This window comes from Paenibacillus brevis, assembly GCF_018919145.1.
Taxonomy (GTDB): domain Bacteria; phylum Bacillota; class Bacilli; order Paenibacillales; family Paenibacillaceae; genus Fontibacillus; species Fontibacillus brevis.
On the sequence record NZ_JAHLQJ010000001.1, the window covers coordinates 1 to 230,686 of the forward strand.

Below are 230,686 nucleotides of genomic sequence, written 5' to 3' on the forward strand. Positions count from 1 at the left end.
AGCTCCTTTCGCATGTAGCTCTGAAATAGTGGTTTCTCACCTTCTATTTTAACCTACGATTTGCGAATAGGAGCTGTACTACGTTCATCATAACTACATGTGATCCGTATATGCATGGGGTCGCCAATCGTCATCATGCTGTGAAGCACCGTACGTTGGGAGCTTTGCGCAGTGTGAGTTATGCATGATGTTACTGTTTGTAATGCATCAGGCATCAAGATGCTATGCTGAATGAACGAGCCTGTAGGCTAGGCAAGTGATTCTGGTGCATTCTGCCATGCCTCCGATGTACGGATGGAGAGCTACTATAGTGCATTCGGCACCTATAAAGCCGAACTATGCCTGCGTAATAAGGGCATAAGTGTGAAGTGTGCTGAAGAAACGGAGTGTTCGCCTTTGCGAGTGGATTCCCACCATTTCAGATTTTACTCAATCAAAGGAATCCGCGAACAACAGCGATCGTAAGCATACTTCACACGTTGCCCCAGCAACGCAGAATCGTTAGCCTGTTTTACTTTAGCAGGAAAAAGTCTGCCAGGGTGAAGAACAGGATCACCATGCTGATCACCTGGTTCAAGTTGTACGAAGCTACCTTCATCACTTTGCGGTTGGAGGGCTTGATGATCTTATGCTCGGTCATCAGAAGCAGGATGGCTATGACCAGGCCTGCTATATACAGCCAGCCGAGCCCGCGAATCGGAATCAGGACGATCAGCAGAAGCACCATAATCGAGTGTAAGCCCGCAGCGATTCTCAGCCCGTTCTTCAGGCCGAAGATGCTGGGAATAGACCATAATTTATGCTCGCGGTCAAATTCGATATCTTGAGATCCGTAGATAATATCGAATCCGGCGATCCACAGCATAACGATGGTTCCCAGAATGAACGGTGTGAAGGCAAACTTGCCCGTGACCGCAAACCAGGCGCCGATCGGAGCCGAAGCAATGGTAAATCCAAGATACAGATGGCTCATGTACGTGAAGCGCTTGGTATACGAATAGGATGAGATCAAGAAAATGGCTACCGGCGATAGGATTAGGCAGAGCGGATTCAACATCCCAGCCGCGAAAATGAAAATGGCATAGTTAATCAAAACAAACAGGAGTACTTCCTTCTCCCCCAGCAGCATCCGCGGCAAATGACGGTGCGCTGTACGGGGGTTCTGGGCATCGAAGGTCCGGTCCACAACCCGGTTGAACGCATTAGCCCCATTGCGGGCACCGATCAATGCGATCAGTCCCCACAGCATAATCCGCCAGGACGGGAGCCCGCCTGCCGCCCAGATCATCGAGATGATTGCGAACGGCAGCGAGAATAGCGTATGCGAGAACATCACCAGCTCTCCGTATAGCTTGATGCGGTGACCGATTTTACGCGCGGTTTCCATCGCCTGCTCCCTCCTGTGTCCAGAATTCGGCTGCACGGTCGGCCTCTTCGAATGCCTGACCAAGCGCAGTGAGCATCTCTGCGATATCCTGCTCTGTTATTACGAGCGGCGGCTGGAAGGCCAGCACATTCCGGCCGACGCCGTTCTTGCCGATGATGAACCCGCGATCCTTCATCGCCTCCAGTACATCATCAACGAGGCGGGCGCCAAGCTCCGGGGCGTCTGCACTCAGCTCGGCGCCGAGCATCAGGCCGGCGCCGCGCACCTCGGACAGCACGCGCGGATAGCGTGCTGCCAGATCCTCCAGGCCGGCGCGGAGCTGGCCGCCCAGGCGCTCGGCGCGTTTCGGCAGGCGGTGCGCTTCGATGTAATCGAGCACCGCGAGCGCCGTGACGGACGAGACCGGATTGCCGCCAAAGGTGGAGGCCGAAGGCCGGTTGAAGCTGGCGGCAATTGCGTCCGTCGAAGCGAACGCAGCGACCGGAACACCACTGCCGAGCGCTTTCGCCATGGAGATAATATCGGGCGTCACGCCCCAACGATCCATGGCGAACATGCGGCCTGTGCGGCCAAAGCCGGTCTGAATCTCGTCGGAGATGAGCAGTACGCCGTACTGCTCCAGAAGCGCCTTCACTTCAGGGAAGTACCAATCCGGCGGCACAATGATGCCCGCGTTGCCCTGGATCGGCTCTGCGATCATCGCTGCAATCTCGCCGCCCCTCTCCTCCAGCACTGTCTTCAGCGCGTCGATGGAGCGTCTTGCTGCATCATCAGCGCTCATTCCCTGTGCATACGGCCGCGGAATGAAGGTAACGTCCTCAGCACCCGGCACAGCCAGTTGCGGGTCTGTACGCCACATTTGTAGCCCGGTAACACTCATCGTCAAATAGGTCCGTCCGTGCAGGCCTTGCTCCAAGGCGATGAATCCCCGGCGTCCGGTGTGCAGACGGGCAAGCAGGAGAGCTCCTTCATTAGCCTCGGAGCCGCTGTTTACAAAGAAGGTGCGGCGAAGGTCCCCAGGCAGCACCTCTGCCAGCCGCTCTGCCAGATCCACATTAGGCTGCGTTAAATAAATGGTGCAGGTATGCTGCAGCGTTCTAAGCTGCTCTGCAGTTCTCTCCGCAATTTCCGGATTGCAGTGACCGCTGGCTACCACAGAAACACCGGCAAAGAAGTCGGTGTATCTCTTGCCGTCATGTCCGTATAGATATTGCATATCCCCCCGGACAAGCTGCGGCGGATTCCGATAGAAGTAACTTGTGCAAGGATAAAAATATTGGCTGCGCTTCTCTAAGATACCTTCCGGCCCGATGAATGGATTCATGCTTCATTCGCCTCTCTTCCCTATTTACTGCCCTCTATTCACTTCATTATTGAACTTAGCCAGTTATGAACATAGCCAGGCGCTTGTACGGCACCCGGCCTATCTATGCTTACCTTTGCCCTGCTGTCTCTGCTTGCGGAGCGCTTAATGCAGTATTAGCCTGAGCTGCTCCGCCGTCAAATTGAAGCGCCCCCAGCGTATATCCGGCATAGACCGGTTGAAGAGAAGCGAACAGCTCCTCCGTACGATCCGGCTCATTCAGCGCTGCCTTATAGGCTGCAATGATCGTCGCCAATTGTTCCGGGCTATAGGTGGTGCCTTCAATCCGGAACACCTCCAGTCCGGCTTCCTTCAACTCACGCACAAGCGGCAGAAGACACAGCTCCTTGGCCAAGGTGAGATGATTACGTCCATGCACATCGCGGTACACCGGACTTTCTCCCTTATCTGTCCTGAGCACCAGAATCGAATTAGCGACATAAGTATTATCCTCTTCGCCAACCGGTTCGAATACTTCTGTATTTTCGTACAAATCGTGCTCCATATACATCAAGGCCGGAGATCCATGCACGAGTGCCTCCATCGGTGCCGGCGCTTCGGCCAGCAACGCGCGCAAATCGATCGCAGGCAGCTCCATGGAAGCGGTGAGGCGTGTTACTCCCATATTGTGATAGAAGCCCGCAGAAAGCTTATTATACACGTTTAAATTGAAGTCCCCTACAAGCGGGTATCCCTTCCCTGCAAATTTACGCACGGCTCCCAGATTCGTAACCACAACCCCATCGATCGGCAGACGTTCGCCGGAGAGTAAGCCGTCATAAATTTCAAATTGCAGTTCCGTCATCATCCGCGGCAAGCAGACATATAGCTTCACATCGCCCTTCTGCACGGCAAGCTGCTTAATCTCTTCTTTGGTAAACGCATGATCCGGCTCGTATACATCCCCTGAAAGGTAAATGTGATCTGCCCCCGCCTTCATTGCCGTCTCTGCCTGTGTGACATTATTCACATGAACGGAGATCTCAGGACGGCTGGTCCCCGATTTCCCGGATGGTGAAAATTCAGACCAGATTTCCTTTATCTCGTTCAGCCGCTTCTCCCCCAGCTCCCGTTCTTCCGTAGGTGTACTGAATACCTTGCCCGTGCTGTAGAACTTGCCGGTTCCTTCATAACGCTTATTGATGTTGGATAGTCCAGGACGTCCAAAAGCATAGGCGGTAGAAAAATCGCGTTTTCTGTTCTCATACAGCAGATCACGATCCTTGGCCCGCTCAAATCCGACCGGATCGGCAATATAACGGTCAATTGCATCTCCGTAAGCATTGATCAGCATCAGCACAAAGGCGGTATCCCGCATCCGGCCTTCAACCTTGAAGGACGTAATCCCGCCATGAATCAACTCCGGAATATGCTCATACATGTACATATCCTTCACTGCCAGCGGATATTCGGAAGGATAGACGAGGCCGTCCTTTTTAACCCGGTAATCCCAGCGGCAAGGCTTCAGGCATTTTCCCCGGTTGCTGCTCATCCCGAAGACCAGGGAGCTGAAATAGCAGTTCGCTCCGTGGACAGAGCACATATCGCCATGGATGAAATACTCCAGCTCCATTCCTGTTTGTGCTTTTAAATAACGGGTTGAGGCCAGATCCATCTCCCGCGAGGTGACGACCCGAGTGACCCCCAGCTCCTTCAGGGCCTCCACCATCTCAATATTATGCACATTCATCATCACCGAGGAATGCACCGGGATCGGGAGCCCTAACTGCCGAATCAGCTCCAGCACGGCAAAATCCTGGACAATAATCGCATCCGGAGCCGCGCTCTCCAGAAACCGCAAATAGTCAGCCGCTTCCTCAAGCTCTCCTTCGTTCAGCAAATTATTTACGGTCACATAGGCTCTTTTGCCTAAAGCATGGGCGATTTGCACCGCCTCAGTAATTTGTTCTAAGGTAAAGTTATATCCTTTGCGCATCATGCGCATATTCAGACTTGGTCCTCCAAAGTAGACCGCATCACAATTGGCTTCGATAACCTCCTTGAAGATTTCAAAGGTTCCCGCCGGCGCAAGCAGCTCGACTTCTTTTCCATTAAAATAGCGTGCCACAGTGTTTCTCCTCCCCAGGTGCCGCAAATAACAGCGTTATTTAACGGATTTTATCTTCCTCTATATATTTTCGTAATTCAAAGAATCAAGTTAAAACCAGTTTGAGCACAAGCACGACAGCAATCAGAACAACAAAGGACAGGACGAACAACGTAGCCTTTGTACTCCAGATCAGCTTGTGATACTCCGAACGCGGTTCCCCTATAATAAACCCCCGGGCTTCCATGGAAAGCACCAGCTCCTCTGCACGGCGAAAGGCGCTAACCGTTACCGGCACAAGCAGCGAGACAAGCAGCTTGCCCTTCTCCAGCCAAGGCAATTCTTTCAAATCCGCGCCCCGCGCCGCTTGTGCTTTAAGTATTTTGTGAGTCTCATCCAGAATTGTCGGGATAAAGCGCAGTGCAATCCCCATCATCAAGGTCAGCCGATCTGCGGACACTCCGATTTTTTTCAGGGGAGCAAGCACGCCGCCAAGTCCCTGGTTCAGCAAGCCTGGTGTGGTTGTGAAGGTCAGCATCGCCGTAAATGACACTAACAGCAGCATACGGATGGCCGAGATCAATCCTCGTGATAATCCCCCGGCGTATACCGTAACATTGCCGATTTCCAGCAGCAGCCTCCCCTCATCCACGGTCAAAGCCTGCACGACAAAAATAAAAACCATCAGCACCCACAAGGGTTTGGCGGCTTTGGCGTAATATTTAAGCGGGATCAGGGTCATCTTCATATAGATGAGCGAAAATACCGCCGCGGCAAGGAGCGGAATCCAGGAATTCACCAGAAGCAGTGCTGCCAAATAGAGGACCATTCCTGTCAGTTTCGCTCTCGGATCGATCGGATGAATCCAGGAGCCGGTATCGATGCTCCGTCCGAACAATAGTCTGTTGCGCATCGTTTATCCGCCCCCTCTTCGCTCGATGTCTCCCGCTTCCAGCAATCGGCTGATACGTACAGCCATCTGCTCCGCTGTCAGACAAGGCTCCTCGTGCTCTAGCCCGTATTGCTCCGCAAGCCGGTTCCATACCTTGATGCAGGCCGGAACCGCCAGGTGGTATTCACCTTCCAGCCTCGCAGCTTCATGGACAAGCTCGGCCGGACTTCCCTGAAATACCTTCTTGCCCTGATGCATGACAATCCAGGTGCCGGCATAAGGAAGCATCTCTTCGATCCGGTGTGTCACGACGATCACCGTCTTGCCTTCCTCCCGCTGCATTCTCCCCAGCAATTCGGCCAGCTCTGCCCGGCTTTCCGGGTCCAGCGTGGCCGTCGGCTCATCAAGAACGATGACTTCCGGATCCATGGCCAGCACAGAGGCTATCGCCACCTTACGCATCTGTCCACCGCTAAGGTGAAAGGGATTCCGGGGCAGGAAGGATTCATCCAATCCCACTTGCCGCAAAGCACGGATTGCACTTTGGCGCGCAGCTTCCCGGTCCATTCCGAAATTCAGCGGGCCAAACATAAGATCCTTCTCCACTGTATCCTCAAACAGCTGCTGCTCCGGGAATTGAAAGACAAGTCCTACTCTGCGCCTCAATTCCTGCAGCAGCGGCTTGCCGCCCGCTTCAAGCGTAAAATCCAGTACGTGAACCTTGCCTTCCGTCGGCTTCAGCAAGCCGTTAAAATGCTGCAGCAACGTGGATTTTCCTGAGCCCGTAGCCCCTGCGATACCGGTAAACACGCCCTCTTCCAGGTGGAGGCTCACTTCATGGAGGGCGGAATGACTCCACATATTTCTAGCGTCGTAGGCAAAGCTTACCTTTTCAAAATCAATGGCCATATCCGATCCTCCACCTCCCCGCTTTGCCGGCTCCCTTGCGGCACGCTAATTCCAAGCTTGTTCAATTCCTTCTCCAGCCTGACAGGGTAAGGGGCAATAAGACGGCAGGCTTGCAGCAGCTGATCATCCTGGAACAGCTCCCAGGGAGTCAAATCTGCGGCAATCCCGCCGTCGTTCAATACGATGGCCCGGTCGGAGGCCATGATCTCCTCCGCATCGTGCGTGATCGAGATCATGGTGTACCTGCCTTCTTCCTTCATTCCTCGCAGAATATCCAGCAATTCCTCTCTTGCTCTCTCATCCAGCATGGACGATGCTTCGTCAAAAATGATAATGTCCGGCTCCAGCGCCAGGATCGCAGCAATGGCGACCCGCTGCTTCTGCCCTCCGGACAGCTCCGCCGGATGCTTCGATAAGAGATGGCCGATCTCCAGCTTCTCTGCATAGCTATGTACCCGTTCCTTCATTTCTTCCCGTGGAATACAGCGGCTTTCCAGCCCGAAGGCAATGTCCTCTTCTACGGTCGAGCCGATAAATTGATTGTCCGGGTTCTGGAATACCATTCCGATATGAGAGCGTAGCTTCCCGATGGTACTGCTGGAGAGATGGATGCCCTGCACCTCGATCTTCCCTTCATTGACTGCCAGCAATCCTCCGAGCAGCTTGGCCAGCGTGGATTTGCCGCAACCGTTCGGACCTATCAGCGATACCCAGCTTCCCGGAAGGATGCTAAATGACAGATCGCTCAATACCGGCTGCTCCGGTGAATAAGCGAAAGAAACATGCTGCACATGATAAGCGGGTTGTTCTTCTGTCATCCTTACCCCTCCTGTCTATTTATATCTACACCGGCTTCGTCAAAAATCCCTCAAACAAAGATAACTTCGACAAGGAAGGGATCAGATACCGTACCGCAAGCCCGACTGCAATTCCGGTCAATACGCCGGCAATTAACAATACCGGCAAATAGGACATGATTTTGGTTGTCTTCAAATATACCGCCGCAGCTCCGAGCTGCCCGACATTATGGGAAATGCCTCCAACAATACTAACGCTGATCATACTGAAATTTTCACGTCCGAAGCTGAGCAGCCCCCACATCGCAAGAAAGCTCAACAGGGCTCCGCTGATGCTGAACAATAAGCTGGAGAAGGTCCCCAGCATGAACGAACTGAGTAAGGTTTTCAGAATAACAACCATTAAAGCGTCTCTTCCCCTGAGAAAATACAGGCATGTAAGCACCATAATATTAGCCAGGCCCAGCTTGGCGCCCGGGACACCCATATTCACAGGAATGGAAGCCTCGATCAGACTGAGAACAACGGCTACAGCCGCAAAGATCGCCACAATGACCGTCCTCTTCAGAGAGAGATTGGCCTGCTCATTTAACGATGGCATCGATGTCATCTCCTTCTGAAGGCGCGCCCTCGATTTCTACCAGCAATTTATGAGGCAGGCAGACAATCGTACCTCCATTGCGCTCAATAAATCCGAAGGTAAGACATACCTTGTCCGGGCAATCCGCATCGATCATTTCAATACCGTAATCATGAACTTTAAGTAAATTATACCCATGTTCCGTATTTATCTCGATTTCCTGTTCTTCACCGGTCAGTTCTACCGTGCGGAACAGTTTGCCATCCACCGTAATTTTAGCGATACGTTGTGTGTTGTGATTGTTTTCACTAGGGCTGTCGCCGAACCATCTGGGCACTAGAAATGCAGCAGCAATGACGACGACTAAACCGATGAGTACGATATCTCCGCGCTTCATGACAAACTCCCTTATTTTTTAATTATATAAATCTTAGACGAAACCATTATACCTGTTAGGTTCCAATCATCCGTGTGATAAATGTATCATTTTTTGCCGCATTTCACAAAATCATCACTTAGGAAGACTATAATATAGGAAAGAGCCCCTGTGAGGATTGATACTTTTAGTGCGGATTCTTTTCTGCTACAATCAAGGTCGACATGAATGAGAAATGAGGATGCATATCTATGTTCAAAAATAAATTGGCTGTCCTGCTGCTATCCGCGACTCTTTTGGTAGGTCTGCTTAGCGGCTGCGGCAGCACTTCCAGCAAGAACACACCGGAAGGCGGTACAGGCACTAGTAACGGACAAGCTAAGACCGTCACGCCTGTAAGCGAAACCTTCTTCATCTTCGATACCGTGGTGACCATTAAAATTTATGATAACCGTGCAACTACGAAAAATTTTGAAGAACTCGAAGCCTTGATGAAGGATATCGATTATAAAATTAACCGCTCCAACGAGGATAGTGAAATCTATGCTGTGAATGCCAACGCCGGCATTGCTCCGGTCAAGGTGTCCCAGGAGACCTTCGATCTGGTCAAGATTGCGGTTGATTATGCCAAGCAGACCAATGGTTTGCTGGATCCCTCGATCGGACCGCTCGTCAGCCTCTGGAATATCGGCCATGAGGACGCCCACGTTCCGCCAGCCGAGGATATTGCCGCAGCTCAGAAGCTGATCGATTACCGGAAAGTAGAGTTAAATGAAGATACGCTTGAAATTTACCTCCAGGACAAGGGAATGGATATCGACCTCGGCTCCTACGGCAAGGGCTATGCAGCTGACCTGATCTACGACAAATTAAAAGAACAGGGCTTTGACAGTGCCATCATTGATCTCGGCGGCAACGTCTTCGCCATGGGCAGCAAGCCCGGCAATCTGGAATGGACGGTCGGCATTCAAGATCCGGATCAGGAACGGGGAAATGATATCGGTACCGTCAAGGTGATTGATAAGACCGTGGTAACCGCAGGAATTTATGAACGCTATTTCGTAGAGAACGGCAAGTTCTACATGCATATTCTTGATCCGCGGACCGGTTATCCGGCAGATAATAATATCAGCAGTGTTACAATCATTTCCGATTCGTCCACCGTTGCTGATACGATGGACACCTCGCTGCTCATTATGGGCATCGAGGATGGCTTGAAGTTTGCCGAGGAGAACAATACGGAAGCCTTGTTCATTACCAAGGACAAGAAGCTGTATGCCACTCCGGGCTTTAAGGAATTGCTTAACAAAACCAATGACGAGTATGGCTACGCTAACTGATTAATGATGCTGCATGCAAGGGCATAAGTGTGAAGGGTTGTGAAGAAGCGTAGCGTTCGCCCTTGTGAGAACCTAGTCCAATCAGAGAAATCGGCGAACAACAGCGATCGTAGCAACCCTTCACACGTTGCCCCATTTAAATCACCCTCTAGAGGGTTAACTGTTCTTCTGCCTTTGCATATGCACCTTTCTTGACTTTTCATGAAAATTCCTGTAACATTACAAATTAGATTGTAAACCCCATATTGTGTTCCTCAAAAGATTATAACCCTCACATACCATTCCGGTATTAAAATTCCTTATTTATGACCCTAAGAGTAAGAATGTTGGCAGTATTCGTGTATTTCTGATTCAAGCTGGCGCGGTCATCGGAGCCGCAAGGACAATTGAGAGGCAGGGCTTTTGTTGTATTAGAAACCGTAGATACGGTTGTAGTCTAAGCAGGAACATCCCATGGTTCTTCATGTAAATGAGAAGACCGGGTTACAATAATATTTCCCGCTGATTCGGGAACCCAAATGCAAGCGTCCCACGGATTTGTGATCCGGCGGACGCTTGCGTCCATTTTGGGAAGAACCGTGCGTAAGCTTACTTTAGGCGAAGCAGCATGCATATTCTCCTCCCATCCGTCCCACACTACAGATGTCTTTCCATTTCAGTCCAAAGGGGTGTTGAACATGCGTGAAGGGTTAATTCCTGCTGTTCTCGGAACGGTCGTCACTGCATCAGCCGCATCACTGCTTGGAAGCAAGTACAAGCTTGCTGCAACCGGAGTTCTTGGATTTGGTCTGGCCCACATTGTGCTGGGTGCGATCGACCTGATTGAGCACCGCTAGCCTAACGAGAAAGACAGAGCTATTCTGCAGACTTTCGGGTCTGTCAGGATAGCTTTTTTAGCATTTGCTGTTATAGAGGTTGTTCAAAAAGTCATCTTTTGATCACGAAGTGTTCTAAGGGGTTGATTCGAGATCGAATCTTACGTTCACCCTAGAACTCCGGTACTCATGTAGGTTCTGCCTACACTCCGTTCCTCCTTCTTTGGGTTCTCGCAACCTTCTCGGTGCTGAAAAGCTGACTTTTTGAACTCGCATTCATACTTAAAAATCTATGAAAAAAATATGTACAAAAATTGTACGAAACATCCGTTCAGCCTGCATCCCCTCGCTCTTTCAGAGCTTTCAGCGTGTTTTCAGAGGCAAATTTCTAGGACTATTGTCTATTGACTTTCCAACATATAGTAGTAAAATTGATTAGGCATAACTAAATGTAGTGTATATAGTAAATACAGGCGTGTTTATGACAAAAATCATTGTATTTAGTTACTAGACACATAACAAGAGTCCAGGAGGATCAGGGCCATGCTTATTGCGTACGATTCGAAGACCGGAAACGTCCGGCGGTTCATTAACAAATTGAAACTTCCAGCGGTTCAGATCGAGGAGACTATGACGATAGACGAGCCCTATGTGCTTGTTACATATACCACCGGTTTTGGACAAATTCCGGCGAAGGTATCCGCCTTTTTGGAGAAGAATCACTCCGGCTTGAAAGGCATTGCCGCCAGCGGCAACAAAAATTGGGGCCAACTGTTCGCGCACAGCGCTGACTTGATCTCGGAGCGCTACAATGTCCCGGTGATCGGTAAGTTCGAGCTGTCGGGAACCTTTGGCGACGTACAACGCATAAAACAGGAGGTGGATCGGATTGCGGCACATTGAGTTAAACAATATGTTGATGAAGCGGGATGAAACTGGCTTTTTCCAACTGGAAAAGGATCGGGAGGCCGTCGTGGAATTTATGCAGGACGTGGAGCGGCGCAGTCTGAGCTTCCCGAATACAAAGGCTAAGGTCGATTACATGATCGACAATGATTATTACGAGAATCTGTACGACCGTTATACCATCGATGTGATCGAGGATATATATCGTATTGCTCATGAATATAATTTCCAGTTCCCTTCCTATATGGCAGCATCCAAGTTCTATACGGACTATGCCGTCAAGAGCAACGACCGGAAGCAATACCTGGAGCATTATCCGGATCGGGTAGCGGTAGTGGCGCTGTACCTCGCACGCGGCAACGCCGATGCAGCGCGTATTCTGGTTCGCTCCATGATGGAACAGCGGCTTCAACCTGCTACGCCGACCTTCCTGAACGCCGGAAAAAGCCGGCGCGGCGAAATGGTCTCTTGCTTCCTGCTGGAAATGGATGATTCGCTTAACTCGATTAACTATGTACTTAACACATGCATGCAGTTGTCCAAGATCGGCGGCGGGGTTGCTGTCAATCTGTCGAAGCTGCGGGCGCGCGGAGAGACCATCAAGGGCGTAGAAGGAGCGGCTAAAGGAATCATGCCTGTTCTGAAGCTGATGGAGGATGGCTTCACCTATGCAGACCAAATGGGCCAGCGCAAAGGCTCCGGAGCGGCTTACTATAATATTTTTGGCTGGGACGTACTGGAATTGCTGGACAGCAAGAAGATCAATGCCGACGAGAAGACGCGGCTTAAGACGCTGTCGATCGGTCTGATCGTTCCTAACCGCTTCTATAAGCTGGCTCAGGACAACGAACCCTTGCATGTCTTTGCCCCGTACACCGTGTACAAGGCTTATGGCACCCATCTGGATGACATGGACCTGGATGAAATGTACGATACCCTGCTCGCTGATCCCCGCGTGAAGAAGAGAGTAGCGATGAGCGCGCGCGATATGCTGACTAAAATTGCGATTACCCAGCTCGAATCGGGCTATCCATATATTATGAACAAGAGCAACGCGAATGCCGCACATGCCTTGAAAAATGTAGGACAAATCAAGATGTCGAATCTGTGCACCGAGATTTTCCAGGTACAGGAGACATCCGAAATCGCAGATTATGGCCAATCGGATACGATCCGCCGGGATATCAGCTGTAATCTCGCTTCCCTGAACATTGTTAACGTGATGCAGCATAAGAAGATCCGCGAGTCCGTGCATGAGGGTATGCTCGCACTGACTTCGGTCAGCGATATGACTCATATCTCCAACGCCCCTGGCGTAGCCAAGGCTAATGAAGAGATGCATTCCGTTGGCTTGGGCGTTATGAATTTGCACGGCTTCTTCGCCAAGAACAAGATTTCCTATGAAAGCGAGCAGGCCCGCGACTTTGCCCGTACCTTCTTCATGACGATGAACTATCACTCCATCGAGAAGAGTATGGAGATCGCCGCAGAGACAGGCAGAACGTTCCAGGGATTCGAGGAATCCGAATATGCCACCGGGGTATATTTCGAGCGTTACCTTACGACAGATTACCGTCCGGTTACAACCAAGGTTCAAGAGCTGTTTGAGGGAATCTACATCCCGACGCCGGAGGACTGGAAGAATCTGCGCGATGCGGTGATGAAGCATGGTCTGTATCATGCCTATCGTCTCGCGATTGCGCCGACGGCAAGCATTTCGTATATCCAGAATGCCACGTCCAGCGTCATGCCGATTGTCGAGCAGATTGAGACTCGGACCTATGCGAACTCGACGACTTACTATCCGATGCCTTACCTGCAGCCGGACAATGTGTTCTATTATAAATCAGCTTATCAAATGAACCAGTTCAAGGTTATTGATCTGATCGCAGAGATTCAGCCTCATATCGACCAAGGCATTTCGACGGTCTTGCACGTCAACAGTGACGTAACAACCCGGGAATTGGCCCGCTGCTATCTGTATGCGGCACATAAAGGGCTGAAATCCCTGTATTATACCCGGACGAACAAGCTGTCCGTTGAAGAGTGCCTGACCTGCTCCATCTAAGGAAAGGCAGTATGCAGCAACAGAGGGGAGAATTGAACGATAATGAATGCCATTCAAGCCGTGAATTGGAATCGTCCGGACGATGATTATTCGCTGATGTTCTGGAATCAGAATATTATGCAGTTCTGGACGGATGATGAAATTCCGCTATCTGATGATAAAATGTCCTGGCTGACGCTGAGCGATCAGGAGAAAGACGCTTATATGAAGGTGCTCGGCGGCCTGACCCTGCTCGATACAATTCAGGGCGGCGTAGGCATGCCGCAAATTATGGAGCATGTCGGCGGATTGCAGCGCAAAGCCGTGCTCGGCTTCATGGGCATGATGGAACAGATTCATGCGAAATCCTACAGCAGTATTTTTACTACCCTGGCTACTACCGAGGAAATCGATAGCATTTTCCGCTGGGTAGAGGACAATCCGTTCCTCCAGTACAAAGCATCGACGATCTCTGACTATTACAAGAGCATCAAGACAACGAAGGATCTCTATCTGGCTATGGCGGCTTCTGTTCTGCTGGAGAGCTATCTGTTCTATAGCGGCTTCTTCTATCCGCTGTATCTGGCTGGTCAAGGCAAAATGACCTGCAGCGGCGAGATCATCGATCTGATTCTTCGGGATGAGAGCATTCACGGCGTCTATGTCGGCGTGCTGGCCCAGGAAATTTTCGATGAACTGTCCGAGGATGAGCAGCATGATACGTACGAGACTCTTGTGGGTCTGCTGCGCTTGCTGCATGCGAATGAAGAGAAATATACCGAACAAATCTATACCTCCATTGGACTGGTCGATGAGGTAAAGTCATTCCTTCGCTACAATGCCAACAAGGCGATGATGAACCTGGGCCACGATCCGTTGTTCCCGGACGAAGAGATTAATCCGATCGTCCAGAATGGCATCAGCACGCACACCAAACAGCATGATTTCTTCTCCAAGAAGGGCAACGGTTATGTTCGCGCCATGAAGGTCGAGCCGTTAACGGATGAAGACTTTGTCTTCTAATAAGACAATAAATGTCCGGCAGTTGGGTTTATCCCTTCCGCCGGACATTTTTTATGAGTGTAGTAGGCGAATCCCGCAAGAGTAGACTGCCTCTTATACCTTTGCTAATTTTTCGTAATGCTTGTACAAAGAATGAAAGTAGCCGGAGTAGTTCTTGTTCCAGGGTTTTCTTTTCCCGCAAAAGTGAATGATCGAGCTGTTCTTGATGACATAATCCATATCAAACTTGCCGTTGCTCACCAGCTTATAATATTTAAAGTAGCGCGGGTCATAGTTATATCGAACCTCATCCACCGACTTAATACTCTTGGAGTACAGGGCGTTGATAATATCCTGATCCGGCAATAATAACTTGAGACGATTGGCTTCCACGAAGCTGAAAATATCGCGTTCCCGGATGCTCTGCCGTTGCAATCGGAGATCCATCAGCAGTACGCCAGTATTATAATAAGCCTCAATCTCATAAGGAAGCAGGCGAAGCTTGTTCACCTCTTTGACCGATAGCCGGTCATGATAGGCCGCTCCGAACATGCAGCCTTCCAGATCTGTATCGTACAGACTGCGAATTTCGTTAATTATGATCAGATCCGGATCAAGATACAAGATTTTCTCTACTTCCGGCGGCAAAAATTTAAAGGCAAGAATCCGGTAATACATTTCCTTGGAGTAATGCTTCACAACCGGCGCATCCGCGAAAACATTCTCTTCCACGGCAACAACCGACAACCGCTGTCCTTTCTGCCCGACGTATCGCTCCAGTTCGGCCAACTCCTCATCGGATATGCTCGAATGCATAAGATAGATATGAAACGATTCTTCCGGGTTGCTTAGAAACAGGGATGTCAGCATCACCTTTAGCGCCTTGATGTACCTGGAATTTAAAGTGACCAGAATGTTCATAAGCCGCCTCGCTTCTTCAATGGAATAGTTCTGTTCTCCGATAGCTTCCTAATGGTGTGCCATCTATATCTATTGTATGAGAGGCTGCAGCCTGTCCGCAACTATTGCTGTACACAAAGAAGAGCGCCTCTGGACAAGGCGCCCTCCTTCATAGCACACGTTCCCTATTCCCCGAACAAGCCCGGCATACTTAAGTAACGTTCGCCGGTGTCCGGGGCGATGCAAAGCACCCGTTTACCGGGGCCGAGCCGTCTCGCCTCCTGAAGCGCCGCCCAGACCGAGGCCCCCGAAGAGGGACCGACCAGAATGCCCTCGTGTCTGGCCAAGTCACGGGTCGTCTGCAGCGCGTTGTCATCGGCAACCTGAATAATCTCATCATAAATGTCCGTATTCAAAATGCCAGGAATAAAGCCGGGACTGGTTCCTACCAGCTTATGTGGGCCAGGCTCTCCCCCGGACAATACCGGAGAGCCCAGCGGCTCCACTACAAGAATACGGATATCCGGAAGATGCTGCCGCAGCACTTCCCCGGTTCCGGTGATCGTCCCTCCGGTTCCGGCGGTTGCAACGAACGCGTCCAGCTTCCCGTCCAGCTGTTCCAAAATTTCCGGAGCTGTAGTCACACGGTGAATTTGCGGGTTGGCTTCATTTTCAAATTGCTGCGGGATGAAGCTGCCGGGAATTGATTCATGCAATTCCAAAGCCTTTCTTATCGCTCCGGGCATACGCTCGGCGGCCGGAGTGAGTACGACTTGCGCGCCATAGGCCTTAAGCAAATTGATTCGCTCCTTGGTCATATTATCAGGCATGACCAGAATGGCAGGATAGCCCTTCGCAGCTGCATTCATCGCAAGTCCGATGCCGGTGTTACCGCTTGTTGGTTCAATAATGACGGAGCCAGGCTGAAGCTTCCCCTGCCGTTCTGCTTCCGCGATCAGATTGAACGCAGCCCGATCCTTGACGCTCCCGCTTGGATTGAAGTATTCGAGCTTAACATATACCTCCGCATCCTGCTCGCCAACCAGACGGTTCAGCTTCACGGCCGGGGTATCCCCTATCAGCTCATAAATTGAGGCAACGACTTTTCTCCCCATCTTCTGTCATCCCTCCAGGTCTGTATCCCGATAAAAGAGCATCATCGGCATCTTGTAAACATACGCAATAACGACAAATATACCAAGCATCATACCGACAATCACAAGCAGGCTGCTTACGGATAAGCCGCCAATTCCTGTTATAACGTTGGCAATGTTGCACCCCGGCGCAATGCGGGAAGCTACGCCCATCAACAGGCCGCCAATGACGGCATGCGGTATTCTGGAAAGCTTAGGTATGCGAAGCTTGAAAGAACGACTAAGCAAGGCGGCCGTAAATGCACCAACAACGAGGAATATGATCAGGATCTCCTCCGGCCCGATTCCGATTCTCGGAAAATTGGCAAACAAGCCGTTCAGATAGGTATTGTTGAGCACGACCTCCTCACCTGCCACCAGCGATAATGCCGTTGCTGCGACACGTGTCTGCGGACCGGTAATTCCAAAGTTGGACAGCACTGCGAATTGAATCGTTGCAAGGAGCCCGATCAGCACCGCAACCAGGCGAATATCCCAATGCGACTGTCTTAAAGGGTTCTTCTTCCAATCGGTGAAGGTATCCTTGAACCCTTGGAAGAAGGCCTTGACCCCATACTTTTTGAAGGCGATCAGGACCATGCCGCCTACGAGCAGCAGCGGAATCACCGCCGGAGGAAGCGGCAAGGAGAAGAAGGTATAGCCAGACTCCGAGACAGTCAGAGGCTGAATGAAGTAATCCCTGGCCCAAGGATCGTAGATAAAAGCAAAGATTAAATTGCCGATCATGGCAAACAGCAGCACAATCCAGAACTGAACATACCCCATTCCACAGCGGTACAACGTACCCGAGCCGCATCCCCCGGCCATGGTCATGCCGATCCCGAACAGGAGTCCGCCGATCAGGTTTGTTCCCCCGATAGGCACCGTCCACACATCTGCGACCCCGCGGATTCCCAGACTAAGTACAGTCGCCCAGCCTACGAGGGAGACGGCTATCAGAACAAGCACTCCGTGTAAAATTCGGGTATCCCGTACTGTGATCCAATCCCGAATGGAAGCCGTGAAGCAAAAATCGGCCTTTTGCAGCAGGAATCCATATAAAAAGCCGAAAATCCCGGCTATGATAAACGTGTCGATAGTAAAGGTCATCATAATCTCATCCATTTCGTGTAAAAGTTTGAATTGCCCGGACGAGCTGAATTCAGTTCAGATGACAGGCTGAAAGTTAAACCACTCATTGAGCCAAAGTGACAGCACAGACAGCTTGTCTAAGAGCAGGAGCACTCCGAACACGATAAATATCCCTCCGCCAACCCTGGACAATACCCCGGTAATTTTTGACCACTTTTTAAAGAAAGAATAGAATAAGGCGAAGCCCAGAAAAGGAATCGTAAAGCCGGCCATGTACACCAGCATAAGCAGCATCCCCGTTTCCGGCTCGGAGGCGGACAGACCGACAATGGAACTCAGCATCGGACCGATGCACGGTGTCCAGCCTGCGGCAAAGCCGATGCCCAGGATAAAAGAACCGGCATAGCTTCCGGTCTTTCCGGTTATATTCAGACGGCGCTCGCGCAAAAGCCACGAGGGAGAGATCAGTCCTAGCAAGACAAGTCCCATAACAAGCATTAATAATCCGCTACCTATCCGGAGTTCCTTCTGGTATTCGATGAATAGACGTCCTATAAAGCTGGCCGAATAACCTAAAGCCAAATAGATAACCGAAATTCCGCATACGAACAGCAGGGTATGGAAAATAACTTTAATCCTTAAGCCGCTGCGCTGTCCCCCCTGAAGTGCGCCTGCCTCCAAACCGGTAATTCTGGAGAGGTAGACAGGAACGAGAGGGAGCATGCAAGGCGAAAAAAAGGAGAGCAGCCCGGCGGTACCTGCTAAAGCCAGTTGAACAATCACCAGCCATCTCCCCCTTCCCTTAGTTCTTGCCTATCTGAATCAACGCATCCAGCTTCCCGACGAACTCCTCTCCGGATTGCATCGCACTGGGTCCGATCAGCTTCTCAACAATACGGCCCTGCCGATCCACCAGGACAACCGTAGGCACGGCGAGCACTCCCAGTGAACTGCTGGCTATTCCGTCAAGATCAAAGTAAGCCGGCATCTGCAAACCGTACTGTTCAATAAAGCCTCTGGCTCCATCCACAGAGTCGTCCGGTGTGACATTGACGGAAATAAAAGAGAGTTCATCGCTGTATTCCGAATACAGACTATCGATATACGGAATTTCCTTCTGGCAGTAATTGCACCACGAAGCCCAGAAACTGTACAGAATTGGGCCGTCGATGTCAGAGGTATTCAGCAACTCGTCACCGCTCCGGATCGCGGCCAATTCAAAGCCTGGCACGGCTTCTACCTGTTCCTTGGCAACATCTGCAACGGGAGTCGGGGAACTGCCGGAACAGCCCGAGATAATCACCGCGACAAGTGATAAGCCGGCCAAAAAGTTCTTTATGTTTTTCTTCATTTCTTTATCCCTCACTGGATATCAGTTCTTCTTCAAATAGATATGATAATTGCCATCCTCTTCTATAATGCCGAGAAATTCGGCTAACTTGTTCATCTTTACAGCAGCGGGGATCGTCTTCGTGGCGATCGTATGGTCGGTCACCTCAACGACAATTTCACCAGGCTCGGCTTTCTTCAACCCCTTCAATGCCAAATCCAGGGTATGTGGGCATACCTCCCCGATGGCGTCGATGACATGATCTTTTTTCAACTTGCTCAAGTCTTCTTGGGTATAGCTCATTTTGCCAACTTCCTCTCCAGATTTTTCATAGAAAATGATGTGACGACATGCTCTGGCCCGTCAACAACGTCCGCTTCCCAAGCCAGCATGCCTCCGGCATAATTGTGCACCTTCTGAATACCCTCCGATTGAAAGTATTTGGAGACCTCAAGGCTTCTTCTGCCACTACGGCAAACAAGGATATATTCCGCCTCTTTGTCGAACTGGTCGATAAGTTCCGGAATTTCTCCCATAGGGAGGAGCGGAATGCCCGGAATATGGGCTTCCTGGTATTCTTCGAGCTCACGAACGTCAATGATATAAATATTCCGCTGCTCCGGATCATTCCATATTTCTGCGAGCTCTGCGGCACTCACATGGGAGACTCCTTCAATGGTTTCAGGCATTGCTGTTCGCAACTCCTCTCTTATATTTCAATATCCGTATCCGCCGAGTTCCCCCACTCTGCCCAAGAACCTTCATAAGGCCTGATATCCGAATAGCCGAGCAGCCGAAGGGAGAAATAAGAGTGGGATCCCCGCACATTCGTCTGGCAGTATGGAATAACTGTTTTATCTTCCACAACGCCAATCGCTTCAAACTGCTGCTTCAATTGCTCATAGCTTAAAAATTTCTCCAAGCCTTCTTCATTCTCGGCTACGGCCGTGGTCCATTCTTTGTGAACCGCTCCGGGAAGGTGGCCGCCCCGCTGATTTTCTCTCAAGTCGGTGCCTTCATATTCCTCTGCAGAGCGCGTGTCGAGAAAGACGACATCAGCCGTACCGATTGCCTGCTCCACCTGCACTTTTGTCGAGACGAGGTTCTCGTTGGCTTTGGCTACGAAATTACCCTTTTCCGGCGTGGCCGGATCGATGTCGATATCCTGCCCCTCCGTCAACCATGCGGCATAGCCGCCATTCAGCACCTTTACCTGATCCTGCAGGCCATAATATTCAAGCGTATAGAAGACGCGCGTTGCGCTCAGGGCGTTGCCGTCATCATAGACGACAATCGTCGAATCCTGATTGACTCCGGCATTCTGGACGACTTCTGTGTACTTATCCTCCGGCAAAATAAAGCCGGCAATCTCATTGTCAGGGTCATTCAGTTGCCCGCTGCTCAACGACACAGCACCCGGAATATGGCCTTCCTCGTAGCCCTTAGACCGGGCATCAATAATCACTACAGCGGAATCATTCAGATGCTCCGCCACCCAGGAGACATCCGCCAACAGATGGGCGTTCGGATAATCAGAAGGAGATTGCGTTCCATCATCACTGTCCTTCACCTGACTGTCATTTGTGCGCGATGCATTCACGGCGCTTGAGCTCGTGTCTTTTGCCGCAGAATTTCCGCCGCTGTTGCAAGCCGTTAGGACCAGAATAAATGAAAATACAAGCAAAGCTAAGCTTGTATAGCGACGGTTAGTGTTTGTTTTATTCATGTAGCCTCTCTCCCTTTACTTTAAAAATTTGTATTTCAAGCTTGATTTAACTTGATTTGAAACATATACTAGCATTATTCCTATCGAATAACAATGATTATTTTTAGCGAACTATTTTTGATGATTGTACAATGAGTTTTATACACAAGGAGAGTATAATTATGCGGATTGGACGGATTTCAAATATGGGGCGGAAATGGCTGATTTATTGGAGTGTATTGGCGTTGTTTAGCGCCATCCTTACGTCTTGCGCACTGGAGACGAAAGAAGAGGCTGAAAAGCGGCTGAAGGACACTGGATCAGCAGGGAAGCTGACATCCGTGCAGTTCTATGTTCCTGTGGAGAATGAGAACAAAGTTGCTATCGTAGATATAGCTGACGCCTCTGTCGTTGGAGAGATTGAGGTTGGCGAAGGACCGATGAATACGGTCTTCTCCAGTACCATGCGGCAGGCCTATGTAACCAACCATCTGAGCAGTACGGTTTCCTTTATCGACACGATGAATTTGAAGCAGACGGCAGAAGTGGAAGTCGGACCCATGCCTCACGGGCTCATACTGTCACCGGATAACAAGACTCTCTATGTCGCTACGGTGGCCGACCAATATCTTTACGTTCTGGATACCCAGAAGGCAGAAGTCACGCAAACTATCGATATGGGAGAAGGCGCCAAGACCAACTACATTGCCTCTTACGGCAAAACGATTTATGTCAGCGATCATGAAAATGACAAGGTTTATATCGTCGATATGACAACAAACTCCTTGGAGAGAACCCTTTCTACAGGAAGCTTGCCTCGTGCAGTCAAAGTGTCTGGCGATGGCAGCAAGCTCTTTGTTCCGACCGCGAATGACGGCAATCTGGAAATCTATGATACGGCTACGGGAGAGCTGCTTCAGGTCATAGCCGCTGTGGAAGGAGCAACGGATGTCGTCATTACAGAAGATGAATCTGTAGCAGTAATCAGCGGTGTGGAGGGAAATGCCGTAGCATTCCTTGATTTGAAGAAAGGCCAGGCGCTTGCTATTATAGAAGACTTGCCGGGAGCCAAGCATCTGGCCTTTAACCGGCTGGAGAGCAGGGTTTATGTTACATTGAGCGAATCCGATGAAGTCGCTGTAATTGATATGGAAAGCCGCAAGGTGGAGTATAAGCTTGAAGTAGGCGTACGCCCGCATGGCATTCAGATAAAGGCGCTTCCCGGTATTGGCGGCAGTTGCTGATATGGAGGGGGCATTAAGCCCCCCGCTTTATTCGGTCTGCCAAATGCGCGCTCCCCGTCTTAACTTCAGGCGCTTGTAAAGCTCAGGCAGCGCGACGCCAAGCAGCACCAGCAGAACCCCGAACCACTGGATCAGGCTGACATGCTCATGCAGCACAACACTGGATAGCATTACCGCAACCGGCAGCTCTGAGGCGCCAAGGATGGCGGCCATACCCTCTCCGGTATGAGGAACACTGATGGCAAACAGCAGTGGCGGCAGGAAGGCACCGAGCAGCCCAAGGAAGAAGCCGTAAGGAAGCAGCCCCGAAAACAGGGTTCCATCAAATAGGAACGTCGGCGGGAATAAGATAAATACAAGCACCATACCCCCGCTGATCATCCAGCCGCTGCGGTACACCGGATTGGCATTCGGAACGGCCTTTCCGCTTAGCAGAACGAATAAAGAGTAGCTGACGGCTGCCAGAAGTCCGAATACGATCCCCCGCCAGTCATATCCCCCATCCATGCCCCGCTCAAAGACACCTGCCGCAAGCAGGGTTCCAACAAACAGGACGAGCAATGTGAACATGACGATTTTTTGCGGTCGCTTGCGCTGGATAATAGTCTGAATAAGCACGCCCATCCAGGTGAACTGGAAAAGCAGCACGATAGCGAGTGAATTTTCAATATAATGCAGGGATTGGTAATATAATAGCCCGGTTACCGCCGTAGGCGCACCGGCTGCAAGCAGGATCAACCGTTTCTTCCACGTTAATGCTTCCATAGTATGCTGAACCGCCGCATTTGAAGCAGCCCGGCTTCCTAATCGCTTCTCCCTTAACTTGACGACTAAGACAAGCAGCCAGATCAGAACAAATCCAGTCAAGAGCTGACTCCCCACAACCTCACCGAGCGAGTATCCTTGCCCATATGCCTTGGTGACAATCGTTGACAGTACGCCATAACTGATTGCACCTGATAATAAAAGCAGTTTATTTTTCATTACCTGTTTTGTCCTCCTTGATGTTATAAATTTCTACGACCAAGAGCTGAAGCCGAACACAAAAAAACTTCCTTACACGGAATATTGATCGTCCATCACTTTTCGATCAAATATTCGTAGTAAGGAAGTTTAGGCTTCCTGTAGAGACCTCCGCCCCTATCCTTGGCAGAGTTATACGAATGAAAATTGTTATGCTTAGCTTTCAGACCAGCACGTCATATTATGCAACAAGTATCATCACTAGTCAAGCGGGTTAGTATAATTATCGTTCCCTTGCCAGGACATTCAGCAGGCGAACGGATTACGTAATATTCAATAATATTCTCCCCATGACTTGCTTCTTCAACCCAAATACAGCACCCGCCGGGAATCCCCGATGGGCGCTGTCCGCTAGACTTGTCTAACGTTTTCGTAGCTGGTATTAACGGGTCCCTTGATCCGAGTATGCCTTCCGTATTTCCTCAAGCTTGAGCCGCGAGGTATCCGGAACCAAATAGTCTGCTTCATGCAGAAATGCCGGTGCTCCAACCCCTACCGAGAACATCCCGGCCTGATTGATCGCCTCGATCCCTGCCTCGGAGTCCTCTACGCCGATGCAAGCCGCATAAGGAACACCCAGGGCATCGGCGGCATTCAGGAAAGTCTCCGGATGCGGCTTGCCAAAGGCAATGCGCCCAGGGTCCACAATATACTCGAACGCCTCGGTAAGTCCCAGCTTGTCCAAGACGAAGGTTGCATTCCGGCTGGCTGATCCCAGGGCGATCCGCAGCTTGCTTGCCTGAATCTCCTCAAGCAGTTCCGTGATACCGGGAAGGATGTCGCTGGGACGAATCGCTTCAATCAACTCACGGTAATGATTGTTTTTCCTTGTTGCCCACTGCTCCTTCTCCGCATCGGACAAGCTTAGGGGGTGCGGGCTGGCAGACAGAATCCGTTCCAGCGATTCAAGCCGGCTCACTCCCTTGAGCTGCTCGTTCAGTTCTCTGTCCACGGAAATGCCAAGCTCTTCTCCAACTTGCTTCCAGGCCAGATAATGAAATTCGGCGGTATCCGTAATGACTCCGTCCAAATCGAAGATAAAGGCTTGCGGCTGCATGTTGGTTACCTCCCCCTTCCTTGCTCAAGCCATTTCCGGCTTAGCTCCACCCAGGAACCCAGGCTCAGAGCGTTCACCTGGTCCTCGGGCTTAACGGTGTCATCGCCAAGAGACATGCCATGAGGTCCCTTCTCGAACAGATGCAATTCACAAGGCACTTGATATTCATGCAGCTTGCTGGCAAGTCCAAGCAGATCGGTTGGCAGAATCACCGTATCCTCATAGGTTCCCCAGATAAAGGTGCGCGGGGTGTCCCCGCTTACGAGGGGGAGAAGATTAAGTGACTGCTCTTCTTCCTCGGTAAGATTCTCCTTGCCCATCAGGATTTCACGAATATTCGGACCACGGAAATCCGGCATTAGCCCCTTGTCCATCAGCTCAATGAGGAAGGCCGGCGTCTCTGTCGAACGCGGCTCCAAGGTGACCGCAGGATAACCCAGAACCAATTGATTGGGCTTGATTTGTTCCGAAGTCAGCCCGATCTCATCCGTAATGATTGCATTGCGATAGTGAACCCCCAAGCTAAGAGCCAAATTGCCCCCCGCAGAAAAGCCAGCCACGGTTATATCATTCGTATCGACCCGCCATTCATCAGCTCGTGCCCGGATGATAGACATCGCTTGAGCCAACTCGCGTAGAGCGGTTGGGAACGGATTGGCGATTTTCACGGAATAGGTCAGAACAAAAGCATGATAGCCCATTCTGGCGAAGGCCAGTGCCACCGGCTCGCCTTCATTTTGCGAGATAAAGGCATAACCTCCCCCGGGGCAGATTAGAATAGCTGGACGAACCAAGCCTTTCCGGTCATACTCCCCATCCTCTTGCACGTAAGTCGTCAAGGTGGCCGAGGAATGTTCAAACAGCTTTATCGTTTCATGAATCACATGAGTTCCTTCTTTCTATAATCGAGTATCCCATTTTCCGCAGAATGGATCTACAGGACTCTTGCCCTTGAATGCCGACCGCCCTGTCAGCTTGCGAACGAGCAGAGGCAAGGTATAATCATTAACTCCATACGTATTAATAAAGGTTTTGACCCGAGGGACATCCAGCAGATGATATGGATTCTCTGTCGAAATGAAGATCGTCGGGATGGATTGCATATAGATCGGAACGTTCACTCCCATCGGGTTAATCCATTCAATGCGTACGGCGGTCTGGTTCGATTTGGTCGCCAGATTGCACAGGTAGAGGATCAAATCGTAGCGATCCTGCATGTCCTGGAACGAGCCTTGAAGCCCTTCGTAAACGCCGCTGGGCTCGAAGCGCGTCACTTCAAAGCCCTCCGCTTCCAATAATGGAATGAAGGAAGCGGCCAGTCCGCTCGATTTGTTGTAGCCCAGGGCGTTGGCTTCACTCTCGATATCATAGAGCAGAACCCGCTTGAAGCGCTGGCTGGTGATAGGCAATACGCCCTGCTCCTCCTTCACGAGCGTGATGGATCGATCAGCTACCTGCTCTGCGATATTCAGATGGCGCTCATGTCTTAGTGTGTTCTCCGCCGTTTCCGGCGAGGGGAAATTGCTAGACTTATGCAGAGCTAGAGAGGCCTTCAACCCGAGAATACGCAGCACCGCTTCATCCAACCTTTTTGCTGACAGCAGGCCATTCTCCAGCCCTTGCTTCATGAAGGCAACGTCTTCGGCCAGATTCTTGGTGAACAGGAACATGTCGCACCCGTTCTCGATCGAACGCGGAACCAATTCATTTCTCGGCATCGGGATATTCATCCCCGCCATGGTAGTGGCATCGGTCAAGATCAAGCCATTGAAGCCAAGCTGTTCCCGAAGCAAACCAAAGAGCAGCTCTTTGGCCAGCGAAGCCGGCAATATTTCCTCGTCCTTCAGCGACGGATCAAGCTTCTTGGAGTATTCAGGCAACGCGATATGCCCGATCATGACCGTCTTGGCCCCCTCGTCAATCAAATGACGATAGATGCTGCCGAAGCTGCGGTCCCATTCCTCTGTGGTCAATGTATTGACGGAGGTCACAAGATGCTGATCCCGTTCGTCTATACCATCTCCGGGAAAATGCTTGATCGAGGTCGCCATGCCCTGCTCTTGCGCTCCCTGGACATAGGCAGCGCCCATGGTTTTTACCCGCTCCGGGTCGCTCCCAAAGGTTCGGGTATTGGTAATCGGATTGCGGAAGTTATAATCCACGTCGACCACAGGGGCAAACGCATAATTAGCGCCAACGCTCTTGCCTTCCAGGGCACAGATTTTGCCTAGCTCGTAAGCCATCTCGGGATCATCGGTGGCGGCAATGGTCATATTGGAACCAATCTTCGTCCCATCCTTGGTGATGCCCTGGCCCCCGGCTTCCAAATTGGCAGCAATCAGCAGCGGAATTCTGGCGGCCGATTGCAAGGTAGAGACGGTGGCCATCACGCTTTCCTTGTCCATTGAACGGCACATCAGCCCTCCTATACCAAGCTCTCCCGCCAGCCGGGTCAGGAATGGCTCGTCCTGCTTATATCCAACCATGAAGAACAACTGCCCGATCTTCTCATCGGTTGTCAATCCCTCGAAGGTAGATGTCACCCATTGCAGATCTTCTTCTTCTAAATTGAACGGCTTTTGCCGTAGCAAATTGATGTTCATCCGCTTATCTCTCTCCTCTCCTGATGCTCGCTTTTCTCTATGCGCTCGCTTTTCTCCCTGCCTTGGCACGGTTAAGATAGGAGCGGATGCGCTCCTGATTGGTCGTATAGGCCATGAAGACCACAATGAACACCCCGATGACCACGGTTTGCAGGGAACTGTTAATGCCCATGACCACCATCCCGTAGGACAGGGAGTTCATCCCCAGCGCCCCTGCAAAAATGCCCAGCGGCAAGTTCGTAAATTGCGCAAGGTACAGCCCCATCAATACCGGAGCCATGGAAGAGAACATCAAGGCGGTGGAGCTAAGATTCCCGGCTGGTGATACCAGTACAGTGGAGGCGTTAATAACGGCAGAGATGCCAAGGAGCGCCCCTACGACCAGGTAGGTCAGCAAAATATTCCTCTTCTCCTTCACGCCCATGTTGACCGCAAGTCTCGGATTGGCGGACAACGATCTTGTATCATAGCCAAATTTGGTGTGACCCAGAAGGTAATAGAACAACACCATGACTACGGCCAACAGGATATAAATCCAGGGCGACCTTGCGAAGATCGTCAGGTTAGCATGCATAAATAGCTGGGTACCTGAACCTCCATAGACGACACCGGATATCGCCTCATACATCATCACCACGCCAAGCGAGACAATGATCGTAGGCACCCGAATCCAGACATACAGGAGCCCTTCAAATAAACTCAGCACAATGGCAACCGCGATAGTAATGATGAGCAACATGACTGGGCCGAGCCCCAGATCAATCGTTATATTGCTCCCAATGATGCCGGCGAGCATGATGATGATTCCTGGTGCAAAGTCCCATCTTCCGCCGGATAAAGGCAACGCAATGGCATAAGCCGTAATCGTCGTCAGCACGCTGCCCCGTACAATCCGGTCGAAGGCTCCGAAGGATACGTACCCTGTTTTGCTCATGAGAAGCGTTATAACCAGAAAGCTGAGATACACAGCAATTGGAAACATGAAGGTCTTTAGCAGGTTAACTGCGTATTTCCACATTGAGGCTTGCATAGTTTCACTCCATTATCCGCTTGCCCGTCAAACTTCTTTCCCAAAGCAAGCATGGTTTAATTTCTGGCCGCCTTAATCTCGGCAAGTGTACGATTCGTCAGCTCCTGCAACGATTCCCATGTGGCTGCATCGTTATACGTCAGCATAACGCTCTTCAATTCCTCTGCCGTCACAGGACCTTGGGATTGATCTTCCGGAATAACGTAATTTTTGAAATCTTGTACCTCTTCAATGGAAGTCATCGTGACATAGCTGATATAGCCATTGGCCTTCCAATCCGAATACGTCTTGCCATTCAGCCGATCATAGAGCTGGGCGAAGGAGTTCGCGACAAGCTGACCATAGTTGTTTGTTCCGGCCATCAGCACCTTGCCGCTGGCAAAGCCATCTTCCGCGCTATCGTTATAACCAAGCGCCAGCAAAGGAATGTCCGGCTTCGTGCTGTTGAGGATGGCTGGATACACATAATCCATACCGGAACCCAAACCTACAATGGCATCCACCTCGGGATGATCGGAGATCACCTTGGTCACGGCATCGGCCGCATTTTCCGGAGCAAAGGAATGGAATTCTGTCGGATACACGGTCACTTCTCCTTGCGTATCCAGTTCATTCATCTTATCCGTGAAGCCCTTGATAATAGCCGGAGCATCAACAAAGGCAAACTCCAGGAATGACGTCATCCCAATATGCTTCGCCCCAGCTGCATAAGCTTGTTCCGCATATTTGGCTCCCAGTTCCTCAGGATTCTCGCCAAATTGCTTGATGCCGCCTACAAAATAGTCACTCGTTACATTCTCGTCCACTTCACCCAGTGCAACCGCATAATAGACACCGGCTTCTTCCGTCAGGCTGACGCTTTGCTCCAGTGCGGTATCATAACCACTAATGATGGCATCCACGCCGGAGGCCAGCAGGTTCTCCAGACCGCTGATATGTCCTTCTTCACTAGGTCCTACCGTAGCAAAGTTGAATTTCACATTAAAATTCTTCTCCAGATACGAGCAATAGGCTTTAATTTGTTGTCCTTGAATATCGGTATAATTGTAAAGCATGACTCCTATGGTATAATTGTCTTTCGCCTTGCCGCCTTCATTGCCGTTTGCACTGTTGCCGTTCCCGCCACAACCGGACAGAACTACACTGAACAGAAGCATCAACGCTGCCAAAGAGAAGATCCACTGTTTTCTTTTCATTTGAATGTACCCCTTTTCTGATCTATTATTGTTGTTTATCTCGGCATAACCTCAGTGGCCGGTCTCCGCAGCAGCAGGAACACGACAACGAGGAAAATCATACCCTTCACCAGCGATACTACCTCAGGCGGAACGCCCACCATCACCAGACCATTGTTCAACAATACCAAGGTAATGCTTCCCACAAAGGCCGAGCTCATTCTGGAACGGCTACCCCCGTTGAGCGCCATGCCGCCCAGAATCAGCGCGACGATAACGTCCATCTCCAGTCCCATCCCGGTGTTCTCACTAATAACCGCCGAGCGGGACAAGGAAAGAATCGAAGCGAACCCCACCAGGATACCCGCCAGCAGATAGGCAATAACCTTGGTCCTATTCACTCGTACACCACTCTGTGATGCGGCCAGCGGATTGTCGCCAATCGCTTTGTTTTGCTTGCCCATCTTCGTCAGATGGAACAATACATAACCAACCACACCCACCAGCACGATGATGGTTACGATCAGGGGCATATTCCTCCCTAGCTCCCTTAATGGCTTGACATCCACCAGAGCAATCTTGGTCACCGAGGTTGACACCTGGTAGGTGACGATCCCTCGGGATACAATCATGATCGCTAGTGAGGCAATGGCGGCCATGAGGCCAAACTGGTTGGCAATCAGCACGTTAATCATATAACAGAGGACCGATATGAATACGGCCACCAGAATGCCTAGCACAAGCGGGGCTCCTGCATTCATCGTGTAAATAGCCGCCATGGAGCTTAGCGCCAACACCGCCCCTACCGAAATATCCATCCCGCCATGGGAGAAAATAAAGATCATCCCCACGGTGATCGTAAATAAAATGACGAGCTGCTTGAGTATCGTTCGAACGTTGAACTCAGATAACAGCGCTCCGTCTGTCATGAGCGTGAACACAAGCAATACGAGCACCAGCCCGGCATACTGGATCAGCGTATGTTGATGCTTTTTGAAAAATAGTTTCATCGTTGTTTCTCACCGCCTTGCCTAAATCATGTAGTCGATTAGCATAGATTCACTTAATTGCTCATCCCGCCGGAATTCCTTATTAATTCTTCCATCCTTCATCATCAGAATCCGGTCGCTCATCCCGATTAATTCGGGGAGTTCCTCCGAGATGATCAAGATGGCATAGCCTTGCTGCTTCAGCGAGTAGAGCAGTTGATACATCGTGGTCTTCACCCCAACGTCAACACCGCGAGTTGGACTATCGAGGATCAGAATTTTGGAATCGTTGCCGATCCATTTGCCAAAAGACACCTTTTGTTTGTTGCCCCCCGACAATTCCCCTACGCGCTGATTCATCCCGCTGGCCTTGATATTCAATCCCTCGATCTGCTTACGAGCAAATCTCTTCTCTGCTCCGGGCAAGACCAGTCCGAATTGAGTCAGCTTCCCGAGGGCCGACAATACAAGGTTTTCTTTGATTGAGGCTTCCATAATTAAAGTCTCGCGATCCCGGTCCTTGGACACATATCCGACTTGATTCGCGATCGCATTCTGGACATTTTTTATCTTGGTGGGATGTAGTTCTCCCCGCCCTTGCTGCCTATGCCCGTATACGATAACTTCACCCTGCTGTGGCTTCAACTCACCGAAAATGACCTTCCCTACCTCATGCATACCGCTGCCTGACAATCCACCAATTCCGAGGATTTCTCCTTGGTACAGATCAAAACCAATATCGTGAAGTGTATTCGTATGAACGCCCTTCACTTGAATCATGGCCTGATCACCACGCGAAGCCACATCATCGCTTCTATAGTAGTTGCCTTCGATCACTCTGCCGACCATGGATTGCTTGATATGATTCTCTTCAAAATCCGCGCGGTCAATCGTCGTGATTAAATCACCGTCTCGCATGATAGTCAGCGCATCGCAGACCTCCATCAGTTCGGGAAGATCATGGGAGATAAATAAGACTGCTTTATTCAGATCACGCAGCTTGTGCATCAACCGGTGAATCAGAAGTCTTCCGTCGTGCGACAATGCGGTGGTCGTCTCGTCCACAATGAACAATTCCGGCTCGTGATACAACGCTCTCGCGATTTCAATCAGCTTCCGCTGTTCGAAATTCAAGGTGAAGGTCGGCTGTGATACGTCTACCGGACCGAACTCAACAAGCTCCAGCGCCTTCTCTGCCTCCTCAAGCATCCGCTTGCGATCAACAAAACCGCCCCGCAGGAATCGCTTCTCATCTCCCAAAAAGATATTCTCCGCAATGGACAAAGGACCGATGGTTCCGGTCTCCTGTACAATCATGGAGATTTTTCTGGCCCGGGCATCCAGCGGGTTCTTGGGAATATAAGGCTCACCTTCGACATAGATGTCCCCATCCGTCTTCGGCAGCAAGCCGCTGATCATGGCGGAGATCGTTGATTTACCGGAACCATTCTCGCCGATTAGTCCGCGAATCTCCCCGCGATAAATCTTCATGCTCACCTGATTCACGGCCAAAACCTCATTAAATCTCTTCACGATATTTCTGGTTTCTAAAAAAACGGGTTTGTCCATGTCAACCTTCCTTCAATCTTGATATCGCTTTCTTCCCGTGGCCCAAGTGTAACATGATTGAGAATGAGCTATAACTGCTTCTTTTATCTTCATTAGGGCAATAATTTAACCAATCAGAATCGCCAAATCCTAGAAATGCTTACACAAAGTTAAAAATCCTCCCCTTATGAGAGCCAGAGACAACAAAAAAGCACACTTTCTGCTGAAAGCGTCCCGATTCTACTTTCCAAGGGGTCCTATATCCTGAGAAACCAAATATCTTAGCATAGGAGAGATTAAATATTAACTATACTTTTTATCATGTATAGAGCAAAAATTTAACCTAAATGCTCATTTTCCAACATTTCACTCTTTAGTATTGTGGATTGCATTAATATTTAGTACACTCTGGAAAAAGCATGGAATTAACAAACCAACCATCAAGGAGTGCTTGAGCTTGGAATTTCGCCACGAGATTATTAACTTCCCGAAAAAGCTTCCCATCAAGTTTTTCCTGCACCGGATCGGCAATGTTAGCCGACATTGGCATCAGTCCTTAGAGCTTATTGTAACCATGAAGGGACAGGTCGATATCAATGTCAATAATGTCTCCTATCAGCTAGGCGCAGGAGATCTGATTCTCATTAATTCCAACGAGGTGCATGAGCTGCATTCAGAGGACGCGACCATGGTTGCCTTGCAAATCAAGCTTGAGCTGCTTAAGGAAGTGGTCGTGGATCTCAAAAAGATGTACTTCGACTGCAATACAGCCAAGACGAACCAACCCGAGATGTTCAGGAACATCAAGCGGATCGTCGCTCAAATCCTCCAGCATAACATCAATGCTTCAGAGTTTATTGATCTCAAGAATGCTTCCCTCGTCTATGAACTGATCTACGAGCTATGCACCCATTTCAGCAGCGAGGAACAGGGAGGCAACCGCCAGCCCAAGGAAGCCCTGGATCGGCTGCGCAGGATTCTGGATTATGTGAACAGTCATTACAATGAACCGTTGTCCCTGCAAGAGGTGGCAAAGCAAGAGTTCCTGTCCGTTCCTTATCTGTCCAAATATTTCAAGAAGAAGCTCGGTTTATCTTTCAGTGAATACTTGAAGGATCTGCGCCTGCATTATGCGGTGAACGATTTGTTAAATGAATCGCTGACGATCGACAAAATTGCCGCCAAGAACGGCTTTCCCAATGTGCGTTCCTTCGTAACGGCCTTCAGCGAGAAATACGGGGAGCTCCCAAGCATATGGCGCAAGAAGCATGCGGAAGAAGTATCGGGGAGCATCGAGACGACCAAGGAGAAGTCCGTCAATTATTATCAGGACGAGCCCCACTCCTATCATGAGGAAATCTCCCTGTTCATCGAGAATAATTTGGGCGAGCCTTTGACTGCAGCACCGCCACAGACCTATTTGCAGCAGTTCTCCACCATATGCCAGGTGGATGTGAACGAGCCGACCGTACAGTTGAAGCACCACTTCAAGAACTTCATCGGCGTGAGCCGGGTGAAGGAAGTGCTGTATGCCGATGTCCAGGAAGCCTTGCGTACGGCTCAGCAGGAAATCGGCTTCAATTACATCAAGATGCATGGGCTATTAGATGATGATCTGATGGTGTATGGCGAGGATTCCGAGGGGAAGGCCATCTATAATTTCCGGCTCATCGACAAGGCGTTCGATTTTCTGCTGTCCGTTGGCCTGAAGCCACTGGTACAGTTTTCATTCATGCCCGGCAAGCTGGCCAGCGATTTGTCCAAAACCGTCTTCTATTCCAACATGAACACTAGCCCGCCCAGGGATACGGGCAAGTGGAACCGGCTAGTCGAGGCATTGACGCGGCACTTAATCGGACGATATGGCATCAGTGAGGTGCGAAGCTGGATGTTCTGCGTATGGAACGAGCCCAGCTCGTCCAATCTGCTATTTGGCTTCAAGCAGGACGAGACGTTCTTCTCCCTCTACAGGAATACCTACGACACGGTGAAGAGCATCGACCCGCTGCTAGCCTTCGGCGGACCAGCCGCGTTCTCGACCTACAACAAGAGCGAGGATTGGCTATTCTCTTTCCTGGCCTTCAGCCGGGATCATGCCTGTCTGCCTGACTTTATCACCGTTCATTATTACGATATCGACCTCGTGCCGCAGAACAACCATCTCAGCATGGACAAGCAGCTTAACCTTAGTCCGGTAACCGATTCCTTCCGGCAATTCATCGATCGGCTTCAGGAGCGGCTTCTCGAAGAGAGCTTGTCTGATCTGCCGGTATATATGACGGAGTGGAACTCCACGGTATCTCACAAGGACTTGATGAGCGATACCTGCTTCAAATCGTCCTATGTGATCAAGAATATTACCGAGAACTATGACCGCCTGGACTCCTTTGGCTACTGGCTCCTGACCGACATGCATGAAGAGAATCGGTTGCCGCAGCAATTGTTCCATGGCGGGCTGGGTTTATTTACGTATAACAACATTAAGAAGCCGGCCTATCATGCCTTCTGCTTCTTGAATCGGCTTGGGGATGAGCTGGTAGATCGGGGAGAAGGCTATTTCATTACCCGGAAAGGAATGAATTACCAAATCCTGCTGCATAACTACCATCATTATGATGACATTTATGCCAATGGCATCTCAATCAGCATTTCGCACAAGGAGCGTTATTCCCATTTTCCCAACAAAACCAAACGCGAGCTCCGGCTGGAGCTTGCCCCCTTGGCCGGACATTACGAGATCAAGCATTCTATCGTGAACCGCAGCTACGGCAGCGCTTATGATAACGCCTTGAATCTGGGCCAGGCCGCCGATTGGTCCGCTAGCGATATAGATTACTTGCGCCAAATATCCATTCCCAGGATCGAAAAGGAGCTGCGCTTCACCAGCGACATATTAACGATCCACACGGTGCTGGAGCCTTTCGAAATCCGCTTGATCGAAATTTCCGAAATTCATGAGGGGGAGACCATCCATGTTTAAATGGTTTAGAAATCAGAAAGTAATCGTCAAGTTCATCGCCTTATCTACTGTGATTCTGGTGGCTGCTTTTACTATTCTGATAAGCTGGAACTTGACGATGCTAAAAAAGGTGAGTATGGACCTCGGTATGCTGGAAGCACAAAATACAGGACAAAATTTCGCGGATAATCATACCAAGATTGTGCAAAACACTGTGGCCTCACTGGCATCCTTACGGTCCAGTTTTCTCGATGAGGTATCCCAAGGGAACCCTGATCGTCAGCGCATGGTTCGTCTTCTTGGAAGTCTGCTGAACGATAACAACTCCGTCAGTTCTATATTTACGGTTTGGGAGCCGAATGCTTACGGCAAGGATCTGGACTATACCGCTGACCCGCTGTATGCCGTGAATGCTGGCCGGATGGCAACCCTCGCCATTCGGTTCGATGATGGGCAGATCATGCCTGTCCCCTTCGGCGGTCTGGATACCTTTACTGCCTATGAGCAAGCCAAATCAGAGAAGCGAGCCATCGTCATGGAGCCTTATAATGCTTCCACCGAGGATGGCAATTCCGAACTGCTCACGATGATTGTATTGCCGGTTCTGGATCAGGACGGGCAATTTCTTGGCATAATCGGGGGCGCCTTCCTTCTCGATACATTTCAGCAATCGGCAGAGCAAGAGCATCCGCTTGGCGGCAATGTCTCCTTGCTGTCCCAAGGGGGTCTATACATAGCCAATGGAGAGAATGCAGAAGATGCCGGGAATTCCTTTCTCTCTTCCGAACATAACCATCAGGTATTCGAAAAGGTACAGCAGGGACAATTGGTCCATCGAAGTATAGATGCCGGCGGCGCAGCCATCATTCGGGCATTTAAGCCCATCCCTATAATCGATGACGAGGTATGGTACGTGCAGACGGCAATTCCTGAATCTGAAATTTTAAAAGCCTACACCACTAACCGGAATGAATCTGTGGTAATCGGGATTGTGGCTCTGCTACTGCTGGGAGCGGGCTTTTGGCTGCTGGCCCGGATCATCGTCATCAGTAATATTCAGCGAATGGTTCATGCCTTGCAGGGTATGGCTAAGGGAGATTTGACCCAAACCGTGGATATCCGGGCCAAAGATGAATTTGGCCAGATGGCGGTTCATCTGAACGAGGCCTCCACTAACCTGCGGCACATGCTGAAGCAAACCTCGGAAATTGCCCTCACCGTGAGCGCGACCTCCGAGCAATTGACTTCCAGCGCAGAGCAGACCGCGCTGGCCGCCCAGACGATATCCGCATCCATGGAGATGGCGGCAGAAGGAATGCAGGAGCAGCATAACGAGGCCTCCCAGGCCGCCAGCATGATGCGGGAGATGACGGAAAGCGTCGGGCGGGTCTCCACCTCAGCCGAAGCCGTATCGGCATCCGCCAAGGATGTTATCAGGCAGACCGAGCACGGCAATCAGGTTGTACAACGAGCCGTTGGAGAGATGAACATGATCTCCTCTTCTATGGGAGCCTCCAATGAAGCCATGAAGCGGCTCGGGATGCGCTCCGGCGAGATAGAATCCCTGGTGGGATTGATCTCCGGCATTTCCAACCAGACTAAAATTCTTGCTCTGAATGCCTCCGTCGAGGCGGCCCGTGCCGGGGAGCAAGGCCGAGGCTTCGCCGTAGTCGCTGCGGAAATTCGCAAATTGGCAGAGCAGACGAAGGATGCCGTCGACCAGGTGCAAGCGGGGATTTCCGAGATCAGTGCCGATACGGAGCAGGCAGAGCAATTGATCGACAGTACCGCCTTTGAGGTTGAGAAGGGACTTGTCAGCGTCACAGAAAGCGGGCAGCTATTCTCTTCAATCATGGAAGAGATGAAGCTCGTAGGTATTCGTGCTCAGGAGGTTTCGTCCGAGGTTCATGACATGTCAGCAGGTACCATCCGCGTAGCAGAAGCCGTTAAGCTGGTGTCCGGCATTACAGAGAAATCAACATCTCAAACGGCGCAAGCAGCTGCCGCCTCCGAGCAGCAGCTATCCACGATGCAAGAAATCTCGGCAGCTGCGGCTCATCTCAGCACGCTTGTTCAAGAGCTAACGGATAAGATGGCTCTTTTCAAAGTATAGAACAATAGCCAAGCCAAAATCCAAAGCGCTTGTTGGAAATCTCGAGAAAGCAGACGGCATTACCGCGGCTTTTGTCACGTTTTTAGTCGTTGCGGAGCTGTTCTACAATGTAATAGTTGAGACTCTTTTTTTACCGCAGTGGGTCCCGTCTTCAAATGGTAATAGAAAAGGCAGGAAGAGGTACGCCCGGTTCATCACCGCATTCATGCGGCCGTGCGTGTCATTCCCGCCTTTTTCTATGGTTACATGCTAACACGGATAAACTGTCAAAAGGCGCTTAACTTGAGGTCAGGTCGTGTTCGCTTTAGGTTTAAAATTAGTTCTCAATCCAGCTTTCATCCCAAATGATATAACCTACGCCTACATTATTTGTGCTCTCAGACTCGAATTCGACTATGAACTCTGTCTCTCCATTAGGTACTGCAATCTCTTTGCTTTCTACTGCTCCGTCTTCGATCTGACCAGATGCTAAAGATTCCCCGTCCTTATTTTTAATTATGTATGTTGCTATTAATTTTATATCCTCATTTGATTTATAGCCTAGGAGTATTCCCATTTTCTTTGTTTCCTCTTTTACTTTAAAACCGAACCTATTATGATTAAACATTTACTTTTATTACCATAAAAGCTTCTTGTACTGGGTTTCACCAAACATAAGGTCGGGCTTGTTTCGAGTTATTCCACCGACGTCAAAGTATGAAATAAGGGGAAATACATTGTTTCCAATGATTCCCATAATATCCAACAGTATCAAGAGCGCATTTATATATAATAAGAATATCTTCCCGCATCACATCTGTAAGATGAATGCACCAGTGATGCTACCAATCAACCGCAACAACAAAAGCCCCTGCGCTACGTCGTTTTTACGCCCAGAGTCTAACCACTTGTCTGAAGGAAGCGATATGAGTCGATGGGTTTTTACCCCATGTCGCAACAGTGTAAGCCAGGTACCATACAAAACGCTTGTAGGCTTCCGAAAAGCTGATCGTCCGACCGGCCCTGCTTGTCCCATAGCAGAGTTCGATTCCCATTGCTGCGTCGTCATAACATTGCGAATGACATGGTGGGCCCTTTCTACCGGATCTGTGCCGCTACCTGTAGGAATGATCTTCACGGTTTGGATCTCGTGCTCTTGCATTACATTATCACCGCCTCCCAATCAGAACCACCCGTCCAACGGGTGGTTTGCTGTTGGGGTATAACCCCCTGTTGCCAAACTGCGCCTAAAGACGCTAGCCTGACAATAAAATTGTTCAGGCCCAGTGTAATTTGTCACCTTCACTTACCTGTTAAACTGGTTTACTTCTTCTTGCCACCGTTGCTGCTGAACGGATCTTCATATTCTTTTACACTCAGCTTATCCATTGCTTGATCGTGTGCTTCTTGTTCACGAATATACTTTGCTGCGGTAGCTTCATTCAATCCCACTGTACTCACATAATATCCCTCCACCCAAAATTTTCGGTTCCTGTATTTATACTTTAATTGGGCATGCTTCTCAAAGATCATGAGTGAACTTTTCCCCTTCAGATATCCCATGAAAGATGACACGGATATCTTTCATGGGATGGCTACCAACATGTGTACATGATCCGGCATCATATGGCCTTCTAGAATCTCCACGCCTTTATACTTACATAGACGTTTGATAATTTCGATCAAGTCTTTCCTCACTTGATTATAGATTTCTTCCCGTCTATACTTCGGGGTGAACACAATATGGTATTTGCACATCCACTTTGTGTGAGCAAGACTATAGTTCTTGTTTGCCAACTAAGCCCATTCCTTTCACCCCGCCTGAACATCTCAATTTTATCGGGATGGTCTTGTTGGTCAAACCCTCGATCCTTCCACCCGCATAGCGGGTGGTTTTCTGTTTCGCACGCTTCGCGTACTCAACTGGCTAAAGCCTAAACAAAAAAGAAGCGCGTATACGCGCCTCCCAACCTTATGTGTCATTAATCCTCAAAGGATTTACTTAAGTGCTTTTGAATTTTCGTAATCTCATCTGGAAGCTGATAGACGTAATCAAGAATAACTTGTGTAAATTTAATCATTGAATCAATTATCTCTTTGGAAAATTGTTCGTCTGCAGTACCGTGAGCTGCCTCGTTCCCCAACTTTCTAAGTACTGTGGCCATATTACTTAGAATTGGAGGCAATACCCCTTTGTTTGAAAGGTCTGACAATTGAGAGTACAAGTTGTCACCTGTAGCATTCTTATCTTTACACATTAATTCGAGAGTTCTCCGTATACCTATCGCACAAAGGACACCCTCAATATTTTTGACACTTAACGCAGCTTCAAATGCTCATCGTACAACATTTGGTACTCCATTGCCATAAATCGAAATACCGGGGTATAATATTGTCTCAGTTGCTTCCATAGAAAAGTCCTCTGGATCTATGTTTTCGGTGTTCTTGGATGTCTTAACAAGAGTGACATTATCACAAACAGGACACAAGTATAAGTCCCCCTCAGTATAAAAAGTTATCTCAGTAAGGGCATTAAGCATAAGATGAAATTTATCAGTAACACTTCGATCATAGTGGGCAATCCTGTTCATTTGCGTCTTATTTCCGCAATGATGACAATTAAGCACACATTGATCACCATTATTATTCAATTTCATCACCAATAATCACCCCACCCATTCATAACAGAACTCGCCCTTGGTTATATTTAATTAACGCAAGTAGTTTTTATAGATGGTTACCGCTTGTGTTGAGTTGGTTTTGTAAAGATTTCACGTCAAGTGCTTGCCACAGACTTAGAATGGCACCATCTAGCTTTCCTCTTTGTTACTGATGTAAATAAAGTGCATACTAAAAATAGACAAAAATGCCTTGGACATGTAATCCTCATATGAATAAATTTCTTTCCTTAATTTCATCGAACTATTTCTATAGACCAATAATTAATATTTTTTGAATAGGTAATTAGCCCCATTTACAAAATTACCCAAAAAAGATACGTTAATGTTATTACTTGGAAATTAAGTGCTAAAATTTCCTGGAGGTGGCTAATTTTGAAAAAAACCATTGCTAAACTGCTTACAATTCCTCTATTCGTTGTTAGTTTGATGAGTAGTAGTACGTCAGCTTTTGCTGTTCCTGAAAAGACAAGTAGTTATGATCCTATGACTGAATCTAGTACGGTTACCTTTGATTACATCAGAGAAAAAGCTCTTAAAGAAGGCTTGGCAATAGATATAAATAAATACGAGGCAGAATTGGGTAAAACATTGGCATTGAAATCAACTCAAAGCAACCAACAAAATCTTAGCTTCTTACTTGATGATTATATTGTTTATAGTGAGACAGAATATCCTGATAGTCATTCACAAATTGGTATTTCTGCAGTATCTGGTGATACAAGAATTATTACTGAGTATGCCTACGGTGCTCAGACTGAGTATAAAAACACGCGTGGTGATCTCGCAGTTTTAGCGAACAAGGTGTTTGAATTTGGAGCTGGTCTAACACATCCATATGTGGGTGCTTTTATGTCAATTCTCGGATTTTTTATCAACGAAAGCGAATACGAATCATACAATAGTACTATAACTCGTTCGCTTCATGATTACGTAATAATTAACAAGAAGGTCGAAGTCTATAGAAATAATATTTGGGAACCAATGGCTACTTCACAAAAGAAAAATACTCACGCTCAGTTAAATACGGTTTATTACAAAGGCAATGTTCGTTACACACCATCAAATTTAGATATTGGTCAAATATCAGGTCAAGCAGGGAACTTTTTTTATGATGAAGATAGACTGAGATCGTTAGCAAAAAATACCCTCTACCCACTCTTTTATTCGTATAGCGGTGGGACTGTTGTTAATGTAACACCATATTTTCCATTCTAAAATTTTCTTGGAGATGGCTTTGAGGTGACTCGAAGCCATCTCTTAAAGAAGGAAGGCGAAGTTGAATGAAACTCAGAAAATTCCATGTTGCGTTGGCTATCATTTTTTTGTCCCTTTTGCTTTTAAGTTGTACTGATTCCAAGAAAGAGATTGATATCAGCAATTCAGCATATCTGTATGGGAACGAAGTAAAAGAAACTTCTGAGATAAAAATGAAAGGTGAGTATGACACAAAAAAGCACAGTTTCATTGGATCTCTTTCTATTGGAAATGGAATTACCTTTGATAATATAACGTTTTCATCCGGATCAGGATTAATAAGCTACAACAAAGCAACAAGAGCTTATCTTGGACAAATTTTTTTTGATCATAATAGTCTTGAATTGACTATTGAAATAACGGATAAGGATCTTTATCAAAAACTAACTCACTCAATTAACGATGGTGAGAAAAAAATCACTATTACTTCCCCTGCTACAAATATTGAAGATGCAAAAAGGATTAATTCAGAACTAAAGAACAAAGAGCTTCCATTTGAGAAGTAAACCCATGTCCTCTATTTTCTCTCATTGATTATTAGCTAGTTTGTTCCTCTGGTCCCAAATCCATAGCCCCTGCTGCCCCTTAGCTGGAGTCGAGGCTGGTAGCATCGAATATTATCCAATTTCCAGGTAATATGACCTTCTTCGAAAATTCCAAAAACGCTTTTCTGGCTTGCGGATAAATTCAGCCTTGTCAAAGTCATATTGGTCATTCGGACATCTGATGATGTGTATACCGTTATCGATAGTGTCGTAAATGCAACAACACCTAACGAATTGCTTTACTACTCTGCAGGGAAGTCTTCAGGCAATAACAATCCATGTTTTCTGATTGCATCATATATAGGCGGTTCAATCTAAATTGTTTCACCGTATGAAGGCAATAAGTCCTCTATACATGGAGGATGCATTGATAATGCATATGTTCGGCAATTTCCCGCACTGTCGGCGGGTAACCCTTTCTGCCCACAAACGATTTTATAAAATCAGTACTTCTTCTTGGCGCCGGGTTAATAGTTTAGTCTCGATTCTGCTCCCCTTCTCTCTTGTCATTCATTTCCATCGATACAACTTCTCAAATATATCCAAATCTTTCGTCAAACGAGCAGCCGGGATATCCTTGAGCATATCGGAAGAATCCCGGTAATTAATGAGCCATAACCGTCAATTGTGCTTTAAACAGCATAATTTTTGATTTGTAAAATCCCAAATTGGATAGTCTAGCTATCTTTAAATTGAAGCATTATGAAATTGATTCATATGTATATAATAAGCCCTTTGATATTTCTGCATTTTTTTCATATCTTCTTCTGTAGGCTCTTTGATCTCTTCTTTTTTAAAGGTCACAAAAAGTCGCCCAGGTAGTCACATAATTCCGATTAAACATTTGTGTCCCTCTCATATTTCACTTATAGAGGAGAACGCATTACGTCACGGGTAGGTCGTTCTCCCCAACCTTCAGGCTGAAGTTCTGAAAAATATCGGAAACTCAATTACTGGCGAAAAAGCCCCAAGAGGTAAAAAAGCAATTCTAATTTCAAGACCTGCCCTACAACGTGAAAAACCTAAGCGAGTACAGATCACCATTAATCATCTTCTTTCTGCTTCTCTTCACTTTATATGATATATGTGAAGAGAGGATTTTTATATTGAATTCCAATATTATGAAAGTCACATTTGTCCTACAGATTTTTTTGCGAATTAACGCTTTAAACCATGAATAGAAGAATGTTAGAAGCCTCGCAAAATACAGACAAAAACGCGGCCCCCGAAAACCTCGGGGGCCGCGCCATGCTTGAATCTTTAAATATGCTGGTGAAGGGAATTGAACCCCCGGCCTACGCATTACGAGTGCGTTACATTAGTTATTTATAGGGTTTTATAAGGTGTTAAAAGCCTATAGAATAAGGTTTCTCTTGTAATTAAGTATTTATAGGTAAGTGTTGATATTCATAAGAAGTTAGAAGTTTGGTTAGAAGAATGTTGGAATTTTCGATTCAGTCGAAATAGGAGATTAGTGCAAATAATAAACATCCAGCTGACCTCCGCGTTCAAGATCAGCTGGCTTCACTCTTTTATCGTGCAAATCCCATTTCTAATATATCAGTTGCGATAAACCATTCTCCATCTACCATAAAACGTCGTCCCTCAGTATCCAAACGTTCAATAATGCCCACAACACGTGCATTTTCAAACTCGTCAAACATACGTAAGCTAACTGACTGCCTCGCACGATGCGTTTCAATTAGAAACCTTGAAATTTGCTCTGCAAGCTGATCATCAATATGGGGTCGTATTCGGCGAGAGTTAGATATTTCTCGCTGTCTAAGAGCCTCCGCAAATTCTGGTGTGATCAGTTTTGATTGCCAACGTACATTTCCATCAAGTTTACTCATCGGGACTCACCTCTGCGGTCATTATATACCGAACGTAGGTTCTTATTCAAGTTTTAATATGAATGAAAAAACCCATCGACCGTTAAATGTGCGATGAGCTCAGAATTTACTTCTTACCAACGCGCAACCCCACAGCCAGAGTCCGCCACTCGCCAAGAGTAAACTCCGGATCGCTGATCTTGCCGCCCAGGTTATCAGAGCCAAACTCCTCAACAAACCATTTCGGTGCAGGAATCTTTTCCGCTGCTTTCTCCAGGACATCTACCCGCTTCGTAAGCTTAGCTAATTCTTCCTTCATTGCTTCATCGTCCTCCTTCACCGGCGCGCTGCCGGACTCATCGTATTGATACAGATTCCATTCATTCATGATGCTGATCAGTTTTTCCGCATACTTCGGATCCGTAGCGTAGCCGGCTGTAGCTATTGCACGAGCTGCATCAGCTCCACGCTTGCCGATCACACCCTTGTACAAATTGCGGTTCCAGCTCACTCCATTTAAGATCAACTTTGAATGATCCAGTATAGACTCGCCCCAATTATGGTAAGCTCTGAACGCTGCATTGACCTTGATCGGACGACCGTTAACATACTCGGTTGTCGGCATCGTGCAACTGCCAGCCGTTCCGTTACCTTTAATGCCAAATAGGTTATTTGCCTGCTTGGTCAGCCCGCTACCTCCCCAGGCCGACTCAAGAGCAGCCTGGGCGATAGTGAGGGATGCGGCAATGTCAGTCTGGCGCATGTCAGCTACGGCATAAGGAGCGATCCTGGCGATGAATTGCGCCTTAGTCATCCCGATCTGCTCCCTTCTTGGCTTGCTTAATCAGCTGATTGCCGTACACCGCCACAGCGCCGCAGAGGATACCTTGGATAACACTCTCGACACTAAAGCCGAGCAACAAGCCAGCAAATACGATTGCAACCATTGTTACGATATATACGATGGTCCAGTCCGGGATCCGTGGTGTCTGCTTAAGGACGTATCCGATAATCCAGCAAGCTACAACGACAACCAACAACTCCGGCGAAATAAATTCGATTACAGCATTCCATTCCATTTCACTTCATCCTCTCGATTTTATTAACTTGCTAATTGAATACCAGCCCAAACGGCAGCCACAATCGAAGCTGAAAATCCGGTGATGATAGCACCGTAAAAAGTCCGTTTAAGCCACACCTGGTTTTCATCTGACTTGTCCAACCTTAACAACGCAGTCTCTGCTTTACGATTGGCTTCCTCTGCAAGTTCCTTTGCTTGCTGAATTTCATTTAATCTTAGATGGGCTGATTTTGCTGAAGCTAATGCTTCTATGGCAAGCTCACGACCATTGAGCGCGTTGTCTAGCTTCTCGTCCATATTGTCTACCGTGGTCTCTACTTTTGTAATACGCTGAAGCATTTCCGCTTGAACTGCATCCATCTACCGACTCCCCATTTCTGCAAATATAAATAGCCCCCGGTCTCCCGAGGGCAAAATAAAAACGCCTTATTTGGCGCTTTCTTCCTGCTTGTTAAGTTCTTCTATCCTCCTTTCAGCGGCATCCCTGATGGCTTGCATGATCTCTTTTTCTCTGCCTGGATAGAAAGCAGCCACGGCAGAAGCTACGGAGAGTAATTCTGGTACTGTTGGCATCATTTCTATCTTAATGACATTTGTTATTTTAGACATTCCCTTCTTCCTTCCTTGGAAAAATAAAAGCCCTCCGCATTGGAGAGCTTTGATTGGTAGTGATATTATTTTTGGAGTTCTGATATTTTAGCTTCGTACATTTCGATATTGGCTTTAGACCGTTCAATTCGTGTATTGTAATCCTCGATCTTTTCCTTTTTTGATTGTTCTGACACATCGTCTCGCCCTTTAGCATTTTGTATCATTATTTCTAATGTTTCTATGGTCTCTTTTTCTCTGGTAATGGAATGGTTAAGTGATTCTATCTGCTTGTTGTTATCCTGATAATTATTTGCATTCAATTCAGCCTTTTCTCCTTCCATGCCTAAGGATGGAATCTCGCTTTTATCCGCTGTAACCGTCTTCGTATCAGCCTTATACCCAACATCATAACCAAGGGTATTCAATACTGTTCTTACAGGAAGGTATGTTGTCCCTTGATACACCAACGGATCAGCATCCAAAGGCTTCTCTTCACCGTTCACAACAAATATAATTTTTTCAAAAGAAGCTTGAACATATTGTTTAACCGGATCAGCTGCGGCAGTGCTTGTCATACCAATAACTACACCGATACATAGTATGAAAATAGTATACAAAGGTTTTTTCATTGCTAGACCTCCTGCATTTCATTTTTCTACATTGTATATCAATATGCAGGAAAAATCATCCTATTTGCACGCCATTCACAAATACTCCTCCAGGAGCAACAATTCTAAATTCTCTACCGGCGATAACACCACCATCTCGCGCAAACCAAAGGTTCGCATCGTTTAGTAGGTCTTCTATCGCAAATGTCTTGTGGATAGTAGATGCGCCAGAGTATATTTCTAAGTCAGCCCATCCGGAATTCATTACAATACCTTTTCCACCACCACTACGAGTGCTTATTGTTGACCCAGTTACTGTAACGCCATTAATAAAAGTTCCGTTAATCTGCCCGCCTGAAATTACCGATGCAGAAATATCCCCGCTGAACTCAGCTCCAACAGCCTTCATATGTCCTGTGTCGTCAACGGAGAAGTTATTTCCGATTTGGATCCTGCCGCCGATAAATTCACTGGCGGTTACAATACCACTGAATTCATACTCTCCGTTTGCCGGATTGAAATATAGGGCATCTGTATAGCTGCCGGAACCGTCGCCCTTTTGCATCTTGAATACATCAGCATTCCAGATCGATTTGGCCCGTTTGTCATATCGCTCCTGCACAATACCCTCTTCCGGACCGATTTTTACGCCATACATCCATTTGTCTTTAGCTACTGAAGTCTTTTGCAGCCGATATATTGTGTCCTGGATGCCTAATATGGCACTGGATATGACCACCTTGCTATTGATCCGCATGCGGGGGCTGTAGGTGTACTGGATGATCCGCTGCTTTTCGTTGATTCCCAATTCCTCGTCGATGATGTCTACCGTGTCGCCCAACTCAAAAGCCTCCAGCATGGCAAACTCAGGCAATGACCGCAGCTCCACGACATTAACCTCATAGGAGGTCACGGCTGTGCCTGTCTTAGCGTCAACGTCCTTGACGATGCCAAGCAGGTTTTTACCAAAGCGGAACTGCGCGCTGTGCTCTCTCCCTCTGCGGCGCAGCAGGGATATTTTGTACTTGTCGAATTTGAGTTCGCCGCCTGCCGCTGTAGCGATAGCAATAATGATCGCCCGCACCGTATCCTCTTCTTTGAATTCCACGCTGACCAGCTCTGTAATCTCCACAATATCAAGAGTAAACCCCGTTCCGGCCAAAGCGTATTGTAACAATGTGGTCGGGGTGCCGGTATGAATGAACTGGTCATAAGAATGGTAAATCAAGTCATAGGCAACCTGCTCGCACTCAGCACTGATAATGACTGCTCCACTATCTGCGCGGGTGCGGCGATGGTGGACGATGTTGAAATACTGACCCTCGACCTCCGCAAAGTTGCCTACGGTGATATATGGGCTCTTGAGATCGTCCAGATAAACAGAGAATTTGAGAGTATACAGGCCGTTGGTCTGCTCCGTAATCTCGTCATCAAAATAGTGATCAAGCACGGCCAACGGCTTGTGCTGCTCATTAAGTATTGTGATCAACCGATCACCTCCCCGAGAATTAGAAAAGCACACCAATGATCCGGTGTGCTTGAAGTGCTGCTATTGTACAAGGAATCGCTTGTGCTGCTCTCGTTTGCGCTCCTCGGTATATTGGGCGTAAATCTGTGTCGTTGCCGGTGACTCGTGACCAAGTAGCTGCTGGACGGCTGCCAGCTCGGCTCCATTGTTAAGGGTGAGCGTTGCAAAGGTATGCCGCATGGTATGCGGGCTTACTCGCTTATCCAGTCCTGCCTGTGCAGCGATGATACCTATCTCACGCTGTATGCCGCGCTTGGATAATCTCCGGTGCGGCCTGCGCTCAGTAACAAATAATGCAGGGTCGTCGTCCGTCCGGGCCATTAGGTATTTTTTGATATGGTACATGGCTTTAAAGCTAAAGTATACTTCCCGCTCCTTGTTGCCCTTACCGATCACACGGCAGCTCATGGTCTGCAGGTTGATGTCGGTACGGTTGAGACTCTGGATTTCGGATAGCCGGCAACCCGTGGCATAGAGCGCTTCGACAAATACCCGCTGCCGGATCGTCCGGCAAGACTCTCGCAACATTTCCAACTCTTCAATGGTCAGAGCTTTCGGAGCTCGCTTCTCCCTTTTCGGGGTCTTGAGCTTTGACGACGGGTCGCGTTGAATCATTTCCTCATTTGTAAGCCAGCCGTAAAAGCTCTTAAGTACCGATAGCTTACGGCCAACCGTGCTCATCTTCAAGTGACTAAATTGACCGAGATACATTCTGATGTCTGCGGCTGTTGTGTCAGTCGTCTTCTTTTTTACCCGCTCCGCAAAAGTATTCAGTTCAAGGCGGTATCCCTTGATGGTCTCCGGGCTCTTACCTTCGAGCTTGATCGATGCCAGATACAATTCGATTTTCTCACTTAAATCCGGGTGTATCTCATTCTGCTCCACTCTTGTGATGTGAAATTTGGACATGACTGCCGAAAACTTGTTGCGAAGAGACTCAACGTCAATCGTTGGCACCATGGTAAATACCACAGAAACCATTTCGGAGAGCATTTGCTCACCAGCCATTTGCATATTCACTTTTCATTCCCCCGATGGAAGGTATTACGCTTCATGGGGTCTGCTCCAATAAAAAGGAAGCAGGTACGCCCATCGGTGCGTTTGCGGCCAGATGATCAGTCCGGCCTACCTGCTTCCATAATAACATAACATGAACACATTTAGGAGTAAAATGGGAACTTTTGTTCTTGAGTTACTAAAGCGCGCCTTGTTCAGAAAGAAAATTACGTAAACCCGAAACAACCTGAGCATCGTTCTCTACCAGTGCACCACGAACAAAAATATCTCCATTGTTCTCAATTCTCAGAATCTCTTCCTGATTTCCGCAAAAGATGATCGAAGAGTTTTCACTTGTGCAAGCTGTATAACCTTCCATTCTTTCACCTCTATTCTCGATTTTTTGCTGCGCAGTTTCGTCCAACTAAGCATTATAGTAAGGTATTTTAACGTTTACCCCGTCGACCCGTTGAGTTAAATACCCTGCTGGAGAAGTCGGTAAATTCGACGCGACTCCTGCGGTAGCCGAGGTTGCGGACAAAGACGCATCATAGTCAACACGTCCGTTTGTCCACTCAACTACTTCATCACTAATATTAACCCCTTTTATTTTCGACGGTCCCACTACGTAGTTGTTTGAATTATTGTATACAAGGTTACCCCAGATGACATTAGCTGTGACTGATCCCCCGGCATTAAGTTCGCGCACCCCATATACATTACCAAAAACTACATTTTGAGATAACATGTTGTCACTAATCCCTGCCGCTGGGTCATAACTTATCAAAAGGATACCATGAGAGATTTGGTTGGTTGCCTGGTTATTCGTGATCAGGCATTTCTTACTGTCCACAATCTGCATCCCATCACCGTTATCATAAACAATATTTGACCCAACAAGCACCTCCTCGGCTGAATGCACGGCTATTCCGACGGAGTTTGAATAGCAGATATTGCTCGTTACGGTACATCTGCGGTTTGGGTATGTCGGGTTTGGATCAAACCTTTGCACAACTATCCCATATTGTCCGTTATTATGGCATATGTTTGACTGCACAACTACGTCATTGCACTCATCCACTCCGATGCCGTTTTGTACATTGTTTTTACTAGTGTTACCCATTACGATCACGTGAGTACACACGTTGGATAATACAATTCCGTAGTCATGGTTATTGCTCGCCATATTACCTGTAACCAAAACATTGTTGCACGACTCGGCTATTGCAGCACCATCACCCGAGTTATGTGAGAATCCACAATCTTTTATCCTGACGTTGTTACTTTCAAACACTACTAATCCTTGGTTGTATATCTCCGTATTACCGAAGTTATTGAAATTGCACCGAATTACTGATAGATTTGTCACGCTCTTGAATGAAACAAGCAGGCTAAATGTCTGTTCCGATCCGTTGCCCTCAAAAGTCAAGTCTTGTAAGGTAATATTTTCATTGTAAGGACTATTTAGCGGATTGTCGTTGCAAATGATTCTAGGCCCCCCACCAAAAGCAGGAGCGCCGGCGGGGTCAGAGTTTGGTAAAAACTTGATGATAGATGCTCCTGACGCTGCGCCTTGAAGTGTTATGTTTGATGGGATGGCGACATATGCATTTATCCCATATATACCGGGAGGAAAATATACGACACCGCCGCCAGTAGCACTTGCCGCATTAATAGCAGCTCGGATCGCCGCTGTATTGTTTGTGATCCCATCACCAACTGCACCATAGGCTTTAACGTTATGCGCAATTTCCGCCAACTGCGCATCACTGGCATTGAGCCGATCACCTAAAGTCGTGAATCCATTTCGAGCATCCACAATCTCTGTATTGTCGTCTCCGGCCTGTGCTACAATTTCGCTAATTCGATTATACGTGTTGTCAATGCCCTGCTTAACTGTTGCTCCTGGTGCTGATCCGGAATAAGTGATGTGTTCGGCAAGGTGCGCTGCCGCTGATTGGATATGTCCATTGATCAAGCTTAAAGTCGAGGTAAACCAAGCCTTAACCTTGTCAAAGTTTCTATTCACCTTCGGATACATCTGCCGGAGCGAGTCGGGAGGATTCCCGTTGTCAGCTCCCAATATTTTTTCAAAATCTTCGGCCAATTTAATCACCCCGATGTTGCATATTTTTCCCTGAACCGTAAGGACAGGCTTGCATTAATTCCGGACCCGCTGACCGTCATTTGAGATGTACCAGGCGGCAACATCCCGAATGCAGCGTTTGTCTTGTATAAGAGATTTGTTGACCCCGAGTAAACCAGCTTTCGAGCGAAATCAATTGTGAGATTTCCGGAAAATGGCTCAAAAAATGAAAATGTTATCCCGCCAATGCCGATATTCAAAACGCTGAACGCCCCAGACACCTCCACCACAGGAGTAATTGATAAATCTCCATTGTTGTAAATGTTGAAAGATCCGGGTCCCGTAATCGTAAACGTATAGCCCGTGTCAACCAGTACATCCGAATCAACCAGGATGATGCTGTCAACATTGATATCTACCGACTCATACACGCTATATGCAAACGGATCGTAGGCAATCATGGGTAAGACAAACTTCCCAAGGCCTGCGATCCGTTCCAGGGGCATTTCGCCGCTATATCTCGCCATGATTTGGCGGTCTGGCTGGTTACTAAAGATAACTGGCATAGTTCGCGGTCTGCCATCATGGCCTAACAGGTAGGCGGCGAGCGTATTAATCCGGCGCTGAAGCTCAAAGGAGTTTCGAGTGCCAAACTCACATTCGAGTGGTAGGGGGCGTGGGCCCATGTCTGCGCCGAAATCCCATGCCCCATGCATTCCGGGTACCACAACCGTATTATCTACTGTGGGAGGCAATACCGGACGCTGCGTGCCACGTGTAGCACGCATGCCAAGCTCACTCGGCATCTTGTCGCCTAAATACTTAACCACATCCAAGCTCACTCGCCTCCTCCCCTTATGTTATCTGCAACATATCCCCCCAGCTTCTGGCTAAGACGGTCTATGTCCTCATCGTTACGTACCACAAATGTATTGCCGCTGACCATGCCCTCAAAGTTATTTGTTACCTGTGATCCTCCAGACGATCCGGCACTCGGATTATGTTTAGGAGCAGGGTTTATAACCGGGCTTACTGTAAGTTCCCTGTTCATCGCGTCCATAGCCGCGTTTACCTGCTTGGCGCTGTCCTTGATACCCTCAGCCATGCCCGCCGGGATCATTTTACCGACCTGGTCACGCATCACACGGGAGGGGGAATGGATACCCAGAAACTTTTTAGCTCCGTCAAGAGCGCCTTTAGCAGCTTCAACCACGCTATTAGCAAGGTTTTTGGCTGTATCCTTAACGCCCTCAATGATACCTTGCATGAGGTCAATCCCAAGTTGTCCCCACTTACTATTTTTAAATGCAGTAAGCAGCTCGGAAAAGAGTTTAGGCACAACCGCAAGAACCTCCGGTATCGCGCCGAGGATGCCCTTTACAAGCGCTGCTATGATCTGTATTGCGGCCTTGATGATCATAGGCAAGTTAGAAATTATCGTAGACACGAGTTGCACAATAATTTTTACGGCGGCAGTGATCAACAAAGGTAAATTTTGCACGATTACATTAACAATCGTCTCGACGATCTCAGGTATCTTTTCGATGAGTTTAGGCAGAGCATCAATAATTCCATTGGCCAAAGTGACAATTAGTCCGATTGCTGCGGGAATAAGCTCCGGCAACAGATCAAGTATGCTGTCCACTAACCCCAAAACGAGTTGTAGTGCCGCATCAATCAACATAGGTACATTGTCGATTAACGTCTTCACAATTTGGCCGATAACCTCAATGACCGTTGGGATTAATTGCGGCAAAGCCTGTCCAATCCCCATCGCCAGACCAATAATCAACTGTAGCGCTCCATCGGCAAGCATTGGTAGCATGGAGATAATGCCATCAATCAATGACATGACGATTTTAATAGCAGACTCAGTGAGCATGGGGATGTTATCGATTATTCCGTCCACAAGAGACTGCACCAGGTCCACAGCAAGCACAACCACTTCCGGGAGCAATGAGCCTATCATTGATAGGACTTCTCCGAAAAGATCAACAAACACCGGGATAATCTCGGGAGCAATTCCCACAACTTCCGCAAGTGCTGTCTTTACAGCTTGAGGGAGCGCTGCTGCAAGATTTTTGATGATAGGTACGACATTGGCTATGACCGCACTAAACGCATCTACTACGTTGCCAGTAAGGTTAGTAATATCTGCTTCGGAGTTGCCTAGTCCAGCCGTTAGGGATTCAATGGAGGATTTCAGCAGCCCTAATGATCCGCTGATTGTCTGTGTGCTTTCTTTGGCGAAATTACCTGCATATTGCTCGGTTTTTTCAAAAAACATTTTCATGGCAAGCTCGGTTTTTTCCGTCTGCGACATATCTTTGTATGCCGTTTGTATTCCACTAGAAAGGGCGTAGGCTTCTAGGGTTGTCGCGTTCATCGCAACCCCTAGGTTATCCATCATAGTATAATTGCCTTTTGCCGCTCCATTTACGGCTTCCAGGGCCGCTGCTGTGTCAATACCCATCACAGAAGCCATATCTGCAGCCCGTTGCATTGCTTGCTCTGTCAGTTCAAGGCTTCGTTGTTGTTCAACTCCACTACCTTGGAAGAGTGCTCCCATTTTGTTTGCCGTCGCAAGATATTCACTTTGCGAGACTCCCAAATTTTTATAAGCTTCTTCGCCTGTTTTTTGGATTGCACTGGCGTATTCTCCAAAGACGGCCTCAGAACCGCCTAAATTTTGTTCCAATTCACCGAAAGCACCTACTACTTTTGTTCCGATAGCAAGTGCTGCGGCGGCAGCAGCGGTGCCAACAGCAGCTAATCCCGCAACCGCGGCTTTTGCCGCTGCACCGCCAACGGTAGCTAGACTTTGCCCTAGTTTTCCCAGGGACTTGTCCATGTCCTCCGTTTTCTGTTCGGCCTCTTCGGTTTCGTTGCCATATCCGTCAAGGGATGACTGAGCATCCCGTAAACCCTTTTCGTTATTGTTGAGCGATTCTGTCTCTTTGTTGATGCGGACAAGTAGGTCTTGCGCCGCCTTGCTATTCTCCCCCTTTTCAGCCGCTACCTTTGCGTACTGCTCAGTGAGATTAGCTACCTTTTGCCGTTGTAGGTCGGTGATCTCATTAAGGGACTTTATCCGGGTTTGCAGCCCCGCCTCAGACTTTCCCCAATCATCCATTCCCGCTGCGGCAGCCTTAAACCCGGAATCAATTACCTTAATCTGCCTGTTTAAATCTGCAATATTAGCCTTAAAGTCGGTTATATCCAGACCAACCTTACCGCCAATATCATTTTCGTTTGCCATATACCTCACCTGCCTTTACGACAAGGCAGGCATTGGCTCGCTACTTGTTACTGTGCGGCTCGCTCTGTCTCTTGATTGATATCTCTACGATTTGCTTGCACCTCATACATTTGATCTGCAAGTCTGCTGATCGTGCATAAAACAGCGTGTGACCGCAAATCGGACATTTGATTTTTTGTATTGTGCTCACCCTCTTATACCCAGGCAGGCAGGGACGATGGACGGACAAATGTTTTACCGTTAATGACACGAGTATTAGGATCATCGTCACCTGAAAATAAAAAGTCAACTAAAAGCTCAAAATCTGTCTCATCAATCTCATTGAGACTCCATTCAAGCTTTTTTACACAGGTCTTATACAGCCTCAGAATGCTGCTATATGGGTCAATGTCCTCGTTATCGCTGGATGATGCCTCCTGCCCTCCGCCTGCCGTATTTACTTTTTTGAGATAATGCCACTTATGCCGTTTGTTAGTAGATTGATCTGTTGGTCAATTTCTGCATCCGTGGTGTTGTCAAGCAATGTATCGATATCAAACTTATCGCCGTAAGTCTTAACGATGAGCGCCGCTTTTCGATCTTTGATCTCGATCAACTTTTCCATCATATCGGTGAGACTATCAAAATTTTTATCTTCTGCAGCTTGAACATACGTGCCCTCGCTTTTCGCTATTTCTAGCAGATCACGATTAATCTTCATTGCTTCTCGCGTTATCGACGATACAATGCTGGTAGCGGTATACGTTTTGTTGCCTAACTTAATCTTCAAAATCATTTATAACCCTCCCCAAAAATAGAGATAGGCGGGTTGCCCCGCCCTCTCGTTAAGCCGTTTCGAAATTTACGATTGTATTCGGCAGATGCTGCCCATAGACATCCTGTACATCTGTCAAGATCGCCACATAGCTTGTGCTTGCGGATAAATCAGCGGCAGGGCTAATCGTCAATACCTTGCCATCTGGACTGAGCGATGGAGATGCACCAACTGGCTGCAACAATTCGTCAATCAGGGTGACTGAGTAGGACTTGATCTTGTTGTTAAAAGTAAACACGATGTCACTGTCCACCTCTACCCCTGTCGCATTTGCCGCTGGCACACTCGTTACCGCAAGAGTATCGGGAGGTGTAGCGGTGTCAGGTGTCTGCACCTGAGCAAACCATCCAGCAGGGTTAAATGCTGGGTTGGTGGTGTCTCCTGAGATTTTCTTGATCGGCTTTCTCTCACCATTAATCAAAAATTGATGCGTAGTAGCGACGGCAGTATAGGTGAGTTGGTATGTCCTAATGTCTACATCGCTATTCTTAGTCGCAGCTTCTTCCGCTCCGCCGCTGAACGTCCCTTTTGCATACCAGGTGTAACGGTGGTCAGATCGGCCAATGTTGGCACGGTATCCAAGGGCAACGTCTGGAGGATTGGGCATACCGCTATCTAGCAATCTCCCCGTAGCCTCGTCAAAATCCTTACCAAGCAATAATGCCGCCTTCTTTACAGGCACGTTAGACACGGTGATTGTCACCGTTGTAACGCCCTCAGATACATAATTGTTTCCCGGCACGTTGTCATAATATGTTGGTGTATTATTTGTTTCAGCTTCTGCGGCAATTTCCCCGACAGGAGCTAAATAATCTGGAGTAGTCGCTGAATAGGATGATTCTGTATCCGTTACAAGTGCAAAGTTCAGGCTGTCTACGCCTACAAACTCTCCATACTGTTTGTCCATAGGTTATTCCTCCGATTCTTCTGTTTCTTCTTGACTACTAATACTCAAACTGACTTCTTGACCTACATAATAAAGCAGTGCCAGTGCAACAGGGATTCCATCAATGCAAAGTTCATCCTTGTCATTCGTCGCCAATTTACCGTGCAGACTTATCACTCGTTCACCTCAAATCCATATAGTATCTGTAATCACAGGTATATCCGTAGTGCCCCGTCTGCAAGCTAAATGGCAAGTCTCTGCCTCCCGCGCGCAAAAAACCAGCAGGGAGCATGACTGACTTCAATAAGCCGTCTGCTCCCTGCTTGATATCCGGGTCTCTGCTATACAAGTTGACTTGCACCCTTGTTGTCTGACTCGTTGGTAAGTTATCAGCCGCGCTGTTATTTGGGCTGTCGATAATCTGGTACGTCACAAAGGCTTCAGGCAGCGTCTCATTCGGTGCATAAGTGCCCTGCTCACGGACTGGATATCCAAGAGACTCCAAAGCGGTATAAGTTACCGCATAGATGTTAATCAATCGGCATCCCCTCCCGTTTTAGCACTTCACGCTGTATTTTTTTTACTTTGGACTTGTTATTGTCAAAAGCATTACGTATGCCAGGATCGGCTGGCTGGGTTGGCGTGCCGTATTCTGTAAACACCATATGCCATGAGCCTGGAGCCTTTTCGTCATTAATTCCTACTTTCACGCTGATGTCGTTCCCACTTTGCTCAGGCTCTGATAAATCCACACCCTCAAGCCCTAATCCAGTAAGTTTATGACGATCCGCCCAATCCTTGATATCATTGTAAATGGGCTTTGCACTCTCGCGTACTGCCTTGGCAACCGCATCATCAACATTACGGCCAGTCTCAACAATGCGTTGAGCATACTCTTCCAGTCCCGTTAAGTTCAGGCTTACTGATCGACTATTAGTGTACTTTTTCCCCTTAGCCATTAAGTGTTCACCGCTCGTCTTACCTTCATTACAAGGTACATATTCCGCTGCTCCACGTTCTCAGGAGGCCCGATGATGTCATAAGCCAGATTAGGATCATCATTAAGCAGCAGCCTATCCTTTTGCGATATGCCGTCTCTGTACCACATGACAACCTCAGCGGTGTCCTCAACAACAAGCGTGCCTGATTGCGTGCTTTCTGTACCGCCCTTGCTCTTCCAATTGCATAATTCAAGCGGATTCTCCGCATCTCCATACGTAATCTTTGGAGCACCATTAACTAGCGTTTCTGACCGTTTGAGGATGCGAACCTGGGTATTCATTTGCTCGATTTTTGGCTTCCACATCTCATCCACCACCTACCAAACTACGAGCTGCCAGCTGGGTCACCAGGGTATAAAAAATGGGTGAGAATTTAATCTCACCCGCACTCAGGTTCCACGTATCGGTTACTCCCACCACAATCGTTCCGATAGATGCCGGGTCATTAAGCATCTCTTCTGATACTCCACTGCCAATCATAAAGGACTTGACGAGTAGCATCTTCTGCCGGATTGCACCGTCCATGGCGGTTGTTGCTGCTGACATGCCTAATCCAATGCGACACTGGATCAGGAGTTCTTCATCATTCATTGCTACCACCGTCTTTTGACGGTTGTTCATCTTCCTTTTTCTGATCTGCTGTGCCTTCATCACCAGAAGAAGGCGTTTGGTCATCCTCGGTTGCAACTTGCTGATCTTCCAATGCGGCTCCAATCTCAGCATCAACCGAATGCGGAACCAGCATTACCTTCAAACCAGACCGTTCTTGCTCGATTTGGAGCTTTCGAGCCAACTCCTCGTGCTGCTGCTCATTCAGCGGTCGTTTAACCTTCCAAATTACAACCGGAACAGCCGTTTGAACAGTAATAACCTGCTCTGCATCCTTCGTTTTTCTTGACACGTGAATACACCCCTTCAATAGTTAGGGCGGTTTCCCGCCCCTATGTTATCTAAAATTAAGTGCCGCTACCATCCGCTTTTTTGATAATGACAACGCCATTAGGATCAATCAACTTACCGTCAGCGATCAGGATCGCTTTATCTACCCATTGGTTAGTATCGTGATCCAAGTACCGGAACATCGTCAACTGCATATTACTGTTGACCCCATAATTCGAGAGATCGCAGAAAATAGCAATCACATCATCTTCCGCAGCCGTGTCATACGGTTGGATCAGATCGTCCTCAACAAGAATGACTTCTTTCCCGGCAAATCTCTCCTGAATTCCGTTCGTGATGCCATAATTGACGCGTCCAATGGGCTGCCCAGCATCATCAACCATGCCGTCAATGTACGTTTCAAACGTACCAGAAGCCATAAAAAATACCGCTCCTGCCTTGTAAGCAAGCGGCATCTTGGCGAAAACCTTCTTCTTCCACGGCTGGTATGCCGTGATTTCAGTTTCATCCAACGTCACGATTTGAGCAGCAGGGACACGAGTGTCCTTTGTGATGCCCAGCGGCTGGCCTGTGCCAGACCCGCTAACTACTGCTGCTTCAATCGCCTTAATCATTGCCTCTACAATCAGATCAATTACCAGTGTTTCGAATCCTTCAAGAGTAACTGTATCAGCAAGCAAAGAAACAGCTACTTTGCACTCAAGACCGTAATAGTTAAAGGATATTTTCGTGTTTGCCTGCACCTTTTGACGATCAGATGTCGCTGCTTCTGTAATCCATGTAGCCACAGGTTTTACTGACAAGATCGGTACATCAACACCTCCCTTGATGTTAAGCTTGCGAACACGGCTCCATACACGCCCACGAACTTCCATTTTGCGAATGACTTCATTGAGGATCGTTGTCGGGATCACAGCCGAAACATCTGCAGTAGTGGTCTGAGCGTTTGCCCGAAGCTCTGGCTTGATTTCCCCACGTACAGCAAACGCCATAAATGCCTGACGGTACTCTACGGAACCGTATGGATCAGACGGAGCCTGCGAACGTTGAGGATTGGTCATGCCGTAGGATGCCATGACACTTGCCATCTGCCCGGCAGACCCGCTGCCTACTACTGCAGCTTGCTGGCTGCGTCCCTCAGCCGGAGGAGTTGCACCGCCTGCAACGGGCTCGTCAGGCAATGCCTCAATCTGCTGCCTCAGTTCCAGAATTTCTTTATCAATTTCTTCGATTTCTCCAATGATCGACCTTACAACTTGTACATCTTCGCTGCTATCTCCACGCTGTTTAAGCGTTGAGCGCTTCTCTTCCTTCTGTTTAAGCAATTTTTTAAGAAAATCCTTCATGGTTTAAATAGCCTCCCTTAATTATCGTAATTTCAATTTTGCTTTTAATAATTCCAGCTCGTTGTTTGGACTCTCCAGTCCAGACCGGGCACTCTCCAGTGCCGCTTTCGCGCTCTCCAGCGTTTCTTGTCCACGAGCAGATATATCAGTCCCGTCATAAGCCGGGAAGGATACCGCAGATACTTCAATGACGCGAGCAATATCAGTGATTCGCCGCGTCGGCATGTCGCTGTCGAGGTTTTCCCAAACAGCATCCCGAATAACAAAGATGAAGGACATGCCTGTAATGTCTTGCCTTGATATAGACGCATGCAGAGCGCGTGCCTCACTGTTATTTTCAGTGTCCAGCGTCGACCTGATATATAAGCCTGCATCATCCACCGATAGTTGTAAGGTAGAGTTAGCGTTGTTATTGCGGCTCCGGGCAAGCGGGATGTTTTTGAGGTTATGATTGACAGTCATAACTACGTCCCGAAAGTCCGTTTTTGCAAATGCAGTGCGCTCAATAATCTCCTCGAACCACCCGCCAATAGACACGCGCTGATCAAATACAGCCGCATGCCCCTGAACGATGCCGCTGTCTGTCTCAGCTCGCAGGTCAGGAAGTGCGAATGATCTCATCTCGCGGTCTCCTGCTACGATCAATTTACTCGTCATCGTCTATCACCGCCCTTGATTTATTTTGCATCTGGTATTGATTTACTAGATTTACGTCAATGTAATTAAGCGACTGAGTAATACGATCCCCTCCGGGTATTGGTGGGAATCCCATAAGAGCGAGCTTTTGATTGTCCGTTAGTAACCCTTGTTCCCCCATGGTTTTGAGCAGGGATACCTTGGATGTGGTTGACAGGTAATTCATTTCTCGGTGATACCAGACAATCTCATTGCCTGTGTCCAGCTCTCTCTCCGTAAACGTTGCCCTGGAAAACTTCTGACCAAAATAAATAACCAGCGGCTCAAGCGTCTTCTCGTAGAACGCTTGGTACTGGTTATCATCAAATTCTCCGGTTAAGATGGGCAACGGTACTTTGAACCAATTCAGTACACTTTGTTGTAGGAATGCCATTGTTTCCTTGTCAATAAATTTTGCATCGCTTCTGACGGGAATAAACTCACCTTTTAAGTCAATAGGCAAAATAGCACTATCACCTGAAGCAAGCAATTGTTCAAACCTTGATCTTTCTGCGCGTTGAGCATCGTCGTCCATCAACGTTGCCATTTTTAGCACGGCCTGAACAGCGGCATTTATCTTCACCGCACGTTCTAATCCCTGCCGCAGCATGTGGTTTGTTTGCAGCACTTGCAGAAGGGCTGAGTTGTCTGGCTGTCCACTAGCTCCACCGCCCATAAGTTCATTTACTGAGAACTTTTTGCGAAGGTGGATAATGTCACTGTAGGGAAAGGTGAAGTCAACTCCGCTACTAAAATAAAAGCGAATATGCATTACCCCCGTAGGGTCTTGGAGAAACTCGACCCTGCTCGGATCAATCGGGTAAAATCCCCGGTACGTCCTTCGCTCGCTTCCCGTGCTGAAATCAGAATCGAAGATCGGAATAATAAAGGCATTGTAATTCATGAGCAGCAGCCAGATTATTTTTTCAATGAATTCGCTTGTTGTCATGAGTGGGTTAGGGCCGAATTTTAATAACCTATTAATGTTCCCCTTGGGTATATCCTGCCTATCGCCAGTATTACGAATATGCCGCGGCTGCAATTTGCTCATCTCTGTAGCAATTACATCAATGCAGTTTTGGACAATATCAGACGCATAGATGTTTGATCCAAATTGGCTAAATACCGGAAGGCTACCATTCAGCATTTGGATTAACTTCGCTTCTCGCCGTCCTGTTGACCAACGGCGAAGTGTGTCCATTAAGCTCATGCATTCCCTCCTTTCTTTAATCTAAGCGCATAGGCGGAGAAAGTCGCTTCGGTTATCGATGTACACGCGATAGCAAATGATGTTTGTTACAGCACCATCGATCTTCTTCTCGTCCTTGCCCTGTACTTTGATTGGCATTTGCTCCATCTTGGAATTGACCGTGATCGCCGTATTCTCAAGACAAAACTTATCCAGGCTATCATTGTTGTAATAAAGAAGATTGCTCTTAAGGTCAGCTTCAACAAGCTTCATCGGTTCCGACATCGGGCCCCAGTTTTGTTCAACCCGAACCATGTCAAAGCCAACTTCCTCCATTTCCTTCACCCAATAGATTGCCGACCACTTGTCATAGCCTATTTTTAGGAATCTGATTCCAAATTCCTTAACCAATTTGACGAACCATGCTGTTACCAGCCGGAAGTCATTCTCATTTCCATCACTGACGGTGATTCTTCCTTCCTTAATCCAAGCCTTATACTTCTCCAGGTCTTCCTTGGATAGCTGGGACAACTTTGATTCTGGAATGAAATATTGAGATATGGTGTACTTCTTGCCGTCCTTGTAGAACAAAGCCCTTGCACACGCCAAGTCGCCTGATTTAGACAAGTCCACGCCGCCAACAGCAACACGCCCACGCAAATCATCAAGATTGAATCGTTGATCATTGGCATTTACGATATCCTCAGCCATAAGCCAAGCTGCCGCATTGTTCTGCTTGACGTTGAAGTCCTTCGCCAGCACAAATATTCGGGTTGCCTTATTGGTCTTGGCTTCTTCCAGCATGTTCCGTAGAAAAGACCATTTTTTGATTGTTCCAAGACCCGGGTTGCTTTTGACCCAAGTCCGTTCGTCCTGCCATATCTCCTGCTCACTGTCCTGAGTATAGAGCCAGACTAGCCAGCGAGGGCGATGTAATTCACGCTTCAGCACTTGGCGTGCTTCCTTCATGCGCTCGTCGAGATACCCGTCATTGGTGAATCCTTCAGTGGTAAGTTCGTAATATAACGGCTCGTCCTGAGTAGAGAGTGACTGGCGAATCGGCATGACTCCAGAGTTATCCTTCATCTCATGGACTTCATCGGCCGCACCTACCGCAATATTCCGACCTTCCTTGGCCCCCGTTTTTGCTGATATTTTCTTGATGTGCCCCTTGTTGCGATAGGAGAACTTCCCCTTCTTCTTCCTTCGCTTGGGATTTCCAAAATATATCCCGGTCAGGTTCTTGCGGGTTACCTTATCCAGTGACGGTGACTCTTCTCTCATGGCATTGATTGCGTCAAACATCAGCGCAGCTTGCTCATAGTCATTACTAGAGCAAAGGATTTTAATCCCTTCCGGTCCACAGAAGAATTCAGCAAGGTTCATCGCGCCGATTAACGGCGTTTTTCCATTTTTCCGACCAACAACAAAAAGCACGTCTTGGTATAGACGCACCCACTTGTCTATTTCATCGTCGAATATTTTGAACGCATGAAGAGCAGTTATGAATGCCTTTTGAAACAGTTCAAGCTTAAACGGCTTACCAGCATATGGAGCCTCAAAGTGTCGGCATTTCTCTTCGATGAACTTGATTCGCTTGTTGGCATCAGCCGGCTCAAACCGAATGTTTGGGTCACGCAAGTTCTCGTCCAGAATATCGAACATTTGAAGAAGTTCTTGCCCGACCAAGATTTCACCGGATCGGCATTTCGCCATATACTCATGAAGATAAGATGAATAAGGAGCGCTCATTCGAATTCACCGAGGTCATCGTCATCCTCTTCCAACATATTTTTATTAAGAACACCATTTAAGGTCTTGATAATAACGGCATAGGCGCCGACATTTTTCAAGTACTGGCGAGCTGCTTCAACCGGCTTTTGCAAATTCGGATTGTCCGGATGAATCTTCACGGTGCCCGTTTGTGCCAGCACTTTGCGCAGCTCCGCATTTTCAGCAAACAAAAAGGCTGCATCCTGGATGAGTCCATCCACCAGATCAGCCTTTTCAGGGTCCACTTTTGCAAAGACTTCGCGTAGTCTCGCCAATTCTTTGTCGCACTCGGCTTTATTCACCGGATTTTTCACCTTCTCTCCGAATTTCGATTTTTTGGGTTTGCACCAAAATTGCGTCCCCTCTACGGTACCCCGCGCCTTCGCAAATTTTTTTGACCGGGGGGTTATCTTGAAATAAATAATAATGAAAAAGAAATAATCAGAGCAGCAACATACTTCCATCCATCCGGATGAATTACGTCAAAGTAAAATGACCTGAGTGTTCGGAACATTGCTCTGATTCGTTTGGGTATCATTGTTACTACCTCATTCCTGATATTGTTCAAACCACTTATCAATGTATCCACGCCACTCTGCTTGCACATGCTGCCGCTGAGGATCAGTGTTAAGACGAGACATGCACTCATCCTTAGTTGCTTCGATGTACACCAACTCTGCTCCCAGATCGTTAGCTGTCCGCTCTCGCCTGAACTTATCAGGATATCCGCCGATTACCCAAGCGTCTCCCCACTTGCCCATGCGAGTCTTGACATTATCCAGCAACAGATTGTGGATGCCCATCACATTGCTGAATAGATTATCGGGCTTGTCATAAGACGGTTGTAACGATATTGCTTCATACAACTTATCCATGTCCACCACGATATCACCACGCATCATCCGTTCAGATACAAATGTCTTCTTCCCGGACAGCGGCGGTCCGTAAACTAAATAAACGCTTCGGGCTCTCTTGGCTCCGAAACGCTTATGAATCTCATTATGGCATGTGTGGTGCACTAACTTGATCAGTGCAGGATTCAAAGAAATCGTGTGGTCGTGCACGTTATCCGGTGTAAGCTCGATCTCATGGTGAGCAACTACATCTCTGGATTTGAGGACGCGCAACCCACAGTGTTCACAATAAATCCCATCCTTTTTTGACCTCTCAACGATAAGAATCATCCGAAAGTCAATCCATTCCTGGGACGTATAGAATGCTTGGAGAACGCTATGCCTAGCCATCACCACGCCTCCGCTCTTAACTTATTAACTTCAAGCTGCATTCGCTCAACTTTAAGCCGCAGCTCTTCATCCGTCAGTTCATTGCGGTCAAACTGATCCAGCAACGTTATGCAGCGAAGCTTCCGACCTTGTACCGTAGACAATGCATTCTCGATGGCAAGGAGCCGCTCGAGCTTCTGTGGTGTCTTCGTGATAGTTTCTGTCTCGAGCATTTCATAATCGACTTTCAAATCGACCTGAAGGAAGCCGTCAACGAAAGCTGGAGTATCTCCCATATCCTCTACCGTTTTCTTAAACCGTTCTTTCTTAGAGGATAATGAGCTCGCATCCCAGCCCTCTTCAATCTGCTTGATATAACCCATGAGTTTAAATTCACGGTACTCCAACAGATGGATCTCATTGACCAGTATTTGACGTGGGTCAGTCTCAGTTTTCATAAGCTGCAGCTTGTGTTCTGCTGCAATCTGGCTCATCCACATGGATTCATACATGCCATTCTTCCAGCCATTCTTGTTCCCTGGTGGTGCGCCGCCGCCTTTATTCCCGACCGCATTGGAGTTTCCTGGCTGCCCACCACGTTTTCTACTTGGCCGAGCTTCCCAGGCATCCTCATGTTTCCACTTCCGGATTAAAGACGGTGCCAGATCTAACTTCTTGGCTATCTCCACAAGCGGCATCGTCCGGCCACTCTTATCCCACATCAAAAACGCCTTGTCTCTTAATTCACTTCTTCGCCTACTCACGCCATTTTCACCCCACCTCCGAACGCATTCGTGTTTGAGTAGTACACTTTTCCCTGTTGTTTCCAGAACGTTACTTTAGCCGAATGAAGAAAGATGCTCTTTTCTGCTAAAATATGGTGTTTGAGTGAAACATAAAGGAATTGTGTTGCGGACAGACCTTGACCATTTTATTTGATTTCTTCATATATGCATCACTTTCCGGAAAATCGAGTGCGACATTAACCAGATTGTGTTGCACCCATTTCAATGCATCTTGAGAATTGCACGGTCCAGAAGGTCCTGTGTGATGCCAATATAACGCAAAGTAACCCTCATATCGCTATGACAGAAGGCCTCCATTAGTAACGCTATATTTCGCTCGTCCTGGCGATACAGACGATAGCCCCAGGTCTTCCGGAGGGTATGACATCCGATTTCACTAAGTCCAAACTGTCGAGCTGCTTCATTTAGAAACCGATAGGCCGTTGTCCGGTCAATGGGCTGGTCTTTTAACTGACTTACCTTCTTTTTTTGCCGACTGGAAAACAAATACTCATAGTCTGCCTTTCCGGCAATGAACTGATCAAGATCGGAACGAATGCTTGGATGGAGAATAAACCTCTTCGCATTCCGGTTCTTCTTCTCCATTACGTACACATGGCTACCTCGGACATCTCCGACACGGAGCTTGCATAGATCTGAAACACGAAGACCGCTGTATATGCCGATACAAAAGAACAGGTAATCTCTCATACTCCTTAATCTGAAGTAATGCTTCATACCTTCAATGATTCGGTCATCCCGAATCGGCTGAACTGTTTTCATCACCACCACCCCAACCCAATTTAGGTAATAAAAAGGCCGCTCCCGACGGACTCGGAAACGGCTATTTAAGGAGGATTGTTACCAAAATTCACTTTTGTTCCACGCTATCATATTAACACGGATTTCACGCCATCTGTGCGACATCTATACGACATGAATGCGACATAAGTGCGACTCGTTTACGACATTCCGGCTAATTCCCCATATTTCGATATGGCGATTGGTCTCCAGCGATCAAAAGTCCTTGGCACAATACACAATTCAGTAGCTACATCTGCAACCGGCATTCCTTGAATGTATCTAAGTCGCAGCAACTCAGCAAAATGCGAATGTGTCTCGCTCATTACCTCAAGAATTTTGTCTATCTCACTCTTCTCATCCTGGAGTTCTTGCAATTCCGCGACCCTTTCAAGAACATCATCGAGGTCTGAAGAACAACCTCCCCGTGCATCAATAACTCTCTGTATCTTCTTCCTGATTTCCCAAAGAAGCTTATCATCTGCACGATCAATGCCTCGCAGTGGAATCGCTCTTTTCTGTGCTCTTGTTCCTGCAGGGTACCTATCTAAGTAAGCATGCGCGGTCTGCTCTAACTTTTGCTCATGTTTATTCAAATACATGTAACTAGGCATCCCCTTCAACTTCCTATGCAGATCCTGAAGCTGATCATCTTCATTCAGCCTGCTCACTGTCATTCCTGCTCCAATTTTATACGATTCGAGGATTCGAATTCGTCCAGTAAGTTCTCTATACTTCGATAACTGATCAATAACTCTTGTCTCTATGGTTGGTACCTTTTCAGCCATTCCCATTCCCCTCATTCCCCTTTGCTGGTATAATGGAATTAGGAGAACGTTTGTTTGAATCCACCGCATGACGGCCAAATCAGAGCGGTGGATTCTTTTTGCTATTGAGCCTTTTTTTCTTGCTCTTGAATTACTTGCAGCACCGATTTGGCCGGTACACCATATCTACGCTGATATCGAAGAGCAAAACGTTCTGGTGACAATTCCGGATATATCCTTCTTAGGTCCAGAATGCTTGTCCGGATCTCTGCTTGAGTCGTTTTTCTCGCCATACTTCCTATCTCTCCTTCGCATTTTTTTCGAAATGTGCATCAGTTAATCTCCCAGATCGTCTTTTGCTCAGTGGGGTACCGCTCGGCCATCTTGCGCCGTCTGCTCGGTGTATCCCAACCCTTGGGCCGTGCCTGAGTCTGTCCGATCACTCGCCATCCCGCAGCCTTTAGGCTTGTGCCTGGTTCGCTTATCAATGTGTATGTTATCAATCTGCTGTAACCAAGATTACGAGCGACACGCCAAGCAGCTGCGTAAAGCTTGCTGCAAGCATTTTTATGTCCATCCAGTACACAGCAGCGTATGACCTCTAGAGTTGATCCATTGTCATTGTGTCTAGCAATCGGTCTACCTACCATAACTACGCCTACAAGCTCGTCATTGAGAGCTAATCCAATACGATACTTATCTGCAATTGGAGCTACGTTATGACGATGGTGCTTGTCAATAAAGGCTTTAGCTTCTCTTTGCTCCAATGGTACAAGATCATATTTCATTAGATTATTTCACCCACTCCACTGACCAAAAATACTTTTTCAGTGACTGGTTCAATCTTGGTCAATTTAGTAATTTTAATATCCTTGTTTTGAAATTTAACTACTGAACCGATTCCCATTTCTCTTGGATATTCAATTCCAACGCTGAAACCCTCTTTTTTAGCCAATGTTTCACCTTCTCTCCTTCGCAATATGGGTCGAATGTGCAGCTATCAAAAATCACATACGGTAAATATCGCCTGCACCTCTCCCACAACCTTCTTCTCTCCCCTGACGTGATTGCCAGATACGTACGTATCTTTAAATCGCTTGTACACATTGGGGTACAGTGTTTTCTCAACTCCCAAGATAAACACCCACAATTTATAACATTCAGCATGCTCTTCGGCATCCCCAGGGTCTGCATAAAAATCTCGATCAACTACCGCCTCTAGTTTACTGGCATCATTCGTCACAAAAAACTGCTCTTGATAGTAGTCCGACATGAGGTACACTTTTTCCAAATCGCCTATTACGCTTTGGATATACCTCATGGCAGGCTTAAGGTATTCAAACTTCTCCAACGTGTTCACTCCTTCGCTCTTTGGCTTCATGAGTCAAACTCTGATCTTTATTTCATCGAATGCCGAACGGCAGCTTCATCCCCGCAGGCAGCACCCACAGGTGATACATGTTGGCTGCATCAACCAGTTCTGACTCTTTTGGGAATACCTCTATGGCAATACGCTCCTTGCCAAGCAATTCATTCTTAATCCGCTGTTTTTCGGCCCAGGGAATATCTGTGCTGTCAGTGTTACGAATACAAGCGTGAATCACCTGTCCCCACTCCGTTTCAATCTTTCGGGTCATAACCGCATATTCTCCATCCACGTAAGCCCGATCAAGTTCTGCAACCCATCCCGTTCCAATGTGTCTGCTCTTGGGTGATGGCATCCCAATCCACTTATTCATTCCGCAATCCCCTCCGTTTTCACGCGAGGAATGCCCCGCTTCAGGTCTTTTACACATCGTTCCCCGGTGTCAAGATTAATGATCCAGTAATCCCCGATCATATCCACGTACCACCAGAGGGCTAAGGCGGCATGTTCTAACGTCTTCCACGCTTCAGCATCCTCTACATTTTGGACATCATCATAGGGATGATCTTGTCTTGATCCATCATGCTTGAGATACAGACCGCTCTTTCTGTCTTGGATTACAAATCTGCCTGATGATTCATTTTGCCTCCGCAACGCCGGATTAGCCTTCTCCAACTTGAGATATTGCTTGTCCGCATTGGCAAAGGCCCGTTCCCATCTAATCGATTGCTCATGCAGTTTCGCTATTTCCTTGTCCTTTTTCTCAAGGCTTAAAATCAAGTCATCAACAATGGTGTCAGGTTCTACAGCCAGTGGCATTCCTCCCCGGCGTGTCGCCTGAAAGATAACCCTGTCTCCGATGTTAAATACAACCTCAGTACCGTCATGCAGCATGCTTCTGATTTCTCGTTCTGGCTTATAACCCATGTTGATATCACTCCTCAAAATAATGTCATCTGCTCAACCTTCTGCGGCGCTCTCTGCACCGCGAACCGATCCCAGTTTGCTGCTGGCCATGACCGCGCTCCGTCTGGATGCCGGAAATATACAACCTCAAGATCATTAGGCAATTTTACACGGTCCACATATCGGGCCGGGCCTGTAGCTATTTCGGTAAGCTCGTGCGTCCAGTCTCCTTCGGGAGACTTACTGATACTATCCAGTAAAGATAGGCATTCTTCGTGCTTGAGCTGTCGCATTTCAAGGACACCTCCACTGATATCTGCATTAATTTGTTCAGCAGCAAATCCACATCGAGGACACTTGTAATAGTCCTGCCTGGTCTCGACCATATCCCCGAAGCATTCATAACAAACAACTTTCATCGCTCCACCTTCGGAGTTGGTGCCTGGAACACCCATGCGAATCCTCTACCGGGCAATCCTGGCTCCTCCATCAAGTAGGCCAACCCTTTCCTTACCAGTCCATCCGGTGCCACGCGAACAGATCCAAATCGGGTCTGAACGAAGGGAAGGGTAGAAATCGGAGCATCGGAAGATACAACAAGCTTAATTCGTTCCACTCTTCGTCCCTTTTTGATCAGTGGATGAAGAGCAGCCTCTATCATCTTCAAAGCACGGGGATTCATAGTGATCACCTCATACAATGTTTCTAACGCCATCGCCGCGGCGTAGATTTATTACCTTGATTTCCCCTTCACTAGCTTTACTGAGGTCAATATCTTCCGCGAACCGCGTCCAAAACGGGACATAGCGGAATTGCGTTGGCTCAGATTGCTTATACACGTAGGCTGCTGGCTGCTCTTTTGGTCCAACCGGACAACCAAGCTGTTTGCATCTGGTAAAAGGGAGCAGAATGTCGCAGATAGGTTCCATGCCGCCTATCCAGTTCCCATCCCATACCCACTCACCGTTGATTTTCCTCTGCTTTGGCAAATAGCAGGGCTTTCCTGTCTTCTCAACCTGTTGCTTGCTAAGCCACCGGTTGACCATTGCTCTTGTCCTCCTTTTTGGCATTTTTCATGGCTTCTGCCATTTTTAGCAGCTCGGCATATTCCTCTTCTGATACTCCACTTTGTTCTGGCTTAAGCTGTCTCTCAACAATGTCAATAGTCGGCTTTTGCGGCCTTTGATATCTTGTGCCTGATGACTTCTTCCCCGAATTGTTCTTGGCAATGACCAGCTTGGCAAATTGGCTGCGGAACTTTTCCGCGCTAAGAACGTTGCTCTTCCAAAATGGATCTTTTACAACCCAATCCATAACTGATTTGATAAGTGCAGTGTCAGATTGCTTGTCCAGCTCAACCAGCTTCCGAAAATCATCAGCCCAGGTCTGGAGGTTTGTCCGATCGGTCAAATGAGTCAGCCCTTCCGCTTGAGACATTTCGTCGATCAAGCCTTTGAAATAGACCGCCATCTTATAATATTGGCTATCTGGTGCATACTCCGGTTTCTTCTTCCCCTTTTTGCCAGAGTCATCTGGTGGTGATTCGTCCTGATCAGCCGAAGGCGGTTCGGGACAAGAATCTTTTATATCTTTTTGGTTATGGTTTAGGTTAGGGTTAGGGTTACATATGGACTCCGTTCCGTTTCGTTCATTTGTCCGCTGGACATCTTTCGGACTGTCTGCGGAGTCCTTACTATCTTCCGCTGGCTTTCGTCTGGAATTTGCCTTTCTTAGAGCATCGCTTTTCCGACGCTCAATGAGCTTGCCTGCGTAATCGTACCAATCATGAATCACGCGTCCTGACGCGGTTTGATCGATGTAACCGGCATATATTAATGCATCCATTAGCAAATCGGGATCACCATCATATTCCATGGCATCGGCTATGTCTGCAGCTTCGAATTTCGACACATCGCCATCCTGTGCAAACTCCATCGCCCACCACCAAAACATGTGCAAGTGCCCCACCGCTGTCGGGACCGATACCCCCAATTTTCTGCGAAACTTACCCGTTTTAGGGTGTCTATCCGTTCCTTGATGGCTTTCTATCCACGCCATTTCTTTGCTTCACCGCCCTCTATTTTGGAATTCTCTTGGAAGTCCGTCGGACATCCAAGAGAATCCGAAGGAATCATAATTGAATTAATGCTACCGATTGTCTTGCAATCGAAATTCATGTAAAATAGAAGATGAAAATTAGTTCAATGCCTACAATCTGCCGACTCCTAACCCGGTGGATTGTTCTTTTTTACCGACTAAATTGATTCGAAGCCATTTCATGCGAGTGAGATAGTGAGCAAACTCTAAAGCGGAAATGCGCTCTCCCTTTTCCAATTCGGACCATTCTTTCCCGTTGATATGCATATGTCCCTCCTATCCCGCAAACCGCATCTGAATAGCTTTCAGAGCGATCTGGCGATTATTAGTATCCAAATAGTCCATATCAGACAGATTGACCTTGTATCGCTCGTTGAACAAATGTAAGGCTAGATTGAGCATGAAGCGCTCCGAATCACTCCAAGGCCGGGCAATTCGTTTCAGCCCTTCCGCATTGATGGTGCATTCCTCAAAATCGATGTATGATGCCGCATAGCGTTGCAGTTTAGGGTTGTTCGTAAAAATGTGAAGAGTTCCTTTCCAGTACCGATCCTGCTGCAACTCTCTCGGGATGGACTTCATCACTGCATTCATGTGCATTCCTCCTAATTGATATATTTTTTTGCTCGAAGCTCGGATCTGTGCTCCAGCCAAGCCCCAATATATGAAAAACAGTACTCTCTGCATAAAACCGATACATAATGAGTTAATGCGGTAATTGCTTCGATTGACTCCATAATGGCTGCCTTGATCTTCATCAAGTCCTTATTTGTGAGCTGATCGCGCCTCTTGGTGATTGGAGCCTGGTGCAGGGCTTCCTCTGCCTCCCCTAGCTCTTCCAACACCTTCAAGTGTACACTTGACCTATGCAGGTCTACGTTGTCCAGCCAAGGGACTGTAGCGCCGTCTGTGATCTCTCCTGCCGCAGCTATGTATAGTTGCCCATCGTCATAATGAGCTGCAGTTGATTTCATGACAGGCTCAGATGCTTTCCTGCTACCCTTAATGATCTTTCCAATCTGAGAAGCATCAACGTGAGCAATTGCCGCTGCGGCGCCTCTCGTATCTCCTGATCGTTTAAGCATGTCCTCTAATGACGAACCAAATTGTCCGATTGACATTTGTTTTCCACCCCGTTTGTCCATTTTTCAGGATGCTTTCGGACAAGGGAGTGCGATATTATTAATTTGCAAGTCATTCCCTTAACCTCAGTCATTCCACAACCGCCGAAGACCGGTACCGTCCCGGCGGTCCTTTTATTCCCCAGAAGCAATCTTGTACCTATTTCTGAACCATCCAAGGAAATCTCCCCAGATAATTCGCTTGCCTCTCTCACCACCAAGGTCATATACCGGGCATCCCGGCTGAAAGGTAATATCATAAGCCTTGTTTTTATCAACCTTAATGCGTTTGGCCAATTCTGGAATTGTGATTACGTCTGTTTCGGAATAAACGCCTTGTTCCATCTTTATCCCACCTCCTTGTGTTCGGATGTTGCAGATTGCTCCTTTGTACACCAATCATGTACCTTTAGAACTAAAAAAAGTATATTAATGTCTTCATCAAGAATTTCTGAAATTTTGAATGCATCAGGGAGTGATGGATTTGAGTAACCGTTCTCCCAATTACTAACTGTACCTTTTGAATATCCTAGTTTCTTAGCTAGCTCTTCCTGCGTAAACCCCTTTTTCTTTCTTGATTTAATTAGTGTATGGTTTTTCATTTAATCACCTCACTTGTACACTATTCTTGTACCTCATATTTTGATTATATGTACAAGATTAGTGTATGTCAAGAACTAAAATACAATTATCATGTACTTGAATGCCGCTTTTCGAAATTATAGGTACAATAACACTGTACTTTCTTAAGCATTGAGGTGAGATTATATTGGCATTCCGTGGTGACAGAGTTGCGTTCTGGAGAAAAAAAATAAAGCTCACTCAAGAGGAACTAGCAGAAAAGATTAATTTAACAAAAGCAGCGGTTAGCAATTACGAAAACGGGCATAGTAAGCCATCCGATGAGACACTGGTGGCAATAGCTGATGTGCTTGACGTTGATACTGACTATCTATTAGGAAGAACAGATCAGCCACGCTCAAAAGTAGAAGACGGTATGTTTTTCTACGGTGGACCAGACAAATACACTCCTGATGAAATTGCAGAGATGGATGCAGCTCTTAAGCGTTATCGTGAGATGAAAAATCGCGCAGTTAAGGAAGCTGAAAGACACAATAATCAATAGCAACTCCCTCATCCGATGAGGACAAAAAGCGAGATGGTAAAGAATGAGCCAGGTTGATTATTCTCAATTCATGAGTAAGGCTAATTTTGAAAAATCACTAAATTCATTGTTGGGATTGATAGAGGGGATTCGGGCTGATCAAGAGGTTAGTCAGGCAGAAGTTGATGAATTGAGGAATTGGCTATCACTAAATGAATATCGGTCTACGTATCCATTCAAGGAAATCATCCCTATTATTGAACAAGCTCTATCTGATGGGGTAGTCACCATAGACGAAGTAGAGGACATTTCTTGGGTATGTCAAAATTATCTTGAAATCAACCCATATTATGATGCGATTACAACAGACCTTCATATTTTACAAGGAATAATTCATGGGATTTTAAGTGATAACAAAATTGAATACTCTGAGCTTTCATACTTAAAGGAATGGCTTAATGATCACGATCACCTTGAATCTATGTTCCCATATGATGAGATTTATTCATTGCTCCATACTGTTATGAAAGATGGAATGTTAGATTTGAACGAAACACTGCTGCTCAAAGCTTTCTTTTCTGATTTCATTGACACATCCATATCTTACAACATCCATTCTGGCGAAATGGAACAACTAAAAAATCAAATGAATATTAGTGGCATTTGTGCATTAGGTCCTAATATTGAGTTTGATGGGAAGTTGTTCTGTTTTACAGGTGAATCTACCCGAATGACAAGATCCGAAATAGAAAAAGTGATTTTGAGTAAAGGTGGATTTTTTAATAAAGGAATTACTAAAAAGACAAATTATTTAATTGTTGGGTCCGGTGGCAACCCTTGTTGGGCATTTTCATGTTACGGTCGTAAAATTGAACAGGCTATAAAACTGCGGAAGCAGGGAATGAACGTTATTATTGCCCATGAGATAGATTTTTGGGATGCTCTAGGGTAGCAATTATTTCAAAAAAAATAACAGCCCTTCTCAGGCTATTATTTTTTTAGTATAATACCGAACATACATTCCCATTAGGAGGTGGTCCAATGCAATTTATCTACTATAAAGAAACTTCAATGGAGCAGTGGATTGAAAGACTATACTATAATCTCGGCGTGCTGGTTCCTAAGGACTTGGACATCCAGATTATCGCGGTAAAATTGAGGATTGATATAATCTATGAAAAGTGTAGACCGTTCTCTGATGCTAATGCTAGGGCGATTTTCTTAAATAAACGTGATAAAGAGATTGTATCAAGGATTGTATTCTTTCATGAGATGTGCCATTTGCTACGGCATTCGGGGGATCAGAGAATGATGCCGGAGCTTTTCCGGGAGGGCCAAGAAATGGAGGCAGAACAGTTTGCAATGTATGCTGCTATCCCCTTTCATATGATTAGAAAGTTGGAGGTTCCAGAAAGACATGACCTTGCCATACAGTTTTTTACTGATCACTTTGACGTACCGAGGACATTTGCAGAGAAGAGGCTTGATCAGATAAATCGGCGTATAGCTCAAGGGATTATGGATGAAGAAATTTCTAGTTCCCGAGATCAAATTCACCTGTCTGATGATGTGGATTGCTTAGAAGATTCATGTTCATTTTATTCTTATTATGACTTTATGAATGATGTAGATGGCCCGTCTCAGCTTATTGTCCAAATCGGAGGCTCCATATTATCTACACTGAGCGACATTGAAATTCCGATTGACGGTCCTTTTGAGCGCGCCGATGAAGAACAGATTGGCAAATACAAATATACTTTATTGAATATATCTGATCTTAAATATAGAGATGGCCGGCTATTTATTAACCTTGATGTCCTTCGACTAAAATATGGCCGTATTTCAAACCGTCTTGTAATACAGATGAAGGATGTAAAGTCCATATTGGATTATGAATTTGAAGCATCAATTTTTTAAAAAGGAGGTTGCTAACTTATGACTGGTTCTGTCGCTAAGAAGGGGAAAAGATACTACATCGTAATCGAATTGGAACGTGACGAAGTGACCGGGAAGAGAAATCAGAAATGGTTATCCGGTTATAGCAGAAAAAGGGATGCCGAAAATGCTCTGCCAGGTGTCCTAGCAGATTATCAACGAGGGACATTTGTTGAACCAACAAAAAAAACTGTGGGAGATCAGATGTCTGAGTGGCTCGAGGACAAAAAAACATCCGTCAAGTACAATACCTGGTTATCTTATAGGTGGCTAGTTAATACACATATTAATCCTAACATCGGTTCAATACAGTTAAGCAAACTAAAACCGAAACACCTTCATGACTTATATAATAAGGTGCTGATTAATAAAATATCAGTTAGTTCCATCAGAAAAGCGCATGTGCTTATTTTAGACTCTTTAAATCGTGCCGTATTATGGGGTTATGTCACGCAAAACGTAGCTACAGTAGTAGATCTCCCTCAGGGAAAAAAAACAAAGTTTAAGGTTTGGAATGAAGAAGAATTGAAGATTTTCTTGGAGGCTGCAAAAGAAGATCAGTATTATGAAGCATTTGAACTTGCAGCATCCACAGGGATGCGTCAATCAGAAATTTTAGCAGTGACCAGAGATTGCGTCGATCTTAAAATAAGGATGCTTTCTGTCCGCCAAGCCTACACCCTTGATGCAGCCGGAGGTCATGATTTTAACGATACCAAAACGGAGAGTTCTGAGAGGTCCATTGCTTTGTTTGAAAATACAGTCTCTATCCTAGAGAAACTATTTTCGAGGCAGGTTCAGTTGAAACATAGTCAATGCTACAAGGACCACGGACTAGTTATTCAGACGAGTGTGGGAACGCCTCTTGGTCCCAGAAACCTCATGCGGCATTATTACCGGATTCTGAACAAAATCATTAAGGATCGTCCTGACTTCCCTAGAATTCGGTTTCAGGATCTACGGCACACCCATGCCTCTCTTCTTTTAAAATCAGGAATTCACCCAAAGATTGTTCAAGAACGCCTTGGGCACTCCTCTATTAAAGTTACTCTAGACATATACTCACACGTGTTGCCGAACCTGCAAGAAGCAGCACTGAAGAATATCGGAAGTTCTATTTTAGGTGAAAAAAGTGCAAACAATAAAGCTATCACTTCTTTTCCGAAGAAAAGCTTTAGAGCGATAAAGGTTAGAAGAATGTTAGAAGTTCCGAGTTTGAAGTAAAGTAACGCGGCCCCCGAAAACCTCGGGGGCCGCGCCATGCTTGAATCTTTAAATATGCTGGTGAAGGGAATTGAACCCCCGGCCTACGCATTACGAGTGCGTTGCTCTACCCCTGAGCTACACCAGCGTTTCACAAAAGTGAACGAAAATTATTATAACTCGTTTTTAGAATTTTGCAAGCCTCAAAACGTGGAAGCGTGCAAAACCCTTTCGGACTTTGCCGAGACTGTGATCATTTCGGTTACCGCGACGATAATATCACCCTATATTGTTCGGGGCCACGGTTCCTATGGGACAGGGCGATCAGGATCGATCCGGTAGCACATTCCATTTTCTGTTGAAGAGGCTGAAACATCTATACGAAATTTCGTACAAATCCATAAATTCATATGGTAAACGATTATGTTTTGTATGGTTTATCGTATAAAATTTTTCATTCTTGGTGAAATCGGGCCGAATTTGTACGATATTTCGTACAAGCCTCTTCATTATGTGCAGAATTAGCCGAAGTTTATCCGATATTTTGTATAAAACCCTTCCTCATCAACAGTATCCCGCCCGAGCGCATCATGCAGACATCATTGCTATAGCCCCAGCCTTAGTCAATAGCCCAAGCTCACAACGCGCCCCTTGCAAGCTTGCTCCGTCAAATCTTCATAAAGGCGAGATTCAGCTTAATTCCAGCTTCTCCTGAACCGAACGCAGCTTCTGAGCGGACGAGCCTGCCTTATCCCGGCGATCGTCAATCTTTAGCGAGGTTGACACCCGCTGGGCGCCGGATTGGAATGGAGCTTCGTGAATGGCGCGAACGGCAGAGAAAATATCGTCCAGCGATCCTTCTATAATGGTGCTCATTGAGGTCAGTGTAAAGGTAATCCCGGGCTGCTGCTCCAGCACCTTCTGGAGATCAGCCACATAGCTGCTGAGACTGGTTGAGCCTGTACCGATCGGAATAACGGTCACTTCGGCAATGGCCACTTAAATCCCTCCTCTTCTCTAAAACTCTGCTTCTTCTCCCCCCATTGTATCACGCAAGGGCAGATGCCATCTAATCTCATCTAATAAAATGCCCATTTAATAATTTAGTGTCCACTTAAATTTTTGGAAACAGTTTCCAACATTTCTACAAATTCTTCATAAACTCTCGGCGCCGCATCCCTCTTGCTTTCTCATTTTTTTCAATGAATTTTCATAGTGAAGTGGGCCATTAGTCCGTTTACAAACACTACATCTTGGGCTATTCTTAGAAACATCAACCAAATATAGTATCCAAAGAGGTGTTCCGGCAATATCTATTACCGGAGCTTAATAGGGAAGCGCGGTGCAAATCCGCTGCGGTCCCGCCACTGTAACCGGAGAAACTTGGTAACGCGATTGGGAGCGTTCTTGATACGATCAAGGCTGGAATCGTGAATTCCCAAGTGAACCTGCATCGTCCTGATGCCCCATCGGCTAATATGCAGCAATGCCACTGCATCATGCGTGAGTAACGCTTAGCGGGAAGGCGCCGAACGGGCCGGAAGCCAGGAGACCTGCCTCTTTGCAGTTTGACACCGTTATGACCCTGCGAGGAACAGGGCAAGGTGTCCGATTACCGCGAATACATACACATCATCGCTTCGCCGTTACGGCAAGCTGTTCAGCTGCGGAAATGGGCATCATTTGATCGATACGGGGTCAAAAAGATGCCTTTTTATTTTTATATTATCGGGTCGGAGGGAAATGAGGATGGCACTATTAAATCACGCCAGTAACGGTTTGGAACAAATGCTGGATGAGGTCATTCAGCTCGGAGAAGAAATTGTCTCGTCCAGCAATCTTGAAGTGCTGCGCGAGAATGCGAATTTGAACGGGGAGAGCTTCTCCGGCAAGATGAGTAAGCTTGGGAGCGAATATGCGAAATGGTATGCCAACCATTTTGTAATGCCGCCGCGCGTCGTTCAAGCGATCCGCGATAATGTCGTCTATGTCCACGATCTGGACCAATATGCGATCGGAACAACCAACTGTATTTTCATTCCGTTCGAGCGTCTGCTTCGCGAAGGCTTCAACACCGGAAACGGCAGCGTTCGCCCGCCGAATTCCATCATGACTGCGATGGCGCTCGTAGCGATTATTTTCCAATCCCAGCAAAATGCCCAATACGGCGGTGTATCCGCGAATAAGCTGGATCATGATCTGGCTCCGTATGTAGCCAAATCTTTCAGCAAATACTTCCGTAAGGGACTGGAATATTTCGAAGAAGGCGAATTTACGGCCGAGCTTGGCGAAGTCCATATGGGCCGTACCGATCTGAAGGAACAATATCCTAGAACATTCAAATATGCCATGAAAGAGACCGAGGCAGAGGCGCTGCAGGGCGCAGAGAGTCTGGTTCATAACCTGAATACGATGTCCAGCCGGGCTGGCGGACAGATTCCTTTTACGAGCATCAACTATGGGACATGTACTTCACCGGAAGGACAGCTGGTTATCCAGGCCCTTCTGACGGCTACAATGCGCGGACTGGGCAACGGCGAGACGCCGGTATTCCCCATCCAGATCTTCAAGTGCAAGCAGGGAGTTAACCAGAATCCGGGCGAACCGAACTATGAGTTGTTCCTGAAGGCGGCAGAATGCTCGGCCAAAAGACTCTACCCTAACTTCGCCAATCTGGATGCTCCGCTCAATCTGGCATACTATGATCCTGCTAACCCGGACACTGAATTTGCAACGATGGGATGCCGCACTCGTGTGCTGAGCGACCGTTTCGGGCGTAACCATCTGTCAGGCAAAGGAAACCTGTCCTTCAATACGCTGAACCTGGTGAAGCTGGGACTGGAGCATGGTATCGCGCTGGGACGCCGCCGGACGGCCGATGAACGCGGCTTCTACAAGGAATTGGAGCATTATATGGATATTGCCCTGGAGGGATTGCTTCATCGCTTCCAAATCCAGGCGTCACAAAAAGCAAAAGCCTCGGACTTCATGATGCGTGAAGGCGTCTGGGAAGGCGGAGAACAGCTTGCGCCGGAAGATCAGGTTCGCGATCTGATCAAGCATGGCAGCTTGTCTATCGGGTTCATCGGCATGGCTGAATGCATGAAGGCGATGTACGGCAAGCATCATGGTGAGGACGAGGAAGTCTACAAGAAGGCGCTGGAGATCGTGGCCTTTATGCGGGCTTACTGCGACCGCCAGAGCGATCTGCATAATCTGAACATTACCCTGTTCGCTACGCCGGCGGAAGGATTGTCAGGCAAGTTTACGAAGCGCGACCGCGCAACGTATGGCAAGGTTCCAGGTGTTCTTGATCGTGAATATTATACAAATTCGTTCCATATTCCGGTCTATTACCGCATTAGCGCGGCCAAGAAGATCTCATTGGAAGCCCAGTTCCACGAATTGTGTAATGCCGGCGCGATTTCTTATATCGAGTTGAACGGTAACGCCCGCAGCAACCCGGAGGCGTTTCTGAAGATCATTCAGTATGCACTGTCCCAGAACGTCAGCTATTTTAGTATTAACCATCCGATCGACCGTTGTTCAGCTTGCGGATTCGAAGGGATTATCGGAGCGAACTGCCCTTCCTGCGGCAAGCACGAGAATGAGGTTCATATCCGCCGTCTTCGCCGGGTAACCGGCTACCTGACCGGTGATTACCAGACTCGCTTCAATGCAGCCAAGCAAGCAGAGGTCCGGGACCGCGTCAAGCACGAAGCATGAATATCTGCGGCTACTATCCCGAGAGCATCAACGAAGGCGAAGGACTGCGGGCAGCTATCTTTATCAGCGGCTGCAGACACTACTGTAAGGGCTGCTTCAGCGTCGCTACCTGGAATTTCGATTACGGCGAGGAATTGACAGAGGTTAAAGAACAGGAAATTATTAATGATATTAAGAATAATCCGTTACTCAGCGGCCTGACCATTCTCGGCGGGGATCCGTTCTTCTCCGCGGCTGAGGTCAGCAGCTTCATCGATCGGCTGCGTGCCCAGGCTGGAGAGATTCCGATCTGGATTTATAGCGGGTATACCTACGAGGAATTGATTGCAGATAAAAATTCTGCCGAGTACGGCTTGCTGGCACGCTGCCAGGTATTGGTGGATGGCCGCTTCGTTCTGGAGCTTCGGGATCCCTCCCTGCTCTATCGAGGCAGCTCCAATCAACGGCTCATTGATATTCCCAGCAGCCTGAAGGAAGACCGTGTTGTGCTGTGGGAGCCAGCGCTCTCCTTTCAATAAATTGCAGAACATAACTATACGTAAAAAGCGGCGGCACCTTAGGGTGCTCGCCGCTTTTTTTGCTGCGTTCAGATCTCCGGCTTACGTGCGATGACCATAAAGCGGTGCTCCCGGGTCGTGATTTTTCCGTCCTTTTGCAGCCGATTCTGTAATCTCATCAACTGCGGATAACATCGTTCTACCGTGAAGCCCGGGAATTCCCACTCTATGATCCTAGCAAATTGCACAAGTGCCCCGATGTCCAGAAAGGTCAGCTCCGGAAAATACTCCTCCTGTTTTAGAATCGAGAAGCCATGTGGTTCAAGCTCCTGCACTGTATTGTACAGGTTGAATCCGGGATCGGTATCCGAGGCATCCTCTCCCAGCAGAAACCGGGACAGCTCCCGGTTGTTTTGTCCGCCCACCTGCTGAGTAAAGAACAAGCCTCCCGGCTTGAGAACCCGCCATACCTCTGGGATGCAGAACGATTCATGACGATTGATGACCATGTCGAACATTCCGCTCTCGAAAGGCAGCTCCTCATCCTGCTCTACCGCTCTGACCTCGATACCATAAGCCGGGAGCTTCTTCTTGCAAAGCTCCACATTCGGCAGATACGCTTCCGTCGCATAGGTACTCCCCCGTGGAGGCGAGAGCGACAAAAGAAATTCACCGCCTCCCGTGCCCATATCAAGCAAGGTCGTCCCGTCCTTCATATGTTCAAGCACAGCCTCGCGGTAATCCCAAGGAAGCTCCTGTTCCACCATCCGGCCCGACAGCCGGGAGAAATCCCATCCTTGAAAGTCCCGAGCTTCCTCTGCTTGCCAGTAAGCCTTAAGCTGAGCTTGCTCGTTGTGCCCATTCCCATTTCTCTTCATACGATTACCCCTCTCTTGGATTCATGGCTTGATCAAGAGCAGGTGCAGCCGTCTGATAACCTAACTTCCTTCAGCCCGGTACATGTGGTTATCAGCTTGTGCAGGCTGCACCGGGCAGTTACCGAAGAGCATCACATCATCCCTCCTTTAAGCTTCACACTATACCTAGGCTGGCGGCAATGACCCGTCCTTCGGTCTTTTAAAAACAACGATCACTTCCCTGGACGTCCCTTGACCGTAACTCGTATCGAAGCAGGACACGACCTCCCATCCCTCTTCCCCGTACCGATTCAGCTCATCTTCAAAATCTCTTTCATCGAGCTTGCCGCCCAAGAAACCGCCTGTCATCATTTTAAGAGTATGGTACTCCCACTTTATCAAGCTATCGCCTCCGTTTTCCGTAGACTTGAACGTTCTATTAATCATAGCAATTCGCGCAGCATACGCTCCCGGTTGTTGACAAATTCCTTCATGATGATGAAGTGCTCCGTCTCCTCCAGGGCCGTCTCGGTGATCCCTTCGGGAGTCAGTTGATAGATCCGGCTATCGGGATAAGCCATTAGAATCGGCGAATGCGTTGAGATAATGAACTGCGAACGCTTGCCGATCAACTCGTGAATACGCGAGAGCATCGCCATCTGCCGGAACGGAGAAAGCGCGGCCTCGGGCTCATCGAGAATATAGAGGCCATGCCCGCTGAAACGGTTCATGAAGGCTGCAAAGAACGATTCGCCGTGCGACATTTCATGGAGCGATTGTCCTCCATAGGAATCAATGATTCGGGGTGGAGCTATAGGTGCGTCAATAGGTAAGTCCAAGTTATTGATTTCCGTCGCCAGGTTATAATAGCTCTCCGCCCGGAAGAAAAAGCCGTCCCTTGGCCGAGCCGCTCCACGAGAGGGACGCAAATATTTATACAGCTCGGAATGAGTCGCCGCGGTAGAGAACGTGAAGTTCAGTGTTCCGCCCTCCGGATTAAACCCCAGCGCCACAGCAACAGCCTCCAGCAGGGTGGATTTGCCCATGCCGTTCTCCCCTACGATATAAGTTACCTTAGGGTGAAAATCAAGACGGTCCAGACGAGACACCGCCGGAAGATCAAACGGATACTGCCGGAACGTAGGCACCTCGTCACGCAGCAGGATCATGCTCCGCAAATAGCTCTGCGCCTCATACAAGCTCACTGCGCGTTCTCCCCCTCTTCCTCAAAATGTCCTTGATGCAGCTCCTTATAAAATCCGCCCTGACGAAGCAATGCCTCATGGTCCCCTTGCTCAATCAGCTTACCGCCCTGTAGCACCAGGATTTTGTCTGCCTGTCGAATCGTATTCAGCCGGTGGGCAATGACGAAGCTGGTCCGACCCTGCATCAAGCGCTGCAAGCCCTCCTGGATTTTTAGCTCGGTCACCGTATCAATACTGCTTGTCGCCTCGTCCAGCACAAGGACGGACGGATTAGCCAGCATCGCCCGGGCAATGGCAAGCAGCTGCTTCTGTCCCTGACTGATGCCTTCTCCTCCGACACCAAGCCGTTTGTCATAGCCTTCCGCCAGCCGGGCGATGAAAGAGTGCGCATTCGCCAGCTTGGCGGCCTCCTCCACTTCTTCATCCGTAGCATTCAGACGGCCATAACGGATATTCTCGCGAATCGTACCTGCAAACAGGAAGGAATCCTGCAGGACAAAGGCCATATGTCCGCGCAGGCTATCTCGCGTAATCTTCGACAGGTCATAGCCGTCCAGGGTAATGACACCCTTCGTAGGCTCGTAAAAGCGGGACAACAGCTGAATCAGCGTCGTCTTGCCTGCTCCGGTCGGGCCGACAAGCGCAATCATCTGCCCGGGCTTAGCGTGAAAGCTGATATTTTCCAAAATATCGTCATCCCGTTCCTCATCGTAAGAGAAGCTGACTTCCCGGAATTCCACAGTTCCCTCTACTTCGCGCAGCACCTTGGCTCCGGATTCATCGCGGGATTCCTCCGGCTCATCCATTACTTCAAATACACGCTCTGCCCCCGCGATGGCCGATAGCAGCGTATTCCATTGGTTCGCCAGATCGTTCAATGGACGGGTGAATTGCCGGGCATATTCGACAAACACGATAATTACGCCAACCGTCACCTGACCATGAATAGCCAGAATTCCTCCAATGCCGGCGACGAGTGCGAAGCTGAGGTTATTCAGGGCATTCATCAGCTTGGGAATGAAGCCGGAGATCGCCTGCGCCCAGAAGCCGGATTCCCGGATAGCGGCATTGCGCTGCCGGAATTCGCCAATCACCCGCTCCTCTCGGGAGAATGCCTTGATAATCCGCTGCCCGGACAGCGTCTCCTCGATATATCCGTTCAGCTCCCCCAGATCCCGCTGCCTCCGCTTGAAGAGCGGACCTGTCCGGCTTGTAATCCAGCGCATCCCCAGCATCATTAGCGGCACGACCAGAAAAGTGAGCAAGGTAAGGAGCGGACTCAGAATCAGCATCACGGTCAAGGTACCGACTAAGATCAGAATACTCGAAAAAATCTGGATGGCCGAGCTGTTCAACGTCACGCTTACATTATCGATATCATTGGTAACCCGGCTCATGATTTCCCCTTGCTGCCGCTTCGCATAGAACGGAATCGGAAGCCGGTGCAGCTTGGCGAACAGATCCCGGCGCAGCCGGAATACGGTCTCCTGCGCAATTTCGATCATCCAGATATTTTGTAGCCAGCTTGTCAATGACGTGGCCCCATAAGCAAGGGCAAGGCCGCCCAGGAACAACAGCCACGGCTGGCCACCGACACCCTCCAGATAATCGTCGACTGCGACCCCGATCAAATACGGCCCCAGCAGTGCGAGTCCCGAGTTGAGCAGTACCATGAACAGAACCAACAGCAGCTTGTATTTCCGTTCCGCCAGATAGAGCCAGAGACGGCCGAGTGTGCCGGACCAGTTCTTGGCTCTCGCCTTCGGTTTCTTTCCGGTTCCTGCGCCTTGCTTAATAAGCTTGCCGGGATAGGGGTGACGAAACGGCTCAGTGAGTGCTTTGAACATATCGATCTCCTCCTCCCTGCTGCGATTCAGCGATGCGGCGGTAAAGAGGCGAATCTGCCAGCAATTCCTCGTGCTTGCCGCACGCGATTAAATGGCCCTCATCCAGCAGCAAAATCAAATCCGCGGAGACTGTCGAGCTGATCTTTTGAGTAATCAAGAATGTAGTGCAGGATAACCGGTCCAGCTCCATTAAGAGTGCAGCTTCCGTCCGCGTATCAAGCGCACTCGTGCTGTCGTCCAGAATAAGAATGGCAGGCCTTCGTACCAGCGCTCTTGCGATCGAGAGCCGTTGCTTCTGTCCGCCGGACAGATTGACCCCCCGCTGGCCAAGCATCGTATCATAGCCCTGCGGCAAGGAGAGAATCGTCTCGTGGATTTGCGCCTGACGGGCTGCCTCCTGAATCTCCTCAAAGGTAGCGTCTTCCCGCCCCCAGGCGATATTGTCACGCACCGATCCGGAGAACAAAATCACCTCTTGCGGCACATAACCGATTCCGCTTCGAAGGCGCAAGGTTCCCAGTAGGCCGATCCTTTTGCCGTCAACGGCAATGTCGCCGCCAGTCGGTTCATACAAGCCGGGGATTAGCTGAACCAGTGATGATTTGCCGGAGCCTGTTGCTCCGAGAATAGCCACCCGTTCTCCCGGCTGGACACGGAAAGAAATATCCTCCAGCACCTTCAAATTGCTGCCCGGGTAACTGAAGCTGACCCGTGAGAACTCCACTTCCCCTTTCATACGTTGATCTTCCGGTTTCTTTTCCACCCTATTAAAGACAGTCTTTCTCGAAGACTCCGGTTTCTCCTCCCACTGTTCCTCGGAAGGATCCTCGGTGCCCAGCACCTCGATGGTCCGAGCCGCCGAGGCTGATGCCCGAGAGTACGAAGCCATAATCCACGATAAGGCCGACAACGCGCCTACGGTGCGCAGCGCATAGTTCACAACCGCGACGACCTGACCAATTGAAGCGTTTCCAGCAGCAATGTCGATTTTGCCAAACCAGAGCACCGCGAGAATCCCCGCATTCATCATCAGCAACAGAACCGGAGTGGTCGTCTCGGACAACCGAAGCGCGGATACCGTGCCTTGCATCAGCTCGCCGCTGCGCTTCCGGAAGCGTTCATTCTCCTGATCTCGCCTAACAAATACGCGAATAAGCCGCATGCCGGTCATGTTTTCCTGAATGACGCCATTGACGGCATCCATCTGCTTCTGCACCTGACCGAACCGCGCGGATGTCCGATTGATCATCCATAGGACAAACCAGACGACCAGCGGAGTTAATACCGCCAGCATCAAGCCGAGCTTCCCGTGAACAATGACAGCCATGATCATACTGCCGAAGACAACAAGCGGCACCCGGGTGGCGAAGCGAAGCCCCATGAATACCATGTCCTGAAGCTGGGTCACATCACCGGTAAGCCTGGTAATCAAGGATGATGTCGCAAACCTGCCGAATACCGGATAGGACAGGCTCTGTACCTTTTCATAGAGCCGGTCACGCAGATCAAATCCAAAGCCCTGGCTGGCATGGGAGGCAAAGAAGGAACTGGCTAAGCCCGCGACAAAAGCAATTCCCGCACTCACCAGCAAAATACCGCCCCACAACCAAACCACGGTCAGATCCTTGACCGCAATCCCCTCGTCAATGATCCTCGAAATAATCAGCGGCTGAATCAGCTCCACCGACAGTTCAATCAGCATCATCGCCAGCGCAGCACAAGCCGCAACCCGGTACTTCCTTAAAAACGATAGAACCGTCCTCATGAAAATCCTCTCCCTGCTGCGGTTACAAAATCCGAACCTGCCATATTTGAACCATACTGTTCCATTATAAAACAGTTGGACAGGAATGTGTAAAATGCCTCCTTCGTATCCATCGATAAACTTGAGGTAGATCAAGGTGTTCAATCGCAAGCGGGCGTATGCTTAATTCATCAGATCTACCAAATACGAACATTGGAGGATGTATGTATATGCGTAAAGCCGTATTTTCCCTGGAGCCCCTGACTTGTCCGTCTTGCATCAAAAAAATAGAAAAGGCACTGCTTGGCACCCCGGGCGTGGAGGAGGCAAAGGTCCTATTCCATTCAGGCAAGGTGAGGATCACCTTCCAGGAGCAGCAAGTATCCCCGGATGACCTGTCCGATCTTCTCTACCGGCTTGGTTATCCCGTTCTGACGATGAGGCTGTCCTAATGGAGGTTGCTCGAATAGTCAACCTTTTGAACACGCGCTAATTATAGAAGGGAGTATGCTATGCAGACCAAAACTATTCATGTGATCACCTTGTTAGCGGGAATTTTACTGCTGTTAGCCGGAGTGCTCGAAATATCAGGAGCCGTCTCTTGGCGCCAGGGAGTCTTGCTTGCCGCTACCGTCATTGCCGCTGCTCCGATTGTAGCCAAGGCCTTCCGGGCAGCCGTTATGCGCATCGTTACAATTGAACTGCTCGTCACCCTGGCAGTAGCCGGTGCAGTCTATCTGGGCGAGTACGTTGAATCAGCCGCCGTTACCTTTCTGTTCTTGCTAGGTGCCTGGCTGGAATCCAGATCGCTCACCAAGACTCGCAACTCGCTTCAATCGCTTATTGCACTTGTACCTGCCACCGCAACCGTCATTCACGAAGGAAGCACCGCTTCTGTACCCGTCGATCAACTCCAGCAAGGCGACCGGGTAAGAATCCGCTCCGGCGAGAGAATCGCGGTTGACGGCACCATTGCTTCCGGACAGGCGGCTATTGATGAAGCAGCGGTCACCGGAGAACCGGGCCTGACCATGAAATCGGCGGGCGATAAGGTTTATAGCGGAGCATTGCTCGACAACGGCTCCATCGATGTCATTGCCGAGCGGGTCGGCGAGGAGACCACCTTCGCCCGGATGATTCAACTGGTGGAAGAGGCACAGGAATCGGGATCTCGCACTCAAAAATTTATAGATCGCTTTGCTGCCATCTACACACCGGCAACCGTTCTGCTGTCCCTGCTCGTCTATGTGCTGACCGGGAAACCGGAAATGGCCCTTACCTTCCTTGTCATTGCCTGCCCGGGCGCCCTCATCATCGGAGTTCCTGTCTCCCTGGTGTCCGGCATCGGCAACGGTGCGAAGAACGGGGTGCTTATCAAGGGAGGCGAGGCCATGGAACTGCTCTCCCGCATCGATACGGTGGTCTTTGACAAGACGGGCACCCTAACCCAAGGAAGACCAGAGGTTAGAGCGGTCCGGATATTCGAAGGCGAGGAAAATGACGTGCTCCGACTTGCCGCCGAAGCAGAAACGGCTTCCGAGCACCCTCTTGGCTATACTGTCGTGCAGGAGGCCTTACGCAGAGGGATTCAACTTACCGGACAGCCGGAGCAAGTAGAGGTGGTAAAAGGCGGCGGAATGCGGGCTGTCATCTCTGGACAGCAGATTGTCATCGGCAGCCGCAAGCTGCTGGAGACGAGCGGAATCGGCATCGGCAAAGAGCCGGACGAAGAGGCTGTGGAGCTCGAAAAGCTTGGAAATACCGTCGTATTTATAGGCATACAAGGACGCCTGACGGGGATGTTCGCCATTGCTGATCCGATCCGGGAGGAAGCCGCCGCTGCCATCCGCCATCTGCGCAGGTCCGGCGTGACACGAATTATCCTCCTCACCGGAGATAACCGCCATGCCGCACAGCTTGTCGGCGATCAGCTTGGATTGGATGAAATCCATGCCCAGATGCTGCCGGAGCAAAAGGCGGCATTCATCCAGAGCTTAAGGAGCGCCGGCCATCGGGTAGCTATGGCAGGCGACGGCATCAATGACGCTCCGGCCCTGGCAACCGCCGACATTGGTCTGGCTATGGGCGAGGGGGGCACCGATATCGCTATGGAGACGGCTGATATTGTGCTTATGGCCGATCGGCTCGATCAATTCGCGCATGCCTATGGTCTGGCCAAGGCGACTGTCCGCAACATGAAGCAGAATCTCACGCTGGCCCTCGGCACCGCTCTGCTCCTTATTTCAGGCGTCCTGTTTGGCCACGTGCTGCTGGCCGGAGGTATGCTGGTTCATGAACTCAGCGTCCTGGCGGTCATTCTGAACGCGATCCGGTTGAACCGTTTCCGCGGTCGTGCTACTGTTACCACATAGAACCTTTTTTGCAGGAGGAATACTACTATGCAAGATTCCACAAGCTGCAGCCATGGCTGTCACCTTAACTCCGACGCAGAGGATCGTCAGCAATATTGCATTTCCATTGTGCCCCTGTTCAATCATCTCGATCTTGATGAATTGAGGGAGATCGTCCAGACGACTCGTTCCCATCAATTCCCCAAGGGCCAGATCGTCTATCACTCCGGCGAGACCTCGGAAGGCTTGTACATTGTCCATAAAGGAAGTATGAAAATTTACCGACTCTCCGGCAACGGCAAGGAGCAACTGATCCGGATTCTCGGCCCGGGGGATTTTACCGGAGAATTATCGCTGTTCTCCGCATCCGTGCACGAATCCTATGCCGAAGCTCTCGAGCCATTGGAGCTGTGCATCATGAGCCGGGATAGCCTGCAGAGCTTCCTGCTGAAATACCCGCAAATCGCCCTGAAGATGCTGGGCGAGTTCACCTCCCGTCTGGCGGAGAGCGAGAAGCAGGCCACTCGTATTGCTACCGAAACGGTAGAAACCCGTATTGCATTGTACTTGTCCAACCTGTCTGAAATGCAAAAGAACAGCGGAATTACCTTGCCGATGAGCCGAAAGCACCTGGCCTCCTATCTTGGAACCACCCCCGAGACGATCAGCCGCAAGCTGGCCGACTTTGAAGCATCAGGCTGGATCTCGCAGCAAGGACAGCGGCAAATCCAGATTCTCAACCTCGACGCGCTGCTGCTTGTATGACGCTGAATAATGCAAGTGTGCGCTGCAATAGCCAATATAAACCGAGCAATGATTGATGCTGCATGCCAGGGGCAACGTGTGAAGTGTGCTTACGATCGCTGTTGCTCGCGGATTCCTTTGATTAAATAAAATCTGAAATTGTAGGAATCCACTCACAAAGGCGATCGTAGCAATCCTTCACACGTTGCCCCTCTAACTCGCCCCCCCCCCGATGTTTAACTGTTCTTTGCTATTGCACACTTCCTGCCATAACAAATAAAACCGGCCCCAAGGATATGTCGCTAACGCACGCACATAATCCCTGGGGCCGGCTTCTTTTTATAAAGAGGATTATTCTCCAGCTACGAACCGATACAGATTCTCAACCTTCTCTTCGGTCAGTTCGCCGCTATTATCAAATACAAGAATGGATGATTCCGGGATCGCCCATTGAATATCCGGTACGAATTGCACGCGGTGCTTGAAGTCATCCCAATGCTCGAGCTTCCAGGTGTCGCGTTCTGTCTGGCGGTCAATGATACGCGTCTTCTGCAGGTCCATGTCCTTAAGCGTCACAGCAACCACCTTCACGTCAACCTCAGCATGCGTCTTGCCAGCGGCTGCCAATACCGCTTCGATCCATGCCTTGTTTTTTAGCTCAGCCGTGAAAGGAGAAATCATGAACACATTCTGTCCTGCAGCCAGGTTCTCAATGCAGATATCCTTGGTCGTATCATATTCCAGATCGCGCAGATGCTTCTTGTAAAAGTCGGAATCCCGATCATTCACGTCCAGCCCGTTCATTTCCAGCATCTTCTCCACAAACCGGCCGCCTACTGTATCCCGGTCCAGAAATGCCGCCTGCATCCGTTCTGCCAGCTTAAGGGCTACGGTTGTCTTACCGGTTCCAGCCACTCCTACGAAAAATACCAATTTTTGCATGCGTCTAATGTCCCCTCCCATTCACCTATACATCCGCCGAGGCAATCCGACGCTTCGTCTCCTGTACCAGCTCCTGAATATTATCCTGCAGTCTGGCTTGCAGCTCCTCTGCAATATCGAAGCCGCCTTGCTCTGTTCTGGCTACCTGGGAATCGATGGTATAGACGCCGCCCAAAATATGGCGCGCACCCAATGCAGACAAGACCGGCTTTAAGCTATAGTCAATCGACAGCAAGTGTGCCAGACTCCCTCCGATAAATAACGGGAGAATGATTTTCCCTGCCAATCCCTTTTGCGGAACGAGGTCCAGGAATGTCTTCAATACGCCGGTGTAGGAAGCTTTATACACCGGACTGGCTACGATTACGGCATCCGCTTCGGCAACGAGCGCATTGGCCTTGACGATGGCCTCGCTCTCGAATTTTGTATGAATCAGATCCTCGGGCGGCAATTCACCCACGTTGACATGATTTACTTCAATGCCTTCCTGCGCAAGCAATTCTTCCGCCAGCGCGATAATTGCCGTTAATCTGGAGCCAGGTGTAGGTGTTCCATTGATCACTGTTACCTTTGCCATCTGCGTATCCCTTCCTTTATCTGAAAAGCAATTCCGATTATTTTAGTATACTTTGAATTGATGCTATCAATATTTTTAGGAAAAGTCAACGGATTCTCCCCGTCAGCACTCTCTTATAGGCAAACGCATATATATAGCAAGAATGTTTGTATCGCGTACCCCACCCGAGAGGAGTTCATACGGTTATGATTCCAGTGTATCCCTATTACGGCTTTGAGCAAGTGTGCATGGAGCAGCCGATTGCTTTTCCCCCTCAGCATCAGCCGGTTCAACCAGGCCTGGAGAGCGAAATGCAGCCTAGACCTATCTTTGAAAATCCAGCCTATTGCGGCAGCGGCAAGTTAAAGGGGAAGACGGCTATAATTACCGGCGGAGACAGCGGCATCGGCCGGGCTACAGCCATCGCGTTCGCCAAGGAGGGAGCCGACCTCGTCATTCCCTATCTATGGGAAACCTCCGATGCCGAGGAGACCTGCCGGCGTATCGAACAGATCGGACAGCGATGTCTCCTGCTGAAGATTGATCTGCGGCATAAAAAGAACTGCGAGCATGTCATCTCCGAGACGGTCCGCTGCTTCGGCAAGCTTGATGTGCTAGTCAATAATCATGGTGTCCAGTACCCGCAGCAGAGCATTGCCGACATTTCTGAAGAACAGCTGTATCAGACGTTCCAGACAAATATTTTTCCGTTCTTCTTCCTGGTGCAGGCCGCGCTTCCCCACTTAAAGCCGGGCAGCACCATTATAAATACGGCCTCCATCACGGCCTATGCCGGCCATAAGACACTCATCGATTATTCATCGGCCAAAGGAGCGATTGTCTCCTTCACCCGTTCACTGGCTCTTTCCTTGATAGACTGCGGCGTCCGTGTCAATGCGGTCGCTCCGGGATCCGTCTGGACTCCGCTCATTCCGTCCAGCTTCTCCGCCGAGGAGGTTAAAACCTTCGGCACGGATGCCCCGATTAAACGGGCCGGACAGCCATTCGAGCTAGCCCCGGCCTATGTATATCTCGCCAGCGATGATTCATCATTTGCGACCGGCGAGGTGCTGCATGTAAACGGCGGTGCAATGGTGACTACTTAGGCGAGCACAGCAGCCATCGCTGCACCTTGCCATCACCCTGCACTCCTTCAGGCACAGACGGTTTTACTTAACACCGTTCGGTAACTATTAGTAACCGACGGTGAAACGCGCTTGATAGAACTGGGGATCCTCCACCTCATCCAGCAAAGCCACGGCGAAATCTTCGACAGAGATCCGGCTTTGATCCAGTTCGTCCTTCACTAGCTGCGAGATCCCGATTCGAAATTGTCCGGTTCGGGATCCCGGCTCGATGACGGCGGCAGGACTGAGCACGGTCCAGGCAGAATCCGAAGCTCGATATACCTGTAGGGCATCCTCATGAGCTCGGGCCAGGGGCTTTATCTCGTCCGGAAACTCAGGCGTGTCCAACAATTGAACTCCATTCCCGATCTCTAATCCTCCGGCTCCCCCAACGGCGATAAGGCGGCGTACTCCCCCTTTTCGGATGCCTTCAAGAAGTGAACGTGTCGCCTCCACCAATTCGCTCTCCGCTCCGAACCTTGGCCCGTAAGCGCTGATGGCAACATCACAGCCTTCCACCGCAGCTGCAATGGAATCAGGCATCAGAATATCCCCGGTCACCTTTATCATGCCTTCATGGCCCTCCCTGGACAAAGGCTTGTCCGGATCCCGCAGCACGGCAACGACCTGATGGTCTCTGCGCAGTGCCTCTTCCAGAATCGCCTTCCCAATCGTCCCTGTTGCTCCAAATAACGCGATTTTCATAAATGAATTCCTCCCGATTTCAAGATTCTGTTGCTTTGCTATATGGTATTTCCTAATATCAGTTAAGCTAAATATTATAGTTGAACTAATAGTTGTACGCTGGAGGCAGCATATTAAATGTTCTTGCGGTAGATTTTAAGGATCATTACCCCTTTTAAGCCCGTGTGATATTTTCCTATTTTTTCAAGGTAGTGCTTGATAATTATATTATCATTATGCAATAGTGGAGGAAGGAATATCGAAAGGGTGATACCGTTTGTCACTGTCGGAATCGATGGACTCGCTCGTGTTCTTCGGAATGTCCTGGGTCGGAATCCTTGCTAGTGTCGTAGGACTGCTCATTATTTACGGTGTAACACTTAAATTCTCAACCGAACGTGAACGCCACCGGATTGACCGGATTGGAGCAACCCTGAAGCTGTATACGTCAGCAGAAAGCGCACTGATCTCCGCGCTTGAACAGAATAACCTAACCCGGGAGGATAGACAAATCCTGTTTGATCGGATGCTCGCCTGCCGGAGTGCCCCCTATATAACAACTGACTTGCTGATGCAGATATCCGCATGTGCGGAGGAGCCCGATCCGGCTCGCCTGCCCTTATTGCTCAAGACGCTTCAAAGAGAGTGTGAACGCCTATGTACGGAGCGGGATAAGCTGCTTCATCGCTCAGAATCACCTGGATGGGGATATGCCCTATGGAAAACGATCCGTCCTGCTGTTCCATTTGTGTTTGCCATTGTAATATTAGTGTTGCTAAGAAGGTTGTTCTTTCTCATCTATGCGCTCAGCGTATCCTCATCAATAGGTCTATTAGAGCTCATAAATCCCTGGAGCCAATTCGGTTCTGCCTTGTTCTCGCTGCTGCTCCTGTATCCTGCGGTGATGGGGGGAAATCGGCAGAATGTCGGTTCCGTAATGCTGCGCCTTTGGTCTGTCCTTATCGCCGCATTGTATCTCTTGAACCTGCTCGGTGGGTCATTCGCTCCATACATTCTGGTGTTGCAGTTGCTGTTATTTTTGGCCGGCTTCCGTCTAACCGGCTCAAAGCCGCGTAAATCCCGCCCTTTTGCAGGCCATTACCAGAAGGACTCCAAGGAGCTGCGCTCTCCGGCTATAGAGGAGTCTGATGCCCCGAATACTTCTTACTCGAGCGATTCCAACAATGACTAGGTCTCTGGGATTTAGATAAACTTCATCCCATTAAATAAGGGACAAAGCAGGTTTTTCCTGCTCTGTCCCTTATTTGTATGCCGCATAGGCAGCCTAACCTCTGCTTACGCCGAATTTAAATCTCTGCCTTGCGCCGAGGCTTCGGATCCTGACGCGAAGGCCCGCCCTTTCTTCCGCTAGCTGTGCCGTTCAGCTCATATCGCTTTCGTTCCGTACGTTCTACTTGGACAATTTGTCCTTCATGAACCACGATGTTTAGCGATCCGAACTCCAATTCATCAAGCAGCTCAGCGATCCGGTCTAACCATACCCCATCCACTTTTAACGGTTTCGCCACGTCTGCAGCCCCCTCCCAAAGGAACCTCCAAAAATCTGTGCTGCTAATGGCTGCTCTTGCGTGTAAACCAGCCTTTCAGCAGCAAAGTGACCAATGCCAGCAGCAGAAGCAAGGATGCTACAGCAAAGGAAGCCGAAAATTGATACTCGTTGTACAAAATCTCCACATGCAATGGCAAGGTGTTCGTCTCGCCGCGAATATGACCTGATACGACCGAGACGGCTCCGAACTCCCCCATCGCTCTGGCATTACACAATATGATGCCGTACAGAAGACCCCATTTGATATTAGGCAGCGTCACCTTCCAGAATACACGGAACCCTCGTGCTCCCAGTGTAACTGCCGCCTCCTCCTCCTGCTGCCCCTGATCCTCCATTAACGGAATCAGCTCCCGGGCAACAAACGGGAAGGTAACGAACATCGTCGCAAGAATAATTCCCGGCAACGCAAAAATGATCTTAATGTCATGTGCCTGCAACCAAGGGCCAAACCAGCCGTGAGCCCCGTAGACAAGTACATAGATCAAGCCGCCGATCACCGGAGATACGGCAAAGGGCAGATCAATCAGGGTCACGAGAAGCTGTTTACCCCGAAAGCGGAACTTGGTTATCGCCCAAGCAGCAGCCACGCCGAAGATGGTATTTAACGGTACCGTTATAAGGGCAACCAGCAATGTAAGCCGGAGTGCGGATAAGGCATCCGGATCACGGATTGCCTCCACATACACGCCCCATCCTTTCTTTAGCGCTTCCGTAATCACCACTGCCAGCGGCAATACGATCAGCCATAACAGCACCAGCAAAGCCGTGCCGATCAGAATCCATTTCACGGCTCCGGTAGAACGGGTAGTCTGATTCCTTGAAACTGAGGCTTTAGCTGTATTCATAGGTACAGAACCGGCCATTTGCATAACTCCTCTCCGAATTTCCTTAGTGTCAGGTCGCGAGTCTTCTCCAATTCATCCTTAGCGTGCGGTCTTGCGAACCCAGCGCTGAAGCGAATTGATCAGCAGAAGCAGCACGAACGAAATCGTCAGCAGGATAATGGCTACCGCAGTGGCTCCCGCGTAGTCAAACTGCTCCAGCTTCGACATAATCAGCAGCGGAGCAATCTCGGTCTTCATCGGCATATTGCCGGAGATAAAGACCACAGAGCCGTACTCGCCGATTCCCCGCGAGAAGGCCAGTGCGAAGCCCGTTAACAGCGGAGGGAGCAGTTCTGGAAAGACCACTCTCCAGAAGGTGCGGAAACGGCTGGCGCCAAGTGTAGCAGCCGCCTCTTCCACCTCTGCATCCAAATCCTGCAGCACCGGCTGAACCGTTCTGACGACAAAAGGAATGCCTATAAACATCAAGGCAAGCGTAATTCCAATCGGGGAGAATGCAAGCCGGATCCCCAGCGGCTCGAACCAGGAACCGATCCAGCCGTTCTGGGAATAGATGGCGGTCAGCGAGACGCCTGCAACTGCCGTAGGAAGCGCAAACGGCAGGTCGATGATCGCATCAAACCATCTTTTTCCGGGAAAATCGTATCTGACCAGCACCCAGGCCAGCAGCAGACCGAGCAGCGTATCGATCAAGCCTGCCGCCGCTGCGGTCATAAAGCTGACTTTATACGAAGCGAGCACTCGCGGATCCGTAGCAACACTCCAGAATTTCTCCCAGGTCAACCCGGTCGAATTAAGCAGCAGAGCAGATAACGGGATTAATACAACGAGGCTAAGATATACCACGCTATAACCCATTGTCAGCCCGAAACCCGGGAGCACCCCGCGTTTGGAAACGCCAGTTTGCATCATTGTTCATCCTTTCCTCGGGCTTCGCTACGGCTTCCTTCCGGTCCGTGAATGCCCCTCCGCTTCGTGCGGTCGGTAATGGTCAAGATTATTTAGGAGCATAAATCTGGTTGAATATGCCTCCATCATTGAAGTGCTTCGGCTGAGCCTCGGCCCATCCTCCAAATACCTCGTCAATGGTAAACAGTTTGATCTCCGGGAACTGGTCCGCGAACTTTTCCTTTACACTATCCAATGTCGGACGGTAATAATTCTCGGCTGCAATGGTCTGGCCTTCCTCTGAATACAAGTACTCCAGATAGGCAGCAGCAACCTCGGCGGTTCCCCGTTTATTCGCGTTCTTATCCACGATGGCAACCGGCGGCTCCGCCAGAATACTCTCCGATGGATAGACGATATCAAATTTGTCCGGACCAAGCTCCTTCACCGACAGCCAAGCTTCATTCTCCCAAGCCAGGAGCACATCGCCGAGACCTCGTTCCACGAAAGTGGTAGTAGCTCCGCGGGCGCCGCTGTCAAGCACCGGCACATGCTCGAACAATTCCTTCACAAACTCCTGTGCCTTAGCTTCGTCATTATTGTTGTTATGCAGCGCGTAACCCCAAGCAGCGAGATAATTCCAGCGTGCTCCGCCTGAAGTTTGAGGATTTGGGGTGATTACCTCGACCCCGTCCTTAATCAAGTCATCCCAATCCTGGATATCCTTCGGGTTCCCCTTGCGAACCAGAAATACGATCGTGGAGGTATAAGGCGAACTGTTAAGCTCATACTCACTCTGCCAGCCCTCATCGATCAATCCGGTTTCTTGAATCGCGTCAATATCGTAGCCCAATGCCAGGGTTACGACGTCCGCCTCAAGTCCATCAATCACCGCCCGGCTTTGCTTGCCGGAGCCGCCATGCGATTGCTTGATCGTTACCTTTTGCCCCTTTTCCTTTTCCCAATAAGCAGCAAATGCCTTGTTATATTGCTCGTATAATTCTCTAGTCGGGTCGTAGGATACATTCAAAAGTTCTACGCTTCCCTTGCTTTCACCGCCGGAATCTCCGCTTGCGCTCTTCGCATCCGAATCTGATCCGCAGGCGGCGAGCACCGCCGTCATTGCTACAACTATTCCCAGCAGAACTCCCTTTTTGATCCCCTTTTTCATCGTATCACTCCTCATCCTCTTCCCGAATTTTCATTTCTCTTAGCAAGTCTTCCTGGTTTGACAGGTTTTGCCAATACAGCAAACGGAGTAACGCGCTGCCTCCTGACCGGTCAGACCGAGCCGCTACCCGTGTCTGCCAAGGCAAGCAGAGCGTTCCTCCGTGCGTACGGCCAGAACAACTTGATTATTCCTACCTGTTTAGTTTGTTATGGTGCTATTCTATATGGCGGGGCATGGGTTGTCAAACCTTTTTTTACAAAAAAAGAACGCCTCACGGCGTCCCAAGTGATTCCTTATGTTTAGAGTGCAGGTTCAAAAAGTCGGCTTTCAGCAAGTTGTGAGAACCTGAAGAGAACTATCTCATACTCATAAAAGTTCTATACATACCGGCTGCTTCAAAGCCAGCCTATGCTCTGTCGCAGTCAGTTCTCCAGTGGCCGGGTCCCTGCGAAATACGGCAATATCGTCTCCATTCTGGTTCGCGATCAGCACAAAGCGTTCAAGCACGGCAAAATTGCGCGGCCAGTTTATTTTCCCGCAGGTCCACTCCGGCGCATCCAGCATTCCCGTCTCCAAATTCACCGTAAGCTTGACGATGCTGTCATGCCCCCGATTGGAGCCGTATACGTATCGGCCGTCCGGAGACAGATGGAGATCAGCCGGGTAATTCTCTCCCCCGAAATCCCCCGGTACGGTTGGAACATGCTGAAGAATCTCCAAATGCCCTTGAATCCGGTTATAAGCAAAGACTGTAATCGTACTGTTCAGCTCATTGATCGCATAGGCATGCCTTTCGTTCGGATGGATAAGGAAATGGCGGGGCCCAGCGCCCGGCGGAAGCTCTACTTCTCCTGCCGTAGTCAGCTTTCCTTCTTGCAGATCATAATAGATAATCTGATCCAGCCCCAGATCGCATACATAAGCATAGCGCCCTTCTGCATCAGAAACGATGCTATGGGCATGAGCTGCCTCCTGCCGGTCCTCGCGGAATCCCTGGCCCATATGCTGGACTATGGCTGCGGGCTCAGCAGCGGCTCCCCGCTCATCCAGCACATAACGATTCACATGGCCGCTGGAGTAATTGGCCGCATATAAGCTGCCTATTCCATCCAACGATAAATGGCATGGATCCGCGCCTTCTGTCGAAATCTGAGCCAATTGGGTCAGTGTGCCGTTCCCTTGATCAATCTCATAACTGAACACCGCCCCCTCGCTTTGCTCGCTGACAGCATAGAGCCGGGTATGATCCTGATTGACTACCAGGAACGAAGGGTTCTTAATACCTGAAGTGCCATGCAGCACTTGAAGCTCTCCCGTGTTGTTATCCAGTTCGCAGAGATGAATGCCATCGCTGCTCTCCTCTGCATAAGATCCTACGTAGAACAAGAGCTTATCATCACGGTTTATGTTATTCATTGCAATTCCTCCCTGGAATAAAGGTTCTTTGCCGTCGATCAGACGTTGTACCTCGGACAATCGAATTCCGGAAAAGTACGACTCCAGCCGCTCTTCTCCGCCAATCAGAATTACTTCCATGGCAGGTTGGATCTTCGAGGAAATCCGGCAGGCTGAATCTTCGCTCCCCGAGCACCAACCAGAACGCAGCGCACCCCGGGCAAATATCCGGTACAAATCACCGAGCGTTATTTCTTGGAGCGGAAGGTTCAGTTGGTAGCCTCCCCCTGCCCCCTCTTTAGTAGTAACATAGTGCTCTTTGCGTAATACCGCAAGCACCTTTCTGACCCGGGCAGGGTGGGTGGACACGCTGGCTGCAATCTGCTCGCTGTTAGCCTGCTTACATTTTAAGTGAGACAGATAGAGCAGGCAGTGGACCGCGATCGTAAATTCACTGTTCACCTTGTTTTCCCCTCCCTTCAGGTCGATTGAAACAGAAGCTGCAGAATATGTTATAATGTTCTAGCTTAAAGAGGTTGTTCATAAAATCATCTTTTGAGCACAAAGTATCACTTAATGATCTGCTGTCAAGAAAGGGATCTGTTAAATGAGCCAACTATTAAATTCGCCGTATTTCCAGCTGTTTTTTACAATTGGAGCCGCATTGATGGCTATATCCGTCCTTATCGTCCGGCTTAAGGCGAGCCGTCGTCCTGTGACGATCAAGAAGATTATCATTCCCCCGCTGGGAATGGCTACAGGCTTCCTAATGTTTATTGAGCCGCAAATGCAAATCCCATGGATCTGGGTGATTGTTGCGTTTGCTGCCGGATGGTTCCTGTTCTCCTACCCCTTGGTTCGTACCACCCATTTCGAGACGGTCGAGGGAGAAGTGTATGCCAAGCGTTCGCCTGGCTTCGCCTATATTCTGATCGGACTGTTAGCTGTCCGCCTTGCTCTGCATGAAGTTGTAGAGCAATACATTTCCGTGCTCCAGACGGGCTCCGTCTTTTTCATCCTTGCCTTCGGAATGATTCTCCGCTGGAGATTATTTATGTACAAGAAATTCAAGGCGATTCAGCATTAGTTCCAAGATATTTCATTTCATCCGGGGATGCAATCCCCTGCTCTTAATGAAAACAAGCTGCCTTCCGGCCATTACCGGGAAGCAGCTTGTTTGTTGTTGCAGAATCAGTGTTAATCTGGGATTAACTTTCGGATTTCAGAGAACTAGAGTTAATCAGCTGAGGCAAGAGCTTGGTTCCCTTTACCATTTCAGAGGAACACAGCGGACATACCGGATTATAATCAAACGCAAAGTTATCCCTCATCCATCCGTTGCAATCATCGCTTATGCAAGACCAAACCGCGGTGTTCTCCTCAGGAATCTCTTCAATCGTTTTTTTACGGTAGTTCATGATTACCTCCTAGAATGTTATCTATTGCCAGAGTGCCGAAAAAGAATACAAAAGCCGCCCTCAACGCAGAGCGTTAAGGGCAGCCGGTTCTGCATTACAGTTTTACGACATTCTCGGCTTGCGGCCCGCGATTGCCTTGAACCACATTAAATTGAACACGTGCGCCTTCGTCCAGCGATTTAAAGCCATCGCCGGTAATTGCGCTGTAATGAACGAAAACATCCTTGCCGCCTTCAACTTCGATAAATCCGAAGCCTTTTTCGGCATTGAACCATTTTACTGTTCCAGTTTCCATGTTGTTTCCTCCTCAATACAGATTAACATGTTCCTTTTTTCGTAAAAAAAATTCACACATTGAAAAAAGTTCATTCAAAAAAATTGACACTCTTTTCAACATGCGAATATCACTTCTTTAAATTTCCAGATGTATTAATTATACTCTGCTGGAAATTAAAAAGCAAATGATTAAGCAAGGATACCCAAGGAATTTTCAGTCTGCCTGCTGGACAGACCGGAGTTACGTGTCTATAATGACTAGTGTATCCGCAGTTACATAGTTCGGGGGAGCTGGAATAAGGCCGGCTGAGATTGTATCCCATCAAGATACTGACCCTTTAACCTGATCTGGGTAATGCCAGCGTAGGAAGAATGACAGAGCATGGCTCGTATATTTTGCCATGAACCTACGCGTCCCGCATTCGGGGCGCTTTTTTTATCCCAATACGCCGTGCAAGGAACTCTATCGCATTTTCTTCACGGTTCAGGAGAACGTAAACCTATCGCTGCGGAAATTCATGCACTAGAAGGAGTGGATTTCTGTGAAGAAAAAAACGCTGTTCCCGCTCGCTATGGCCGTCTTGCTTGCAGCCATGCTTGCAGGCTGCGGAAATCAGGGCAGCTCTGAAGGAACAAAAGGGCAGGCAGCCCTGAAGGACGTAACCGTTGTGTTGGACTGGAGTCCCAACACGAATCACACCGGACTTTATGCCGCCAGAGAACTGGGGTATTACGAAGCGGAAGGATTGAACGTAGAGATCGCGCTCCCGGGCTCAGGCGGCGCAGATGCCATGGTTGCTTCCGATGAAGTTCCCTTCGGCGTAAGCGTGCAGGAGAACGTGACCCAAAGCCGTTTGCAAGGAGTCCCGCTCGTCTCGATTGCGGCGGTTATCCAGCATAACACATCAGGCTTCGCGGCTCCGGTAGACCGCGTAATCCAATCGCCTAAGGATTACGAAGGTAAAACTTACGGCGGCTGGGGATCCCCTGTAGAGGAAGCGATTATGAAGTCCATTATGGATGTGGACGGCGGCGACATATCCAAAGTCAAGCTTGTCAATATTGGTGAGGCAGACTATTTCACAGCCGTGAAGCGGGATATTGATTTTGCGTGGATCTTCTATGCGTGGACCGGAATTGAGGCCGAGCTGCGCGGAGAACCGCTGGACATGCAATATATTAAAGATTATTCGGACCAACTGGACTACTATACGCCGGTAATCGTCACCAATGAGAAGACCATTGCAAATGATCCGGACCTGGTGCGGGCATTCATGCGTGCTACCTCCAAGGGTTATCAGTATGCAGCCGAGCATCCGGAGGAATCTGCAGATCTGCTGCTAAAGGCTGTACCCGAGCTGGACAAGGAGCTCGTTCATGCCAGCCAGAAATGGCTGAGTCCGAAGTACCAGGATGATGCAGCACGTTGGGGAGAACAAAAGCCGGAAGTCTGGAAGAACTATTCCGACTGGATGTACGAGCGCGGACTGATCGAGAAAGAGCTGGATATCGACAGCGCCTTTACGAACGACTTTTTACCTGAGACGAACTGAATTTAGCAGAAGTTATATAAGTTGAACTTAGAAGTTACGTAAAAGGGCATAAGTATGAAGTGTTCTGTAGTGAAAGCTTTCTGTAAGAAAGCTACATCGAGAGCATACGCTCGTAAGCGGTCGCCTTTGTGAGTGGGATTTCTACCTTAGAGATGGCTTAGTGCAGTCAGAAAAATCCGCGAACAACAGTGATCATAAGGATACTTCATACGTTGCCCCTATCGTAAATTCCTCTGTATTTAACTTATATAGATCACTTAATCTAATTCAAGAGAGGATGTTCCACTATGTCAAACACATTGCTCAGTATTCAGATTATTCCGAAGACACCTAACGGCGAGGACTCCATCCCTTATGTAGACCGTGCCATCGAGGTTATCCAGAGCTCCGGGGTCAAATATCAGGTCAATGCCTTGGAGACAACGATGGAAGGAGACCTGGATGAGCTGCTGGAAATCGTGAAAAAGATGAATGTGGCGGTCGCTGAATCCGGAAGCAACAGCATCATTTCGCAGGTTAAAATCGTATACAATCCTGAGAAGGGCGTCAGCATGGATAAGCTGGTCGAGAAATACCGTCCATGAATTCCCGCCGTCTCTGGAACAGGATTTGGCCGCCGCTTGCGGCGGTCATCCTGTTTATACTGGTATGGCAAGTATCCACCTCCCTATTTAATATTGAACAGTGGGTTTTGCCCAGCCCTTCAACCATTGCCGATCAGGCCGTATCCGAAGCCGCCGGCCTCTGGGTCCATACCTTCGCAACACTTCGCCTGATGCTGCTTGGTTTTGTTATCGGGAGTGTTGTCGGGCTTTTGGTATCCTTTCTGCTGCACTATATTCCATTTCTAAAATCCGCCTTATACCCGCTCATCATCCTGAGCCAAAACGTGCCTACGATTGCGCTCGCACCGCTTCTGATGATCTGGTTCGGGTTCGGGTTGCTGCCGAAGATTATCGTTATTACACTCGTCTGCTTCTTCCCTGTCGCCGTAGCCGCCATGGACGGACTGACGCGCACGGACCGGGTTATGCTTGACTATATGCGAATGTCCGGGGCATCCAGACGGGCTGTCTTCACCAAGCTGGAGGTTCCCCATGCGCTGCCGTCGATATTCTCCGGATTAAAGATCGCAGCAACCTACAGCGTTATGGGGGCCATTATTGCCGAGTGGATCGGGGCGGACAAAGGAATCGGATATTATATGATGCTGCAAAAAGCATCGTTTCGGACAGATCGTACTTTCGTCGCCATCGCAGTGATTGTCATCGTCAGTCTTGCCATGTTCGCTATGGTCGCTATGCTTGAGAAATGGCTGATCCGCTACAATCCAACAGAGGATACACAGAAATGAGGGGAATACAATGAACATGATTCAATCTCAGCAGCCGAATCTTCCGGCCCCTGCGCTTGAGCTTCAGAACATCAGCCTTGCGTTCGCCGATGGTTCACAGCGCCTGCCCGTATTGAATGATATCTCCCTCACTGTGCCCTCCGGTCAGTTTATCTCCATTGTCGGACCCTCCGGCAGTGGAAAAAGCACGCTCTTTCATGTAATAGGCGGCCTGCTTCGACCGGAACAGGGCCGTGTACGGATCAATGGACAGGATGTGACTGGAGAGCGGGGCTACATCAGCTATGTTCCGCAAAGGCCGGCATTGTTTCCCTGGCGGACAACCCGTGATAACATTTTGCTGGCAAGAGAAATCTCCGGAGGTGTCGACCAGAATGTTCGAGCCGAAGCGGAGAACTGGATAGCGAAGGCCGGATTAAAAGGATTCGAGAAAGCTTATCCTCATATGCTGTCCGGAGGAATGCAGCAGCGAGCCTCCTTCCTGCGCGGTCTGATCGCTCCACAGGAGCTGCTTTGTCTGGATGAGCCCTTCAGCTCGCTGGATGAATTGACCCGCCATGAAATGCAAGAATGGCTACTGGAGCTGTGGGAGGAACAACGCCGTTCGGTCTTACTCATCACACACAGCATTGAGGAAGCCCTCTTGCTATCGGATACGGTCTATCTATTTTCCAATCGGCCCGCTTCCATCATCCATAAGGTCGATGTCCCCTTTGAACGGCCCCGCCGCAAGGATATTGCCAATGACCCTGAATTTCTCAGACTCAAGCGCGAGGTCAGTGATCGTATGGTTGAACAACAACACAAAAAGCCAATCTGAGCGGTATTTCCCGCTCGGATTGGCTTTATTTATTGATTATAAAGAATATATACTCAGCGTCTGTTCCGATATTTCCATCATTGCATGCACGATATCCGGGTCAAACTGAGCGTTTGCATTACGAATCAACTCAAGTCTCGCCTCGCTCAGACTGATTCTTCTCCGGTATATTTTGTTGGATGTCATGGAATCAAAAGCATCGAGCACCGCGCAGACCCGAGCGCCAAGCGGGATATTCGTGCCTGCAAGCCCGTCAGGATATCCTTTTCCATCCCACCGCTCATGATGATGCCTTACAATCGAGATGATCTCCGGGCCAAAGCCGGGATCGCTCTCCAGCATCTTCGCGCCGATCTCCGGATGACTGCGTATGATCTTCCATTGCTCCTCATCGAAGTTATCCCTCTGCATAATCAATTCCCGAGAGATGGCCGTCTTACCGATATCATGCAGGAAGCACCCGCGGGTCAACTGGCCTGCGGCCTCTTCGCTCAGTTCCAGCGGAACAGCTATCTTCTCGGCCAGCATGGCCAGACGCGACGAATGGTGATAGATATCAGGATGCTTATCTCTCAGCTTCTTAATCCATATTGTCGCTTCCGGACCCCGCTCCCATCCCAAATTATCCACGTTGATACTTGAAGCAACCAACAGCCTGCCTCCTAAAACCTGATTCACAAGTCTTTATATTTTGCTGTTCTACTATTGGAACACTTTTACATTATAGGTCAAAAGTTTTGAAATGCATAGGAATTAAGCGACAATAATCTCTTAAAATATTAACTTTTCGCCAAAAACAGGCCTTTAGTTGCATATAATACTACCTACAACCTTGTCGATTGACTTGCAAATCCGATCATGGTAAGTTAAATTATATTCTAATTAGATAATTGTTTAATTTGTTTAAGGAGGGATCAGAATGCAGATTGATCGTATTGTTCAGTTCCATAAGACGATCGGCGATATTACCCGTGTACGCATAGTTGCTCTGCTAAGAAGCGGTCCCCTTCACGGCCAGGCACTGGCCGGAAAGCTGGGGGTATCCCCTCCAACGATTACTCATCATATGACTAAATTAAGGGAGGCGGACCTCATATACGAACGCAGAGAGAAGAATACGATTTATTTCTATCTGAATGAGAAGAGCCTGAATCAACAAGCGGAAGCGATACTGAGCATCGGGGGCGGCGGGTCGGACTCATCTTCCCGGGAGCCCGCCGGAGACCTGGCCCTGCAGAAACAGACGGTCATCAAGAATTTCTTTACCAAGGAAGGCAGGCTCAAGCATTTGCCGGCACAGCAGAAGAAGAAGCGGATCGTGCTCGAGCATCTGGTCGAGGGCTTGAAGCCCAACACGAAGTATGCAGAGAAAGAGATTAATGAGTACATCAAGCAGTATCACGAGGACTATGCGACGATTCGGCGCGAATTTATTATGCATCAATACATGTACCGGGAGAATGGAATTTATGAGTTGAACCCTCGGGAAATCTGGGAGAAGCCTTAACGGCCTCCCTATTTTTTTAATACAACGATTAGATATCCATCAAATTAGACACTCAATTAAAGATACTTGTGTAAAAGGAGTTATTATGCTTATTCGAAAAGGACTACTTCACCAAGAGAGAGATTATGCAAGATTATTCGGGGCTGGAATCGTGAACGGAATTGGTGATCGCTTTAGCCAGGTGGCTGTGCTGGGGCTACTACTGTCATTAACCGGCTCTGGGCTTGCCGTAGGAATCGCGTTTGCACTTCGGCTTGTTCCTTATCTGATCTTTGCACCGATTGGCGGCTGGTTAGCAGACCGTTTCCCCAAGAAGCAATTAATGGTTGCAACAGACCTCATCAGGACAGTCTTTGCCCTGCTTCCGTTATTTGTTAAGGACGTTGGTGACATCTGGATCATCTGGTTATCCATGTTTCTGCTGTCTGCCGGAGAAGCGCTCTATGTCCCAGCCCGGATGTCAGCAATCCCGCTTCTGGTAAGAAAGGAGCATCTCCTGAAAATCAACAGCCTGGAAGAGGTAATGACCGGCTTTATTTTGATTTTCGGTTCAGTAACCGGGGGTGCCGTGGCGGTCTGGTTCGGTTCGGGGGCCTCATTCCTGTGCAATGCCGTATCTTTCCTGATATCCGCACTGCTGCTGGCGAAGCTGCCTCAGCTATCCAAGACTGCGCAGCATGACGAGCATAAGCAGCCGCAATCAGGCTCCCTGAATCATTCACAATCAGAGCCGATAGCACGCAGACAAGGATGGGCTGAATTCAAGTCATTGCTTGCCGCCTCTCCCTACCTGCGACTCATGCTCTTTATTTATGCGGTATGGCCGATCGGTGACGGGATCTTTAATATTTTGCTCAGCATATATGCCACAGAAGTGTTCCATGCTGGCGATTTCGGAATCGGGCTAATGTACGGAGCGCTAGGCATCGGGCTTATCGCCGGTTCAAGCTTGACCGGAAGATTCGTCGGTCGGCTTCGGATCGCCGCAATCCTCACACTGCTCGCCGAAGGAATATGCCATATCCTCGTCAGCCAGAGCGGTTCTATGCTGATTGCCGCCGGACTTATGGTACTGACAGCTGCCATCTCCAGTATCGGAGGAGCCTGCAACCAGACCCTTCTGATGAATACCGTACCCGAGTACCTAAGAGGAAGATTCATGGGCATACTCGGTTCCATGCAAAACACGATCATGGGAATCTCCATGTTCTTGAGCGGATTTCTGCTGGAAGTCCTTGCCCCGAGAATGCTTGGACTGGCTGGCGGCATACTCCTCATGACGATGGGCACTTGCTTTACTGCCGTCTACCTGCTCTTCCGTCCCCGTCTACAGGCATGATGCCTAATCCTTAAGGAATCCCTTATCCTGCAAATAATGCTTCATATGTGTCCGGGAAGGATGAGCGAGCTTCTCCGCCATTAAGACCGACCACGGCGTATCCTTCGCTCCGCCGGTTCTCTCCCGCAGGTACTCCGCCATGACCTCATCATACCGCTCCACAGCGGCCTCCACTTGCTGCGAACAGTACTGCTCCCAATGGAGCACCGCTTCCTGCGGCAGCCGCGGCCGCTGTCCGGGATTCTGATCCGGGTAGCCGAGACACATGCCGAATACCGGATAGGCCAGCTCTGGCAGCCCGAGCAGCTCGGACACCTCCCGACTATGGTTCCGGATGCCGCCAATATAGACAATGCCAAGTCCCATTGATTCCGCAGCTACAGCCGCATTCTGTGCGGCAAGCGCAGCATCGACGGTCGCCACAATGAAGTTTTCAGTCGTCTCCTCATAGCTTTGCTTCTCGGGAAGATGACGCTCCGCGGCGCGCTTCAACCGTGACAGATCGCCGCACCAGACCAGAAATACCGGACACTCTCCGATGTAAGTCTGCCGTCCGCACAGCTCCTTCAGCTTATCCTTTTGCTCAGGGTCCGTAACTGCAATCACCGTATACGCCTGCACATGACTGGAGCTGGAGGCCATCTGCCCTGCGGCCACAACCGTCTCTACCTGTTCCTTCGTCACCGGTGCATCCGAATACTTCCGGATCGAGCGATGATTCATCAATAATGAGATTGTATCATTCATATCGGATTCTGCTCCCTTCAATGAACTAATGTATAGGGTGTGCCGCGTTGAATGTCTTTCCTATTACACTTGATATTGCCGGATGCCCGGCGGTATGTAGCTTTCAATAAAAGCCTCGATTTGCCCGATCGAATCCGAAAACAGGATTTTACTCCGGTCTTCCGTGCTCAAGAAGCCTTCATCCACCATTTTGCCGTAAAAGGAATCCACATGATCGTAGTACCCGTTTTTATTATAAAAAATACAAGGGTTTTCATTCTGTCCGATTCTCGCCCAAGAGACGCATTCCGTAATCTCCTCCAGCGTGCCGGGACCGCCGGGCAAGGCCAGATACGCCTTGCTTAAATCCATCATATATTTCTTTCGCTCCGGCATGGAATCTACCACGATCAGCTCTGTCAGATGAGGATGGGCCAGCTCACGGTCGCGAAGGAAGCCCGGAATAATTCCAATAACCTCCCCGCCATGACTCAAGACGGTATCCGCCAATATCCCCATTAACCCTGCTCTTCCTCCGCCATAAACCAATACATGTCCCTGACGGGCGATCCATTCCCCGATCTCAACCGCCGCCTCCTGATAAACAGGCGAGTTGCCTAAACTTGCTCCGCAATATACCGCTATATTCATCTATCTGATCCTGCCTTTCCTGTTTAGTCGCTTAATTATCATAACACAGAACACATGTTTGTCTCTATTCCGAAGTTACCTATTTACAGTAATATACAAAAGTGATATCATTTAAATATCAAATCAATATCCTACTATAAGGAGTGCTCGTTATGTTAAGAGAAAAAGAGTTGTCCTATTTGAACGGGTTCGCGGGCCTGCTGTTTATCGTTCTTATCGGCAGCGCAGGGGGCTATCTGATCTCCCTTCAATCCACACTCCCGCTGATTGTCGGAATTATCGCATGTGCGATTGCGCTTATTCTGCTAACCGGACTTACCGTTGTACAGCCGAACCAGTCCCACGTCCTGACCTTCTTCGGCCGATATCTGGGGGTCATCCGCAAGAGCGGCTTCTATCTGTCGGTTCCATTTTCCACACGCAAAGCGGTATCGCTCCGCGTTCGCAACTTCAACAGCGCCAAGCTGAAGGTGAATGATGTAAACGGAAATCCGATCGAGATCGCAACGGTCGTTGTCTTCTCCGTCGTGGACTCGGCAGCCGCCCTGTTCGAGGTAGATGAATACGAAACCTTTGTTGAGATTCAAAGCGAGACGGCCCTGCGTCATGTAGCCAGCAAATACGCTTACGATCAACCGGACGGCACGGGCTTCTCCTTGCGGGCCAACACCGAAGAGATTGCACTGGAGCTGACCGAGGAGCTGCAAAAGCGGCTTGAAATTGCCGGCGTAAAGGTCATTGAATCCCGTCTTACCCACCTGGCCTATTCGACAGAGATCGCAAGCGCCATGCTGCAACGCCAACAGGCCGAGGCAATCATTGCCGCCCGCGAGAAAATTGTCGACGGTGCCGTAACCATGGTACAAATGGCTATCGAGCGCCTGCAAAGCGATAATGTCGTCGAACTGGATGACGAGCGCAAAGCAGCTATGATCAACAATCTGCTTGTTGCCGTCGTGGCTGACCGCTCCGCCCAGCCGGTCATTAATACCAGCTCGCTGTACTAAGGGACATCCAGACGATGCCAGCTAAAAAAAGCTTCCCTTTGCGTCTTGACCCGATGTTGTACGAAGCTTTGGAGCGCTGGGCGGCGGATGAATTCCGAAGCGTGAACGGCCATATCGAATATTTGCTGCGGGAGGCTCTGAGAAAAGAGGGACGGCTGCCTTCTCCGAAGCGCGCTCCCGGCAAGGAGGTCAAGGATCATGCAGACGAAGACGAGTAAGAAACTTAATAAGCCTTGGTGGGTATCCAAGGCGACGACTGTGCTGCAGCAATTTGCCCAGATCGGGGGCGGCTCCTTCGTTCCCGCTTCCTTCAAAAACTGGAAGTACACCGGACAGCATGTACGCATCGAACTGGGACACGGGCGCGGAACATTATATGTTACCTTAAAAGATTCCGGCTCCGAGTCTTCCCATCTCGTTACAAGTATCCAGTATTCCTTCCAGCCTCGAAGAAAGTTTCAGTTTCATCTGTGCAGGGTCAAGCGGCTGATCTTCATTCCGTTTCATTCGGAGCTGAAGGACGCCTCTATGCCGAATTCTGCGATGCAGAAGAGCTTTCACGCCAAGGCTACTCACCCTAGCCTGCTCCGTCAGCTGTTGAAGTTCGAAGGGCTTCAGGAAGTGCTGGAAAGCAAGCCGGACGCCTATATCTCGCTGAAAACAAAGGATCGCAGACTGCTGTTAACCTTGACGGAAACGAGTAAAAAGCCGGACGCCGACAGCTTGAATCAAGGAGTACGGCTTATGCGGTATTTTATCGCGGCCCTGGAGGAGCACGGGGTCATTCGGGAGAATCGTCGTTAAGAGTCGCTAGACCAAATCAAAGCCTTTCCCAGACCGGAATGATTCCGGAAGGGAAAGGCTTTGCGTGTTAGTCGGTCCATATTCTAATTACCGCTGCCTACAGCTTCACTCTCTGCAAGCGAAGCGCGTTGAGAACCACCGATACCGAACTGAGCGCCATAGCCGCTCCAGCCAGCCATGGGGCCAGGAAGCCCGCCGCAGCAACAGGTATGCCGATGGAATTATAGGCGAGCGCCCAGAACAGATTCTGCTTGATGTTGCGCATCGTGCGCTTGCTCATCAGAATCGCATCCGGCACGCCTTCCAGGTCGCCCCGCATCAGTGTCACATCTGCGGCCTCCATCGCCACGTCGGTGCCTGTACCGATGGCAATACCGACATCGGCCATGGCGAGGGCAGGCGCATCGTTGATGCCGTCTCCGACCATCGCGACCTTGCGGCCCTGCTCCTGCAGGCGCTTCACTTCGTCCGCCTTGCCCTCCGGCAGCACCTCGGCCAGCACCTCTTCGATACCGACCTCGGCGGCAATCGACTTGGCGGTCCGTTCATTATCACCCGTGATCATGACCACTCGAAGGCCAAGCTCCTTAAGGCGGGCTACCGCCTGCCGCGAACTGTCCTTCACCTGGTCGCTCACGGCCAGCATACCGGCGTACTGCCCATCGACGGCCAAGAGCAGTACGGTCTTGCCGGCCTCTTCGAGGGCCGTCATCCCGTCCAGGGCCGTGCCGGCGTCCACGCCCTCACGCGCCATCAGGCGGCGCGTTCCGGCCAGCACGCGGCGGCCCTCCACTACGGCGGCGATGCCATGCCCCGGCACCGCCTCGAACGCGGAAGCCTCCGGCAGCTCGTGGCCCCGTGCACGGGCCCCGTCCACCACCGCTTCCGCGAGCGGATGCTCCGAGCTGCGCTCGGCCGCACCGGCCAGGCGCAGCAGGTCCGCCTCGTTCCAGCCATCGGCGGGAACGACGCTCTCCAGCTCAGGCTGGCCGCGCGTGATCGTGCCGGTCTTATCCAGCACGATCGTGTCCAGCGCCTGAGCGCTTTCCAGGTGCTCGCCGCCCTTGAACAGGATGCCGTATTCGGCCGCACGGCCCGAACCCGCCATGATCGAGGTCGGCGTCGCCAGACCCAATGCGCACGGGCAGGCAATGACGAGCACTGCGATTGCTTTTTCCAGCGCCCCCGCAAAGCTGCCCGGCTCAACGATAAAGAACCAGACGAGGAACGTTACCAACGCGATCCCGACGACAATCGGCACGAAGATGCCGGAGATGACGTCCGCCACCCGCTGAATTGGCGCCTTGGAGCCCTGCGCTTCCTCTACGACGCGGATGATCTGGGCCAGTGCGGTCTCGCGGCCCACCTTGGTCGCCCGGATGCGGAGCGAGCCATTCTTGTTGACGGTAGCGCCGATGACAGCATCGCCCTCCCGCTTCTCTACGGGAATGCTCTCCCCGGTCAGCATCGATTCATCCACCGCCGACGTGCCGAAGACGACCTCGCCATCGACCGGGATCTTCTCACCCGGCTTTACAATAATTACGTCCCCGGGTACAACCTCTTCAATCGGCACGCTGATCTCTGCCCCGTCCTTAAGCACCAGCGCCGTCTTCGCCTGCAAGCCCATCAAGGTTTTGATCGCTTGGGAGGACCGCCCCTTTGCCAGCACCTCGAACCATTTGCCCAGCAGGATTAACGTAATTAGCACCGAGCTGGTTTCATAATACAGGTGGGGGGTATGCCCGTGAGGCTGCGACAGGCTGCTTATGCTGAGGTACAGACTGTAAAAATACGCTGCCGACGTGCCCAACGCAACCAGCACATCCATGTTGGCGCTCTTGTTGCGCAGTGCCTTGTAAGCTCCGATATAAAAGGTTCCTCCGATAAGGAACTGAACCGGTGTGGCCAGAATGAGCTGGAACCACGGATTCATGAACAGCTCGGGGGTCCAGATAAACGAGGTGAACGAGAAATGCCCGGCCATCGACCACAGGAGCGGAAAGGACAGTACCGCCGAGACGATCAGCCGAATCTTTTGCTTGCGGATCTCCGCCTTTCTCGCCTCATCCGCGTCCTGCTCGGATTGCTTCAGAGCCGCCTGATATCCGAGCTGGCTCACCTTCTTCAGGATGTCATCCATCGACACTTGACCGGATGTATATTTAACCTGAGCCGTCTCCAGCGCAAAATTGACATTGGCCTCCACGCCATCCATCCGGTTCAGGCCTTTCTCGATCCGGTTGGCACAGGCCGCGCAAGTCATCCCTGTAATTTGCAGGGTTGCCGCTTGATCACTGACTACAGGATTTGTCTTTGCCGTTTCCATACCCACACTTCCTTTCGATACTTCATACCCCTAGGGGGTATATAGAAGGCGACAGAAATTTCTTTCTGTCTATTCACTTACCACGTCATAGCCTTGCTCTTCAATAGCTCCTTTGATCGCTTCAACCGTAACCTTATCGGCGTCGTACGCTACCGTAACACTCTTTGCAGCCAGATCTACCTTCGCTTCAGCTCCAAGCTCTTTTACCGCGCCTTCCACAGACTTTACGCAATGATTACAGGACATTCCCTCTACCTTCAAGGTTACATTCGACATCTTATTCATCCTCCTAATAGTTTTATAAAGAATTTTTAAAAAGCCCGGTACTCATGCAGGTTCTGCCTGCACTCCGTTCCGTCTTCTTCGGATTCTCCCAACCTTCCCGGTGCCAAAAGCCTGACTTTTGAACTCGAACTTAAATTATTCATTCTTTAAAACCGTGAATCCAGCCCAGAATTTTAACCCTTTTCCTGCTACTTCATCAACTTCTGAACGGTTAACAACAGTTCATCAACTACTTCTGTCTCTCCCGCCTGAATGCGTTCGACCACACAACTCTTCATGTGTCCCTCCAAAAGGAGCTTGCCCACACTATTTAAAGCCGATTGAACAGCCGCAATCTGATTGAGCACATCATCGCAATAAGTATCCTTCTCGATCATCCCTTTAATTCCGCGAATCTGTCCCTCAACCCGATTCAACCTGCTGATCAGATTGCTCTTCACCGCATCGGAGTGGTGACTGTGCCTTGCATGAGCATGCTCAGCAGCCTCATGAGAACAACATGCTTCCGGCTTGGCAGCTTGATCCTGATGTCCGGCAGCGCCATGATTAGATAGCTTGCTTAACTCTTGTTCATTCACCATCATTCACTTCCTCCTCCCCATCCTATTGTCCAGGGAACAACAGTCCGTTCAAATCAAACTTCCTGCCGTTGAGTACATCATACTATACCCCCAGGGGGTATGTAAAGAAACTTTCTTTTCTATTTTTCACACATCCCATTCAATCTATGTATCACACTCGCGCGAGTAAAGAGCACTTAGCTCCCCTCTTTCAGAGCTTGTTTCGACGCACGAGCAGGTTACGCATAAAAAATCCGGCAATCCTTCGCCTTGACGAGGGGTTGCCGGAGAACGTATCTGCTGTCCAGATTTAATCGATAACCTTGCCTGTAAAAAGCTCAACTCTCGCCTTTACCAGCGCCGTGTATTGCTCTTCCATTTCCCTAGCTCCAACCTTATCCAATTCGGCGAGGAATTCATCATACACCTGATCGAACTTGTCCGGTGCTTCCAGGATGGCTGCCGGAATTCTTTTTTGGATAATATCCTGTGCCTTCTGATAGATAACCTGATAATCTCCATCCGTCGGAACCTGCATATTGTACAAGGCCCCCCACTCCTTGACCGGAAGCTCCTCCTCACTCGGGAACAGATCCTTCCAGGTCGTGGCGTTATAAGCAGCGAGGGTTTCTTTTTCAACCTCCGAATAACTGGCGATAATCTGCTCCGGGAAATTGGTTGTATAGTAGTTGCCTGTAGCATCCTTCACGCCATCCCCGTAGCGCGGTCCGAAGATGGTATACAAATCAATCCCAGTCTCCTTGGTAAAAGTGCTGGAATCGTTGACTTTTTTATCGAGCACATCGGCAGGAATGACGCGAACGCCATTTTCCACGTTATAGTGCTTTCCTTCGATTCCCCAGTTTCTCAGCACCTGGCCTTCGTCAGACGCCAGCCAGTCAATGAACTTGATCGCACGCACCGGATCTTTGCAAGCGGTTGTAATACTGATTCCGTAGCCATCCACCCCGAAAGACTGCATCGCATGGTCCTTGTATTCTTCACTCAGCGTCACCGGAAAGTGCGCGTAGGTGTACTCGTGTTTGCCCGCGGCTTTCAGTGCATTTTCCGCTTCACCGTATTCCCAATCCACCGAGGTCAGACCCAGGACACGGCCGCTGGCGATTTTGGCTTTATATTGATCCTCTTTTTGGACAAAGGAATCCTTATCCAGCAATCCGTTATGATACAGCTTATTCAACCAGCGGAAATATTCCCGTTCTACCGGTCGTTTATAGTGAAGCACCGCTTCATAGGTTTCGGGATCCACATGATATTCGCCATCATTCATGCCATTCGTAGTATTATTGGCTTGATTGGTTACGGTTATCATCATTTTCCAGCCATCCGCATTCAGCGTGAGAGGAATCGTCGGTTGGCCGTCCGTGGTCGGATACTTCTCCACATAGGCTCTAAGCACGTTCTCAAAGTCAGCGATCGTTTTGACCTCCGGATAGCCAAGCTCCTTCAGCACGCGATGTTGAATCTGGAAGCCGTTTACGGCATCGAAATATTGCTGTCCGACGCCGACATTGGTCGGAATGGAGTAGATTGCCTGATCCTCAATACTGTATTTCATGCGGTTCATGTTTTCGCTCATCAGCTTTTTGATATTAGGGGCATGCTCCTCGATCAGTTCTGTAAGATCGATGATCGCATCACTGTCTACCAGCCTGCCAAGCTCACCTTTTGCAAAAATAAGATCAGGATAATCGCCGCTGGCCGCCATCAGGGAAATTTTATCCTGGCCGCCGCCGCTGCCAACATCAAACTCCGCATTCAGAGTGACTCCGGTTTTGGCGGTGATTTCCTTGCCGACTTCATCCTTCATGTTATTCCAGCTCGGGTTTGCATCAGCACCAAAAAAGGTAAATGAGATCGGACTATTCTCATCTCCGCCGGTTTGATTCCCAGAATTTGAATTTACGGTATTATTCCCTGAATTACCGCAGCCTACAGACATGAGCAACATGCCAGCCAGTGCAAAAACTCCAATTTTTTTGTTCAAGCTTCGCATCTAATCATCCTTCCCCCTGTCTATTTCCCGATTCATTTTGTTTGAATGCGCTTACTTTTATTGAAGCGAACCATCATGGCCGGCGAATGGTGGTCTTGCTTACAGTTATTATTCTAGCCTAACGATTAAGACCGAACCTTGATTTTCAAGTCATCCAATAGCATGATATAGACATGTATGCAGGCTAAGGGGGCATTGAAGTCATGACGAACGTCTACTTGAACTGGTTTACGATGGATGAGGATTTCCCTTTCTTCATTCAATATGGAGGCCATGATGAAGACACCAACACCCATAACCATGAGGATTTCTCCGAGCTGGTCATTGTCCTGAACGGGCATGCCACACATATCGTGAATAATGAAGAAGCTTTTATCAAGAAGGGCAATGTGTTTGTCATTAACGGCAGCACCTCCCATGCCTATAAAGAGCCTCAAGACTTCAAGATCTGCAACATTATGTATAAACCGGAGTTGCTTGAATCCGCCGCCCAGGATCTGCGGACAGTGAACGGCTTTCAGGCGCTGTTTATTCTGGAACCGTTCTATCGAAACATTACGACGTATAAAAGCAAATTGAGCTTGAGCATGTCCAGTCTGGAGTATGTAGCGCATTTGGTTGCTGCCATGATCGAGGAATACGAATCCCGGCTTCCCGGCCGTCAAACAATGCTTACTTCGCGCTTTATGGAGCTCGTCGTGTGCCTATCCAGACACTATGACCATGGTGAAAAGGATCTGGACAGCGCTATGATGCATCTGGCGAATGCCGTCTCCTACATTGAAGATCACTACCTCGAACCGGTTACGCTGGAAGACATCGCTGCAAAATCGAATATTTCCATTCGGCATTTGAACCGGATTTTTAAGGCCTATTATCAGACCACACCGATCTCTTACCTTCAACGGCTTCGTCTTGAAAGAGCCTGTATGCTCCTGAAGCAGACCCACCTATCCGTCACGGAAATCTCTTATACCTGCGGATTTAATGACAGCAATTATCTTACCCGCCAATTCAAAAAGGCTTACGGCGTATCACCGCAAGCCTATCGAAAGAACCGGTGAACTAATTCACCGGCTCGTAGTCAAACCAGTCGAAATATGCCGGGGCCGCATGCTCTGAAGGACTTGTTGCATACATCGCAATAAAGGCCCCTGTAAAGCCGCCTGCGATTTCCGTGGACAGCAAATGCGTCTCCCCCCAGCCCATGTCAAGCACCTGAGAATTCATCGTACGGAATGAGGCTTCGAACCTCTCCGGAAGCGCACGGATTTGAAGTATGCCCCTCCCCTCGGGGCAATCACGGATGTCCTCTACCCTCATCGAGCCGACCGTCCGCCGGAACACCAGAGCATTACGGCCTCCTTCGCGTCTTATAGCGAGCTCATAATGATACTTTTCGTTCATATAAATGGTTAACCCCGCCTCTTCCCCCTCGTTCAAAGGCTCAAATTCTATCGCCGCTTGTATGCGGCTGGAAAAGTGACTCAGCCGGCGCCCTACAAAGGCCGGAGAACCGTAATCGTTCAACGTTGTTGGTTGACCATATAAGGTCAGATATCCAGAGCGCTCCTCCAACGACCAGCTTCCCGGGTTCGGATTCCGCAAAAAGGCCCATTCCCATCCCAGCCTGGATTGGTCGAAGTCATCTCTAACCAGCTTCTCCGGCCAACGGGTCTCCGGGAGCTCAGGCGCTTCCATGACGGGATGAATATGACCCTGATTGCCGATGAGCGGCCATCCATCCTCCGTCCAGGTTACGCCCGCAAGAAATACCTCTCTGCCCAAATGGTGACGATATGGGTAAGATACAGGCCTTGTTCCCAGACATACCGCCCACCAACTGCCATCCCGGGCTTGGACCAGATCCGCATGGCCGGTAGCTTGTATTGAGATATCCATACTCCGGTTTGAAAGAATGGGATTATGGGGACAGGATTCATAAGGTCCGTACGGATCAGTGCTTCTGGCAATGGTCTCCATATGGCCGTATTCCGTCCCGCCCTCGGCGATCATCAAGTAATAGTAATCCTTGATTTTGTACATGTGGGGGGCCTCAGGATGCGCTCCGCCTGAGCCCTTCCAGATCAGGCGGCTCCCGGTCAGCACCCTTCCGGTCTCGATTTCGATTTCACATTGGTAAATAGCGCCGTTATGCGCAGATTGAAAATACACGCGGCCATCGTCGTCAAACAACAGGGAGGGGTCTATGCCATCCTGAGCAACCGTTATCGGCTTGGACCAAGGACCTTCCGGATTCCTGGTCTTCACGTAGAAATTTCCGATTCCGCCCACATTGGTGGTCACCATATAGAACCATCCCTTATTATAACGAAGGGTTGGCGCATAGATGCCGCTTGAATTCCCCGCTCCAGAAAGAGACAGTTGCTCTTCTGTAGTTAAACAATGGCCGATCTGCCGCCAATGAACCAGATCCTTGCTATGAAAAATAGGCACGCCCGGAAAATATTCAAACGTGCTTGTAACCAAATAATAATCGTCACCGACCCGGCAGATGCTGGGGTCGGGATAAAAGCCAGGGATAACGGGGTTGGTGAACTGCATCCATTGCACTCCTGTCTGAATCGTATTTAACGTGCTATATAAGCTGAATCAATATAATTACTTCCAGGGGCAACGTGTAAAGTGTTCTTACGTTCGCTGTTGTTCGCGGATTTCTCTGATTCAATTAAATTGGGATAAGGCAGAAATCTGCTCTCAAAGGCGAACACTATCGTTTCTTCGTAACACTTTACACTTATGTCCTTTGAAGTAGTTTTTTAATTAACTCATATAGAATGCTTCTCCGTCTTGCCTGAGGAAGCTCTCAACCCCTATTATATTTCACGATAGGACATGGAACCTTCATTTTCGGGTCATGCTACTAGCATGATATAGACATTGTAATATTCATAAAAAGCCAAGGAGCTAAGCAAAAACAGACTGCTTAGCTCCTTGGTTTTTGGCGTCTATGCCTGCTATCTAAGCAAATCCTTATATCACCAAACACAGGTTCAGGACCGAGCATTCACCTTACGGCCAAGGCACCTTCGATCTTTGTATACTCCAGCTCAAGCAAACAGTCCTCACAACTTGCGTTACGGTAATGTCGGTAGCGAAACAAATGCTTGAAAGCACTTATGCCCTTCTACCTCACTCCTTCAGTTCAACGCGAAATAGTAAAGACCCTGAGCATCACAAGGATGCTTCAGGGTCCTGATCATTTATCTCTATTCAAGATTGCTAACTATGTTCATTCCAAGCCCCAGGCTCTCCTGATGGATTACTGGTAGCCCCAGATCATCGTGAACAGCGTTCCGAACACCGTCACCAAGCCCACGAACAAGGCATAGACAAGGTTCGTGTAGAGTGCTGTCTTAGAGCCGTTCTCCCCGATATGCATGAACAGGAAGAGCTGGACGCCCATTTGAATCGCTGCGCTGATGATGAGGATCGTCAGGCCTACTGCCGCAGACATATCCAGGAAGACTACGGACAGGGCAACAACCGACAGCAGCAGGGATAATACATAGCCCAGAATGTGCTGGATCGGGAACAATTTTTTCATGTCACTCATGTCACATCATTCCTTTCAAGTATACGAAGCTGAAGATGAAGATCCAGACGACGTCAAGGAAGTGCCAGTACAGCGAGAAGATAAAGGTCTTGTTCGAAGTATCGAGCGTGAAACCTTCCTTCTTGATCTGCAGCAACAGTCCGCCGCCCCACAGCAGACCCAAGGTCACGTGGGCGCCGTGCGTACCGAGGAGTACGAACAAGCTGGACAGGAATGCGCTCGTCTGCAGAGTTGCTCCCTCATGCACATAGGTAACGAATTCCATGATTTCAACACCAAGGAACACCAAGCCAAGCACAAGCGTAATTCCAAAGAATATGAGCGCGGGCTTTTTCAAACCCAGACGCATACTGTTAATCACCAGACCAATCGTGAAGCTGCTCGTCAGCAGGACGAACGTTTCAATCAATACAGGCCCGATCTCGAAAATTTCATGACCGCCCGGGCCGTTCCCCGTCCGGTTCCAAAGTGCAAAATACACCGCAAACAAAGTCGAAAACAGAACAATTTCAGCGCCAAGGAACAGCCAGAAGCCAAGAATCCGATTGCTGTTCTCCTCGGAACGGTACTCCAGCGGCAGTGTATTATCTAGCTTCATACTTGTTCACCCCGCAATCTTGACTCGGTCTCTTGAATTTCCTTAACCGGAATATGACGCCCATGATCGCGTTCGAAGGAACGAACCGCAAGCATGATCAGAATAGCAATTCCGGAAATAATAGCCGGAGTCCACCAGCTGAATACCATGAAGAAGCCCCAGAAGAAGAACAATATAGCCAAGATAACCGGTTGACCGCTGTTATTCGGCATATGAATTTCTTCAAACTTGCCTTGATACAATTGATGTCCGCCTTTTTTCGCTTCCCAGAATGGGTCGAGTCCTGTAACCGTCGGTTCAATCGCAAAGTTATACTCCGGAACCGGGCTGTGGGTACTCCACTCCAATGTCCGTGCGTTCCAAGGATCGCCTGTAGTATCTCTTGGCGCATAACGGAAGCTCCAGTAAATGTTGTACACCAGAATGATAAATCCGATAGCCAATCCCACGGCACCGATGGATGCAATCAAGTTCAGCGGACCATAGCCGGTACTCTCCGAATAAGTGTACATCCGGCGCGTCATCCCGTTCAGACCGAGGAAGAACAACGGCAGGAAGGTTACGTTGAAGCTGATTGCGATGGTCCAGAAGGCAAGCTTGCCCTGACGTTCATTAAGCCGGAAGCCGAACAGCTTAGGGAACCAGTAGTAGAAGCCGGCAATAACGGCAAACACCGTACCCGGAATCAATACATAGTGGAAATGCGCAACCAGGAACATCGTATTATGATACTGATAGTCGGCGCTGGCCATCGCCAGCATGACGCCCGTGACGCCGCCGATCGTAAAGATCGGGATAAAGGCGAGCGCATACAGCATCGGCGTCGTAAACTCGATCTTGCCTTTGTGCATCGTAAATAGCCAGTTGAATATTTTCACCCCAGTAGGAACCGCAATCGCCATCGTCGTGATCGAGAAGACCCCGTTGACCATCGCGCCGTGCCCCATCGTATAGAAGTGATGCGCCCATACTACGAAGGACAGGAGCGAGATAACGATCATACTCCATACCATCGATTTATAGCCGTACAGATTTTTGCGCGAGAAGGTCGAGATAATTTCACTATAAATCCCGAACGCAGGAAGAATAACAATATATACTTCCGGATGCCCCCAGACCCAGAACAGGTTGGCCCAGAGCATATCCATCCCGCCGTTGGCCATCGTGAAGAACTGAGAGCCAAATAAGCGGTCGAACATCATCAGCGCCAAAGCCACGGTCAATACCGGGAAGGCAAACAGAATAATGACACAAGTAATCAAGACAGACCAGGTGAACATCGGCATCTTCATCAATGTCATGCCTTTGGCACGCATTTTCAGAATCGTGACAATGAAGTTGATCCCGGTCATCAACGTCCCGATCCCCGCTATCTGCAGTGAAAGCGAGTAATAGTTATTCCCTACCGTCGGGCTGAACTCAATACTCGCCAGCGGGAAATAAGCCGTCCAACCCGCGTCCGGCGAACCGCCGATAACGAAGGAAATGTTGAAAAGCATCGCCCCTGCGAAGAACAGCCAGAAGCTGACCGCATTCAGACGAGGGAACGCCACGTCGCGCGCTCCAATCTGGAGCGGAATAACCACGTTCATTAATCCGATAACAAATGGCATTGCCATAAACAGAATCATGACTACGCCATGCGTTGTAAAAATCTCATTATAGTGCTGGGCATCCAGCAATCCGTTCTCCGGTTTTGCCAGCTGTCCGCGCATCAAGAGCCCGTCTACGCCTCCGCGGAACAGCATCAGCAGCGCCGAGATGATGTACATAATCCCGATTCGCTTGTGATCCACGGTCGTCAGCCATTCACGCCATAAGTAGCCCCATTTTTTAAAATAGGTCAGGCCGATCAGAATCGCCAGTGTTGCCACGACGATGCTCACCATCGCGCCATAGATCATCGGCTCGCCGGTGACGAAAAATTCGTCCCATTTCATGTCAAGCATGCTCCCTTCCGTTCATAAGTTGCTGTAAATGTCTGTTTTTCAAAGTGCTACTCATGGGTGTGTTCCGAATGTTCCATCTCGGAGTGATCCATCTCTGAATGATCCATTTCCGAGTGGTCCATCTCCGTGCTCTCCTCATCCGAGCCGCCATGATTATGTCCTGCATGCTCGCCTTCAGGCGCTGGGCTGAACTCCAGGTGTGTGGAAGTAAAGGTCTCACGGCCTACATGGTCAGCATCAAGCAGAGATTGGAACTTTTCCTCTGTCAAATCCGAAGCCGTCGTCTTTACTTCGTCAATCCATTCCTCAAATTCTTTAGCCGAGGTAGCGTAAACCTCAAATTCCATATGGGCAAAGCCTTCACCCGAGAAGTTGGAGTTCTTGCCCATAAAGGATCCCGGATGCTCGGCAACCAGATTCAGCTTCGTAACCATGTCACTCATGGCGTACTTCTGTCCGCCAAGCTGCGGCACCCAGAAGCTCGTAATCGGTCCGTACGAATAAAGTCTGAATTCGATTGGACGGTTTACAGGGATATTCACATAGTTCACCGTCTCAATGCCTTCCTCCGGATAGCTGAAATGCCACTTCCAGTTAGATGAAGCCGCATAAATGACTAATGGCTTTTGATCCTCATACCCGGCCGGTACCGTTTCAACTGCATACGTACTGCGAACAGTAACAACCGACAGCACAGCCACGATAATAACCGGGATCGCGATCCAAGTAATTTCCAACCATTTGCTGCCCTCTTCATGCGGCGGCTCATAGTCAGGCGCTGCCTTGGAAGCTCTGTATTTGGTCAGCATATAAATGTACAACACATACACCACTAGCAGTACAAGCGCCATTACGATGATCGAAAAGATAATAACATTCGACTGTGTCTTGGCTACCGGTCCCTTGGGATTCAGTACAGTCAGCGAACTGCAGCCAGACAGCAGAACCACCAGGGCCGAAAATACCGCAAGCAGAAATCCCTTCCTCTTCATAGGATTACGATTCCCCTTTCATAATGTAAAACTTCTCATGTCATGATAAGACGGGTTATGGTCGGACGGATCCCAACCACGTTCAAACATCACTCAAAGATTATGTTAGGGAAGCCCCGAATTAATGACAATTCATATAGAAAGGAATATCTGTAATATTTTTACTATTTAAAACGTTGTCGTTCTTTGTTTATTCAATAATTTCTTGATTTAAGGGCAAATTCGGTTGAATTAGTCCGTTTTCGGCGATTTTGATAATTGTTCACAAACCCCTCCCCAACCCCTTTAGTTCGTAAATTTGTCATATTCATCACGGGTTCTTGTGATAATAATCACTTACGTATGTATTTTAAAATTAAATAAAGGACCTCCCAATCCATTGACAGGAGATCCTTTAGTTGTATGTTTTGCACCTATTCTATTACACCTTACAGCAATCTTTGACGCAGCTCTTCAGGCGAAAATTGTGACAATAAACCGAACGGAATATCAAATACCGTTTTGGCTCCTTTTTGTCCTTCCTGGGATAAGCGATGAGCGGCACGCGCATAAGCTACCAACACGCTCGCCGTGAACTCCGGATTGCTGTCCAGCTTCAAACCGAACTCAACAATTTGCTTATTGTTCTCACCGGTTACGCCGCTGCGCAGCACGGTCCCCCCATGCGGCATGGCCGAGTGGTCACGCTTCAGTTCTTCTTCACTGATAAAGTGAACGGTGGTATCGTAGTCGGCAAAATAGTTAGGCATCTCTTTGATCTGACGCTCGATCTGCGCCCGATCTGCGCCTTCCTCCGTTACGACATAACATTCACGCAAATGCTTCTCACGGGTGGTTAACTCCGGATTTTCGCCACGGCGAACACGTTCCACTGCCGCTTCGACGGGAATCGTATACTGCACGCCGTTCTTCACTCCCGCTACGCGGCGGATAGCATCGGAATGACCTTGACTAACGCCTTTCCCCCAGAACGTATATTCCTTGCCTTCAGGAAGCACCGCTTCCGCCAGAAGGCGATTAAGCGAGAACAAGCCCGGGTCCCATCCCGTTGAAATGACGCTGACATTTCCGCCTTGAAGCGCAGCTGCGTTCACTTGCTCGAAATACGCGGGAATCTTGGCATGCGTATCAAAGCTGTCCACCGTATTGAACAGAGCGGCCAACTCCGGCCCCTGCTCTGGCAGATCGGTTGCGGAACCGCCGCACAGAATAAGCACATCAATTTCACCTTTATACTTTTCTACTTCCGAAATATGAACAACGCCCTGTGACGCTGCCACCTCATTTGGATGTCTCCGGGAAAAAATAGCGCGAAGCTCGAAATCCGGGTTTTGCCGAATTGCCTTCTCCACGCCTCGTCCCAAATTTCCATAACCCACAATTCCTGCTCTGATGGCTTTGGTCACTTCTTTGTCCTCCTTCAAAAATAATATGTCCCATTTTAGCGCACCGAGCAAACTTTTTAAATAGTTTACACTAAAAGTAAACAAATTTCTTATGCGGCGCTGCGATCCTCTGCTCTTCGCTCTCCGGAGGAGGCGCCCAGAAGGAAGCATAGGGCCAACAACAGCCCTGCTGAGGCACTGACAAACAGCGCCGAATATCCGAACACATCAATCACCCAACCTAGCAGGGGCGGGGAGGTAATTGCCGCCAGCGAAGAGACAAAATAATAGATCCCGGTCCGCGTCCCGATACTTTCCTCTGTACCGGTTGAAATCACCCAAGGATAGGAATTGATATTAATGCAAGCCCAGAAAACACCGCCGACAATCAGCATGACCCGCAGCATCAGGATAGAGTCGAGAAAGACGATCGAAGCAAATACAAGGAATAACCCGGCAACACCGGTCATGATAACCTTCTTCTTGCCGAATTTAGCCCCGAGCCATCCGCTTGGCAGCGCAAAGATCAGGAAGGCCAGCGAGAAATATGTCAGCGAAAACGAGGCATCCCCATCCGTCATGCCCATATGCTTCGTTCCATATAACGTAAACAAAGCCTCCACGCCCTGATAAGCCACAAACCAGCAAAATATAGCGCCAAGGATAAACAAGGTCGTCCGGTCCAATTGATCCTTAATACGAATACGCACTGGCGGACGAGCCTCGCTCTCGGAAGACCCCGCAAGCCCCGTGACAATGGGCTCCTTGATTACCGCCTTCAATACGACCATACAGACCAGCATCGTGATTCCCGCAAATAAAAAGGGCACGTACGAGCCGATTCCATAGAGCTTGGAGCCGACGCCAAAGGCCAGCACCGAACCGATCCCGCCCATAAAGTTGATGATCCCGTTGGCCCGGGTCCGCTTGGCCTCCGGGGTAATATCCGGCATCAGAGCTACGGTAGGGGCTCGGAACAGACTCATGGATAGGTTCATCAGCACCATGAACAACACCAGCGTCACAAAGCTGTTATGTAGCGGAATCAAGGAAGCAAACACCGCTCCTAGCGGCATGCCGATCAGAAGGAAAGGCATGCGGCGCCCGAAGCGCGTACGAATTTTATCACTGCGATGTCCAATCCATGGCTGCAAAAACATGGCAAAATAATTGTCAATGGTCATCATGAACCCGATTAATGCCGCACTTTTCAGATAGTTATCCAAAAACAACGGTACAAAGGCATTATACAATGCCCAGGTCAAGCTGATACTGAAGAAGCCAAGGCCCAGCAGCCATGTTTTTTTCATTGCTTCACGCTCCCGTTTTAATTTGACAGCAGGCCGGCCAGACGATCAGGGTAGTCGGTGATAATCCCGGCCACACCTGCCTGAATCAGCGCGGTCATCTCGTGAATTTCATTGACAGTAAAGGGATGATATACTACGCCATGAGCAGTTGCCGCAGCGACAAATTCCGGACGTACAGCATATTGAATGGCGTGCAATGCCTCAGCCCCGATCGACTTGGCATAATTCCAAGGCTCATAAAGCCCCTCCGAATAGAGAATGCCGGTTCTAATCTCCGGCGCCAAGGCTTTGCATTCCGCCAGAGAATAATGATTGAAGCTTGAAATTACCGTCTGTTCAGACAATTTATAAGCTCTCACGGCATCGATCACTTTCCGCTCCAGTTCCGGATATTGAATCAGGCCGTTCTTCAATTCCAAATTCAGCACTACTCGTCTTTCTGCATGACGGACAAGCTCAAGTAACTCTTCCAGCGTTGGGATACGCTCCCCTCTGTACTTTTCATCGTACCAAGACCCTGCCTCCAGCTGGCGCAGCTCCTCCAGCGTAACGTCCTTCACCCATGCCGGAGATTCTGCTGTCCGTTGCAGCGTTTCATCATGGATCAGTACCAAATGCCCGTCCCGGGTCATATGCACATCCGTCTCTATCCCTGTAGCTCCCAGCTCCAAAGCATATTGGAAAGAAACCATCGTATTTTCCGGGCGGTGTCCGGCTGCTCCTCGATGCGCGAAATTTATCAAATCAGACAAAGTAACTCCTCCTCGATATATCTGCTTTTTAAGATTATAAAATATGTATTATCCACGTCCTTAGTATAATCCTGCAATGTCAGCGGAATATAAACATAAAGACCCTCAACCTGAAGATCAGGCCAAGGGTCTATAGACCGGAGCGGGCGTTACTCTAGGAGCTAAGTTCCCGATTAAGCAGCATCGCATCAGAGAGCGCACGGGTATCCTGCAATATATCGCCCGGGCGGCTAGCTTTGCCGATAACGTAAGATTCGAATGACATCCCGACAAATTCGAAGCAATATTTCATCTGCTGAATTAGCGGCATCGCCTTTATACGGGGATCATCTCCTCCGACCGCAATGACATAAGCCTTCTTTTGTGCCATGCTCGCCTTGAAGTCATAGTCAGAACTCCGCAGGCTCTGCGACCAGCGATCTATAAAGTTCTTCATCACTCCCGACATCGTATACCAATACACCGGTGTAGCGAAAATAATCTTCTCATGGCGAAGCACCTCCATGATCACCGACTCATAATCGTCATCCACCGGATCAAATCCTCCCCGCTCATGCCGCTGGTCCCGAATCGGTAGAATGGACAGCTCGCGAAGCAGAATCTGCTTATGAGGGATCCCCTCAAGAGCCAACCTGGTCAATTGCTCTGTATTCCCATCCATTCGACTACTTCCCTGAAGCACCAAAATACTCATTTTTCTCCACATCCTCCTGCTTGTAATGAAATCCACCCTGGCCGTACAACGGTTTGCGGCCCTTCCGACATAACGTCTTTACCGATCCTCATGGCGCTTCACCGATCTTTCCCGACCCTGCGACGAGGTCGCTACTGGCCTTAGGTCCAGTTCAAAAACCGTCTGCAGCCTGTTATGCCGGGACCCGGAAATCGGTAGAATAAAGACATGAATAACAAACGAACCGCAAACCATCCCTTTTAAATAAACTAAGAAAGCGAGTGTCACTTATGAAAAAATTATTTCGTTCCTCGACCGACAAGCAGATCTCCGGCCTTTGCGGCGGGCTTGCAAGCTTCCTCGGAGTTGACTCGACAGTCGTCCGCCTGATCGCCGTCGTGCTGGGTATATGCAGCTTCGGCACGACGATCCTTATCTACTTGATTGCCAGCTTGATCGTACCGAAGGAGCCAACCGGCTTTTACAGCTATGATGATCCATTCAACCAGTTCTAATTCTATATTATCAAAAGGAGTGTATAAAAATGAGTTTATTTGATCGAATTTCCAATTTAACAAAGGCTACCTTGCATGAAGCTTTGAATAAGCTGGAGAATCCAGTATTGATGACTGGACAATATTTGCGGAATCTGGAGGAAGACCTTCAGATTGCCGAGAAGCTCTTGAAGGAGCAGCGCATGAATATCAGCATCCAGGAACGCAAACAGCAGGATGCCCTGGAAGCCGCACGCTATAGCGAAGCACAAGCACTGGCAGCTCTGGAGTCCGGTGACGATGTGAGGGCCCGCGCTGCCGCAGCAGCAAAGATCCGCCATGAAGAGCTGGCCGAGCAATACGGCGAAGAGGCTTCACAAGCTCGCAGCCGGGTGGTTGAGCTTGAGATTCGCCTGGAGGAAGGCAAGCAGGAGTATGCACGCTTGAAGGAGAAGCGCAATGAGCTGGCGGCCCGCGCTCGCAAGGTTGAAGAACAGAACCAGGCACAACGTCCGAACTTCAGCTCCGGCCTTGAGACAGGAGCAGCCGCCCGCGGATTCGAGCGCATGGAAGAGAAGATTCTGGAATGGGAAGCCGGCAGTCAGCTCAGAGGAACGACGGGCACAGGCTCCGAAGGCTCTTCATCTCTAGAAGACAACTCCGCCGTAAATGATGAACTTGAGCGGCTTAAGGATCAACTGAACAGCCGTAAATAAGGTTAATTCAGAGGCGCGCGTTAATTCAGAGGCTGTGCCGGATGGTTTGATTCACGACCTCCGGTGCGGCTTCTTTGCGCGTTATCTTGCAAGTGTTAAGCAATACGATTCACCGATAGCCAAAAAAAGCCGTCCAATAATTCTGCGTTGCTGGGGCGACATGTGAAGTGTGCTTACTATCGCTGTTGCTCACGGATTTCTTGATTGAATAAGCCATAACAAGGAGGAAATCCACTCGCAAAGGCGAACACTCCGTTTCTACAGCACACTTCACACTTATGCCCTTTTATGCAGTCTCTTTTGTTCGGCTTTATAGGTGTTGAATGCACTTTAGTAGCTCCACCCGCTCCTCCGCACGTCGGAGGCATGGCAGAATGCACCAGAATCACTTGCTTAGTCTACAGGCTCGTTCACATCAGCATAGCATCTTGATGCCTGATGGATTACAAACAGTAAATAGACACCAAGGCGAAAGATATAGCAGTGCAGCTTAAGCGAAGCCCCGTGCAAATTGCATTGCAGTTAAACTGCAAAGGCGAGGTAGTCAGGGCATAAGTGTGAAGGGTTGCCTCATCTAATTCGCCCTCCAATGTTTAACTATATTCCGCTGTTACGCGCTTTTCCTGCAAGAGCATAGCAAGTCTTCGCATCACCAAGTAAATGCAACAGCGGTAAACGAAGAAGCATAGCCATTCAGAGAAATTCCCCTGACGGCTATGCTTCTATTTAATAGCGTGAAATAAAATTTTACTTGCCGCTCTTGAACAGTTCACCCATTGCGCCGAGACTGCCCAGCGTCTCCACCGCATTCGAAGGGATGAAGATTTTGTTAGCAGGTCCCTTAGCCACTTCTTTAAGCGCTTCAAAGGACTGGTAAGCAAGGACTTGTTCATTCAGAGCCGCGTTACGCAGCATTTCGATCCGCGCCTGTTCGGCAGCAGCAACGGCTTCGATCGCCTTGGCTTCCCCGAGGGCTTCCAGTTCTTGCGCTTGGCGCAAGCCTTCCGCTTCGCGAATCCGTGCTTCCTTGTCACCTTCCGCCTTAAGGATCTTACTTTGCTTATCCCCTTCAGCACGCAGGATCATGTCTTGCTTAGCAGCTTCCGCTTCAAGGACAATCGCACGTTTGTTACGTTCAGCCTTCATTTGCTTATCCATCGCTTCCTGAATATCAAGCGGCGGCTTAATATCGATGACTTCTACGCGTTCAATCCGTACGCCCCATTTTTCGGTTGCTTCATCCAGCGCAATACGGATATCGGAGGAGATTTTTTCACGTCCGGACAACGTTTCGTCCAGCTCCATCTTACCGATAATTTGCCGCATGGTTGCTGTCGAAATGTTGCGGACCCCGTATACATAATCGGAGATACCATAAGTGGCTTGTTCCGGACCTACAACTTGATAGAAAATAATCGTGTCAATCTGAACCTGCACGTTATCCTTTGTGATTACGGTCTGTGGCGGTACATTGGCTTGTTGAATCCGCAAGTCATGGTACGTACGCACCTGATCGATAACCGGAATCAGGATATTCAGACCCGGACTCATCAATCTGTGGAATCTACCCAGACGTTCCACAACTCCAACCCGCTGTTGCGGTACAATCTTGATGGTTAGTGAGACAAAGACGACGACAACAATAGCAATGACCGCAATAATAGCCCATTCCATTAAGTGAATTCCTCCCATCGTTCTACTTCGATAATCGTACTGCTCCGTGAAATCACCCTTACCCGCTCATCTTTAGCCAGCAACTGAGCTGATACGGCACTCCACGTGTCGCTCCCGACCTTAACGATTCCGTACTGTCCCGGCTCGATCGGGTCGACGACAACTCCCTGTCTTCCTACTAATTCGGTACCCGTGTCCTGAAATCCTTTGGAACTCCGAACCTTTTTGGAAATTGGCTTGGTGAAGATCGTCAGCACGAGCGTCACGATACTTCCAGCCACTACCTGGAGCAAATATGCATCCGGGGCAATCCATGCCACTAACGCTGCTACCAGGGCTCCTATACAGAACCAGAGCATATAAAAGGTCAGCGTAAACATTTCAAGCACCAATATGATACCTGCGGCTATCAACCATACAATCCATGCATCCATTGTGTTAGATGCACCACCTTTCCGCATGATAGTAATATATACGAGGCTCGAACAAAAAAGTATCAGGAATTTCTTTCTTTAGCAAGCTATTTATCGGATGACAGGGAAGAAACGGTAAAGGGTAACGGCAGAAACGAAATAAGCTGACGCCGATTTAGTACCGACGCCAGCTCGCAACTTAGTTGTTCAACGCTCCATTAAAGGGGCATTAATTCATTTGTAAAATTCCTTGCTCGACCCTTTTACGCCTGTACAGCGCTATCCAGATCTACATTTTGTTTGAATACATCCTGGTCATTCTCGCCCAGAATCTTGCCCGTAATGACACCGGCTGTGATCGAATCGTTGACATTCAAGGCAGTACGCCCCATGTCGATCAACGGCTCAACCGAAATCAACAGACCGGCGAGTGCAACCGGCAGGTTCATCGTAGACAAGACAATCAGCGAGGCAAAGGTTGCGCCCCCGCCGACGCCGGCTACGCCGAACGAACTGATGGTGACCACCAGAATCAACGTCAGGATAAAGTCCCAGCTCAACGGATCGATACCGACGGTTGGTGCGATCATCACAGCCAGCATGGCAGGATAGATCCCTGCGCAGCCGTTCTGGCCGATGGTTGCTCCGAAGGAAGCAGACAGGTTAGCGATGCCGTCTGGCACGCCAAGGCGTTTCGTTTGCGTCTCTACGTTAAGCGGAATAGTCGCTGCACTTGAGCGCGAGGTGAATGCAAAGATCAGTGTTGGCAATACTTTTCTAACATACTGCACCGGATTATACCCGAACAACGCGAGCAGAATCAGATGGATGATGAACATGACGATAAGCGCTACATAAGAAGCACCAACAAACTTGATCAGCTTCAAAATCTCTTCCGGATTGGTTGTTGCCACGGTGTTTGTGATCAAGGCCAGAATTCCGTACGGCGTCAGCCTCAGCACAAGCGTTACGATCCGCATAACAACCGCGTAGACTGCGTCAACCAATTTGCGGAAGGTGTCCGCTTGCTCCGGCTTTTTCTTATCCAATCCAAGTACGGCTACCCCGATAAATGCCGAGAAGATAACCACTGCCAGTGTGGAGGTGCTGCGGGCACCCGTCATATCTGCAAACGGGTTTGTTGGAATAAAGTCCAATACTTGCTGGGGAATAGATTTATTCGCGACCGATCCCGCACGTTCTTCCAATGTAACACCGCGCGCTTGTTCCGCTTCTCCCGCTTCAATCTCAATGGCCTTCAAATCGAAGCCAATACTCGTAATGATGCTGACCGAAGCTGCAATCGCCGTGGTAATTAATAGCACTGCGATGATAAGGCCGCTGATCTTGCCCAGATTTTGCTTGCCCTTCAACTTCGCAATCGCCGAAATAATCGATACCATGATCAAAGGAATCACTATCATTTGCAGCAAGCCGACATATCCCCGTCCGACCAAATTGAACCAGTCGGTGGACTTTGCAAGCACCTCAGAGTCTGCATTGTATACCAGCTGCAGAATCACACCGAACACCAAACCTAGTCCGAGACCGGTGAAGACCCGCTTCGTAAATGAGATATGCTTCTTTTGCATCCATACCAGTACGCCAAGCAGTACCAGCATTACTGCAATATTCAGGATAACTTGTAATGTAGCCATCTTAATACTCCCCCTGCAAAATTATTATGAACTGTACGGATTAGCAACCTGACTCTTGGTGTGAGGAATAAGTTGATCTGTTCCGCTGTTATCTTAGCACATATCATACTAAATGGATAGGATTAATTCATTTGTAATGATCTATTATAAATCTTGATTTGAAGAGAGTACATAAATGCAGGATTTAAAAGTAAAGACTAATAATATTAACCTTTACCCAATAATTTGTGGTTTTAACAGACAATTTGCTTTAATAGCCCGAATTACGGTTGTGCAAACGTTTTAACAAAACGAGTTATTCAGTTATGATGGACATAGAATGCTAACTTGAATGGAGGCAACTCTCATAATGAATCGTAAAAAAAATACAAAGCCTAGATATCTCAAATGGCTTGGAAGCGCTATCCTGGTCATAATGATATTAACAGGATGTACTTCCGGAGGCCATAGCAATCAGGAAAATAATTCCGCCCCGGTGGACTCCGCGAACGGCATGCAACAGACAAATTCGCCGGGAAATTCCGAATCTGCCCCTGGCGGTAGCTCTCTATCGGTGCTCGGCACCCAGCCTTCAGACGTATATTATGAGATATTTGTCCGTTCCTTTTATGATTCGGACGGAGATGGGATTGGTGACTTCAAGGGTCTCATTGAAAAATTGGATTATCTGAATGACGGCAACCCCGATACAGACAATGATCTTGGCATCGAAGGAATTTGGCTTATGCCTATCAATCCTTCCCCCAGCTATCACGGGTACGATGTAACCGACTACCGTGCTATTCATCCTGATTATGGGACGATGGAGGATTTCAAGGAATTTCTCGATGAAGCTCACAAGCGCGGCATCAAGGTTATTATGGATCTGGTCGTGAACCATACGAGCAAAGAGCACCCTTGGTTTCTGGAGGCGGCAGCGGACAAGAACAGTCCGTATCGCGACTGGTACATCTGGGCGGAAGATCAGAACCGCAAGACCGGAGGTTCCAGTGCTGCCGGAAGCGGAAGTCCGTGGCATACAGCGCGAGGCGACCACTATATGGGAATTTTTTGGGAAGGCATGCCTGATTTGAACTTCGATAATCCTGAGGTTCGTCAGGAGATGAAGGAGATCGGACAATTCTGGCTGGATTTGGGACTGGATGGATTCCGGCTCGATGCAGCCAAGCATATTTATGAGGATCTGATTACCGATAAAGGGCAAGAGACCACTGACAAGAATGTGTCATGGTGGCAAGAATTCCGCAGCAGTATGCTGGAAGTCAACCCTGATGCTTATCTCGTCGGCGAGGTATGGGATCCTTCACCGGCTCTGATTGCGAATTATTTAAATTCCGCTCTGGATTCCGGCTTTAACTTCGGACTGGCTGAGACGATTCTAAGCGCAGCCAAGCAGGAGAAGGATAATAACATTGCCTTCACCCTTGAAAGAACTTATAAGCTGTTTGAAGAAAAATCGAGGGGTCAGTTCGTTGATGCCACCTTTCTGACCAATCATGATATGAACCGGGTGATGACTCAACTGGAAGGAAATGCGGATCATGCCAAGATGGCAGCCGGATTAATGCTCACACTGCCGGGGAATCCGTTCATCTATTACGGAGAAGAAATCGGCATGACCGGCGCCAAGCCCGACGAGAGCATTCGCGAGCCGATGCAGTGGCATGCAGGCGGTACCGGGACTGGGCAGACCACCTGGGAACCTGTTCAATTCAATACCGGAAAGCCCGGAACCAGCGTCGAGGAACAGCTGCAGGAACCGGATTCCTTACTGTCTCATTACCGGAAATTAATCGCCCTGCGCAATGTCAGCAGCGCATTGAAGGATGGATCTGTTAAGGAATTCGATTCAGGCCATGACGGTGTAATTGCTTACCTTCGTCAGAATGATCAGGAATCGGTTCTGGTACTTCATAACCTTACCGGCAAGGAACAGACCCTTCTTCTCGAAGCTGATGAAGAGCAAGTATTCTCGAAAATTGCCGGAACCACAAGGGAAGGTGTCGAGCTCAGCGGCAATCAGCTTGTCATTCCAGGCTACACTACAACCGTCCTTCAATAATTGAAAATGGACGTTCAGGCTGTTTGCCCGGACGTCCATTCTTTGTATGACCTATTATACTGGCAGCCTATATACTCGAGCTTCATAAGGGCGGAGCGTTAATTGTAGCAGTTCCTGCAGATCTATGCCGCTTTTCGCCTGCTCTCCATAGTTGGCAAGGAGCAGATCAGCCTTCATCTCTCTGTTCAGCAGCTCAGGAGAAATCGTAAAGACCGCCGGGGAACTCGAAAGGTTCGTAATGATCAGAAGACGCTCCGAATCCAGTGTGCGAGTATAAGCATATATTTGCTCATCCTCTGCAAGCAGCAAGTTATAGTTCCCGTATACGGCAGTATCATGGGCATTGCGAAGTGCGATCAAGCTCTTGAAATAATGATAGATAGAATCCGGATCACGCAGGGACGACTCTACATTGATATCCACATAATTTGGATTAACCTTCATCCATGGAGTACCCGTTGTAAATCCAGCCTGCGGAGTGCTGTTCCATTGCATTGGCGTTCTGGAATTATCCCGCCCGTTCTTCCAGATGACCGGCATAATCTCCTCATGACTCTTGCCGTTCTCCTTCTCGATCCGATACCAGTTCTTCATCGAGACATCATTATAATCTTCAATGGAAGGGAATTGTACATTCGTCATGCCAATCTCCTGTCCCTGATAAATAAACGGCGTACCTTGCATCAGAAAATACATCGTAGCCAGCGCCTTCGCGGATTCATTCCGGAAGTTGCTGTCATTGCCCCAAGTCGATACAGAACGGGGCTGATCATGATTTTCAAGGAATAAGGCATTCCATCCGGTTCCTTCAAGCCCTTTCTGCCACTTGGTAAGCACCTGCTTCAGGCGAGGCAGATCGAGTCCGTTATCCAAGCTTTTTTGCCAGAGTCCCATGTGCTCAAATTGAAAAATCATATTGAATTTCCCGCGCTCTTCACCAACCCAATGATCCGCTTCCGATGCCTTCACCCCGCTTGCTTCCCCGACAGTCATAATGTCATGCTTATCGAAAGTCGCCTTCTTCAGCTCGGACAGCAGCTCATGAATCCCTTCACGGTTCATATGGCCCGCCTCTGAAGGGAGATATCGAAGCTTGCCCGGATTAGGCATATCGGGGAATCCCGCCGTCTTCTTGATATGGGAGATGGCATCGACACGGAAGCCGTCAATTCCTTTTTCGAGCCACCAGTTGATCATTTCGTAAATTCCCCGGCGCATCTCGGGATTTTCCCAGTTCAGATCCGGCTGACGTCTGGAAAATACATGCATAAAGTATTGTCCGGTGTGCTCGTCATATTCCCAAATCGATCCTCCGAACAAGCTGGCCCAATTATTCGGCTCTCTGCCGTCCTTCGGATCAGCCCAAATATAATAATCCCGCTTCGGATTATCAAGCGAGGAACGCGATTCAATAAACCACGGATGTTCGTCCGAGGTATGGTTGACAACCAAGTCCATGATTAACCGCATACCTTTTGCATGAACCTCTTTTAGCAGGTCGTCAAAATCCTCCATCGTACCGAATTCATCCATAATATCCTGATAGTCCGACACATCGTACCCATTATCATCATTGGGTGATTTGTAGATCGGACATATCCAGATAATCCCGATCCCCAGCTCCTTCAGATAATCCAACTTGGATATAATACCGCGCAGATCGCCGATTCCGTCCCCGTTGCTGTCCATGAAGCTCCGCGGATAAATTTGATAGGCTGTTGCCTCTTTCCACCATGTTCTCTTCATGCCGTTTCTTCACTCCTCAAATCTCTTTCTCTATGCCGGTATCTTCAGGGTTGCCCGCTATCTGTATTGGCATTCAACCTGCGGCTGTTGTGTCCAACTTATTATAGCGGTTTCTTTTGTTTTGCGCAATCGTTTGCGCAAGAGCTCGAAAAAGACCGGAATGTCATTTGGGCGATCTGCTTGACATCCCGGTGCTTTATCCTGATTATTATTTGCTCTTCCTATTCGCTGTTCCTTTTTTTTACTTTAACTGTCTGCATCCCGGAGTGATTCCAATGTATGTAGCTTGAGCGAAGTTAACAGCACGGGTCCAGCATTCGTTCCAATCCATAGACGATTCACGGGTGATATTGGAAAAATCAAATCGGTCATCACCACGATTCCGTCATTCGCGTACACTTCTACCGCACTGCGATCCACCCAAAGCTGCAGCTTGATCTTACCGTTCTTCGGTGCCAATGGCGCGTTATGCTTGATTGCAAAATCAGGGTGAACATCGATATGGCCGGAATGCGTACGATCAATGAACAGCCGTTGGCTTCCCGGGTCATATCCGATGATCGTCTCGCATGCCTGAGACGACTGTACTTTGACCTGAAGCTCTTGATCAGAAGAAATATCCATCTCTATCTCCAACTCAAGCAACTCCGTCTCTGTATCAACCTCTAGAGGTACTTCTGCGCTTACGGTAATATCGTTCCAATTAGCAGCTCCGTTTCTCAGTTGCATAAGCTCATGAACGGGTGATTGCTTCAGGACGATTTCACCCTCCACTGTCACCAATGTCAGCACTCTTGGCAAGGTCATTGCGCCCCGCCACGTCCCTGTCGGTGTATTGCCTGCGTACCTCAAATTAGTCATCCAGCCAATAAGGATACGCCTGCCATCTGCATCCGGAATATCGGAATAGGTGACCCCGGCATAATGATCACGACCCTGATCCAACCGCAAGACATGTTCCGGCGAATAATCATTAACAAATCGGATTCCGTCAAACTCCCCGATAAAATATTGCGTATGCGAGCCTTCCGGACAGTCCTGATCCCCTCCGACACTCACAATCAGCACCCACTTCGTGCGTTCTCCGTCATCTACGGGCAATTCGAACAGGTCCGGGCATTCCCATACTCCCCTATGCGAGCCTTCACCTGCGCCAAATTCGCTCGCCAGCTTCCAATCGCGCAAATTCTCCGATCTATAGAGCTGTATTCGATCTCCAGCAGCAAGCACCATCACCCAATGACTGCTTGGCGAATGCCAGAACACCTTTGGATCTCGGAAATCAATCAGAGTTGGCTCTGAAAGAACCGGATTGCCCGAATAAAAGCTCCAAGTTTCCCCTTTATCGCTGCTGTATGCGAGACTCTGCCGCTGTCGGGGCTGACCGCTTCCAGGATAAGTATCGTTGTGCGTAAAGATTGCAACAAGTCCATGGGTTCCCTCGGCAAAGAAGCCGCTGCTATTATGCCAATCGACCACACAGCTTCCGGAAAATATGGTTCCGTGCTCATCCGGAAACAAAGCAATGGGTTTATCCTCCCAGTGAACCAGATCATCGCTGGCAGCATGCCCCCAGTGCATGGTTCCCCAGTCTGTACTGTAGGGATGATGCTGGTAGAACAGATGATACTTCCCTTCATAATAGACCAATCCGTTCGGATCGTTCATCCAATTGGACGGTACTGAAAAGTGGAAACCGGGTCTGAACATGAATGGATAGCTCCTTTCTTTCTCTTTCTTTGCGATAACTATAGCATCGCATTGAAAGCGTTTCAATTCATTTTTCGAGACGCCTTCACTTAGGGAAAAAGCAAAGCCCGCCACTTAAATAGTGACGGACTTAAAGAGTTTCTACTATTATTAAGTTTGCTCTGGACGTTCTGCACCGGGCTTGGCTGCTTCACTTTCTTCCACTTGAAACACACCAAGCGACTGCTTCAGGGATTCCGACAGCTCCTCCAAGCGATTGGAGAGCTTAACAAGCTCTTCACTGACTCCATGCTGCTCCGAGGCAACCGAAGCCACCTCCTCTGTTGAAGCGTTCGTCTGCTGCACCACAGAGCTGACATTTGTGATAAAGTCCCTTAATTGTGATTGGGACTGGATTAATTCCTTCACGGAAGCCGAAGAGCTATCGATTTCTTCAATGAAGCTGTTCATTTCCCTGCTAACGTTCTGGAAGATCGACGAGGCTTCCTTCACAGACTCGAGCTGTTCTGCGAACATCGGCGTGACTTCGCCAAGCACGTGCACGGTGGCGGCAATCGCCTCCTGAATCTCCTCGGTCATGGCGGATACATTCTGGATAGAGTCATTGGAAGCCATCGACAGCTTCCGAATCTCATCGGCAATGACAATGAAGCCTTTGCCTGCCGCCCCTGCCCGGGAGGCTTCAATCGAAGCATTGAGTGACAGGATATTGGTCTGCTTGGTCATCTCGATCATCGGTGCCAAGATATTACGTATCGAATAGGTGCTCTTGCTCAATTTATCGGAATTGTCCTCAATGAGGCTTGTCATTCGAGAGACAGATTCCGTCTTTTCAACCAGATGCTCCATGTATTCCTGACCCTGGCGGCTGACTTCAATGACCCGCCCTGCCGATTGATCCATCGTCGTATTAAGCTCGACCACACGGTTCATCTGAACGCCAATCTCCTCGGCCAATTCGGTTCCTTTTTCCGCCTCTCCGGCCAAGCTGGAGGCTCCGCGAGCAATTTCTCCCGTTGCCATGGCAATTTCTTGCGCGGTATGCGCGGTATCCCGAGAAGCCTTCGACAAATTCTCTGCGGTGGACAACAATTCTACTGTCGTGCCCTGGGTATGCTCCACCAGCAACGAAATCTGCTCCAGCATCCGGTTAAAGCTGTGGCCGAGCCGCCCGATTTCATCTTTCCCTTTAAAGCCCGCACGCACCTTCAGATTCCCTTGCTCTCCCTGCTCCATCAGTGTCGAGAGCTTCTGCAGCGGCTTTCCGACCATCCGGTACAAATAGTAACCGATGGCCAAAGCCACCAGAATAGAGGCAATCAGCACATACAGCGTAACTCCGATCAGCTTGTCCGCCGCGCTCAGGAAATCACTTTCCGGTGCATAACCGATCAGCAGCCAATTGACAGATTGCAGCTGACGGAAGACAACAAGCTGATTCGTCCCCGCCTCATCCTTCTCGGTGAAGGATTCCCCCTTGCTGATCTGCTCCTCGTTGACTGTAATGTAGGATTGCGTCTCCAGGAGATTCTTGTCGGAAGCATGCACGATCACATGCTCAGGGGTCACAATCCGGACTTCACCGCCATTTCCAATCTTCAAATTCACTAAGCTCTCGGTGATGGCTTCGCTCTTAATCTCAATGAGCAGCACATACTCCGCCCCTTGATTGTTTAAGTTTTGCAACAGCCGTCCCATCGTAATCGTCGGCTCATTGGATGACTCGAAGAAGCCCTTCTGCAGCCCAGGAATCCAGACCGGCTTGCCGCCTGCATCCACAATGCTCTGAATTCGGGACTTGGTGGCCTCCGTGGTCTGAGTTCCGCTAGCGCCGGAGGAAAAATAAGTCTTGGACATATCCATGCGGTTTATCAGACGTATGCCTGTCAGCCGGCTGTCGGAGCCCTTCAATGCATCCAGCTTATTCTTGATCCGGGTTTCGGCGGCAGTCTTCTTGATAATATCGATACTTGCGTCCGCAACCGCTTCCAAGTCGCTTTTTAATGCTTGGTCTACCGCCAGCTGTCTGGAGGAGGATTCATACTGTGTGAACAAGAAATCCAGCTTGTCGGCCGCTTGCTCAATCGCCTGGGATGATGCCAGACCCACCTGCCCGCGGATGATCTCCTTCGACATCAAGTATGAACTGTAACCGAGTATTGCTGACAAAAGAACAACCGTAACAAAGAGAATCATAGACACTTTCGTGCCCACGGATTTGAACTGCAGCTTCATCCTGTGTCTCCCCTTTTTCTCAGCTCTTAACATCTCTTGAATATCGTTATGTATTAAAAAAAGGGTATAGCTCTCGTGTAAGTAAGCTATACCCTGTTGGACAAAAGAACGTTTACCCCTTGCTCGCTCCCGAAGTCAGACCTTCAACAAGGAAGCGCTGCATGATCATAAACAAGATGGTAATCGGAACAGCAATGAGGACAGCACCGGCAGCAAACACGGTAAAGTTAGAGTTCTGCTGCGAAGCCACCATATCCCACATCCCGACAGCGAGCGTCCAGTTCTCCTTGGAACGGAGGATCAGACGGGCGAAAATGAAGTCCACCCACGGTCCTACGAATTGCAGAAGAGCCAGATAGGTCAGAATCGGACGGGACAGCGGCAATATAATATGAGCAAAGATTCTGAAGTTGCCTGCACCGTCGATTCTGGCCGCTTCGTCAAGCGAGCGCGGAATCGTATCGAAGAAGCCTTTGGCAATCAGTGTTAGTCCAAGCGGTGCTCCACAGGAGTACACCAGTACCAGGGCATAAGGATTATCCAGCAGTGACCATTCCTTCAAGAGCAGGAAGATTGCGATCATACTCATGAAGCCCGGGAACATCCCGAGAACCATCAGGATGGACAAGAAATTTTGACGGTTTTTGAACCGGAAACGGGACAACGCATAGCTTGTCAAGAGCGTTAGTGCCACGCCGAGCAGCATGGAAAGCACTGCGATCTTGAGCGTATTCATATACCATTGCGGGAACAAAATGATGCGGGAATTGAATAGCTCGCTATAATGCTGCAAGGTAAAGCTCTCAGGAATAAGCGATTTACTATACAGCGACTTCCCCGGTCGTACCGAGCCGAGAATGATCCAGAGTGCCGGATACACCGCACAGACCGCAAGGATAGTCAACATAATATAGCTGAGCGTCATACGAACGATGTTTTTATTTTTACGCTTACTCATTGGATCATGTCCTCCTCTTTAAACGACTTGGTTCTGCGATAGTTATAAATCGAGAACGAGGCAATGATCACGAAGATAATGATCCCGACGGCGGACGCCATATTGTACTTATTCTGGGTCAGCGTCAGCTTATACAGCCAGGTAACGAGCAGGTCTGTTGCACCTGCGTATTGATAGTCGCCCTTAACCGGATCACCGCCGGTGAGCAGGAAGATCATATTAAAGTTGTTGATATTGCCTGCAAACTGTGTAATGAGGGTCGGAGCAGTGGTAAACAGCACCATAGGCAGCGTAATGATTCTAAATTTCTGATAACCGCTGGCTCCATCAACCTCAGCAGCCTCGTAGAGATCTCTTGGGATCGTGGTCAGTACGCCCATAATGAGCAGCATGGAGACCGGAATACCAACCCACATATTAACGAGAATGACGGTGACTTTGGCCCATACTTCATGGGTCAGCCAAGGAATCTGGCCAATCCCGAAATATTGCAGATACTGATTGATCGGGCCGAATTGGCCGTTAAACATATTTCTCATGACAAGCAGCGAGATCAGCTGCGGAATGGCGTAAGGAAGAATCAGGATCGTTCTCCAAAACCCTTTGAACTTGATGCCTTGCTGATTGATCAGCAAAGCCACGAGCAAACCGCCGAAGTAGGTGGTTACGGTCGACAGCACCGCCCAGATAATCGTCCAGGTCAGAACGCCGTAGAACGTTTGGCTCCAGGTTTTGAGCGCGAGCAGATTTTTAAAGGTATCGAATCCGACCCAATCGACCAGCATGGCCGGCGGAATGTGCTTCGGAGCCGAATAGTTCGTAAAGGCGATCATCACCATGAAAATGATCGGCAAAATCGTAAAGAACAGAATTCCGATCGATGGAACACTTAACAGGGCCACCGGGAATTTGTAATCAAGCACATAACGAACCGTCTGAACGAAATTGTTCGACGGATGGCCTTCCTCGCGAAGGCGGGCAACCTGTCTTGCGTCGCGAATATTCTGAATATAGACCACCAAAAAGATGATCAGGAATAGAAGTGTAATCAAGCTCTCGACCATAAGAAAGATGGAATGGTCACCCTCGATCCATTTTCCTTTGACTAATGTCCGGGGAACATCCCCCAAGGTGACAATGCCCCAGAAGGCCCTGCCCAAATTGTTAATAAAGTAACTAACGCAAAAGAATTCAAATACAAGAAACAGTAATCCTTTAATATATTGCCTGTTATATATCTGTCCTAGGCCCATACTTAAAATCGACAGTATCGTTGCTTTGTTCCGGTGTCGGTCCATCACATTATTCTCCTCTCCCTTGAAAATCAAGGAATTACCCGCCGCCAGGTGGCGGCGGGTCGACAAGATCCTTACGGTTCGCAGATGTTAGATTATTCTGATACCCCGTTATTCAAATCCATAATTTGTTGCATTGCTTTTTCCATTGTTGCTTTAGGATCCGCATTGTTATTCCAGATTTCCGGCAGAGCTGCGTTCACTGGGGACCAAACATTGGCCATTTCAGGAATCGAAGGCATTGGCAGCGAGTTCTTCGCTTGCTCAGCAAAACCGGAGATGAATGGATCGTTCTTGATTTGATCATCTTCCAATGCTTCCAGGTTGGTAGGAATGGAACCGATCTTCTCGTTCAGTAACAATTGAGCGTCCTTGTTGGATGCAAACTCAGCATAGAGCTTGGCAGCATTCGGATATTTCGTAAAGGAGCTTACAACATAGATCTTAACGCCGGAGAAGGAAATTGCTGTCTTTCCTGCAACTGTAGGAATCGGAGCTACAGCCAGGTTATCGCCAAGAGCTTCTTTGTAGCCGGCAAGTTCCCAAGGACCGTTGATATCCATTGCAACGTCGCCTGTGTTGAACAGACCGCGTTTGATATCCGGGTTAATGTCGCCGCTGTTGATCGGCAGGATTTCCTTCAGGCTTTGGAATACCTTCAAGCCTTCAATTGCGCCATCATTAGCAAGGCCCATGTCGTCCTTGTTCGTTCCATTGTCACCGAACAGGTAACCGCCAGTACTTGCTACGAACGGATAGTTGAAGTAGAAGTTGCCTGTTTCCCACATCAGAGCGTATTTCTTCTTTGCAGTATCGTTGAATGTTTTTGCAAACTCAATAACTTCTTCAAAGGATTTGGGCGGCTCAGGGAGCAGGGATTTGTTGTAGAACAAAGCCGTTGTTTCCGCCGCTCTTGGATATCCGTACAAGGTATCCTCATAAGTAGACGCTACAATGGAGGATTCCGTATTGTTAGCAACCGTCTCTTCAGCAAATTCATCATTGGCAAGGATCAGGCCCGATTGAGCCGCATTACCAAGGTGATCGTGCGGGATAACCATGACGTCTGCACCCAGGCCGGATGGTCCGTCTGTCGTAATCTTGCCGACTTGGTCAGGGACTGCTACTTCTTCAATCTTGATCTTTACACCGTATTTTTCTTCAAATTGCTTGGCAATTTCTTCGGTGAAAGCTACTTCTTCTTTACTTTCCCATACCAGAAGCTCAGCGCCTTCTTCAGGCTGCAGTCCTTCTGTTCCGGTGTTTTCCGAGCCTGTATTGGTTTGATTGTCGGCAACCGGTGTATTTGTTCCGTTGTTTGCTCCATTGTTTGCCGTATTGTTGCCGCCGCCACATGCCGTAAGCGATGCAACCAACGTCAGGCTTGCAAGTAATACCATTGTCTTTTTCAACTTCATAAAGCGAACCCCTCCTAAATTTTGTACAAGCTGCCTCAATTAAGGAATTTAACTTTCAGAAACTTGCGCAAACGATTCCAATCACAAGCGAAAATTCCGCATTTTTCCGCAGAATCTACGGATACAGCCTTGCTTTCATGACCGGAAAGCGCTTTATTTCTGAGATCATAATACAACACGAGTTCTATTTTGTAAAAACGTTTGCACACGTGCTTATTGGGTAATTACCTTTAATTTTCTTTCAAATACTTCGATATACTCTCTATTTCATAATAAATCACAATTATTATTTGTGTGCTCCTTTCTTTTTCATAGCTTGTACCTTCGAAAAACCAATGTTATAATGCCGTTATTTTCCCCACCCCGAATGCAATTATACAACTTGGGGAATGACATTGCTGTCAGCTTGACTATCAACTGAGGAGGTTTTTGTTATGCTGCTTGAGGCTGTATTTCACAGGCCAAAGCTGAACTGGTGCTATGCCTATGATCTTGAGACTATCCACCTTCGCCTGCGCTGTAAAAAAGGGGATTTAACCGAGGTCTCTGCCTGGGTCGGCGATAAATATATGTGGGATCAAAGTAAAGAATTAGTGCCCATGTCTATCCTTACGTCCGATGAATTGTTTGATTATTGGGAATGTGCTGTTAAACCGCCTTATCGGCGGCTCAAGTATGGATTTCAGTTGAAATCAGGCGAGGAAACCGTATGGATGAACGAGAATGAGTTCTTTACGGAAGAGCCTATTGAACCAGACCGTTTATTTGAATACCCGTTCATCAATCCTGCTGATGTCCTCAAAGTACCTGATTGGGTCAAGGATGCAGTATTCTATCAGATCTTTCCGGAGCGTTTTGCCAATGGAAATCCTGACAATGATCCTGAAGGCGTGCTTCCTTGGGGCGGTAAGCCGGAGCGCGATAATTTCTTTGGCGGGGATCTCCAAGGCGTAATGGATCATCTCGATCACCTTAGCAAGCTGGGTATTACGGCGATTTACTTCACTCCCCTATTTCCGGCTACCACAAATCATAAATATGATACGGCTGATTATATGGCGATTGATCCCCATTTCGGTGACTTGGAGACAGCCAAGCGCTTAGTTCGAGCCTGTCATGACCGGGGAATCCGTGTACTGTTCGATGCCGTCTTCAATCACTCTGGCAAAACCTTCGCCCCCTTTGTCGATGTGCTGGAGAAGGGAGTTCAATCTCAATACAAGGACTGGTTCTCCGTTCGGCAGTTCCCGCTGGAGGTAAAGGACGGGGTTCCGACCTATGATACGTTTGCCTTTGAGCCGATGATGCCCAAGCTGAATACCCAGCATCCCGACGTTCAGAAATACTTGCTCGGTGTGGCTGATTTCTGGGTGCGCGAGGTTGGGATCGACGGTTGGCGGCTGGACGTGGCTGATGAGGTGGATCATCAGTTCTGGAGAGAATTCCGCAAGACGGTCAAAGCCGCGAATCCGGAGGCATATATTCTTGGAGAAATATGGCATGAATCCTCTCCTTGGCTTCAAGGCGATCAATTCGACGCCGTCATGAACTATCCGTTCACGGATGCCGTGCTGGATTTTGTGGTTCGAGGTACTCTGGATGCGAAGGGCTTTGCCGAGAGTATTGGCAGACAGCTGTCGCGTTACCCTCGTCAGGCCAGCGAGGTCGCCTTCAATTTGCTGGATAGTCACGATACTCCACGTTTATTGACGCTGTGCAAGGGAGATAAGCGAAAAATGAAGCTGGCCGCCCTGTTCCAATTCACTTATTCCGGAACGCCTTGTATTTATTATGGAGATGAGGTCGGACTTGACGGCGGGGCCGATCCGGATTGCCGGAAATGTATGCCTTGGGATCCTCGGGACCAAGATCTTGAACTCTATGAGTTCTACCGCACGCTGATTCAAGTTCGCAAAGACTCGGCTCCGCTTCGTACGGGCTCGATTCGCTTTCTGACCGCCGATGCCGGAGGAAGCAAGCTTGTATTTGAACGCAAGCTCGGCAAGGAACGGGTTATCATGTTGCTGAATAACCTGGATACTGCACAGACGCTAACGGTGAACCACTCGGGTGTAAATTGGACCGATGCGTTGACGGGCAGCATCTATGAAGCCTCTGAGGAGGAAAAATCGCTGCAGGTTCGTCTTCCTGCCTATGGATACGCAATCTTAAAAAGACAAATTTAAGCATAGCTCGCTACAGACCGTTCCATGCACTTCTTGCCTCTGAGCGGCCTGACCCTGGTTCGCAGTCTTATTTTTCGCGCAAACGTTTGTATTTTTTAAGTATTTTTGCCAGATCCAAAGATTGATCGCCCTGTGTATCTATTTACTTTCCTGAATCTTTAGATTAATATTACAATGTAAAGCAAACGGTTCCACAGAGGAGGTTTTTTATGGCTGTAACTATAAAAGATGTTGCTAAAAAGGCCGGTGTTTCCCCCTCTACGGTGTCCCGGGTGCTATCCAATCATCCAAGAATTAGTATCGAAACTTCGAGAAAAGTCAAAGAAATCATGGATCAACTTGGTTATCACCCCAATATCATGGCTAAGAGCCTGGTCTCCAAGACGACGAACAGCATATGCATTATGCTTCCGAAGTCTGCCGAGGAGCTCTTCTCAAATTACTTCTTTATGGAGTTGATTCGGGGAATTGTCACTCAGGCGAGCAAGCTTGGCTATGATATCCTGATTAGTTCAGGCGCCAACGAGAAGGAAGAGGTTGAATGTGTCTCCAGGCTGCTGAACGGTCGGCGGGTTGATGGCGTCATTCTATTGTATTCAAGAAAAGATGACCCCGTTGTTCGCTTCTTGGAAGAAAACGGTCATCCCTTCGTCCTGATTGGCCGGAGCGAGCATTATCCCGAATGTCTGTCCGTGGATAATGATAATGTGCAGGCTTCCTATGATGCCACGAAGCATCTTATTTCCTTGGGTCATGAACGTATTGGATTCGTCAGCGGTCCTCCTGACCTTGTCGTATCCAGAGATCGGCTCAAGGGATATATGAGCGCCTTGAATGATTCCGGATTGGAAATGCGTCCCGAATGGATTGTCGAGGGTGAATTTTTGCAGGAAAGCGGCTATCGGGCGATGTCCTTTTTCATGAATTTGCCTAATCGTCCAACAGCCATTGTCGTTATTGACGACGTGGTGGCCTTCGGTGTATTGCGCGGATTGCATGAGCTGAAGTACAAGGTGCCGGAAGATTTATGCCTTGTCAGCTTCAATAACATCCCGATCGCCGAGCTCTCCACGCCTCCATTGAGCAGCATTGATATCGGAATCTATAATCTGGGCTATACGGCTTCCCAGGTGCTGATCCAGGCGATTCAGAACAACAACGACAAAAAGTATCAGCGCAGACAGATCATCCCTCATCGGCTGATCGTGCGAGATTCATCCATGTATTCTGTCTCCAAGAAATGACTCTACAATGAATAAGAGAAGCGACAACCGCTTCTTTTATTTTTCAAACATTGTTCAAACGTTTGCGCTAAAAAGGGGGAAATTAATAATGACAACATCAGTCAAGGCTTGCCTGTTCGATCTGGACGGCGTTTTGGTCGATACTGCCAAATATCACTACCTGGCCTGGAAGCGTCTTGCAGAGGAATTGGGCTTTGATTTTACAGAGCAGGATAATGAACGCCTGAAGGGTGTGAGTCGAATGGCATCCTTGGACATACTTCTTAGTATCGGCGGAATCAGCCTTGAAGAAGCAGCCAAGCTGGAGCTTGCTGAACGCAAGAACAATTGGTATGTCGACATGATCTCGAAAATGGATCGTTCCGAGATTTTACCTGGAGCCCTTGAGTTTTTACAGGAATGCCGGAATAACGGAATCAAGGTTGCACTTGGTTCAGCCAGTAAGAATGCAATGACCATTCTCAATAATACCGGGTTGACAGCGTATTTTGATGCCATTATCGACGGAACCAAGACCACGGCAGCCAAGCCCGATCCCGAGGTATTCACCCTGGGGGCGGCTGAGCTTGGAGTAACCCCGGATGAATGCATTGTCTTCGAGGACGCCGAAGCCGGAATTGAGGCCGCGATTCGCGCCGGAATGCGCAGCATTGGTATCGGGTCGGAAGAAACATTGGGCGAAGCCAATCTGGTCATTCCATCGCTCGAGCAGATGTCCTGCGAACGTCTTACTGGGCTGTAGGCTGGATAGCTTCTCTTGTTTATACCAGAATGAATTTAATAATGCGAGTTCAAGAAGTCGACTTTTTGAACTACCTCTAAAAGGAGCAGGTTTTCATGAGACAATACTTAAAAATGGATGAATGGTCAATTATCGAGGAGTCCTTTGACCCGTCAACCCATGAGATTTCCGAGAGTATTTTCAGCATCGGCAATGGATATATGGGACAGCGGGCTAACTTTGAAGAAAAGTACAGCGGCGCGTCCCTGCAAGGCAGTTATATGGCCGGTGTCTATTATCCCGATAAAACACGTGTCGGCTGGTGGAAGAACGGGTACCCGGAGTATTTTGCCAAGGTGCTGAATAGTACGAACTGGATCGGTATTCATGTGCTCCTAGACGGAGTTGCGCTGGATCTGGCTCAATGCCAGGTCAAAGAGTTCGTCCGTGAACTGAATATGAAGGAAGGCTACCTCTCCCGCCGGTTCACGGCTGTCATGGAGGATGGCAAGGAACTGCAGGTTGAGACCATTCGATTTGTCAGCATGAAGCGCCATGAAATCGGAGCCATCCGCTATGCGGTCACTCCGCTTAATTTCTCAGGTATTATCACCTTCGTCCCTTATCTGGACGGCGACGTGAAGAACAAGGATTCCAACTATGAAGAGAAATTCTGGCTTGAGGTTGAGAAAAATGCCGGGCCGGAGCTCTCCTACCTGACTTTGAAGACCAAGAAGCTTGATTTCCACGTTACTTCGGTAATGTCCTTTGATGTAACAAAGAACGGAACAGCGCTTGATCTCCAGCCTGTGCTTGTTGAGAACGAGAAATATGTGTCCTCCGAGGTTTCCTTTGAGACGGCTAAAGATGAGACGCTGACTCTTTATAAATATGTTGCCAATGTAACCTCCCGTGATCATGGTCTGGGCCAGCTGGTTGAAGCAGGGACAGCGGCGCTGTCCGCCGCGAAAACGGCCGGATTCGATATCCTCCTTCAGGAACAGGCTGATGCCTGGGCGGAAAAATGGAAGGGCAGCGATATCATTATCGAAGGTGACGTATCGGCACAGCAAGGCATTCGCTTTAATATTTTCCAATTGAATCAAACCTACACGGGCGAAGATGATCGTCTGAACATCGGGCCTAAAGGCTTCACAGGTGAAAAATATGGCGGCAGCACCTATTGGGATACAGAGGCTTATTGCGTACCTTTCTATCTCAGCACGGCCGATTCGTCCATTGCCCGCAACTTGCTCATTTATCGTTACAAGCACTTGGAGAAGGCTAAGGAGAACGCCCGCAAGCTTGGCTTCACCAAGGGTGCGCTGTATCCGATGGTGACAATGAACGGGGAAGAGTGCCACAACGAGTGGGAAATTACGTTTGAAGAAATTCACCGGAACGGTGCGATTGCCTACGCCATTTATAACTATGTCAATTACACTGGAGACAAGGCTTACTTGGGTCAATATGGACTTGAGGTGCTTGCGGAAATTTCCCGGTTCTGGGAAGAGCGCGTTAATTTCTCCAAGGAAAAGGGCAAGTACGTGATGCTGGGCGTTACCGGGCCGAATGAATACGAGAACAACGTGAATAACAACTGGTACACGAACCGGATCGCGGTCTGGACGCTGGAATATACGCTGGAAGTGCTGGAGGAGTTAAGCAAGCATGAGCCGGCGCGTCATAAGGAATTGGTTGAGAAGCTAGGCCTTCGCGAAGAAGAAACAAGCAAGTGGAAGGATATTATCGCGAATATGTATTATCCGGTGGATAACGAGCGAGGTGTCTTCCTGCAGCAGGACGGCTTCCTGGATAAAGAGCTTGTGCCCGTCAAGGAATTGGCGCCGGAGCATCTCCCGCTGAACCAGAACTGGTCCTGGGACCGGATTCTCCGCTCTTGCTACATTAAGCAGGCAGATGTGCTTCAAGGGCTGTATTTCCTAGGAGATCGTTATGATCTGGAGACGAAAAAGCGTAACTTCGACTTCTATGAGCCATTGACGGTTCACGAGTCCTCCTTGTCGCCTTGCGTCCATTCAATCCTTGCCTGCGAACTGGGTTACCAGGAGAAGGCTTATGAAATGTACCTGCGCACTGCCCGCCTGGATCTGGACAACTACAACAATGACACGGAAGACGGCTGCCACACAACAAGTATGGCGGGAACCTGGATGGCCGTTATCCAAGGCTTTGCCGGATTGCGAGCACACAATAACGAACTAGTGCTCCGTCCATTCATACCGTCGCACTGGAAATCCTTCTCCTTCAATGTGATGTTTCGGGGAGCTACCTTGAAGGTTAGTGTCGGCGAGAACAGCATTACTGTAACGAACGAGACGGATATTCCTGCTGCCGTGCGGATCTATGATGAGAGTTATACGGTAGAAGGTCATAGCGAGGTAGTAGCTGAAAGATCTCAGGTAGTCCTGTAAAGATAAATACAACAAGAAACAGCCCTAGCTCTTGCGAGCAGGGCTGTTTCTTGTTGATGTCTTATTCCCGATTCAGCAAAAAGTTTATAACGAATTGAGCCGCTTCAGCTCTTGTTGCAGATTGTGCCGGTGCAAAATGATCCCCTTGTCCTTTAACAAGTCCAAGCTCGGCAGCAGCATGCACACTCGCGCGAGCCCAGGAAGCGATACTCGAATCATCCTTGAAACGGGATGATTCAGATGGTGCCGGAGCATCTGCATCCTGCTGAAATTCCAAAGCGCGCATCAGAATGGTAACCATTTCCTGGCGGCTAATTTCGGCATTCGGTTCGAATCGGTCCGCTGATCGTCCGCTGACTAAGCCGAGTTTCACTAACTTGGCAAGGTCATCCTTATACCAAGCGTCCGAAGGAACATCATTGAACTTCAACTCGCTCTGTGCCTCCAAATGCAGTGCTTTGGCAACAAGGGTTGTAAATTCTGCCCTAGTAATTGTTCGGCCGGGCTCGTACTTATTACCTGGTACGCCTTGTACCCAATGCTTAGCCGCAAGGATTTTGATAGCATCTGCCGCCCAATGAGTATGAGAAACATCCTGGAAGTTGACATGATACTCCAAAAGCGCGTAGGTTCCTGTCCGCTCAACCTCCAAGCCTATCACATTACCATTTCGGGTTCCCCCCAGATAGGTCAAACTGCCGTTATTATTAATCAAATAGATTCCCAAGAGATCGGCATTCAGACCGGTAGTAATCGGCATTCCGATTTTTAAAGGCTGAACGGACTCAGTAATTTCTTTTACAGTCGCTCCTTGATTATTGACAACCTTCAACTCCAGCTTAACCGTCGAGCCCTTAAGCGATATTTCTGAAGTGTTGGAGATGCCAGCCTGATCCAAGGACTTCTGTTGGATACCGAGTTGCAATTTGTATGTGGAGAAAGGAGAATCCCCCAATAAATCCTTCAATTGCTTCAGCACTTCCGGCGGAATATCCAGGGTCATTGTATCCGTCTCAATGCGAAGAATGTTTTGATTTAACAGTTCTCCGGCATTTAGAGGCAAGTCGATGCTTGTAACTTCCGGTTTTGCGGCAATAGCTGCGACTCCCGCCTCGATTGCTTTCTGCAAATCTTTCTCCGAGACAATCATTTGGAATGGGTTCGAAGGAGGCAATGGTGAAGTATCCTCATCTGTCTTTGTTCCCCCGCTATCTCCACCCGTCCCTTCGTTCGCACCTGTGCCTGGGGATACAGGGACATATAGCTTGAGAATACGGCTCCGAGCCTGTGCCAAATTCTCATAAGCGGTCCGCAATGTATCGGCTGGGCTATCTGCCGTTAAGGCAATAGCCGTAAGATACGCTGAGCTTGACTTCAACTCGGCAATGGACTGAGCAGTATATACAGCGTCATTTTTCAATGCCTTGATTTGGTTGATTAGGGAAGATAACAGACTCCATTCCTCCGACTGTTCTGTCTCCACCGTAAATCGTACTTCATCGCTTTCCTTTACTCCAATATAATCTCGTTCGTACAAGCGGATGGTATGTGTTACTTCAACCTTATAGGTACCCCCGTCGGAAGTCGCTACACTGTCAATTGTATAATCTGCATTTGTGGCTCCCGCTATAGGAGTTCCATCTTTAAACCATTGATAACTCAATGCTCCCTCACCGGATGCTTGGACTGTAAAGGTTACTGTATCGCCAACCTCGGCAGGATTTTTCGAAGCCGCTACCGTATGGATTACCGGATCGGCATTCACGACGAGTGGAGTCACATGCAGGAGCAGCTCATTACTTATTGCTGCGGAAGGGTTACTGCCTGCTACACCCCGTAGCACTGCCCTGAACAGAGCGCCGTCGTGCTCAGCTTGAGCCGTAAAAGTATAAGTGCCGGAACCTTCTCCTACCTGGGTCCATGTGTCGGAATCCTTAAGTTTTGCTTCCCAGACCACTTGCTCTACATCGCCGGTGGTACTTACAAACAGAGTAACTTCCTCATTCTCCTTCACTGTCTTTTCTGCATCCAAATTCCTTTCAAAATCAGGAGCCACGGGATCGGCCGACGTCGGCGTGACAGTTATTGCAGTCTCTGCTTCCCCTGCTCCTCCTTCTTCGTTAGTGACTATTACTTTATACTTAAACCCATCCATGTCTAGAGTGATCTGCGGGATCGAATAGACGGTATCGGTAACGGCAATGATGTTGTAGCCTTTCCCCTCATCGACAGCCCATGTATAGGATAATGTTCCTTTACCTGTAGCAACCGCTTTTAAGGCAGCCGCGGCGCCTTCACGGAAGGAGCCCTCTTTAATAAGCACGACTTCAGGATCCTTAAGCTTCCATTTCGCCGTTAGTGTCAGATCTTGCTTAACGCTATCTGCCGCAAAGTTCCACTTTGTATCGCCATTATACCAACCCAGGAATTCATATCCTTCTCTGATCATCATTGTTGAGGGTTCACTGAGCTTGGCCCCAAATGCAGAATCCACCGTTGGAACACCAGACTCTCCCCCATTCGGATCAAAGGTTACCGTATAACGCTCCTTCCCCCGCAGATATACCGGCTCCGACTTGTTCCCCGCGTAGTCCTCCATCACCACATAGATATTTTCTGCGGACGAGCTGAAGCTCAAGCTGGCTTTGGTGGTTCGCCCGCGTATGATCCGGTCTTTATTCCCGGCAGCACCGCTGATATAGGTTACCGGGAAGCTTTTTAGTACCCCATTCTCATAGAAGTACATATAACGCCAATCCCTGGTATTCGGCATCGGCAAGCTTAAGGTATTTCCGTTCCAAGACCATGGTTCTGCGTAAGGCTCGGCAATCTTATCGATAAAGTTCCCGTTGGCCATTACAGACTGTCCGCCTGCTAAAGAAACCGTAACCAGGTAATCGTCGCCATTTATCGGCATATTGTTAAACACAGCAGATACGGAGCCGGACGGAACGACTGTTTGTTCACTTACGGGTTGTTCCGTTGTGGTCCAATTTCGGGATGCCACGCTGACGGTAATATCACCGCTCGCACCAGGCGCATTCATCCAGCTTACCTCCAGCACCCCGTCTTCCCGGGATTCTACAGTTATGTTCGACGGAGCAGACGTCAAATCGTAAGGAACCGTAGCAGCCGCACCCTCGCGTCCATCCGCCCCGACAGCCGCGACCTTAATCACTCCTGAGTCGGCAGGCAACTGTTTCACATAAAATACTTCATCGTATTTGCCCCCCATGTACACATCATTTACGTAGATATTGTATTGCTTTACGCTGGAATAATCGTTGTCCAGATTCCACTTAATGATCAATTCCTTCGTATTCGGATGGAGCTCTGAAATAGACAATCCTGTCGGAGTACCAGGCACTGTAGCAGAACCATCGAAAATAGAAATCTGGCCAATGTTTATTTGATAGCCATTCACGACACCTGCGCCAGGATCGAATGCTAGACCCAGAACAGCAATCGATTTACCGGCATATGCACTCAAGTCGAACTCTGCGGTAACCCAACCGTTCGTCTTCTTTCCGCTATCCTGCACAGCAACCTTCACGATTTGAGTCGGGTCATCCTCAAAGATAAGACCGGCCTGCAGCGTGGTTCCATCATCATTGGACGATTTGTTATAAGTAATTGACAGCTTGGATCCCGGATTCACGCTTATATCCGTTTTGTATAGCCGAAGAAAGTTCTCCGCATCCAAATCGCCGTTAATGACCAGGGAACTGCCGCCTTGATAAGCTCCAATTTGCTGATAGTTAAAACGTTGAGTTGATGCAAGATTATATTCCGGCCCATAATCAAAATCAACGGTCAGGCGGCTGCCATCGGTATCTTGCCACCATTGCCAGGTTACAGGAATATCCTGAAGGCTCATATTGGACCACTCGCTGTCATTAGATACTTTTCCGTCAACATAGTAAGACAGCCCGTGACCGGTATTGAAATTCGTATAGAAATTGGATTCGCCAATGACCGATCTTTCCGCGATGACGGATGCGATGCCCGGCCAATAACGGTTATCGGCATAGACATCAGAAGCCGTATTTGCGCTGGATTTTGCCGTGTTTTTCGGATCCATGTTAGGGCCCGACCACCATAGCTGTTCCCGTACTTTCGTCATCCATTGATAGTCGTTCTCCGCCCGATGATTGACAGGCCAGGCAAGCCCCATGTCTTCATCCAGGCCGGCATGAACAAAGTCGGCACCCAGTGTGGCAATGCTAACTTGAGGCAAGCCGCTGGAGAGCTTGTTTGACAATGCCGTTCCCTGAACGCTCTTGAAGCGGTCGCGCCCAGCCTCCAGACCGGCAAATCCGACATCGAACAGGTCAAAATCAGTACCATACTGTTGGTTCAAATTATTGAGATAGGTTTTGGCGGAATTGATCTGGGTACTCCCCATGCCATAGTCGAAAAAGAAGGATTGCGAGACCTGTTCCCCTGCATTTTTGTCATACAGGAAGGAAATATTGCTATCATTAATCGTTCTGGCAAATGTATTGCTGCCGCTCGCTGAATTCAACGAATCATACCACTGAATATACAGTCCGCCCCTTTGCAGCACTTTCATAAATCCGATGTAATCGGGAATATCTGCTACGGCGACATTGGGGCCAACTTCCTCTTGGTTGATGAAGTATCCGTCATACCCGAAATAATCGGCCATTTCAATCAGCTTTTCCGCTACAGGATAATTCCCGTCGTCATCTTTCACGATCATTTGCTTGTATGTTTGCTGGCCGCGGTCATTATTGGAGAAAAAAATGCCTGCCAGCGACAGCACCCCGTTCTTATGGGCGGCATCGGTATAGGTAGGATTGGGAATATTCAACATGCCGAACTCAAACCATTTTTGCTGCCAATCGCTTTGCGCCAAATCGTCGTAATACTCGGGCGGAGTATAGGCTGTGGCGGTTCCATGCCAATAAGAATAATAGTCGATGTACTGCCAGAAGTTGAAATGGTACTGGGCAAATTTATTGGTATAAGGTGCGTTCTCGATAAAGGCGTTTCCATAATCGCCGGCAACACTGATCATTTTTACGTTTGGATCTAGGTCAGGATTGCTTTGCGTAGCGGCCAGCGGGTCAATCCGCTGTTGCAATGGCACTCTGGATCTGAGCAGTTCAGCGCCCGGATCACTCTCGGGGCTCCAATTCAAAACATGCCCGCTGGTATAACCATGAACACTTGGCTGGTTTTCACCATGGGCGCTTTCCCCGGTAAACGGCCAAGTGTCACCCGCATGCACGTAAAGCGGGAAACTGGTTAGAACCAAAGCAAATGTCAGTATTGTCGAGGCTATCTTCACCTTTTTCCTGTTGCTAAAATTCATTATCTAACCTCCAATTCTTAGTAGACTATAATGTCGTTCGAACTGTCCTGAGATCATCCCATGCATATCAGCCTCTCTACTATCCTCCCTTCTTACCTGCAATGTTCACCAAGAATTTATCCAATGAAAGCACTTACAAATAGAGGAGAAATTAAAGATATACTGGACAAACTAAAGGAATTCAACGAAACAGACGCTATAAGTGAATAAAAAAAGGAAAAGCCACCAAAACGGCTCTTCCTTTTGCCATGTTTATCAGTATTAATCGGGCACACTTAACACAACCATACCAATCCCGTTCAAACGGTGAGCTGCCGAAGCATCAGTTCAACGCTGCCGACATTGTATCCGGCACAAGCGTAAATGCCGGTCAGCCCGCCAGACAGTAGAATTAACACAGGCAGTCGCGTCCCGTCGACCCCCATATCCAGCGCCGCAACCGCGCAAGCCAGCTGAGGATCATAGCATACCTCGATTCCCGAGAGTGTCTTGAGCACCTTGCCAAGGGTAGCGTTGCCCCGCTCTGCCGGCTCCCGCAGAACCAGCAGCATGCGAGTATTCGTCTCGTTCCAGTGAGAAGCCCCCGCTAGCAATTCATTTAAGACATGCTCGGTCGGCTCCGCCCCTACTCCCAAAAACGCCAACAGCATGGGGCGATCGTTAGTCAGCCGGGAAAGCTTGATTTGCTCGCCTGATTCCGTTTGCAGCGAAATATCGCTCAGTTGACGGTTCACCGGCAAATCGCCTTCATCGGCTTGCGCCAGCAGCATCTCTACTGTCTTACGCTGTCCGCTCGCCAGCCGGAATACCCGCTGAGCCGCAAGCTGGTCGCCGTTAGGTAAGCGGCGCGTGGTAATCAGGCGATAAACCGCCGGATCAAGCCTCAGCTCCAATTCACCTTGTTCAAAGGAGCTATCCGCATAGTTAAGCGTATCGAAGCGGACGTCCTCCAGCTTGCTGATACTCCAGGTCTGGCCATACTTCCACTCGCTCGCCTCCGTTGCCTGCAGCACCAGAGCCGCCGAACCGCCCGTGCGCAACGCTTCGCCCTGAGCCAGCTGCGCTTGATCCTCGCCGTCCGGCTCAAATGCTCGCTGGGCGTAAACGTCCGGCTCTATCGCGCCCCCTGACTCTGCTGCCGCCCCCGCGCCAAAGCCTGCCGGCACGGCAAACGCGCCGTCCCGCCAATATTCCGGCGTCTGTGTGACCGGATTCAGCCTGGCCGGGATGTTCAAGCTGCGGCAGATCGCCGCGAACAATATCTTCTGTGCGAGCGGATTACCGTGCCGCAGCTTCAGGCAGCCAAGCGGCGTGGCGCAGATCGTCGGATAATCCATATCGGAATCATAGTCTATTATCTCTGCGATGTATTTCCAAATCTGGTCCGGGTCCTGCACGAACCGTTCCTTCTCTTCTTGCGAGAAATACTGCCTGATATAGCTGCGGTAAGGGGTTAGCTCCTCCAGCCAGATTCGCGGACAAAGCAGGAACTGCTCGTAGATCTCCGCAGGCAAGCTGCCCCGCTCACAGCTCAAGTGATCCTCAAGAATCTCGCCGCGCAGGTCCTTGCCGTCCTTGATCACCAGGCTGTTCAGCAATTGCCGCCGCTTGAGATTGTCATCGCGGGTCAGGAATGCCCGCAGCTCTCCGGTGTTCTCGCCCGCAACGCGAATCAGCTCGGCGGCTTCCGGGTACGCGGCGGCCAGCTGCTCGTCATAAAGAGCCGCCAAGCGCTGCGCGCGAATATGTGTAGCGGCTTGCATCCGCTGTGCCTTCCGTGTGGCTTGTTCCGCCGTCTCCTCATCGGTATGCAGCGGATGTTCCTGCGGTGCGCGCAGCATCGTGTGCTCCCACTGGTCCGCCGGCCATCCCGGGTCTTCCGCGGCGCGGTGAAGCGTCAGCTCGATCAGGCTGTCAGCAGCCGAGAAATCTGTAGCCGTCGTCGGAAACGCCTGCCGTTCGGCGAACGCCCCATCCTTCCAGGCTCTGATGCGTACGTCGCCCAGCCCAATCATCAGCCTCGCCGCTCCCGTGTCGTCCGTCTTCACGGTGGCGGCAGGGTAATACTCTGCCATGTTCAGGATCTCCACTGCAACCGAGGCCCCGGAAACCGGCTGCCCGGATTCATCCTTCACCGCCACAGCGAGCTCACCCGTCCGAGCATAGAAAGCCGTATGATTAACATAACAGAGCAGCCCGTCCTGACCTATGCACTCTTCTGCCTGGCTTAAGCCAAAATCGGAAAACATCCGGCTGTGGATCAGGATCGCACGGTTAGCGGGTACCGTGAACCACCCGCGGTTCAACGCTTCCTCCGGCTCGCAGGCGCCGAGAAAATACCACTTGCCCTGCAGGTACACCTCCACCCAGGCGTGGTTGTCATCGCAATGCGCCCAGCGCGGTGTGTAGACTTGCCGGGCCGGAATGCCGACGCTGCGAAAGGCCGTAACGGTAAAGGTCGACTCTTCCCCGCAGCGTCCCTTGCCACAGCGGAATAGAGTCATCGGCGAAGCCGTGCGCCCGTCCGTTGCTTCATAGACGACATGCTCCGCACACCAGTAGTTGATTTCGAGCACCGCTTGCTCCGGCTCCATGCCATGGATTCTATCCTGTAGCTGCTCATAGAAAAACTGCCGGCAGTCACTAATCTCCTCCGTATTGATCCGATAATAAAGCACATGGTGGATGAAAATGTCCTCCGCCAGCTCACGGCACCAAGGCACGTTCTCCCGCAGCCAAAGGGAATGCCGCACATAGCTCAAGAAGACAGAAAAAGTATATTCTCCCGCATCACGCACCGGCATAGTTCCATAGAGATAGCGCATCAGCACTGCTTCATCCGTTGTGCAATCTCCTATGGCCGACTCGATTTCTTGCCACAACGGACCATAGACAGCCTTTCTGGACTGATACCGCGTCAGTGCGAATTCTTGCAATTGAGCAGACAACATACGCGCAGCTTCTCCTTCCTCCGTCTATTTATCCAGTTCTTCTCTTAGGAATGGAATCAACGTCCCGGTCGGATCAGACCGGTATTCCCAAAACATGATGCCGGCCAAATCCCGCTCCCGGATATAGGCAACCTTGCCGGCCAGTGACTGCTGATCCTCATAGCTGATGAAGGTACTTCCGTCGAACAGATAGGGAACACCGGCTTCCTCATCCCAATAGCGGCGATAAGCGCTATGCTGCTGTATATGATCCTCCTTGCCGCGATCCGCCAAGCCGATGTAATCGGCCAGACTGCCGTAATCCGGGCCATAATGACCGATTGTTTCCGCTTCCTGTCCCAGACCGTCGCCGCCGCCCTTTACTCTATCCCATTGACGAGAGTAGAAGGGTACGCCGACCACCATCTTCTCCGCCGGCAAGCCCGCTGCGCCGAATACTCGGACCGCTTTGTCCACACACGCATCGATCAGATTGGTCCTGCCTTGATACAACGCCGCGTGATGGCCCGTCACGGTCTGGAACCCGCCCTGCAGATCGTAGGCCATCAGCATGACATAATCGAGATAGCGGCAAATCTCCGGGATATCTGTCTGTAAGGTAAAGTACGTATCGCCGCCCGCAGCGATGGTTAACATTCGCCCGGGATCGAAGGCATCCAGCGTTTCCCGCAACTGCCGTAATAGCAGCGTAAAGTTCTGTTTATCCTCTCGGCAAGCACCAATCCCTGCGAGGGAGGTTCCTGGATATTCCCAGTCGATATCAATACCGTCCAGGCCATATTCTTCGGCCATTTCGGCCGCACTGACAGCCAGCCGCTCTCTTCCTGCCTGGCTCGCCGCAGCCTGCGAGAAACCATCTGCTCCCCAGCCGCCAACCGACAGCACAAGCCTGACCGCAGGATGAACCCGGCGAATTCGCCGCAGTGCATCGCGGCTTTCCTCACAGCCGGGCCATACCACACGACCATCCTCCAAGCCAGCAAAGGCAATGTTGATAACATCAAGGGAAAGAATGTCCTGCTCGCGTACCGTGGGAAGATCCCTTGTACCTACGTAACCGATTATTTTTTTTCTCATCTCTTTATTCATTCCGTCTCCAATTTGTAGACTCGGGCGATCGGAGCGCATCCCTGCTGTTCGCCAGGGACGTTCACTGTAATCCCTGTCTTATCAGCGGTAAAGGACAGCTCCTCCCCCGTATCCAGTAAGGTTATCTTTTGCACAGCTCTCAGGTAAGGGATTGTCACCACGTCGGGAACCTTCTCCGTTTCGTGAACAAACAGCTCCAACACATAGACTGCCTTATCCCCCTTGCAGGTAAAGGCGAGATTGCCCGCCTTGTACGGCGCGCAGGCACGGGTGCCGTAGATCGCCTCACCATAATCGGCGAGCCATTCGCCCAGCCCGCGCAAAGTCTTTACGGCTCCTTGCGGCAATCGGCCGTCCGGCTGCGGACCCACATTAATTGCCAGATTTCCTCCCTTGGCTACGATATCCACCAGCAAGCAGACAACCTCTCGCGGCGATTTGTACGTATCCTCATAGGCAAAGGAGAATGAGGTGCCCAGCGTAATACAGCTCTCCCACGGCACGCCAAGCGGCTCTTCAGGCACGCACTGCTCCGGTGTAATGTAGTTCTCGTAAGGACCTCCTACAGTACGGTCAGCGCACAGCATCCCCGGCTGCCAGGCCCGGACTTCATCGATCACTTCACCCAAAGAAATGTCTTGCCCGGATTCCTTGCAGACCCAGCCGGCATCAAACCACATAATATCCAGCTTGCCATACTGGCTGGCCAGCTCCTTAATCTGGTTGTGCGTAAACTGAACGAACTTCTCCCATTCCTCCGGGTGCTCCTCCGGCACATAGGCCGGGCCTCTCCACATATAATCTCCCCGCTGGTAACCCGGGGACCAATAGTGCTCGTTATGCCAATCGGCCTTGGAAAAATAGGCGGCGATGCCGATTCCCTTCTTGCGGAATGCTTCAAACAAATGCCCGCAGATGTCGGCATACCGATTAGTATGATAAGGACAATCCTCCGCCGTAATCTTGTAATCGGAATAGGCGCTATCCCACATACAGAAGCCGTCATGATGCTTTGTGGTGAAAACCAGATAGCGAATGCCAGCTTCCTCCGCCAGCTCCGCCCATTGCTCCGGTTGAAAGCGGACAGGATTAAACGTTCTGTTCAATCCGAAATATTGCTGTTTAAATTCCTTGGCATTAACACCCCAGTCGATTCCCGTTCTGGACCAGTCAGCATCGGCGTCGGACAGCGCCCAGGACTCCACAACGCCCAGCTGTGAATAGGGGCCCCAATGCATCATCAGGGCCAGCTTCTGATCCTGGAACCACTCCAGCTTTTCCCGAACCTCCGGATCGGTCGGCCAGACGTAATCCTCTGCGGCGCTGTAATTGTGCACACCCTGCTCAATCCGCGCCTCCACCGCTTCCTCCGTCACTGCCGGGCGCTCCCCTTCTGCTGTATCGGTGCGCCCTGATAATTGCTCACGTCCAAGATCGTCATTTGCCATCGTTGCTGTCCCTCCGTTGCTGCATCCTATTTGGCGATCGTTTCAATTCCTCGAATCTTCATCCAGTCCTCTAAGCCTAATGAATTGAGGCCCTTTACATAGTCCTCCCACTGAGCATCATTGTTTATATCCAGTTCTCCGGTCACAAACAAGGCTTGCTGCTGAGTGAAATAATCCTGAAGTGCCGTGCTGATATCGGCGTAGCGGTCAACATCGTCAAGGCCAATCCATGGGTTGGCGATGATGCCCTTGGTCAGATACGGCTCATAGGTCTCCTGCATAACATCCTTCTCTTTGTATGCAGGATTATCTTCAAGGAACTCAAAGTCTGCCGGCAAATACTTCGGCAACGCCTGCGGCCACAGGTTGCTCCAGCTAAGCGCCTCCTGTTCCTCCTTCGGCAGAGTCTCAATATCAATCGACCGGTACTGGTCGCCTTCCTTGAAGGTTATCTTTCCTACCGGACCTCTGTTAACACCAATCCCATTCTCCAGCTCAAACACATTATCAAACCAGCGGATGATGACTTCAGGATTTTTAGCGTTATCGGTGATCACGGCCTGGGTTTTAAACACGCTGAACCCATTTGTATCCCGCAGCCAAACGCCGTCTTTATCCGTATTCAGCACCGGCAACACGTCATAGTCGCCTTTATCCTTGCCGGCATACCCGGTGAACTCCTTGCTGCCGTAAGCGATGGATGCCCCGTATAGATTCTTGTTGCCCTTACCTTCCCAAGTGGATTTGTCCTGAGTGAACAGCTCAACGTCGATCAGACCTTGCTTGTTGAGACCGGAAAACCACTTAAGGAAGTTGCGGTACGCTTCACTGGCGCCGCCATACACCACTTCTTCGCCCACAACGGCCAGCCCGAACTTATCCATCGGCATACCGAACCAGCCTGCCATCGCTTCGATGTGTTTGTTATTCGGATCGGCAGAAAACGGAATTTCATCATTCGGATCACCGTTGCCGTTAGCATCCTTGTCTTTAAAGGCTTTCAGCACGGCTTCGAATTCCTCTGTCGTTGTCGGCATGCTCATCCCGACATTTTGAAGCCACTTACTGTTGATGTAAGGAGAATAGTTAACACTTGTGTCTCCTGTTACATAAGGAATCGTATAAATATGTCCGTCCGGTGCCGTCATCTGCTCGCGCACACCAGGCAGATCAAGAATGGCCGAGATATTCGGCGCGTATTCCTCAAACAGATCCTCCAGAGGGATAAACACCTTTTGTTGAACGCCATAGGTCAGAATCATGCTGTCCGTTAAGGTCCAGCCACCGACCACATCAGCATAATCGCCGGAATTCAGATCCAGATTCAAGCGCTCTTTGGCTGTTGCATTGGGGAACATACGTAAATCAACCTCGACATTGGTCTGCTTCTGAAATTCATTAAGCATGTAGAACTCACCGGTGGGGCTGGAATCATCAACGAAAATAGAAAATTTATAAGCCCCCTCATCCACGAGCGGCAGCCCTTCTTTGTACATCAGTCCGTTAACCTTACCCTGTTCATCCACGACTGCCGGCGCAGATGTGTCGGTCGTGCCGCCGTTGTCTGCAGATTTCTTGTTGTCACTGCTGCAACCCACTAGTGTTGCCGTACCCATGACTACGGCCAAAGACAATGCGATTATCCTTCTCTTCATGCTTAATACCCTCCTTTTTTATCTAGCAGCCGATATGAGAACTCCGGCACACTATTCCTTACAGCATTGCACTCAACCTTTGACCGAGCCGATCATGACCCCTTTAACGAAATGCTTCTGGATGAACGGGTACAAGACCAGCACCGGGATGCTGCTAATAATGATAAGCGAGTATTTCATCACAGAGATAAGCTGCTGCTTTTCCCTTAACGCTTCTCTTGCAGCTTCTGAGGTCGCCGTTTGCGACAGCGCTGCCTCATTCGTGATTAGAATGTTACGCAGCACCAGTTGCAGCGGATACATGTCCTTGTCCGAGATATAGACCAACGCGGAGAAATAGGAATTCCAATGCCCTACGCCGTAATACAGCACAAGAATGGCAATGATCGCTTTGGACAGGGGCAGAGCAACCCTAAAGAAGAATTTCCCTTGGGTACAGCCGTCGATTTCCGCAGCTTCATAGAGCTCCTCGGAGATGTTCATCTTGAAAAAGGTCCTGGCGACGATCATGTTGTATACACTCAGACTGCCCGGAAGTATAAGCGCCCACATCGTATTGATCATATGCAGGTTTTTAATCACCAGATAAGTGGGAATCAACCCGCCCCCGAAGAACATCGTGATCATGTAGAAGATCGTGATCGCCTTTCTGCCGCTGAAGGTATTACGGGACAGGGCATAGGCTGTTGGCAAGGTTACCGCCAGATTCACCAATACACCGGCAACCGTGTAGACAATGGAGTTCCCAAAACCGCGCATAACTGCATTATCCTTGAATACCTCCGCATATCCCTGCAAAGTAAATCCGATCGGCCGCCACAGGACTTCACCGCTTGATACGGCACCCGGATTACTGATCGATGAGATGATTACCCAATAAAGCGGGTACGCCACAATGAGCAGGACCAAGGTCAGTACGATAAAGTTGATCGTATCAAACACGACATCTTCCTTGCTGCGCTTGGCTTTAACTTCAAGGCGGTTGGCTGCAACCGGCTTCAACATATCTGATCCCCCCTTACCAAAGGCTGTTGCCGGAAAGCTTGTCGGCGGCTTTATTGACCGCGAGCAGCAACACCAGATTGACTACTGTATTAAACAGGCCTATCGCCGTCGAATAAGAAATATCGTTGTTAATCAGACCGACCTTGTACACATAAGTAGAAATAATCTCTGAGACCGTCAAATTCAGGTTGTTTTGCAGCAGGTAAGCTTTTTCAAACCCGATAGAAAGAATGCTGCCGCAGTTCAAGATCAGCAAAATGGTTGCTGTTGGCAAGATGGAAGGGAAGTCAATGTATCGAATCAGTTGGAACTTTGTTGCTCCATCACAGCGTGCCGCCTCATGCAGTTCGGGGCTAATCCCGGCTAAAGCAGCAAAAAAGATGACGGAGCTCCAGCCAGCACTTTGCCAGACACCGCTCCACACATAAATGTGTCGCCAATACTCTTTCTTTGCCATGAAATTGATTGCGTCAATACCGAAGAATTCCAAAACACTATTGATAACGCCTATCGTAGGTGACAGAAACAGGATGATCATCCCGCACATGACAACGACAGAGATGAAATTAGGCGCGTAAGTAATGGTCTGGATCACCTTTCGATAGCGCTTGTGCTGAAACGAATTCAGCAATAGAGCCAGAATAATCGGGATCGGAAACGACACCAGCAGGCCATAGAAGCTTAAAACCAAGGTGTTCCATATGGTAGATTCAAAATAAGGCGAATCGAAGAATCGTTTGAAATAGTATAGCCCTTGCCATTCACTCCCCCAGATGCCGGCTCTGGCATTAAACCTTTTAAACGCCAGCAGAATACCATACATCGGGACGTAACTGAAAATGAAGGTCAATATAATACCCGGAATGCAAAATAGCCAGAGAGACGCGTCTCTTTTTAGCACCCTCGCGAGGTGGCTTTTCCGTTTAATCGCCGTAGAATTCATGAGCTCCCCTCCCATATTTAAGTTGCTTCATAAGTCTTTGCAAAATTCGATGGCTGGTTCATTCGAGCTGCCCTCCCACCCAGTGTGAACTATGTTCTAAATTGTTCATTTTAGTTCACTTATTTTGGGGGATTTTTATTGAACAAACTTTAACATGCGTCCAAACTATTTGTCAACGTTTTTTTGAAAGTGCTTACATATCGTGTCATTTCTATGTATACCTTCTATAATCTTATAAACACTCTGTTTTATTTTTATTTTTCATTGAGTTAACCAACGTTCACTATTGTTAACTTTTTTCTTTTAATAAAACGCTTTCTATGTTATAATTCAACTCACCATCAACTATATGTGCCTTTGGCGCAGAAGCGAGGTCCCTATGGCTCCTGTTCGAATTCCTATTCCTTCAGTTGGATTTGATCCTCCCGTGTATGCCTGCCATCGGGCTGCCGTCCCTTTTCAATTAGATGGAAAGCTGGATAAGCCTTTTTGGCAAGACGCTCCCTTCACTCACGATTTCCTTGATATCGAGGGGACGAATATGCCCCGCCCGCGTTTTCGTACTCGGGCCAAGCTGCTCTGGGATGATGAGTACCTTTATATTGGCGCTCAATTGGATGGCGATGAAATCTGGGGCTCCGTTACCCGGCGTGACGATGTCATTTTTCAGGATAACGACTTTGAAGTCTTCATTGACCCTGATTCTGATACGCAACAGTATTATGAGTTTGAAATGAATGTACTAAATACCGTATGGGATTTGTTCCTCCCGGTCGCCTATCGCGATAACGGCAGCGCCTTGAATGGTTATGATATCCGGGGATTGCGTACTGCCGTATTCGTGGACGGGGAGATCAATCAGCCGTCTGCCGCTAATCGCAGCTGGTCTGTGGAGATTGTTATCCCTTTTGCTGCCATCACCGAATGCTTGCCGCAGCAGCGACCTCCGCAAGCAGGCGATTATTATCGAATCAACTTCTCGCGGGTGCACTGGAAAACAGATATCGTCGACGGGCACTACAAGAAGCAAACCGACCCGGCGACCGGCCGGGCGTTGCCGGAAGATAACTGGGTGTGGGCGCCGACCGGTGTAATCAACATTCACTATCCGGAATTATGGGGCTTCGTCTTTTTCGTCGACTCCAGTCAGGATGCATCCTCGGCCGTGATCCCGGAAGATGAATACTACAAGTGGGAGCTGAGAAAGCTCTATTACGCCGAGCAGATTCATTTCGATCTGCAGGGAAGCTATTGCGATCAACTGGGAAAGTTGACGGATATTTTGACAGTCTATGCGCCGAGCGAGGAGAACCGATCGTTGCTACCATTGCCTTATGTCATCGAGACGACGTCCCGCACCTTCGTGATCTCCTGCCCGACCGCTGATCGGCAGAGAACGGTCTTTATCTATTCGAATGGAAAAGTAGAAATAAAGTAAGGATTCCAGATTCATGAGGAAGGTATGGAGGAAAGTATGAGGAAGGTTACAATCCAAGAAATCGCTGATTCACTTGGCGTTTCCCGCACCACAGTCTGGAAGGTCTTTGGCGGTCAGGCAGGGGTTTCCCAGGAACTGCGGAGTAAAGTGATCGCCAAAGCCCGGGAGTTGAACTATACTGTCCCGGAAAGCTCCGGTCTGGCTACAGATTCGGTTGCCGACGCGCCGATCAATATCGCCCTTGCCGTATGTCGTCCCGAGACCTCGACGTTCTGGATGACGATCATTCATCAGATTGCCAAGGAGCTGTCCCGGCATCATGTGAACTTGATCTATACGTACCTCCCCCTATCTGTTGGCGCGGGTTATACCTTGCCCGCTTCGCTGACCAGCGGCGGTACGCATGGGATCATTATCATCAATGTCTATGACGAGCAGTTGCTGCGCCTGCTGTCAGCATCACCCATCCCCAAAGTGTATCTCGACACTTCCACCGCAGTTCCTCCCTCAGAGCTGAACGGAGATCTGGTTCTGACGGAGAATCGATTTAGCGTCTCCCGGATTACGGAGCAGTTAATTGCCAGCGGGCGGAAAACCTTCGGGTTTATCGGTGATATCGATTATGCCCAGTCCAACCATGAGCGATTTGAAGGGTTTGGCAAGACGCTTTTGCTGCATGGCCTATCCGCGGATCCGCAGCTCAGCCTGACCGGTCCTATCGGCCGAGATACCTATAAAGAAGAAATATCCGCTTTTCTCGCCGCACTTCCCGAACTGCCGGATGCCTTTGTCTGCGCCAGCGATTATGTAGCCTGCATTGTCATGCAGCTATTGTTGGGGCGCGGCGTGCGTATTCCCGAGGATGTGGCCGTATCCGGATTTGATGCCAACCAGGAAGATTCATTGGCCGAAGACCTGACCACCGTACAGGTATTCAATCCGCATATCGGATTTCGGCTGGCACAACAAATTTTGTTCCGGATCGAATATCCGAATATCCCTTACGAAGTCATAACGATTGCTTCGCAGGTCATTTTTCGGGGTTCAACAGCCGCCTCCTCCTCGCGGTAGTCTTTTTATTCCATAAAAAAGAGCGGGCTATCTCTTCGATAACCTGCTCTTTTTCTTTGTCTTGGTATAGACTATATAAGTTGAACTAAGCCAGCATAGAGTAGAAATCCGTTTTCAAAGGCGAACGCTTCCGAGCTTATGCTCTCGAAGTAGCTTTCTTTCAGAAAGCTTTTACTTCACAACACTTCTCACTTATGCCATTTCTTTGTATTTTTCTAGTTCAACTTATATAGTTCTCGTCCTTAACACAACCATCCCAATTCCGTTCACTCGGAGTATCCCCTTGCCCGCATCCAAGGCCTCCACCCATTCGCTGCCATAGCACACTTCCCATGCTCCCAGATCAGGAAGCTTGAGAGACTGGGACTCCGCATTGGCGTTGTAGAGCACATACAGATGGCGTGCAGGATCTCCGCCTGCATGGTTGCGCAAGGTATAAGCTACGGCATGCTCCGGGGTATCTTCAAAGAATAAATGCTCCCGAATCTCTTGAGCCGTCCGCAGGCGGAATGCCGGATGGCTCTTCCGCAGATGGATTAGGCTGGCTACATACAGCACATCATTTTGGTGTTCCGAGCAACGCTCCCAATCCAGCCAGTTTACCTGTACCGGAGATTTATAGCTATTTTCATCCCCATTCTTCGTGCGCATAAATTCCTGGCCGGCATGCAGGAACGGGATGCCTTGGCTGGTGAGCACGATGGCCGATGCCAACCGATGCATCCAGCGGCGCTGCTCCTCCGTCTTCTGACTCGAAGACAACTGAAGCTTATCCCAAAGGGTATGATTATCATGACATTCGACGTAATTTACATTTTGAACCGGTTCCTGAGCAAATTGCCGGATCGAGCCGCCGTAATCAATTCCACCCGCAACTCCCCGCTTCACGCCTTCTTCCATTCCGGCTCCCCCGCTGATGAAGCCTTGAGATCCATGAATAAAGGTACTGCCCTTCACACTATCCCGAAGTCCATCATTGAAATGGGCGATTCGAGGCATTTTCCAGGCATTTCCCTGATGAGCCCTCTGTTCACCCGGCAGCACAGTCTCCATATTCCATCCTTCACCGATCATTAAGATCGTCGGATCGATCTCATCCAGCCTGCGGCGGATTTCATTCATCGTATCCGTATCCATCAGACCCATCAGATCAAAGCGGAAGCCATCCATATGGTACTCCTGAACCCAGTGGACAACAGAATCTACAATGAACTTTCTCATCATTCTGCGTTCTGTAGCGCACTCGTTGCCGCAGAACGATCCGTTTGAGAAGGAACCGTCCGCCTGATAACGAAGATAATATCCCGGAACCAATTTAGTAAAGTTTACAAGGTATCCGTCGTATACATGGTTATAGACTACATCCATGATGACACGGAGCCCGCGGTCATGCAGCGCCTGAACGCAGCGTTTCAACTCGGTAATCCGGGTACCCGGCGTATATGGATCTGTCGAATACGAGCCCTCTGGCACGTTGTAATTTTTAGGATCGTAGCCCCAATTGTAATGAGGTAAATGCAGCTTTGTCTCATCAACACTTTGCGTCGAGTAATCATATATAGGAAGCAACTGAACGTGTGTCACGCCAAGCCCGGCAATATAATCAATTCCTGTTGGAATGCCGTTCGGCCCAAGGGTATCCTTTTCCACAAGGCCAAGATACTTGCCGGGATACAAAATTCCGCTGTCCGGATGAGTCGACAGATCTCGAAGATGAAGCTCATAGATTACTGCATCCACGGGTGAATCCAATTGAGGCTTCTCCGTGTTCCAGCCTTTCGGATCCGTACCCCGCAGATCAAGCACAACCGCTCTATCTCCATTGACTCCAACAGCCTTTGCATAAGGATCGGCCGCCTCATTCCAATCCAATCCTACTCTGACCTTGTAGGTATAATAAATGCCTTTGCAGTCCCCGGTCGCTTCATGCACCCAGGTTCCTTGAATATCACGGGTCATCGGCATTTCTCTAACCGGCCCGTCATTCCAGTTATTATAGAAGACAATTTTTGCTTCGGACGCAGTCGGCGCCCATAGACGAAATAAGGTTTTGTCCGGAGAATATGTCGCCCCGAGATCATTTCCTTCATAATAGAATGCATCATCAAACGCAGGATCAAATACGGAAATCCCATTCGTTACGGCAAGATCGCCATAATCCGTTACTACCTCAAGCTCTTTCTGTACCGACATGTGATCACTCCCCCATGTACAGATGAAGTCTTTTCAATACTTCCACTGTAATCGCTTCCTTGAAAATGGCTTCCGATATATCATATGGCATGGATTCCTTGAAACGTTCCTCGGCCTCCGCGCTGAATACAGGGATTTCTCAGGCAGGACAAGCCCCTCCCTCTTGTATGAGCGCATTATATCATCGTTCTTTTCTATAGGTCAATCGTTTGCACAAATCTGTAATACCTATTGCTGACAGCGGAGTAGACTCCTATCCTTTAACCGCCCCGGCGGTGATCCCCGCAATGAAATAACGCTGCAAGAGCAGAAATAGCAAGATAATAGGAAGGATCGCAATTAAAGAGCCCGCAAACACGATTCCCCACTGCGTCGTGTACTGCCCTTGAAAATTGGCCAAGGCGATCGGCAAGGTACGTTTAGCAGGATCATTGATAATCGTCAAGGCCCAGGGGAACTCCTCCCATACCGTAAGCGCGTTAAAAATCGTGGCTGGAACGAAGGCCGGCTTGGACAGCGGCAGAATAATCGAAGCAAACAGCGTCCATGCGCTACCGCCTTCCATCTCCACCGACTCATCGATATCGCGGGAAATAGAATCGAAAAATCCCTTAAGCATAAACGTTGTAAATGGAATGGCTCCTGCGGTGTAGATCACGATAAGTCCCCAGCGCGAATCAAACATGCCAAGCTGACGGATCAGCACGAATTGCGGAATGAGCAGTGTTAGGCTCGGAATGACCAGACCGCCCATCAAAATCGTGAAGCTGAATCCCTTTCCTTTAAAATCAAATCTTGAATAAGCGAAAGCCAGCATCGAAGAAAACAGAAAAATCAGAACAAAGCTGATTAAGGTAACCAAAATGCTGTTCAGGAGATACAGCGCAAAGTTCTGGCTAACCCAGGCATCCCTAAAGTTGGACAAAGTCATCTCCGAGGGCAAAAAGCGCGGCGGAAATTCAAACAGCAACGTCATTGGCTTCAATGCGGTCATCAGCATATAAATTAACGGATAAACGGAGATCAATCCGCCGACGGTGAGAAAAGCATAGATGCATATCGACTTCCAAAGCGAGCGCATAGGATCGCCTCCCTATTCCTGTTTGTTCAGACGGAACTGCAAAAACGTCAGACCGGCTATAATAACGGCAAACACGTAAGACAACGCAGAGGCATAGCCGAGATCATATTCGGTGAACGCCTTCTGATACATCCGGGTGAGCATCACTTCGGTCTGATGCAACGGTCCGCCGTCCGTGATCAGATAAATTGACGTGAATACGTTAAAAGCACCGATAATCAGCATCATTTGGATGAAAAACGTAGTGCTTCGGATGGATGGCAACGTAATATAGCGTATCTGCTGCCAGGCGTTGCATCCATCGAGCGAGGCAGCCTCATATTGATCCTTCGGTACGCCCTGCAAGGCGGCCATATAAATCACCATCGCCCAGCCCACGCCCTTCCAGATCCCAAGGAAACTGACCACCATCATCGCTTTCCCCGGATCGCTCAACCAATTGATCGTACTATCCGTAAGGTGGAGCACATCCATAATGAAATAATTCAAGTACCCCTGATCGGTGAATACGAATTTGAAAATAAGCGATGCAACAACCCAAGACGTAATCACCGGCAAAAAGAAAAGCACTCTGAAGGTTTTGGAGCCGGGCCGATTCTGATACAGTGCATATGCCACCAAAAATCCCAGGATCATTTGGCCGGGAACGGAAATGATCCCGTAAAGAAATATGTTCCTAAGCGAAGTCCAGAAAACCGGATCCTGAAATACATACCTGTAGTTACCCAGCCCAATGAATTCCAGGTGATTGAGATCAGTTAGGCGGAAGTCATAAAAGCTATACAGGAAATTCCGGATTAACGGATACAGAATGAATACGGAAAAAAACAAAAAACCGGGCAAGAAAAATAAATATCCGGCCGTTCCGTTTTTTTTACGCATGATCATGACTCCTTCATTGGAGAAAGCGCCCTCCAAACGGAAGACGCCCTCCGGTGTAGTTAGTTTATCTGCAACAATCCGTCAATTTTGGTCACCGCAGCATCCAACTCGGATTTGATATCTTTGTCGGTCATAAAAATACTGCTCATCGTGTCGCTAAGCACGCCGTCAATTTGCGGCCAGGATTCAATCGGCGGACGGGCTTTTGCTGTTTTCAGCTGTTCGAGGAAGGGCGCATAGTAATCGACCGCCTTGATTTCGGGGTTCTCCATGGCGTCCAGATTGACCGGAATTTGTCCGATTTTCCCCATCTCGACCTGTGCCGCCTCCGAAACCATGAATTTCACGAATTTCCAAGCCTCTTCCTGCTTGTCCTCGCTGAAAATACCGAGATCCTCCCCGCCAAGCACCTGCACGGAACCGGCAGAGCCTTCCGGAAACGGCGCCATTTCAAATGCGAAGTCGCCAAATTGCGACTGAAACTGTGCAACCGCCCAAGGTCCTTCCGCCATCATGGCATAGCTTCCGCCCGCATGCCCTTCCGTCACTGGCACGTCCCCCGGTTTGAACCCTGCAAGCTGTCCTGAGGCATATGCAGCTCTCAGCTTGGTAACGATATCGATCGTAGCCTCGCTGTTCAAATAACCATCCGCCGTTGTAAAATCCGGCGAGAGAATGTCTCCTCCATTGCTCCAAATCCAAGGAAGAATATTCCATCCCTGCAGGGCAGGCTCGCCGTATCCCCAGCTCTTGTCGTACTTCGCTTTGATTTTGCCGAGAGCCGTAAAGAATTCCTCCGCAGTTTCCGGCGCCTTGTCGATGCCGCTTTGCCCCAGCATGTCCTTGTTCCAGAACAGTACCTTGGTGTTTGTGTTGAGCGGCAGTCCATAATAATGTTCTCCTACTTTGGCTGTAGACAGCGGCCCTTCCAGAAGGCCCTCCGCGATCTCGTTAAAATCGCTGAATCTCTCGTCCAGCGGCTGAAGCAGCCCGCGTTTTTGAAACTCCGGTACCCAGATGATATCCAGCCGGGCTACATCCGGCAAGTCGCCGCCGCTGCCGCCGATCTGCAGCTTCTTGTGTAAGTCATCCCAAGGAATTGCAACGGGCTTCACTTTGATTCCCCGATTCTCGGCTTCAAATTTAGGGATAAGTACCCCCGTAAGCGTCTTTTCCTCCGGCGATGCCGTACTGTAATGATGCCAGAACGTTAAGGTTATTTGCTTCTCAGCGGAGTCCTTCCCAGGATCCGACGCTCCTTCGTTCCCTTTGCCGCATGCGGTTGCTACCAGCAAAATTGCCAGAAGTAACAGCGATATTTTGCTCCATTTATTTGTCATCGTTCATGCTCCTTATTTGACAGTCTCAAAAAGCAGGCATTGTCCGGGTTCGATGATTTCAGGCATATCCCCCGTATTTGCATCATCATAAACTCTATATGAGCCTTTCAAATCAAAACGGGACAGCTCCGGCTCAAGATCCAGACGTTCCGCAGAAAAGTTGCAAAACAGCACGATTTCTTCCGCTTCGACAAACCGCCGGATAACGTAGCAATCCGCTCCTTCCCGATACCGCAGCTCCACGGAGCCGCTCTGTAATAGCGGGCTCTCCTTTTTCCGCGAGATCCAGGCCTGCGTGTATGCGAACAGCTCCGAACCTTCAGGTAAGCGCTCCCATGCCATACTGCCGCGGCAGCCCGGGTCATTCGCTCCGGTCATTCCCGATTCGTCACCGTAATAAACAGTCGGGTTGCCAGGAAAGACAAATTGAATGGCCATGATTTGATAAAGCTTATCCATATCCCCTCCGCACCGGGTTAAAATACGTTCTGTATCGTGGCTTCCCAGCAGGTTGAACATCTGGTGAAGCTCCTTCAGGGAGTATCGGTGGGCCAGCCGGACCAATCGGGCATGAAACTGCTGAAGCGTAATAGAACGGTCCAGACAATAATCAAATAGAATCGTTCTAAATTCGTAATTCATGACGCTGTCAACTCCGCCCGACATCATCAGCCGCTTGGCATCGTCCCATATTTCTGCAATAATAATTGCGTTAGGATTTAATTTCTTGACACAGGATTTCAGCTCCCGCAAGAAGCTGATCTCCACCTCGTCTGCGACATCGATTCTCCAGCCGTCGATACCGGCTTCCTTCTGCCAAAAGGAAACGATATCGTAAATGTACTGCTGTACATCGGGATTCGATGTCCGCAGCTTGGGCATCCACTGGTAGTACCCTACAGAATCGTAATCGTCCTCGCTTCGCTCGACCGGATAGCGATTGACGTAGAACCATTCTTTATACGCCGAACCCTCTCCTTTTTCCACTACATCCTGAAAATAGGGGTGGTAGAACCCGCAATGATTAATCACCAGATCCAACACGACCTTGATATCACGTTCATGGCACTTTGTTACCAGCTCCCGCAAATCCTGCATCGTACCGAACTGCGGATCGATTTCAAAATAATTGACCGAATCGTACTTATGGTTCGAAGTCGCTGTAAACAAGGGATTTAAATATAAAGCGTTAATGCCAAGCCTGTTAAGATAATCCAGTTTGTCAATAATGCCTTGGAGATCACCCCCCATATAATTGTCCCGGGTTGGCTCGCTTCCCCAAGGTTCCGTCTCCTTAGGATCATTACCGGGGTTTCCGTTGCAGAATCTCTCTGGGAAAATCTGATACCATACCCGGGACTCGATCCAATCCGGAGCGTTTACGGCGTCGCGGTCTCCAGCATAAGCATATGAATAGCTTCCCTTGAACGCTTGCTTCTTCTGAAGTCCCTCGGTATTAAGCCAAAGCGTTTCCCCTCCGATCTCAAATTTGAAAGTATATTGAAGGTACCGAATGCGTGATTCCATACCGGTCAATATTGTACGATAATAGCGGTGCTGCCCCGATTCGGCCCACATCGTCATCGACTGCGACCGGATTCCGTATTGCTCGATTTTGTACTTGTTCCAGAAAAGCACCTGCACCCGTTCGGCTTCTGCAGGAACCCTGAGGCGAACTTCCAGCTCGTTCAGCGAGATCAAGGTAGCGTCTAACGCCGGGTCGTGATCATAGTTAGTCATTATCATAGTTCCCTCTTCATCCAGTATGTTTATCGTACTTTTTAAAAGTCCAGATTCTCAACTTCCGATTCTTGTAGCGATAGACACCGATTTTGGCACTCCTGGTTCCTTGTTCATTAAGGAAAACAACATCCTCGCCGCTTCTTTCCCCATCATCTCCAGATCAATCTCGACAAAATGAACCGGATGCCTCATATATTTGGACATGGGGAAATCGTCAAAGGTCGCTAGCGCGATTTCCGACAGCAAGGGATTGCCCTTCTCGAAATCCAAAATTTCAAAGAGCTGCTCATGCGTGCAACAAATTAATGCTTCGGGACGTCGCTCCCCTGCGGGTTCGAGGGGCTTGGAACCGTAAAGCGATTTCAATACTTCGGCTTGCTCGATAATACGGATGTCCAACCGATGGTTGCCCATTGTTTTCCGGTATCCCTTCATTCGGTCGGCGATAAATTTGTCCCGCTCCGCCGCTGCTCCGCCGGCATAGATCATGATTTCCCGGCAGCCGAGATCAATCAAATGCTCCGTCAAAATCTGCCCGGCCTGCACGTTATCAATGTCCACCCACGGTACACCGTCTCTTGGCAGCATATTTTCGCCGGTGACGACATAAGGCATGTCATGCTTGACGAGCAAATCATAATTTCGCTCATTGAGCAGCGTGTTAGGAATAATCAGCCCATCGACGCGGCGCTCCACCACCACCCGTTCGAAGGTTGACTGGCTCTTCTTGTTATCGTGATCGCTCATCATAAGAAACATATGGTCATGGTTGTAAACAATCTCTTCGATACCTTGAAGAACCTTGTAAAAGAATGGATTGGCAAAGGCCCGCTTATCCGTATAATCCGAACAAAATCCGACCGTAAAGGTTTTGTTGAAGGCCAATCCCCGCGCTATGGAATTGGGAACATAGTTGTGCTGCTTCATGATGGCTTCAACCTTCTGCCGTGTCTTTTCCGAAATATTGCGGTTCCCGTTGATCACGCGGGAAACCGTCGCCTTGTTTACGCCTGCCAAATCGGCAATTTCTTGAATCGTTATCTTGGACATCTTCTAAATCTCTCCTTCTAATGCAACCGGTTGCATAACTATTATATAAAACCTTTCCGCCCAATGCAATACAGATTTTGACTAACACAAAAAAAGGGCCTCCGTCATTTCCGGACAGTGACCCCCTATACATTTTCTAATTATTTCCCTGCCTTCTCCATCATACCGCGCGCAATCCACACCCCGGCTGCACCAGCTTGAGCAAGGCCCCGCGTAATTCCTGCGCCGTCTCCTCCGCAGTACAGTCCGTGAATTTCCGTCTCCAGAGACGCTGACAGCTTCGGGCGAGCTGAATAAAACTTTGCCTCCACCCCGTAGAACAGCGTGTGCTCCGAAGCAATCCCCGGTGTAACCCGGTCCAGCGCCTCAACCATCTCAATTAAGCTCTTCATCGTATTATAAGGAAGGACAAGGCCTAGGTCTCCCGGAACAGCCTCCTTCAAGGTCGGTTCTAGGAAGCCTTCAGCAATGCGTCCGGTCGTGGAGCGTCGTCCCCGTAAAATATCTCCATACTTCTGAATAATGACCCCGCCGTTCGACAGATCATTTGCCCTCCGGCAAATTTCCCGTGCGTACTCATTCGGCTTATCAAACGGATCGGTAAATTTGTGAGATACGAGCAGAGCAAAGTTCGTATTTGCAGAGCCCAGTGCAGGGTCTTTATAGGAGTGTCCGTTAGCAGCCATCACGCCGCTATGATTTTCGACGACTACATGCCCGGAAGGATTACTGCAGAATGTACGAACCTGGGTACCTACCGACGTATTAAAAATAAACTTTCCTTCATATAAGTGCTCATTAATTTCCCGCATAACCACGTCGGATGTCTCAACACGTACACCAACATCGACTTGATTATTCGTCATTTTTAACCGGCGCCGCTTCAGGATATCCGTCAGCCACGCCGAGCCATCGCGTCCCGGTGCTACCATGACCTGATCGGCTTCATAGGTATCGCCATTTTTCAGGACAATCCCGCGAACGGTGTACTGATCCTCCGTCTTTTCAGTGATCAAGTCTTCTACCTCAGCCTTATAAATCATGTCAACCCGGGTTTTCAAATACTCATATATCGACTTCAAAATCTCCAGGTTCTGCTCCGTTCCCAGATGTCGTACCTGGGCCCGCAATAGCTTCAGCCCGGCAGCATAGCCCCGTTGCTCAATTCCGCGGATGACATCGGTCATCGGATCGGTAATGACCTCTGTAGCCCCATGCTCCAAGTTAATGCTGTCCACATAACGGATAAGCTCCAGCACCTTCGATGGTGTAATATAATCGTTCAGCCATCCTCCGAATTCCTTGGTAATGTTGAATTTTCCGTCGCTGTACGCCCCGGCGCCACCAAATCCCGCGGTAATAGAGCATGCCGGCAAGCAGCCTGCAAAATCCTTTTTGCCTGCGGCAGGCGGGCAAAGGGTGATCTTCTCTTCAAGAATCGGACAACGTCTGCGGTAGATGTCATGCCCCTTCTCCACCAGCAATACCTTCCAATGCGGAGCCTTTCTTGTCAGCTCGTAACAAGCAAAGATTCCGGCAGGTCCAGCTCCAACAACGATCACATCATACTTACTCATACGGTTGCAGTTCCTCCTAAAGATTGATTTTCGGCAAAAAAATCCCGGCTATGAACAGGTATGCGAAACACCCCGTTCGTAGCCAGGAATTTATGGTTCCTTGTAGAGACCCCCAAACCGTATCTTTGAGGTTATACGAATCGATCAAGCTATTTGTCATTTGTTACATTACGGATGTAATAATATCTCTAAATGGCGAATAAGTCAATTCTTATATTGAAATTCGTTCGTGTTTTACGGGATTATATCAACGTATTATTGATATAAAAACATATATATCATCAAAATACGAACATTATTTAACCTTTTTTGACATTTTCACTCGTTCGCTTTCTCTATCCACTTGCTATATAATGAGCATATGTTTTTATATTTTTATATCTTAATCGACAAAAGGAGTAGATGGTAAGAATGGACAGTGACAGGCTTTTGGTATTAAATTTGGTTTTGGTCGTCGTTTTGATCGCCCTGACGGCATTTTTTGTAGCGGTGGAATTCGCTATTGTACGTGTGCGGGGCAGCAGAGTCGATCAACTCATTGCCGAGGGGCGCAAAAACGCGCTGGCTGTAAAGCAGGTAACCTCCAATCTTGACGGTTATTTGTCGGCATGCCAATTGGGCATAACCATTACAGCACTCGGACTTGGCTGGCTCGGGGAACCAACGGTTGAGCAAGTTCTGCACCCGGTGTTCCACAGCCTCCAAATACCTGAAGCAGTAACCGGTATTCTTTCGTTTCTGATCGCATTTGTTGTGATCACTTATTTACACGTGGTGGTCGGTGAGCTTGCACCGAAGACTATCGCAATCCGTAAGGCAGAAGCCGTAGCCATGCTGACGGCAAAACCGCTGATTCTGTTCACCAAGGTTATGCGCCCTTTTATCTGGACGCTGAATGGCTCGGCCAACCAGCTTGTCAAGCTGATCGGGATCAAGCCGGCCTCTGAGCATGAAGAAGCCCATTCCGAGGAAGAAATTCAGATCATTATCAACGAGAGCTACGAGAGCGGCAAAATTAATCAAAGCGAATATGGCTATGTGAACCGCATTTTCGCATTTGACAATATGCTGGCCAGAGAGATCATGGTTCCCCGTACCGATATGGTATGTCTCTATACCGATAAGACTCGGGATGAGAACCTTGAAATTATCGTGGAGCAGCAATATACTAGATTCCCGGTTGTTGAAGAAAGCAAGGACAATGTCATTGGCATTATCAACACGAAGCAATTTTTCCTGGCGCTTAGAAACAATCCGGACCTCGATGTTACCTCGATCCTGCAGCCGGTGATGGCTGTATCGGAAGTAACTCCGGTGAATGAGCTTCTGCAGCGGATGCAGAAGGAAGGCACGCATATCGCTATTCTGATTGATGAGTATGGCGGTACGGCAGGATTGGTGACGATTGAGGATATTCTGGAAGAGATCGTCGGAGAAATCCGTGACGAATTCGATAAAGAAGAAGAACAGCCTATTGTTCAGTTAGGCGACAACCATGTTGTCGTAGATGGCAAAGTAGCTGTTAATCAGATCAATGATCTCCTGTTATCCGACCTGGATACCGAAGATGTGGATACCATCGGCGGTTGGCTGTATGGCACGCATCCGGAGATGAATGTCGGAGAGACACTTGAACATCATAACCTGATCTTCAAGCTGCTTGACAAAGAGCCGCACCGCTTCAAACGGCTCGAAATTGTCAAGATGATTCCTGAGACAGAGCAATAAGATAAGTTTGATTGGCATAGGAGGCTACTCAGTAATGAGTAGCCTTTTACAGTGTACTACTACCATATGTATTATTCGTATTCGGCGCTTCAACCGTGAAGTGTAATTGAACTTTCCTTTGTAGTGCAGGCTCACCCGTCTGATCATGCTTTTATGTGATTTCTGTTCATCGTGGTTGCCTCCGGGTTACTTCAGATTCGGCCTCGCGGCCGTACCCTTGCCTTCATATATTATACTACTAAGAGTTATTTACTTTATAATTAAAAATAGTGAAGGAAACTTGGTGAATAGCTTGGCCATTCATGATATGGGCCTTGTTCGGACGGTTTCAGGAAGTATACTTGTAGAGGAAGACTATATTTACAACTTTAAAGAACCAGGAACCTACATCATTTCAGCAGTCGCAGAATTTTCGTGGATCCAGGGAGACGAGAGAAGCAGTTACTCACTTGAAACCGAATTGAAGAGGATAACCGTTGCTTCAAAATCGGAATAAATATATCTGGAAGTTGAACAAGGCTCGTACTGAGCAGGGAAGTCATCATCCCCTGCCTGTACGAGCCTTTGTATGTTAGGGAGCCATTCAATGCTATACTTCCGGCATATGCCAGCAGCCCAGCCTCCCCCTTACTGAGTTTGTCATTCCGGCTTCCTCTATGAGGCTTCTACGGCTGTATCTTATCTTTAAGCAATTTAACTTCTTCATCTCCAGGCTGCTGATCACCATAGCGTACCCGGTAATACGCCTCCAGAAGAGGCTCCATTGCCTCTCGGCTCATGTACGCCGCTGAAGCTCGCCGTCCTTTTCCTTCCGTCACTGACACCTGCCTCTGCAGTTCCTGCTCCTGCTCGATTGGCGTGAGTGAGAGTTGCTGCGATATTCCTCTCGATTCATCCAACTGCCGTTGTCTTCGATAAAGATATCGAATCCGGTCCCGATTGTTCCGAAGCTTATCCCAGGCTTCCCCTTGCTTGAAAAGACGTGCGGTCCATTTGCCCGCCCATTGTCCCCGGTTCCTTCCTGCCTTCCCGCGGATGGTGAGACGAACTTCTTCATCCTCATATTCTTGCTTGGCAGGCTCTATTCCCCTGCGAAGGAGAAATTTCTTTAGCGTGCGCAACAGTCTGGACAACGTTGGACCAGCATATTTATAAATCCCGTATCCAATTAGAGCAATCACAAGCAGGAATAACGCTCCTGCAACAATATTGTAGAGAATATCGAGAGCTTGGGATAACCAGCCCGGCGGGCCTGTATCCTCCGGCAATACCATTTCAGCAGGCGGGCCCTGCGAAGGAGGCGGCTCCAGTTCACTGGCCGGCTCGTCCGATGGGCGCAACAGCCACTGCACGATACTCCTCAATACACCTAACAGCAAATTTCCCGCCCAACGTCCTGCACCGGCAGCTAGTAATAGTGCCACTACGAAAATTGATACAATCCATACGGTATTGTAGCGGCGCACTCCCTTGGGAATTCTGCTTTTCTCCGTACTTGAGGTAAGCGAACTGTAATTTAGAAATTGCCGGTTTGTGGTGAACAACAGGATGGCCAAGCTGAGAATTCCGCATACGGTCATTATCGGTATATATTCTGAGAGCTTATCAAAACGCGGAAAGGCAATCCCGGCAATAAAGTAGATGGTGATCCCAATCCAATATAGCTTCAACCGATTATCCCTGCTCGGAGCAGTCATGGCCTGCATAGCCAAGATCCCTCCAACAACCGCATGAAGAACAGGATTGCCGCCTGAAGAAATCACAAGCCCCGCATAACCCAGGCCCAGCAAAAAAGCTGCGAGTACTTGTTTCCATCTAACCTTGAGTCCCAGCGCATGTCCTCCTGCTCCAAACAAAGAGACTACAGGGAGCAACCAGACTGCGAGCCAAGAGTAGTAATCCGGGACTGTATAGGTATATATAAGGAGCACTATAGGCAGAAAAAATAAATTTTCTGTCAAGGCGGTTATCCAGCCTCGAAGCAATGCGGACATACCACGACGAATACGGTTAGAGTTATTCATACCCCACCTCAAATTCACATTCGGCCATTATGCGGTTCCTCCTTCATGAGCGGGAGGCGCTTCCTGCCCTGGCTTATTCGGCAACTCAGGGATATCCATCCACTCTATTCCATTTCCCAGCTGCTCCAGCTTTCTCACGGCCTCCTGGAGCTTCTCGCCACGGTGACAGGATATAATTAAATAATCCGTATCCGTAGTCCCCAGCTCCGCCTCTTCATCAAGAAGCTTCACCATCGACACAGTACGCTCCAGCATCAGGCCCGCCATAGTCTCAAGCAGCCATTCCTGCTGACCTGCATGTCCGGACGGTCCAATCCGGACTGACTCCCGATCTCTCCCCTGGACCCATCCGTTGCATAGCATCCCGGTCTCAATGCCGTTCTTCAAGGCGTACGCGGCAACAGACACTGCATAGCGGATACCCAGCTCAATGCGTTCCGGTTCCAGAATGGTGCGCCACATAGATTCTGCTGACTCCACATTCAGACAGATCATCAACCTGTGATCCGCGGTGTATCCGCGTTGATGCACCTGAAGACTTCCTGTTCGAGCCGTTGCTTTCCAATTGACGCTTCGGAGCGTATCTCCGGAACGATAAGCACGCGTTCCCTGAATCATAAAGGGATCCTCTACAATCCAACGCCGTACAGCCAGATTTCCGAGCCAGCTATGATTCGGGAGCGGCAGCTCGGGAATGGCAAGAATCTGCGGATATACAAGCAGCTTCAAATTCAAGCTGAACTGCCTTGCTTTTGAGCTGAGACCCAGGGGATCTCCTCCGGTCATCGTTGCCGTTTCCAGCGAATAATGGCCCCGCCTTACACAGGTCAGCCGATGTCTCCGGGTAATTTGTCTATAAGGTCTTAGATGAAACATGCTGACATGATTCTGATAGATATTCCCCTCGGACACACCCAAGTTGTCTTGCTCTCCGAATCGAAGGGCAACCGGCATGCTCGACTCCAAACGAAGCCATGGGAGCGGCAGCAGCTTGGCATTGGAGATGACCTCCACCATATCGAGGGATTCATGCTCAAATATTCTTTGCTTAGAAAAAGTGCGGGAATAAGCGATTCCTCTTAGTCCCCATCGATCATAAACCAGGATCAGCAGCCCCGAAATCAGCAGAACGCTGATGATCATCCAGGTAAGCATGGATCAATCCACCTGCTTCCCCTTTGCGTTCTCCTCCGCAGGCACCGTTACTTCGTTTAAAATCTGACGAACGATACCGGCTTCTCTGGATTCCCCCAGATTGAGGCCCTGCCGCAGCAAAAGACGATGGGCCAGCACCGGAACAGCAATAGCTTTAATATCATCCGGTACAACATAATCTCTGCCTTGAACGAACGCATAGCCTTTAGCGGCGCGCAGAAGAGCACCGCTCGCACGTGGGCTTGCCCCCAGCCGCACCTCCGGATGCTTGCGGGTCGCTTCGGTAACGGCCACGATATAGCCCAACAAATCCTCGGTTACATGAACCTCCGCGGTTCTCCGCTGCGCTTCCGAAATCTCCTCGGCGGAGGCCGCCGGAGCCAGCTCTAGCAGCGGATTATGACTGCTATAACGCTGTAAAATATCAATGCCCTCCTGATAGCTCGGATACCCCATGGCGATCCGCATCAGGAATCGGTCTAGCTGAGCTTCCGGCAATGGAAATGTCCCCTGATTATCAATCGGATTTTGAGTCGCCATGACGAAAAATATGCCTGCCAGCTCATGGGTTGTGCCATCAATAGTAACCTGACGTTCCTCCATACATTCGAGCAGACTGGACTGCGTTCGAGGGGTTGCCCGGTTGATTTCGTCCGCAAGCAAGACCTCTGTGAAGAGCGGCCCTGGCCGAAATTCAAACTCTCCTGATTTTTGATTGTAGAAATTAATTCCGCTCAAGTCAGAGGGCAGCAAGTCCGGAGTGAACTGAATGCGTCGGAAGGATCCGTCCATCGAACGAGCAAGCGCTTTCGCAAGCAGCGTCTTGCCTGTACCGGGCACATCCTCAAGCAGCACATGTCCATTACCCAGCAAGGCCGCCAACAGCAAGTCGATCACTTCTTCTTTGCCTACGATCACTTGAGCGATATTATTGCGAATTCTTCTTGCCACATCCATAGCATTCTGCATCTTCATGTAGACTGGCACCGCCTTTATGTAATTTTGTGTCTATCTAGTTATATATTAATCATATCAAAAAAGTAGAGGTTGACCCAAACGCATTCATAAGCGTTACTAAAAAAAGAGCCGAGCAGGATGCCGTGGCTTCCCGTCTCGACTCTTCTTGACTATCTCACAATTTTTTCTGTAGTCTACATCAACGTACTGAAGATATCCTCCAGCGGAATATCGGCAAATGCCATTACTTCGTCCGCCGCCCCATAATATAGGCGGATAATATCTCCAATTTGGATTGCCCCGCAGGAGAACACCACGCCGCCGAAAAATCCTTTCACCTCATAATCCGCCTCCGGCTCCAAAAATGGACGGGACGAACGGGCAAGCACGATCCCCGGATCGTTCAGATCGAGTAATGCCGCTCCCATACAATAACGATGCTTGGAATCCGCTCCATGATAGAGCACCAGCCAGCCCCGTTCCGTCCGGATTGGAACTGCGCCGCCGCCCATACGGGCTGAATCCCAGCCCTGCTCGCTAAGTCCCATCAAAAAGCGGTGATTGCCCCAATGAATCAGATCCGGCGATTCCGCAATCCACATCTCAGGCGCCCCGAATGACTTCGGGACAGGACGGTGCATGGCGACATACTTGCCATTAATCCTCTCGGGGAATAGCATGACATCCTTATTTTCCGGCGCCAGCATCATGCCATGTCTCTTGAAGCTGCGAAAATCCTTTGTCTCAGCCAAGCCTGCGCCCACGCCCCGGCTGGATGCTGAGCTATACGTGATGTAATAAGTATCTCCAATTGGGGTTACCCGGGGATCTTCGATCCCCCAGGCTTCCAGCTCATGCTCCGGGAACAGCGCCGGCTCGCGCTCAATCTCGAAGTGCACGCCATCCCGGCTTCGCGCTACCCGAAGATGGGATATCGAAGTCAGCATGACCACCTGCCCGTTTACCGCCACAAACCGGGAATCCGAGAAATCATAACGGGAATCCGATTTGTCGTAATGGTGCACAACCACCTTGCCATCGGCATCCAGCAAAGGAACAAGCACCTCGTCCTCCCTCTCTGAAACCGGTGCCTCAGCTATGCGCAGCAGCAGAATGGTCTCTTCCCCAACCTTTGCAACACCGGCATTAAACGCACCCAATACTTTAAAATCGGGCCGTGAAGGAGTCACATCCTCGGTCCGAATCACCGGATTTTTCTCACAGCGATATACGTTCATTTTCCCAATCTCTCCAATCCTTCTCTTATGCTACTTGCCGGCAGTCACCGCATCAATTTGAGCCTGAATTTCATCAATGACCTTCTGGCCGCCAACACTCATAATCTTGCTATCTAATTGCTCCTTGCCTTTGTCAGCCGGCAGCAGTCCTTGTGCAAGCGGTAAAAATAAGGAATCATGGAACGGCGTAATCTTGGCATACTCGGTCTTGACCTTTTCCGCATCAAATGTAAAACCGGCGGTCGGACTCAAGGTGAAATTAGTCGGGTCGGTCGAGAAATCGAACCATTTCTTATCATCCTCTGTCATTGTATCCGGCGTACGATTCAGTGTCGGACGCCAAGTCAGCGTATACCCAGGGAAGGAGTAGTTCGAGAGCACTTTATAACTGCTGTCGCCGATAGCCTCCCAATCTTTACCCGGAATGCCGTATTCCATCAAGTCATGGTTCTCCTTGATCGATAACCAATTGGAAACGTCCATCGCCAGTTCAGCGTGCTTGGAGGATGCAGGGATACAAAGGAAGTTCCACTGCTGGAACGCCGTATATGGCTTGGCCTGATCGCCGTTAGGAACGAACACCTCCAGCTTGTCGCTGCCGTCCTTGAGCATTTCGCTGTATTTCAATCCTTCAACCCCGTCAGCCGCATAGTAAGTCGCAGCATATTTCCCTTGTTTGAACAATGTCTCTGCATTTTGTTCTTGAGCGATGTTTTTAGATAGGATGCCGTCTTTGTAGTACTTCGTCGCCCGTTCAAAAGCATCCGCAATCATCGGGCTCTCCCATTGGCCAACGACCTTCTTGTCCTTGACAGAATAGGCAAACATGTTGACCCCGATCTCCAGCACTTCGTCCAGTGCCATATTTGCCGATTCGCTCAGGATGAACGGCAGTTTATCGGCCTTGATACCATTAATAACGAACGGTTTGATATCCGTCTCCTGTTCCTTGACGGTGTACAGGAATTTCTCCAAATCATCCAGCGTCTTGATCTCTGGCAATCCATACTTCTCGCGCAAGTCCTTGCGAATAAGCAAGCCGTATACCGGCCCTTGAGTCGTACCGAGCGGAATGCCCATAATCTTGCCGTTAAATTTGTTATACTCCCACATTTCTTCCGGGATCGATGACTTCAGCTCCTGACGCTCCGCTACCATCGCATCGAGCTCCAGGATGGAATTGCTCGCGATCATCTGATTCATGGATAACCACGGCGCATCCAGATACATATCGAATTCTTCGCCGGCAGACATTTTGACTGCTACTGCATTGCCGTAATCAGACCACGGCAAGAAATTGACGTTAAGCTGAGCCCCGATATTATCGTTCTTCAGCTTCTCATTCACCGCTTGCAATACCTCATCGAACCCTACCGGCTTATCTCCGGGAAAATAAGCCTTCAATGTGACTGTCTCCTTCGGCTTTGGCGCCACGGTTTCGGCAGCATTTCCCCCGTTGTCGCCATTGTTCTGTCCGGCGTTTTCTGTCTTGCCGTTTCCGCTATTGCCGCCACAGCCTGCCAGCAGCAATGATAAAGCCAGAACCAGAGATAGAGCCGTCCCCATAAACTTGTTTAATTTCATTCTTATAACCTCCCATTCATTTATGAATACATCTATGCTTAACCGGAGGACTCCGGTTAATGCCGGAATCCTTGGCTACCCTTTTACTGCTCCCACAGTAAGGCCCTTAACAAAATACTTCTGCAGCATCGGATAGAGCAAAATAATCGGCCCGATCGTCAGCACGGTCGTCGCCATCCGTACGCCATAAGTCGGCGGCGTAACCGAGATGGCCGCGGCAGATGGAATAAGATTCTTGGCAGCCTCCATGTTGGAGACCATTCTGCGCAGGATCAACTGTAAAGGGTACAGCTTCTCGTTGTCTATGAACATCAACCCCATAAACCAGTCATTCCAGTAATTCAGCGCATAGAACAAACCGACGGAAGCCAGGATCGGCTTAGAGATTGGAATCATAATCTGAAAAAAGATCCTCATCTCGTTAGCCCCGTCAATCCGCGCCGCCTCTTCCAGTTCCTCCGGAATAGTGCGGAAGAAGCTGACCAGCAAGAAGACGAGAAACGGCTGGCACAGCAGCGTCAAAATCAGCACCCAGATGGAGTTTTGCAGATTTAGCCATTGGCTGACTACGATATAGAATGGAATGATCCCGCCAGAGAAGAGCATCGGCAAGTAGCAAAACAGCAAAAACGGCGTTTGCAGCACATTCCGTTTATTAGCCAAAGAATAGGCCAGCATCGCAGAGATACATAGTGCGCCGATGGTACCTGCAAGCGTAACAAACACGGTGACCGCGTATCCGTTATACAATACATCGGATTGAAGTACGGCTTCATATGCAGCGAGTGATAATTTTTCAGGAAATAAAGTATAGCCGTGTGCGATCAGTTCTCCTTCATCCGTAAACGAGCCTATGACCATCAGCAGGAACGGAAACAGGCAGAATAAGGTGAATAAGATCAGGAATGTATAAGCGGTGCCCGTAAAAACGCGGTCCGAAGCACTCTGTTTCTGTCTCATGATAACCTCCTAGAATAAAGCCGATTCTTTGGATACTCGGCGGGTCACCCAATTGGCAGCCAGCACGAACAGCAGACCCATTACCGATTGGAACAATCCAACGGCCGAGGACATTCCGAAATCGTGTAACTGCCGCATGGAGCGGAACACAAAGGTATCGATGACATCGGTCGTCGGGTACAGAAGAGAATTGTCTCCGATAATCGCGTAGATCATCGCGAAATCACCATTGAAGATTTTGCCGACAGACAGCAAAGTCATAATCATGATGGTCGGAACGAGCAGGGGAAGCGTGATCCGCAGCATAATCTGCAGCTTGGACGCACCGTCAATCCGGGCCGCCTCATACATGTCTTCAGGGATGCCGGTAATGGCGGCGAGGAAGATAATAGACAAGTATCCCGCTCCCTGCCAGACTCGGATTACCGTTAAAATCGCTGGCCATAGCTTCGCTTCAAACATCCAGTTAATCGGCTCCATACCCAGCCCTTGCAGCCATGCGTTGATCATAGGTTCTTCCCCGCCGAACAGCGATTGGACAATCATGCCGACTACGATCCAGGACATGAAATAAGGAAGAAAAATGAGCGATTGCGATATCCGCTTGAAATACTTGTTTCGAATCTCATTGAACATGAGTGCGATCAACACGGCGGTAATGGTCGTAAATATAATAAATAGCAGATTTAGACCGAGCGTGTTGCGCAGGACGATCCAGAAATCGTCGGACGTGAAAAAATAGTCGAAATTTTTAAAGCCAACCCATTCGCTTCCCGTAATTCCTTTGGAAAAGTTGTAATCCTTGAACGCAATCGTAATTCCGTAAATCGGAAGGTAACTGAAGATCAAGAAAAACAGTAGACCCGGTACGGCCATTACATATAGAAAAGGATTGTTCGCGATTTGTCTCAGCTTGGATCCTCTCCTGGCCTTTCGTTCAGCTTGCATGGTTGTTCATACCTCCTTATGTCAAGTTGCCTTTAGAAGGGAGGCGTGTGTAATACACGGCGTTCCCGATGACGCAACCATATCAAGCCCAAGGAATGCCGGCAATTCCGGCATGCTTCACCCCTTCCTATAAACGCGGATTTCTGCCTTCCCAAAAACAACACGATCCCGGAAATGAACGATTTTGCTGATGAAATCATCCTGTATGCTACAATAATGTGGCTATAGATCTATCAAGTGCAGGGGGTTCCTGTAGATGAAATTCCGAATTTCACTTTTAAAATCATTCCAAAAGCATCCGACCTATATGAGGATTATTTTTTACTTTGTCAGCGTCAACGTGCTGGTTCTGGCCATTTCGTTCCTGGTGCTTTATTCGCAATCCTCCCGTACGCTCGTTGAAGAGATCGGGGAGCACTCGGAATCTCTCCTGGTGAACGGAGCCCGTAATACCGCCCGCTTGATGGAGTGGTCCCTGGACTTCGCGTTTTCCTCCAGCAACGACAGCGAGCTTAAGGTGTACGCTCTCTCCGACCACTATAGCGATTATGAAACCTACGAGGTGTGGAACCGCCTGATGGGCATCAAAATGTCCAATCCTTCTATTGATTCCGTCTATCTGATCAACGACTATACAGATACAGTAATTGATTCCAGGCTCGGCCTGAACGAGGCGGCTAGCTTCTATGACCAGGACATTCTGAATCGACTCCGGAACCCGTCGCAGTCCGACCAGACTGTGCTGATTCCAAGAAAGCTGCCTGAGCCGCTCAACGGCGGTGCCTTCAAGGACGTCATTACAATTGTCAGACTCTATGAAAAGGGCAGCTCCATTTCGGCATTCGTGCTCAATGTCGATACCCGGGAATTGATGACACTGCTCCAGAATAATTCTCAATACCAGGACCGGATCATCATGGTCCTTAATGACCATAACGAACGAGTATTCAGCAGCATTTCATTGAATGGAGAACAGATTCAGGAATACAGGGATCGGGCCCATGGCATGAGCGGATGGGAAATATACAAGCCGCGCGATCAGGAGAAGCAATTGATCGTGTACTCTAATGCTTCCATTAAAGGTATTCAAAACTGGAGCTTTATCGAGGGCATTCCGAGGGATCTGATTCTGAAGAAAATCGATGTGCTTCGCGACCTCACCATACTTTTGTTTGCCGGGCTGTTCCTGGCCTCGCTTGCTGTCACTGTCTTGATCTCCAAGCGAGTCTACTCTCCGATTCAGGATCTGGTCAGTAACGTCATGAAGCAACACCAAGCCGAGACCTTCAGCCAAGGCCGGTCAGCCAACGAACTGGACTATCTATCCAGCGTCTTCACAGCCCAGCAAGAGCAGATCGTCGAATTGACCGATCATTGGAGACACAGCAAGATATTGGGAAGAGAACGATTTTTGCGCGAGCTTCTTGGCAGGGGTTCACTTGTAAGAGAGGAAATAAAGAGTCAATCCGAGGAATGGGAGATTGAGTTGCCTGAGGAAAATGTGTCGATCGTCATTTTCCGGATCGATTATTTCCCGGAATTTATGGACACCTATCCGGAAAAGGACCGCCGATTGCTCCGATTTGCCATGGGCAATATTGTCCATGAGTCGCTAAGGATGGCCGAGCAGCACCTTCAAACGGTCGATATGGGACATGACCATGTCGCAGTTATCATTTCCGTAAACAGTCCGGCCGAGGAATTCATCGCAAATCTGAAGGTTACTCAACAGCTCGTACAGCAATATCTTTCGATCGGCACAACCGTTGCCTGGGGAGGAACGCTGCAGCATCTGAACGACATCCACGAAGCCTATCTGGAAACCTACGAATTGACGCAAGAGCGATTCCGGTTTGGCCACGGAGCCGTAATCGCCAAGATGTATCTGGAGGGGAATTCAGGAGAGGTTTATCACTTGCCGATTGATAAAGAACGCCAACTAGCCCAAGCAATTCATAAAACGAATGCAGATACCGCGCTTGAAATCATGCACCAATCGGTGGGTGCTTTGCGGATGCTGCCTTATTTTGAATGCAAAATGTCACTGATCACGCTGTTCATGGATATGCGCCGGCTAATTCAGGACCAGTCCGCCAAGCCGCTGCCAAGCTCCTTCGGATTAACTTCGGTGGAGAACCAGATTATCAAGCTTGAAACACTGGACAATCTGGTTCCCTGGATAGACCATATGCTTACGAAAGCATTGGATGATCTAGCTGCTGCTCGCACCCAATCCAAAAATGCCGGCTTTGTTGAGGATGTGGAGAGGATTATCGCAAAACAGCTCAGCAATCCGAATCTGTCTTCCAAAATGCTCGCCGATGAGCTTGGCCTGTCCGTTAATTATTTACGGAGCCTGTATAAAGCGGAAACCAATCAATCTATCACGGACACGATTTCACAGAAGCGCCTGGAGTACATTTGCCAGGAACTGCTGGCATCCGACTCGCCGATTGAGCCGATTATTTCAACCTACGGGTTCTCATCCTTAAACACCTTTTACACGGTGTTCAAAAAGGTTTATGGAGTCACACCGGCACAATATCGAAAAATGTATAAAAAGGATAGCGATCAGCTCACTTGAGAGTTTGTTTATTCCCGATTCATGTGATCCAGCAGATGCTCTCTCAACAGATCGCGCAGCCAGAGGGTATCCATCCTTAGCTCTCTCAGGCCTGCCGCCTGCGTCACAATCTGGGCTCTTAACACTTCAGGACCGTCTGTTCCATTCAAATACCGACTCATGAAATGAAGAAATACATCTACCTTGCGCAGCCGAAGCAGCAGCGGAATGACCGCAACCTCTCGGGAAGACAAGCGAAGACGGCTGCCGAAGCCCGCGCAGAATTGCTCTGCCTGCTCCTTCTTGCCGCTGCCAATGAGATCGGCAAGAATTACTGCCGGCTCCATGACCCGGATATCCATCGTACAAAATTCAAAATCTAACAGTGCGCAGACTTCCTCGGGGTGATGCTCATCGACCAGAAGGTTCGAAGGATTCAGATCCCCGTGGATAAGCTGCTTTGGCAGCTGCTCCAGCTCATCCAGACGGTCAAATACTTCCATGCAAGCCTCGCGCAGCAGACGAAGGGGTTCTCCGAGATCTGAAAAAGCATCCTCAGGCTGCTCACAGAATGATTGGACCGTGTCAGGACTGCATAAAGGATACGCTTTTGCAATCTCGTAATAGGGCGGGTATGCCGGCTCTAAAGAGGGAACGGTCCGCGCCAAGGTCTCGGATAACTCTGCTGCTGCCAGACCGAAGGAATAGGCGGCCCGGAACGCTTCCGGCTTCGGGGATACGCCTTCAATATATTCAAAGAGACAGGCGAATCTGCCGCTGCCGTCTTCCATGCGAATAATGGTCGATCCCTCTGGCGTCCTTACGGGCGAAGGAATCTGGAAGCTAAGTGGTTCTGATGCCAGCTTCATCAAAATATCGTGCTCGAAGGCAACCTTTTTCTCCTCCCGATGCGTCTCATAAATCCGCAGCACGCAGTTCAGTCCGTTATTTTCAAGGTAGCGGGTTGTATTGTTCCAACCGCTCGCGCCCTCGCGCGCCTCTCCCTCCCATTCCGGCCAAAATTTCTTTACCGTCTTCTCCGCCATTCAGGCCCACTCCGTTTCTGTCCTATGTATGTCCATTATAATACAAATTCAACAAATCAGCTTTTCAGCACCGAGAAGTTTGCGAGAATCCGAAGAAGGAGGAACGGAGTATAGGCAAAACCTACTTGAGCGAAATGCTTCCAAAGGAAGCATGCCTCGTAAGCATCCGCTCGGACTTCTAGGGCGAACGCAGGATTCGATGTCGAATCAACTTCTTGAGACTCTTCGTGATCAAAAGTTGACTTTTTGAACAACCCCAAAAATATAATCTGTCCAAGAACGCCCGTTCAAGGCCCCACCCGATTCCGGTACTCCCTTGGCGCCACTCCTGTAATTCTCTTGAATATACGAGAAAAATAAAACATATCATGATACCCTAAATGCTCGGCAATTTCCTTGATCGACAGCTCTGTGTTCAGCAAGATATTTCGCGCCTCCGCTACTTTCAGGCGATGTATAAATTCATTGAAGGGATAACCGGTATATTCATGAATGATCCGGCGAAGCGTGGATACAGAAATATGATGCTTGGCCGCGGTAGCAGCTGCAGTTATCGAAGTATCCAGAGAATGGCTCAAATCTTCTATAATTCTCAGCGCAAATTGCTCCCGGTTGCCTGCTGCATGGCCTTCCTTTAGTGAAACAAGCTCATAAAGGAACATTTCCAACTGCAGCACCGCCCGGTCCAGATTATCGGGAGCCCCGCTATCAATCAGTCTGAACAAGCCTTCCATCCGCTGAATCAGAATTTCATCCACCACGACCGGCTGCACTTTCCCGTCAGGAAACAACCAGTCCCTGAGCCATTCCTCTAGCCGGCTTCCCTCCACGGTGAAATAATACTCATCCCAATAGCCGCCTTCATCCGGGCCATAGTTGAATTCACTGCCCGGATAAAGGCAGAACCATGAACCTGCTCTTACCGGCTGAACCTCTCCTTCATCAACCTGATAATACCCCTGGCCTCCAGTAATGATGACAACGGCCCAGTATTTGAAGACGGCCTTCTCCCTTTGCAGCGTCCGTCCAGGCAGATGGCCTGCGTTTACCATGGAGAGGGTTCTGATTCTTCGCCTCGCTGAATCCACCGCCGGAGCAAATACCCGAATCGGACTTTTGCTGATCATATAGTCCATATACTTTACCATCCTGCACATTCTCTCCTTTATCAAGCTGTGCTAGATTAATCTTAGTTGAATAAATATAACATATTTATATGGAAAGGATGAATCCCGGTCATGAAATATGTACACATTGGACTAATCGGCTGCGGCTCCATATCCGAATCTCATTTGAAGGCTTATGCAGCCAATCCCCAAGTCAAATTGGTTGCCGTGTGCGACCTCAAGCTGGAACGCGCTCAGGCCATCGCCGAACGCTACCAGATTCCTCATACCTATACCGACTACAGAGAGCTTTTGGCAAACCCCGAAATCGAGGCGGTGAGCATCTGTACCTGGAATAATTCTCATGCTGAAATCAGCATCGCCGCTCTCCAGGCAGGAAAAAATGTTCTCTGCGAGAAACCGCTGTGCAAGACAGTCGACGATGCGCTTGAGATTGAGCAAGCAGTGAGACAGAGCGGTAAGCTCCTTCAAGTCGGCTACGTTAGACGGCACGCCTCCAACATTGAGGTGCTGAAGCGGTTTATAGATGCTGGCGATCTTGGAGAAATTTATTATGCCAAGGCCAGCCTTGTCCGGCGCTTGGGCAATCCGGGCGGTTGGTTCGCGGATCGGGAACGTTCCGGGGGCGGTCCGCTGATCGATATCGGCGTGCACGTCATTGATCTGTGCTGGTATCTGATGGGCAAGCCAAAGGCCGTGTCTGTCAGCGGCAATACCTATAACAAACTTGGTAATCGCTCGCATATCGAAAACTATGATTTCTATCAGGCTGCCGATTATGATGCCTCCAAGAATACTGTGGAGGATATGGCTAATGCCTTGATCCGCTTCGAGAATGGCGCCTCCTTGATGGTTGATGTCAGCTTCTCTCTACATGCGAAAAACGATTCTGCTCAGGTCAACATCTACGGAGACCGCGGAGGAGCAGAAATCGAGCCCAAGCTGTCGATTGCGACGGAACAACACAATACCATCATCAATATTGACCCGCAAATTAGCCGTCCCGGCTTCGATTTCCAGGAAAGCTTCAACCGGGAAATCAATCATTTCGTAAACAATTGTCTTGGCAATTCTCAAAACATCTGTCCTGTCGAGGACGGGGTTGAGATGATCAAGATATTGAATGCGATTTATCGTTCCGCAGCTGAAGGAAGAGAAATCCGTTTGGATGAGGAGGGTACAAATGCAGCTGAACAATAAAATCGGTGTAATTGTAGACAGCTTCGGCCTTGGCGTAATTGAAGGATTGAGAAAGGCACGCGAGGTTGGAGCAGACGGCGTTCAAATCTATGCCGTCTCCGGCGAGATGGATCCTGCGGTATTAACCGCAAGCAAACGGCGTGAGCTGCGAAGCTTTATCGACGGCCTCGGCTTGGAGATCTCTGCTCTATGCGGAGATTTGGCCGGACACGGCTTCCAGGATGCTGCGGCCAATCCGGCAAAGATCGAGAAATCGAAGCGGATTCTGGAGCTTGCCCTGGATCTGGGGACCAACATTGTTACGACGCACATCGGTATCGTTCCGGAGGACAAGAACGGACCGATCTACGCAGCCATGCAGCAGGCTTGTGAAGAACTGGGTACTTATGCGAAGAGCCTGGACGCCTACTTCGCCATTGAGACCGGGCCTGAGCCAGCTGCTCATCTGAAGAGCTTTCTGGACACGCTAAGTACAAACGGTGTCTCCGTTAACTTTGATCCGGCCAATATGGTCATGGTTACCGGAGATGATCCGGTACAAGGCGTGCACCTGTTGAAGGATTATATTGTGCATACCCATGTCAAGGACGGGACCCGTCATCGTCCGATTGATCCGAAGGAGGTTTACGGCTATCTCGGCTATACTGCCATGGATCATGAGGCCATTGCCGACATGGCCGCTTCCGGCTCTGCCTTTGAGGAGCTGCCGCTGGGTGAAGGAAGTGTAGACTTCAACGCTTACTTTAAGGCCCTGCAAGCTATCGGCTATCAGGGATACCTGACGATCGAGCGCGAGGTAGGCGCAGATCCGGCTGCCGATATTTCCAAGGCAGTTCAATTCATTCAGAAATTTCGCTAAGTGAGCCGATCCTCCACGGATCTAAGATGAAGGAACAGGGAGATGAGCGAGAATGAAGCTGGGAATCAGCTCGTACAGCCTGTATCAGGCTATGCATCATGGGCGCATGAATATCGAGGATGTGCTTGCTTGGGCAGCGGAAATCGGAGCAAGGCATGTTGAAATCGTGCCCGGACTAGGCTTTAGCTTCGAAGAAACGCCGGAGCTGGTAGAGAAGCTAGTCCAAAAAGCGGCAAGCTTATCGATAGATATATCCAATTATGCCATTGGAGCCAATTTTATTACTGATAGCGACAAAGCCTATGAGGCAGAGATTCAACGGGTGATCTCGGAGGTTGACCGTGCGGCCCGCTTGGGCGTGAAGCTGATGAGACATGATGTTGCATCAAGAGAAGACACGTCCATCCTCCGGTTTAATGAAGACCTGGAGCGGATTGCGCTGGCCTGCCGGCGCATCGCCGATCATGCGGCAGACTATGGAATCACGACGAGCGTCGAGAATCACGGCTATTATGTTCAAGCAAGCGACCGGGTTCAAACGCTTATCCATGCGGTAGGTCGTCCTAATTTCCAAACAACGCTGGACGTCGGCAATTTTGTGTGTGTTGATGAAAACCCGGTCACCGCTGTTAAAGCTAATTTGCCGCTTGCCTCGATGGTGCATATCAAGGACTTCTATATTCGCCCTTCCTGCCATAATCCTGGCGAGGGCTGGTTCCGAAGCGCAGGAGGCAACTATCTGCGCGGAGCCATTGCCGGTCACGGCGACCTTGACTTACGGGAAATTCTGCGGCTGATCAAGAGCTCCGGGTATAACGGATATCTGTCGATTGAATACGAAGGTATGGAGGATTGCCTGACCGGCACCCGGATCGCTTTCCAAAATGTGCAGCGCCTCTGGGACGAAGCCTAGCACTCAGCACAAAAAAAGCAAGGGACCTATCCTCGGCAATAATACCAGGATGGTCTCTTGCTTTTCCTTTTATCGCATCATTTTATTTAGTTGCTCTGTTAATGCCGAGTGTGACAATTTCACAACTGCCGACTGGCAGGGACAGACCACCGATTGCATTAGCGGCAAGCGGCTTGCCTGGTTCCTCCAGAATGGTTGTTTTGTAGATATGATCCGAAGGAATCTCCAGCTTCAGGCTGAGCTCTGTGCCTTGACGGCACATATTGTACCAGCGAAGAAGAAGATCTCCGGTCTCTTCATTCATCTTCATCGAGGAGAAGGCAAGCTCTGCACTTTCCCAGTACAATGGCGAGTAGTTCGGCGCAACCTTTCCTTCATGAACATCAGTCTGGCACGCCGTCCAAGGAATCTGGAACTGATAAGCCTCCGTATAAGCACTCAGTGCTCCGCGCTCGCCGCCGCTGTATGGGATAACTTCCATTTGGAAGGTATGCCCGCCAAGGCATTGCGCCTCCGGCGTCGGGAACAATCCCCAGTCTCCAAGCTCGCCTACAGCACGCAGCAGAGTGACAGCAATCGTATTGCGTCCGTCACGCAGAACCTCGTATTCATTCAAGCCAAGATTGGCTACAACCAAGCCTTCTTTTCCGTTGCCAACTTCAACGAAGGCTTGCTGATGCTGGGTATTGCTTGGATTTTCCCATTCAGGTGCCGGCTTGTTGTTGCGCTCAGCGATTTCAAACATCGAGTCCACACGGTGCTGCGATGCCTGAAGATCTGTAGGGAACAGCATGCGTACCCGATGATCCATTGCTTGATTGTTCAGCTTGGTTTCGATTTGCAATCCCTTGCCGTCTTCCTCCAGCGACAATACCGTTACGATCTCCATCGGAACGAGCGTCTTGCTGCGCTGTGCCTTGCGATTCGGGTAATAGACCAGTTCGCGCTGCTCTTGATCCAGCAGTTCATCCGCAGAAGCCGGGATGAGCCATTGATGAGCTATTTTCACAGATGCACGGTATGGCTTGTCATCCAGTACTGTAATGTCTGCAGGCAGTCCCTTGGTTGTTAGCGGGGACTCCCCTTCTGGCTGTCTGTACATATATTCATTACCGATATCCCCGGTGTTCTCGTAAGTCCCGAGATCCCGGTAGACCCGGCCTGAGACCTTGTCTGTCAGTACAAACGAGCCGTCTTCGGAGATTTCCACCTTCAGCGAAGCATTCTCCAGCGTCCGGCTACCGGTCAGCAATGTTGAAGCAGCAGATGCTGAAGTTTTCGCACTGCGTACCCAGGCATATGCCCGCAAGCCCAATGCCGGAACCTCCGCCGCACGGAAGGTAATCCGAACCTTGCGGCACATATACGGTTGACGGAACTGGTCATCCGGCAGATCGTAACCAAACAACAAACCGAGGTCTTCTACCGTGCAATCAACGACATTCCCTTGCTCATCTACCAGTACGCGGCCACTCAGATCCGTTTCCTTCATGCGACGGGCGGTTTCTTCCAGGGTAAAGCCCTCGCGCAGGTACAATCTTGCTGCATCCAGCTCCACTGTGATTACTCCGCTGCGGGTCCAGCCGGTTGTATTAAAGGCAAGTACCGGAAGCGGGTCCTCCCCATAAGCGGCAAATCCGGAAGTATCAACGGCATCCGCGATAACGGTCTTGCTGTCGTCGATAATCGTCTCTGCCACATCCTTGCTCTTGGCGAACCGCGTAACCATCTCGCGATGCACCTCATCCACGCTGCAGCCGCAAATGCTGTCATGAGGATGGTTCTGCATCAGGGTCTTCCAGGCATAGGTAAACAGGTGATGCGGATACTTCTTGCCCAGCAGGTGCGCCATCGAGGCTAGCGGCTCCGCTACCTTCTCCAGAATCGCCTGGCCTTCCTGATTCATCTGCTTCAGGTAAACCCGCGCCGAGGCGGTATTCACGAGGGTTCCCCAGCCATCCGTTCTTTGGCTGCGTAGCTCTCCTTGTACCATGGACAGGGTTTTGCCTTCAGATGCCTGCTCCAGCGCCTTCAAGTAATCAGGCAGATTGGAATGGATGAACTCGGTATCCGGGTACAGCTTCTCCGCCATAGCAATCGCCTCAGGCAGATCCAGCTGGATCGGCTGATGGTCGCACCCGTTCATATACAGCAGCTCGCCAGTCGACGCATATTTCTCCGCATCAGCCAGCTTCCGGTCCCAGTAGGCTCTCGCCGCTTCTTCTTCAACCGGCACTTCATTCCCGTTGGAATACCAGTTCGCGAATAGAATGCCCAGCACCTTGGACCCATCCGGACCTTCCCAGATCAACTCGGAGAAGGAGGATTCATAGCCTCCGTCCGCTACGGTATTATTGAAGCCAGTAGGCTTCACGCCGCGTCCAAAGAAGGCATTGCCGATGCCGGACTGCTGCATCAATTGCGGAGTCTGTCCAACCAGCCCGAACGTATCCGGGAAATAACCGATCTTCGCCGGCTCCCCGTAGCGCTTGGCATCCTGATGCCCGATTTGCATATTGCGCACATTGGCTTCACCGCTCGTCAAAAAGGCATCCTGCAAGATATACCATGGACCGATAAGAATCCGTCCGTCCCGGATATGCTTTTCCAGACGTTTCTTGTTCTCCGGCCGAACCTGGAGATAATCCTCCAGAATAATGGTCTGTCCGTCGAGATAAAAGCTCTTGAACTCTCCGCCCTGATCCAGCTTGTCCAGCAAGGCATCCACCAATGCGATCAGCCGGACATGGTGCTTCTCATATGGCAAATACCATTCCCGGTCCCAGTGTGTATGGGAAATAATATGTGCCCTTCTCTTTTTGGTCATGTCTACGCCTCCCACCCTTTGATTAGTTTGCAAATTATCTTTTGCGCGCTCACAAATACACCTGATCACGCAGGGAGAAGCCGCCCTCTTCCTCCGGTTGAAGCAAGACAGCGGCTCCTCTTAAGTCCGGACAGGCTTATGCCTCTTCCAGCGGGAACTTTTCCATATATTCGATCAATTCGTCTGCGGTTGTGAAGGCAATGCCTGTCACTGTATCCGCACAGCCGTAATAAATAGCGATGCGTCCTGTGTCGGCATCAGCCAATGCCGCGCAAGGGAAGGTTACGTTTGGTACGTCGCCTACGCACTCATACAGCTCTTGAGGCCCGAGAATATAGTTCCGCGAACGTCCCAATACCTTCCAAGGCTCATCCTTATCCAGCAGGGCAACACCCATACGGTATACAAAGCCATTGCAAGTATTAATAACGCCATGGTAAATCAACAACCAGCCTTTGTCCGTTTCAATTGGAACCGGTCCTGGTCCGATTTTCTTGGACTGCCATGCCGATGCATCTCCATTGATGGTACCCATCACATAGCGGTGTTTACCCCAGAACGTCAGGTCAGGGCTCTCGCTGTAGAAAATGTCACCGAACGGAGTATGACCCGTGTCGCTCGGACGGCTGACCATTGCGTAGTTATCTCCGATTTTGCGCGGGAACAGCACGCCGTTACGGTTGTACGGAAGGAACGCATTCTCGAGCTGATGGAATGTCTTGAAATCTGTGGTATAAGCCAGACCGATCGTTGGGCCATGGTAGCCGTTACACCAAGTAATGTAATAGCGGTCCCCGATCTGGCACACACGAGGGTCATAACGATACTCTCTCTTGGTGATATACTCGTCGCCTTCGAATTGGATCGGCTCATGATTGATTTCCCAATTTACGCCGTCTTTACTGAAGCCTGCGAAAATATCCATGCTGACCGACTTGGAGTCGCAGCGGAACACTCCCGCAAAGCCGTCGCCAAACGGAATAACGGCGGAATTGAAAACACTGTTCGAGTTCGGAATGGCATCCCGCGGGATGATCGGATTTGCAGAATAGCGCCAAACCGGCGAGTTGCTGCCTGCCGGTTTCTCTTGCCAAGGAATATTTGGCAGGGCGTTGCCAATAATTTTAGCCATGTTCATATCTCCTTTTTTAAAAAAGTTGAACTAATGAATTTACGTTCAGAGGGCAGCGTGTGAAGTGTTCTTACGATCGCTGTTGTTCGCGGATTTCTCTGATTGAACTAAGCCATAAGAAGGTAGAACTCCGCTCACAAAGGCGAACGCTACCGCTTCTATCAAAACACTTCACACTTATGCCTTTTCAACGTAGCTTTTTATTTCAACTTTATAGATTCAAAACTCATCTTTTGATCACGAAGCAATTCATCAATATTACAAAATGCCGTCCTTCATCGCCCGATAGACGAGCTGGGAGAACAGACTGTTCGACCAAGCGAACCATTTGCGGGTGAAGACGGTTGGATCATCGGCATGGAAGCCTTCATGCATGAAGCCCGTATCCGCATCCGTCGCTTCCAGCATCGCGATCATTTCCAGCTTTTCTTCCGCTGTCGTCGCCGTAATTCCTTGCATCGACAAAGCCATATGCCAGATATAATCCTGCGGTGTATGCGGACTGCCGATTCCCTTGGCCGCTTTTCCTTCAAAATAGAACGGATTCTCCTTGCTAAGTGCAAAGCGTCTGGAGTTCTGGTAAATCGGATCATCTGCTGTGACATAGCCAAGGTAAGGAATCGACATAATGCCCGGCGTTCCTGCATCGTCCATCAGGCAGTAGTTACCGAAGCCGTCGGTCTCGTAGGCATAGATCGGTCCGAATTCCGGATGGCGATAAATACCATACCGCTTGATCCCGTGATCCACTTCCAGTTCGAGCTGCTTCAGTTCCTCCAGGAATTCCAGGTCACGGAATACCCATTCCGCAAATTCCTGCATTTGACGCAGAGCGACTACGGCAAACATATTTCCAGGGATGTTGTAATGGAAATCGCAGGCATCGTCACTCGAGCGGAAGCCGGACCAGATCATCCCGGTATAGTTAACCGGCATGCCGAGTCCCTGGTTCTGCAGCGAGTCCTCCGGAATGCCATTGTTCCGCATGAAGCGGTAGGGCGATTGCTCGGCATGATGCTGCTCGGTCCGGAACACGTCATAGATCGTGCGCATCGCTGCCTTGAACCCGGCATCGAAAATATCGGCGCGTCCGGTCTCCTTCCAGTACGTATAAGCAAGACGAACAACAAAGCACAAGGAATCGATCTCGAATTTGCGTTCCCATACCCAAGGCGACATGTCCGTCTTGTCTGCAGCGTTCCAGTGCCAATCATTAGCGGTTTCATTGAACGCATTGGCATAGGGATCAATCTGCACGTATTGAACATGGCGCTTAATCAAGCCGGCGATGATACGCTGCAAATCCGCATCTTCCTTGGCAAGCGGCACATAATGAATGACCTGCTCCACGGAGTCGCGCAGCCAAGAGGCCGGAATATCTCCCGTGATGACGAAAGTCGTGCCATCCTCCATCAGCTTGGTCGTCGTCTCCAGCGTGTTCGGAAAGCAGTTCTTGAACAGCTTGAGCAGCTTAGGGCGATGAGCCAGCTTCTCTTCGGCTTCGGACAGAACGGATTGAACTGCCGCCGGCAATTCCAATGCCGGCATATCTATCTTAGGAAGTCTGAATTGTTCCATACAGGTTCCACTCCTTTAATCCCATAGTTTCCGGTTTCTTGGATTACACATAAATTTTAACCGTCTTAATCTCAAACGGAGCGAAGCTCAGCTCTATACCGCCTTCTGTCGTCGACAGTCTTTCCCCGTCCTCTTCCAATGCATTGGACAGACAAGCCAGCTTCAGACCCGGCCAGTTCAGCGAAACCTGTTCGCGTCCGCCAGCGGATTCATACAAGCGTACAATCACAGCGTTTCCGTCTTCTGCCGGCTTCACCGTATCCAGTACAACATGCTCGCCGGTAAAATCAATGAGAGACTTCACGGAAGGCAGTTCGCCTGCATGGGGCTCGGCCGCCAGCGCAACCGGCGTGTGATTCAGCTCCGCCGCCGCACGCAGGGTATGGGCTGTTTGCCAGTCCCCTTGGTGCGGATACAGCGAATACGTAAACTCATGCTCGCCCAGATCCGCGCTGATATCCGGCCACTTCGGCGCACGCAACAGGGACAGACGCATGGTGCTGCCTTGAATGTCGTAGCCGTATTTGCAGTCATTCAGCAGGCTGACGCCATAGCCCCGTTCGGAGACATCGGCGAAGCGATGTCCGCATACCTCAAACTGCGCTTGCTCCCAGCTGGTATTGCGATGTGTCGGACGCTCCAGAGCGCCAAAAGGAATCTCATAGGTCGCCTTATCCGTGACCACGTCAACCGGGAAGCCGACCTTCAACAGCTTATGGGATTCGTTCCAGTTCACCTTCGTATGGAAATCGATCCGCTGGTCATGATGATACAGAATCATCTCTTGAATGATCTCGGACTGCCCCAGACGATAGCGGAATCGCAGCACGTCTTGAACAGGTCCCTTTGCTGCTACGGCAGGTTCGATCAGCTTAACATCGCCCGCTGGCTGCTGCTCGTAGCGAGGATCAATATCCCAGGCATCCCACAGCGTCGGACGGTCATGATAGAAATGGAACCGGTTGGCCGCTTCGCCGGCTTTCACCATCTCACGCTGGGCGGTCTTATCCCACAAGCTGACGATTTCGCCGCGCCCGTTGAACTTCAGGCGGTAATAGGAAGTCTCCCATTCCCCTTTCAATTCCTGCTCCACCACAGCTGTCTCAGGTGCTCCCGCCGTCTCTTTCCGCAGCCAGACCGTTTTGTAGCCGAGAGCAGGCACACCAGGCACAAGCAGTCTAGCCGCTACTTCCCCATCAAGATCTGAACGCACTTCGTATGGAAGACGTACTCCCTGCTCATCATATACAGCCAAGCCGCTTTCGGAGGATAATTCAGGCAGGGATACGATCATATCCCGGGACCAGCCCAGGCTGTTAAAGATGATATAAGGCTTGCCTTCGCCTGCCGTGGATACTTGAGCTGCCAATGCGGCCAGACCAGCCTGCAGACCGCTGTCTCCCTTTTCGAAAATCTCCGTATATTCCTTGGTGGAAGTGACATAGGCTTCTGTAATCGCGGAGCCGGGGATAATGTCATGGAACTGATTCAGCAGAATCAGCTTCCAGCCGTCATGCAGCGAGCCGCGAACCTCGTTTTGATGCTCTTCAGCCATGGACGGGGCTGCCAGCGTGTTCCAGACCTCGGCTTCCCGGTACAGAATTTCCGCCTTCCGGTTGCTGCGCTTATTACGGCCATGCGTGGTATACGTGCCGCGGTGCAGCTCGAGATACAGATCACCGTGCCATGCCGGAAGCTTCGGATCAGCGGCTTCAATACCCGCAAAGAATGCTGCGGCAGTACTGTATTCGCTGCCCGGCTGTCCCACCATCAGGTCGGCCCGGTCAATGTATTCCAGCATTTCACGCGTCACTCCGCCGCCGCCGTCTCCATGTCCGTATAACAGCATCTGCTCCGGATGAACAGCCTTCTCGCGGAAGGACTGCCAGTGCTCGTGCACATCCTTCGGCAGCGTGTTTTCGTTAACGCCATGGTTCAAGTAGGACAGCATCGGCGTTCCGTCAATGCCTACCCAATGGAACAGGTCGTAAGGGAATACGTTGGTGTCATTCCATCCCAGCTTCGTGGTCATGAAATAGCGGATGCCTCCGTGCTGCAAAATTTGCGGCAGCGAAGCACAGTAACCAAACGTATCCGGCAGCCATTCGATATCCGAGGTCAGCCCGAATTCCTCCTGGTAGAAGCGTTGTCCATACAGCATTTGCCGCATCAACGATTCCCCGCTCGGCAAGTTCAGGTCTGGCTCGACCCACATCCCGCCGACCAGTTCCCAGCGTCCTTCCTTGATTCGCTCCTTCACTCGTTCATACAGCTCAGGATCATTATCCTTCAGATAGGCAAATAGCTGCGGCTGGCTCTGGGCATAACGGTACTGCGGATATTCATTCATCAGGGCATCCACGGTTGAAAAGGTCCGGCTCGCCTTACGTACCGTTTCCCGAATGGGCCATAACCAGGCGATATCAATATGGGATTGACCCACCATATGAATCAGGCCCTCGGCATTGCCGCCAATTTCCTTTACCCGTGCCGACAGCCGCTGTTCAATCCCGGTTAGCGGGCTGCCTTCGCGGATCGCTGCCTCGTCCAGGGCTACAAATTCATCCATAGCGGTATATAGCGCCTCGATCAAGCGCGTACGGCGGAAATCTTGCTCCGGCAGCAGAACCGCCGAATCGCGAATAACGATCGCCGTATACATCAAGCTCTGTACCGCCGGGTTGACGAGTACAAGCTGGCTGTCAACCCGAGTGATCGGAGGCTGAATGACCGCCTGCTGATTCAGCGGGTCAACCGGCTCCGGAATCGGGTCATACAGCTCGATCTCCAGCTCCAGGGGTTGTCCCGGTTCTTCCGTGTCCAAAGTAACGAAGGTATGATTGCGGTCCAGGCCCTGTGCCGATTTGCCGTTGATGCGCAGCAGTCCTTCTCCGCCGGAAGCGAAGACCAAGCCGACATGGCCGGTCTGCCATGGCTTCGGAATGTCCAGCTTCGTCCGGAAGAAGTAGGTTGTGCCTTGTGTGCTTGGAAATCTATCCAGAGTTCCGTCCTCGAGATAGGGCTTCTCCTCCGTGTACTTGCCGGGAATCAGGTAAGTATTGGCGGTAATCTTCCAATCCAGGCTGCGTTGCTCCAGCCACTGAGCCTCTGTCAGTTCCCGGATAAAACGTCTGATCCGTTCCATAATATATTAGTCCTCCCGCACAATAAAATTGGCGCTCAGCAGTTCATTGACATGCTTGCCGACATGCACTTGGAATTCTCCAGGCTCGACCACCGGCTCGTAGTTGGCTCCGATGTATTGCAGCTGTTCCGGCCCTACGGTAAATTCAACCGTCCGAGATTCGCCCGGCTGTAAAAATACCTTGCGGAAGCCCTTCAGCTCTTTGCCTGGGCGAGTAACTGTGCTCGCGACATCCGTCACGTACAGTTGAACCACTTCAGCCCCTGCGCATTGCCCTGTGTTCTTCACTTCAACCCGCACCTGAACCTCTTCATGCTTATGGATGCTGTCCGAAGAGACACTTAGCTTGTCGTAAGTAAACTCCGTATAGCTGAGTCCAAAGCCGAAAGGATATCTTGGCTGCGAGTCCGCTTCCAGATAGCGTTTGCCGCGCGAGCGCTTGCCGTTGTAATACACCGGAAGCTGTCCAACATGCTTCGGAATGGAAACGGTCAAGCGTCCGGACGGGTTCACATCGCCGAACAAAATATCCGCCACGGCATGGCCTCCCTCTTGGCCTGGGTACCAGGCCTCCAGGATCGCATCCGCATGCTCATCGATCCAAGGCTCGGCGATTGGCCGGCCATTGATATAGACGACAACCAACGGTTTGCCCAGCTTATGAATCTCTTGAATCAGCTCCAGCTGAACTCCCGACAGTGACAGCGACAAGCGGTCAATGCCTTCGCCGCAGTCCATATCACTCTCCGAGTTGCCAGTTACTTTGGAAGCGCCTGTCTTGAGGTCGATACTTCCTTCACCGAAATCGCGGGCACTGGAACCGCCCACGACCATAACTACCGTATCTGCCTCCGCTGCTGTAGACAAGGCAAATTCAAAGCCTTCCCGGGAATCGCCCTTGATCCGGCAACCCGGCGCATACAGCACTTGCTCTGGCGAATCCGCCAGTCTGCTGCGGATGCCTCCAAGCACCGTCGTCACTTTGTCCCGAGGCTGCGGTGACGTATAATCGCCAAGTTGATTATACCCCACATCGGCATTCGGACCAATAACAGCGATCTTCCCGGCGCCTGGCGCCAGCGGCAATACCCCTTCATTTTTCAGGAGAACAATACCTTCCCCGGCCAGCTTGCGGGCCAGTTCCACATGCTCTGCGCTGCCGATCACCTGCTCGGCCCGCTGCGGGTCAGCATAAGGTGATTCGAACAGGCCCAGGCGGAATTTCAGCGTCAGAACGCGGCATACCGCGCGATCCAGCACTTCCTCTTCCAGTTGGCCTGCATGGACAGCCTCAACAAGATGCTTGCCGAACATTTCTCCGGACATTTCCATATCAATTCCTGCCCGGATGGCTTGAACGGCCGCATCACGGCCATCGGCCGCTACATCATGTCCGGAAGCCAGCATATCAATGGCGCCGCAGTCGGTGATCACCATGCCGTCAAAGCCCCAATCATTACGCAATACATCCTCAAGCAGTTCTTGGTTGGTCGTACAAGGTACACCGTCAATTTCGTTATACGCCGGCATGATCGAAGCCGCTCCTGCTTTTACCGCCTTACGGAATGGTAAGAGATCCACCTCGAGCAGCTCCCGGCGTCCCATATGCACCGGACCGGCATTTCTGCCGCCTTCCGAGCTTCCGTAGCCGACAAAATGCTTCAATGTCGCGGCTACGCTATCCTTTCCGTCCAGCTTCTCGCCTTGGAGACCCTCTACCGAAGCCACGGCCATTTCACTAATCAGATGCGCATCCTCGCCGAAGCATTCTTCGGTCCGTCCCCAGCGGGGATCGCGAACCACGTCAAGCACTGGAGAGTAGGTTACCGCTCCGCCCTGGCTGCGTGTCTCGCGGCCAACGGCACGGCACATTTCACGGTATAAATCTACGTTCCAGGTACTGCCAAGCGAGAGGGGAACCGGGAAGACGGTCGCACCAATGGCCATGTGGCCATGCGAGCATTCTTCTCCAATCAGGATCGGAATGCCAAGCCGCGAATTCTCGATCGCATAGCGTTGAATCGTATTGACCGCTTCGGCTCCCTCACGCGGAGAGAGGCCGCTTGCCAGCGTTACCCCTGTCCAGGGATCGGCTCGCAGCACGCCATATAGCGAGCCAACACCCGCTTGCTCAATTTGCTTTTTAAAAGCTTCGGTAAGACGAATTTCTCCGTTTATATGTTCATAGGTCTGCCAACCGAACGGTTGAACCAGCTGGCCGGCCTTTTCTTCCAAAGTCATTAGTCCAAGCAAATGCTCTACTCGTTCCGGAATCGGTTTTGTCCTGTCCTTGTAGATCAACTTCCTCGCTCCTTTTTATTCTTTAACTGCACCTACCGTAAGACCTTGCACGAAGTAGCGTTGGAAGAACGGATAGGCGAAAATAATCGGCAGTGTTGCAAGCACGACCATCGCCATCCGCGACGTATCCTGCGGAATAGATTGCAGCGCGGTCAAGCTGAGCGAGCTGTTTTGCGAGTTTTGCTGAATAAAGGCAATGCTTGATTCGATACGCATCAGCATCGACTGCAGTGGTACAAGGTTTGGAACATCGATATACAGCAAGGCATTAAACCAATCGTTCCAATATCCGAGAGTACTGAACAGACCAATCGTAGCTAATCCAGGGAGCGACAACGGAAGCACGATGCGCAAGAAGATGTAGAAATCTCCCGCCCCATCAATCCGCGCCGATTCAATGACCGCTTCAGGGACGCTGGTACTGTAGAACGTCCGCAAAATCATAATATAGAATGCATTCATAGCCAGTGGTAAAATCAGGGCCCACACCGTATTCTTAAGCCCCATAAGCTGGGAGACTACCATATAGGTTGGGATCATACCGCCGTTGAACAACATAGTTACGATCGCAAACACCGAGAAAAAGCGCCGGTACCGGAAGCTGTTCCGTGAAATGGCGTAAGCGTACAAGGAAATCATAATCAAACTGATAACTGTTCCGACCAAGGTGACAAAAATGGTCACTCCATAGGAGCGAAGCAGCATATCACCACTCTGGAATACATACCGGTAAGCTTCCAAGCTCCATTGAGCCGGAAGGATGCGGTAGCCATCCGTTGCCAGCGTCTTCTCATCGGTTAACGAGATGATCACGACGAACAGGAACGGAAACACACACAGAAATGCAAATATACCTGCAATCAGGTTCAGCACAACGTTCCAACCTGTACCTACCTGATGAAAGTCCTTATTTCTTCTAATTACTCCCGCCATTGTCTGACACTCCTTTCAGCTGTTTTAGAATAGGGCACTGTCTTTATCGATTTTTCGTACAACATAGTTGGATACCATGACTAAGGCAAAGCCGACTACCGATTGATAAAGACCAGCTGCCGTACTCATGCCGATTTCGCCGGATGTCTTCAGACCACGGTATACATAAGTATCGATAACGTTTGTAACAGCATAAAGCGGGCCGGAATCTCTTGGTACTTGGTAGAACAAGCCGAAATCGGCGTAGAAGATTTTCCCTACAGCCAGCAAGGTCATAATGATAATAATCGGAGACAACATCGGAATTGTAATATTCTTCACTTGTTGCCATTTGTTAGCGCCGTCGATCATAGCTGCTTCATAGAGTGATTTGTCGATACCCATAATGGATGCGAGGTACACGACGCTATTGTAACCAATGGATTTCCACAAACTCACAAAGACCAAGATGTACGGCCAATACTTCGCTTCGGAATACCATTGAATCGGATCTCCGCCAAACCAGCTGATAATTTGGTTGAACATCCCGCGATCCATGCTCAGGAAGCTAAACGCAAAATAGCCGACAATAACCCATGACAGGAAATACGGCAGAAACATACCGGTTTGATAAACCTTCGCCAATCTTTTGTTCACAAGCTCGGACAACAGTACGGCCATGGCCACCGACAGCACCAATCCGATAAAGATAAATGCAATGTTATAGAGCAACGTATTTCGTGTAATTAAAAGCGCATCATTTGTACTGAACAAAAACTTGAAGTTGTCCCAGCCCACCCATTCACTCTTTACAAGGCTAGCCCAGAACCCTTCTCTGCTGAAGCGGTACTGTTTGAAGGCAGCGATGGTCCCTACTAGAGGCATGTAAGAGAAGAAGAAAAACCAAAGCGCACCAGGCAACACCATGAAGAGCATGACTTTGTTTTTGAGCAGATTTCTAAAAAATGTGGCCACCTTATTCCCCTCCTGTCAAAAATAATGAAAAAGGATCGGGCGATGTTATCACCCGCCCGATCCCGAAACTTCTTTAATTAATTACTTGTTGTTCGCAGCTCTCCAGGCATCGAGCTGGGTTTGGGCCTCAGCAATTACCTTGTCAAGACCTGCTTCTTTGAACTTTTCAATCGCCTTAGGCAAGAACTCATCAGGCTCGACAGTACCTGTCATCAGGGAAGACCAGTATTGTTCCTTCACGTTTTGTACAGCTGCCATTTCTGAAGCAACCTTCGTGCTGTCAAAGTTGAAGCTCAGAATTGGCGAGTCAACGCCAGCAGCGTTAAAGGTCTTGAATTGCTCCCATTTATCATCAGGATCGTTAGCATTCAGGTAAAGGAGCATGTTGTTACCCAAGGAGTACGAAGGCATATCGTAGTTCTTCGACTCTGGCAGGTTTTCATAGTGTGTCTCATCTGTCTTGTTGTAGTGAACGCCTTCGATACCGGAGTCAACCATGTTGCGCAATACCGGGTCGGTGTTCAGCAAGTTCAGGAATTCCATCGCCTTTTCCGGATATTCGGAGTTAGCGGAGATTGCCATGATCGAACCTTGTACCGATGTGTTCGTGATGATTGCATCACTCGCTGGCGTAGAAACAACTGGGTAGCCATAGCTTTGGGACCAGAGGTTATCCGCAGACGGTTGAGTTTGCGCACGGTCCATGAACCACATCGAAGAAGTCATCAGGTCACTGGTGGAGCCGGTAGTTGCGGCTTCAGGAGCAATGTAACCTGCTTTGTAGTACTTACGCATCAAATTGAGAGCGTCTTTCATTTCTTGGGTTTCAAGAATGTTGACGATTTTATAATCTGTTGTATCAAGCTTTACAGCCATCGGCAGATTTTGAACTACATAGTCGTAAGGTACGTAAGGGACATAGTTCTTATCCATAGCGAACGCTGTAATCGTTGGCTCGTTTTCCTTGATGGTCTTCAAAAGCGGCTCAATGCTTTCCAAGGAACGGACGTTCGAGATGTCCAGGTTGTATTTATCAAGGAATTGCTTGTTGAAGCGCCATACTTCTTGTTGTGGCAACTCTTTGTTGGCCGGGATACCATAGTTATGGCCATCAACCTTGGATCCTTCGAGGAAGGCAGGGTCGATCGTGTTCTTCAGATCTTGTCCATATTGCTCTAACAGATCATCAAGAACCATGAAGGCTCCCTTTCTTGCATTCTGTACATAGTCAAAGCCGCCGGCGGAAGTGAAGATAATATCCATTGGCTCACCGGAAGCAACGTTTACTTGCATTTTTTGCTGGTAGTCGCCCCAGTCGACCATTTTCATAGTGATCGTCGCGTTAATTTTCTCTTTAGTATACTTGCTGACTTCCTCCATAACGCGATCCACATCTTTTTGAGGTGTCCCGATGGTGTACCAAATCAGGTTAACTGTCTTTTCCGAACCGCCGCCTGTCGACGTCCCGGTGTTACCTTCGGCTGCATTGTTGTTCTTGCCGCCGCAAGCGCTCAATACGAGCACCAGAGCCATCAGAGTAGCGAGTACGAAAGAAAAGCTTCTTTTACTATTTCTCATGATGATCCTCCCTTTTGAGATTGTTTCGTCTAACTTACAATTCAACCTTACCGAATGAAAGCCGTTACAAAAAGAATACAAACTAAATAAATCGAGGTACAAATTAAAGAAAATAAGCCTACAAGGTATGGAAGACCTATTTTATTAGTGAAGCGCTTTAAAATCGGTCGGCGATATGCCTACGTATTTCCTGAATTGCTTGTAGAAATATCCAATTTCCCAATACCCCACATTTCGGGCGATTTCATGCACTTTATGGTTGGTCACCTTCAAAAGCTCCTTGGCCTTTTCGATACGATATTTGTTGATATACTCCGCAAATGTCCCCCCTGTCTCCTTCAGAAACAGCTGTCCCAAATAAACCGGATGGATATGGTAATGCGCTCCAAGCGTTTTTAGAGAAAGCTCCTCCGCATAGTGACTATGGATATAGTTCAATACCTGATGGACTACCGGGCTTTTCACGTCTCTCATCAATGAATTGACCGTTATATCCGCCACTTCCTCCAGAATCTCTACCAACCCGTCAAAGGACTGGCTGCTCTGGATTTGACCGAGCGCTTGCTTGAAACTATCGGCTTCTTCAGTAAGCTTAATCTCCTGAAGCTCCATCTTGAAGCGAATGACCAATTCCATCGCGGCGCTCTGCAGATCATCCGGGCTCACACCTTCCCCTTGCTTAAGCTGCTCAAAATCATCGCGAATATTCTTCTTTAATTCTTCTATATCCCCGGATAAAATCAGCTTGCTGTATTCCGCCCAAGGCATGGAATGGCTGGAGAAGGACAGGCCTCGCCCTCTTTCCAATTGTCCGTACTCGATAAACAGCCGTTCAGGATAGACGATATAGTATTCGAGCGCCCGCTTGGCCTCTTTATAACTGAGCGAGGCCTCTTCCGAGACGGGTTCAACACGGCCCATCCCTATATGTACCGGACGACTCATGACAGACAGTTCCATCGACAGGTCCTCTACCAGATGAGTAAAGACTTTTCTCCCATCCTCTTGGCCCGCCAAGGAAGCAATGAGAACCAGGTCTCCATCCACATCCCGGCAAAGAGTGGCCTGTTCGTCCCGGGTATCCAGAAACCCGGTTACCCGCTCAAACAAGACGGACAGGTTTGCTTTTGTCCTCAGGACACAGACAGCGAAATACGGAGCTCGAAGCTCCAGATCCAGCAATCCGGCACGCTCGGCGAATTCAGGCGCTGCGATTTGCCCATTGAGCCAGCGGTACAGTGTATTATCCTTGAGAATCTGGACGTCATAATCATCGTACTGTTCCTTCGGCTGAATCCGGTCCAGCTTCTGAACCGTATTGCGAAGGGTGGACTCCAACTCCTCCACATTGATCGGTTTCAACAGATAGTTCTCGATACCCAGGCGCATGCCTTCCTTGAGATAGTCGAATTCGTTGAACCCGCTTAAGATGATGACCTTCATTTCCGCATGGAGTTTACGCACCTCAGAGATCAGGCTCAGTCCATCCATAACCGGCATCGAGATATCGGTGATCAGCAAATCGGCCGGCGTCGTCTTTAGCGCCTCCAAGGCCTGCAGTCCGTTCTCCGCATGTCCCACAATTTCCAGACCGAACAAGGGCCAGTCGACAATATCGTACAAGCCTTCAACAATAAAAGGCTCGTCATCCACAATAAATACTTTATACATCCTGAGCCTCAGCCTCCATTTCCTCCCGAACCGGGTAGCGTACGATAACGATAGTTCCACTTTCCGGAGAACTCTCAATTTCAATTCCGTACTCAGGTCCGTACAAGAAACGCAAGCGGCTATGGACACTTCTCAGGCCAAACATGCGGCCGGTCTCTTCCTCTCGTTCCAACTCCTCCCGGATCTCAGCCAACTGGTCAGGATCAATGCCCTTGCCGTTATCTTGCACCACTACCGTCAAAATATTCCCATCCTCCCGCACCTGAATCGTTAAACGATTGTCATAGCGGTCCGTCCGGATCCCATGGACAATATAATTCTCAACAATCGGTTGCAAGGATAGCTTGACTACCGATTGTCCGTATACTTCCGGCGCTGCCTGTATCTCGTACTCAAAGCGGTCCTTGTAGCGAATCCGGAACAGCTCCAAGTATAGTCGGCAAGCCTCCAATTCATCTTTAAGGGTGTAAACTCTCTTTTGCTGCACCAGGCTCTTGAACAAGACGGACAGGCTATAGATCATCTCCGCAACATCCTTGGCTCCCTGGGAGACTGCGCGCATTCGGATGACCTCCAATGTATTGTATAGGAAATGCGGATTGATCCGGGCCTGCAAGGCGACAAGTTCAGTCTGCTGTTGCTTGATTTCCGCTTTGAATACCCGGTCGATATATTCATTCAGCTCTTCCAGCATATCGTTAAAGCTCTTGGAAATCTGGCCAAGCTCGTCCTCTCTTGTGTCCGCGATCCGGGTTGTAAAGTCCCCTTCACGAACCTTCCGGGTAAAGCGAATGATATTATACATTCTTTTTGCAAAGTTGCTGATAAAGAGCGCGGGAATCAAAATGGCGAATAAAATACAGACAGAACTGATCAAGAGGATCGTATTCCGCAGCCCTTGGTAGGTTTTGGCTAATTCCTTTTTCGGCACAGTACTTAATACAGTGAACCCGCCCTGACTATGGGTTATCTTGGTCGCAATCAAGTCGTCCCCCAGTTCATCGTTGTCGTACACTGTGTTAAGCTCTTCGAAATGAGGATATTTCTTTCCTTGATAAAAGCCCGTGGAGTCAAACAGCACGCTTCCGTCTTGTGACAGAACTAGAATGGAGCCTTTGAGATCCTCTTTATAAAGCGCCAGACTGTTCCACACCTTATCTGTATCGTAATAGACTACTAATTGACCTATATTCTTGAGCGTCAGGGTATTGTTCACTGGAAAGCGTACCGAGTAGGTCGAGATGTTAGTCGTCTCGATGGCTCGGCTGACCCAGATATTAGACGGCCCCACCCCGGGCCCTTCCTGTTGATACATAACTTCCGGGATATAGGAGCGGGCCAGGTTGGTCGAGATAATCTTGAACTGCTGCATGTAGTTATAAAATACATAGAGCTGATGCTGATCTACGCTGTATAGCATGAGACTGCGGATATCCGGGTCATCGTCCACCTTGCTGCGGAAAAACATCACCATATCAGACGAGGAAATACCGTTATCTGTGTAAAATCGCTCCAAGCGATAGTTCACATAGTCCTGATACGGATGCTCCAAGAAGTAAGACATATTCACAGCCAGCACATCATCACGATAGACCTCGCGCACCGTGGACTGAATCGAATCATACTTTCCGCTAAAATAGTTACTGACCCTCTCAACCGCTCCTTTCTGGATGTCGAGTTGCCTTTGCACGGCAGATTCGGACATCACCTTGAACATTAGATAGGAGAAGGTAATGATCGTAACGATCGTGATCACCGAGAAGAACAGGATAATCTTCATAAACAAGTTGTTCTTGAAATAATTACGGTAAATGTATCGGATATGCATATCTTTCCTCCTTGGAAGCCTTGTCTCAATTATAGCATTGCCTCTCAAGGACTTCATGGCGCACCCTCTTGGCTTACGTCTATAAATATCGAACAGCCGGCCTGCTCCGTGAAGAGCAGCCGGCTGACATTGTTAGCTTTTCTTGATTACAGGAATCCAGATCTCACTTTTATAGTCAGGAACCGTTGTGTCCTTACCCTCATTCCAGAGCAATTCCGGTCCTCCCGTCAGTTCGTAGCCCGATGAAGGGAACCATTCTGAATAAATTCTTGCCCAAGTATCCTGCAAGGCTCTCGGAAATTCTCCTATCGCAGTGAACACCGCCCAGGTAGAAGCTTCCACCGGGAGCACCTCCCAACGGTCAGGAACCGTTCCTGTTGTGGCCACCCCGATATATTGATCCAGCTCCCCGCCTTCCTGGCGTCCCTCCGTGAAATTGGCAGATACACATACGATTCCTCCAGGCTCCGTATTCGAGATCCGCTTTAATTCAGCATAATCCTCCATCGTTAAACGGGTCCACATGGCGTCGATCTGAGGATTCGTTCCCTCATAAACCAACGCAATTCGTTCCATGATGCCTGCAATCTGAAAAGGCCCCTTTTCAACAATCCGATACTCCATGGGGTTACCTCCCTTAATCGTTAATTGAAAGGTCATGGGCGGAAAAGACTTCAGCCTGGAAGACCCTTTCCGGGCTTCTGACGGCGTAGTCCCGTGCCAGGCTTGAAATGCCCTGGTGAAGGAGTCCGGTGAATCATAGCCATATTTCAGAGCAAGATCAATGATCTTTTCGGTCTGGTTGAGCAGATCCATGCCGGCCAATGTCAACCTGCGATAGCGGACATATTCGCCAAGACTCATCCCCGACAAGAAGGAGAACATTCTCCGGAAATGATATTCCGAGCAGCCTGCAATTCGAGCGACACTGCGCATATCGATCTCCTCATCCACCAAATGCTCTTCAATATACTCCATGGCTAGATTCATTTGCTTCAGCGCTTCCATGCCATCGCTCCTCCTGTGCTCCTATCGTCCTGCTCCATTCCAGGTAATCTCATACCCAATTCCTTTCCACTGCATCATAACATCCAATATTCCAGCTTTACCCGACATTCCCTCTACGGAATTTGCAGGATTGAGGACAAAAGTTGGCAGCCCGGATGGAATCAAGAAATGGAGAGCACATATTCGTGGCAAATATCGGATGTTAATCGTCCATTAACAAATCACATTCATACTTAAATCTAAGCCGCACAAATAATCGCAGGCACAGAAAGGAATTCACGTATGGGAATTCATACCTACTTCTATTCATTGAACGACTTGGAGCGGATCATTCGCTGCCCTGGCCGATTCAAGCTTCAGGAGCACAGTGTATCCGCGCATTCCTGGAAGGTTGTCCAATACGCCAAGACCTTGGCCGATATCGAGGAGAGCCATGGGGTAACGGTAGATTGGAAAAAGCTATATGAAATCACCAGCAGCCATGATTACGGCGAAATTTTCATCGGGGATATCAAGACCCCTGTGAAGCATTATTCGCTGGAGCTTAGAGCCATGCTGCAGCAGGTCGAAGAGGGCATGGTCGCTCACTTCATCGACGAGCATATTCCCGAAGAGTTTCAGGCCATCTTCCGCAGACAATTGCGGGAAGGAAAAGACGACTCCGTGGAGGGGCGTATCCTGGAGGTAGCCGACAAGATGGATCAGATCTACGAGGCCTTTGCAGAACTTCAGTTAGGCAACACAGAAAAAGAATTCATCACCATGTACCGGAATGCGCTTATCAAAATTAAAGGCATCCAGCTGCACTGCGTGGATTACTTCCTCCAGCACATTCTTCCCGACATCGTCCAAGAAGGCTCACACTCCCCGGTCGATTTCGAGAAAATCACCAACGAAGCATTATCGTCTTGATGCTCGGAAAAATTGCTGTCCATCAAGGCTCCAAAGCTATCCAACACGTTCCCAAATTAAAAAGCCGGGCGAGAAAAGTGGCGATCCCATCTTATAATCAGGGGTCAGTCCCAGGTTTTTCGTCCAACTTTTATTGTTCGTTCGCTTTAGGCTTTCTGCGATTAATGCCGTTCTTCACTATAATCGCCGCACGAGCACCCACACCTGCAATTTTAATGCCTTTCTGCACTATAATCATCGCATGAGCACCCACGCCTGCAATTTTAATGCCTTTCTGCACTATAATCGCTGCATGAGCACCCACACCTGGAATTATAGTGACTTTCTGCACTATAATCATCGCACGAGCACCCACGCCTGCAATTTTAATGCCTTTCTGCACTATAATCGCCGCACGAGCGCCCGCACCTGTAATTATAGTGCCTTTCTGCACTTATTTCCGTAGCGAACGATGTGGCTTTGGTGAAGAAGGAGGACCCTCCCCTGCTCATCTGCAAGCATTCTTGGGTCCCCATAGTCTGCTTTGCGTATTAGCCGCGGAACTCTTGCAGCCCTTCATTCAGCGAACGGGTAGCCGCATAGACTTGCTGGTAAAGCTTGAACAAACGGCTATAGGCTTCGACATTGGCCGGTACCGGCTCATAGGTTTGCGCATAGCCGATAAATTGATCGGCGCAATCCTTGAGGCTGGCGAACCAGCCGCTGCCTACCGCTGCCATCATCGCTGCGCCCATCGCCGGGCCTTGTTCGTTCTTCAGCGAGACGACCGGAATGCCGAAAATATCGGCTTGCATTTGCAGCCAGACCGGATTCTTCGCACCGCCGCCGATGGAGATTACCCGGTCCACCTCGATGCCCGCCTCGCGGAACAAGGCAAGGGATTCAGCCAGCGAGAAGGTGATGCCCTCCATCACGGCACGGGCCAGATGCTCCCGGCGATGCGTGCCGGACAGCCCGATGAAGCTGCCGCGAATAACGCTGTCTGCATGCGGCGTGCGCTCGCCAACCAGGTAAGGCGTGAACAGCAGGCCGTCCGCTCCGGGAGGAAGCGAGCCAACAGGTGCGAGCAGCTCATTGAAGCCAAGCTCCGGCGCCAGCGAATCCTTGAACCAGCTCAGGGAATAGCCTGCCGCCAGGGTGACCCCCATGGCATAGAAGGCTCCCGGATGAGCATGGTTGAAGAAGTGCACCTTGCCGCCGAAGTCCTTGCTCTTGTCCTCCTCGTAGGTGAGGACAACGCCCGATGTACCGATGCTGCACAGCGCATCGCCCTTGCGGACAATGCCGGCGCCTACCGCGCCGCAGGCATTGTCCGCGCCGCCGCCGAACACCCGTGTGTTCGGCGAGAGGCCGCTCTGCTGCGCGAACTCCGGCAGAACCGTGCCGGTGTCCTCCGTGCTGCCGACGAGCGGCGGGCAGAACCCGGCCGGAAGTCCGAAGGCCGCTGTGATCTCTTCGCTCCACGCACCTTCCGGCACATTCAACAGCAGCGTGCCTGCGGCGTCGGAGATTTCCATCGCGACCTGTCCGGTCATCCGATAGCGCAAATAATCCTTCGGCAACACGAAGCGTGCAGCCTTCGCAAACAGCTCAGGCTCATGCTTTTGCACCCACAAAATCTTCGGCAGCGTAAAGCCCTCTAATGCCGCATTCCGGGTAATCTCAAGCAGGCTGTCTCCCAGCTTCGCCTCAATCTCCCGGCATTCCTTCGTCGTACGGGTATCATTCCACAGGATCGCGTTGCGAAGCACCTTGTTCTGCTCATCCAGCAGCACCAGGCCATGCATTTGTCCCGAGAAGGATACGCCTTCAATATCTTCGGCTGCCGCCTGTTTACCGTCCAGCAGCTCCTTTAGACAAGTCAGTGTTCCCTTTACCCATTCCTCCGGATCCTGCTCACTATATCCCGGGCGTTCTTGAATCAGCGGGTAAGAAGCTGTAGCCTCCCCCACAATATCTCCCTGCTTGTTTACCAGCACCGTCTTCACCGAGCTGGTTCCCAAGTCGATTCCGATTACGTACTTCATCGTCCGATACGCCTCCCTTGATCATGTATATAATTGAAAGCTGAATAAGTTGGAATTTCTGGCCTAGCTCCGAGAACGACAGCGATTGTAAGAACGCTTCACACGTTGCCCCCGCGTACAATTATTAGTCCAGCTTATATGAACCGAAAAAAGGGGACGACCAGGCGCCCCCTTTTTTAACGTTCAATCACTTGCAGCTTAGCACCTGCTTATTTGGTAGTGAAAATCAATTCGTTAAGACGCGCCTTCACCAGCTCAAGGTGGTTGGACTTGTTGCGAATGTCGCTATGCTCCAATGCATAAGCTTCCAAAGTCTTGAAGTTCGCTTTGCCGGACAGAATGTCTGCACCGATGCCGGACTTGAAGCTTGCATAGCGCTCGTCGATCAGGCCGTCGATGAATTTCTCTTCCTTCATACGAGCCGCAACCTTCAGACCCTTCGCAAAGGTGTCCATACCAGCGATGTGGGAGTAGAACAAATCCTCAGGCTCGAAGGAAGAACGTCTAACCTTCGCATCAAAGTTCACGCCGCCGGATCCCAATCCGCCATTTTCAATAATTTCGTACATGGCCAAAGTTACTGCATACAGGTCTGTAGGGAATTCATCTGTATCCCAGCCCAGCAGCATGTCGCCTTGGTTCGCATCGATCGAACCGAGCATATTGTTGATACGCGCTACGCGCAGCTCATGCTCGAAGGTATGTCCTGCCAGTGTCGCATGGTTTGCTTCCAGGTTAAGCTTGAATTTATCTTGAAGACCATATTTTTGCAAGAAGGCGATCGTAGTAGCTGCATCAAAGTCATATTGGTGCTTGGTCGGCTCTTTTGGCTTAGGCTCGATCAGGAATTGGCCGGTAAAGCCGATTTCCTTCGCGTAATCAACAGCCATTTGGAAGAAGCGGGCCAGGTTATCCAGCTCCAAGCCCATATCTGTGTTCAGCAGGGATTCATAGCCTTCACGGCCGCCCCAGAACACATAGTTCTCAGCGCCAAGCTCAACTGCAGTTTCCAAGCCCTTTTTCACTTGCGCAGCTGCATATGCAAATACGTCTGCATTGGAGGTTGTTGCCGCCCCGTGGACATAACGCGGGTTAGAGAACATGTTGGCGGTATTCCACAGCAGCTTCACGCCGGACTGCTTCATACCTTCCTTGATTTTAGCGACGATTGCGTCAAGGTTCTCATTGGATTCCTTCAACGTAGCGCCTTCCGGAGCAATGTCCGCATCATGGAAGCAGAAATATGGAGCGCCGAGCTTCTCCAGGAATTCGAAGTTCACTTCCACGCGTGCCTTCGCCAGATCCAGACCGGATACAGTCTCCCATGGGCGAACCATGTTGCCTTGACCGAAAGGATCGCTGCCGTTCATTGTCAGCGTATGCCAGTAAGCTACCGCAAAGCGCAGATGCTCCTTCATGGACTTGCCGAGCACCACTTCATTCTCGTTATAGTGCTTAAATGCCAATGGGTTGTTCGAGCCTGCACCTTCAAATTGAATCTTGCCAATGTTCTTGAAATAACTCACGTTACGTCCTCCTTACAATATAATGATCTTTTAAGTAAGCCCTTACATCAGTCTTGCCTTAATGATTTTGTCTCATGCTCTTTTCAACTCAATCCTATCACGTTATACTTAGTTTGTCCAGTGAACTAACTAAGTAATTTAGTAAGCATTTTTTATCTATGATATGATGGCGAATAGAAAAGCATGTGACCGGAGGAACTTCGATGAAAATTACGGGCGATCAGCAACTGATCAAGAAGATGAACAAAGGCATAGTTCTGGATACCATCCGGCAAAAACAGCCGCTGTCCCGGGCAGATATCTCCGCGGCGATCGGATTAAATAAAGCTACGGTATCCTCCCTGGTCGCAGAGCTTATTGACAGCCAGCTAGTCACCGAGATCGGGCCGGGCGAATCCAGCGGCGGCAGAAAGCCCACCTTGCTGTTGTTCAACAAACAGGCCGGCTATGCGGTTGGCGTGGACATTCGTGTGCATGATCTTCTTGTCGTCATTGTTGATCTGGAAGGCCATATAATTCGCGAGCAGAGCACTCCGCTTGCTGACTATACAACAGAGAGCGTAACGAATCAGATCAAATCCACGATCACTAAGATCTGTGCTGATCTTCCCGCTACTCCTTACGGGATCGTCGGAATCGGAATCGGAGTTCCCGGACTAGTAAATGAGACTCAGCAAGTCGTCTCTGCTCCCAACCTGGGCTGGAACAATTTTGATCTGGCAGGACATCTTCAGCAAGAATTTGCTGTGCCGATTCATATCGATAATGAAGCAAATGCCGGCGCAATCGGAGAAAAGCTGTACGGTGCCGGGCTGCATACCAATGATCTGGTCTATTTAAGCATCGGGGTCGGAATCGGCTCCGGGATTGTCGTAGGCGGGCAGCTATACCGCGGCACGTCTAATTTTTCCGGTGAAGTCGGCCATATGACCATCGCCGAGAATGGACCGCTTTGCCGGTGCGGCAATCATGGCTGTTGGGAGACGCTGGCTTCCGAGAAGGCACTGCTGGATCAGGCTGCGGGAATTTGGGGCGAGCAAGTCTCCACGATCGAAGAAGTGCTGGCAAAAGTAGAAGAGGGCAACAGCCAAGCTGCCACCCTCCTGAATGAAATCGGAACCCAGCTCGGCATCGGGCTGGCGAATCTCGTCAATATTTTGAACCCTGAAATGATCGTTATCGGTAACCGGCTGTCTCTGGCTGGCAAGCAGCTTGAACAAGCCATGCTGCACTCGATTGAGCAACGGAGCCTGTCTTATCACCGGAAGAAGACGCAAGTCGAATTTGCCAAGCTTGGAATTCGTTCCACCGCTCTAGGGGCGGCATCCATGCCAATTACAGCCTTCCTGGCAGATCCTGATGTCACCGTGCAGGCGGAAGCCTGAATAGGAGCAGCGGCAGCATAATACACTAAATATTCAGCCGCAGATTGCTGCCGGCAAGCGCCAATGCATCTTGCTCCGGCACAGGCCGGCTGATCAAGTAACCCTGGATCACATCACATCTGGAACGCTTGATATATTGGAGCTGCCGCTGAGTTTCCACCCCTTCCGCAACGACCTTCAACCCCATCTTTCTCCCGATCAGCACGATGGCTCTTGCCAAGGATCGGCTATCCCCCTCATCCGGAACCTGCTCAATGAAGGATTTATCGATCTTCAGTGTGGTGATCGGCATCTGCTTCAGATAACCAAGGGAGGAATAGCCTGTCCCAAAGTCATCCAGCGCAATGCTTACTCCAATATCTCTCAATACCGTCAGGCTGGCCACCATCTCGTCAAAGGACTCCATGATCGTGCTTTCCGTGATCTCCAGCTCCAGATATCGCGGATTCAATCCGGTCTCTCTCAATGTTTTCTGTACATTATCCGCAAAATCATCCTGCAGCAGTTGAATGACGGAAATATTGACCCCGATCAGAAAATCTCCATACCCTTCATCCTGCAGCCTTCTTCCGAACCGGCATGCTTCCTTGAGCACCCAGGCGCCGATTGGAATAATGAGCCGGCTGTCCTCGGCCACCTTGATAAAGTTCAAGGGAGAAACAAAGCCAAGCTCCGGGCTGTTCCAGCGAACCAGAGCCTCGAAGCCGGAAATTCGCTCTGAATGCAGATCGACCTGTGGCTGGTAATGCAGCAATAGCTCCCCGTTCTGTACCGCTTGACGCAGATACTTTTCTAATTGCACCCTTTCATAGAAGGCTTGCTGGAAAGCCGGAGTAAAGACCATATACTTCCCTTTTCCGGCCTCTTTAGCTGCATACATCGCCATGTCGGCATTTTTCAAGAGCTCCTCCGGATCGGTTCCGTCCTGCGGATACAGGGAAATCCCGATGCTCACCGATATATAAAGCTCACTGTCCTGGATATAGAACGGCTCCTTGAACATATCTATCAGCTTTTCGGCATAGCCTTCCGCCTGAGCAGCCTCTCTGATTCCTTCCAGCATAATTACAAATTCATCTCCGCCCAAGCGGAACAGCATATCCTCACTGCCGATTGCTTCAGTTAAGCGTTTGCTCGCCTCTGCCAGCAGCAGATCTCCTGCCTTATGTCCCAAGGTATCATTCACATACTTGAAATTATCGGTATCGATGAAAAATAAGGCCGCATGTCGATCTGGTGTCTCAGAAAAATTCTCAAGCTCTCTCATAAAATAATGACGGTTCGGCAATCCGCTTAATTCGTCATAGTAAGCCATATAATGCAAGCGGTCCTGAGAAAGCTTCAACTCATGAATATCAATAATCGAGCCTGTCATTCTCAGCGGTTCTCCGTTGGTATCAAATACAATTTTTCCACGGGCAAGGAACCAATGATATTCTCCACATTTCATCCTGAGGCGGAATTCGCATTCGAGCAGGGAACGAAGCTCTGCACAAGCTTTCCCAATCTCGCTCGCATAGACCACTGCGTCATCAGGATGAATAAGATCAGAGAGCATGTCCCGATTTACGTGGTCTTCTTCCTCATAACCCAACAGTTGAAACCATCTAGGGGAGTAGTAATTCTTGTTATGTATTAAGTCGATCTCCCAGATACCTCCGTTTGAGGCTTCTGTTACTGAGCGGTATCGTTCTTCGTTCCGAGCCAGCAATTCCTGATTATCAAGCAGCTTCTTATAGTTATCCGCCAATTCCTCCTGAGCTGCCGTCAGCTCTTCGTAAGTTGCCTCCAGCTCCTGATAGCTGTTCTGCAGCTTGATCTCGGATTCCTTCCGCTCCTGAATGTCCATCCCTGCGAGAACAAATACATCCGGATCCCCTTCCAGTCCTTGAATGGAGGTGGTTCGGAACAATAAGGCAATTTCTCCCTCTCCCTCTGAACGCTTCAGGATCACTTCACGGTCGACAGCAAATTGCATATTCAATGCTTCATCCAGCATTTGCAGCAATTCGGGATAGTTGTCATACATGTCCTCCAGCTCATCATAAGGGCGATCCTCTGCCTGTTCCTCTGTAATCCCGATCAGCCGCTCGGCATATTGATTCAACCTCACCGTTCTGCCGTCAGCCTTGACCGCCCAGATGAACAGATTCGCATGCTTCAGCACATCATTCGAGAATTCCCGCTCACCTTGCAGGGTTCTTCGCAGCCGCTTGATATACAGTCTGATCAGGATCGAGCCAACGATAGCCGAAATTACGATCAGGACGGCCGCCGTTATATATCGGTTGCGGATTTTCTCATTGTAGTAATCGGAATGGGTAAAGAAATATCTCTGATATAGCTCCTCGAACAAGGGATCACCTTGAACCTCGGTTATACGGGAATTTAAATAAGACACAAGCTCCGGGGAGTCCTTCCGGATCCCATAAGCAAAGTCAACCGGGTAAAGTCCTCCCAGCACCATCCGGATTTCATCACTCATGCCTTCACGAATCATCAGATAGTTAACCACTTGCTGGTTCTCAAACAGAAGATCGATCTTCCCTTCTCTTAGAGCATACATCCCTTCCTGAACGGTTGGAAATGTTGAGTAATCGGTAATTCCCAGCTCACTCTTCAACTGCTGCTCCGTATATTGTCCTGCACCTACACCGATCCTGTAACGGGACAATGTGTTCAAGGTGACTGCTTCCTCAAAATGAGTCTTGGCAAAAATTCCTGTCGTTGTCTTCATGATCGGCTTGGAGTAGCTGATTTCGCTTTTTCGTTCATCCAGCACGGCCATGAGGCCTACGGTGTCGACTTCTTTGTTGTTCAGCTTTGTATAAACCTTCTCCCATGCATCAAAGGAATAATAAATCGAGTATTTGTCTTCTTCAAACAAAAGGCGGGTCAGATCGAGGTCAAATCCGGCAGGATAACCATTTTGGTCATACTTGAAGGGCGGGTAATCCAGCTCGGACTGGTAGAGAATATTTTCTCGAGAGGCGGTTGCAGCTTCGGGGTTTAGTAGAAATGAAGTTACCACAATCACTAACAGGAATACTGAGCTTACGAGCTGCTTCATCCTTAACCCTCCCAGGCAAGATCGTCGTGGCACTTTGGTCATAGATTAAAATTTAGTTATATTTTAACATAGTTTACCTGCCCCATATAGGTTTTTTATCCTATTTTGTCGAAGGCCGCGGCACTTTAAGACTAATTCGGGAGGGGGTTGTGACCATCAGTCTTCATCCAGAAAAGGCTTGTTCACAAAATGATACATGTAGCCCATTAACAGGACTCCTCCGATCAGATTGCCGAAGGTAACCGGAACCAGATTGTGCAGAACGCCTCCGAAAGATATGGTTCCCGGGTGATTCAGCACAAGCGCGATAGCAAAAGTGCACATATTGGCAATACTGTGCTCGTATCCGGAAATAAAGAAGCAAAATACAAACAGCATCATCGCAAACATCTTTGCTCCATCACCTTGCAGGGACATAGGAATGAAGAAAGCCAGACATACAAGCCAGTTACACAAAATTGCGCGAAAGAACAGCTCCCACGCCGGGGAATGCATTTTATGCTCCACGACAGACAGCAAAAATGCGTTCACGGATTCGTCTGCAAACAGTCCTGTCAGAAAGATCAATAACGCGAAGACGCATGCCCCCAGAATATTCCCCAAATAACTCAGCACCCATAGGCGGACGACTTGAAGCCACTTCAGCTTCTTTCGAAGGGCTGCGTAGGTGTAGTAAAATGTATTGCCCGTAAATAAATCGCCTCCTCCATAAGCAATCAGGATAATCGCTGCACCGAATGTAATAGCCGCCATCGGATAGGTGAGCGGGGAATTTTCCAGATAGAAAAAGTTCCCCGTCTTGAAGGCCACGATTACGCCGAAGCCGATAAACATGCTTGCCAGCATGGCTCTTGCGATATAACGAAGCGGGCTCTGTTTAAAAATTTTGTATTTTTTCAGTGCGAGCTCTTCAACCTTAAGCAATGATTTTGTCTCCATATAGCCTCCTTGTATTTACAAACTAAAAATTATTGTGCATAATGATAAATATCACATTTGATAATGATTATCATTATTATCTTGTCCCGTATGAATATAAGTCCGTATCATTATATAAGGAGTATGAAGCCCATGAAAGTATCTACCCGCAAATCTTCCCTGCAAATCGATGACTATCTGGACCTTCTAAACTTGGCTACCAACCTTGGTGATCTGAAGTGGCGGAAGGAAATTCTCCGTAAGCTGGAATGTCTGCATGCCGAAATGCAGCTTCCCGAGCAATTATGTGAGTTATCCGAGTAATTGACAATTACAGGATTTTGAAGTATATTTTTTGAAAATAGAATCCGAAACTTGGGAAGCACCCGTAAGTCTGGCAGTGAATGCCGTCTTGCAGGTGCTTTTTTCTATGTCTCTTGATTCTATGCTTGCCCAATCTCTAAAAACCATGTAAACAAAGGAGCGATAAGATGAAGAAGTTTTTAATTATGCTGGTAACCGGATGTCTCTTGTTTGGTTTACCTCCGGTCTCCATACTGGGGGCCTCCCCGGAATTTACGGATTCCGTGAAAGACCAGCTAAAGCTCGCCGTAGAAGACGCGGGTGCCGTCCGAAAGAATTCGTTGACCAAATCATATGATTCACTATCAGCCATGCAGAAGGAGCACAAGACTTGGGAGAGCAAGAACACCAGCCTTCATAATACCAATGAGGCCAAATTAAGCAGTGTAAAGAAGAAAATTACCGAACTGGATTCCGCAAAAATCCGCCAATTAGAGCAAAAGGTCAGTACGGTTAAGCAGAAATATCAGCCCCTATTCGATTCATCGGCATTAACGAATAAGCAGCTCGCCTCAGCCAAGAAGCTGAAGAACAAAACCTTAACTAAACTGCTGCAAACACAAGCCGGCGGATTGAAGACAGCATGCACGCTGGCACGGCAGGAGATTCGAACGAGAGAGGCGGAACTAAAGGAAGCAAAGGCAGTACGAACTCGGAAAAGTGCAGAAATTCGTAAGATATTGGGAGAAATCGATACGTGGAAAGCCAAGATCAAAACCGAAAAAAGCTCCATCTCAGCGGCGAATAAATCCGCAGCCACCGAGTGGAGCAACTTCAAAGCTGCCTTGAAGAAAAAAGATACCGACCGGATTGCAGGTGCGCTGACCCGGTTGGATACCTTATTCTCGCAAGGATTAAAGTCCCGTAAAAATATAAATGCCTACGAGGTTAAAATTGCAGAAATTCTGACCAAGGCGGAGACAAAAATGAAGTGACAATTAGACGCGAAGCAGCCGGTCTGCTGTCAGGTATCGGGTAACAGCCTTGGCCGCTTGCCGGCCCTCTTGAATGGCCCATACAACAAGGCTCTGGCCGCGGCGCATGTCTCCTGCGGCGAACACACCTTCCACATTCGTGGAATACGTCCCTTCTGCCGCCTTTACATTGGACCGTTCATCCCTTTCAATACCAAGCTGTATCAGCAGATCATTCTCAGGGCCAGTGAAGCCAAGCGCAAGCAGCACCAGATCGGCCGGAACCGTACGTGCCGTCCCTTCGACCTCATGGGGAACGAGCCTGCCTTGATCATTATGCAACCACTCGATCTCTACAATTTCTAACCCGGTAAGTTGCCCGTTATCATCGCACAGGAATTGGCGGGTGGAAGTTAAGAACCGGCGCGGCTCCTCACCGAATACTTCGACTGCCTCCTTCTGTCCATAGTCCGTCTTCATTACCTTGGGCCACTCCGGCCATGGATTGTCCGGCTGACGGGATAGCGGAGGCATCGGCATTATTTCCAATTGATTCACGGACTTACAACCATGCCTGATTGCAGTCGCCACACAGTCCGTCCCGGTATCACCTCCGCCAATCACAATTACATGCTTATCCTTGGCAGAGATGTATCGTCCATCCTCCAGGCCGGAATCAAGCAAGCTGCGAGTATTCAAGGTCAGAAACTCCATGGCTTGATAGATGCCTTCGGCCTCTCTTCCCGGTATAGGCAAATCACGGGCAAGGGTAGCTCCCCCGCACAGCACAACAGCATCATATTCCTTCTTCAGGGAATCGACCGGAAGATCTTTGCCTACCTCGCAACGAGTCACAAACTTAATTCCCTCGGCTTCAAGCAATCGCACACGTCGTTCCACGGAATTCTTCTCCAGCTTCATGTTAGGAATACCGTACATTAGCAAACCACCAATTCGATCGGCCCGCTCGAAGACGGTTACCGTATGACCCGCCTGATTCAATTGGTCAGCACAGGCCAGACCGGCAGGACCAGACCCGACAACAGCAACCTTGTAATCTGTCCTTCTCTCCGGCGGCTCGGGCTGAATCCAACCTTCCAGGAATCCGCGGTCAACGATCGACTTCTCGATGCTCTTAATCGTCACCGGCGTTCCATGCTTGCCAACCGTACACGCGCCTTCACAAGGGGCCGGACACACTCTACCAGTAAATTCAGGAAAGTTATTTATTTTCTGCAGCCGCTTGAGAGCCTCCTTCCAGTTCCCCCGGTACACAAGGTCATTCCACTCGGGAATCAAATTGTGGAGCGGACAACCCGAAGCCATTCCGGAGAGCATGCGTCCAACATGGCAAAATGGAGTCCCGCAATCCATGCACCTCGCGCCCTGAGTTCTGAGCTGCTCCTCGTCCAGCGGAACGGAGAACTCCGCCCAAGAGGATATCCGCTCCAAGGGGTCCAATTCCCCGGGAACCTCCCTCTCATATTCCATAAATCCAGTTGCCTTGCCCATACAATTCATCCCCTTGTGTATTCGATTTTTAAAGTTCCAGCCTCACTATCGCTTCCCTGCTATAAAGCGTTAAAATGTCAGGACACAGCTGAACCCGTTCCTTCTAAATATAATTATGGTAGCATCGCAGCACTTCCCTAAGTAATGAAGAATATCACTGTTCCTATCCGCTCTGCCGGCAAAAAAATAGTCGGCCAGGAATAGATGCTCCTGACCGACTGGTATCTCGGTGTGCTATTAATTAAAATCGCCCTCTAGACCGGCAATTAAGCAGTATGCTCATTCGTCTTCTGATACCTCACGGTCACCAAAGCGTTCATTGCCCACAAAAAGCTTACCGCGATATTCAAAGGGAGAAATACCTTCCAGCTCCTTGAACACCCGTGAAAAATGCCGGGTATTCTCAAAGCCGACCGCCGCACTGATCTCCGACAGCTTGAGCGAGCCTGTTCCGATCAGTTCCTTGGCCTTGCGAATTCGGACCTTCTTTAGGTAGGTAACAAAGCTCTCGCCGGTATAGGCTTTGAATGCCTCGCTGAAGTAGGAGTAATTCAAGGATACATAGTTGCTGACGATGGCCATGTTCAAGGGACGGTGATAGTTGTGCTCGATATAATCCACCGCGTCCTTCATGTCTCCATTCTCGCTATGCGCAGAACGAATCTCCTTGATATACTCATTCAGGCTGAACAACAACTGCTCCAGCGAACGAAAATAATCATGGAAATGACGGAAATTGAACAGATCTCCGACTTTACGGTAGAGCTTGATGACCTCCACCGATGCTTCACCGTACATCCGGAATACTTCATCAAGAACCTGTTCATTAATTCGTTTGCTAACCGCGGATAAATAGTCGATGTCAAGGCCTGCCAGTTGATCTATCTTGAAAATCTCATGCAGCAGCAGACCGATTTCCTTATCCTGATTTGTGCCCAGAATATTACCCAGCTTTCGGATATCTTCCTTCGGAACGCTATAGCGAGGCCGTTCTGTAGGCAGCTCCTTGAACCAGATCAGGCGCGTCTTCTGAAATACGAAGGTGTAGCTTAGAGATTCGGTTGCCTGCCGGTAACACTCGGCGAGATCCTCCAATCGGCTTCCTTCTTTGCTGATTCCGATCAGCAGGCCGTCAAGTTCCTTTTCGGCAGCCAGATTAGACAGTTCCGCGAACTTAGACTGCGGACCGCCTACAAGCACAACCCTTCCTTCCCGGTCGAGCAAACAAGCATTCAGATGACCATTGATACTCTCAAACATATGCTCGGCCAACGACTTCAGCTCATCTTTCTTCATACGGCTGCCATCCTCATATTTATAAGTCAGCACCGCCACAGAGAAGGGCAAGATATAACGTTCAAAGCCTATTTCCGCGCTCCACAGCTTTACTTCCTCTTCCGTGAATTCCTTCAACAGCATTAAGTCCAGCAAGATTCCGGACTGAACCTGCTGCCGGTAGCTCTCCGTTACGGAAAGCTGCTCAGCCATCTGGGAACGCTTGGTTAGAGTCTCCTTACATTTGCGCAATGCTCCGAACAACTCGTCCCTGCGAATCGGCTTCAGCAAATAATCTACCGCTTGATACCGGATAGCCGCTTTGGCATATTCGAAGTCTTCATATCCGCTCAGGATAATAACCAGCGGTCTTCCCGCTTGGGCGTTCGGCAACGGTTCGGTAGCAAGCCGCTCAATCAGTGTAATTCCATCCATGATCGGCATCCGGATATCGGTCACTACAATTTCCGCACCTTCGGTCCTGTATAATTCAAGCGCTTCTGCACCTTGATTTGCCGTTATTAATTCAAATTCTCCGGGGAACTCCCGCTCGATCATAGTCTTTAGCCCGAAACGAATATTCTTCTCATCATCGACGATCATCAGCTTGGTCATCTGTGCCTACCCTCCCTGTTAGCAATACCTTCGGCAAAATCATCTCAACTCGTGTAAACTCTCCCTGCTCGCTAAATACACTTAGACCATATTCTTTTCCATAGTACAGCCGGATACGCTCTTGAACATTGCGAAGGCCGATTCCATACGGGCTTGGCTCCGGCTGGAAGCCTCTCGGCACCTTATCTGTAAGTCCGACCAGCTCTAGCTCCTGATTCAGCTCCTTCAGCACCTCTTGTTCAATCCCGATGCCGTTATCTGTCACAATCATCCTGACTCCATGCTGCTCCCAGCTCTCCACCCGGATCGAGATTTCCCTTGTTCCAGGCTCTTCCCCGGTCCAGGCGTGTTTAACCGAGTTCTCAACAATCGGCTGAAGGGACATCTTAAGCATTTCCATCTCCATGTAATCTTCCGGAATATGGAGCTGAAGCTGAATAGGCTCGTCAAAGCGTATGTTCATGACCTCGATATAATTTTCGATATGCCTAATCTCATCGTAAAGCTTCACATACTCGCCAGACCATTTAAAATTGTATCTCATCATTCCGCCAAGCGAGGTCAATGCGTCTGATATAGCACGCTGGTTCTCGATCTCGGCCAGCATCTTAATGTTCTCCAAAGTGTTGTAGAGAAAATGCGCATCAATCTGGTTGTGGAGCGTCCTCAGCTCCGCTTCTTTGGTTAGAGCCTGCTTGTATACAGCTTGGGCTACCAGCGTATTGATCGTATTCATCAGTTTGGAGAAATGGTGCGCCAGTTCCCCGACCTCACCCCCGCCTCGAATGGCAATTCCGCTGTAGGTCTCCCCTCTGCGGACCCTCTTCATCTCTTCGGTCAGCAGACGAAGATTTTTCAGGATAAATGCATTCAATATATAAGTAATTAAGGTTACCAGCGTGATAAAGCCGATGTTGGCGCCAATAAGCAAATTCCGTGTATGTGATATTTCCTCCAGCACATTATCCATTGATACGATATTCAATAAATCCGCATTAATACGTTCGATAGGCTTGTGCAGCAGAAGAAATGAGTTTCCGTTTTCTGTGTAATTCATATCCCAATTTCCTGTAGCTTTGTATTGTTGAAGCCTTTCCTGAATGGCCGCGCCCATCTCGGGATTCGCTGCCAGGAAAGAGTCCTGGGTCCGAGTAAAAATTTGGGATTCGCTATCCACAATAAGCATTTGGGACTGGCTGTCTTGAATCACGGAATACGTTCTTGGACTGAATTTTTCCAACAACATATCCACCTGGACCATCCCGACATGATGAATATTCAACGGAATACTCATTTCACGAAGCAATGATACCTTAGGCGTCTCCGCCGGGGTCTGTCCTTTATAACGATAAATGATGTCGGGATCATTATATAGAAATGACCACGATTCCATTCCCTTCATCTCGATTGCCTTTTGATACCAAGGTTCATTGACAACCCGGCTTTCCCTGAAGAAAATCGGCCAAATCTCGGTTACTTTACTGCTGGAGAACAGACGAAGATGCTCCACATTCGGATTGTAATACTGGATACGAGTCAAACTTTTAAAGCTGTTATTACTGAAATTAACCAATTCTTCTGCATCAGGCTCATTGGTATTAGACAAATACTCCTGTACATCGATATCATCGTAAGCAACCTGAACTGCCCGGACCATCGATTCGATCTGCGTATGGATGTGCAGCTCTTCCATATCGAGCAAAGACTCATTTTTTTCCCTGGCATCACGTATGTACATATTATTAATCAACCCAAAGGAATAATAGGACACCAAGACGCTAGGACCTAAAATAATAAAAATATAGGCGGCAAGCAGCCGGCTCTGCAAAGAGCGGCGTCCAAACCAATATTTAAACGAATCCCAAAATGATATCGAGCGCTTGGTTCTCTTCATGGACCTAACTCCTTTTAATAAACACCCAAAAGCCCGCGGGCCGCGGGCGTTTTGGGCAGAACTATAGAATTGGTGTTACATACCGAGCTTTGCTTTGTTCTCTTCGTATTTCACTTGTTGGAATGCCACTACTTTGTCATTACCCAAATCTGCTTTCTTCTTCATGTAGTCAGCATAGATTTTGTCAAATTCCGCCTCGGAAGATGCCATCAACAACTTAGGCAATGTCTTGCCGCGCAGATCTTTGATTTTACCAAGGATGATACCTTCATCAGAGTTCGCCAATGGATCAATCAAATCGAATTCGGAGACACTGTTCGTCTTGCCGCGAGTCCAATCTTCCAATTGCTTGTAAGGCTCTACCGATTGAGGAGCCCATTGATACGTAATGTTGGTATCTTGCATCATCCAGAACGTGAACGAGGAGCCGTATTGCTTGTCGAACGCGGAACGGTCTTTGTTCATCAGATCAAATACTTCTGGTTTGAATTGGTCTTTACCGTCAATTGTATCATAGCTTACGCCTTGCTCACCAAGGTAGAGATCTTTTTGACCTTCTTCACTCATCAGGTAGCTCAGGAACTTGATCGCACGATCCTTGTCCTTGACATCCTTGGAGATCAAAGTAACTGTCCAGCCAGAAATGGAAGGGCCATTCAGCTTAGGAGCATCCAGGTTCGTGTTGGCAGGTCCGTCAACAGCGATATAAATCTTGTCTGGATCTTGTTGGTACAGAGTACCCAATTGAGCTGCAAAGTCAGTGCGTTGGTACAGCATTGCAAAGTAACGGCCTTGTGCGATTTTTTCTTCCATTTGAGCACGCTTGTCAATGAAGATGTCCTTCGCCAGCAAACCGTCTTGGTTAGCTTGACGCAATGTCTTCAACCAGCGTACATATTCAGGATCGCTTTCGCGGTCATACAGTTTTCCGTCCTTTTCTCTAGGGATGGCCAAGAAGTTTTGCAGGTAGCCTTCCAGAGAATCGTTACCGGTTTGGGTGAATTCGTGCAGGCCAAGCGGAATGATCGGTTGACCGTCGATTTCAGGGAATTTCTCCTTAGCAGCCTTCAGAGCAGCCAAGAAGCCTTCTGGCGTACGCATATCTGGACTTCCAATCGCTTCATAGATATCCTTGCGGACTACGAACGTTTGGTTGGATACATAAGTATCGCCGTATTTCTCATAGTCTTTAGGGGACGAGGAAGAGTTAGGATAGCCGTAGATGTTTCCGTCTTCTTGCGTGTACCAGCCGATTTTGTCTGGATCTGCTACTTTGAAGAAGTAAGGATCATATTCTTCAGCCAATTTGTTCAGCGGCTCAACCAGACCGCCTTCGATCATTTTCTTCACGCCGTCTTCCCACCAGCCAAGCGTAATGAAGTCAGGCAGCTTGCCGGAAGCGATCAGCGTATTCAACTTCTCGTTTTCGTTACCAGCAGGAACGATGAAATTGATGTCGACGCCTGTCTTTTTAGTTACATATTGGGATGTCGGGTCAACGCCCCATTTGTTAGGGAACCAGGCAAAGTTCAGGTACCAGTCAAACGTAATCGGAGAAGTATCGGACTTCCAGCCCGGTTCATCAGCCGATGGCTTAGCTGCCGGCTCGGACGGAGTGTTTGTATCCGTCTTTGTCGTGTTGTTAGCGTTTTCCGTTTTGGCTGCATTATTACCGTTTCCACCACAAGCGGCCAGAGACAGAACCATGATACATGCCATCAGAAGCATCATCATTTTTTTGGACTTACTTTTCATGCCCATGTTTTTTACCCCTTTTCTAAATTTGTATAATGTAAGGCTATAATGTACAACTCCAGAACCGCCGCAGGGCGGTCCGGAGAAGTTACTGAGGTTAATGCAGGCTGGATGATTGATTAGCCCTTGATGGAACCGATCATCATTCCCTTAACGAAATAACGCTGAAGGAATGGATAAGCAAATACAATCGGGATTGTTGTTACGACCATTGTTGCCAGCTTGACAGACTGCGAGGTTACCGTCTTGGTGACTGCGCTGCCTTGTAAAGCGGTAGTCATAATATTGGAACTGGATTGTGCCACGACCCGATACAAGAAGGTCTGAATCGGTTGCAGTGATTCCTTGTTCACGTAGATAATCCCTGCAAAGTAGTCATTCCATTGGTATACCCCGTGGAATAGTGCAATCGTAGCGATAACAGGCATCGAAACCGGTAATACAACTTTCAGGAATATGGTCCAGTCGTTGGCTCCATCGATTCTTGCAGCTTCCTCAAGACCATCCGGAATTTCCCGGAAGAAGGTCATGAAGATAATTAAATCGAAGAAGCTGAACAACACCGGAATAATATAAACCAGGAAATTATCTAGCAGGTGCAAATCGCGAATCAGAAGGTAGGTCGGAATGAGACCTCCCGAGAAGATCATCGTGATCGTTCCCAAGATAATATAGAAACGTCCTGCAATCAGCTCTCTGCGCGAGAAAGCATAAGCAACCATGGCGGTGAAGAATACGTGCGCCACAACCCCGAGAACCGTCTTCCCA

Annotated in this window: 207 protein-coding genes, 1 tRNA gene, 2 pseudogenes and 4 riboswitches (1 of these 214 cut by a window edge); of the genes and pseudogenes, 52 read left to right on the forward strand and 158 right to left on the reverse strand. The window is 49.3% G+C overall.

Annotated elements, in window-relative coordinates; all coding sequences use genetic code 11:
* Positions 1 to 511 precede the first annotated feature (511 nt).
* The 8 genes from KQJ23_RS00005 to KQJ23_RS00040 form a co-directional block, all read right to left on the reverse strand.
* Positions 512 to 1,387 carry a UbiA-like polyprenyltransferase gene (locus tag KQJ23_RS00005; protein WP_216476549.1) on the reverse strand — a complete coding sequence of 292 codons (876 nt, stop codon included), beginning with the start codon at positions 1,385 to 1,387 and terminating at the stop codon, positions 512 to 514.
* The gene (locus tag KQJ23_RS00010) at positions 1,371 to 2,711 is read right to left on the reverse strand and encodes an aspartate aminotransferase family protein (protein WP_216476550.1); all 1,341 of its coding nucleotides are present in this window, start codon (positions 2,709 to 2,711) and stop codon (positions 1,371 to 1,373) included. Before KQJ23_RS00010 ends, KQJ23_RS00005 begins: the two co-directional genes overlap by 17 nt.
* A gap of 109 nt (positions 2,712 to 2,820) precedes the next feature.
* Entirely contained in the window at positions 2,821 to 4,818 is a 1,998-nt protein-coding gene (locus tag KQJ23_RS00015) for a peptidase U32 family protein (protein ID WP_216476551.1), read from the reverse strand.
* Between the two features lie 85 nt (positions 4,819 to 4,903).
* Positions 4,904 to 5,710, reverse strand: a complete 807-nt coding sequence (locus KQJ23_RS00020) for an energy-coupling factor transporter transmembrane component T family protein (protein WP_216476552.1) — start codon at positions 5,708 to 5,710, stop codon at positions 4,904 to 4,906.
* Between the two features lie 3 nt (positions 5,711 to 5,713).
* Positions 5,714 to 6,598: an energy-coupling factor transporter ATPase gene (locus KQJ23_RS00025; protein ID WP_216476553.1), complete on the reverse strand. Its 885-nt coding sequence runs from the start codon at positions 6,596 to 6,598 to the stop codon at positions 5,714 to 5,716.
* A complete protein-coding gene (locus KQJ23_RS00030; protein ID WP_216476554.1) occupies positions 6,574 to 7,416 on the reverse strand; it encodes an energy-coupling factor transporter ATPase in 843 nt (280 codons plus the stop codon). The genes KQJ23_RS00025 and KQJ23_RS00030 overlap by 25 nt, the downstream gene beginning before the upstream one ends.
* A gap of 25 nt (positions 7,417 to 7,441) precedes the next feature.
* Positions 7,442 to 7,996 (reverse strand): Gx transporter family protein, encoded by a 555-nt coding sequence (locus KQJ23_RS00035; RefSeq protein ID WP_216476555.1) that lies wholly within the window; start codon positions 7,994 to 7,996, stop codon positions 7,442 to 7,444.
* The gene (locus tag KQJ23_RS00040) at positions 7,980 to 8,372 is read right to left on the reverse strand and encodes a NusG domain II-containing protein (protein WP_216476556.1); all 393 of its coding nucleotides are present in this window, start codon (positions 8,370 to 8,372) and stop codon (positions 7,980 to 7,982) included. The genes KQJ23_RS00035 and KQJ23_RS00040 overlap by 17 nt, the downstream gene beginning before the upstream one ends.
* A 230-nt stretch (positions 8,373 to 8,602) precedes the next feature.
* On the opposite strand from KQJ23_RS00040, the gene KQJ23_RS00045 reads away from it, so the two are divergent.
* The 5 genes from KQJ23_RS00045 (at position 8,603) to nrdF (ending at position 14,482) form a co-directional block, all read left to right on the forward strand.
* Positions 8,603 to 9,691, forward strand: coding sequence for an FAD:protein FMN transferase (locus KQJ23_RS00045; protein WP_216476557.1), 1,089 nt, complete (start codon positions 8,603 to 8,605; stop codon positions 9,689 to 9,691).
* A 677-nt stretch (positions 9,692 to 10,368) separates the two neighbouring features.
* The gene (locus KQJ23_RS00050) at positions 10,369 to 10,527 is read left to right on the forward strand and encodes a hypothetical protein (protein WP_044480269.1); all 159 of its coding nucleotides are present in this window, start codon (positions 10,369 to 10,371) and stop codon (positions 10,525 to 10,527) included.
* A gap of 522 nt (positions 10,528 to 11,049) precedes the next feature.
* A complete protein-coding gene (gene nrdI, locus KQJ23_RS00055) occupies positions 11,050 to 11,409 on the forward strand; it encodes a class Ib ribonucleoside-diphosphate reductase assembly flavoprotein NrdI (RefSeq protein WP_044480271.1) in 360 nt (119 codons plus the stop codon).
* Positions 11,396 to 13,480, forward strand: a complete 2,085-nt coding sequence (gene nrdE / locus KQJ23_RS00060; RefSeq protein WP_216476558.1) for a class 1b ribonucleoside-diphosphate reductase subunit alpha — start codon at positions 11,396 to 11,398, stop codon at positions 13,478 to 13,480. The genes nrdI and nrdE overlap by 14 nt, the downstream gene beginning before the upstream one ends.
* 42 nt (positions 13,481 to 13,522) lie before the next feature.
* On the forward strand, positions 13,523 to 14,482 hold the full coding sequence (nrdF, locus tag KQJ23_RS00065) for a class 1b ribonucleoside-diphosphate reductase subunit beta (protein ID WP_216476559.1): 960 nt from the start codon (positions 13,523 to 13,525) through the stop codon (positions 14,480 to 14,482).
* A gap of 93 nt (positions 14,483 to 14,575) precedes the next feature.
* Here the strand turns inward: nrdF and KQJ23_RS00070 are convergent, their stop codons facing one another.
* The 8 genes from KQJ23_RS00070 to KQJ23_RS00105 all read right to left on the reverse strand — a co-directional run bounded on the left by KQJ23_RS00070 (position 14,576) and on the right by KQJ23_RS00105 (position 20,642).
* Positions 14,576 to 15,382: a glycosyltransferase family 8 protein gene (locus KQJ23_RS00070; protein WP_216476560.1), complete on the reverse strand. Its 807-nt coding sequence runs from the start codon at positions 15,380 to 15,382 to the stop codon at positions 14,576 to 14,578.
* A 164-nt stretch (positions 15,383 to 15,546) separates the two neighbouring features.
* On the reverse strand, positions 15,547 to 16,476 hold the full coding sequence (gene cysK, locus KQJ23_RS00075) for a cysteine synthase A (RefSeq protein WP_216476561.1): 930 nt from the start codon (positions 16,474 to 16,476) through the stop codon (positions 15,547 to 15,549).
* A 6-nt stretch (positions 16,477 to 16,482) separates the two neighbouring features.
* Positions 16,483 to 17,619: a YeeE/YedE family protein gene (locus tag KQJ23_RS00080; RefSeq protein ID WP_216476562.1), complete on the reverse strand. Its 1,137-nt coding sequence runs from the start codon at positions 17,617 to 17,619 to the stop codon at positions 16,483 to 16,485.
* Positions 17,620 to 17,661: 42 nt separating this feature from the next.
* Complete coding sequence (locus KQJ23_RS00085; protein ID WP_216476563.1) at positions 17,662 to 18,369, reverse strand: cytochrome c biogenesis CcdA family protein; 708 nt, start codon at positions 18,367 to 18,369, stop codon at positions 17,662 to 17,664.
* Positions 18,370 to 18,388: 19 nt separating this feature from the next.
* Positions 18,389 to 18,937 carry a TlpA family protein disulfide reductase gene (locus tag KQJ23_RS00090; RefSeq protein WP_216476564.1) on the reverse strand — a complete coding sequence of 183 codons (549 nt, stop codon included), beginning with the start codon at positions 18,935 to 18,937 and terminating at the stop codon, positions 18,389 to 18,391.
* A gap of 21 nt (positions 18,938 to 18,958) precedes the next feature.
* Positions 18,959 to 19,219 (reverse strand): sulfurtransferase TusA family protein, encoded by a 261-nt coding sequence (locus KQJ23_RS00095; protein WP_049894977.1) that lies wholly within the window; start codon positions 19,217 to 19,219, stop codon positions 18,959 to 18,961.
* Positions 19,216 to 19,605, reverse strand: coding sequence for a rhodanese-like domain-containing protein (locus KQJ23_RS00100; RefSeq protein ID WP_216476565.1), 390 nt, complete (start codon positions 19,603 to 19,605; stop codon positions 19,216 to 19,218). The genes KQJ23_RS00095 and KQJ23_RS00100 overlap by 4 nt, the downstream gene beginning before the upstream one ends.
* A 20-nt stretch (positions 19,606 to 19,625) precedes the next feature.
* Positions 19,626 to 20,642 (reverse strand): sulfurtransferase, encoded by a 1,017-nt coding sequence (locus KQJ23_RS00105; RefSeq protein WP_216476566.1) that lies wholly within the window; start codon positions 20,640 to 20,642, stop codon positions 19,626 to 19,628.
* Positions 20,643 to 20,803: 161 nt separating this feature from the next.
* On the opposite strand from KQJ23_RS00105, the gene KQJ23_RS00110 reads away from it, so the two are divergent.
* Entirely contained in the window at positions 20,804 to 21,865 is a 1,062-nt protein-coding gene (locus tag KQJ23_RS00110; RefSeq protein ID WP_216476567.1) for a YVTN family beta-propeller repeat protein, read from the forward strand.
* Between the two features lie 27 nt (positions 21,866 to 21,892).
* On the opposite strand, the gene KQJ23_RS00115 is transcribed toward KQJ23_RS00110, so the two are convergent.
* The 8 genes from KQJ23_RS00115 to KQJ23_RS00150 form a co-directional block, all read right to left on the reverse strand.
* Positions 21,893 to 22,849, reverse strand: coding sequence for an EamA family transporter (locus KQJ23_RS00115; protein WP_216476568.1), 957 nt, complete (start codon positions 22,847 to 22,849; stop codon positions 21,893 to 21,895).
* A 97-nt stretch (positions 22,850 to 22,946) separates the two neighbouring features.
* Positions 22,947 to 23,048: riboswitch (purine riboswitch) on the reverse strand.
* Positions 23,049 to 23,270: 222 nt separating this feature from the next.
* Positions 23,271 to 23,945, reverse strand: coding sequence for a beta-phosphoglucomutase (gene pgmB, locus KQJ23_RS00120; protein WP_216476569.1), 675 nt, complete (start codon positions 23,943 to 23,945; stop codon positions 23,271 to 23,273).
* 5 nt (positions 23,946 to 23,950) lie between these two features.
* Positions 23,951 to 24,829: an alpha/beta hydrolase gene (locus tag KQJ23_RS00125; RefSeq protein WP_216476570.1), complete on the reverse strand. Its 879-nt coding sequence runs from the start codon at positions 24,827 to 24,829 to the stop codon at positions 23,951 to 23,953.
* A 15-nt stretch (positions 24,830 to 24,844) separates the two neighbouring features.
* Positions 24,845 to 26,548: a glycoside hydrolase family 3 protein gene (locus KQJ23_RS00130; protein ID WP_216476571.1), complete on the reverse strand. Its 1,704-nt coding sequence runs from the start codon at positions 26,546 to 26,548 to the stop codon at positions 24,845 to 24,847.
* 37 nt (positions 26,549 to 26,585) lie between these two features.
* Positions 26,586 to 27,578, reverse strand: a complete 993-nt coding sequence (locus tag KQJ23_RS00135; protein ID WP_216476572.1) for an ABC transporter permease — start codon at positions 27,576 to 27,578, stop codon at positions 26,586 to 26,588.
* A gap of 56 nt (positions 27,579 to 27,634) precedes the next feature.
* The gene (locus tag KQJ23_RS00140) at positions 27,635 to 28,774 is read right to left on the reverse strand and encodes a sugar ABC transporter substrate-binding protein (RefSeq protein WP_216476573.1); all 1,140 of its coding nucleotides are present in this window, start codon (positions 28,772 to 28,774) and stop codon (positions 27,635 to 27,637) included.
* Between the two features lie 35 nt (positions 28,775 to 28,809).
* Entirely contained in the window at positions 28,810 to 29,763 is a 954-nt protein-coding gene (locus KQJ23_RS00145) for an ABC transporter permease (protein WP_216476574.1), read from the reverse strand.
* A 21-nt stretch (positions 29,764 to 29,784) separates the two neighbouring features.
* Positions 29,785 to 31,311, reverse strand: a complete 1,527-nt coding sequence (locus KQJ23_RS00150; RefSeq protein ID WP_216476575.1) for a sugar ABC transporter ATP-binding protein — start codon at positions 31,309 to 31,311, stop codon at positions 29,785 to 29,787.
* Between the two features lie 436 nt (positions 31,312 to 31,747).
* On the opposite strand from KQJ23_RS00150, the gene KQJ23_RS00155 reads away from it, so the two are divergent.
* Together KQJ23_RS00155 and KQJ23_RS00160 are read left to right on the forward strand one after the other, a co-directional pair.
* Positions 31,748 to 34,270: a GH39 family glycosyl hydrolase gene (locus KQJ23_RS00155; RefSeq protein ID WP_216476576.1), complete on the forward strand. Its 2,523-nt coding sequence runs from the start codon at positions 31,748 to 31,750 to the stop codon at positions 34,268 to 34,270.
* On the forward strand, positions 34,263 to 36,362 hold the full coding sequence (locus KQJ23_RS00160) for a methyl-accepting chemotaxis protein (protein ID WP_216476577.1): 2,100 nt from the start codon (positions 34,263 to 34,265) through the stop codon (positions 36,360 to 36,362). The genes KQJ23_RS00155 and KQJ23_RS00160 overlap by 8 nt, the downstream gene beginning before the upstream one ends.
* A gap of 316 nt (positions 36,363 to 36,678) precedes the next feature.
* Here the strand turns inward: KQJ23_RS00160 and KQJ23_RS00165 are convergent, their stop codons facing one another.
* The 4 genes and pseudogenes from KQJ23_RS00165 to KQJ23_RS00180 form a co-directional block, all read right to left on the reverse strand.
* Positions 36,679 to 36,969, reverse strand: a complete 291-nt coding sequence (locus KQJ23_RS00165) for a hypothetical protein (RefSeq protein ID WP_216476578.1) — start codon at positions 36,967 to 36,969, stop codon at positions 36,679 to 36,681.
* A gap of 183 nt (positions 36,970 to 37,152) precedes the next feature.
* Entirely contained in the window at positions 37,153 to 37,503 is a 351-nt protein-coding gene (locus KQJ23_RS00170) for a hypothetical protein (RefSeq protein WP_216476579.1), read from the reverse strand.
* 161 nt (positions 37,504 to 37,664) lie between these two features.
* Positions 37,665 to 38,138, reverse strand: a pseudogene (tnpA, locus tag KQJ23_RS00175) (IS200/IS605 family transposase).
* 185 nt (positions 38,139 to 38,323) lie between these two features.
* A pseudogene (locus KQJ23_RS00180) lies at positions 38,324 to 38,656 on the reverse strand (DUF4145 domain-containing protein); the annotation flags it as partial.
* 738 nt (positions 38,657 to 39,394) lie between these two features.
* On the opposite strand from KQJ23_RS00180, the gene KQJ23_RS00185 reads away from it, so the two are divergent.
* Complete coding sequence (locus tag KQJ23_RS00185) at positions 39,395 to 40,237, forward strand: hypothetical protein (protein ID WP_216476580.1); 843 nt, start codon at positions 39,395 to 39,397, stop codon at positions 40,235 to 40,237.
* A 65-nt stretch (positions 40,238 to 40,302) separates the two neighbouring features.
* The gene (locus tag KQJ23_RS00190) at positions 40,303 to 40,782 is read left to right on the forward strand and encodes a hypothetical protein (RefSeq protein WP_216476581.1); all 480 of its coding nucleotides are present in this window, start codon (positions 40,303 to 40,305) and stop codon (positions 40,780 to 40,782) included.
* Between the two features lie 388 nt (positions 40,783 to 41,170).
* On the opposite strand, the gene KQJ23_RS24150 is transcribed toward KQJ23_RS00190, so the two are convergent.
* The 29 genes from KQJ23_RS24150 to KQJ23_RS00335 form a co-directional block, all read right to left on the reverse strand.
* Positions 41,171 to 41,293, reverse strand: coding sequence for a LexA family protein (locus KQJ23_RS24150; RefSeq protein WP_216477031.1), 123 nt, complete (start codon positions 41,291 to 41,293; stop codon positions 41,171 to 41,173).
* Positions 41,294 to 42,353: 1,060 nt separating this feature from the next.
* Complete coding sequence (locus KQJ23_RS00200) at positions 42,354 to 42,674, reverse strand: YolD-like family protein (protein ID WP_216476582.1); 321 nt, start codon at positions 42,672 to 42,674, stop codon at positions 42,354 to 42,356.
* A gap of 106 nt (positions 42,675 to 42,780) precedes the next feature.
* Positions 42,781 to 43,467: a glycoside hydrolase family 73 protein gene (locus tag KQJ23_RS00205; RefSeq protein WP_216476583.1), complete on the reverse strand. Its 687-nt coding sequence runs from the start codon at positions 43,465 to 43,467 to the stop codon at positions 42,781 to 42,783.
* The gene (locus tag KQJ23_RS00210) at positions 43,460 to 43,732 is read right to left on the reverse strand and encodes a phage holin family protein (RefSeq protein ID WP_216476584.1); all 273 of its coding nucleotides are present in this window, start codon (positions 43,730 to 43,732) and stop codon (positions 43,460 to 43,462) included. Before KQJ23_RS00210 ends, KQJ23_RS00205 begins: the two co-directional genes overlap by 8 nt.
* A gap of 23 nt (positions 43,733 to 43,755) precedes the next feature.
* Positions 43,756 to 44,094 carry a hemolysin XhlA family protein gene (locus tag KQJ23_RS00215; RefSeq protein WP_212939185.1) on the reverse strand — a complete coding sequence of 113 codons (339 nt, stop codon included), beginning with the start codon at positions 44,092 to 44,094 and terminating at the stop codon, positions 43,756 to 43,758.
* A gap of 66 nt (positions 44,095 to 44,160) precedes the next feature.
* The gene (locus KQJ23_RS00220) at positions 44,161 to 44,343 is read right to left on the reverse strand and encodes a hypothetical protein (RefSeq protein ID WP_216476585.1); all 183 of its coding nucleotides are present in this window, start codon (positions 44,341 to 44,343) and stop codon (positions 44,161 to 44,163) included.
* Between the two features lie 65 nt (positions 44,344 to 44,408).
* The gene (locus KQJ23_RS00225) at positions 44,409 to 44,954 is read right to left on the reverse strand and encodes a stalk domain-containing protein (protein WP_216476586.1); all 546 of its coding nucleotides are present in this window, start codon (positions 44,952 to 44,954) and stop codon (positions 44,409 to 44,411) included.
* A gap of 55 nt (positions 44,955 to 45,009) precedes the next feature.
* On the reverse strand, positions 45,010 to 46,422 hold the full coding sequence (locus KQJ23_RS00230; RefSeq protein ID WP_216476587.1) for a phage tail protein: 1,413 nt from the start codon (positions 46,420 to 46,422) through the stop codon (positions 45,010 to 45,012).
* 60 nt (positions 46,423 to 46,482) lie between these two features.
* Positions 46,483 to 47,475 (reverse strand): site-specific tyrosine recombinase/integron integrase, encoded by a 993-nt coding sequence (gene xerA / locus KQJ23_RS00235; RefSeq protein ID WP_216477032.1) that lies wholly within the window; start codon positions 47,473 to 47,475, stop codon positions 46,483 to 46,485.
* Positions 47,476 to 47,656: 181 nt separating this feature from the next.
* Complete coding sequence (locus KQJ23_RS00240) at positions 47,657 to 47,881, reverse strand: hypothetical protein (protein ID WP_346779324.1); 225 nt, start codon at positions 47,879 to 47,881, stop codon at positions 47,657 to 47,659.
* Positions 47,882 to 49,564, reverse strand: coding sequence for a glycosyl hydrolase family 28-related protein (locus KQJ23_RS00245; protein ID WP_216476588.1), 1,683 nt, complete (start codon positions 49,562 to 49,564; stop codon positions 47,882 to 47,884).
* A gap of 5 nt (positions 49,565 to 49,569) precedes the next feature.
* Entirely contained in the window at positions 49,570 to 50,373 is an 804-nt protein-coding gene (locus tag KQJ23_RS00250) for a distal tail protein Dit (RefSeq protein WP_346779328.1), read from the reverse strand.
* Positions 50,374 to 50,381: 8 nt separating this feature from the next.
* Positions 50,382 to 52,802, reverse strand: coding sequence for a phage tail protein (locus KQJ23_RS00255; RefSeq protein ID WP_216476590.1), 2,421 nt, complete (start codon positions 52,800 to 52,802; stop codon positions 50,382 to 50,384).
* Between the two features lie 436 nt (positions 52,803 to 53,238).
* Positions 53,239 to 53,577: a hypothetical protein gene (locus KQJ23_RS00260; RefSeq protein ID WP_216476591.1), complete on the reverse strand. Its 339-nt coding sequence runs from the start codon at positions 53,575 to 53,577 to the stop codon at positions 53,239 to 53,241.
* A 49-nt stretch (positions 53,578 to 53,626) separates the two neighbouring features.
* Positions 53,627 to 54,523, reverse strand: a complete 897-nt coding sequence (locus KQJ23_RS00265; protein WP_216476592.1) for a major tail protein — start codon at positions 54,521 to 54,523, stop codon at positions 53,627 to 53,629.
* 160 nt (positions 54,524 to 54,683) lie between these two features.
* Positions 54,684 to 55,040 (reverse strand): hypothetical protein, encoded by a 357-nt coding sequence (locus tag KQJ23_RS00270; RefSeq protein ID WP_216476593.1) that lies wholly within the window; start codon positions 55,038 to 55,040, stop codon positions 54,684 to 54,686.
* Positions 55,033 to 55,461 carry an HK97-gp10 family putative phage morphogenesis protein gene (locus KQJ23_RS00275; RefSeq protein WP_216476594.1) on the reverse strand — a complete coding sequence of 143 codons (429 nt, stop codon included), beginning with the start codon at positions 55,459 to 55,461 and terminating at the stop codon, positions 55,033 to 55,035. The genes KQJ23_RS00270 and KQJ23_RS00275 overlap by 8 nt, the downstream gene beginning before the upstream one ends.
* Positions 55,461 to 55,808 (reverse strand): head-tail adaptor protein, encoded by a 348-nt coding sequence (locus tag KQJ23_RS00280; protein ID WP_216476595.1) that lies wholly within the window; start codon positions 55,806 to 55,808, stop codon positions 55,461 to 55,463. The genes KQJ23_RS00275 and KQJ23_RS00280 overlap by 1 nt, the downstream gene beginning before the upstream one ends.
* 1 nt (position 55,809) lies before the next feature.
* The gene (locus KQJ23_RS00285; protein ID WP_216476596.1) at positions 55,810 to 56,094 is read right to left on the reverse strand and encodes a hypothetical protein; all 285 of its coding nucleotides are present in this window, start codon (positions 56,092 to 56,094) and stop codon (positions 55,810 to 55,812) included.
* Positions 56,087 to 56,404, reverse strand: a complete 318-nt coding sequence (locus KQJ23_RS00290) for a hypothetical protein (RefSeq protein ID WP_216476597.1) — start codon at positions 56,402 to 56,404, stop codon at positions 56,087 to 56,089. Before KQJ23_RS00290 ends, KQJ23_RS00285 begins: the two co-directional genes overlap by 8 nt.
* Positions 56,405 to 56,459: 55 nt before the next feature.
* Complete coding sequence (locus tag KQJ23_RS00295; protein ID WP_216476598.1) at positions 56,460 to 57,749, reverse strand: phage major capsid protein; 1,290 nt, start codon at positions 57,747 to 57,749, stop codon at positions 56,460 to 56,462.
* A 21-nt stretch (positions 57,750 to 57,770) separates the two neighbouring features.
* Complete coding sequence (locus KQJ23_RS00300) at positions 57,771 to 58,406, reverse strand: HK97 family phage prohead protease (protein WP_216476599.1); 636 nt, start codon at positions 58,404 to 58,406, stop codon at positions 57,771 to 57,773.
* Positions 58,396 to 59,634: a phage portal protein gene (locus tag KQJ23_RS00305; protein WP_216476600.1), complete on the reverse strand. Its 1,239-nt coding sequence runs from the start codon at positions 59,632 to 59,634 to the stop codon at positions 58,396 to 58,398. The genes KQJ23_RS00300 and KQJ23_RS00305 overlap by 11 nt, the downstream gene beginning before the upstream one ends.
* 21 nt (positions 59,635 to 59,655) lie before the next feature.
* Positions 59,656 to 61,329 carry a terminase large subunit gene (locus tag KQJ23_RS00310; protein WP_216476601.1) on the reverse strand — a complete coding sequence of 558 codons (1,674 nt, stop codon included), beginning with the start codon at positions 61,327 to 61,329 and terminating at the stop codon, positions 59,656 to 59,658.
* 32 nt (positions 61,330 to 61,361) lie between these two features.
* Positions 61,362 to 61,688, reverse strand: coding sequence for a hypothetical protein (locus tag KQJ23_RS00315; RefSeq protein WP_216476602.1), 327 nt, complete (start codon positions 61,686 to 61,688; stop codon positions 61,362 to 61,364).
* Between the two features lie 246 nt (positions 61,689 to 61,934).
* Entirely contained in the window at positions 61,935 to 62,630 is a 696-nt protein-coding gene (locus KQJ23_RS00320) for a hypothetical protein (RefSeq protein ID WP_216476603.1), read from the reverse strand.
* A complete protein-coding gene (terS, locus tag KQJ23_RS00325; protein WP_216476604.1) occupies positions 62,630 to 63,373 on the reverse strand; it encodes a phage terminase small subunit in 744 nt (247 codons plus the stop codon). The genes KQJ23_RS00320 and terS overlap by 1 nt, the downstream gene beginning before the upstream one ends.
* 243 nt (positions 63,374 to 63,616) lie before the next feature.
* Positions 63,617 to 64,177 carry a tyrosine-type recombinase/integrase gene (locus KQJ23_RS00330; RefSeq protein ID WP_216476605.1) on the reverse strand — a complete coding sequence of 187 codons (561 nt, stop codon included), beginning with the start codon at positions 64,175 to 64,177 and terminating at the stop codon, positions 63,617 to 63,619.
* Positions 64,178 to 64,356: 179 nt separating this feature from the next.
* Positions 64,357 to 64,983, reverse strand: a complete 627-nt coding sequence (locus KQJ23_RS00335) for an RNA polymerase subunit sigma-24 (protein ID WP_216476606.1) — start codon at positions 64,981 to 64,983, stop codon at positions 64,357 to 64,359.
* A 67-nt stretch (positions 64,984 to 65,050) separates the two neighbouring features.
* Here KQJ23_RS00335 and KQJ23_RS00340 point away from each other — a divergent pair, with 67 nt between their 5' ends.
* Positions 65,051 to 65,302: a hypothetical protein gene (locus tag KQJ23_RS00340; protein ID WP_216476607.1), complete on the forward strand. Its 252-nt coding sequence runs from the start codon at positions 65,051 to 65,053 to the stop codon at positions 65,300 to 65,302.
* Here KQJ23_RS00340 and KQJ23_RS00345 read toward each other — a convergent pair.
* The 14 genes from KQJ23_RS00345 to KQJ23_RS00410 form a co-directional block, all read right to left on the reverse strand.
* Positions 65,295 to 65,750, reverse strand: a complete 456-nt coding sequence (locus KQJ23_RS00345; protein WP_216476608.1) for an XF1762 family protein — start codon at positions 65,748 to 65,750, stop codon at positions 65,295 to 65,297. The genes KQJ23_RS00340 and KQJ23_RS00345 overlap by 8 nt on opposite strands.
* On the reverse strand, positions 65,750 to 65,917 hold the full coding sequence (locus KQJ23_RS00350; RefSeq protein ID WP_216477070.1) for a hypothetical protein: 168 nt from the start codon (positions 65,915 to 65,917) through the stop codon (positions 65,750 to 65,752). The genes KQJ23_RS00345 and KQJ23_RS00350 overlap by 1 nt, the downstream gene beginning before the upstream one ends.
* A gap of 45 nt (positions 65,918 to 65,962) precedes the next feature.
* Positions 65,963 to 66,313 carry a hypothetical protein gene (locus KQJ23_RS00355; RefSeq protein ID WP_216476609.1) on the reverse strand — a complete coding sequence of 117 codons (351 nt, stop codon included), beginning with the start codon at positions 66,311 to 66,313 and terminating at the stop codon, positions 65,963 to 65,965.
* Between the two features lie 52 nt (positions 66,314 to 66,365).
* Positions 66,366 to 66,701, reverse strand: coding sequence for a DUF7694 domain-containing protein (locus tag KQJ23_RS00360; RefSeq protein ID WP_216476610.1), 336 nt, complete (start codon positions 66,699 to 66,701; stop codon positions 66,366 to 66,368).
* Entirely contained in the window at positions 66,698 to 67,255 is a 558-nt protein-coding gene (locus KQJ23_RS00365; protein ID WP_216476611.1) for a hypothetical protein, read from the reverse strand. Before KQJ23_RS00365 ends, KQJ23_RS00360 begins: the two co-directional genes overlap by 4 nt.
* A gap of 14 nt (positions 67,256 to 67,269) precedes the next feature.
* Complete coding sequence (locus KQJ23_RS00370; protein ID WP_216476612.1) at positions 67,270 to 67,527, reverse strand: hypothetical protein; 258 nt, start codon at positions 67,525 to 67,527, stop codon at positions 67,270 to 67,272.
* Positions 67,528 to 67,649: 122 nt separating this feature from the next.
* On the reverse strand, positions 67,650 to 67,916 hold the full coding sequence (locus KQJ23_RS00375; protein WP_216476613.1) for a hypothetical protein: 267 nt from the start codon (positions 67,914 to 67,916) through the stop codon (positions 67,650 to 67,652).
* 10 nt (positions 67,917 to 67,926) lie between these two features.
* Complete coding sequence (locus tag KQJ23_RS00380; RefSeq protein ID WP_216476614.1) at positions 67,927 to 68,280, reverse strand: hypothetical protein; 354 nt, start codon at positions 68,278 to 68,280, stop codon at positions 67,927 to 67,929.
* Positions 68,261 to 69,187, reverse strand: coding sequence for a hypothetical protein (locus KQJ23_RS00385; RefSeq protein WP_216476615.1), 927 nt, complete (start codon positions 69,185 to 69,187; stop codon positions 68,261 to 68,263). Before KQJ23_RS00385 ends, KQJ23_RS00380 begins: the two co-directional genes overlap by 20 nt.
* A gap of 255 nt (positions 69,188 to 69,442) precedes the next feature.
* On the reverse strand, positions 69,443 to 69,598 hold the full coding sequence (locus KQJ23_RS00390) for a hypothetical protein (RefSeq protein WP_216476616.1): 156 nt from the start codon (positions 69,596 to 69,598) through the stop codon (positions 69,443 to 69,445).
* 9 nt (positions 69,599 to 69,607) lie between these two features.
* Entirely contained in the window at positions 69,608 to 69,925 is a 318-nt protein-coding gene (locus tag KQJ23_RS00395) for a hypothetical protein (RefSeq protein WP_249529402.1), read from the reverse strand.
* Between the two features lie 11 nt (positions 69,926 to 69,936).
* On the reverse strand, positions 69,937 to 70,452 hold the full coding sequence (locus tag KQJ23_RS00400) for an XRE family transcriptional regulator (RefSeq protein ID WP_216476617.1): 516 nt from the start codon (positions 70,450 to 70,452) through the stop codon (positions 69,937 to 69,939).
* Positions 70,453 to 70,587: 135 nt separating this feature from the next.
* A complete protein-coding gene (locus tag KQJ23_RS00405) occupies positions 70,588 to 70,797 on the reverse strand; it encodes a hypothetical protein (RefSeq protein WP_216476618.1) in 210 nt (69 codons plus the stop codon).
* Positions 70,798 to 70,799: 2 nt separating this feature from the next.
* Positions 70,800 to 71,054 carry a helix-turn-helix transcriptional regulator gene (locus KQJ23_RS00410; protein ID WP_216476619.1) on the reverse strand — a complete coding sequence of 85 codons (255 nt, stop codon included), beginning with the start codon at positions 71,052 to 71,054 and terminating at the stop codon, positions 70,800 to 70,802.
* A gap of 167 nt (positions 71,055 to 71,221) precedes the next feature.
* Here KQJ23_RS00410 and KQJ23_RS00415 point away from each other — a divergent pair, with 167 nt between their 5' ends.
* The 4 genes from KQJ23_RS00415 to KQJ23_RS00430 all read left to right on the forward strand — a co-directional run bounded on the left by KQJ23_RS00415 (position 71,222) and on the right by KQJ23_RS00430 (position 74,716).
* A complete protein-coding gene (locus tag KQJ23_RS00415) occupies positions 71,222 to 71,578 on the forward strand; it encodes a helix-turn-helix domain-containing protein (protein ID WP_216476620.1) in 357 nt (118 codons plus the stop codon).
* Positions 71,579 to 71,648: 70 nt separating this feature from the next.
* The gene (locus tag KQJ23_RS00420; protein WP_249529404.1) at positions 71,649 to 72,509 is read left to right on the forward strand and encodes a BRCT domain-containing protein; all 861 of its coding nucleotides are present in this window, start codon (positions 71,649 to 71,651) and stop codon (positions 72,507 to 72,509) included.
* 89 nt (positions 72,510 to 72,598) lie between these two features.
* Positions 72,599 to 73,474 carry an ImmA/IrrE family metallo-endopeptidase gene (locus KQJ23_RS00425; protein ID WP_216476622.1) on the forward strand — a complete coding sequence of 292 codons (876 nt, stop codon included), beginning with the start codon at positions 72,599 to 72,601 and terminating at the stop codon, positions 73,472 to 73,474.
* An 18-nt stretch (positions 73,475 to 73,492) separates the two neighbouring features.
* On the forward strand, positions 73,493 to 74,716 hold the full coding sequence (locus KQJ23_RS00430) for a tyrosine-type recombinase/integrase (RefSeq protein WP_216476623.1): 1,224 nt from the start codon (positions 73,493 to 73,495) through the stop codon (positions 74,714 to 74,716).
* A 55-nt stretch (positions 74,717 to 74,771) separates the two neighbouring features.
* Here KQJ23_RS00430 and KQJ23_RS00435 read toward each other — a convergent pair.
* Together KQJ23_RS00435 and KQJ23_RS00440 are read right to left on the reverse strand one after the other, a co-directional pair.
* Positions 74,772 to 74,843, reverse strand: a tRNA-Thr gene (locus KQJ23_RS00435).
* A 542-nt stretch (positions 74,844 to 75,385) separates the two neighbouring features.
* A complete protein-coding gene (locus KQJ23_RS00440) occupies positions 75,386 to 75,694 on the reverse strand; it encodes an MTH1187 family thiamine-binding protein (protein ID WP_216476624.1) in 309 nt (102 codons plus the stop codon).
* A 280-nt stretch (positions 75,695 to 75,974) separates the two neighbouring features.
* Positions 75,975 to 76,270: riboswitch (cobalamin riboswitch) on the forward strand.
* 174 nt (positions 76,271 to 76,444) lie between these two features.
* Between KQJ23_RS00440 and KQJ23_RS00445 the strand changes: the two genes are divergently transcribed.
* Positions 76,445 to 78,421: an anaerobic ribonucleoside triphosphate reductase gene (locus tag KQJ23_RS00445; RefSeq protein WP_216476625.1), complete on the forward strand. Its 1,977-nt coding sequence runs from the start codon at positions 76,445 to 76,447 to the stop codon at positions 78,419 to 78,421.
* Positions 78,418 to 78,939, forward strand: a complete 522-nt coding sequence (gene nrdG / locus KQJ23_RS00450) for an anaerobic ribonucleoside-triphosphate reductase activating protein (protein ID WP_216476626.1) — start codon at positions 78,418 to 78,420, stop codon at positions 78,937 to 78,939. The genes KQJ23_RS00445 and nrdG overlap by 4 nt, the downstream gene beginning before the upstream one ends.
* A 68-nt stretch (positions 78,940 to 79,007) precedes the next feature.
* Here the strand turns inward: nrdG and KQJ23_RS00455 are convergent, their stop codons facing one another.
* The 5 genes from KQJ23_RS00455 to KQJ23_RS00475 all read right to left on the reverse strand — a co-directional run bounded on the left by KQJ23_RS00455 (position 79,008) and on the right by KQJ23_RS00475 (position 84,592).
* Complete coding sequence (locus tag KQJ23_RS00455; RefSeq protein WP_216476627.1) at positions 79,008 to 79,796, reverse strand: class I SAM-dependent methyltransferase; 789 nt, start codon at positions 79,794 to 79,796, stop codon at positions 79,008 to 79,010.
* Positions 79,797 to 79,961: 165 nt separating this feature from the next.
* Positions 79,962 to 80,177, reverse strand: a complete 216-nt coding sequence (locus tag KQJ23_RS00460) for a DUF4177 domain-containing protein (protein WP_216476628.1) — start codon at positions 80,175 to 80,177, stop codon at positions 79,962 to 79,964.
* 41 nt (positions 80,178 to 80,218) lie between these two features.
* Complete coding sequence (locus tag KQJ23_RS00465) at positions 80,219 to 80,944, reverse strand: AAA family ATPase (RefSeq protein WP_216477035.1); 726 nt, start codon at positions 80,942 to 80,944, stop codon at positions 80,219 to 80,221.
* 32 nt (positions 80,945 to 80,976) lie between these two features.
* On the reverse strand, positions 80,977 to 82,827 hold the full coding sequence (locus tag KQJ23_RS00470; RefSeq protein WP_216476629.1) for an ABC transporter ATP-binding protein: 1,851 nt from the start codon (positions 82,825 to 82,827) through the stop codon (positions 80,977 to 80,979).
* Positions 82,808 to 84,592, reverse strand: a complete 1,785-nt coding sequence (locus KQJ23_RS00475; protein ID WP_216476630.1) for an ABC transporter ATP-binding protein — start codon at positions 84,590 to 84,592, stop codon at positions 82,808 to 82,810. The genes KQJ23_RS00470 and KQJ23_RS00475 overlap by 20 nt, the downstream gene beginning before the upstream one ends.
* A gap of 209 nt (positions 84,593 to 84,801) precedes the next feature.
* On the opposite strand from KQJ23_RS00475, the gene KQJ23_RS00480 reads away from it, so the two are divergent.
* The 3 genes from KQJ23_RS00480 to KQJ23_RS00490 are packed head-to-tail and all read left to right on the forward strand — an operon-like array spanning position 84,802 to position 87,687.
* Positions 84,802 to 85,023: a heavy-metal-associated domain-containing protein gene (locus KQJ23_RS00480; protein ID WP_216476631.1), complete on the forward strand. Its 222-nt coding sequence runs from the start codon at positions 84,802 to 84,804 to the stop codon at positions 85,021 to 85,023.
* Between the two features lie 60 nt (positions 85,024 to 85,083).
* Positions 85,084 to 86,943 carry a heavy metal translocating P-type ATPase gene (locus tag KQJ23_RS00485; RefSeq protein WP_216476632.1) on the forward strand — a complete coding sequence of 620 codons (1,860 nt, stop codon included), beginning with the start codon at positions 85,084 to 85,086 and terminating at the stop codon, positions 86,941 to 86,943.
* Positions 86,944 to 86,970: 27 nt separating this feature from the next.
* Positions 86,971 to 87,687 carry a Crp/Fnr family transcriptional regulator gene (locus KQJ23_RS00490; RefSeq protein WP_216476633.1) on the forward strand — a complete coding sequence of 239 codons (717 nt, stop codon included), beginning with the start codon at positions 86,971 to 86,973 and terminating at the stop codon, positions 87,685 to 87,687.
* A gap of 330 nt (positions 87,688 to 88,017) precedes the next feature.
* Here the strand turns inward: KQJ23_RS00490 and KQJ23_RS00495 are convergent, their stop codons facing one another.
* Together KQJ23_RS00495 and ssuE are read right to left on the reverse strand one after the other, a co-directional pair.
* Positions 88,018 to 88,608 carry a P-loop nucleotide/nucleoside kinase family protein gene (locus tag KQJ23_RS00495; RefSeq protein WP_216476634.1) on the reverse strand — a complete coding sequence of 197 codons (591 nt, stop codon included), beginning with the start codon at positions 88,606 to 88,608 and terminating at the stop codon, positions 88,018 to 88,020.
* 25 nt (positions 88,609 to 88,633) lie between these two features.
* Positions 88,634 to 89,185, reverse strand: coding sequence for an NADPH-dependent FMN reductase (ssuE, locus tag KQJ23_RS00500; RefSeq protein WP_216476635.1), 552 nt, complete (start codon positions 89,183 to 89,185; stop codon positions 88,634 to 88,636).
* 185 nt (positions 89,186 to 89,370) lie between these two features.
* On the opposite strand from ssuE, the gene KQJ23_RS00505 reads away from it, so the two are divergent.
* Positions 89,371 to 90,270: an SDR family oxidoreductase gene (locus tag KQJ23_RS00505; RefSeq protein WP_216476636.1), complete on the forward strand. Its 900-nt coding sequence runs from the start codon at positions 89,371 to 89,373 to the stop codon at positions 90,268 to 90,270.
* A gap of 87 nt (positions 90,271 to 90,357) precedes the next feature.
* Here KQJ23_RS00505 and KQJ23_RS00510 read toward each other — a convergent pair whose 3' ends face one another.
* Positions 90,358 to 90,996, reverse strand: coding sequence for an NAD(P)-dependent oxidoreductase (locus KQJ23_RS00510; protein WP_216476637.1), 639 nt, complete (start codon positions 90,994 to 90,996; stop codon positions 90,358 to 90,360).
* Between the two features lie 256 nt (positions 90,997 to 91,252).
* Here KQJ23_RS00510 and KQJ23_RS00515 point away from each other — a divergent pair, with 256 nt between their 5' ends.
* Positions 91,253 to 92,167, forward strand: coding sequence for a hypothetical protein (locus KQJ23_RS00515; protein ID WP_216476638.1), 915 nt, complete (start codon positions 91,253 to 91,255; stop codon positions 92,165 to 92,167).
* A gap of 115 nt (positions 92,168 to 92,282) precedes the next feature.
* On the opposite strand, the gene KQJ23_RS00520 is transcribed toward KQJ23_RS00515, so the two are convergent.
* The 6 genes from KQJ23_RS00520 to KQJ23_RS00545 all read right to left on the reverse strand — a co-directional run bounded on the left by KQJ23_RS00520 (position 92,283) and on the right by KQJ23_RS00545 (position 97,306).
* A complete protein-coding gene (locus KQJ23_RS00520) occupies positions 92,283 to 92,504 on the reverse strand; it encodes a YezD family protein (RefSeq protein WP_044480307.1) in 222 nt (73 codons plus the stop codon).
* Positions 92,505 to 92,547: 43 nt separating this feature from the next.
* Complete coding sequence (gene cysW, locus KQJ23_RS00525) at positions 92,548 to 93,390, reverse strand: sulfate ABC transporter permease subunit CysW (protein WP_249529405.1); 843 nt, start codon at positions 93,388 to 93,390, stop codon at positions 92,548 to 92,550.
* A 78-nt stretch (positions 93,391 to 93,468) separates the two neighbouring features.
* The gene (gene cysT, locus KQJ23_RS00530; RefSeq protein WP_044480309.1) at positions 93,469 to 94,299 is read right to left on the reverse strand and encodes a sulfate ABC transporter permease subunit CysT; all 831 of its coding nucleotides are present in this window, start codon (positions 94,297 to 94,299) and stop codon (positions 93,469 to 93,471) included.
* 88 nt (positions 94,300 to 94,387) lie between these two features.
* Positions 94,388 to 95,449 carry a sulfate ABC transporter substrate-binding protein gene (locus KQJ23_RS00535; RefSeq protein ID WP_216476640.1) on the reverse strand — a complete coding sequence of 354 codons (1,062 nt, stop codon included), beginning with the start codon at positions 95,447 to 95,449 and terminating at the stop codon, positions 94,388 to 94,390.
* A gap of 4 nt (positions 95,450 to 95,453) precedes the next feature.
* Positions 95,454 to 95,594, reverse strand: a complete 141-nt coding sequence (locus KQJ23_RS00540; RefSeq protein WP_216476641.1) for a hypothetical protein — start codon at positions 95,592 to 95,594, stop codon at positions 95,454 to 95,456.
* Between the two features lie 221 nt (positions 95,595 to 95,815).
* A complete protein-coding gene (locus tag KQJ23_RS00545) occupies positions 95,816 to 97,306 on the reverse strand; it encodes a beta-propeller fold lactonase family protein (RefSeq protein WP_216476642.1) in 1,491 nt (496 codons plus the stop codon).
* Positions 97,307 to 97,451: 145 nt separating this feature from the next.
* Between KQJ23_RS00545 and KQJ23_RS00550 the strand changes: the two genes are divergently transcribed.
* Complete coding sequence (locus KQJ23_RS00550; RefSeq protein WP_216476643.1) at positions 97,452 to 97,931, forward strand: CcdC family protein; 480 nt, start codon at positions 97,452 to 97,454, stop codon at positions 97,929 to 97,931.
* A 121-nt stretch (positions 97,932 to 98,052) separates the two neighbouring features.
* Here KQJ23_RS00550 and KQJ23_RS00555 read toward each other — a convergent pair whose 3' ends face one another.
* Both KQJ23_RS00555 and KQJ23_RS00560 read right to left on the reverse strand, forming a co-directional pair.
* Positions 98,053 to 98,262, reverse strand: coding sequence for a cold-shock protein (locus KQJ23_RS00555; RefSeq protein WP_216476644.1), 210 nt, complete (start codon positions 98,260 to 98,262; stop codon positions 98,053 to 98,055).
* Between the two features lie 94 nt (positions 98,263 to 98,356).
* Positions 98,357 to 98,557 carry a cold-shock protein gene (locus KQJ23_RS00560; RefSeq protein ID WP_044480314.1) on the reverse strand — a complete coding sequence of 67 codons (201 nt, stop codon included), beginning with the start codon at positions 98,555 to 98,557 and terminating at the stop codon, positions 98,357 to 98,359.
* A 255-nt stretch (positions 98,558 to 98,812) separates the two neighbouring features.
* Positions 98,813 to 98,925: riboswitch (TPP riboswitch) on the forward strand.
* Positions 98,926 to 99,131: 206 nt separating this feature from the next.
* Here KQJ23_RS00560 and KQJ23_RS00565 point away from each other — a divergent pair.
* The 4 genes from KQJ23_RS00565 to KQJ23_RS00580 all read left to right on the forward strand — a co-directional run bounded on the left by KQJ23_RS00565 (position 99,132) and on the right by KQJ23_RS00580 (position 102,265).
* Positions 99,132 to 100,091, forward strand: coding sequence for an ABC transporter substrate-binding protein (locus KQJ23_RS00565; RefSeq protein WP_249529434.1), 960 nt, complete (start codon positions 99,132 to 99,134; stop codon positions 100,089 to 100,091).
* A gap of 287 nt (positions 100,092 to 100,378) precedes the next feature.
* Positions 100,379 to 100,675, forward strand: coding sequence for a thiamine-binding protein (locus KQJ23_RS00570; RefSeq protein WP_216476645.1), 297 nt, complete (start codon positions 100,379 to 100,381; stop codon positions 100,673 to 100,675).
* Positions 100,672 to 101,445, forward strand: coding sequence for an ABC transporter permease (locus KQJ23_RS00575; RefSeq protein ID WP_216476646.1), 774 nt, complete (start codon positions 100,672 to 100,674; stop codon positions 101,443 to 101,445). Before KQJ23_RS00570 ends, KQJ23_RS00575 begins: the two co-directional genes overlap by 4 nt.
* 10 nt (positions 101,446 to 101,455) lie before the next feature.
* On the forward strand, positions 101,456 to 102,265 hold the full coding sequence (locus KQJ23_RS00580) for an ABC transporter ATP-binding protein (protein WP_216476647.1): 810 nt from the start codon (positions 101,456 to 101,458) through the stop codon (positions 102,263 to 102,265).
* A 36-nt stretch (positions 102,266 to 102,301) separates the two neighbouring features.
* Here the strand turns inward: KQJ23_RS00580 and KQJ23_RS00585 are convergent, their stop codons facing one another.
* On the reverse strand, positions 102,302 to 102,916 hold the full coding sequence (locus KQJ23_RS00585; protein WP_249529406.1) for an HD-GYP domain-containing protein: 615 nt from the start codon (positions 102,914 to 102,916) through the stop codon (positions 102,302 to 102,304).
* Between the two features lie 268 nt (positions 102,917 to 103,184).
* On the opposite strand from KQJ23_RS00585, the gene KQJ23_RS00590 reads away from it, so the two are divergent.
* Positions 103,185 to 103,772 (forward strand): DUF2087 domain-containing protein, encoded by a 588-nt coding sequence (locus KQJ23_RS00590; protein ID WP_216476648.1) that lies wholly within the window; start codon positions 103,185 to 103,187, stop codon positions 103,770 to 103,772.
* A gap of 85 nt (positions 103,773 to 103,857) precedes the next feature.
* The gene (locus KQJ23_RS00595; protein WP_216476649.1) at positions 103,858 to 105,111 is read left to right on the forward strand and encodes an MFS transporter; all 1,254 of its coding nucleotides are present in this window, start codon (positions 103,858 to 103,860) and stop codon (positions 105,109 to 105,111) included.
* Between the two features lie 3 nt (positions 105,112 to 105,114).
* Here the strand turns inward: KQJ23_RS00595 and nfsA are convergent, their stop codons facing one another.
* A complete protein-coding gene (gene nfsA, locus KQJ23_RS00600) occupies positions 105,115 to 105,858 on the reverse strand; it encodes an oxygen-insensitive NADPH nitroreductase (RefSeq protein WP_216476650.1) in 744 nt (247 codons plus the stop codon).
* A gap of 63 nt (positions 105,859 to 105,921) precedes the next feature.
* A complete protein-coding gene (locus tag KQJ23_RS00605; protein ID WP_216476651.1) occupies positions 105,922 to 106,488 on the reverse strand; it encodes an LOG family protein in 567 nt (188 codons plus the stop codon).
* A 152-nt stretch (positions 106,489 to 106,640) separates the two neighbouring features.
* Here KQJ23_RS00605 and KQJ23_RS00610 point away from each other — a divergent pair, with 152 nt between their 5' ends.
* The 3 genes from KQJ23_RS00610 to KQJ23_RS00620 are packed head-to-tail and all read left to right on the forward strand — an operon-like array spanning position 106,641 to position 108,299.
* Positions 106,641 to 107,495, forward strand: a complete 855-nt coding sequence (locus KQJ23_RS00610) for an SPFH domain-containing protein (protein ID WP_216476652.1) — start codon at positions 106,641 to 106,643, stop codon at positions 107,493 to 107,495.
* 14 nt (positions 107,496 to 107,509) lie between these two features.
* On the forward strand, positions 107,510 to 107,713 hold the full coding sequence (locus tag KQJ23_RS00615; RefSeq protein WP_044480326.1) for a type II toxin-antitoxin system antitoxin: 204 nt from the start codon (positions 107,510 to 107,512) through the stop codon (positions 107,711 to 107,713).
* Positions 107,694 to 108,299: a hypothetical protein gene (locus KQJ23_RS00620; protein ID WP_216476653.1), complete on the forward strand. Its 606-nt coding sequence runs from the start codon at positions 107,694 to 107,696 to the stop codon at positions 108,297 to 108,299. The genes KQJ23_RS00615 and KQJ23_RS00620 overlap by 20 nt, the downstream gene beginning before the upstream one ends.
* A gap of 97 nt (positions 108,300 to 108,396) precedes the next feature.
* Here the strand turns inward: KQJ23_RS00620 and KQJ23_RS00625 are convergent, their stop codons facing one another.
* From KQJ23_RS00625 to KQJ23_RS00640, 4 genes are all read right to left on the reverse strand, one after another.
* Complete coding sequence (locus tag KQJ23_RS00625) at positions 108,397 to 110,628, reverse strand: heavy metal translocating P-type ATPase (protein ID WP_216476654.1); 2,232 nt, start codon at positions 110,626 to 110,628, stop codon at positions 108,397 to 108,399.
* Between the two features lie 69 nt (positions 110,629 to 110,697).
* The gene (locus KQJ23_RS00630) at positions 110,698 to 110,904 is read right to left on the reverse strand and encodes a copper ion binding protein (RefSeq protein WP_216476655.1); all 207 of its coding nucleotides are present in this window, start codon (positions 110,902 to 110,904) and stop codon (positions 110,698 to 110,700) included.
* A gap of 197 nt (positions 110,905 to 111,101) precedes the next feature.
* Positions 111,102 to 111,494 carry a metal-sensitive transcriptional regulator gene (locus KQJ23_RS00635; protein ID WP_216476656.1) on the reverse strand — a complete coding sequence of 131 codons (393 nt, stop codon included), beginning with the start codon at positions 111,492 to 111,494 and terminating at the stop codon, positions 111,102 to 111,104.
* 289 nt (positions 111,495 to 111,783) lie between these two features.
* Positions 111,784 to 113,490, reverse strand: coding sequence for an ABC transporter substrate-binding protein (locus tag KQJ23_RS00640; protein ID WP_216476657.1), 1,707 nt, complete (start codon positions 113,488 to 113,490; stop codon positions 111,784 to 111,786).
* A gap of 203 nt (positions 113,491 to 113,693) precedes the next feature.
* Here KQJ23_RS00640 and KQJ23_RS00645 point away from each other — a divergent pair, with 203 nt between their 5' ends.
* Positions 113,694 to 114,554, forward strand: coding sequence for a helix-turn-helix domain-containing protein (locus tag KQJ23_RS00645; protein ID WP_216476658.1), 861 nt, complete (start codon positions 113,694 to 113,696; stop codon positions 114,552 to 114,554).
* A 1-nt stretch (position 114,555) separates the two neighbouring features.
* Here KQJ23_RS00645 and KQJ23_RS00650 read toward each other — a convergent pair whose 3' ends face one another.
* From KQJ23_RS00650 to KQJ23_RS00690, 9 genes are all read right to left on the reverse strand, one after another.
* A complete protein-coding gene (locus tag KQJ23_RS00650; RefSeq protein WP_216476659.1) occupies positions 114,556 to 116,055 on the reverse strand; it encodes a glycoside hydrolase family 43 protein in 1,500 nt (499 codons plus the stop codon).
* Positions 116,056 to 116,773: 718 nt separating this feature from the next.
* A complete protein-coding gene (gene qoxD / locus KQJ23_RS00655; RefSeq protein ID WP_216476660.1) occupies positions 116,774 to 117,058 on the reverse strand; it encodes a cytochrome aa3 quinol oxidase subunit IV in 285 nt (94 codons plus the stop codon).
* Positions 117,059 to 117,068: 10 nt separating this feature from the next.
* Entirely contained in the window at positions 117,069 to 117,665 is a 597-nt protein-coding gene (locus KQJ23_RS00660; RefSeq protein WP_216476661.1) for a cytochrome c oxidase subunit 3, read from the reverse strand.
* Positions 117,662 to 119,605, reverse strand: coding sequence for a cytochrome aa3 quinol oxidase subunit I (gene qoxB / locus KQJ23_RS00665; RefSeq protein WP_216476662.1), 1,944 nt, complete (start codon positions 119,603 to 119,605; stop codon positions 117,662 to 117,664). The genes KQJ23_RS00660 and qoxB overlap by 4 nt, the downstream gene beginning before the upstream one ends.
* 56 nt (positions 119,606 to 119,661) lie before the next feature.
* Positions 119,662 to 120,606 (reverse strand): cytochrome aa3 quinol oxidase subunit II, encoded by a 945-nt coding sequence (qoxA, locus tag KQJ23_RS00670; protein ID WP_216476663.1) that lies wholly within the window; start codon positions 120,604 to 120,606, stop codon positions 119,662 to 119,664.
* 428 nt (positions 120,607 to 121,034) lie between these two features.
* Positions 121,035 to 122,012 (reverse strand): diaminopimelate dehydrogenase, encoded by a 978-nt coding sequence (locus KQJ23_RS00675; protein ID WP_216476664.1) that lies wholly within the window; start codon positions 122,010 to 122,012, stop codon positions 121,035 to 121,037.
* Positions 122,013 to 122,101: 89 nt separating this feature from the next.
* Positions 122,102 to 123,301 carry an SLC45 family MFS transporter gene (locus KQJ23_RS00680; protein WP_216476665.1) on the reverse strand — a complete coding sequence of 400 codons (1,200 nt, stop codon included), beginning with the start codon at positions 123,299 to 123,301 and terminating at the stop codon, positions 122,102 to 122,104.
* A gap of 17 nt (positions 123,302 to 123,318) precedes the next feature.
* Positions 123,319 to 124,053: a glycerophosphodiester phosphodiesterase gene (locus KQJ23_RS00685; RefSeq protein WP_216476666.1), complete on the reverse strand. Its 735-nt coding sequence runs from the start codon at positions 124,051 to 124,053 to the stop codon at positions 123,319 to 123,321.
* Between the two features lie 154 nt (positions 124,054 to 124,207).
* On the reverse strand, positions 124,208 to 124,747 hold the full coding sequence (locus KQJ23_RS00690) for a flavodoxin family protein (protein ID WP_216476667.1): 540 nt from the start codon (positions 124,745 to 124,747) through the stop codon (positions 124,208 to 124,210).
* Positions 124,748 to 125,016: 269 nt separating this feature from the next.
* Here KQJ23_RS00690 and KQJ23_RS00695 point away from each other — a divergent pair, with 269 nt between their 5' ends.
* On the forward strand, positions 125,017 to 125,241 hold the full coding sequence (locus KQJ23_RS00695; RefSeq protein ID WP_216476668.1) for a PspC domain-containing protein: 225 nt from the start codon (positions 125,017 to 125,019) through the stop codon (positions 125,239 to 125,241).
* 29 nt (positions 125,242 to 125,270) lie between these two features.
* The gene (locus KQJ23_RS00700; RefSeq protein ID WP_216476669.1) at positions 125,271 to 125,936 is read left to right on the forward strand and encodes a PspA/IM30 family protein; all 666 of its coding nucleotides are present in this window, start codon (positions 125,271 to 125,273) and stop codon (positions 125,934 to 125,936) included.
* Positions 125,937 to 126,683: 747 nt separating this feature from the next.
* Here KQJ23_RS00700 and KQJ23_RS00705 read toward each other — a convergent pair.
* The 3 genes from KQJ23_RS00705 to KQJ23_RS00715 all read right to left on the reverse strand — a co-directional run bounded on the left by KQJ23_RS00705 (position 126,684) and on the right by KQJ23_RS00715 (position 129,681).
* Positions 126,684 to 127,610 (reverse strand): SPFH domain-containing protein, encoded by a 927-nt coding sequence (locus KQJ23_RS00705; protein ID WP_044480345.1) that lies wholly within the window; start codon positions 127,608 to 127,610, stop codon positions 126,684 to 126,686.
* Positions 127,610 to 128,044, reverse strand: a complete 435-nt coding sequence (locus tag KQJ23_RS00710) for an NfeD family protein (protein WP_044480346.1) — start codon at positions 128,042 to 128,044, stop codon at positions 127,610 to 127,612. The genes KQJ23_RS00705 and KQJ23_RS00710 overlap by 1 nt, the downstream gene beginning before the upstream one ends.
* 242 nt (positions 128,045 to 128,286) lie before the next feature.
* On the reverse strand, positions 128,287 to 129,681 hold the full coding sequence (locus KQJ23_RS00715; RefSeq protein WP_216476670.1) for an L-cystine transporter: 1,395 nt from the start codon (positions 129,679 to 129,681) through the stop codon (positions 128,287 to 128,289).
* 349 nt (positions 129,682 to 130,030) lie between these two features.
* Here KQJ23_RS00715 and KQJ23_RS00720 point away from each other — a divergent pair, with 349 nt between their 5' ends.
* On the forward strand, positions 130,031 to 131,743 hold the full coding sequence (locus KQJ23_RS00720; protein ID WP_249529407.1) for an alpha-amylase family glycosyl hydrolase: 1,713 nt from the start codon (positions 130,031 to 130,033) through the stop codon (positions 131,741 to 131,743).
* Positions 131,744 to 131,797: 54 nt separating this feature from the next.
* On the opposite strand, the gene KQJ23_RS00725 is transcribed toward KQJ23_RS00720, so the two are convergent.
* The 6 genes from KQJ23_RS00725 to KQJ23_RS00750 form a co-directional block, all read right to left on the reverse strand.
* On the reverse strand, positions 131,798 to 133,489 hold the full coding sequence (locus KQJ23_RS00725; protein WP_216476671.1) for a glycoside hydrolase family 13 protein: 1,692 nt from the start codon (positions 133,487 to 133,489) through the stop codon (positions 131,798 to 131,800).
* Positions 133,490 to 133,735: 246 nt separating this feature from the next.
* Positions 133,736 to 135,199, reverse strand: coding sequence for a glycoside hydrolase family 32 protein (locus tag KQJ23_RS00730; protein ID WP_216476672.1), 1,464 nt, complete (start codon positions 135,197 to 135,199; stop codon positions 133,736 to 133,738).
* 150 nt (positions 135,200 to 135,349) lie between these two features.
* Entirely contained in the window at positions 135,350 to 137,434 is a 2,085-nt protein-coding gene (locus KQJ23_RS00735) for a methyl-accepting chemotaxis protein (protein WP_216476673.1), read from the reverse strand.
* Between the two features lie 112 nt (positions 137,435 to 137,546).
* Positions 137,547 to 138,392 (reverse strand): sugar ABC transporter permease, encoded by an 846-nt coding sequence (locus KQJ23_RS00740; protein ID WP_216476674.1) that lies wholly within the window; start codon positions 138,390 to 138,392, stop codon positions 137,547 to 137,549.
* Positions 138,389 to 139,690: a carbohydrate ABC transporter permease gene (locus KQJ23_RS00745; protein ID WP_216476675.1), complete on the reverse strand. Its 1,302-nt coding sequence runs from the start codon at positions 139,688 to 139,690 to the stop codon at positions 138,389 to 138,391. Before KQJ23_RS00745 ends, KQJ23_RS00740 begins: the two co-directional genes overlap by 4 nt.
* 92 nt (positions 139,691 to 139,782) lie before the next feature.
* Positions 139,783 to 141,105 carry a sugar ABC transporter substrate-binding protein gene (locus tag KQJ23_RS00750; protein WP_216476676.1) on the reverse strand — a complete coding sequence of 441 codons (1,323 nt, stop codon included), beginning with the start codon at positions 141,103 to 141,105 and terminating at the stop codon, positions 139,783 to 139,785.
* A 434-nt stretch (positions 141,106 to 141,539) separates the two neighbouring features.
* On the opposite strand from KQJ23_RS00750, the gene KQJ23_RS00755 reads away from it, so the two are divergent.
* The 4 genes from KQJ23_RS00755 to KQJ23_RS00770 all read left to right on the forward strand — a co-directional run bounded on the left by KQJ23_RS00755 (position 141,540) and on the right by KQJ23_RS00770 (position 147,691).
* Entirely contained in the window at positions 141,540 to 143,291 is a 1,752-nt protein-coding gene (locus KQJ23_RS00755; protein ID WP_216476677.1) for an alpha-glycosidase, read from the forward strand.
* 209 nt (positions 143,292 to 143,500) lie between these two features.
* The gene (locus KQJ23_RS00760) at positions 143,501 to 144,535 is read left to right on the forward strand and encodes a LacI family DNA-binding transcriptional regulator (RefSeq protein WP_216476678.1); all 1,035 of its coding nucleotides are present in this window, start codon (positions 143,501 to 143,503) and stop codon (positions 144,533 to 144,535) included.
* Positions 144,536 to 144,623: 88 nt separating this feature from the next.
* Positions 144,624 to 145,277, forward strand: coding sequence for a beta-phosphoglucomutase (pgmB, locus tag KQJ23_RS00765; RefSeq protein ID WP_216476679.1), 654 nt, complete (start codon positions 144,624 to 144,626; stop codon positions 145,275 to 145,277).
* 95 nt (positions 145,278 to 145,372) lie between these two features.
* On the forward strand, positions 145,373 to 147,691 hold the full coding sequence (locus KQJ23_RS00770) for a glycoside hydrolase family 65 protein (protein ID WP_216476680.1): 2,319 nt from the start codon (positions 145,373 to 145,375) through the stop codon (positions 147,689 to 147,691).
* Between the two features lie 61 nt (positions 147,692 to 147,752).
* Here the strand turns inward: KQJ23_RS00770 and KQJ23_RS00775 are convergent, their stop codons facing one another.
* The 7 genes from KQJ23_RS00775 to KQJ23_RS00805 form a co-directional block, all read right to left on the reverse strand.
* Positions 147,753 to 153,029 (reverse strand): endo-beta-N-acetylglucosaminidase, encoded by a 5,277-nt coding sequence (locus KQJ23_RS00775; RefSeq protein ID WP_216476681.1) that lies wholly within the window; start codon positions 153,027 to 153,029, stop codon positions 147,753 to 147,755.
* 299 nt (positions 153,030 to 153,328) lie between these two features.
* Positions 153,329 to 155,980, reverse strand: a complete 2,652-nt coding sequence (locus tag KQJ23_RS00780) for a transglutaminase domain-containing protein (RefSeq protein WP_216476682.1) — start codon at positions 155,978 to 155,980, stop codon at positions 153,329 to 153,331.
* A 24-nt stretch (positions 155,981 to 156,004) separates the two neighbouring features.
* A complete protein-coding gene (locus tag KQJ23_RS00785) occupies positions 156,005 to 157,057 on the reverse strand; it encodes a glycoside hydrolase family 18 protein (protein ID WP_216476683.1) in 1,053 nt (350 codons plus the stop codon).
* 8 nt (positions 157,058 to 157,065) lie between these two features.
* Entirely contained in the window at positions 157,066 to 158,517 is a 1,452-nt protein-coding gene (locus KQJ23_RS00790; protein WP_216476684.1) for an alpha-L-fucosidase, read from the reverse strand.
* Between the two features lie 26 nt (positions 158,518 to 158,543).
* The gene (locus tag KQJ23_RS00795) at positions 158,544 to 160,172 is read right to left on the reverse strand and encodes an extracellular solute-binding protein (RefSeq protein WP_216476685.1); all 1,629 of its coding nucleotides are present in this window, start codon (positions 160,170 to 160,172) and stop codon (positions 158,544 to 158,546) included.
* A 72-nt stretch (positions 160,173 to 160,244) separates the two neighbouring features.
* Positions 160,245 to 161,177, reverse strand: a complete 933-nt coding sequence (locus KQJ23_RS00800) for a carbohydrate ABC transporter permease (protein ID WP_216476686.1) — start codon at positions 161,175 to 161,177, stop codon at positions 160,245 to 160,247.
* A gap of 13 nt (positions 161,178 to 161,190) precedes the next feature.
* Positions 161,191 to 162,120, reverse strand: a complete 930-nt coding sequence (locus tag KQJ23_RS00805; protein ID WP_216476687.1) for an ABC transporter permease — start codon at positions 162,118 to 162,120, stop codon at positions 161,191 to 161,193.
* A 379-nt stretch (positions 162,121 to 162,499) separates the two neighbouring features.
* On the opposite strand from KQJ23_RS00805, the gene KQJ23_RS00810 reads away from it, so the two are divergent.
* Together KQJ23_RS00810 and KQJ23_RS00815 are read left to right on the forward strand one after the other, a co-directional pair.
* Complete coding sequence (locus tag KQJ23_RS00810) at positions 162,500 to 163,558, forward strand: carbohydrate-binding family 9-like protein (RefSeq protein ID WP_216476688.1); 1,059 nt, start codon at positions 162,500 to 162,502, stop codon at positions 163,556 to 163,558.
* A 36-nt stretch (positions 163,559 to 163,594) separates the two neighbouring features.
* Positions 163,595 to 164,629: a LacI family DNA-binding transcriptional regulator gene (locus KQJ23_RS00815; protein ID WP_216476689.1), complete on the forward strand. Its 1,035-nt coding sequence runs from the start codon at positions 163,595 to 163,597 to the stop codon at positions 164,627 to 164,629.
* 225 nt (positions 164,630 to 164,854) lie between these two features.
* On the opposite strand, the gene pulA is transcribed toward KQJ23_RS00815, so the two are convergent.
* From pulA to KQJ23_RS00850, 7 genes are all read right to left on the reverse strand, one after another.
* A complete protein-coding gene (gene pulA / locus KQJ23_RS00820) occupies positions 164,855 to 166,822 on the reverse strand; it encodes a type I pullulanase (RefSeq protein WP_216476690.1) in 1,968 nt (655 codons plus the stop codon).
* A gap of 253 nt (positions 166,823 to 167,075) precedes the next feature.
* Positions 167,076 to 167,903, reverse strand: a complete 828-nt coding sequence (locus KQJ23_RS00825) for a carbohydrate ABC transporter permease (RefSeq protein WP_216476691.1) — start codon at positions 167,901 to 167,903, stop codon at positions 167,076 to 167,078.
* A 12-nt stretch (positions 167,904 to 167,915) separates the two neighbouring features.
* Positions 167,916 to 168,785: a carbohydrate ABC transporter permease gene (locus KQJ23_RS00830; RefSeq protein WP_216476692.1), complete on the reverse strand. Its 870-nt coding sequence runs from the start codon at positions 168,783 to 168,785 to the stop codon at positions 167,916 to 167,918.
* 59 nt (positions 168,786 to 168,844) lie between these two features.
* Positions 168,845 to 170,125, reverse strand: a complete 1,281-nt coding sequence (locus KQJ23_RS00835; RefSeq protein WP_216476693.1) for an extracellular solute-binding protein — start codon at positions 170,123 to 170,125, stop codon at positions 168,845 to 168,847.
* 12 nt (positions 170,126 to 170,137) lie between these two features.
* Positions 170,138 to 171,865, reverse strand: a complete 1,728-nt coding sequence (locus KQJ23_RS00840) for a glycoside hydrolase family 13 protein (protein WP_216476694.1) — start codon at positions 171,863 to 171,865, stop codon at positions 170,138 to 170,140.
* A gap of 57 nt (positions 171,866 to 171,922) precedes the next feature.
* Positions 171,923 to 172,918 (reverse strand): LacI family DNA-binding transcriptional regulator, encoded by a 996-nt coding sequence (locus KQJ23_RS00845; protein WP_216476695.1) that lies wholly within the window; start codon positions 172,916 to 172,918, stop codon positions 171,923 to 171,925.
* 140 nt (positions 172,919 to 173,058) lie between these two features.
* Positions 173,059 to 174,495, reverse strand: coding sequence for an NAD(P)/FAD-dependent oxidoreductase (locus KQJ23_RS00850; protein WP_216476696.1), 1,437 nt, complete (start codon positions 174,493 to 174,495; stop codon positions 173,059 to 173,061).
* A gap of 59 nt (positions 174,496 to 174,554) precedes the next feature.
* Positions 174,555 to 174,654: riboswitch (purine riboswitch) on the reverse strand.
* Between the two features lie 252 nt (positions 174,655 to 174,906).
* Here KQJ23_RS00850 and KQJ23_RS00855 point away from each other — a divergent pair.
* Both KQJ23_RS00855 and KQJ23_RS00860 read left to right on the forward strand, forming a co-directional pair.
* Entirely contained in the window at positions 174,907 to 176,223 is a 1,317-nt protein-coding gene (locus KQJ23_RS00855) for a hemolysin family protein (protein ID WP_216476697.1), read from the forward strand.
* A gap of 292 nt (positions 176,224 to 176,515) precedes the next feature.
* A complete protein-coding gene (locus KQJ23_RS00860) occupies positions 176,516 to 176,719 on the forward strand; it encodes a hypothetical protein (protein ID WP_216476698.1) in 204 nt (67 codons plus the stop codon).
* A gap of 169 nt (positions 176,720 to 176,888) precedes the next feature.
* Here KQJ23_RS00860 and KQJ23_RS00865 read toward each other — a convergent pair whose 3' ends face one another.
* From KQJ23_RS00865 to KQJ23_RS00895, 7 genes are all read right to left on the reverse strand, one after another.
* A complete protein-coding gene (locus KQJ23_RS00865; RefSeq protein ID WP_216476699.1) occupies positions 176,889 to 178,217 on the reverse strand; it encodes a hypothetical protein in 1,329 nt (442 codons plus the stop codon).
* 57 nt (positions 178,218 to 178,274) lie between these two features.
* Positions 178,275 to 179,390 (reverse strand): DUF58 domain-containing protein, encoded by a 1,116-nt coding sequence (locus tag KQJ23_RS00870; RefSeq protein ID WP_249529408.1) that lies wholly within the window; start codon positions 179,388 to 179,390, stop codon positions 178,275 to 178,277.
* A gap of 15 nt (positions 179,391 to 179,405) precedes the next feature.
* On the reverse strand, positions 179,406 to 180,377 hold the full coding sequence (locus KQJ23_RS00875) for an AAA family ATPase (protein ID WP_216476701.1): 972 nt from the start codon (positions 180,375 to 180,377) through the stop codon (positions 179,406 to 179,408).
* Positions 180,378 to 180,553: 176 nt separating this feature from the next.
* Positions 180,554 to 181,597, reverse strand: coding sequence for a glycoside hydrolase family 130 protein (locus tag KQJ23_RS00880; RefSeq protein WP_216476702.1), 1,044 nt, complete (start codon positions 181,595 to 181,597; stop codon positions 180,554 to 180,556).
* A gap of 30 nt (positions 181,598 to 181,627) precedes the next feature.
* Positions 181,628 to 183,181: a DUF3502 domain-containing protein gene (locus KQJ23_RS00885; RefSeq protein ID WP_216476703.1), complete on the reverse strand. Its 1,554-nt coding sequence runs from the start codon at positions 183,179 to 183,181 to the stop codon at positions 181,628 to 181,630.
* A 75-nt stretch (positions 183,182 to 183,256) separates the two neighbouring features.
* On the reverse strand, positions 183,257 to 184,141 hold the full coding sequence (locus KQJ23_RS00890; RefSeq protein WP_216476704.1) for a carbohydrate ABC transporter permease: 885 nt from the start codon (positions 184,139 to 184,141) through the stop codon (positions 183,257 to 183,259).
* Positions 184,142 to 184,150: 9 nt separating this feature from the next.
* Positions 184,151 to 185,089, reverse strand: coding sequence for an ABC transporter permease (locus KQJ23_RS00895; protein WP_216476705.1), 939 nt, complete (start codon positions 185,087 to 185,089; stop codon positions 184,151 to 184,153).
* Between the two features lie 256 nt (positions 185,090 to 185,345).
* Here KQJ23_RS00895 and KQJ23_RS00900 point away from each other — a divergent pair, with 256 nt between their 5' ends.
* Positions 185,346 to 187,673, forward strand: a complete 2,328-nt coding sequence (locus KQJ23_RS00900) for an AraC family transcriptional regulator (protein ID WP_216476706.1) — start codon at positions 185,346 to 185,348, stop codon at positions 187,671 to 187,673.
* Positions 187,674 to 187,681: 8 nt separating this feature from the next.
* Here the strand turns inward: KQJ23_RS00900 and KQJ23_RS00905 are convergent, their stop codons facing one another.
* Together KQJ23_RS00905 and KQJ23_RS00910 are read right to left on the reverse strand one after the other, a co-directional pair.
* Positions 187,682 to 188,698 (reverse strand): phosphotransferase, encoded by a 1,017-nt coding sequence (locus KQJ23_RS00905; RefSeq protein ID WP_216476707.1) that lies wholly within the window; start codon positions 188,696 to 188,698, stop codon positions 187,682 to 187,684.
* A 287-nt stretch (positions 188,699 to 188,985) separates the two neighbouring features.
* Entirely contained in the window at positions 188,986 to 189,846 is an 861-nt protein-coding gene (locus KQJ23_RS00910) for a helix-turn-helix transcriptional regulator (protein ID WP_216476708.1), read from the reverse strand.
* A gap of 90 nt (positions 189,847 to 189,936) precedes the next feature.
* On the opposite strand from KQJ23_RS00910, the gene KQJ23_RS00915 reads away from it, so the two are divergent.
* Genes KQJ23_RS00915 through KQJ23_RS00925 form a run of 3 tightly spaced genes read left to right on the forward strand, consistent with a single transcriptional unit; the run spans position 189,937 to position 192,797 of the window.
* Entirely contained in the window at positions 189,937 to 191,025 is a 1,089-nt protein-coding gene (locus KQJ23_RS00915) for a Gfo/Idh/MocA family protein (RefSeq protein ID WP_216476709.1), read from the forward strand.
* Positions 191,009 to 191,884, forward strand: coding sequence for a sugar phosphate isomerase/epimerase family protein (locus KQJ23_RS00920; protein ID WP_216476710.1), 876 nt, complete (start codon positions 191,009 to 191,011; stop codon positions 191,882 to 191,884). Before KQJ23_RS00915 ends, KQJ23_RS00920 begins: the two co-directional genes overlap by 17 nt.
* A gap of 52 nt (positions 191,885 to 191,936) precedes the next feature.
* Positions 191,937 to 192,797: a sugar phosphate isomerase/epimerase family protein gene (locus KQJ23_RS00925; protein ID WP_216476711.1), complete on the forward strand. Its 861-nt coding sequence runs from the start codon at positions 191,937 to 191,939 to the stop codon at positions 192,795 to 192,797.
* A gap of 82 nt (positions 192,798 to 192,879) precedes the next feature.
* Here the strand turns inward: KQJ23_RS00925 and KQJ23_RS00930 are convergent, their stop codons facing one another.
* From KQJ23_RS00930 to KQJ23_RS00980, 11 genes are all read right to left on the reverse strand, one after another.
* Positions 192,880 to 195,624, reverse strand: coding sequence for an alpha-mannosidase (locus tag KQJ23_RS00930; RefSeq protein ID WP_216476712.1), 2,745 nt, complete (start codon positions 195,622 to 195,624; stop codon positions 192,880 to 192,882).
* Positions 195,625 to 195,760: 136 nt separating this feature from the next.
* A complete protein-coding gene (locus KQJ23_RS00935; RefSeq protein WP_216476713.1) occupies positions 195,761 to 196,756 on the reverse strand; it encodes a glycoside hydrolase family 130 protein in 996 nt (331 codons plus the stop codon).
* Positions 196,757 to 197,014: 258 nt separating this feature from the next.
* Positions 197,015 to 198,334, reverse strand: a complete 1,320-nt coding sequence (locus tag KQJ23_RS00940) for a glycoside hydrolase family 125 protein (protein ID WP_216476714.1) — start codon at positions 198,332 to 198,334, stop codon at positions 197,015 to 197,017.
* 43 nt (positions 198,335 to 198,377) lie between these two features.
* Positions 198,378 to 201,479, reverse strand: coding sequence for an alpha-mannosidase (locus KQJ23_RS00945; protein WP_216476715.1), 3,102 nt, complete (start codon positions 201,477 to 201,479; stop codon positions 198,378 to 198,380).
* 6 nt (positions 201,480 to 201,485) lie between these two features.
* Positions 201,486 to 203,720: a glycoside hydrolase family 3 N-terminal domain-containing protein gene (locus tag KQJ23_RS00950; RefSeq protein WP_216477039.1), complete on the reverse strand. Its 2,235-nt coding sequence runs from the start codon at positions 203,718 to 203,720 to the stop codon at positions 201,486 to 201,488.
* Between the two features lie 75 nt (positions 203,721 to 203,795).
* On the reverse strand, positions 203,796 to 204,713 hold the full coding sequence (locus tag KQJ23_RS00955; RefSeq protein ID WP_044480411.1) for a carbohydrate ABC transporter permease: 918 nt from the start codon (positions 204,711 to 204,713) through the stop codon (positions 203,796 to 203,798).
* Between the two features lie 24 nt (positions 204,714 to 204,737).
* Entirely contained in the window at positions 204,738 to 205,667 is a 930-nt protein-coding gene (locus tag KQJ23_RS00960; RefSeq protein WP_216476716.1) for an ABC transporter permease, read from the reverse strand.
* 81 nt (positions 205,668 to 205,748) lie between these two features.
* Positions 205,749 to 207,245 carry an ABC transporter substrate-binding protein gene (locus KQJ23_RS00965; RefSeq protein ID WP_216476717.1) on the reverse strand — a complete coding sequence of 499 codons (1,497 nt, stop codon included), beginning with the start codon at positions 207,243 to 207,245 and terminating at the stop codon, positions 205,749 to 205,751.
* Between the two features lie 144 nt (positions 207,246 to 207,389).
* Positions 207,390 to 208,916, reverse strand: a complete 1,527-nt coding sequence (locus KQJ23_RS00970; RefSeq protein ID WP_216476718.1) for a response regulator transcription factor — start codon at positions 208,914 to 208,916, stop codon at positions 207,390 to 207,392.
* Complete coding sequence (locus KQJ23_RS00975) at positions 208,909 to 210,744, reverse strand: sensor histidine kinase (RefSeq protein ID WP_216476719.1); 1,836 nt, start codon at positions 210,742 to 210,744, stop codon at positions 208,909 to 208,911. Before KQJ23_RS00975 ends, KQJ23_RS00970 begins: the two co-directional genes overlap by 8 nt.
* Positions 210,745 to 210,876: 132 nt before the next feature.
* Positions 210,877 to 211,752 (reverse strand): AraC family transcriptional regulator, encoded by an 876-nt coding sequence (locus tag KQJ23_RS00980; RefSeq protein WP_216476720.1) that lies wholly within the window; start codon positions 211,750 to 211,752, stop codon positions 210,877 to 210,879.
* A 282-nt stretch (positions 211,753 to 212,034) separates the two neighbouring features.
* Between KQJ23_RS00980 and KQJ23_RS00985 the strand changes: the two genes are divergently transcribed.
* Positions 212,035 to 212,664 carry an HD domain-containing protein gene (locus tag KQJ23_RS00985; RefSeq protein WP_216476721.1) on the forward strand — a complete coding sequence of 210 codons (630 nt, stop codon included), beginning with the start codon at positions 212,035 to 212,037 and terminating at the stop codon, positions 212,662 to 212,664.
* A gap of 130 nt (positions 212,665 to 212,794) precedes the next feature.
* Here the strand turns inward: KQJ23_RS00985 and KQJ23_RS00990 are convergent, their stop codons facing one another.
* From KQJ23_RS00990 to xylA, 3 genes are all read right to left on the reverse strand, one after another.
* Positions 212,795 to 213,004: a hypothetical protein gene (locus KQJ23_RS00990; protein WP_216476722.1), complete on the reverse strand. Its 210-nt coding sequence runs from the start codon at positions 213,002 to 213,004 to the stop codon at positions 212,795 to 212,797.
* 190 nt (positions 213,005 to 213,194) lie between these two features.
* Positions 213,195 to 214,691, reverse strand: coding sequence for a xylulokinase (gene xylB / locus KQJ23_RS00995; RefSeq protein WP_216476723.1), 1,497 nt, complete (start codon positions 214,689 to 214,691; stop codon positions 213,195 to 213,197).
* Positions 214,692 to 214,900: 209 nt separating this feature from the next.
* Entirely contained in the window at positions 214,901 to 216,217 is a 1,317-nt protein-coding gene (gene xylA, locus KQJ23_RS01000; RefSeq protein WP_216476724.1) for a xylose isomerase, read from the reverse strand.
* Positions 216,218 to 216,420: 203 nt separating this feature from the next.
* Between xylA and KQJ23_RS01005 the strand changes: the two genes are divergently transcribed.
* Positions 216,421 to 217,602: an ROK family transcriptional regulator gene (locus KQJ23_RS01005; protein ID WP_216476725.1), complete on the forward strand. Its 1,182-nt coding sequence runs from the start codon at positions 216,421 to 216,423 to the stop codon at positions 217,600 to 217,602.
* Between the two features lie 25 nt (positions 217,603 to 217,627).
* On the opposite strand, the gene KQJ23_RS01010 is transcribed toward KQJ23_RS01005, so the two are convergent.
* Positions 217,628 to 220,672, reverse strand: coding sequence for an EAL domain-containing protein (locus tag KQJ23_RS01010; protein WP_216476726.1), 3,045 nt, complete (start codon positions 220,670 to 220,672; stop codon positions 217,628 to 217,630).
* Positions 220,673 to 220,828: 156 nt separating this feature from the next.
* Positions 220,829 to 221,611 carry a formate/nitrite transporter family protein gene (locus tag KQJ23_RS01015; protein WP_216476727.1) on the reverse strand — a complete coding sequence of 261 codons (783 nt, stop codon included), beginning with the start codon at positions 221,609 to 221,611 and terminating at the stop codon, positions 220,829 to 220,831.
* Positions 221,612 to 221,743: 132 nt separating this feature from the next.
* On the opposite strand from KQJ23_RS01015, the gene KQJ23_RS01020 reads away from it, so the two are divergent.
* The gene (locus tag KQJ23_RS01020; protein WP_216476728.1) at positions 221,744 to 221,914 is read left to right on the forward strand and encodes a hypothetical protein; all 171 of its coding nucleotides are present in this window, start codon (positions 221,744 to 221,746) and stop codon (positions 221,912 to 221,914) included.
* 167 nt (positions 221,915 to 222,081) lie between these two features.
* Positions 222,082 to 222,888: a hypothetical protein gene (locus KQJ23_RS01025; protein ID WP_216476729.1), complete on the forward strand. Its 807-nt coding sequence runs from the start codon at positions 222,082 to 222,084 to the stop codon at positions 222,886 to 222,888.
* A gap of 3 nt (positions 222,889 to 222,891) precedes the next feature.
* Here the strand turns inward: KQJ23_RS01025 and KQJ23_RS01030 are convergent, their stop codons facing one another.
* From KQJ23_RS01030 to KQJ23_RS01050, 5 genes are all read right to left on the reverse strand, one after another.
* Positions 222,892 to 224,379: a glutamate synthase subunit beta gene (locus tag KQJ23_RS01030; protein WP_216476730.1), complete on the reverse strand. Its 1,488-nt coding sequence runs from the start codon at positions 224,377 to 224,379 to the stop codon at positions 222,892 to 222,894.
* A gap of 279 nt (positions 224,380 to 224,658) precedes the next feature.
* Positions 224,659 to 226,269: a response regulator gene (locus KQJ23_RS01035; RefSeq protein ID WP_216476731.1), complete on the reverse strand. Its 1,611-nt coding sequence runs from the start codon at positions 226,267 to 226,269 to the stop codon at positions 224,659 to 224,661.
* Positions 226,244 to 228,163, reverse strand: a complete 1,920-nt coding sequence (locus KQJ23_RS01040) for a sensor histidine kinase (RefSeq protein WP_216476732.1) — start codon at positions 228,161 to 228,163, stop codon at positions 226,244 to 226,246. The genes KQJ23_RS01035 and KQJ23_RS01040 overlap by 26 nt, the downstream gene beginning before the upstream one ends.
* A 75-nt stretch (positions 228,164 to 228,238) precedes the next feature.
* Complete coding sequence (locus KQJ23_RS01045) at positions 228,239 to 229,924, reverse strand: type 2 periplasmic-binding domain-containing protein (RefSeq protein ID WP_216476733.1); 1,686 nt, start codon at positions 229,922 to 229,924, stop codon at positions 228,239 to 228,241.
* A gap of 113 nt (positions 229,925 to 230,037) precedes the next feature.
* On the reverse strand, positions 230,038 to 230,686 hold the 3' portion of the coding sequence (locus KQJ23_RS01050; RefSeq protein WP_216476734.1) for a carbohydrate ABC transporter permease. Its footprint extends 242 nt past the window's final position; only the last 649 of its 891 coding nucleotides appear in the window; its start codon lies off the right edge, out of view — the gene reads right to left on this strand; its stop codon occupies positions 230,038 to 230,040.

Excerpts from the sequence above, each read along its gene's own strand:
- KQJ23_RS00005 (WP_216476549.1), bottom strand. The coding sequence starts at position 1,387 with ATGGAAACCGCGCGTAAAATCGGTCACCGCATCAAGCTATACGGAGAG.
- KQJ23_RS00010 (WP_216476550.1), bottom strand. The coding sequence starts at position 2,711 with ATGAATCCATTCATCGGGCCGGAAGGTATCTTAGAGAAGCGCAGCCAA.
- KQJ23_RS00020 (WP_216476552.1), bottom strand. The coding sequence starts at position 5,710 with ATGCGCAACAGACTATTGTTCGGACGGAGCATCGATACCGGCTCCTGG.
- KQJ23_RS00025 (WP_216476553.1), bottom strand. The coding sequence starts at position 6,598 with ATGGCCATTGATTTTGAAAAGGTAAGCTTTGCCTACGACGCTAGAAAT.
- KQJ23_RS00030 (WP_216476554.1), bottom strand. The coding sequence starts at position 7,416 with ATGACAGAAGAACAACCCGCTTATCATGTGCAGCATGTTTCTTTCGCT.
- KQJ23_RS00035 (WP_216476555.1), bottom strand. The coding sequence starts at position 7,996 with ATGCCATCGTTAAATGAGCAGGCCAATCTCTCTCTGAAGAGGACGGTC.
- KQJ23_RS00040 (WP_216476556.1), bottom strand. The coding sequence starts at position 8,372 with ATGAAGCGCGGAGATATCGTACTCATCGGTTTAGTCGTCGTCATTGCT.
- KQJ23_RS00045 (WP_216476557.1), top strand. The coding sequence starts at position 8,603 with ATGTTCAAAAATAAATTGGCTGTCCTGCTGCTATCCGCGACTCTTTTG.
- KQJ23_RS00050 (WP_044480269.1), top strand. The coding sequence starts at position 10,369 with ATGCGTGAAGGGTTAATTCCTGCTGTTCTCGGAACGGTCGTCACTGCA.
- nrdI (WP_044480271.1), top strand. The coding sequence starts at position 11,050 with ATGCTTATTGCGTACGATTCGAAGACCGGAAACGTCCGGCGGTTCATT.
- nrdF (WP_216476559.1), top strand. The coding sequence starts at position 13,523 with ATGAATGCCATTCAAGCCGTGAATTGGAATCGTCCGGACGATGATTAT.
- KQJ23_RS00070 (WP_216476560.1), bottom strand. The coding sequence starts at position 15,382 with ATGAACATTCTGGTCACTTTAAATTCCAGGTACATCAAGGCGCTAAAG.
- cysK (WP_216476561.1), bottom strand. The coding sequence starts at position 16,476 with ATGGGGAGAAAAGTCGTTGCCTCAATTTATGAGCTGATAGGGGATACC.
- KQJ23_RS00080 (WP_216476562.1), bottom strand. The coding sequence starts at position 17,619 with ATGGATGAGATTATGATGACCTTTACTATCGACACGTTTATCATAGCC.
- KQJ23_RS00090 (WP_216476564.1), bottom strand. The coding sequence starts at position 18,937 with ATGAAGAAAAACATAAAGAACTTTTTGGCCGGCTTATCACTTGTCGCG.
- KQJ23_RS00095 (WP_049894977.1), bottom strand. The coding sequence starts at position 19,219 with ATGAGCTATACCCAAGAAGACTTGAGCAAGTTGAAAAAAGATCATGTC.
- KQJ23_RS00100 (WP_216476565.1), bottom strand. The coding sequence starts at position 19,605 with ATGCCTGAAACCATTGAAGGAGTCTCCCATGTGAGTGCCGCAGAGCTC.
- KQJ23_RS00105 (WP_216476566.1), bottom strand. The coding sequence starts at position 20,642 with ATGAATAAAACAAACACTAACCGTCGCTATACAAGCTTAGCTTTGCTT.
- KQJ23_RS00110 (WP_216476567.1), top strand. The coding sequence starts at position 20,804 with ATGCGGATTGGACGGATTTCAAATATGGGGCGGAAATGGCTGATTTAT.
- KQJ23_RS00115 (WP_216476568.1), bottom strand. The coding sequence starts at position 22,849 with ATGAAAAATAAACTGCTTTTATTATCAGGTGCAATCAGTTATGGCGTA.
- pgmB (WP_216476569.1), bottom strand. The coding sequence starts at position 23,945 with ATGCAGCCGCAAGCCTTTATCTTCGATTTGGACGGAGTCATTACGGAT.
- KQJ23_RS00130 (WP_216476571.1), bottom strand. The coding sequence starts at position 26,548 with ATGAACATCAATTTGCTACGGCAAAAGCCGTTCAATTTAGAAGAAGAA.
- KQJ23_RS00135 (WP_216476572.1), bottom strand. The coding sequence starts at position 27,578 with ATGCAAGCCTCAATGTGGAAATACGCAGTTAACCTGCTAAAGACCTTC.
- KQJ23_RS00140 (WP_216476573.1), bottom strand. The coding sequence starts at position 28,774 with ATGAAAAGAAAACAGTGGATCTTCTCTTTGGCAGCGTTGATGCTTCTG.
- KQJ23_RS00145 (WP_216476574.1), bottom strand. The coding sequence starts at position 29,763 with ATGAAACTATTTTTCAAAAAGCATCAACATACGCTGATCCAGTATGCC.
- KQJ23_RS00150 (WP_216476575.1), bottom strand. The coding sequence starts at position 31,311 with ATGGACAAACCCGTTTTTTTAGAAACCAGAAATATCGTGAAGAGATTT.
- KQJ23_RS00160 (WP_216476577.1), top strand. The coding sequence starts at position 34,263 with ATGTTTAAATGGTTTAGAAATCAGAAAGTAATCGTCAAGTTCATCGCC.
- KQJ23_RS00165 (WP_216476578.1), bottom strand. The coding sequence starts at position 36,969 with ATGTTTAATCATAATAGGTTCGGTTTTAAAGTAAAAGAGGAAACAAAG.
- KQJ23_RS00170 (WP_216476579.1), bottom strand. The coding sequence starts at position 37,503 with ATGCAAGAGCACGAGATCCAAACCGTGAAGATCATTCCTACAGGTAGC.
- KQJ23_RS00190 (WP_216476581.1), top strand. The coding sequence starts at position 40,303 with ATGAAACTCAGAAAATTCCATGTTGCGTTGGCTATCATTTTTTTGTCC.
- KQJ23_RS00200 (WP_216476582.1), bottom strand. The coding sequence starts at position 42,674 with ATGAGTAAACTTGATGGAAATGTACGTTGGCAATCAAAACTGATCACA.
- KQJ23_RS00205 (WP_216476583.1), bottom strand. The coding sequence starts at position 43,467 with ATGACTAAGGCGCAATTCATCGCCAGGATCGCTCCTTATGCCGTAGCT.
- KQJ23_RS00210 (WP_216476584.1), bottom strand. The coding sequence starts at position 43,732 with ATGGAATGGAATGCTGTAATCGAATTTATTTCGCCGGAGTTGTTGGTT.
- KQJ23_RS00215 (WP_212939185.1), bottom strand. The coding sequence starts at position 44,094 with ATGGATGCAGTTCAAGCGGAAATGCTTCAGCGTATTACAAAAGTAGAG.
- KQJ23_RS00220 (WP_216476585.1), bottom strand. The coding sequence starts at position 44,343 with ATGTCTAAAATAACAAATGTCATTAAGATAGAAATGATGCCAACAGTA.
- KQJ23_RS00225 (WP_216476586.1), bottom strand. The coding sequence starts at position 44,954 with ATGAAAAAACCTTTGTATACTATTTTCATACTATGTATCGGTGTAGTT.
- xerA (WP_216477032.1), bottom strand. The coding sequence starts at position 47,475 with ATGCAAATGGCTGGTGAGCAAATGCTCTCCGAAATGGTTTCTGTGGTA.
- KQJ23_RS00255 (WP_216476590.1), bottom strand. The coding sequence starts at position 52,802 with ATGGCAAACGAAAATGATATTGGCGGTAAGGTTGGTCTGGATATAACC.
- KQJ23_RS00260 (WP_216476591.1), bottom strand. The coding sequence starts at position 53,577 with ATGATTTTGAAGATTAAGTTAGGCAACAAAACGTATACCGCTACCAGC.
- KQJ23_RS00265 (WP_216476592.1), bottom strand. The coding sequence starts at position 54,523 with ATGGACAAACAGTATGGAGAGTTTGTAGGCGTAGACAGCCTGAACTTT.
- KQJ23_RS00275 (WP_216476594.1), bottom strand. The coding sequence starts at position 55,461 with ATGGCTAAGGGGAAAAAGTACACTAATAGTCGATCAGTAAGCCTGAAC.
- KQJ23_RS00280 (WP_216476595.1), bottom strand. The coding sequence starts at position 55,808 with ATGTGGAAGCCAAAAATCGAGCAAATGAATACCCAGGTTCGCATCCTC.
- KQJ23_RS00285 (WP_216476596.1), bottom strand. The coding sequence starts at position 56,094 with ATGAATGATGAAGAACTCCTGATCCAGTGTCGCATTGGATTAGGCATG.
- KQJ23_RS00295 (WP_216476598.1), bottom strand. The coding sequence starts at position 57,749 with ATGAAGGATTTTCTTAAAAAATTGCTTAAACAGAAGGAAGAGAAGCGC.
- KQJ23_RS00300 (WP_216476599.1), bottom strand. The coding sequence starts at position 58,406 with ATGACGAGTAAATTGATCGTAGCAGGAGACCGCGAGATGAGATCATTC.
- KQJ23_RS00305 (WP_216476600.1), bottom strand. The coding sequence starts at position 59,634 with ATGAGCTTAATGGACACACTTCGCCGTTGGTCAACAGGACGGCGAGAA.
- KQJ23_RS00310 (WP_216476601.1), bottom strand. The coding sequence starts at position 61,329 with ATGGCGAAATGCCGATCCGGTGAAATCTTGGTCGGGCAAGAACTTCTT.
- KQJ23_RS00320 (WP_216476603.1), bottom strand. The coding sequence starts at position 62,630 with ATGGCTAGGCATAGCGTTCTCCAAGCATTCTATACGTCCCAGGAATGG.
- KQJ23_RS00330 (WP_216476605.1), bottom strand. The coding sequence starts at position 64,177 with ATGAAAACAGTTCAGCCGATTCGGGATGACCGAATCATTGAAGGTATG.
- KQJ23_RS00335 (WP_216476606.1), bottom strand. The coding sequence starts at position 64,983 with ATGGCTGAAAAGGTACCAACCATAGAGACAAGAGTTATTGATCAGTTA.
- KQJ23_RS00340 (WP_216476607.1), top strand. The coding sequence starts at position 65,051 with ATGACGGCCAAATCAGAGCGGTGGATTCTTTTTGCTATTGAGCCTTTT.
- KQJ23_RS00345 (WP_216476608.1), bottom strand. The coding sequence starts at position 65,750 with ATGAAATATGATCTTGTACCATTGGAGCAAAGAGAAGCTAAAGCCTTT.
- KQJ23_RS00360 (WP_216476610.1), bottom strand. The coding sequence starts at position 66,701 with ATGAATAAGTGGATTGGGATGCCATCACCCAAGAGCAGACACATTGGA.
- KQJ23_RS00365 (WP_216476611.1), bottom strand. The coding sequence starts at position 67,255 with ATGGGTTATAAGCCAGAACGAGAAATCAGAAGCATGCTGCATGACGGT.
- KQJ23_RS00370 (WP_216476612.1), bottom strand. The coding sequence starts at position 67,527 with ATGCGACAGCTCAAGCACGAAGAATGCCTATCTTTACTGGATAGTATC.
- KQJ23_RS00375 (WP_216476613.1), bottom strand. The coding sequence starts at position 67,916 with ATGAATCCCCGTGCTTTGAAGATGATAGAGGCTGCTCTTCATCCACTG.
- KQJ23_RS00380 (WP_216476614.1), bottom strand. The coding sequence starts at position 68,280 with ATGGTCAACCGGTGGCTTAGCAAGCAACAGGTTGAGAAGACAGGAAAG.
- KQJ23_RS00385 (WP_216476615.1), bottom strand. The coding sequence starts at position 69,187 with ATGTTTTGGTGGTGGGCGATGGAGTTTGCACAGGATGGCGATGTGTCG.
- KQJ23_RS00390 (WP_216476616.1), bottom strand. The coding sequence starts at position 69,598 with ATGCATATCAACGGGAAAGAATGGTCCGAATTGGAAAAGGGAGAGCGC.
- KQJ23_RS00395 (WP_249529402.1), bottom strand. The coding sequence starts at position 69,925 with ATGAATGCAGTGATGAAGTCCATCCCGAGAGAGTTGCAGCAGGATCGG.
- KQJ23_RS00400 (WP_216476617.1), bottom strand. The coding sequence starts at position 70,452 with ATGTCAATCGGACAATTTGGTTCGTCATTAGAGGACATGCTTAAACGA.
- KQJ23_RS00405 (WP_216476618.1), bottom strand. The coding sequence starts at position 70,797 with ATGGAACAAGGCGTTTATTCCGAAACAGACGTAATCACAATTCCAGAA.
- KQJ23_RS00410 (WP_216476619.1), bottom strand. The coding sequence starts at position 71,054 with ATGAAAAACCATACACTAATTAAATCAAGAAAGAAAAAGGGGTTTACG.
- KQJ23_RS00420 (WP_249529404.1), top strand. The coding sequence starts at position 71,649 with ATGAGTAAGGCTAATTTTGAAAAATCACTAAATTCATTGTTGGGATTG.
- KQJ23_RS00425 (WP_216476622.1), top strand. The coding sequence starts at position 72,599 with ATGCAATTTATCTACTATAAAGAAACTTCAATGGAGCAGTGGATTGAA.
- KQJ23_RS00430 (WP_216476623.1), top strand. The coding sequence starts at position 73,493 with ATGACTGGTTCTGTCGCTAAGAAGGGGAAAAGATACTACATCGTAATC.
- KQJ23_RS00445 (WP_216476625.1), top strand. The coding sequence starts at position 76,445 with ATGGCACTATTAAATCACGCCAGTAACGGTTTGGAACAAATGCTGGAT.
- nrdG (WP_216476626.1), top strand. The coding sequence starts at position 78,418 with ATGAATATCTGCGGCTACTATCCCGAGAGCATCAACGAAGGCGAAGGA.
- KQJ23_RS00455 (WP_216476627.1), bottom strand. The coding sequence starts at position 79,796 with ATGAAGAGAAATGGGAATGGGCACAACGAGCAAGCTCAGCTTAAGGCT.
- KQJ23_RS00465 (WP_216477035.1), bottom strand. The coding sequence starts at position 80,944 with ATGATCCTGCTGCGTGACGAGGTGCCTACGTTCCGGCAGTATCCGTTT.
- KQJ23_RS00470 (WP_216476629.1), bottom strand. The coding sequence starts at position 82,827 with ATGTTCAAAGCACTCACTGAGCCGTTTCGTCACCCCTATCCCGGCAAG.
- KQJ23_RS00475 (WP_216476630.1), bottom strand. The coding sequence starts at position 84,592 with ATGAGGACGGTTCTATCGTTTTTAAGGAAGTACCGGGTTGCGGCTTGT.
- KQJ23_RS00480 (WP_216476631.1), top strand. The coding sequence starts at position 84,802 with ATGCGTAAAGCCGTATTTTCCCTGGAGCCCCTGACTTGTCCGTCTTGC.
- KQJ23_RS00485 (WP_216476632.1), top strand. The coding sequence starts at position 85,084 with ATGCAGACCAAAACTATTCATGTGATCACCTTGTTAGCGGGAATTTTA.
- KQJ23_RS00490 (WP_216476633.1), top strand. The coding sequence starts at position 86,971 with ATGCAAGATTCCACAAGCTGCAGCCATGGCTGTCACCTTAACTCCGAC.
- KQJ23_RS00495 (WP_216476634.1), bottom strand. The coding sequence starts at position 88,608 with ATGCAAAAATTGGTATTTTTCGTAGGAGTGGCTGGAACCGGTAAGACA.
- ssuE (WP_216476635.1), bottom strand. The coding sequence starts at position 89,185 with ATGGCAAAGGTAACAGTGATCAATGGAACACCTACACCTGGCTCCAGA.
- KQJ23_RS00505 (WP_216476636.1), top strand. The coding sequence starts at position 89,371 with ATGATTCCAGTGTATCCCTATTACGGCTTTGAGCAAGTGTGCATGGAG.
- KQJ23_RS00510 (WP_216476637.1), bottom strand. The coding sequence starts at position 90,996 with ATGAAAATCGCGTTATTTGGAGCAACAGGGACGATTGGGAAGGCGATT.
- cysW (WP_249529405.1), bottom strand. The coding sequence starts at position 93,390 with ATGAATACAGCTAAAGCCTCAGTTTCAAGGAATCAGACTACCCGTTCT.
- cysT (WP_044480309.1), bottom strand. The coding sequence starts at position 94,299 with ATGCAAACTGGCGTTTCCAAACGCGGGGTGCTCCCGGGTTTCGGGCTG.
- KQJ23_RS00535 (WP_216476640.1), bottom strand. The coding sequence starts at position 95,449 with ATGAAAAAGGGGATCAAAAAGGGAGTTCTGCTGGGAATAGTTGTAGCA.
- KQJ23_RS00550 (WP_216476643.1), top strand. The coding sequence starts at position 97,452 with ATGAGCCAACTATTAAATTCGCCGTATTTCCAGCTGTTTTTTACAATT.
- KQJ23_RS00555 (WP_216476644.1), bottom strand. The coding sequence starts at position 98,262 with ATGAACTACCGTAAAAAAACGATTGAAGAGATTCCTGAGGAGAACACC.
- KQJ23_RS00560 (WP_044480314.1), bottom strand. The coding sequence starts at position 98,557 with ATGGAAACTGGAACAGTAAAATGGTTCAATGCCGAAAAAGGCTTCGGA.
- KQJ23_RS00565 (WP_249529434.1), top strand. The coding sequence starts at position 99,132 with ATGCTTGCAGGCTGCGGAAATCAGGGCAGCTCTGAAGGAACAAAAGGG.
- KQJ23_RS00570 (WP_216476645.1), top strand. The coding sequence starts at position 100,379 with ATGTCAAACACATTGCTCAGTATTCAGATTATTCCGAAGACACCTAAC.
- KQJ23_RS00575 (WP_216476646.1), top strand. The coding sequence starts at position 100,672 with ATGAATTCCCGCCGTCTCTGGAACAGGATTTGGCCGCCGCTTGCGGCG.
- KQJ23_RS00580 (WP_216476647.1), top strand. The coding sequence starts at position 101,456 with ATGAACATGATTCAATCTCAGCAGCCGAATCTTCCGGCCCCTGCGCTT.
- KQJ23_RS00590 (WP_216476648.1), top strand. The coding sequence starts at position 103,185 with ATGCAGATTGATCGTATTGTTCAGTTCCATAAGACGATCGGCGATATT.
- KQJ23_RS00595 (WP_216476649.1), top strand. The coding sequence starts at position 103,858 with ATGCTTATTCGAAAAGGACTACTTCACCAAGAGAGAGATTATGCAAGA.
- nfsA (WP_216476650.1), bottom strand. The coding sequence starts at position 105,858 with ATGAATGATACAATCTCATTATTGATGAATCATCGCTCGATCCGGAAG.
- KQJ23_RS00605 (WP_216476651.1), bottom strand. The coding sequence starts at position 106,488 with ATGAATATAGCGGTATATTGCGGAGCAAGTTTAGGCAACTCGCCTGTT.
- KQJ23_RS00610 (WP_216476652.1), top strand. The coding sequence starts at position 106,641 with ATGTTAAGAGAAAAAGAGTTGTCCTATTTGAACGGGTTCGCGGGCCTG.
- KQJ23_RS00615 (WP_044480326.1), top strand. The coding sequence starts at position 107,510 with ATGCCAGCTAAAAAAAGCTTCCCTTTGCGTCTTGACCCGATGTTGTAC.
- KQJ23_RS00620 (WP_216476653.1), top strand. The coding sequence starts at position 107,694 with ATGCAGACGAAGACGAGTAAGAAACTTAATAAGCCTTGGTGGGTATCC.
- KQJ23_RS00625 (WP_216476654.1), bottom strand. The coding sequence starts at position 110,628 with ATGGAAACGGCAAAGACAAATCCTGTAGTCAGTGATCAAGCGGCAACC.
- KQJ23_RS00630 (WP_216476655.1), bottom strand. The coding sequence starts at position 110,904 with ATGTCGAATGTAACCTTGAAGGTAGAGGGAATGTCCTGTAATCATTGC.
- KQJ23_RS00635 (WP_216476656.1), bottom strand. The coding sequence starts at position 111,494 with ATGGTGAATGAACAAGAGTTAAGCAAGCTATCTAATCATGGCGCTGCC.
- KQJ23_RS00640 (WP_216476657.1), bottom strand. The coding sequence starts at position 113,490 with ATGCGAAGCTTGAACAAAAAAATTGGAGTTTTTGCACTGGCTGGCATG.
- KQJ23_RS00645 (WP_216476658.1), top strand. The coding sequence starts at position 113,694 with ATGACGAACGTCTACTTGAACTGGTTTACGATGGATGAGGATTTCCCT.
- KQJ23_RS00650 (WP_216476659.1), bottom strand. The coding sequence starts at position 116,055 with ATGCAGTTCACCAACCCCGTTATCCCTGGCTTTTATCCCGACCCCAGC.
- qoxD (WP_216476660.1), bottom strand. The coding sequence starts at position 117,058 with ATGAAAAAATTGTTCCCGATCCAGCACATTCTGGGCTATGTATTATCC.
- KQJ23_RS00660 (WP_216476661.1), bottom strand. The coding sequence starts at position 117,665 with ATGAAGCTAGATAATACACTGCCGCTGGAGTACCGTTCCGAGGAGAAC.
- qoxB (WP_216476662.1), bottom strand. The coding sequence starts at position 119,605 with ATGAAATGGGACGAATTTTTCGTCACCGGCGAGCCGATGATCTATGGC.
- qoxA (WP_216476663.1), bottom strand. The coding sequence starts at position 120,606 with ATGAAGAGGAAGGGATTTCTGCTTGCGGTATTTTCGGCCCTGGTGGTT.
- KQJ23_RS00680 (WP_216476665.1), bottom strand. The coding sequence starts at position 123,301 with ATGAAAAAAACATGGCTGCTGGGCCTTGGCTTCTTCAGTATCAGCTTG.
- KQJ23_RS00690 (WP_216476667.1), bottom strand. The coding sequence starts at position 124,747 with ATGAGTATTTTGGTGCTTCAGGGAAGTAGTCGAATGGATGGGAATACA.
- KQJ23_RS00695 (WP_216476668.1), top strand. The coding sequence starts at position 125,017 with ATGAAAAAATTATTTCGTTCCTCGACCGACAAGCAGATCTCCGGCCTT.
- KQJ23_RS00700 (WP_216476669.1), top strand. The coding sequence starts at position 125,271 with ATGAGTTTATTTGATCGAATTTCCAATTTAACAAAGGCTACCTTGCAT.
- KQJ23_RS00705 (WP_044480345.1), bottom strand. The coding sequence starts at position 127,610 with ATGGAATGGGCTATTATTGCGGTCATTGCTATTGTTGTCGTCGTCTTT.
- KQJ23_RS00710 (WP_044480346.1), bottom strand. The coding sequence starts at position 128,044 with ATGGATGCATGGATTGTATGGTTGATAGCCGCAGGTATCATATTGGTG.
- KQJ23_RS00715 (WP_216476670.1), bottom strand. The coding sequence starts at position 129,681 with ATGGCTACATTACAAGTTATCCTGAATATTGCAGTAATGCTGGTACTG.
- KQJ23_RS00720 (WP_249529407.1), top strand. The coding sequence starts at position 130,031 with ATGAATCGTAAAAAAAATACAAAGCCTAGATATCTCAAATGGCTTGGA.
- KQJ23_RS00725 (WP_216476671.1), bottom strand. The coding sequence starts at position 133,489 with ATGAAGAGAACATGGTGGAAAGAGGCAACAGCCTATCAAATTTATCCG.
- KQJ23_RS00730 (WP_216476672.1), bottom strand. The coding sequence starts at position 135,199 with ATGTTCAGACCCGGTTTCCACTTTTCAGTACCGTCCAATTGGATGAAC.
- KQJ23_RS00735 (WP_216476673.1), bottom strand. The coding sequence starts at position 137,434 with ATGAAGCTGCAGTTCAAATCCGTGGGCACGAAAGTGTCTATGATTCTC.
- KQJ23_RS00740 (WP_216476674.1), bottom strand. The coding sequence starts at position 138,392 with ATGAGTAAGCGTAAAAATAAAAACATCGTTCGTATGACGCTCAGCTAT.
- KQJ23_RS00745 (WP_216476675.1), bottom strand. The coding sequence starts at position 139,690 with ATGGACCGACACCGGAACAAAGCAACGATACTGTCGATTTTAAGTATG.
- KQJ23_RS00750 (WP_216476676.1), bottom strand. The coding sequence starts at position 141,105 with ATGAAGTTGAAAAAGACAATGGTATTACTTGCAAGCCTGACGTTGGTT.
- KQJ23_RS00755 (WP_216476677.1), top strand. The coding sequence starts at position 141,540 with ATGCTGCTTGAGGCTGTATTTCACAGGCCAAAGCTGAACTGGTGCTAT.
- KQJ23_RS00760 (WP_216476678.1), top strand. The coding sequence starts at position 143,501 with ATGGCTGTAACTATAAAAGATGTTGCTAAAAAGGCCGGTGTTTCCCCC.
- pgmB (WP_216476679.1), top strand. The coding sequence starts at position 144,624 with ATGACAACATCAGTCAAGGCTTGCCTGTTCGATCTGGACGGCGTTTTG.
- KQJ23_RS00770 (WP_216476680.1), top strand. The coding sequence starts at position 145,373 with ATGAGACAATACTTAAAAATGGATGAATGGTCAATTATCGAGGAGTCC.
- KQJ23_RS00775 (WP_216476681.1), bottom strand. The coding sequence starts at position 153,029 with ATGAATTTTAGCAACAGGAAAAAGGTGAAGATAGCCTCGACAATACTG.
- KQJ23_RS00780 (WP_216476682.1), bottom strand. The coding sequence starts at position 155,980 with ATGTTGTCTGCTCAATTGCAAGAATTCGCACTGACGCGGTATCAGTCC.
- KQJ23_RS00785 (WP_216476683.1), bottom strand. The coding sequence starts at position 157,057 with ATGAGAAAAAAAATAATCGGTTACGTAGGTACAAGGGATCTTCCCACG.
- KQJ23_RS00790 (WP_216476684.1), bottom strand. The coding sequence starts at position 158,517 with ATGGCAAATGACGATCTTGGACGTGAGCAATTATCAGGGCGCACCGAT.
- KQJ23_RS00795 (WP_216476685.1), bottom strand. The coding sequence starts at position 160,172 with ATGAAGAGAAGGATAATCGCATTGTCTTTGGCCGTAGTCATGGGTACG.
- KQJ23_RS00800 (WP_216476686.1), bottom strand. The coding sequence starts at position 161,177 with ATGTTGAAGCCGGTTGCAGCCAACCGCCTTGAAGTTAAAGCCAAGCGC.
- KQJ23_RS00805 (WP_216476687.1), bottom strand. The coding sequence starts at position 162,120 with ATGAATTCTACGGCGATTAAACGGAAAAGCCACCTCGCGAGGGTGCTA.
- KQJ23_RS00810 (WP_216476688.1), top strand. The coding sequence starts at position 162,500 with ATGGCTCCTGTTCGAATTCCTATTCCTTCAGTTGGATTTGATCCTCCC.
- KQJ23_RS00815 (WP_216476689.1), top strand. The coding sequence starts at position 163,595 with ATGAGGAAGGTTACAATCCAAGAAATCGCTGATTCACTTGGCGTTTCC.
- pulA (WP_216476690.1), bottom strand. The coding sequence starts at position 166,822 with ATGTCGGTACAGAAAGAGCTTGAGGTAGTAACGGATTATGGCGATCTT.
- KQJ23_RS00825 (WP_216476691.1), bottom strand. The coding sequence starts at position 167,903 with ATGCGCTCGCTTTGGAAGTCGATATGCATCTATGCTTTTCTCACCGTC.
- KQJ23_RS00830 (WP_216476692.1), bottom strand. The coding sequence starts at position 168,785 with ATGCGTAAAAAAAACGGAACGGCCGGATATTTATTTTTCTTGCCCGGT.
- KQJ23_RS00835 (WP_216476693.1), bottom strand. The coding sequence starts at position 170,125 with ATGACAAATAAATGGAGCAAAATATCGCTGTTACTTCTGGCAATTTTG.
- KQJ23_RS00840 (WP_216476694.1), bottom strand. The coding sequence starts at position 171,865 with ATGACTAACTATGATCACGACCCGGCGTTAGACGCTACCTTGATCTCG.
- KQJ23_RS00845 (WP_216476695.1), bottom strand. The coding sequence starts at position 172,918 with ATGTCCAAGATAACGATTCAAGAAATTGCCGATTTGGCAGGCGTAAAC.
- KQJ23_RS00850 (WP_216476696.1), bottom strand. The coding sequence starts at position 174,495 with ATGAGTAAGTATGATGTGATCGTTGTTGGAGCTGGACCTGCCGGAATC.
- KQJ23_RS00855 (WP_216476697.1), top strand. The coding sequence starts at position 174,907 with ATGGACAGTGACAGGCTTTTGGTATTAAATTTGGTTTTGGTCGTCGTT.
- KQJ23_RS00865 (WP_216476699.1), bottom strand. The coding sequence starts at position 178,217 with ATGTCCGCATTGCTTCGAGGCTGGATAACCGCCTTGACAGAAAATTTA.
- KQJ23_RS00870 (WP_249529408.1), bottom strand. The coding sequence starts at position 179,390 with ATGATCATCAGCGTTCTGCTGATTTCGGGGCTGCTGATCCTGGTTTAT.
- KQJ23_RS00875 (WP_216476701.1), bottom strand. The coding sequence starts at position 180,377 with ATGAAGATGCAGAATGCTATGGATGTGGCAAGAAGAATTCGCAATAAT.
- KQJ23_RS00880 (WP_216476702.1), bottom strand. The coding sequence starts at position 181,597 with ATGAACGTATATCGCTGTGAGAAAAATCCGGTGATTCGGACCGAGGAT.
- KQJ23_RS00885 (WP_216476703.1), bottom strand. The coding sequence starts at position 183,181 with ATGAAATTAAACAAGTTTATGGGGACGGCTCTATCTCTGGTTCTGGCT.
- KQJ23_RS00890 (WP_216476704.1), bottom strand. The coding sequence starts at position 184,141 with ATGAGACAGAAACAGAGTGCTTCGGACCGCGTTTTTACGGGCACCGCT.
- KQJ23_RS00895 (WP_216476705.1), bottom strand. The coding sequence starts at position 185,089 with ATGCAAGCTGAACGAAAGGCCAGGAGAGGATCCAAGCTGAGACAAATC.
- KQJ23_RS00900 (WP_216476706.1), top strand. The coding sequence starts at position 185,346 with ATGAAATTCCGAATTTCACTTTTAAAATCATTCCAAAAGCATCCGACC.
- KQJ23_RS00905 (WP_216476707.1), bottom strand. The coding sequence starts at position 188,698 with ATGGCGGAGAAGACGGTAAAGAAATTTTGGCCGGAATGGGAGGGAGAG.
- KQJ23_RS00910 (WP_216476708.1), bottom strand. The coding sequence starts at position 189,846 with ATGGTAAAGTATATGGACTATATGATCAGCAAAAGTCCGATTCGGGTA.
- KQJ23_RS00915 (WP_216476709.1), top strand. The coding sequence starts at position 189,937 with ATGAAATATGTACACATTGGACTAATCGGCTGCGGCTCCATATCCGAA.
- KQJ23_RS00920 (WP_216476710.1), top strand. The coding sequence starts at position 191,009 with ATGCAGCTGAACAATAAAATCGGTGTAATTGTAGACAGCTTCGGCCTT.
- KQJ23_RS00925 (WP_216476711.1), top strand. The coding sequence starts at position 191,937 with ATGAAGCTGGGAATCAGCTCGTACAGCCTGTATCAGGCTATGCATCAT.
- KQJ23_RS00930 (WP_216476712.1), bottom strand. The coding sequence starts at position 195,624 with ATGACCAAAAAGAGAAGGGCACATATTATTTCCCATACACACTGGGAC.
- KQJ23_RS00935 (WP_216476713.1), bottom strand. The coding sequence starts at position 196,756 with ATGGCTAAAATTATTGGCAACGCCCTGCCAAATATTCCTTGGCAAGAG.
- KQJ23_RS00940 (WP_216476714.1), bottom strand. The coding sequence starts at position 198,334 with ATGGAACAATTCAGACTTCCTAAGATAGATATGCCGGCATTGGAATTG.
- KQJ23_RS00945 (WP_216476715.1), bottom strand. The coding sequence starts at position 201,479 with ATGGAACGGATCAGACGTTTTATCCGGGAACTGACAGAGGCTCAGTGG.
- KQJ23_RS00950 (WP_216477039.1), bottom strand. The coding sequence starts at position 203,720 with ATGACTTTGGAAGAAAAGGCCGGCCAGCTGGTTCAACCGTTCGGTTGG.
- KQJ23_RS00955 (WP_044480411.1), bottom strand. The coding sequence starts at position 204,713 with ATGGCGGGAGTAATTAGAAGAAATAAGGACTTTCATCAGGTAGGTACA.
- KQJ23_RS00965 (WP_216476717.1), bottom strand. The coding sequence starts at position 207,245 with ATGAGAAATAGTAAAAGAAGCTTTTCTTTCGTACTCGCTACTCTGATG.
- KQJ23_RS00970 (WP_216476718.1), bottom strand. The coding sequence starts at position 208,916 with ATGTATAAAGTATTTATTGTGGATGACGAGCCTTTTATTGTTGAAGGC.
- KQJ23_RS00975 (WP_216476719.1), bottom strand. The coding sequence starts at position 210,744 with ATGCATATCCGATACATTTACCGTAATTATTTCAAGAACAACTTGTTT.
- KQJ23_RS00980 (WP_216476720.1), bottom strand. The coding sequence starts at position 211,752 with ATGGAAGCGCTGAAGCAAATGAATCTAGCCATGGAGTATATTGAAGAG.
- KQJ23_RS00985 (WP_216476721.1), top strand. The coding sequence starts at position 212,035 with ATGGGAATTCATACCTACTTCTATTCATTGAACGACTTGGAGCGGATC.
- KQJ23_RS00990 (WP_216476722.1), bottom strand. The coding sequence starts at position 213,004 with ATGATTATAGTGCAGAAAGTCACTATAATTCCAGGTGTGGGTGCTCAT.
- xylB (WP_216476723.1), bottom strand. The coding sequence starts at position 214,691 with ATGAAGTACGTAATCGGAATCGACTTGGGAACCAGCTCGGTGAAGACG.
- KQJ23_RS01005 (WP_216476725.1), top strand. The coding sequence starts at position 216,421 with ATGAAAATTACGGGCGATCAGCAACTGATCAAGAAGATGAACAAAGGC.
- KQJ23_RS01010 (WP_216476726.1), bottom strand. The coding sequence starts at position 220,672 with ATGAAGCAGCTCGTAAGCTCAGTATTCCTGTTAGTGATTGTGGTAACT.
- KQJ23_RS01015 (WP_216476727.1), bottom strand. The coding sequence starts at position 221,611 with ATGGAGACAAAATCATTGCTTAAGGTTGAAGAGCTCGCACTGAAAAAA.
- KQJ23_RS01020 (WP_216476728.1), top strand. The coding sequence starts at position 221,744 with ATGAAAGTATCTACCCGCAAATCTTCCCTGCAAATCGATGACTATCTG.
- KQJ23_RS01025 (WP_216476729.1), top strand. The coding sequence starts at position 222,082 with ATGAAGAAGTTTTTAATTATGCTGGTAACCGGATGTCTCTTGTTTGGT.
- KQJ23_RS01030 (WP_216476730.1), bottom strand. The coding sequence starts at position 224,379 with ATGGGCAAGGCAACTGGATTTATGGAATATGAGAGGGAGGTTCCCGGG.
- KQJ23_RS01035 (WP_216476731.1), bottom strand. The coding sequence starts at position 226,269 with ATGACCAAGCTGATGATCGTCGATGATGAGAAGAATATTCGTTTCGGG.
- KQJ23_RS01040 (WP_216476732.1), bottom strand. The coding sequence starts at position 228,163 with ATGAAGAGAACCAAGCGCTCGATATCATTTTGGGATTCGTTTAAATAT.
- KQJ23_RS01045 (WP_216476733.1), bottom strand. The coding sequence starts at position 229,924 with ATGGGCATGAAAAGTAAGTCCAAAAAAATGATGATGCTTCTGATGGCA.